Source organism: Burkholderia sp. M6-3, assembly GCF_050858985.1.
In the GTDB taxonomy this organism is placed as follows: domain Bacteria; phylum Pseudomonadota; class Gammaproteobacteria; order Burkholderiales; family Burkholderiaceae; genus Paraburkholderia; species Paraburkholderia caledonica.
In genome coordinates this window covers 115,343-344,937 of the sequence record NZ_CP110093.1, presented here as the reverse complement: position 1 = coordinate 344,937, position 229,595 = coordinate 115,343, and the positions used below count along the sequence as shown (strand labels likewise).

The following is a 229,595-nucleotide window of genomic DNA, read 5'->3' as shown; positions in this document are numbered from 1 at the left end:
GAAAGACCCGGTTATGGCCTGGCTGGCAGTCTTCGAAGAGGTCGGCATTCTCGGGATTTTCGCTTCGTTTTATATTGAGTTCGCCCAGTTCGGACCGGGCTTCTATAAATGGTTCCTCACGCTGGCGAACACCATCAGCGGTGCCGACATGTCGAGCTCGCTCAGTATCATTGGGAATGCGGCGGGGCAGATTCTCGATGCGGTCGTGAAGGCGTTTTCCGGCGCCGGATGGACCGCGATTTTCGGGGTGCTTATCGCGGTGGTGCCGCTGCTGTTCGCATGGCTTGTCCTGTCTGTTACCGCCGTCGTGTTCGTTTTCTTTATCAACCTCGGCCAGCTGCAGTTCGCGTGCGGCGTTGTCATGGGGCAGATCGCGTTCGCCCTGGGCTTCTCGTCTTTCACGCGGGGCTACTTCAAGACGTGGCTCGACTTCATGATCAGCGCCGGCATGTACGTCGTCGTTGCCGCGATCCTGATGCGCCTCGTGACCCATAGCCTGATTGAGGCGGTTCAGGATGCCGCCGGTAAAGGCTTGACGACCACAGGGGCAAGTGGCTACGTGTTCGACCTCGCCATCTTCGTGTTCCTGGTGTCGTTCGAGATTCCAAAGATCGCGGGTATGTTTGGCGGTGGCGCGAACGCGAGCGGCGCGATGGTCGGCAAGGTCGGCCGGACGCTTACCGGAGGGTTGATGCCATGAGCGGGCCCACGGCAACCGGCGCGGCAGCACTGCTGGAACAGCACCAGCGTCGTATTGACCTGATCACGCAGTGCGCCAACGAGCCGAACAGAGCTGAGTTCGACCGCAAATGGCTCTCGGTACTGCGCGGCTGTGCGGCGTGGTTCTCCACGCTCCCGCTCAGCCCGCAGCTTTACAAGGACGTCGGCGGGGCGTTTCGCTGCACCATCGAAACGGCTTTCTTCGCGATGCGGCTTGCCAGCGGGCGGAAATTCGGTACGAACCTGCCTTCGGAGCAGCGCAGGCGGATCGAGCCGCAGTACAACTACGCGGTATTCCTCTGCGCAACGTGTTCAAGGCTGGATGAGCCTTACCGGTATTTCCAGATCCTGCGCGACACTGACCGGGTCGAGTGGAATCCGTCTGTTCACGGCGCGCTTGAGCCGTGGCTTGGAAGTTCGCCTTACCGGGTCGTGGTCCGGCCGGCTCCGTTGCCTGTCGAGCGGATGCGCACGGGCATGCTTGCGCAGGTGCTGATCGGTTCACAGCTGCTTGCAGGGCTCGATGGCGAAGTGCTCGCGGAGACGTTCGGCGCGATCAATCCAGTTCCACAGCCGCAAGGCATCGAGACGCTTTTGCACAAGGTGGTGCGTGAGGCCGTCAACGTTGCGGACGAGTCGGACAGGAAGGCGCAGCGCGGCGTGTTCGCGCCGGTGAACTATACCGTTCCGTCGGCCGTACAGGTTGCTGCCGAGCTGCAGCCCGTTGTCGCGCCAGCGCCCACGCCCGCTTCACCGTCCCCGTCGCCGTCAGTCGCCACCTCAGTAGCGCAAGGTGCTCCGGAGACGCCAGCAGCGGTAGCCCCGACAGTCGAGGAGCCGTCTGCGTCGCCTTCGCCGTCCGAGGCGGCCGCCGCGCCAACTCCGATGCAGGCGGCGGAAGGCGCATCTCCAGCCCGATCGGCAGTCACGTCGCCTGAGCGCATGGCCGCTTCTTCCACGGCGCGGGCGCAGTCGTTGCATGAAGCCATCGGTATCACGGGAGAGCCGAGCCCGGCCACCGCACCGGATCAGACGCCGGTCGACCCAACCGGAATGCGCGCGACTCCTCGAGCGGACACGCGCGAAAAGCCTGAAGCGCCAGTGGGGTTTGACGACGTGCTCAAGGGCCTGCCCAACTCCGTGCGCGAACTGTTCGTCGCACTGCGGGAGGACGTCATCGCGGGCTCAGCGAAGGTCGAGTGGAACGACAAGGGCCTGGTGATTGGCAAGCGCCTTATTGGTAGTTACGGGCTGGCGTCCAGCACGCTCGTTGAGCACATGCGCAAACGAAGTCTGATGGTTGCGGATGGCTCTACGGACATTACGCTCGCGCCACGGGCAGGGCAGCTAATTCTGGAGCGACCGGCGTGACCAGTTACATCAATCATTTCCGGCCGATATACGAGTTCCGCGCGGCTGTCTTCTGGCTCGCTGCGTGCGTTTTACTGCCGATCTCCGGCATGCCGTACGCGTGGGCATTCATGCTCGTGGGTCTCTCGTTCCTGCTGGTGCGATCCCTGCAGATCTGGAGCGCGCTCAAGTTCCGTATGGCGATTTCGACCAAGTGGCTCACTACGCTGCAGGTGCCCAGGCTGCTGCAGGTCCAGAAGCGCATGCGCGAAGAGGCGAACTCAATGTACCTGGGCATCGGCTACGAATGGACCCAGAAGCATTGCCAGATCGCGCACGACATCCTGCGCATGCCGACGACTGACATACCGGGCCTGCCCAAGTGGCTGAACAAGACGAAGACGGGTCGCAGGATTGAGGAAGCGATCGAGGGCATCTTCGCTCCCAAAGACAGTATTCGCGATGTCATGCCTCAGGGTTCTTCGTGGATACACGGCATGGAACCGAAGAAGGCGCTCGTTCCGTTCCACTACAAGGCGATGGGCGGCCACACCCTGGTGGGCGGCACGACCGGTGCCGGCAAGACGCGCACATACGAGGTGATCTCCACGCAGGTCATTCACCTGGGCGACGTGCTGATCATCGTAGATCCGAAGAACGACGCCGAGTGGAAGCGCCGGGTCGAGAAGGAGTGCGCGCGGTCCGGCCGTAAGTTTCTGTACTTCAACCAGGCCAAGCCGTCCGAGTCGATCCGCCTGAATCCGATCGAGAACTGGTCGCAGCCATCGGAAATTCCGAGCCGGATCGCGCAATTGATGGAGGAGGGGCCATTCCGCGATTTTGCGTTCCTGTTCATCGACCGGGCCGTGAAGGGCGAACTGTACATCGGCGACAAGCCGACTTTGCGCTCCATCCTGAAGTATGCGCAGTCGGGGATCACCACACTGCTTGAGAAAAGCCTGAGGCGCTTTTTCGTGGAGCAGGGGCTATCGGACTGGGAAGAGCAGGTCGCAACGGAAACGACTCGCCAGGGCGCGCGCAACAACGGCGCTGGGCCGATCGACGCGATGATCGCGTTGTACACCGCGCGGTTTGCGGCGCACGAGCGCGGTCATGAAGCGATCGACGGATTGATCGCGACGCACGTGCACGACCGCGAGCACTACATGCGCATCATTGCGTCGGCCCTTCCTCTGCTGCAGATGCTCGCCACCGGCGAGACGGGATTGATGCTCGCGCCGAAGGCCGACGACTTCGACGACGAGCGCGAGATCTGGGATATCGACAAGATCATCAAGCAGAAGGCCGTCCTCTATATGGGCCTGGATTCGCTGTCGAACAACATCGTGCAGAAGGCAATCGCATCGATGATCCTGTCCGACGTGGCGGCAGTGTGCGGCTCAATCTATAACTTCTACGATTCGCCACCGGAAGTGGTGCTCATCATCGATGAAATCGCGGAGGCGATCAACGAACAGGTGATCCAGATATTGAACAAGGGGCGGGGCGCCGGCTTCAAGGCGTTCGTCGCCTTTCAGGCACGCGCGGACCTGGAGGCTCGCCTTGGAAATGCGGCCAAGATGCTGCAGGTTTTGGGCAATCTGAACAACCAGATCATTCTACGCTTGGAGGACAGTGATACGGCGCAGTGGTTCTCTGACAAGGTCGGTGAAACCGCTATTCGCAACATGACGATCACTGGCAGCACGAGCACCGGCAGTGAGGCCCACATTGGTGAATTCACCGGCGGGGTTTCCCGTTCGCTACAACTGGAGAAGGCTCCTCTGATTCCCACTGGCCTGATACATAAACTTCCGAACCTGCAGTACTTCATGCGCATCTCGGGCGCAGCTGTGTATCAGGGACGTATTCCAATCCTTCAAGGCTAACCAAACGCATGTCTGCCGTATTTAAAAAAATCATCCGCGACTACAAGCTGTCGTCCCGTCTCGTGCCGGTATTCACGGTGGCGCCGGAGCTTGAGCTCGCCTGCGCACGTGTGGCCGATTTCATCGGGGAGAAGTTCATTGGCGAGTCAGAGCCGCTCGTCAAGGAGATGCTCGACAGTGGCCTCGCGGCGTACAAACGGACGCGAAAGACCGGGAATCCGCATATTGCATTCATGCAGGGTCTGTTCGCGGGCGCGCATCTGCTTTACGCACGCCGGTACGTCGCCCGCGACGGCGAGCGCTATCACGTATGGCCGCCGATGCTTGAGCCGGTCACAGAGTTTGAGGCGCGGCATGTCGCGCTCGGCACCGAAATGGTCGACGAGCAATGCCCCGAGTCCATCACGCATCGCTCGGCTGCCTTCCAGCTAGCTGCTCGCGCACTGACCGGCGAGCATTTCAGGCTCTATTTCGAGGACTATGATGTCGCCCACACTTTTCCTGATAGCGAAGCTGTCGCGGGTTGAACCGGACGTCGCGCGGCGCGCCATGTCCACCGCAAGGGCACAGGACGAGGTCGACGCGCCGAGGCCCGCTGAATTTTCGAGGGGCAGTGGCGCGATGGTGTACGCGCTGGCCCTCTTCGTCACGCGCCGGCCCCTGCATTTCTGGCTGGGGCTAAGCGGGCTCGTCGCGTTTCCGATTTACATTCTCGCGAGGATCGTCACGAACCTGCTGGAATGGGGTGTCCACACCTATGGCCAGTAGCCGCTTTGTATCCCACATAAAGTGGTGGTTCTTTTTCGTGCCGCTCATAGCGGTACTGGTCATGCCCGCGATACCGGACCGTTCATGGTTTTCGATCAAGGACGAAGAGGTGAATTCCGTCGTCGCGATAGTAGGAGCCGACCGGGCTGACGAGGCTGTGGCGCTGACTAACGCCCGGTTCAGGCTCTGGTTTGTGCAAAGCGGTCTCGTGCGATCCACTATGAACGCCGCCGGCAGCGGAGAAATCAGCGATGGTGGCATGTCAGACCTCGCGCAGGCCTGGGTGCACAACTTCTGGCTGGAGATCTACCGCGTGGTGTATCGCGCGACCGTGATGAAGCTGTTCATTCTGGGGACGCTCGTCTTTTGCGTCGCTGCCTTCGTCGACGGTACGGTCCGTCGCAAGATCAAGGCATCGGCCGCGGGCTTCGCGAGCCCGCTGTCGTTCCATCTGGCCGGGCATGGCATCCTGCTCGTATTCGGCGTTTCGTTCGCCGTACTCGTCCTGCCCGTTCCCATCTACGCCCAGTGCTGGATTGCGGTCGCCGCGATCCTGGGCGCGCTTTTGTGGAAAGCGGCCTCGTCGTATCAGTAGAACGACCGGGGAAAGCTATACGATTTCCTGTAGCTTTCCCAGTTAAGACCGTGAGCCGGCTCGTCCGAAACGTTTTTTTGCGCCCATCAATTCCTGTCTCGACCCGCCTTCGCTTTCGCACTCGTCATTCGGTTACGCGCCGACCACGAATTCCCTCCCATCTCGCGGGCCCCCTTTGAACGCCGCTATGCAAAGTGCACACTGCGTTCCCGTTCGCCTCTACGAAGCCGTCCAACGATGAGCTGACGCGAAAGCGGCTAGAAATTGACCACGTTTTACCCGGTGATCAACGGTTGTCGCGCAAACAATAGAGTCCATGCCGCGCGCGGGCGCGTGCACTTACCAAGGGACAAAAATATGAGCGCCATCACCGAAGAATCGAAGCCAGACGCCGCCACTGAACCGGTTGAAAGGCCAGTGGGTGTTATCGTGGCCGCGGGAGATGCAACCCCGGTCGAACCGGCGAGCCTGGTCACCGACGGCGCGGACGGCGGTGAAATCGAGGCCGAACTCCAGCAGATGGAGGAAGCTGCAAACACCCTTCAGAAAGAAGGGATGATCAGCGAGTCGGAAGCCGCAGAAAAGCGCGAACAGGTCGCGCGTACGCGAAAGCTGTTTCGCGAACTCTCGCCGGCAGAGCGGGTCGCGATCGTGCAGCGCCGCCGGGAGATCGGCCGCGAGCTGATGAACAGGCAACTGTCCGGCGCTGCCGTCGTGCAGGCCACCGTGCGGCTGAACCATACGCGTCTCAAACCGCTGTTCGAGCAGTGGTGGCCGTACCTGAACCGCATGAGCATCAACCTGCAGCGCTTCGGGCGATCCACCTTCGGCACGGAAGATCTCGGTACCGTCACCGCCTGGTTTGAAAAACAGGTCGGCGAGCTTGAAGCCTACGTCGAAGAGCAACTGAACGTAGCTGCGGGCTTTCGCGAGAAGACGGAGGCCAGAATGAAGGAGCAGGGCGACATTGTGTTCGCGCCGACGGTCACTAAGCCTTCGCTCGATATCCAGGTCGAAGCCTACTCGCGTTTCTCCATGCGCGTTCTCTCGCTCCTGCTGAAGTTCGACAAGGTGATGGATCACTTCGACTTCCTGGTCTGGAACAGCGTGCGAGATCAGTCTGACGTGGATGAGGAAACCACCCGCTTCCTGCGCAAGTTCCATCCAGTCGGTGTGCGCGGCTACATGACCCACTTGCGCCTGATGACGACGGTGCGGGGCCGCTAACCGGAGCCTTCAATGCTTGATGGGCTCAATCCGCAGCAGCGCGAGGTGGCGGAACTTCGCCGGCACTGTGTCGCCATTGCATGTCCAGGCGCGGGCAAGACGAAGACTATTGCCGCGAAGGCAGCCTTGCTTCTTGCCGATCCGCACGCAGTTGTCGGCGCGGTGACGTTCAGCAAGGACGCGGCCGTGGAGTTGCGCGACCGGATCCTCGCATTGGCCGGCGCCGGCGCGAGAAGCCGTCTGATTGCGGGGACGTTCCATTCGCTCGCTAACCGGCAGCTGGGCAAACGCGATATTGCGACGGATGGGGACCGCGCAGGTCTTCTCGCGCGCGTGCTTGCAGAACTTGGGCTTCAATGGAAGGTCGACGAGGTGATTCCGGTCATCGAGCGGATCAAGACCAACTTTGGACGAGTGGACGCCCACAGTCCCGACGCCCAGCTGTACCACGCCTACCAGGAAGCACTCGCGCGCAACGGCAAGATCGACTTTCAGGACATGTTGCGACTGTCCGTGGCTGGTATGGAGAGCGGGGACATCGAACCATACGGGTTCACCGATCTGCTCGTTGATGAATTCCAGGATACGGACCCGCTGCAATATCGTTGGGTCGAGCTTCACGCAAGGGCGGGCGCGAACGTCACGGTCGTCGGTGACGATGATCAGAGCATCTACGGCTTTCGCGCCGCGCTCGGGTTCCGCGGCATGGAGAGCTTCGCAGAGTCCTTCAGCGCGCAACGCGTCGTGCTGGGCAGCAATTACCGCTGCCGCACTGAAATCCTGTCGGCGGCCGACCGGGTCATCCGGAACAACGTCGAGCGCGTCGCGAAGGTGCTACGGGCCGAACGCGGCGCCGGGGGCGCTATTGCCACGCGCCGCTTTGACGACGAGTACGCGGACGCTGTGGCCGCAGTCGAGCAACTCCAACCCCTACTCGGCGCGGGTAACTCGTGCGCGATTCTCGCGCGCACCAATCGCATTCTCGACCCGATCGAAGCCGTTTGCCGCTCTCACGACGTGCCTTACTACCGTGCCTCGGGCAGTTCGGTGCTCAACCGGCCTCAGGGCGCGCTGATGTGCAACCTGCTGCTGATCGTCGAAGGTCGCAAGCAGAATGGGCTGGACGCGGTGCTCGGGTACACCGGCATGAGTTCGACGCATCTCAGTGCACTGCACCGGGACATGGGCGCGGAGCTTGTCCAGCGAGCAAAAAAGGACCTCGTCGGCCTCGGCTTGCCGGAGGACACGGCGAGCGCGTATCGCGCCTTCATGAAACGGCTCGCGGAGTGGACGCAGATGTCGGAACGCAAGTTCTATTCGCTGGCGCTCGACGGGGTACTTGAAATGATGATGACTTACGCCCGGGACGATCAGGCAAAGCGCGCGATCCAGGCAACATACGATGTGCTGTCGCGCCTGACGGGGACGTTTGGCGAGCGTATCGAGTATCTGAAACGGGACAACAACAAGCCAGTGGAGGGTGCGCTGGTGCTGACCACCATGCACAGTTCGAAGGGCCTTGAATGGGACCACGTGTGGATCACCCGCGCCGAGGAAGGCGTCGTCCCTGACGAAAAGAGTACCGAATCGGAAGAGCGCCGGCTTTTCTATGTCGCGATGACGCGGGCCCGGGACACACTCACCATCGCTACGATCAGGAAGAGCCCGGTCTCACGATTCGTAATCGAATCCGAGGCTCGCTAGGAATGGCGTAGCTATGGAAACAGGGACGACGCGTTCGATCGGACGGTTAGCAAAAAAACGGGCGCTTTTTGTGGAAGCGCCCGTTGCATTCTTCGGTGTTTTGTCAGGCTTTGTGCGCGGAGACGAGATCGTTGGCCCCTTCCAGAACTAACTGTCACGCATGCGCTGCGTCGTCACGGCTGGACTCTTTGTCGCGAGGAACCATGGCGATTTTAACGGACAGAATCGCAAGCACCAACAGCGACGCATACACGAATCCGTAAGAATAGTTCACCACAGTTCGGATATGTTCCTGGCGGTCCAGATAGCCGTGTATTTCTTCGCGTGTCTTCCCAATCCTCGTCGCTAGCGCGCTTTCCGAAGACAGACCGTGCTGCGAAAGTGCGGGCCCGCGATCGGATGCTGTCATCCGCTGAAGGTCGGTTGACAGCGTCGTATCGCCAACAAGGCGGGCAGTTGTAGCCATGCTTCCGATGGCAAGCGCAGCGCCTTCGTTGAGCGAGGTGATTAGCGTCGATGCACTTACAGCAACTACGCCAACCGTTAAGACTAGTGCTGCGCCGATTTTCGTTGTTCTGGCCTTCATTACCTGCTCTCCAATATGCGGCATCGCTACCGCGTCTGGCGCTGTTCGCGCCACTTTTCAATACGTCGGCGGGGCTACGCGTTGCCGGCGGCCGCACGTGATAGCTGCTGGACGTTGCTCGAGTTTTCGATCGTCAGATCGCTCTTTCGCTTGATCTGACCTTCGAGCGACGCTCGGGGGCCCAGCCGGATCGTGCCGTAGTAGTAGACGTTGCCCTTCACGCGCCCGTTGATTTCGAGCACACCTCGCGCGTGTACGTCGCCCTCGACCGTGCCGTCAATCCGCACGTGCTCGCCCTCGACCTGACCTTTCACCATTCCGCCCTGGCCGATGTGAAGCAGCCCCGAGTTCGAGACGACACTGCCATCGACAATGCCGAAACTGCTGAGACCGTGGTCGAGGATGACATTTCCGTGGATCGACAGTCCCGTGGAAAGCAGCGTTACGTTAAGTGGTTGAGATTTCATGCCGGGACCTCATCAGAACAATTGAACATCGCCGGACTTCGTGGCGGGTGCGGTGGGTTGCGCAGGTGGCGCTGCGGGAGCGTCGTGGGTCACTGAAGGAGCAGCTTCACGATGTGGCTTGATGTGATGAATGGGACGCAACGCGGGACGCGTCGCCGCAGGCTGCGGACTTTCGGGCTGCGAGGCAGGGCTCGCTGCGGTGCTTGCCGCAACTCGCGCGGCGGCAGGGTCCTCGCGCTGGGCGGGCTGTGTAGCGACGGGTTCTGACGCTTGCGGTGGCGTCTGCGCCGCGGGCACTGTTGCACGTGTCGCCCTGATAGGCGAAGCGGCCGCCTGCGTCACTACCGCGGCCTGCGAGTCATGCGCTGGCGCAACCACGACTGGCGTCGGAGCCGAGAGGGCCTTCGGGTCGACATGAGAAAGCGGTGTGCGTCCGCCCGTCATCGCAGTGTCGAGATCGCCGGAGGTCAATGGTCGAGGTGGCGCGGCGTTCACCGGCATGTCAGCGGATGCGGGTTGCGGGACCACTGCTGGAGCAGGCCGGCCGGGCGTCTGCGCGTCGTGCGGGACGTGAGCCGCCGCGTGCATCGCCTGCCAGATCCGGGCGGCGCTTACGCCGCCTGCACCGGCGATTGCGGCGATAGCGAGCGCCAGCAATGCGGGTCGTCCGGCGCTGCGCATTCTCGACATGAGAGCCTGTGCCGAAAGCGAACGGCTCGAGGAGCGCTCGGGTGCGGGCAGCATCGGCATGGCCGCGGTATGGCGGGACAGATCGATGATGACGGGCTGAGCCGTATATTGCGCGTGCAGCGCCTGAATTTCTCTGATGTCCATTTCCTCTCCAACAGGGTGATGGGGCGAGCGTATCCATCCGGCAGCAAGGTCAAGTGCCGGCGAAGTCGACAACGGGATGATGCGGTTCAGGAGCCCCGGCGTTCGCCGTCGAACTCGTACTGGTCGTTGTCAGGCATGCAGACCTGAACGATGTGCTTCAGCCGTCGTTCCGCGTTCGAAAGCATCCGGGCGCGTGCTTCAGGCGTGATCTTTCCCATCACAACGGCCGCCAGGGATTTGACGAAGATGCGGTCGAACTGGGTGAGGCAGCGAACCAGCAACCCGGCGAGCGGGCGCGTGACGACGAGTTCGATCTCTTCGTGCGGCATATCAATGGCGCGTAGCTCATGACGCGCGAGCCAGCCATCGGTCTTCCGGAGCCACTCCGCGGTTTCCCGCAATGCGTTCTCAAGAGCGCGGACCTTACCGCCTCGCGCGACGGCGATCTTTGCCGCGCAGAAGTTGTAGTCGGAGCGGATGTAGTCGCGGGCAAACTGCGAGCTATAGCGCAGGACCGTGGTTGTATCGGATTCCGGATTGATCCGGGCGATACGCGTGTCACTGGTCAGGCGCTCAATAGGCTTCAGCCCGCTCAGCGGTGGGCTGTCGGCTGGGGGTACGTCTTTGTCCGGGCGCTCTGGCTCCGGGAGGAAATCAGGAACTGCGGCCATGGTATTTTTCGGGTGGTCTCTCTCACCTCCAATTCTGCGTGCGATAGCACACATTGACCCAGGCAAAAGCTGCGCTGTTTTCGCGACCTTTCGGGGCTATACGCGCCCACTTTTGCGCAATACTGACTCTACTTCTCGCGTCTCTGACGCATCGACATGACCCGGCCAGCCCGGAGTCCATCTTCTGTACCAAGCCGTGCCCGCAGCTGAGGCATGCTCCGACCAGTTGGCTACTGGTGTGGAATTTTCTTTCTGATGAGCGCCTCGCCCGCGCTCCCCATTCATTCAGTCGTAAAACTCGTCGCCGGCCGCATTCATTTGCGCCGCGACATCGTTCGGACCCGGACATCGGGTGTTCTCTCTCCAGAGCCCGTCTGGGTAGAACGATCGAAGTCGACTGAACCGTGATCCTGCGGCGGAATGCATTTTCCGAAAATGGGCTGTTGCGCAGCGTGACCATGCTGCGCGAGGACGACTGACGTCCTCGTATATGAGCCCTCGGCTCCCTGAGCGCCACGACCCCGGAAGGGTTGTGGCGCTCAGGTCATTTTTCATCGAATCCCGAAACGCGTTCCTCATTCCGAGGAACGCGTTTTTTTTCGTCCTGTTGTCCTGTCCAGAAGGAGGTCTTCAATGCTTCCCGACCGTCTTGATGAGCGCATTGCCGAAGCGATCAACCACACGATTGCCGAGGAGCGCGCCACTGCAGATACCGCATCGCCAGCATGGCGGGCGCGTTGCGAGGTCGCCCAGATTGCGAAGTACAGCGATCCGGATCGACGCGTTTTTCTTTCCCACATAGCCGAGCGCCGCGGAGACGCGGCCGCACACGAACTGGAGCAGTCAGCCAGCGAGTTGCGCACCACGGCCATTTTCTTTCTAGCGAGGAAACCCTCATGAACGCAGTAGTCCATCTGGTCAATGGCCCTGTTCGCAGCGTCGTTGAAGAGCGCGCGTTGCGTCCACCGGTCATCGGGCACATTCGTCCGGGCATTAAAGTCCTCACCTCGAAAGCCCGTGGCAACGCGCGTGCGGTCGAGTTGTACAACACGATGGTCGCAGCAGGTGATTCGTTCGATACGATCGCTTCCGTGCTCGAGTCGAAGTGCAATCTGAAAAACGCGCTCGTGCCGAAGAACACCGCATATTTCACCTGCCGACGCTCGGACTTCAATAATCCGGACGTGGCCGACGAAATTCTCCGGCTCTATGGTGAAGACCGCGGCGACGGCGTGAAGCTCTACCGGTTTCCCGTGCTGTTCGCGTTCAACGACTGGATGCAGAACCTGCCGAACCAGATGACCGTATACGGCACGAATGGTCGGAAGTTCTTCTCCCAGTACGAGCGCGATGGAATCCGCTATTGCATGACCTATGCAAAGATCGAGCGCGATCCGCGTGCGCAACGTGTGATCCGGCACTTCGGCGGACGCACCGTCATCCGTCGTCAGGATGAGGCGATTCCGGACGGCATCTGCGATCCGGAACAGTGCCCGCAGTACCAGGCGCGACACTGCAATCTGTCTGCGAGCTTCGTGTTCGCGGTGCCGGACATCAAGGGGCTCGGCCTGATCGAACTGCCGACGAACTCGATCTACGTTCTGCAGAAGGCCTACTCGGCGATGCAGACCGTGCAGCTTGCTCGGGGCAAACTCACAGGCACGCGATTCTGGATCACAAAGCGTGAGTTTGACATTACGCGGATCAACGAGCACGGCGAGGCAGTAAGAGCGAGCCAGATGCTCACGGTACTCGATGCAGACATCGATATCGGTGCGTTGCTCGACGCTGCGGACGATGCGCCTTCCGCGCTTGAAGCGGCGAGCCAGGCGGTCGCGCTGATCGAAGCGGGCGGCAATGTCGTGCGGCTCGGCGGCGACGTCGATACAGCGATCGGTAACGCGGTTGCCGAAGGTGTCGCGATGGACGCACCCGTCGACCCGGAGGCCGGCACAGGTGTCGGCACGACGGTAGCTGTTGAAACTGAAGCTGCGACGGCAAACGAAGCCGCGGCGGCGACCGTCACCACCGCTTCGACGGCAGCTGCAGGCAATGCGGCGGCCACCGGTCCGTTATTGCAACACGTGCTTGCCGCACAGCCGGCAACTGCCGGACCGACGGAAACGCTTGCAGATAAGCGCGACCGGATGTCCGATCTGCTGCAACGGCTTGGCCTGAGCGCGGAGGATCGCAAACAGGACTTCCGCATCTACGCCCATACGAGGTTCGGGCGCGGCTGGACCGAGCGCGAGCAGGACGTCGACCAGATGAACGAGCGACTCGTGCAGGCCCTGACTGACCGTGAAGCGTTCGATCGCGAGATCGCCGCGGCCAGACAGCCGACGTTTCTCGACTGACCTGAGGTACCTTCAATCCTTGCCAGCCCTTCGGGGCTGGTTTCCTTCCTGCTTCTCTCCTGTTTCGATTGCGAAAACATTTCAGCAAGCCCGCGTTTGCTCAAATGCTTTCGACAGCGCAACTGCGCATCGAAAAGAGCCCGCCCCGGCGGCCCATTTTCTGTCTGGTTTTCAAGGAGTCGTCCTGTGCGCAAGATCGGCAATTTCACCGCGTTTTTTGGCGCGGACGATGTGTTCAGCAACTGGCATCCCTGCCGTTTCACCTATCACGACGTTGCTTTCACGAGCGTTGAACAGTTCATGATGTTCGCCAAGGCGAAGCTCTTCAGCGACGAACAGTCGGCTGCAAGGATTCTCGCCACTCGCGATCCGATGACCCAGAAAATGATAGGCCGCAAGGTGGCCGGCTTTGATCAGCAAATCTGGGAAGCGAAGCGCGAGTCGATTGTCTTCGTGGGATGTCGCGAGAAGTTCGCGCAGAACCCGGGGCTCAGGTCCATCCTGCTCGCCACGGCACCGACCGAACTTGTCGAAGCCAGCCCCTACGATCTCATCTGGGGCATTGGCCTGGGCGAGCGCGACCCGCGACTGACTGACCGGTCGCAATGGCGCGGACAGAACCTGCTCGGCATCACGCTGATGCGGGTTCGCGATGCGCTCGCCATGAACTGATCATCCTTTCTTCACACCTTCGCGGGTGTTCATCCATGAGGCTGCCTTCGGGCGGCCTTTGTGCTTTTTACGGAGGCGAATTTGAAAGTCGCTCATTTTTCTGACCTGCATTACGCGCCGGACAATCTGGCCGAGTCCGACCGCTGCTTCAGTTTTGCTGTCGGCGACGCAATCGCCAGTGGCGCACAGGTGGGTCTCATTTCCGGCGATTCGACCGATCATCGGCTGGACGCTCATGCGCCGTCCCTGCACGCGCTTGCTACCCAGGTGCACCGGCTTGCTAACGCGATGCCCGTACTGATGCTGCAAGGCACCTTCTCTCACGAACCTCCGGGCACGCTCGACAACTTTGCGTTGATGGGCGGTGCTCATCAGGTGCACGTTGCCGACCGCGTTTCGCAGGTCGCGCTCATCGATGGTCGCTTCTGGGCTTCGACAGGTCCGGTCTTTTCGGATGTCGAGTTGAAGCAGTTCATCGGCGTGAAGCCAGAAATCGTGTTCACGTGTCTTCCGACGGTCAATAAAGGCCAACTGGCCGCGAGTGTTGGCGCGCTCGCTGCCGGTACGGAACTTGGCGATGTGCTTGCCGCATATCTGGCGGCGGCAGGCCGCGTGAACACGCAGCTTCGGGCAGCGGGTATCCCTACGGTCGGTGTCTCGCACGGCACCGTCAATGGCTGCACGACGGAGCATGGCGTGGTGATGGCGGGCTTCGATCATGAATTCTCGCTCACGGCGCTCTTCGAGGCCGAATGCGACGGGTTTATGCTCGGTCATATCCACAAGGCGCAGCAGTGGGCACGTGAGGGAAGACTGGTCGCGTATCCTGGCTCGATCGGCCGGTTTCACTACGGCGAAGAGGGCGAGAAGGGCTATCTCGCATGGGACGTGCAACCTGGTGTAGCGAGCGCAACGCTCATCGCAACGCCATCGCGTCAGATGGTCTGTGTCGATTTTGACGGGCCGCCCGACATGGCGCGCCTTGCTGAAATCGCCGCGGACGCAGCCGACAAGTTCGTGCGTGTGCGCTGGCAGATCGACGAGGAGCATCGGCAGGCCGTCGATCGCGAAGCCATCAAGGCGCTGTTTTCCGGCGCCGCGGGCCTCAAGGTCGAATCGCGGGTCCTTCCGGTCGTGCGTAGCCGTGCCGAGGGCATCAGTCTCGAGACGACGGTTGAGGGAAAACTCGCGCGCTGGGCCGAACTGACTGTCGTTGATGTTGGCCCGCTTCAGGAGCGCTTGCAGCTGCTGGTCTCGGCCGAGGTGGAGGCGATCGCATCCGATGTTCTGGCGCGCATCGACTCACAGCCGGATGAGCGGTCTGATCCGCAGACCCTTGCAGCTGTGCTGCAGCATCCGGCGGTGGGTGCCATCGCGGCAGATGCGCCGGCAGCTTCCGCAGTGCCGTCGGCGCCCGCTGGCACTGAGCCTTCAACGCTGGACTGGCTGAATGACGATCTTTTTGCGGCATAGCCGCCACGTAGCGGGTGTGGCCTGTAAGGCGCTCCCGCGCGGGACACGAGTCGTGTCCCGGTAGCACGTCGTTCGCGTGTTACCGGAACAGGATTTACCCGCGTCTCTGACGCATCGATAGCAGTTCGCTGCACCCATTTTCTTTTCAACCCTGGCGGGGAATCATTCCCCCAGGGGATGCACTCCGCCGTTTTTTCCGGAGTGTCCTCATGTTTGGTCTTTATCCCGCCGGCGCCAGATGGGTCCGGCACTTTTCCGCAGCACGTGCGCCTCGCGAGATCCAGAAGGCCCTCACGGCCCACGCTGGATTCAGCGCAGGCATTTTCCATCAACCTTTCGGAGAGAACCGCGGCGCGGTGATCGCCCAGAAAGGTCGTTGGCTGGTACTCGCAGAACGCATCGATTCGGTGAGCGCTGATCTGGCGCTGGTGCCGGACGTGCAGATGCAGAACCTGCTCTGGTCGTTCCAGAGTGGTTATGCAAATCAGTGGGGCTCCCGCGAGCTCCGTGTGCTGACCGGTTGCGACAACTGGGACGCCCTGTTGCGGCAGGCAAGCGCCGATTACGCGCAGGCCTGCGACCTCGTTGAGGAAGCTGTCTCAGGCGCGCTTGAAGCAAAGGCGGCAGAGAAGCTTGCCGCCGGGCAGATGGCCGCTGAAAAGGCGGCTGCGGCACAGGCGTCGGCCACGTCGCGCTCCACGTCAGACCCTGTCGTCGGCACCATGTACGCCAATGACGACGATGTGCCGTGGCTGCCGTCGGACTACCTCTTCGATGCCCCGCATCCGGAGGTCGCCTCATGCGCCCACTAAAGCTGACCCTGACGGGTTTCATCGGTGTGCGCGACGGCATGAAACGCGAGAGCGTCTCACTGGATCTCGCGTCGCTGCCAACAGGCCTTATCGCGTTGACTGGTCCGAACGGTGCGGGGAAATCCACGATCATGGATAACCTGCATCCGTACCGGATCATGCCTTCGCGGGCGACGAAGCTCTCTGTCGACGGATTCTCGTACTGGGACCACCTGTACGGGACGCACGCGCTCAAGGAGTTCGAATGGGAGCACGGCGGCGTCCGTTACCGCTCGTCGTTTGCGTTCCGCAAGCCGGGGAAAACTGGCAAGGCTGAGTATTTCCTTGCATGGTGCGACCCGAGCGGCACATGGCAACCGATGCAGACCGGAAACGGCACTGTGTCAGACGGAAAAGCCGACACCTACGATGCGTGCGTCGAATCGGTGTGCGGCTCGCTGGAGTCATTTTTCACCAGCGTCTTCTCCGCGCAGAACCGCCGACCACTCGCGTCCTATGGTGCGAGCGAAATCAAGGCACTGCTCGCGGAGCTTCTGCATATCGACCATCTGCGCACGCTGGCGGCGAAAGCCGGTGACGTCGTGAAGGTTCTCGGCCGTGCGCTCGATGCGACGCACCAGCAGCTTGTTGCACTCGGGGCGAAGCGCGACCGTGTTGTGCAGATTGATCAGGCTATCGCTTCGGATGTCCAGTCAGTCGCCGCGGCTCGGGAGAGCCGGGAGGCACTCAACGCGCGGTCGGTCACGCTGAGCGATCAGCGCGCAGTTCTGGTTGCAAAACAGACTGCGAACGTGGATGCGCAAGCGCGGTTGCGGGAACTGGCCGGGCGACGCAGTCAGATCGCTTCGTCATTGCAGGTGCTGGTGAACGACGGCGTGGCTGACGATCGCCGCTTTACGCAACGACTGTCGGCCTTACGCGAGTCGATTGCCGGTCACAACGCGGTGATTGGGCAGCGCGATGCCATCCTGGGTGCTGCCGCTGCGCGCGACAGTGCGCAGGCCGGTCTGGCGGGCCTTGAGGCGCGTGTGGAGCCAGTGCAGCAGGCCATCGCGGCACTGGAAGCCAAGCAGCTTGAGTTGACCGCGGCCACTTCACGCATCAACGGGCTCACGTCCGAGGGTGAGTCGAAGGCGTCGTTGCTCAAATCTCTGGAAAAGCAGGCTAGCGTGATCGCTGCCGTTCCCTGTGCAGGTCACGCGATGCATGACACGTGCCCTCTGCTTGCCCAGGCGCGTGAAGCCAATGCGAAGGTTCCCGAGCAGCGCATTTCGCTCAACAACCTTCGTGTCGCGTTTCGCACGAGCCGCGAAGCAGTGGATCGTCTGACGCCCGAAGTGCAGCAGCTTGCTACGCGGCGCGCCGAACTGAAGACGCTGTCGGCAGAGATTGCCGCTTCGCGGCGTGATCTGCAAATGGCTATCGATCTTGCGGCACGCAAGCCGTTACTCGATGCGGCAACCGAAGGCGTTCGCAAGGCCAGTGAAGAACTGGCCGCCGTGGAAGCCGAGGCGAAAGCTGTTCGCGAGCGACGACAGGTCCAGCAGGACAGCCTGTCGTTGCAGGTGCGCGAGCTCGACGCAGAAGTTGCGCGGCTCGGTGCCGAAGACGTGAGCGCTGCCATTGCTGATCTGGACCGGCAACTGACGCAATGTCGCGACGGCATCACTGCAGCCGATGCGCGGATTGAATCGCTGATCCGTTCACAGGCGACACGTGAGGTCGAGCGGCAGGCGATCGCAAACGAGCTTGCGGGATTCGACGCGACGCAATCGCGTGCGAACCGCATCTCTGACGAGATCGCCAGCTGGAAGCTGCTTGCGAAGGGTCTTGGCAACGAAGGTGTGATTGCCCTGACGATCGACGATGCGGGGCCGGCGCTGACGAAGATGGTGAACGACCTGTTGCTTGCCTGTTACGGCATGCGCTTTACGGTCGAGATCCAGACTCAACGCGCACTGGCAAGCGGCGAACTGCGCGAGGGATTTGAAATCCTCGTGCACGACGCCGATATCGACAGCACCAAGGCAGTGACGGTGATGTCGGGTGGCCAGAAGGTCTGGATCAACGAATGTCTGACCCGTGGCATTGCGCTGTATCTGGCCAGCAACGCCGGTCAGCCATATCAGACGTTGTTCAGCGACGAGTCCGATGGTCCGCTTGATCCGCAGCGCAAGCTGCAGTTCATGCGCATGAAGCGGGAAGTTCTGCGGCAGGGCGGCTACGAGCGGGAGTTTTTCATCTCGCAAACGCCGGACCTGGTTGCCGAAGCTGACGCCGTTATCGATGTGGAGGCGCTTGCCGCCTGAATATCTTTTTTCTTTCAACCCTGTGGGGACGCTCCCCACAGGGGCGTTCCTTCGCTTTTTTTAACGAGGAACGCAATGAAACTGAAGCACGACATGTATGCACGAACCGGAGCGGTCACCGTTTCTGTTCGTCCTGCCACGCGGCGCACGGGCACTGTCCACACCTACGTCCTGAACGGCACGCTCCTGCGTGACGTCCTCGTCGGCGGCAAATGGATAACGCACCACGCCAGCCTCCCCCTCGAATCGCGGGCCGCGTAAGCGGCTCTCCTTTTCATACCGAGTTCATGCCATGACCAACCTGATGATGCTGCTTCTCGCAGCAGGCAGTTCGACGCTGTGTGCCTGCACTATTCAACCGCAGGCCCAGCCTCAGCCGTCGAGGCACGTATCGACGATTGACATCCAGCAGCCGCGAGGTGAGCCGGGCGACTTCATTCTTTGCAACGATGGTCGCGTGCTGGTTTTTCCAGTCGCGCATCCGAAAACCTGTTCCTGATCCGCAAGGCCTCGACCTCGAAAGAGTGTCGGGGCCTTTCGCATGGAGTGCCTTCATGAAGAAACAGATCACTACCGCGGCTGCAATTGGCGCGTTGCTTGCCATTGCATGCCTGTTCTGGGAGCAGCAGTCGGCGGCCGCTTTGTCCGCCACTGCAGGCAAAGCGACACGCGCAACTGGCGCAAGCCCGTCGCCGTTCGACCGGCGACTGAAAGTAGCGATGTCCACAGGCACGCGACGCCACTCGCGTCACGGCGACTGTGCGCCGACCTAACGTCTGACGCATCTTTTACTCACCCGCCGGGGCAAGCCCCCGGACAGGGAGCCTGCCCCGGCAATCCTCTTATGGAGCAGGCCAAATGACTTACTCTTGCACTGATTTTTTTGACGACGTGATGCGGTGTCTCGCCGATTCTGGCGCAATCGCAACCGTCGACATTCCGGAGAACAACCTGGGCGCCGCCGCGGATCTGGCGATGGCGGCAATCGTGACGATGCATCGAGCGAGCCTGTCTTCGAATTTCGTCCGTGAGCTTCTGGATGAAGTTAAGACCCTTGGCACCGTAGCCGAGCAACATGGCACCGCAGCGCTCGCTTTTCTGTTCTACCTCCAGGCCGCGATTCTTAACGACACATTTATCGAGGCGCGGAATCCCGACGACGCAGGTCTGCTTGCGCTCATCAGGCGTCTTCCCACAGGCGTCAGCTGGATGAAGCATATCCGGGTCGTGGAGTCTTCCTAGCACGCATTTATACCCCTACGGGATCACGCTCCCGTAGGGGCGTGATCGCTGCGCAGCCGTTGTACTTTTCTTCCCATCCCTTGCGGGGCACGCCCGCGAGGGGCTGCTCCGCATTTTCCATTGGAGTAGCAAATGACTCGAGGCACACGCGTGCCCGGCATGCCGGTGCTGCAAAAAAACGCTCATGTAGATGACGGGCTGCTCGTTCGGGTGGGCATCCCGCATAGCGGCGGTCGGCTCGCCTTTCATGCTTTCAACGAAGGATACCCGGCGATGGTGTCGGCGTCCGCCTTCTGGAACCGGCAGACCGGCCAATTCCGTATCTCGCGAGCGACCGATCTCACGGAAACCGACTTTGCCCTGGATAGCGCGGGTTTTTCGGCGATGAAGCTTTTTCAGTCAAAGGGTCGGCAAAGCGGAATCGCGGGCGTCTATCCCTGGACTATGGAGCAGTTCGTCGAACTGGCATCCTGTTCAGGGGCGGCCTGGGTCGCCCAGCCGGACATGTGCTGTGAACCTGAGCTCGCAGCGAACCAGGATGCGGTCGACTATCGGGTGAACGCAACGGCGACGTTGCTCGAAGCGATGCTGCGGGTCGTCTATGCCTGGCAAGATCAGCTAGCGGCAAGTTGTAGCGCCGAAGTTGTGCAGAACACTGTCCGGATTCCGGTACCCGTTGCACAGGGTTGGAAAGTTGACGATTACCGACGAAGCATCGACCTGTTGCTCCAAGTGTGGGAGCGGTGGGTGCCGTGGATTGCGGCGCCGGTTCTTATCGGTCTGGGTTCGGTCTGTCGGCGGCACCTGACCGATCGCGGGCACGGGCTGTTCGCCATCCTTGAAGGCCTGGAAGCGCACCTGCCGGCCGGTTCCAAACTTCACCTGTTCGGCGTAAAAGGGCAAGCCCTGGAGCGCGTCAAGATGTATGACTGGGTGGCAAGCGTGGATTCCATGGCACCGGACTTTGCGGCCCGCGTGAAAGCGCGGCAGGCGGGAACGCCCAATACAATTGCTCACCGGGCGGCCGAGATGGATCGTTGGATGAGCAGTGCGTCGCGCCGGGTCGCTCCTCGGAGCGGCGATCAGTTTCGCCTCTCGTTCAACGGCTAGGCCCCGATAGTACTGTGATCAGCCCGCGGGTTCCTCTGGAACCGCGGGCTCTTTTTTCGTCTGAGACGGGCAGCGTCCCATAGCCCCGTTTGCAGAGAGCGGGTTATCAATGCACGCGGCATATTCTCGAAGCGACTACGCCTCGGCAATTGCGCAACAGTGGCGATTTGTCATACCTTACGGCAATCACAGATTCAAAGGTCTGGTATGCCAGCACAATGCACATTTGCACTCAACGGGTTGAAGGTCTCGACGCTCCTATGCAGCGGTTTTGGCGGAGTAGCCGCTTTCTCCGGCAACAAGAGTCACGTCGATAACCCTGCAGACACTGCTGTCGTCGGCGCCGGTCCGATCCCGAAGGGCCGCTATTACATCATCAAGCGCGAGACGGGTGGGCGGCTTGGGCGCGTGCGCGACCTCGCCCTGGATATGTGGTCAAACAGCAATCGGGCGAGTTGGTTCGCGCTGTACAGTGCCGACGGCAAGATCGATGATTGGACTTTCGTGAACGGCGTGAAGCGCGGCAATTTCCGGTTGCATCCGAACGGCCGCTGGGGTATCAGCGACGGCTGTATAACGCTCCCATCGCAGGCGCAGTTTGACCGTCTGAGCGCCTACCTCCTGTCACAACCGTCAGCGGTGATCCCCGGCACGGATATCCCCTACTACGGAACGGTGGACGTGCGATGAAAGGTCTCTTGCGCGTGGGCCTTGCGGTCCTGCTCACCCCACTCGTGTTCATCGGTCTTTCGCGTATTGACCCACTCGCGCGCTGGGTCGGAAGCGACGCCGTATGGACGGTACTCACGCCATTATTTCGTATGTTTGGCGCCGTTGGCACTGAAGGCGAAGAAAGCGTAGTGCTCTGCGTGCTGCTTGCCGTCAGCTTCATCACTGCGGCGCTCCTGGTCGGGATTGCATCGGTCCTTATCCAGAGGCAAAGACAGCGCCAGGCAGCGCGGTAAGCGCTCCGCCGTGTTCCGGTGAGTATGTTGCGTGTCATCTGCTCCTGAACGGACGACGGCGGCTGTGCCTGCCGGACCTGCGCTCCGTAGACTTAAAGGGCGTCGATGCTGATGTCGAAGAATCCGTTGCATCCGGTGCAACGGAACAGGCGCCGCTTGAGTTCGGCCGCCGTCCGCTTCCTAGTCCGTTTGAAACCGTGCGGTCGCGCCTCGACCTGCTTCGAGCAGTGCGGGCAGTCCATCAGCGGCCGCGGAGCTTTAAGTCCAAGCCGCACGCGCCGCTCAAAGTTGCCGGTCGGATCCAGGAGCAACAGCCACTCGCGGAATCGCCGGACCCAGGCCTTTACTATTTCAGGCGTCGTCCCGAGTTCGTCTGCGGCATGAGCGAGCGGCCGATGCTGCGAAAGCAGAGGCAGGAACGCATACAGGATGTCCTTGCGCAGCATCTTGGCCAGCGGCGTACGGGTCGCACGCGAATACAACCTTGCGCACCCACGGCACTGGAATTGGGGCAGAGGCGAGCGCGCGCGCTTCATAGAGGCAAGTCGAGTGTTGTCGCTGCCGCAATGCGGGCACGGCGGCGGTTCGACATTGTCGGAGAGGGTCCGGTCGACGTGGCTTTTCAGAAAACGCGTCAGTTCCTTGTCCTCGACGTGGCGTCGCGGAAGAGGACTGGTGTGACGCAGCGGGCTGCCGAAATCAAACCGGTCTGCATCGAGAGCTGAGAGCAGCGGCGTTGGCACCGGCACCGGCGCCGTGCGGGGCTGCGTTCTGACCGAAGCAGATTCGACACGCGGCAGATCCGGGGCCTCGAGTCCGGCGCGTCGACGGCGCTCGGCCGCGTTGAGCGCCAGGTCATTGGCCACAATGACGGGTACGTCCCCGCCGGTCGTGCCAGCGTCGAGCGGCCACACGTAAGCGCACGACGGACACTTCGCCCGCCGTTGGTCGTCGGCGGTGAACCCTCCGTTGTTCAGTTGCCCATCATGTCCGCATTTCGGACATTCGCCGTGCGGGCGGTACTTCAGGCCGAGCCTGACAAGCGGCGTCCACTGACCATCGGGATCGTGCAACGCAATCAGTTGCCGGAAGCGCATCAACCAGTTCGAGACGGCCCCGTAATCGACGCCCAGACGCCGCGACACCTCCTCGAGCGGCACCGGCTGGGACAGAAGCCGGAAGAACTCGGGCATTTTCTTCGCGAACCGGAGGCGGGCAATGGGGCTGCCCGTCAGTCGTGTGTACAAACGACGGCAATCGGCGCACCGAAAATACGGCACTGCATGATACTCATTCGCCCGCTGGTGCAGGCGGCCACGGGCGCCAGCGCAATGCGGGCATCGCGGCACCGGAGTCGCGTCAGCCGAATGGAGCTCCGCCCAGAGGCTACCGACGAAGGCGGTAAGGGCGGGATTTTCTGTGTCGCCGTACTCCCGCGCTCTGCCGTGCGTGATTGGCTCGTGCGCATCGAAGACAACCTGGGTGCTAACGGAGCGTCCCAAGCGCCGGGAAGATTGTTCTTTCGGTAGGCCTGCCATCTCGTTCGGCGATCTGCAATAAGCGGTAATTCTAGGAGATATTGAGGTGCACCTCTGACCAGGGGCGGCGAGCTTCAAAAACGGACGTTTATCGCCGCGGTTTGTCCGGATCGACGTCGTGAGAAACCTTGAGCGTCAAGACCTTCCCACGGTCAAACAAGGCCCGCGCGGTATTCACGCATCATTTGCCTGATTTCTTGCCGACGTAGGTCGGGATCGGGTTTCCTGATCGATGAGGTCATCGTCCACGCTTTCCGGCAACAGCAGTTGCATATCGCTCAGCGTAAGATATTCGACGGCGTCCCCACTATCGCCAAATTTCTCGTAGCACCGGGCATAGAGTTTAACAGTAGCGCAGGACAGGCCTGTCTCCTTCGCTACGTACTCATTGACGGAAGCCCTTGCATGTTTCCGTATGGCGGGCGTGTCTCCTTTTTTGGCGACGGAATCTGCTTCGTAACGCTCCACGATAAGGGCAATCGCTCTGCCAGCTTCCATGTGATTGCGCGAAGCGCCGCAGACGAGCCTCAGATAGTCGATGGACCGTTCATCGTATCCGGTGTCCGGCCCGACGCAGTGTCCAATTCCTCCGTGTTGCCGCCTCGCTGTTCCATATGCTCGCTCATCTTTCCGCCTTGCAGTTTCACGACAGTCTTATCAGCTTTCGGCCGCATCCGTGAAAACTTTAAGTAGATCGTTGCGCAACTCCGATACGTCCATTTCATTCCGGGCGCGTGTCAGGCCGACATAGAGCAAGCGCTTCTCTTCGTCGGCCATCGTAGTGCGTCCGTCGTCTTCCGTCTTGAACCGGAAGTCGCCGCAGACCTTCACCCGGTTCCATTCAAGACCTTTGGCGCGGTGAATCGTTGAAACCACGTAGTCCGCCTCCGCTTCCGGCGAGGCGCGGGACAGGAGGTCGCGCAGATACGTAGTGCCTTCACGATCGATAAGCTGGACGACCGGAAGCAGATCGCGACCAGCGTGCGTCGCCGCGTATTGCTGGACGTCACGCCATGTTTCGAACAGTGCGAGCGATGCGGGACTGAATGTGCGTTGACCCCGCATCAGGCGGTCTGCGCCGTCGGCGAATGCAAGGATCTCCTCCACGTTCGCTCGCACAGCGACCTTGTGTCCACTTTGCAGTCCGTTTGCCAGCGTCCCGATGACGGTCACGTTCTTGCGGCACAGGATCGCGTCGAAGCGCCGGGTAGGGTCATGCTCCTCGAAGAAAGTCGATGAGACGTTGGCCTGGCCGCGAACCGGTACGCGCTCGCCCAGGAGGTTCAGAACGCGTGAAGCAAGCGCGGCAAAGTGCGGTCCGAAACGGAACGACTCGGTGAGCGCGCACTCCCGTGCCTTGATGTATTCCATGGCGTTGACCGCACCGCGCCACTCGTAGATCTGCTGATAGGGGTCGCCCACATAAATGACCTGCGCGTGCTCCTGGCGACGCAGGACCGACAGCATCAGACCGTCGCTGTCCTGCGCCTCATCGAACAGGATGAAATCGGCGCCGATCTGCGGCCGCGACCGCTCCCACGTCTTCAGATACGTGTCCGGCGTGATGGCTGTCTTTCCCTGCGGGTCGATACTCTCGTTCCAGTGCCGCACCACGAAAGGCAACAGCATCGCTCGCAACTCGTCGGCCGACTGCTCGGTGATCATCTCGTCGACCGGAATGTGCCACGCCTGCGGCTCGTCCTGTGCCGACCGGCAAAAGCGTGCTGCGCCATCTGCAACGAGGCGGCCGACCTGAAAGGCGGATAGCTCGACGTTTTTGCCAATAATCGTCGGAACGCGGACGGGGCCGAGCCCGTACCTGGCAGCGAGAAGGTGAGGCGGCTCCTTTGGAAGGTTCAGCCGCGCGGTCAGCGCCTTGTCGGTGGCCCGGAAGGCGACCGAATGGACCGTCTGACACATGACGTTGCGCGGAAACTTCCGCCTGGCTTCCGCCGCAATGTCCTTATTGAAGGCGAGGTACTGGCCACGCTTCGTCCTGAACCGTTCGGCGATCATCCCGAGCGTCGAGGTCTTGCCGGCGCCGGCGTACGCCTTGACTTTTACCGTAGCGCCGGAGGCGACCGTCTCGAGCGTGTCGAGCTGTTCGTTCGTCGGCTTGATTGTTTTCATGCGCTCTCGAATGATGTGGGCAGCGGAGGGCTGTGATGCGGGTTGCGGGACACACGAACTGCAGGACATTCTGACCGGTCGCGCAGGTGCACGCCCCGTCGAAAGACGGCGTAACAGCACCGCCTTTCGGGCTTGTGAACCGGCCGACCGCGTCACACGCCTAGCGCAGCGCGTTAGCTATGTCGCGCGGCACGGCAACGGGCTCGGCGTGGCTGGTCTGTACGCGGGTTCGTCCGGCGACAACCGACTCAGACCGGATCGCGACACGTTCCCGGAACAGACCGCGACCCGTTGTGACATGCGTCGCCTCGTATGGGTTGCCACGCTTGATGTAGTCCCCAACGTCGAAATCGATTGGAAACAGCGACGACTCTTCGCCGCTCTCGACGACGAGCCGGATGGCGTTCAGCGGAACACCGCGCAGGTGAGTATCCAGAATGCGATTCAGGATCTGGTCCCGGACGATGGATGACTCCATCGGACCCTGGTACCCGGCCTTCGTCTCAAGCAGATGGACAATCGCCAGACGCTCAGTTGTTGCGGTAAGCGCAATGCGGAACTGAAGGGCGCATGGCCTGCCCGTTTCATCGGGATAGGCCATGTCCATGAATGATGTTTTGTATGGCATTTAGCACTCCGGACAAAGGTTGTGCCGGCACAGATGAACCGGCAAGACCAGCCTACGGAGTTGGAAGCGAAGTCAAGTCGTCTGGGCGCTAATGGTGTCGCGGATGCGGATAACGGTGCGATGACTGGACAGACCCAGCATTGCGCTCGTCTGTTCGTTGGTGCGGCCAGACAGCAACTGACGACGCGCGAAGGTATTTCGCAACACGCGCGGGCTCATGTCCGGCGCAGCGAAGCCGATCGCGTCCAATGCGTCGCGGACGATTGCACCGAGGAGCACATCGTTGATGGGCTTGTCATCTGTGCGCGGCGCGGGGAAAAGAAGCGCGCCGTCGGGCGACGGATGAAGCCGCTGCCATGCCGCAAGCGCAGGCGTCGAGAAGGCGGGAAGGGCCACAGTCCTCTCGAGGCGTGTCCCTCGCTTTGGAACGGATACCTGCGGCCGTACCCCTTCGACGACGACGTCGCGCCATCGTGTGCCGCGCAGTTCGGCCGCAGTGAGGCCCGCCCCCAGCAGCAGCGCTACGACAGCGCGGTTGCGGCAGAGGCGGGCATCGTCGCCGGCGTCGGGTTGCACGAAGGTCTGCAGCGCCGCGTCGGCGGCCGGATCGAGAAAGAGCGGGTCGGGCTCGTCCTCGGGCCAGGCTGCCGAGAGCGCGAAGGTCGCCGCGGGATTGCTGTGACGCAGGCCGACGTCGACCAGATGCCGGCACAGCCGGTCGATCAGCTTGACGTAACGCAGGCGCGTCGTCGTCCCTGGCGCACAGCGGTTTTCGACGTCGTCAAAGAAAGAATCAAGGTGCTCGGGCCCGAACGTCGCGAGTGCCACGCCTCGGGTGAGCAGATGGCGCAGGAACCGGTCGAACATCGCCTTGTGCTGCACGATCGAGCGCTGGGAGAACCGGCGGCGGTCCGCGCCGGCCGCCTCTGTCGTCTGCCAGTGGAGATAAGCGGTGTGCGGCTCGGCTGTCCACAGATGCGACTCGTTCATGGCATTTAGCACCTTATATACTGAAGTGGCGTCAACCCTACACCTGGCGAATCTTCGATTCGCCAATTCGCCTCCAGGAAGAGGGGGCTGTCGTGCCGCCCTCATAGGCCTCGGAGATCGCGCGCAGGCACGCTAGCGGACCGCCCTGGACGATCTTTGCGGCGCACGCGAGCATCAGGTTAAGGGGGAGCCCGAAATCCTCAACCAGATAGCCGCGTTCGCAGACATCGCCGAGCTGTGTCGCGCTGCGTGGCACGCGCTCGCGCAACGCGGCGAGATCCTCCCGATAAGCCCAGATGGGCTTCCCAAGCGCAGCCGCAAACCCGATTTCGAACGCGGTGCCGCTGTCCGGCTCGCCCGCGCCGCGAAAATCTGCGACGTTGGCCATGACAATATCCGCGCGGCGGATCGCTGCCAGATTGGAGCGATAGATCCACGCAGCTTTTTCCTGCGGCGACAGGTCAGCCGGCACCAGCGCATCGAGCGGGTAGAGGCCCTCGAATCCGGCGTCCGCGCACATCCGCCGGAGCGAGCGACCGTAGTCGAGTGCATCGACGCGGAAAACGTCAAACCTGGCGAGATAGATCCGGGCCTTGACAACGTCGTGCTGCGCGCCACTCATTCTTTGATGCGAAAGCGTTCGAGGTCCTGATCCTTGATCCAGTGCGGTGCGCGGCCGCGCCCGCTCCATGTGTCTCCCGTCTCGGGATTGCGATACTTCGGCGCCACGGGCACGCCCGCATCTCTGCGACGCTTTCCAAAGACGTCTTCTGGCGAAAAACCGAATTCCGCGACGGCTTCGCGCACCCGTTCGAGCTCGGCAGCGGCCTCTTTTTTGCGGGCTTCGGCGATCAGCTTTTCGAGTTGCTCCTTCTGCGCAAGCAGATCTTTATAGCGTTCCATGTGGTTGAATTCTCGTTGAGTATGATGGACGATTCTACCAGGCGCGAGTTGCTGTCAAGTCGGCAGCCGGGCCACACCAATGAGCGCACGCTCGACATTCACTGCAACAGGTACTGATGAAAAGAATTGCTGTCCGCCGCTCGGGCGTTCACGGTCGCGGCGTCTTTGCGCTACGACCGATCAGCGCGGGCGAACTCATCCTTGAGTACGCCGGCACGGTCATGAGCTGGAAGCAGGCTATAACTCGCCATCGCCGTTTCGGGAAGGAGGGCCACACGTACCTTTTTGGACTATCCGATGGGCGGGTCATCGACGGCTCGCTTGGCGGCAACAGCGCGCGCTGGCTCAACCACGCCTGCGTCGCCAATTGCGAGGCCGTCGAATCCAATGGAAGGGTGCACATCCACGCGCTCTCGGATATCAAGCCGGGCCAGGAGCTTTTCATCTCATATGGCCTGTCGGTAGAGGGCCGCCTGTCGGCAGCCGTGCGGGCGCAATACGAGTGCCGATGTGGTCACCGTCAATGTCGCGGGACGATGCTCGCCGCAACCACCTACCGTGGCTAGCCGACGCGGTCTGGTGGCGCCGCGGTTCGTTCAGCACGCAGACGTTCACGAAGCAGGACCTTCTCGACGACCGGCAGATCCGCGGCGAGCTCGTTGCATTTCTTATGGGCGAGCGCCAGATTGGCGAGCCGCGACGTGCCACCGTCTTTCTCTGATAGCAGGTGTTCAAGCGTGACGTCTTCATTTTCCAGCGCGGCACCACAGTAAAAGCAGTTACTCCCGTCCCGGGCCCGTAAGCTTCTCAGACGCGATGACCGCTTCTTCTGACTGGGATTAGTGGCGTCTCGCGCTCTGCATGAAGACGATGGCGCTCCGTTTCCGAGTGGCCGCGTGAGCCTGATCGTCATCGGTGTCATGTGGACCAGTTCAGCCGCACCTTTCCCGAGTAGAGCCATTGCGCGTTCAAGCGAGCAGTTCGACGCAGCCAGGCCGGTTTGATCCAACACCGAAACCGTAGACATTCCTGCTTCCGTTTGCATACCAGAAGTGACGCCGGGCCATCGACAGTCACCTCACGACCCGGCAGCGTGGAGCCGCGATTGGCATCGATCAGCCGCGACTTCCCAGCGCACGTTCGATCTTCTGGTCCGTCTTGTACTGGCTCAAGGCGAAAACGGACCAGATCGCCGCGGGAACCCAGCCGATTATTGTCAGCTGAAGCAGCAGGCAGATGATGCCGGCGAAGGGGCGACCGATGGTGAAGAACTGGAGCCACGGCAAAATGATGGCGAGCAGTAGACGCATTTTTAATTCCTTTGGTTAATGAATTTAGACCGACGGGCGCCACTCGAGATAATCGTAGTATTTAACGGCTCGAGCGCCCCGATCTTTAATGAAACTTAACGGCAGCGGCTGGCGCCGTGCTGCCCAAAGGCTGCGGAGTCCAACCGGGCTGCAAGGTAGCCGAGTGCGGTATAGAAACTGCTGTTCTGGGATAGGCCACTGCGACACGGCCCGGTATGCATTCCGATTCACGCATTCGTTTATGGACTACCCGCGCGCGGGGTCGAGAGGACTGTCATGACCCGAGATCAGTTTGTTCAACAGCTTGCAATGATGCTCCGGGATTTACCGCAAGGCACCGCCGCTGACCTGAACGAGTGTATGGTTGCTTACTGGAACGGAAGCGAGGTTGTGTTTGCGTTCCTATGTGAGCGTGGAACGGACGCGATCGAGGAAGAGTTCAACATCGACGACTATGTCTGGGAAGACTGGCAGCCGACGTTTGAAAAGTGGATATCGTCTCCTTCCTTTAGCAATCGCCCGGAGGTGCTCGCATGGCTGAGCGACGCACCTCCGCACGAGGCCGGCGAGTGACATGGGGCGCTGGAACCGGGCCAATCCTGCACGTGTCGCCGCGCGAGCGGATCAAAGCGAAGGTGGACCGCCGGCGTTGATACAGCCGCAACTGGCGACACTGGTGGGCCGTCCGCCGAAGGGCGGCGACTGGTCCTACGAAATCAAGTTCGACGGTTATCGCGTGATGACGCGTATTGAACGCGGTAGCACCCAGATTTTTACCCGCAACGGACACGACTGGACAGCGCGCATGCCTCGGCTAGCCGATGCCTGCAACGCCCTACAGGTTGACGACGCCTGGCTTGACGGGGAGGCGATCGTGCTCGACTCGGGCGGCCGCCCCGATTTCAACGCGCTGCAGAACGCCTTCGACCGGCGCAGCACGTCCGACATTGTCATGTTCGTGTTTGACATCCTCTGGTTGAATGGGGTCGATCTGCGCGAACAACCGTTGCGTTCCCGCCGCGCGCTTTTGCGCGAACTGATGGAGCAGGCGACATCCAACGCGATACGTTTTTCGGAAGACTTTCCGCAGGACCCCGTGTCCCTTGTCGCCTCCGCATGCAAGATGAAGCTCGAGGGCATCATCGGCAAGAGGGCGGACGCGCCTTACCGTTCCGGTCGCTCGACGGATTGGATCAAACTCAAGTGCCAGGCCAGGCAGGAGTTCGTTGTAGGCGGCTTCACGCGCGCGAAGGGCGCGCGGGCGGGAGTGCAATCGCTGCTGCTTGGCGTGCATGAAAAGGACGGTTCCCTGCGTTACGCGGGCAGCGTGAGACCGTACTTTTCATCCCGCGCCGCGTCCGCCTTCCTGGCGAGAGCAGACGCCGTGCGCCGCGAGTCCACTGCCTTCTACAACCCGCCGAAGCCGGAGAAGGAACGGGATTATCTGTGGCTCGCCCCGTCGATCGTCGTTGAATGCTCGTTTCTCGAATGGACGCCGGGCGGCGAAGTGCGTCACCCGGTCTTCCATGCTGTGCGCGACGACAAGCCCGCGTCCGCAGTCAGCGAAGAGCCGATGGTGGCCGTAGAGTCCGCCGAGCCAGTGGAAGCCGACGCCGGCTCTACACGGGAAGTGGCGGGCGCCAAGGGCGCAGTGAAGATCGGTGGCATCCGGATCACCAATGCGCAGCGTGTTCTGGACGAAGTCACCGGCTACACAAAGAGGGAACTGGCGGAGTACTACGCCGCGATCGCCGGGTGGGCGTTGCCCCATCTGCAGAACCGGCCGCTCGCACTCGTCCGTGCGCCAGACGGGATCAAGGGCGAACTTTTTTTCCAGAAGCACAGTGAGAGAGCGCGCATTCCGGGTGTGGTCGAACTGCCTCCCGCGCTGCATCCACGTCACCCTCCGTTACTGGTAGCGGCCAGCGAAGAGGCGCTCGTTGGCTTGGCACAGATGAGCGTCATCGAGATCCACACGTGGAATGCCGTCGCGCCGGACCTTGAGCATCCTGATCGCATCATCTTCGATCTCGATCCGGACCCGGCGCTGCCTTGGACTGCGATGCTCGAAGCCGCAGAGCTCCTGAAGGTCGTACTTGACGAGATTGGCCTGCGCTCTTTCCCAAAGACGAGCGGCGGCAAAGGCTTTCACGTCGTCGTGCCGTTGACCCGGCGTCAGGGGTGGAGCGAAACAAAGGCTTTCGCTCACGCGGTGGCACGGCACATGGCGCGGGTCGTGCCGCAGCGGTTTTCTGCAGTGCTTGGCCCTAAAAACCGCGTCGGCAAGATCTTCATCGACTACCTGCGCAACGGTCGCGGTGCGAGCACGGTAGCCGCGTTCTCGGTGCGTGCAAGGTCAGGAATGGGCGTATCGATGCCCGTCTCGTGGGACGAACTGAAAGAAGTCAGCCGCGGCGACGAGTGGACCATGCGCAAAGCGGTACAGCGGCAGCGCTCACTAGCCTCCGACCCGTGGCAGGGCTACTGGCACACCCGGCAAGGCGTCACTGCGGCGATGCGACGTGCAGTCGGCATGGTCACTGCGAGTCGTTGAGGCCGCGCGAAGAGTCTTCAAGGACGCATGCGCATGGCCCCCTGCGGCAAAGGGGAGCGTGAAAGCGTGGAGAGGCTGGCACTTCCGATGCTCGGGCCTTGTTCAGTTGCGAGACGACGGAGTGCACCGTGAAAAGACTGACGATATTCAATCTGCTATGCCCTTGTGGGCACCGTGGCTGCATTGTTGAAAGCGCAGACGACAGCGCGGTACCAGCCTGGCACTTCAACTTTGCGAAGAGCCTTTCCCACGCTGGAGATTACGAAGGTCTCGACCCGATGTTCGCCGATGTAAAGCCCGCCTGCCCCGATTGCGGATTGTCGCTGGGCCCGGAGCACGTCGTGGCGCGGGTTGAGGTACCTGTTACGGGCGGCGACATGCCCGGCGCTATCTCAGGCGCTATGCTTTCATCGATCGGTCTCCGGGACGGCCGCGAGCCGGGGTAATCGACGTCATATCTTCCGGGAGATGCGCGCATCCCCCATGGCAGAATGGACGTCCCCGCATCTCAACGGAGACTGGCATGTCGATTCTGGTCGGGACAGCCTCGTGGACCGATAAAACGCTAATCGAGTCGGGCGCCTTCTACCCTCCCGGCTGCAATAGCGCAGAAGCTCGTCTGCGGTATTACGCAAGCGTGTTCCCGTTGGTCGAAGTCGATTCCTCGTACTACGCGATGCCGAGCGCGACCAACAGTGCCCTATGGGTTGAGCGCACACCCCCGGGGTTCGTCTTCGACGTCAAGGCCTTCCGGCTGTTCACCGGCCACCAGACCGAGCCGCGATTTTTTCCAAAGGATCTTCAGGCAGACCTTCCAAGCACCGGCAAGAAGAACCTCTACTACAAGGACATCCCGCAAGCGGTGCTGGATGAACTGTGGGCCCGCTTTTTTGAGGCGCTGCAGCCGTTACATGTGGCCGGGAAGCTCGGCTCAGTGCTTTTTCAGTTTCCTCACTGGATCACCGCGGTACCGAAAGCCAGGGAACACGTTGAACACTGTGCGGAGCGCATGCATCCGTTCCTCACCGCATTTGAGTTCAGGCATGAGAGCTGGTTGGGCGAAAAGCACCGGGAGTCGACGCTGGCAATGGAGCGGGAACGCGGGGTTGTGCACGTCATTGTCGATGCGCCGGAGGGAGTGTCAAAACGAGCACACACCGTTTGGGAGGCGACCTCGCCGGAACTCGCGATCGTGCGGCTGCACGGCCGCAATGCAGACACGTGGTCGGGCGCCGAATCGGCCGCCGATCGCTTCAACTATGAGTACTCGGAGGACGAATTGCACTCGCTCGCGCCGGACATCCAGGCGATTGCGAAGAACGTCGGCCGCACGCACGTCCTGTTCAACAACTGCTATAGGGACGTCGCACAGCGCAACGCGCGAATGATGACACGGCTGCTCAGCCCATAATCTTCGTTACCGGGAAACGAAAATGCCGTCATGCGCGAGAAGGCTCTCGCGCAATGTGCCGCAGGCTACCTGAAAAAACCAGTGGACGGAACCATATTGATCAGGGCGGTGGAAATAGCGTCAGCATCACCAGGACGCCCGAATGGTTCACGCCTTACCTGCTCGCCTGCTCGATGCTCTCTCAAAGCTGATCCGGCGCTCCTTAGGCAAGCGGATCGGTAGTTAACGGCTAGCCTTTGAAGGGCTGGGAGTCGCGCATGATGCTCTGCACGGGACAGTGAATTGCTTAACGTCGGACTGCCGAATGGAGACGACGCACGATTGCCGGCAGTATCGCTTCATCTAAAACCCGAGCCCGACGCCGACGCCTCCGAAACCGCTCCCACCGAAACTGCCTGCCCCGATCCCGATGCCGAAATTGGGGGGCGGCGCATAATAGCCGGGCGGGTCGCCGTAGCCGTAGTAGGGCGGCTGGGCAGCGACGCAACCCGCAATACTGAGCGCTAAAGCCAGGATGCCAAGTAGCTTGACCATGATGCGCTCCCTTCCATTAGCAGGACAGGTACATCCCGCGCAAGATCCGGTCCCCCGCTGGCCGTCCTCGAGACAGCAAGATTCCGCGCGTGCAACCATGCACGCGTCGCGCTAATAGCCGTCTGAGCAAACGTCCAAGTGCGATTTTGTCATCGAGCCATCGAGCAGGTGTCCTGCGATGTCGCCGTCCGTCCCAGTACGGCCAATTTCGGCCGTTCCCTCACTATTCGCGCATGACCGCTTTAGCCGCCGATTTCGGCCAATCATAACCACGCGGGGCCTCGCAACTCGCTATCGTATCCGCACGCTGTGCCAGACCTCGTTAAGACCGTCCCCTGCGTGATCACCTGGTTTTTTGTCCATCAGGCCACGATGTAAAGGCTTTCCCTTGAAGGCCCACTGCGATCCACCGTTAGGCATTGGCATCACGGTCAGGTCACCAGTAGGTCTGTCGCCAGGCGCAGCGAGTGCTGGCGGGAAGTTTCTTTCGCAATCGCCTTCGCACGATCTGGCGTCGGGCGCTCCCTTTCCGTCGAACACGTACAAGGTCATCCCGTGCTCGTCGACCAGCCTGCCATCGCTCACGTGCGGGGCGGCAGCCAAGGCGGAGGTTGCTGTGAGTAGTACCGCCAGCATGGGGATCGCTTTCATGTCTAACCTCCTTTTGCCATCGTTTCCGGTGACACAAAAACTCACCGTGGTGCCATCACACGGAGCACTGGACGACCGTCGACGTTCTTCAGCGGGAAAAAGACGTGATGTGTCGATGGATCGACGCCAACCACGTGCGCGTTAGAGCCGATGCTCCCCTCGCCAGTCTTCGACACAGTCGACGACTCAACGGCGAACATCGACACGATGCCTGCTTCACCAGCAACATAAAGCGTGCCCCGGCCGGGATCGAACGCGAGTACGTCAGGGTCCTCGCCGACGTCAAACGACTGGATGACCTTTCTCGTAAGCAGGTCCAACTCCAGTAGCCTGGCGTTGTCTTCGCAGGCGATAAACGCGAGGTGGAGTTGCGGAACGATGTACAGCCCGTGGTTGCCCTGAGCGCCCGGTAAATCGATCCGCGCAAGGATCGCATCATTCGCGGGATCGATTTCGACAAGTTGTCGCTGTGACTGCGCGTTCACGAAGACGTGCCGAGAAGCGGCGTCGTAGTGTGTGTTGCCGACAGTGCCGCCCAGCTGGATCGTGTTGGTGCGACGATTGGATTGGGTGTCGATCACTGTTTCGGTCCCACCCGTCTCGTCCGACACGTAGAGTTTATGAGTGTCCGGCGCGTAGGCCAACCCGTCCGGATAGATGCCACCCGGCATGCGTGCGATGATCTTTAGCGCACGCTCGTCAATGGCAACGACTTCATTCGAGCCAGTTGCTGACGCATAGACACGCGACAACTCAGGCACAACGAGTACGCCATGCACTTCAGCAATGTTGCCGATGCGAGCAACCACGCGCGAATTTTCTGTGTCGACGACGATGACTTCGCTGTCGCCCAGATGCGCGATGAACAGCAGATGACGAACGGGATCGAAGCTCTCATAGTCGAGACGGGTCGCGCGCCCAGGCAAAGGCACGTCAGCGACATGCGTCAGCGGTAAGGTAGCGCTCACTGATGGGCTGGCGGCCTGAGGAACGCGATACACGAAAACGCCCGCGCCTGCGGACAGCAGGCAGAGAATCACATACAAAAGCACGGCTTTGCGCCGCGACATCGGTTTGTGCGTCATGAAGACCCTCCGTCTGGCCGAACGCGGCGGAATGAGACGAGCAACGAAAGGTCATAGGCAATCTTGAGCAGACCGCAAGCGATCAGCGGAGCGCCGAGCCATCCCAGACCGAGAAGCATCCCGGATAGCGCCGGTGCGAGCGCTGCCGCGAGGCTTCGTGGCACCGCGGTAAAGCTGGCTGCGGCGGGCCGTTCAGCCGGCGTGACGATCGACATGACGTAAGCGCTGCGAGTCGGTACATCCATCTGCGAGAGGGCACTACGCAGGAGGAGAAGCGCCAGGGTCAGCGCGAGCGATGGCGAAAATGCTGCGGCAATGAGGCATACGCTCGACGGGATGTGTGTGAACACCATCGTATTGAGCAAGCCAATCCGGCGCGATAACGGTGCTGCGGCTAGCTGGGAACCCGCGCTGAGTATTCCCGCCCAGAAAAAGAACTGACCTGCCGCGCCGAGCGACAGTCCAAACCGCTGGATCAACCACAAGGTCAGCAGCGAGTTGACGAGAAGGCCACCAGCAAAGGCATCGACGCTAAATAGCAGCGCAAGGTGCGTGACGATTCTGCGTGACGGCCCAAGCGGTACGTGCGTTCTTTCAGCCGTCAGATGGGGCGGGGGTAGATGCCGGTAAAGCACCCAGACGATGAATCCTGTTGTCGAGTAGACGATGAACATCGCGCGCATCGCCATGAGTGGTGGGACCGCGGCATGGGCAGCGACCCATTCGGGCAGTCCTGCCGCGAGGGCTCCGAGTGCGGCAGACAGCGCTCCGACAAGGCTGTAGCGCGCAAACAATGCGGTACGTGCATCGCCTGTTGCCGACTCCGCGAGCCGCGCGTGTTCAAGCGGAAGAAACAGGCTGACATCGCCCGAACTCGGGTTCAGCGTGCCGACGAACGCAACGATGAGCAGTGGCCACAGCGATGACAGTCCGGCGAAGGCCAGACCGGTGGCGATCATGAGCGCTGCCGCGAAGCGCAGCAGGCCGCGCGGCGCAAAGCGATTGCCGACGAGACCCACTAGCACGGTCGCTAAAGCCGAGCCGAACAGCGTGGTGGTGCTGATGAGTCCGACAGCCAGTTGTCCAAAGCCCAGCGCCAGCAGATAGCCGGGAAGCAGCACCGCGACAAAGCCATCGCACATGCCGCGCAACCCACGACCGATAAGCAGGGGCAGCGCGCTTGCGTCCACACCGGCGGGCAAAATCAGGCGTGACACCACACCGCGACCTGCGATCGAGGCCGCTGTCCTAGGTGCGCGCATCGCCCTGACACCACGCATAGAGCGCGTCGTAGACAACCATGCCGTACCGCAGCTGTTCGTGATCGTCGTCAAAATTGCGCGACAGTCCCACGGAAATCGCATAGAGTCCGTTCGCTTCGGGCGCGAGGTCGAGCCGGCTGGTGTCCGCCCCACGCACGATCTGCGCGAGTTTCAGCAGCGCGGGTGCGGTCAGCTGGTACTTCTGCAGGAACGCATCGAAACTGCACAGCTCGCCGTGGTGACCCAGTTCGACGTTCGGCACGTCATAGGGAATGGCACCGGTATCCTGCGCGACCCGCAGCACCTCATCGCGCGGCACGTAAAGGAACTCGGCCTCCTTGTCGATGAACCTGACGATCAGCCACGGACAGGCGATCCGGTCCACCTTGGGACGTTCGCGCGTGATCCATTTCATGATGTTTCTCCATACAGCAGTGATATGCGAGCGGCGCCCGCTCAATCGTCGTCGTCTTCGCCAGCGTCGGTGGCGACCACCTTGCCGCCCTCGTCGATGATGAGCTCCTGCTTCTGGTTGCCGGCGCCCAGCGCGACGGCATAGCGGGTCGTGCCCTTCGCCGTCTGCTTTTCGATTTCGCCGACACTGCGGCCTTGTGCCTGCTGCGCGATCGTTGCCTTGACGGGCGCCGGTAGCTGCGACAGGCCGACCGCTTCCTGATAACGCCCTTCGAGCGGCTTTTCCTTGCACCCGGCTAGCGCGAGGCCTGCGGCCAGAACGAGGCTGGCTAGAGCCAACGGATGAATGCAAATCGACATGACATGCTCCCTGTCGTATGGCGACGCACTGGCGACCTTGATCAGAGGCCCAGTGCGTCGAACCGCGTCGCCACCTGCGTCCAGTTGATGTTTTGCACGAAGGCATTCACATACGCTGCAGCCTTCGCACCGAAATCGATGTGATAGGAGTGCTCGTACATGTCCAGCGCGAGAATCGGCGTGCCGTCCGCAAGGGTGTGCGCGTGGTCGGACGCCCACTGGTTCGTGAGGCGTCCGAGGCGTGGCGACCAGGTCAGCAACACCCAGCCGGAGCCTCCGCCCAATGCCTTGCCCATCGCGGTGAATTCGGCCTCCCAACGCTCGATGCTGCCGAAGTCCCGTACGAGCGCTGCCCCGAGACCGCCCGTTACGGCGTCGCCAGCGCCAAGACTCTCGAAGTACGTCTCGTGCAGGATCACCGAATTCGCAGCGATCAGTTCTTCGCGCTTGAGTCCGTTAAGCACGAACACGGGCGCGCTGGTCACGTCGATCGCGGCCAGCTCCCCGGTGATCGCGTTCAGGCGTTTGACGGCGCCGCCGTAGTTGTTCTCGTAGTGACTGACGATCAGCTTCTCGGACAGACCGGCGAGTTTCGCTGGATCGCAGGCCAGGGGTTTCATCTGAAAGGTCATGGACGTCTCCTGTTGCATCAAACGTGTTGTGCCGTCTCAACGCCTGGAATCGGACTTCCCGACTGCCCCGAATTTCCCTGACAGCCAGTGATCAAGCGACCACGGGCCGCTGCCGGCACCCAGCAACTCGCCAAGGAGCAGCGCGACGCCGAGATACATTGCGCCATAGCCCCAGTCGCCGTGAGGCACGATTACGCTGTTCACGACATCCCGCAGCCAGTCGATTGAGTTCGCAGAATTGGCCATTGCCCGCATGGCGAAAATGGCCACCGCCGGATACCCCGCCAGCCTCGTTCCCAGTCCGGCAAGGAAACTTATTCCGGCGAGGATCTCGACGGCGCGAAGGATCATGCCGGCAGCAACTGCACCGGAAGACAATGCGGAATGGTCAACGTGATAGAACGTGAACAGTTGCTGGATGCTTCCATCGATCGGGCAAAGAAGCAGCACGCCGACCGCAAGCCGGGTTGGCACAACCCATTGCTGCCCTTCTGTGTTGACTGCGGTGTTGATCGCGGCGAGCCATCCGGATCGGGTCAGAAAGCGCATGATTGTGTCCGTCGTCCGTAGCTAGTCAGTCGGCTTCTGGGCGCTCGCGCGCAGCCCGTTTCATGTCAGCCTCCGCGCCGGCGACGCTGCCTGCATTCTCAGCGCCGCGTTGTCCCAGTTGATGAGGCTAAAAAGCTGATTGACGTATTCGTTACGCCGGTTCTGGTACTTCAGGTAATACGCGTGCTCGAAAACGTCGAGGATGAGGATGGGCTGGATGCCCCAGGCTGTCAGCTTCTGATGGTTCTCGCACTGGAGGATCATGAGCTTGCCCGTCGCAGGATGGTAGCCAACGACACCCCAGCCCGATGCTTCTACCGCAATCGTCGAGGCAACCAGCTGTGCCTTGAACTTCGCATACGAACCGAAATTCCTGTCGATTGCTTTGGCCAGCTCGCCCTTCGGTTCACCGCCCTTGCCCGAGATGCTGGTCCAGTAGATCGTGTGCAGGATGTGGCTGGACAGCTGGAACGCGAGTTCTTTCTCGTAGTACTTCACCAGCGCGAAATCGTTTGAGTCCCGCGCCTTCGCGAGGCCGTCTTCCGCCTTGTTTGCGGCAACCACAGCGGGCTTGTGATGAAAGTTGTAGTGCAGTTCGACAGTGCGCGCGCCGATAACAGGTTCAAGCGCGTCGTAGGCAAATGGCAGTGGTGCTGCGGCGTATTTGCCGTCCGCGTCTGTGAGCTTATCGGTGTAACCGGCTTCCTCTGCGGCACGTACGGTTTGTGCCTGGGCCAGCATGATTCCCGCGCCAACAGCAGCGGTGTTGTGCAGGAAGGTACGACGTGTTGCCATGATTGCTTTCCTTGTGGTTGCGCGCACGCGCGTGCCGTCAGATGGCGTGAGAATGAATGAGCGGATAGACAGCAAGACCAAACAGGGCCGCCGCGACGACGATGACCGGCTCCTGCAGCTTCTTGAAGCGCCAGAGCAGCACGACAGTCACAAGGGCGAGCACAACGGTCGGCCAGTCGACGATGGAGCGCCGCGCGATGACTATCACTGAGCCGGTGATGGCGCCCACGGCTGCGGCCGTAATGCCGTCGACGAACGCCTTGACGGCGGGCAGCTTGCCGTATTTCTTGAAGTACGGCGCTGGCAGCACCGTGAACAGGTAGCACGGCAGGAATGTCCCGAGTGCGGCGATACAGGCGCCCGACAATCCCGCGACAAGGTAGCCGATGAAGCCGACCGTGATGACGACCGGCCCCGGCGTGATCATCGCGACGGCGACTGCGTCGACGAACTGCTTGTCGTTGAGCCAGTGGTGTTCGGTCACGACGCCACCGTAGAGGAACGGCACGATCGCGAGTCCCGAGCCGAATACGAACGCACCGGCCTTGGCGAAGAAAAGGCCGATCTGGCCGAGCAGTGGCAGATCAAGACCACTCAGGACGCCGCTCATACCCGGTGCCTGCGTCACTGCGAGCGCGTTCAGTCCGCCCTTGTGTAGCCATTTCGGCGGCGCACGCCAGAACCAGGTGAGCAGACCACCCGCGATAAACAGCCACGCGATTTCGGATTCACTAACGACGGTCACGACCGCGAGCGTCAGGAATATCGCCCACAGCAGTCTGTCTTTGCCGACGGTCTTCCTGGTCAGCTTGTACGCGCTCATCGCGATGATTCCGACGACCGCGGCACCCACGCCATAGAAGACCGCCTGCATCCAGGAGAGGCCGCCGAACTGGGCGTAGGCCCAGCCCAGTGCGACGACCATCAGGAAGGAAGGCAGGACGAAGGCGATACCGGCCACCGTTGCACCGACGACGCGGTAGTGGACGTAGCCGAGGTAAATGCCAAGTTGCGCGGCGAGAGGCCCTGGCATCATCTGAGCCAGCGCCAGCCCCTCCTTGTAGTCCGCTTCGGTGATCCAGCCCCGGCGCTCGACGAGGTCGCGGTGCATGTAGCCGACCAGCGCCACCGGGCCCCCAAAACCGAAGGTGCCGAGACGCAGCATGTAAAGGATCAACTGGCCAAGCGTATAGCCCGGCGCGGTCGCGGTGGTGGAGCTCATGAGCGGCCCCCTGTGTTGCTGTTTTTTGTGCTCGTCGCAAAGTGCGCGTAGATCGAATCAAGCACGCGACCCATTTCGTCGAGCAGCTGATCGTCGTCCGCCGCGCGTTCCCTCGCCCCTGCCATCACTGCTTCGAATCCGATGGCCTCGGGAACGGGGGCGCCGCCGACGTCGAGCGCATGGACCAACTCGCCAAGCCGAAGCAGCGCGGCATCCTTCTCGAGACCGAAGCTCGCAATCAGCACCTCGAACGTCACGCGTTCGCCGACATGCGTGAAGGCGGCGCCGTCGAAATCGAAACCGAGCGCATCGGTGGGACAAGCGCTGGGCGATGTGAGCCAGATGAACTGCGCATCGCGATCGATGAAGCGCCGGATCAACCAGGCGCTCGCAACGCGATCGACCCACAGGTGTTGCCGTGTGGCCCAGGTGCGCCCCTGATAGTCGCCAACTGACAGGCTCCGGATGGGTCGTTCGGCGGAATGGGGTTCACCGGGCGAGAGCACTGTGTCGACCAGACCGATGAAGTCCTGCCACGCAGCCTCTGCACGTGTTGCGGCATCGCCCGGGAAATAATCAATCGCGCCAATGGTGTCGTAGTCCTTGCGCAAACGCCGAAGCAACCGCGTCAGATCAGCCGCCGACTGGCCCGATATCGTCTTGCGCGCGTCCTTCAGCGAGCGCATGAACTCTGCGTGGTCTTCACTGCGGTCGAAAAGAGCCCGGAATTCCGTTTCCTGTGCGGTGTCGAGGCTCGGCGCGCGCAGCAGGTGTGCGGTGCCACCGCTATCTGCGATGGCACCCGCCAGTTCGCGCAGCATCTGTTCACGCTCTTCCGTGTGAGGCAGCAGATAAATGCCGTCACGTAGCACGGCACACCCCTTCGCTTTCAGCGCACGCCAGAAGCGCATGCGGGCTGTGGCGTTTTCCGTTGGAAGCGTGAGGACCAGCAGGGACCAGGTGGTTAATGTACTCATGTAACACACACTACATCGATGTTGCTGTCTCTACAAGAAGTATTTGGGTTTTGTCTGAGCAACGACTATCGTTGTCTGTCAGGGCCCTCGTCGAAGACCTGACTCCCCCGCCGTCCGCGGCCGCCTCCCGTGTTTGGGTTTTGCCCCCGTGGTTTAGCAGCGGCAACCCGCGCCGAATCGAATCGCCTTGCGACAGGAGGAGGACTTGCCATGTCACTCAACGAACTCATCGCTGGTCCCAACCCCGCACGGGATGACGTTCAGCAGACCGCATTCAGCTACGACGTGCTGGGGCGATATCTGTGCAATAACTGGCAGGAAGTGACAGCAGCACAAGGCCCCGGAGGCTATCCGTTCGATGCGGTCGTGATTGGCGCGGGAATGTTCGGTGGCTACTGTGCGGAAAAGCTTTTCCGTCTGGGCGCGACCAGCGCGCTCCGGATACTCGTGCTGGATGCCGGTGGAGTCCTGTTTCCCTCTCATATCCAGAACCTGCCGCAGCAGTTGGGCGGGAATGTTGGCGGCCCCCGTTACCTGCGAACCCGCGATGACACAAGCGGTACGCAGAACGTGATCTGGGGCATGCCGTGGATCAGCAATGAGGCATTTCCGGGGCTCGCGTACTGCTTCGGCGGGCGGTCGTTATTCTGGGGCGGCTGGTCGCCCGCACTCACCGACGCTGACCTGGCCAATTGGCCGGCGGAAATCGTCACGTACCTCAAAAGCCCGGGCGGATACGCGCACACGGCGCAGGAGATCGGGGCTGCGACGACAACCGACTTCATCACGCAGTCCGCGCTTTATAACGCGCTGTTCAACGGAATCACTGGCGCAATTCCGCTCGACGGAATCAACGACGTGAAGGAAGCGCCCCTGGCAGTGCAAGGGGCGGCGCCTCGCTCAGGACTGTTTGCTTTCGACAAGTTCAGTAGCGCGCCCTTCATGATGGACGCGCTACGAAGTGATGTCGCAACGAATACCGCATATGGCGATCAAAGCCGCCGCATCTTCGTTGTGCCCCGTGTTCAGGTGCATCGCCTCAATATTACGGGATCGACCGTGACATCTGTCGACCTCAGTGTTGATGGCACACGCACGACGCAGCCGGTCGCGCCAGGGTGTGCCGTGATTCTCGCCAATGGCACGATTGAGGCAACGCGTCTGGCACTCGAGTCCCTCGGTGTCGGTTCGCAGCAGTTCGGCTCGCCGCGCCTCGGCAATCTGATGGCGCACCTGCGCAGCAACATCACGGTTCGTATCAGGCGCAGCGCACTCGGCCTTAACGAGGCGCCCAGCGACCTCGAAACCGTTGCATTGATCGTGCGGGGAAGCGCGCTCGGGCGACAGTTCCATTTCCAGGTCACAGCCGCCTCCCTCGCCGGTCCGAACCCGGAAAAGAACATGTGGAGCATGGTGCCGGACATTGATGTAATCGACAGCCTTCTTGCGAATCAGGATCAGACGTGGGTGAGCATTACTTTCCGCGGTATTGGCGAGATGGAAGATCAACGTTCCATCAATAACATCGATCCGTCGCGCAGCTGGATAGACCTCAGTCCGGAGACGGACCAATGGGGCATGCGTCGCGCCTGCGTACATCTTATTCCCACGCAGAATGACCTGGCACTCTGGGCCGCGATGGACAAGGCCGCATTTGATCTGGCGCTGGGACTTGCAAAGTCTGCGGCGAATATCGAGTACTGGAACGCCCCCGCCAGTCAATGGCAACCTGCACGGCCACAGCCCGATAGCAATGGAAAAGGGTTCTGGCAGGACCGCCTCGGAACCACACACCATGAGGCAGGACCGCTTTTCATGGGACCGGCGGGCATTGCGATCACGGACGTGAACAGCAGATTCCAGGGCATCTCGAATGCCTATGTCGCCGGTCCAGCCGCGTTTCCGACGCTTGGGTCCGCCAATCCATCGCTGACGGCCCTTTCGCTTGCACGGCGCGTGGCAACGGCTATCACCAACGCGGGGAGCGCGGCTTCAGCACCGGGGTTCGCGCCCCTGTCGCTTGCACCTGCCGACTGGCTCATGGTCAAACAGCCCAATAGTCCGGCTTCGATGATCCACTATGGCTCGGTGATGGAAACGGTCGGCTGGTACGGACTGTACTGGTACATCAAGGAACAGTTCGGGAACTTCGAGCTTTCGGTGGACTGGAGAATCAGTCGACGGGAAGAAAACTCGGGAATCTACATCCGCATTCCTGCCGCGAATGTCCCGAATGCGCTTCAGCAGGCGGACGCCATAGGTCACGAAATCCAGATCGACCAGCGAGGCTACGACTCCGCTACCAACACGGAAGGCCATCTGCTGAAGGTCACGGGCGCAATCTATGATCTGCAGGCGCCGAGTATGTCAACCACCGTCCCGATCGGCGTCTGGAATAACTTTCTCATCGAGGCAAACGGGCCGCGAATTCGCGTCACACTCAACGGTCAGCTCGTCAACGACTATCAGAGCTCCCGTCAGCAGGCGGGCTATATCGCCCTCCAGGCTCACGACTACCTCTCTCGTACGCAGTACAGGAATCTGCAGATCAAAAAGTTGCCTTAGTGTAGACGCGACAGAAACTTGGAGAGGTGCGTTCAGACAAGGCATCGACCGCGGATCGCGCCGTCAGTCAGCGTTTATGTAGGAAACGGAAAACAGAACATAAGCACAGGCAGCAACAATGATCGCGATGGCGACGACGAGCCAGAAGGTGTGATTCCTTTTCACGGCGCAAGACCTGCACAGACAACGCTGTGCCTGCCGACAGATTAGCGCGCCGCGCCGGCGCCATCAATGCGGGTGGCGATGATGGATATCGGGAAAATGCGCATGTGTGTGGGTAATAGGCGTGTGCTGGTGGGGATGCGTGTGCGGCTCCTCACCGTCCCACTCGAAGTCGTGTGTGTGCTGATGGTGCTCGTCGTGCCGGTGCCGATGGTTATGGCCCAGGACCTCGTGAGTGTGCGGATGTTCATGACGCTCACGGATATGCAGCCAGATTCCAAGAGCCATGAGCGCAGCCGCAATCCAGAAAGACAGCGACGGGACCTCGGGCCAGAGGAAAAGCGATAACGCGACGCCGAATATTGGGGCGACAGAAAAATACGCGCCGGTTCGGGCGGTACCGAGATTTCGCAGGGCGACGACAAAAAGAACCAGGCTGACGCCGTAGCCAGCGAAGCCGGTCAGCATGGCTGCTGCAATCTTGCCGACGCCGGGCAGATGTGCACCCAGCAGTAGCGCGATGCACAGATTGACTGAGCCGGCGACCAGTCCTTTCAGACAGGCAATGACCATCGCGTCGTTCGCCGACACTTTGCGCGTCAAATTATTGTCGGCTGCCCACGCAACGCAGGCTGCAACGACGAGCAGGGCACCTGGCGCGACGCCAGCGGCACCCGGCTGCCACGACAGCACGACGCCACCTAACACTATTGCGACCATCCCGAGAAATATCTGTACGTCGACATTCTCGCGGAACACAACCCAGGCAATCACCGCCGTGAATACGCCCTCAAGGTTCAGCAGCAGGGAACTGGTTGCGGCTGGCGTCGTACTGAGGCCGAGCATCAGCAGCGCAGGTCCCGCGACGCCGCCTGCTGCGATTGCGCCAAGGAGCCAGGGCACCTCGGCGAGCTGAATCCGGCTTTCGTTTTCTCGTTCACCGGCCGTGCGACGGAACCGCTGAAGGAGAATTCCGAAGGCGAGACCAACGCCGCTACCAAGGTAAAACAGGCCCGCCACCATGAAGGGCGAGAGAGAGCCGAGCAATGTCTTGGCGAGAGGTGTGGTTGCGCCAAACAGCGCGGCTGCCAGAAGGGCGGTGAAAGCGGCGTTGTGACGGCTATGCATGAGCGGAAGTTCTATGTCGTTGAATGTTACCGTCCGAGGACCTAACCCGAAGCGCTTCGTAGGCAGGAGCAGGACGCCGGGAGTCGCACAATAGGATAACGTCGCCAGCTTACGGAATATGACGCCGAAGTGCCGGTCACACTGGTCTCGCCAAGCCCCCAAGGCATCCGAACGTCCGTTCTCACCCCGATTGTGTTGAAAAAGTCTTGTTTTGGCTCGAAGCGCTGGAGTCCGCGGCACGTTTTTGAGTTGTGGTGATCGGCGAAGCGGCAAACTTGAGCGAGGCAACGATCCCCGTTGCCCGTCATGCGACTGCCTGGTTCATCTGCTTGCTTCCTGGCACTAGCCGCTTGGCCATTCTTCGCAGATTTTGCGCAGTCGCTGCCATCAGGAACTCATCATGGGCACCGCTTGGACCGCGCAGTCGCAGACGGTCCAGTTTCAAGATACGTTTGAGATGGGCGAAGAGCATTTCCACCTTCTTTCGCTCTCGACAAGATTGATTGTATTCAGGCGTGTTCGCAATACGTCTCGTTTTGTCACGCGCAGCTTCATGGATGCTTCGAGCAATCTTGCGGAATGGTGTATTCGGGCAGCAGCGATCCTTCATCGAACAGTTCTCACAGTCAAACTGGCTTGCCCGATAGATTATCGTGTCAGCCTTCGTGATTCGCGAGCGCGGATTTCTGAACTTGCGCCGATCACTGCGTAGTGCGTGCCCGGTGGGGCAGCGATATTCATTGGCCAGTTCATCCCATTTGAACTCGATGCTGGACAATGTATTGTCCTTGCGTGCGGTTTTATCCCAGACCGGAACATGTGGTGCAATTCCTTTCTCTTCGATCATCCAGGCAAGCATCGCCGCTGAGCCATACGCGGTGTCGCCTGCAAGACGTCGAGGTTTGAGATCATGCCGCCGCTCAACGCGGTCAATCATCGTCCTGGTTGATTCCACTTCGTGCGACCGGTTCGCGGGCGTCGCCTCGACGTCCACGATGATCCCTGCCTGCAGGTCAATCAGATAATTGGTCGAGTAGGCGAAGAACGGCAAGCCGCCCTTCGCGGCTGTCCAGCTCGCGGCGGGATCCGTCAGAGATACCCTCTTTGGCGGCTTCGATGTCTCTGCCTTCTCCGCCACTTCGGTGCTTGCCGGATTCGCTTCTTCCAATGCTTCCAGATACTCCCGCACCGCACGGCTTTGGCCCTTGACGCAACCCCAGTCGATGGGCTCAGAACCCGGAACACCGCGTACAGAGCTCGCATCGGCTCTGATGATGCTCGCGTCAATCGCGAATCCTTCACCCTTTACGAGCCCTTCGGACATGCATCGACCCACTACCGACTCGAACACATGGCGTAGCACATCGCTATCGCGGAAGCGACCGTGGCGGTTCTTGGAGAATGTCGAGTGTTCCGGTACGGCGTCCTCCAGGCTCAGGCGGCAGAACAATCGATACGCCAGATTCAGATGCACCTCTTCGCATAGCCTGCGCTCTGACCGGATGCCGAAACAGTAGCCGACGATCAACATGCGGATCATGAGCTCCGGATCAACCGATGGCCGTCCCATCGGACTGTAGTACGGCGCGAGATGCCGGCGTAGATCACTCAGATCCAGGAAGTGATCAATGCCTCTCAACAGGTGCTCGCGAGGGACGTGATTATCGAGGTTGAACGAGTAGAAAAGTTTGTCCTGTCCGCTGCCCAGTTGACCCATCATGACGACTCACTCCCGTCGATCGATGTCTTCCAGGATACCGAACAATCCGCGCGTCGGCAGACTTTTTCAACACAATCACCGCTACTGCGGCCGCTCGCCGCGATAACATGAACGTCGCATGAGGGTCGACACGGGAAGTTCGCAAATGAGTTCGTCGCCGTTCATGCAAGCGCGTCGGGTGCCGGAAATTCCTGGTAACCCGCGTCCGTTGGGTAGGCGCTGTAGTCAGGATAGACCGTGTGGACTATCCGACGGTCCTGCGGATGAAAGCCGGTTGTCCTCCTGCCCATTTTCGCTTCGCAAGTAATCAATCGGCTAGTGCCCATCATCTCGCCCAAGTATGTGCCGTCCGGGGCGAACACCTCGTCCCCGACGAAGCGCCCAACGTTACGGCCGTCGCGCGCCCACAGGTCGTCCCCGTCCCGATAGCCGAAGCTCTTGCCACCCCAAGTCCATAGCCAGTCCACTTTCCCTCCCCCCCGTTGTTCGGGCCCGCAGCCGCAGAGCGAATATCACCGCGATGGCTCCTGCGCACGCGTGTCGTCGAGCCACTCGAGCAGCGACGGCCGAAAAGTGAAAGCAGGGCGCATTATCCAGGCTGCAACGTTCTCCCTGATTTGCGGCAGAAGGTCCTCAGGCTCGAAGGGATCCAGGACGCCGCCCGGCTCGTCCACAGAGAGGTGCGCACCGGTCAACCTAACGCCGTCCCAGTACAGCACGCTATTCTCGGTAATGTCTGCAGTGGTCCCTGGTGGTCGGTCGCGAAGGAGCATGGAAATGTTTGCGCAGGCACTCTCCAATTCGGCGCCGAGCGGAGCACGCTTGTATTCACGGCGGCTCAATCCGGCGGTCACGTATGCCAGTCTGACGAACGCAAAGGCCCGTGGACCAAGTTCCTGCTCAGCGCAGCCCGTATAGGCACAAAAGTGCTCGAAGTCGTCCAACGGTGTATGACCGAGATCGTTTGTTGGTAGATCGCGCTTCCCGATCACAAGTTGGAGCAAATCATCAGGCTTCCCGTAACACATGGCGTCCTCCCGTCCTGTCCTTCCCGGACCGAGCAAGGCGGATTCCTGAGGCGCGAGCGGAGCCATCTTTGTGACGCTGCCGGCCGCCGGCATTCTTTCCGCAGGCTGGCAAAGGAAGCACTGAAGCCCGTCCGGGCTCATGTTGCTGCGAAATGAGCGGCCCTTCGGCCTCTTATTGATGGTTTGATGCCGACGCTCGCCGCTATCCTTTACGAAGTCTCTCAGGTTCTGCCACGGCCCTAAGAATGCGCAGAACATTTAGCCGACCCTTCGCGGTCGGCTTTTTTTCGCCTGCGGTGGCCGCTTTTCCGAGGTATCGAACAAACAAGCCGTGATACGCTTGAAAAAGAGCCTCATCAAATCTCTCTCTGAATATTTCTTTAACTGATCCTATTCAGAGGGCCCATGACCCAAGCTGCAACACTCCGACCGGCTCAAATCCGGCATCTACTCGCCGTCACGTCTGCAACATCGCGCCATCCTGCGCGCGATTGTCTCGTACTACTGCTAGGCATTACGTGCGGAATGCGCGTCAGCGAAATAGCTCAAATCGAGGTTCAAGACGTGCTGTTTCCTTCGGGCGCAATCCGTTCAGAGGTCAGCCTTCGCGCTGCAATTACGAAGGGTTGTCGGCAGCGATGTATCTATCTCACGCATGCAAAAACGGTTTCGGCTCTGGAGTGCTATCTGAGCCATCGCATTGCGCGAGGCATCGGAACCGAACTAACCGCCGACCGCTATCGCGGACTCGCGCCGTCTACCTGTCTAGTCCTTGCTGGCAAGGCCCGCAAGTTTGCGATGAGCACTAAGCGGCGCATCAACGAGGCCGGCCAGCGGGTTGATTACTTTGCGTGTGACAGCCTCCAAGCCCACGTCACAAAACTCTACAGAGATGCCGGGATACGCGGGGGATCGTCGCATTCGGGTCGACGCTCGTTTGCCAGCAATCTCATCGAGCAAGGGCACGATATTGAGACGGTGCAACAGCTTCTAGGTCATGCGGAGCTTGACCACATTTTGCCCTATCTGGCCGTGTCCGATAAAAAGCTGCGACAGATGTTTCGCGACGTGTTGTGACAGTCATCTCCGATTCGGCGGGCCAGACAAGCAACGTCGAACGTTATAACATTGTCTTTACTTTCGCGGCGCAACGGATTAACATTGTTCTTACCTTGGAGGATTCATGAAGACGACGATTCGCAGAATGGGGAACTCGCAGGGCGTGCTGATTCCCAAGCCTGTCCTCGCGCAACTCGGGCTGGAGAGCGAGGTGGAGATGGAAGTCGAGAACGACGCGATTGTTCTGCGCCGCCCAAAGCACAAAGCCCGTGAGGGTTGGGCGGAAGCAAGCAAGGCTCTGGCCGAGAGCGGCGACGATGCGCTGGCCATGGGCGAGTTTTCGAATGCCGATGACGCGGAGCTTGCATGGTAATGCGGGGGGAAGTCTGGTTGGTCGCACTTGATCCGACGCTTGGTAGCGAGATTCAGAAGACGCGCCCCTGTGTCGTCGTTTCGCCTCCGGAAATGCACGACCACTTGCGCACCGTCATCGTCGCGCCGATGACTTCCAAGGGCCGTCCAGCGCCGTTTCGGGTTTCCGTGACGTTCAAGCGCAAACAGGGTTTGATCCTCCTGGATCAGGTTCGCGCAGTAGACAAGGTGCGCCTGGTTAAGAAAGAGGGTGCGGTTGCCGATAAGACGTTGTTGGACACCCTGCGGACCTTGCAGGAAGTCTTTGCGGAATAGGGAAAATCATGAGCAATACAGACCTCCAACGTAAGCAGCGGTGCGCCAACAGGCTGCATTTCCTCGCTCAGGAGCAGGTGCGCGTTGGACGGCAGATTCAGCAATTGAACTACGTTCCTACGCCTGAGCTAAAGGCCCAAATGGATTCGCTAATCGCTGAGTACGATCGCGCAGTCGCTGACTTCGATGCGGCCAGTGAGACTTGCGATACGCCTGTTTTCGTCGCAATTGGTCGATAAGATTGGAAAACGGGGGCGCGACATGGCACTTGCCAACCTTGCGCGAGACGGATGGGAACTCGACGAGGATCTGTTGCAGTAAGACGCTCCGTTATGATGTACTGAACGACACGAACAACTGAAAGCCCGATGAAGACGTTGAATCCGGTAGTGGCCCGAGTGCTCAAGCGCCTGCATTTTCCGCTGGACGTGATTCTGACCTGCGTGCGCTGGTATGTAGCCTATCCTCTGAGCCTGCGGCACCTCGAAGACATGATGGCCGAGCGCGGCGTTTCGGTCGATCATTCGACTGTGCACCGCTGGGCCGTCAAGCTGTTGCCGGTGCTGGAGAAAGCGTTTCGCCTGCGCAAGCGGCCAGTTGGCAAGAGCTGGCGCATGGACGAGACGTACATTCGCGTCAAGGGCGAATGGCGATATCTTTATCGAGCCGTCGATAAGGACGGCAACACCATCGACTTTCTGCTACGTGCCCATCGGGACAAGACTGCAGCCCGGCGTTACTTCGAGAAATCGATCGTCTGGAATGGCGCGCCCGATACAGTGAACATCGACAAAAGCGGTGCCAATCTCGCCGCGCTCGATGGGATCAATGCCGACCGCGAAACGCCCATCAAGATCCGCCAGTCGAAAAATCTTAATAACCTGGTTGAGCAGGACCATAGGGCGATCAAGCGGCGAACGCGACCCATGCTGGGGTTCAAGAGTTTTCGCTGTGCCCGGATCCTTCTGGCCGGAATCGAGTTGATGCACATGATCACGAAAGGGCGGATGAAGTGTGTTCGCGGAACCCATCCGTCGGCCGCTGATCAGTTCTACGACCTCGCAATATAAGTTGTACTTCGCATATCGATCTCGATCGCCGTTCGGTTCTTATCGCGACAGAGCCACTGGAGCGCCAATAAGCGGCCGCTTGCGAAGTGAACCGATCGGCCAATTTCAGACGCTCGTCATCGCCTCGCCGCCGACAGCTGAACGTCTCTTTAGCGCGGACATCGGCCATCTGGCCATCGTTGAGTGAGCCGCTCGTGGACAGACCTCGCTGAACCGCAACAACTTCCGTTTCGGGTGGCGGGTTCCCCCGGGCGCTCCTGCGCAGGACACCGGCCAGTACGCCATACGTTCGGACGAATGCGCGGCGCATCCATTCCCGGTCTGCGAAACCCGTTTCCTGCGCCACCACGCTGATCGTATGGCGGCCTTGCTCGACCATGAATCTGACTGCTTCCAGACGAAGCTGTTCGACAGCCTTGGCGGGCGACTGACCGGTCTCGGCCACGAACGCACGGCGGAACTGTCGAGGGCTGAGGTTCGCCACTTCCGCGAGCTCCTGGATGGTGAGGGGATTGCGCAGGTTGCGGCGAACGTGCGAGCGAACCAGTTCGATCCGATCGGATTTAGATGTCATGTCCAGCAGTGCGGAATGCTGCAACTGACCACCCAGTCGACGCTGATTCATGACAAGCAGGCGTGCAACCATTTTTGCCCCGTCGGGGCCGAGGTCGTTGTCGAGCAACGCCAAGGCGCGATAGGTGCCTGCCGTCATTCTGGCAAGTTCCCCGTGCTGGCGGGCAATCCTGCCGTGGTGGCGGCGGAAAACACGTCGCTGATGCGGCTGCTTCTGGAAGGCGGCAATAGCCCGCAGACGCTGAACGGGCCGGAGCGCCGCAAGATGCCGGCGTTCGCGAACCGGTTCACCGACGCCGAGATTGGGCGCGTGCTGAGCTTCGTGCGCAGGTCATGCGAAATCGTGCGATGCCGGTCGCCACGCGCGACGTCGCTGTGTTGCACGAGAAGCTGAGGAAATGATGGGCGTACGGCAGAGGTCGAGACTATCTCGGAGACAGACGCAATGAGCGCAACGTGCGAACCGCTCGCCGTGACCGACTTCGAGCCCGTCGGCAAGACACAATGGCCCAGCCCGGCGGGTTTGCTGCAATCCTGCCGCTTACCGGCTCTCTGACAGATGCCTGCGCAGTGCTGCAAGCCTGCCCAACGTCGGAATTTGCAATCGAAGCGATAAAGATTTCACCGGACCTGGTCATGCAAGCCGCCGCTCCCCACCCTTCAGGACAAACTCCTGGAGCGTCTTAGCGACGTTATTGGCTGGTGTTAAGCGTTGCAGCGGCAACCCGTGGATGTCTGGCAAATGAAGATTGCGCGTTCATAGCGGACGCCGGTGGGTGCGGTACGGTAATTGCGTCATGTTGTGACATAAATGACTTGTAATGGCTCAGCTTTCCATGCCACCAAGGAGTACCGCATGACTACCACTGTCGCGGATTTTCTCGTTGACCGACTTCATTCCTGGGGCGTGCGCCGCATCTACGGCTATCCGGGCGATGGCATCAACGGCATTCTGGGCGCGCTCAATCGCGCCAACGGCAAGATCGAATTCATCCAGACGCGGCACGAAGAGATGGCCGCGTTCATGGCTTCCGCGCATGCCAAGTTCACGGGCGAGCTGGGTGTGTGCCTCGCGACGTCGGGCCCCGGCGCCGCGCATCTATTGACCGGTCTTTACGACGCGCGCCTCGACCACATGCCGGTGCTCGCCATTGCCGGCCAGCAGGCCCGCGCGTCGCTTGGCGGCCACTATCAGCAGGAGGTCGATCTCGAGGCGATGTTCAAGGACGTTGCGGGCGCGTTCGTGCAGCAGGCGAGCGTGCCGTCGCAGATTCGTCATCTGGTCGATCGCGCCATTCGAACGGCGCTCGGCGAGCGCACGGTCACGGCAATCGTGTTGCCGAATGACCTTCAGGAACTCAAGTACGAGCCGCCGCCGCGCAAGCACGGCACCGTGCATTCGGGCGTCGGTTACAGCGAGCCGAAGATCGTGCCTTACGCCGACGACCTCAAACGCGCCGCCGAAGTCCTCAACGCCGGCAAGAAGGTTGCGATATTTGTTGGTGCGGGCGCGCTTCACCCGACAGACGAAGTCATCGCCGTCGCCGAAAAACTCGGCGCGGGTGTGGCGAAGGCGCTGCTCGGCAAGGCGGCCTTGCCCGACGACCTGCCGTTCGTCACCGGCTCGATTGGTTTGCTCGGGACCGAACCGAGCTACACGCTGATGACCGGTTGCGACACCTTGCTGATGATCGGTTCGGGCTTTCCCTATTCGGAGTTCCTGCCGAAAGAAGGCGCGGCACGCGGCGTGCAGATCGACATCAAGCCCGACATGCTTTCAATTCGTTATCCGATGGAAGTCAATCTTGTCGGGGACAGCGCCGAGACCTTGCGCGCGCTTCTTCCGTTGCTGGAGAAGAAGACGGAGCGCGAATGGCGCAAGGACATCGAAGGCTGGATGGAAGACTGGTGGAAGAAACTCGAAAAGCGCGCGCTTGAATCCGGCGCGAGCGGCGTGAATCCGCAGCGCACGGTGTGGGACCTGTCGCCGCGCGTGCCGCCCAATGCGATCGTGACCAGCGATTCGGGATCGTGCGCGAACTGGTACGCACGCGATCTCAAGATCAAGCGCGGCATGATGTGCTCGCTTTCGGGCGGACTCGCGTCGATGGGCGCAGCGGTGCCCTACGCCATTGCCGCGAAGTTCGCACATCCGGAGCGACCCGTCATCGCGCTCGTCGGCGACGGCGCAATGCAGATGAACAACATGGCCGAACTCATCACCGTATCGAAGTACTGGAAACAATGGGCCGATCCGCGCTGGATCTGCATGGTGCTCAATAACGAGGACCTGAACCAGGTCACGTGGGAACAGCGGGTCATGAACGGAGACCCGAAGTTCGAGGCGTCGCAAGACATTCCGTCGGTGCCGTATCACCGCTTTGCGGAACTGATTGGCTTGCGCGGCATTTATGTCGACGACGCGGCGCGCATGGCTGCGGCGTGGGACGACGCGCTGGCCTCCGATCGTCCGGTTGTCATCGAGGTCAAGGCCGATCCCAACGTACCGCCGCTGCCGCCGCATATCAAGCTGCAACAGGCCAAAGCATTCGCCACGACGCTGTTCGAAGGCGATCCCAACGAGGGCAACGTGATCATCAGTACGGCGAAGCAGGTGCTCGGCGCGGTGCTGCCGGGTCATAAGGACAAGTAGGCGAGCGCGCCATGCACCTGACCCATCGTGAAGCGCCGGTCGAATCCGTCCGGACCCGAGCCTACACCATTCCGACCGATCGCCCGGAAGCGGACGGCACCTACGCGTGGCAGTCCACTACGCTCGTCGTGGCAGAGGTCACGGCCGCGGGCAAGACCGGCATCGGCTACACCTACAACGACGCGGCCACCGCGCAGTTCATCGAGGCTACGCTGGCTTCGGCGCTGATCGGCGAGGACGCGTGGAATGTCAGTGCGCTGTGGCTCCGCATGCAGCAGCGCGTGCGCAACATCGGCCGTTCGGGAATCACCGCGACCGCCATCTCGGCGCTGGACTGCGCGCTATGGGACGTCAAGGCGAGGTTGCTCGACATGCCGCTCGCGCGGCTTCTCGGCGCGGCCCGCAGCCACGTTCCGCTTTATGGCAGCGGCGGCTTCACCACTTACACGGACGACGAAATGCGTGAGCAGCTCGGCCGCTGGGTGCACGAAGACGGATGCCGCTGGGTCAAGATCAAGATCGGCACCGAGCCGTCGCGCGATCCGCATCGCGTGGAAGTGGCCCGCGAAGCCATTGGCTATCATGCCGGCCTTTTTGTCGATGCAAACGGCGCGCTGGATCGCAAGCAGGCGCTGTTCTACGCCGAAGCATTCGCGGCCCACGGCGTGGAATGGTTCGAAGAGCCGGTTTCGTCCGATGACGTGGCCGGCCTCGCATCGCTGCGCAATGCGTTGCCTGCGCGTATGGAACTGGCCGCCGGGGAATACGGCTACACGCTCGACGATTTTCGCGTGCTACTCGCCAATGAAGCCGTTGATGTCTTGCAGGCGGACGTCACTCGCTGCGGCGGCATCACCGGCTTTCTGCGCGTGGCCGCGCTCTGCGATGCCTTTCATGTGCCGCTTTCGGCGCATTGCGCGCCCGCGCTGCATCTCCACGTGGCGTGCGCGGCACCGCGTTTGCGGCATCAGGAATGGTTTCACGATCACGTACGCATCGAATCGATGCTCTTCGAAGGCGCACCGCGTGCGCACGACGGCGCGATTGCGCCGGACTGGTCGCGGCCCGGCTGCGGGCTCGACTTCAAACATGCGGATGCACACCGGTATGCGGTTTGAGACTCGCGATTCAAGACGCCAAAAATGACGCAAACCAGATCAATCGACATCGCTATCGGTTGCGGTCTCGCTGCCGCCACTTTCGCGCTCGTGCGCCTTGGCGGAAAGAAGACGCCGGCCTCGCCGGTACGGACGCACATCGACACGGCGCGAACCTTCAACCACAGTTCGGCGCTGCTCGCGCTGTCCGTGCTGACAGACAGCGCGATGGAGCACTATCGCGGCTCGTTCGACAATCCGGCAATGTACACGCCGCTAGTGGTCTCCACGCTGTCGCTGTTCGCGGGGCTGCATGGCGGCTCGGATCGCGAGCCGGCGCGGCATCCGGTGCGCGATTCGATCTATCTGGGCGCGGCGCTCGCGGGGGTCGCAGGCACGGGTTTCCATCTGTACAACATCACGAAGCGCCCCGGCGGATGGAGCTGGCACAACCTCTTCTATGCGGCGCCGATGGGCGCGCCGATGGCCTTGCTGCTCTCGGGCGCGCTGGGCGCGGTGTCTGAACGGCTACGAGACGAGCCCGCGCACGAGCCACGTCTCTTCGGCATGCCGGCGGGCCAGGCACTCGCGCTGCTGACGAGCGCCGGGCTGGTCGGCACACTCGGCGAGGTCGCGCTGCTGCATTTCAGGGGTTCGTTCCAGAACCCGGTCATGTATGCACCCATCGTGATTCCGCCGGTCGCCGCGGCGCTGCTCGTCAACGCAGCGCTCGCACCGCCGCGCGAACACTGGTTCACGCGGCTATGGCTGCGTGTGACGACGACGCTCGGTTTCATCGGCGTGGGTTTTCATGCACGCGGCGTCGCGCGCGCTCGCGGCGGCTGGCGCAACTGGAGCCAGAATCTGTTCAACGGCCCGCCCTTGCCAGCGCCGCCGAGCTTTTCGGCGCTCGCACTCGCGGCTTTAGGCGCGCTCCGTCTTCGGGAGACAGAAAAGAAATGACCGGACTGCCCCGCTATCCTGGCTATGACGTGACGGCGAAACGCGATACACCCTCATGGGACGACGTGACGCGCACCGTGATCGACGAGCGCCTGGCAACGCCTCACGAGCCCCGTTTTTTCGATGCCGTCGAATGGCGAGCGCTTGGTGCGTTGTGCGCGTGCATCGTGCCGCAAGACCGGCAGCGCCCGGAAGTTCCCGTGGCCGCACTCGTCGATGCGCGGCTCGCGAAAAACGTTGGCGACGGTTATCGCGACGCCCGACTGCCGCCCATGCGCGACGCGTGGCGCATCGGCCTTCGCGCGCTCGATGCGGCAAGCCGGACGCGTCACGAACTGCCCTTCGCCAGCCTCGGCGATGGCGCGCGCCACGCGCTGCTCACCGACATGCAGGAAGGCAAGCTCGACGGCCCCGAATGGCGCGGCATGCCGAGCGCGGTCTTCTTTGCGAAGCGCGTGCTGCACGACATCTGCGGAATGTATTACGCGCATCCTCATGCGTGGAGCGAGATCGGTTTCGGCGGACCCGCCAATCCGCGTGGCTACGTCCGCATGGTGGCCGACCGGCGCGATCCGTGGGAAGCAGCGGAAGCCAGGCCCGGCCACGAAGACGAGGCATACAAGGAGAATCGCCGTGTCCGCTGACACACCGCACGATGCGCAACACGTCCCGCGCGGCAAGCACGGACGCGCGCCCGACGTCTTTCACCCCGGCGCATGGATTCCGATGCGCGAGTATCCGCAGGATGAAGCGGTCGACTTTGCGATCGTCGGCACCGGCGCGGGCGGCGGTACGCTCGCCTGCCGTCTCGCCGAAAAAGGCTTCAAGGTCGTCGCGTTCGACGCGGGCGCATGGTGGCGTCCTCTCGAAGAATTCGCCTCGGACGAGACGCATCAGGGCAAGCTGTTCTGGACCGACGAGCGTATCTGCGACGGCGAAGACCCGCTTCACCTCGGCAACAACAACAGCGGCAAGGCGGTGGGCGGCAGCACCGTCCACTTCGCGATGGTCTCGTTGCGCTTCCGTCCGGAGTGGTTCAAGTCGCGTTCGCTGCTCGGCTACGGCGCGGACTGGCCGCTCGACTGGCGCGAAATGTGGCGCTACTACGGCGAAGTCGAAGAGGCGCTCAAGATCGCGGGCCCGGTGAACTATCCGTGGGGACCGAAGCGGCCGCGCTACCCGTATCGCGCGCATGAACTGAACGCGTCCGCGCTCGTGCTGGCGCGCGGCTGCGAGGCGCTCGGCATCGACTGGTCGCCGACGCCGCTCGCCACCGTCTCGGCGCCGCGCGGCGACGCGCACCCGTGCGTGTATCGCGGCTTCTGCGTGTCGGGTTGCGCCACCAACGCGAAACAGAGCGCGCTCGTCACGTGGATACCCCGGGCGGTCCGCGCCGGCGCCGAGATTCGCGATCTCGCGATGGTCGGCCGCATCGTCATGGGCGACGACGGACGCGCGAGCGGCGTCGAATACATGCGCGAAGGCCGCTGGCAATTCCAGCGGGCGCGCAACGTCGTGGTCGCGGGATACGCAATCGAAACGCCGCGCCTGTTGTTGATGTCCGCGACCGACCGCTGCCCGGATGGCCTGGCCAACAGTTCCGGCCTCGTCGGCAAGAATCTGATGGTGCAGATGAATCAGGCGGTCTGGGGCACGATGGACGAAGAAATCCGCTGGTACAAGGGCCCGCCTTCGCTGTCGCTCACCGAGCACTGGAATTACGAGGACAAGGGCAAGGATTTCTTTGGCGGCTATTGCTATATGAGCCAGGGACCGTTGCCGGTCGCGTGGGCGTCGACACAAAACGGGCGAGGTCTGTGGGGCCAGCAGTTGCAGGACGAGATGCGCAAGTACAACCATCAGGCGGGGCTGAAGATCGTCGGCGAAGCCATGCCGCAGGAGCGCAACCGCGTGACGCTCGCCGACGAGAAGGATCAGTACGGACTGCCCGTTGCGCGTGTGACGTATTCGCTGTGCGATAACGACCGGCGACTCGTCAAGCATTCGCTGGACTTCATGAGCCTCGCGCTCGAAGCGGCCGGCGCGCGCGATGTCTGGCGCGAAACCGACGACACGTGTCACCTGAACGGCACGGCCCGCATGGGCGACGATCCAGCGACCAGCGTGGTCAATGCCGACTGCCGGAGCTGGGACATCGACAATCTGTGGATCTGCGACGGCTCTGTGTTTCCGACCGTTGGCGGCGTGAATCCGTCGCTGACCATACAGGCAATCGCCATGCGTACGGCCGACAGGATCGAAGCGCTTGCGGCGCGAGGAGACCTCTGATGCGAAGCACCAGTACGGAACGCAAGGTAGCCGTCATCACCGGCGCCGGTGCGGGCGTGGGACGCGCGGCCGCAGATGAATTCGCGCGCCACGGTTATGACGTCTCGCTTCTGTCGCGCGACGAAGACCGGCTCGCACGGGCTGCCGCTCAGATCGAAGCGGGCTTCGGCGTGCGTGCGCTCGCGCTTCCCACGGACGTCGCCGATGCGAGCGCCGTCGAGGCGGCGGCATCGCACGTGGAAGAGACGCTCGGCCCGATCGACGTCTGGGTGAACGTGGCGATGGCGACCGCGTTCGCGCCGGTCTCCGCGCTCGAACCCGCCGAGATCGAACGCGGCACGAAGGTGACTTACCTCGGGCAGGTCCACGGGATGATGTCGGCACTCTCCCGCATGCGCACGCGCGACCTGGGCACGATCGTCAACGTCGGCTCCGCGCTTGGCTACCGCTCGGTGCCGCTGCAATCTGTCTACTGCGGCGCCAAATTCGCGATTCGCGGCTTCACGGATTCCCTGCGCTCAGAGATCCTCCACGACGGTTTGAAGGTCCATCTGACGATGGTCGACCTGCCCGCCGTCAACACGCCGCAATTCGACTGGGCGCGCAACAAGATGGGCAGGCGCGCCCGGCCCGTCGCGCCGGTCTTTCAACCGGAGGTCGCCGCGCGGGCCATCTTTTTCGCGGCGACGCACCGTCGCCGCGAAGTGTGGGTGGGGTTCTCGACTGTGAAGGCGATTCTGGCGAACCGCGTTGCGCCCGCGCTCATCGACCGCTATCTCGCGAAGTCGGGCTATACGGGTCAGCTGACGAACGAGCCGCTGGAAAACGGCGCTGCCGGGAATCTGTTCGAGCCTGTGCGCGGCGACTACGCGGCACACGGCAGATTCGACGGCGAAGCGACCCAGCACTCGTGCGAAATGTTCACCGATCGTCATCGGAGCTTCTTCTGGGCACTCGCTGGCGTGGGCGCGCTGAGCCTGCTGCGCGCCGCGGCGAGACGGCGGAGCTGAAGCCGATGAGCCGCCCGATCGAAGACTATGCGCTGCTCGGGGACGGCGAAACGGCGGCGCTGGTCAGCAGTGACGGCTCGATAGACTGGTTGTGCTGGCCGCGTTTCGACGACGATGCGTGTTTCGCCGCACTCCTTGGCACGGCCGATAACGGCCACTGGGCGCTCTCGCCGGTCGCCGCCGTCCAGCGCCGAGCGCGGCGCTATCAGGACGACACGCTGATCATGGAGACCGACTTCGACGTCGAGGACGGCGCCGTTCGCGTGACCGACTTCATGCCAGTCGGCGACGGTCCAAGTTCGGTGGTGCGTATCGTTACCGGGTTGCGCGGCGTCGTCGAGATGGACTCCAAATTGCAACTGCGCTTCAACTATGGCGAACTGACGCCGTTGCTAGATCGTCGCGACGACGCATTCGAGGCGCACATCGGACCAGACCGCGTCGTGCTTCGGACAAGCGCTCACATCGAGTTAGCGGACGGCACCCTGCGTTCGCGCTTCGCAGTCAAGGCAGGCGATTGCGTGAGCTTCGCCATGACCTACACGCGCACACACGACGCGCCCCCGCAACCGCTCGACGTCCAGCACGCGTTTCATGAAACGCAGCGTTTCTGGCGCGACTGGATCGCCAGGTTCGACGACACGCGAACCGCGTGGCCGCAGGCTGTTCGTCGCTCGCTGTTGACGCTGAAGGCGCTGATCCATCGGCGGACCGGCGCGATCGTCGCTGCGCCCACGACCTCGCTGCCCGAAGCGCCCGGCGGCGAACTGAACTGGGACTATCGCTATGCTTGGTTACGCGACACGAGCTTTGCCATGGTCGCCCTGCTCAATGCGGGGTTTCATGAGGAAGCGGGCGCATGGCGCGACTGGCTGTTGCGCACGGTCTCGATTGTGCCTGAGCGAAGCAGGATCATGTATCGCGTGGATGGCGGGCGTCATCTCCGCGAGTGGACCGTGGACTGGCTACCGGGTCATCGCTATGCAAAGCCCGTTCGAATCGGCAACGCCGCGGCTCATCAGCATCAACTCGACGTGCTGGGAGAAGTGATCGACTGCCTCGACGTCGCCCGTCGGGGCGGGCTCGAACCCACGGCGCATGAGGACTTGATCGAGACGCGCATTGTCGGACACCTGGAGGAAGTCTGGCGCCTGCCGGGCGCCGGAATCTGGGAAGCGAGAGCAACGCCGCGCCATTACACGTACTCGCGCGTGATGGTCTGGGTGGCGCTCGACCGTTTCGTCAACCGCCATCAGTCCGGCAGCGCGAGCTCTGCGATCGTGCAACGGCTTGCCGTGCTGCGTGAACGCATCCGCCAGGAGGTGCTCCGGGAAGGCTGGAACGAAGGGCTCGGCACCTTCACGCAGTACTACGGCGGCGAAGAGCTCGACGCCAGTCTGCTGCTGATGCCGCTAGTCGGTTTCATTTCCGCCGACGACCCGCGCATGGCGTCGACCATCGGAAACATTCGCCGCGAACTGAGCGAAGACGGACTCATACGGCGCCACCACCGCAATGCGGGCGGCCCGAGCGAAGGGACGTTTCTCGCCTGCTCCTGCTGGATGGCGGATTGCCTGAATCTGCAAGGACGCACACTGGAAGCGCAGCAACAGTTCGAGCGTGTGCTGGCCGCCGCCAACGACGTTGGCTTGCTCTCCGAGCAATACAACGTGCAGCGCCGCGAACTTGCAGGCAATTTTCCCCAGACGCTCAGTCATCTCGCGATCATTAACACGGCCTTGGGTTTAAGCGGGCCGACTCTGCAGAGGGGCGGAGGATGAAGGTGATTATGTGGGTAGATAGTTGTTTTCAGTGGCGCGATAGTAACTTCCACTCAACGGTCACGCGTTAGTATCGCGCCTTATCGTCGGATTGCACCGTTGGGGTCACGACTCAGTGCCGCCAAGCGTGCGTTCGCCGCGCCGACAGGGCACGCACCAATACAACGAACGCTGAAACCGCTACGGTGCAATGCCCCGGAACTCCGCCGTGCGGAAGATATTCTCGTTGACGCCGAACAAGACGATTCAGACGAGTGCTCCGGCCGATAGAACCATCGCCGCAGCAGCAACGGTGATCAGATATGCGCGGGTAATCCGCACAGCATTCTCGCTCAAATCAGACTCCCGCCTAGTCGGTCCGAGATACCCACGGAGCCGCGTACAAATATGACGCGAGAGTTGCCCGGGCACTGCCTCAAGCCTGCCACAAGCCGTCGTTCGTGATCTTCCCCTCGCTCGGCGAAACCTTGGCCGTTTGCATTGGACGACACCCTCGACCAGCGGCTCACGGCCGCTTGCTACCTTGGTCGCTTTTCTCCTGTACCACTTTTGCAGTGACGTACCAGAGTCGCTCTGTCGCTTGGCGAAAATTGCCCGCAGTGCGGCGGAATAAGTCGAATGAGGGTTCGGACGGGAGCGAATCATTGCGGCGCTATGCTGGGAGTCAGCACATGTTCCAGGGCACTTCTGACCGGCGCTGACACTAGGTGACGGTACGCTCCTTGCCATTGTGCCGGGGCAACCTTCTATTATATGACGCTTAGACCGCTGCACCATTTCACGTCGCATGCGGTGGCCACGATGAAACGGTAACGTGGAGCGATCACGCCGGACCGCGAGGACGGCTGGCAGTGGCATTACCTCGACCGCCAACGCTGACATCTCCGTGAATCTATCGCTGGTCCGAGCAGGCACCGGATCTCCGAGAGTTGCGGGCGCGCCACGCATCGGCCATGGGAATCGTGTTCGGGCGAACGCGGTGCGACCACGCGGCGAGGGCGTTACCAGGAGCCACGCTTGAAAATCATTTTCAGCCGCAAAGGGTTTGATTCACAGTATGGCCGAGTGCCGAGCCCTATCCTTCCGGATGGATCGCTCCAGACTTTCCCCATCCCGTCGCGCTATGGCCGCCCGCTTGGCGACATCCAGTGTCCTCTGGGTCCGCTACACCACCTCGCCGGCGACCTCACGGACGGCGCGATCACTGCGCGTACGTCCGTCCACCTCGACCCTGACCTGACCGAAGGCAGCGCCGCGCGCCTGTCTGGGTGGCGCGCCTCACTCGGACAGGTGGGCTCCGCGCAGAAGCACCTCGCGAAACAGGGTGTCGGCCCCGGGGACGTTTTCCTGTTCTTCGGATGGTTCCGCAAGACCGAGAACGTCGCGGGCCGCTGGCGGTACGTGCCCGGCGCGCCGAACGTGCACGCCCTCTTTGGCTGGCTGCAGATCGGCGAGGTCCACCGGGTTGGCGCATCCGAATGCCCGCCGTGGCTGGCGGACCATCCGCACGTGCAGTACGCCGATCGCATTGGCGTGGATAACACGATCTATGTCGCCGACGACAGGCTGGCGGGCTTGCGCCAACGCGCGCCTGCGGCTGGCACATTCCGCAATTGGGGCGCAGGCCTGCAGCTCACCGCACCCGGGTCCTCGCGATCCATCTGGCGTGTGCCGCGCTGGCTCCTGAGAAACCCCGACGAGCCCGCGCTCAGCTATCACCGCGATCCCGCGCGCTGGCGGGTCGAGGACGATTGGGCGATCGTGCAGACGGTCGGCAAGGGTCAGGAGTTCGTGATCGACGTGGGCGACTGCAAGGAAGCATCGCAATGGCTGCAGGGCCTCGTGCTTCGCCATGGCATCGCGCCGCCCGTCACGCGCGAGACGGCGCACGCCGCCAGCATCGCGGGGTCTACCGCGGCAGGAGCCGTCGTATGAGCGTCACCATGGGCTACAAGATGACCCACGACAGCGGCTTCGCGCCCAACCCGTTCCACGGGGTGCTCACGCTTGCCACGTGCAAGCCGAGGATCCGTGCATGCCGTGAGGCCGGTGACTGGGTGGCTGGCTTCGTATCGCAGTCTCTGGTCGATAGCGCCGCGCGCCGCGGCGTCACTATCCCGCGCGACTGGCTCGTGTACCTCATGCAGATTGGCGAAGTCCTGCCGCTGCACGACTACTTCGATGACAAGCGGTTCGTGCGCAAGCAGCCGCCGCGCGAGTCGAACGACGCGATCGCCCTGTGTGGCGACAACATCTACTACCTCGACCACCGCGGCCACTACGAGCAGCTCGAGAACCGGCGCCACACGCGCGCCGAGGCGCACCACGATACCGCTGGCGTCAATGCGCTCGTGGCCGGCCGCTTCTACTACTTCGGCCGCCAGTGTTTCGTGCCTGACGGTGGATGGGCCGCGATGACGAGGGCCGCGCTATCACGAGGCCGCACGTTCTACTGTCCGGACGGCTTCGCTGAAAAGATCCTTCGGTATCTCAACGCCCGCGGGATCGACGAGGGCGTCCACGGGCTGCCGTCGATGATGGAAGGCACCCCGGCTGCGGCGCAGTCGTGCGACCCTTCCGGCCGCATTCAGCCCTTCGCGCTGCCGGCTCGCCCCGGTAGTCGTAAGAGACCGGGTTCCTGCGCACGTTGAAAAACGGAAAGCGGCGAGGCCGACTTTAGCAGGGCGGCTCCTATGCTTGCCTGCTGTGAACGAACAATAGAGTCCGACACAAGACAATACAGTTCGACCCGAAACAATAGAGTTTGACACACGCGCTTTGGCGTTCCGGGCGAGGTCGGCATCAGCAGGCCCCCTTCGGGCTGAGGCCGGCCACAACCGGCCATTCGACTCAGCGGGCTGGATCGTCGACAATCCGGTGACGGAGTACCATCGGGAGAAGCCTCCATCAAGTGAGCACGGTAGAACGAAAATCGTTTGGTTACGACGAGAGCACCATTGGCGATGCGAACGTGGCTGGCTAGCACCGTGGCTTTGCAGATTTGCTGCCGCGTCGACGAAATAGCAGGCACAACATGTGAAACAGTCTATGGACACCAGAACTCTTAGCGCCTACGACCAGAATTCCGCCTCATTTGCAAAAGACTGGGATGAGCAGCCGCCAGCGACAGACTTGCACGCGCTCATACGGAAGTACTTCCGTCCCGGACGCACGGCGGACGTCGGCTGTGGCAGCGGACGCGATGCCGCGTGGCTGGCTTCGAATGGTTTCCCGACCATGGGCTTCGAGCCTTCGAAGGGTTTGCTGGAAGAGGCTCGACGGCGCCATCCTGACATCCAGTTTCAGGTCGCCGCGCTACCGGAGCTCGAGGGCGTCGCAGACGCCAGTTTCCAAAACGTGCTGTGCGAAACTGTCATCATGCATCTGGAGGCGGAACTGATTGTGCCTTCGGTGCGCAAGCTTCTGGACATCGCGGAGCCCGGTGGAACACTGTATCTGAGCTGGCGAGTCACCGAGGGCAAAGACCGTCGGGACGAACATGGACGGCTCTATGCCACCTTTAGTCCTTCCCTGGTGCTTCAGGCCTTATCCAACGCAGCTGTTGTTCTGAATGAGCAAGTGGTGAGTCCTTCGTCGGGTAAGGCGATCCGTCGTATCATCGCCAGGAAAGGATAGAAGCGCTTGCCAAGGATCGCAATGGGCGCGCCGCGACCCATAACGCCCCCTCGATCCAGCGGAGTTGTCTTCCAGCACCATGCCCGCATCTGCATGCCGTCCATGCCAAAGATTGGCAGCAGCTCACGGACGATCCGACGGTCGGCGTTGGGTCCACCGAGCCGACCGCATTGGGCATAGGCCGGCCAGGAAGGGACGCCCAGTCGTATAGATCGTCGACAATGCAATGACCGTCGGAACGAATCAACTGCATTCGGTCCGAAGCATTGGATCACATTGTTGATTCTCCTCCGTGTCGATATCAGAATTCACGTATGTCCCGTGCAGAACGCCTCCTTCAACTCCTGCAAGTGTTACGTCGTTATCGACGTCCCGTGAGCGGCCAAACCCTCGCTAATGAGCTCGGCGTGAGCACCCGCACCTTGTACCGAGACATCGCCAGTTTGCAGGCCCAGGGAGCAATGATCGAAGGGGCGCCGGGCATTGGCTATGTGATGAAGCCGGGCTTCATGCTTCCACCCATCATGTTCCGCTCGGAGGAACTCGATGCCTTGGTGCTTGGCATGCGCTGGGTGGCCGATCGCTGCGACGAGACGCTATCGGCAGGCGCGCTCGGCGCGCTTGCAAAGATAGCGGCGGTGCTGCCCGCTGAACTGCGCCGCGAGCTAGAGGAATCTTCGCTGCTGGTCGGCGCGCCGTTGAAGAGACCTGCCCACACGATCTCGCCGGACCTGCTGCGTGCCGCGGTCCGTGCAGAGTCGAAGCTCGAGATTACCTACGTGGACGGCAGCGGCATTCGATCGCGGCGCGTCGTTTGGCCCTTTGCCTTGGTGTATTTCGACCAGGCACGGGTGCTGATGTGTTGGTGCGAGCTTCGAGCCGATTTTCGCAATTTCCGTTCGGATCGGATCTTGAGCGTCGAGCAAAAGACGGAGCGCTACCCAAAGCGGCGTTCCACTCTGCTTCGAGAATGGCGCAAACTCAACCAGGTCGCTAGTCGCACGATACTGCCAGATTCTGACAGCATGGCTCAGTAGACTGAAGCTCTTTTAAAGGAGCTCAACATGAAGTTTGCATCGGTTCGACTGGTTACCGCGGATATTGAACGGCTGATCGACTTTTATCAGAGGCTGTCCGGAATCGAAGCTGTGCGGCTAGCCGATGGGTTTGCCGAATTGCGGTTCGCGAGCGCGACCCTCGCGATTTCATCCGAGCACCTGATCAAGCTCTTCAATGTTGGAGCGGCCACTGCCGCAGCCAATCAATCGGCAATCCTGGAGTTCGAAGTGGAGGACGTCGACATGGTGTTCGAACGGATGAAAGCGTCCGGTACGACCACCGTGATGCCGACGACATTGATGCCTTGGGGCAATCGCTCGCTACTACTGCGTGACCCGGATGGAAATCTCGTCAATATATTTTGTCGGCCCGGGCGTTGAGAAAGGCCGCGGTCGCAGTGGCCCGGTGCTTGCATGAATGGCCGTTTCTGGAAGACGCGAACGTCTCTTGTGGGTCCCGGAAGTGCGCGTTGACGACCGGCTGCTTTCGGGAGGCGAAATACCAATGACCGCTTTGCGGCGATGAGCCTGAAGCGCGGATGGTCTCGGCCCGACCCATTCCCGTCATCTGCCCAACCTCGGCCGATGTCTGCGACGTGACCGACAGCGGACGTCCGCGGGCCGCGTGACCGGCCCATCGAGGTCGCGATCTTTACCGGCCTGATCTGTTTCATCCGCGATCGAGGAGCGACGCGAGTTGCGGTAAATCGGAGGCGATAACGTCGATGTACGGCTCCGGCAAGGTATCGACCTCGGTCGCAGGACCGTTTTCAAAGGCACGCGGCACAAACGCCGTGAGCAGGCCGCTGCGCTTGGCCGCCATCAGATCCCACTTGTGAGCAGACGCCAGCATGATCTCGCCCGGTAAAAAGCCGAGATACTCAGAAGCGAGGTGGTAGACACGCGGATCAGGCTTGAACGCGTGCACCAGTTCGCCGGTGAGGATCGCATCAAAGAGCAGTCCTTCGCGTTTGACGAGGCCGATCATTCCCGCCATCGACGCATTAGTCAGCGTTGCAACCACGAACGCCTTACGCAGAGATGTTAGTCCTGCCAGCGTATCGGACCATGGTGTCATCGTTCCCCAGACGTCGAGCAAGCGGGTCTTGTCCTCGTCGGAAAGCGTATTGCCGCCTGGGTAACGCGTAAGCAACGAAGGCAACACCTCGGCATAAACAGCGCGGTTGGGTTGCCACGGCTTGCGCCCGGCGGCGATCTCGACGATAGCGTCATGTGCCGCAGCGCTCCACCGTCCCGCAAAAGTCGACCAGTCCTGAAGCCGCGGCGCGACTGCAGGGAGGCGGGCCAGTTCATGCATCATCGGATCATAGAAGTTGAAGACGGTGCCTTGCATATCGAAGACAAGGGCCTTCGGTCGAATGGTGTCGTGTGCAGTTGTCATTGCGGCTCCTGACGGTGACAGCGCGTGAGCGGGTGCAGCGGCGGAAACGAACGGCAGCGATGCGAGAAGCTGCACGAAACGCCGTCGTCCGGGTTGCAGTACATGAGACTTCGATAGGTTCATGATGTTTCTCGTTGCGTGATTCGTTGACGTCGAGTGGGGCGCTGACGTTTAGCACCGTCCCAGCGCGTCTCGGGCAGACGCGGCAGTCGGACGGTCCGACCATCGATATATCGCGACAACCACGAGTCCCACCACCGCCAGAGCCACGCCGGCGTAGACCGTCGTAAGGACGTTGACGCCTGCCAGCGTCAGCCCGCCGAGGAAGGACCCGCCAGAGATGCCGAGGTTAAACGCAGCGACGTTGAGCCCCGCCGCCGTACCGACCGCCTCGGGCGCCACGCGTCGAGCCACCAGCACGACAGTCGCCTGCATGATCGGAGGAACGGCGAAGGCGAACGCGCCCCAGACAAACAGGTTGACCATCACCATCACGGGATGCTGTGCGGTGAGCCAGAGCGCGGCGACCGACGCGGCGATGCCGGCCAGCGCAATGTTCATGCTCAGCTTCGCGCCATATCTGTCGGACAGGCGCCCTCCGCCGATCGTCCCCACCACGGAGCCGAGTCCGAACACCATCAGCCCCAGGGTTACGCCTTCGCTTCTGAACCCCGTGGTATGAATCAACAGCGGTGACAGGTAAGTGAACACCGCGAACGTCGCTCCCATGCCCAGCGCGGCGATCGCATAGAGCGGCATCAACGCCTGACTTTTCAGCAAGGCGAGTTGCGAGAGAATGGTGCCGGCACTGCGCTGAGCGGCAAGCGCGGGCAGGAGCCGCCAGAGGCCGATAGTCGCCAGCGCGCCCATGGCAGCCACTACCAGGAACGGCAACCGCCAGCTCATCAGATCGCCGAGCCACGTACCGCCGGGGACGCCAGTCACCATCGCGACCGTCAGGCCGCTTACCATGATCGCTACGGCCCTGCCTGACTTCTGCGTCGGCACGAGCGCCATGGCAACGGTTGTCCCAAGGCCGAAGAACACGCCGTATGCGACAGCCATGACGATCCGGATCGTGAGCAGCGCCGCGAAGGCTGTCGAAAGTCCCGCCGCGAGATTGCACAGCGTGAAAAAAGTCATCAGCGCGAGGAGCAATGCGCGGCGCGGCAGGCGCGCGGTTAAGGCCGAGACCACAGGCGTGCCGCTCGTAATAGCCAGCGCGTAAAAACTCACCAGCAAACCGGCCGTCGACACGGAGATGCCGAACGCCCTTCCAATGTCGGGCAACAAGCCGACGATGACGAATTCCGTCGTTCCGATTGCGAACGCGGCGAACGCGAGAGAAAACACTGCTGCGGGCATGATGAACTCCTCGATGAAGTCATTCGGGTTGGCTTCGCAGTGATTGGCGCGCGGACGGGTCACAACAACTCTGACCCGTCGGCGCTCAGCCACCGCAGTGCCACGCTTCAGAAATCCTGCACGGTGGGACGAATCACGATTTCGTTGACGTCGACCGAACGGGGTTGCTCGATCGCATAAGCAATGGCCTGCGCGATGGCATCGGCGGGAATAGCCATCTTGTAGAAGTCGACGACGAAATTGCGGCTGTCGTCGTGGCCAGAACCGAACTTCAGTTCCGTGTCGATCGCGCCCGGCGAAATGACGGTCGTGCGAATGTTCCCACCCACTTCGTGCCTCAGACCTTCAGAAATCGCGCGCACGGCGAACTTGGTTCCCGAATAGACCGTGCCTCCGGGGCTGAAGACCTTCAGGCCCACGACCGACGCAATGTTGACGAAGTGGCCCGACTGCTGATTTTCGAAAACCGGCAGCGCCGCGGCGACACCGTACAGGAGCCCTTTGATGTTGATGTCGATCATCCGGTCCCACTCATCGGTCTTGCGCAGCGACAGCGGCGCGATTGCCATCAGGCCCGCGTTGTTCACCATGACGTCGAGGCGGCCATGCTGCGACACGACGTCACTGATCAGGCGGTTGACCTGCTCCTGATCCGTCACATCGACCTGATGGACCGATACCCTCCCGCCTTTCGCGAGGATTTCCGCGGCAACGCGTTGAAGCTTGTCCAGGCGGCGAGCGGCCAGAGCCACAGTGGCGCCTTTTGAAGCAAGAAGTTTGGCGGTGGCTTCACCAATTCCACTCGAAGCACCAGTAATGACGACGACTTTGTTTGCCATGATTTCTCTCCAGGAAGTTACTGCGTGGAGAGAAGTCTCGTCCCGGCGAGCATTTTTGATTAGACTGGAATAGCTGCAATCTCTTTTCCACCTGCGCAAAAATGGCTTTGAACTGACATGACCGAACTTGCCGACCTCAACGACATCGCCGTCTTTGTACGGGTAGCGCAATTCGAGAGCTTCAGCCGCGCCGCGCGTGCGCTCGGCATGCCTGTCTCAACCGTCAGCCGCAAGGTGACCGCGCTCGAAGAACGGCTCGGCGTCACGCTGTTGCAACGCACTACGCGCAAGCTCAGCCTGACGTCGCAGGGTCGCGCCTACTTCGATCAATGCAGCGAGCCGCTGAGTCATCTTTACGACGCGGAGCGCGTCATCACCCAGACGCAGAAGAAGCCGGAGGGCGTGCTACGCATCTCCGGTCCTGTGATGCTCGAACAGGAGCCGTTTTACGGCTTCCTGTCGGCATTTCTGAAGGAATATCCGCAGATCCAGGTGGATCTGTATTTTACAAATGCGTTCATTGACCTGATCGCCGAGAACGTCGACGTTGCGATTCGTTTTGGTGAGTTGCAGGACTCGAGCCTCGTCGCGCAGCGGGTGGGAAGGAGCATGCGGCAGCTCGTCGTCTCGGCCGACTATGCGCGAAACCATCCCCTTCCTTCGCGGCCCGACGAGCTGAGCCAGCATCCCTGCGTGCTGATCAACGCCCGCAACAACGAGACGGAATGGCACTTGGTCAGCGGGCGCAAAGCGGCCAGGGTACACGTGAGCGGACCCGTCGCCGCACGCGACTTTCACATCGTCAATGCATTCGCGCTTCGCGGGCACGGCATCGCGCTGCTTCCGTCGAGCTATTGCGATCCGCATATTGCGAGCGGAGAACTGGTGCGCGTGTTGCCCGGGTGGTCGTCACCGGAGATATTCGTGCATGCTGTTTATCCGACGCGGCGTTTCATGCCTTCGAAGTTGAAGGTGTTTCTCGATGCGCTGAAAGCGTGGGAGGGGCCCCTTTGGTTTCCGCTGCGCTGAAGCCAAAGCGATCTTATACTAACGCCAGCCAAGCGCAGGAGCGACGTGCGTGAGGATCGATTCGACCACGTGTGCGCAGTACTCCACGCCGAGTTGATTCGGCACGGTCAACAGTAGCGTGTCGGCTTCCGCAATGGCCTCATCGGCTGCGAGTTGCCTGACGAGCGCGTCTGGCTCTGCCACATAACTACGGCCGAAGAGGTTTTGTCGCGGTAAGAGCACGATGCGAACAAACGGCAGTTTAAGAAGGACTGCTTATGCCACCAGTGAGTAGAACTGCTCGGCATGAGTGTATCCGAGGCCACGGACTTGCATTTGGCCCTTGGCGATCATATGCATGAGCTCGATGCCGCTCAACAGGATCCGGGCGCAACGAAAATTCTTGAAGCCAAGCATAGGCCGCGTGCGTCGCTTGATCGCCCGATGATCTTGCTCGACAACATTGTTCAGATACTTGTTCTGGCGAATCCTGACCGGTGCTTGCCGCTCCTCGTTGAGAGCATCCAGCGCGGCCAGGTTCGCACCGCTTTTATCGATTGTCACCGTCTCGGGTTCGCCGTTTTGCTCGATTGACTTTTCGAAGTAGCGCCGCGCCGCGGCCTTGTCGCGATGGGCACGCAGCAGAAAATCCACCGTGTTACCCTCTTTGTCGACTGCGCGGTACAGATACTTCCACTGGCCTCGGACCTTGATATACGTTTCATCCATTCGCCAGCTCCGGCCGACGGCTTTCTTGTGGCGGCGGAAGGCCTTCTCCAGGACCGGCAACACCTTGATGGCCCAGCGGTGCACAGTTGAATGGTCGACCGAGATTCCGCGTTCCGCCATCATCTCTTCCAGGTGTCGAAGGCTCAGCGGATACGCCACATACCAGCGCACGCACGTCAGGATCACGTCGAGTGGATAGTGCAAACGCTTGAGCACTCGTGCCAAGGCTGGATTGAGAGTCGTCATCAAGCGTCCGATCGTTCGTATTGTCAGAGTGCATGATACCCGGCGCTTACTGCGACAAAGCCATTGATCGCGACAACGCCCGTTTGCGAGCAACAGACTGCTTGCCTGTGTCTGGAGGTATTCGCGCTTGCCGTCGGCCATCAGGAAGCCGTCTAAAATTTCCCTCGATTGACACGCAGCGGTGAGCCGGTCTCCGGTGGAACGAGAGGGCACCGTAGACCGGGAGGTTGAGTCCATGTCTGCGCGCTGCATGTTGGGCGGCAGATCAACAGGTCGTTCGCGAGGTCACATCGCCGGGAGCACCACCGGATAGTCAAGGTGGCTGACGACCTGTTTGACGCCCGGGACGCCTTGCGCCGCGATGCACGCGGCTTTGCGCTCCTCCTCGCTAAGGATCACACCCCAGAGGTGTACCTCGCCTTCGTTGACGATCACCTGCCCTCGCGATAGCGCCCAACGTTGGCCAGACATCGCATTCAAGATGGCCTCGCGTATCTCTGCGTCGGCTCGTACGACCGGCGTCTGTTTGTTGTCGTGCGTGCTGCTTGCGAGCGCACGCACGAGGTCGGCGCGACTCACCAGACCTGTCATCTTGCCGTCTTTCAACACCGGAACGTGCTTGATGCGATGCCGCTCCAGCAGAGATGCAACTTCTGAGAGAGGCGTGTCCTCGTTTACGGTGATGACGTCGACAGTCATCAGATCTTTCACTATCTGAGCATGCTCTTTCACGTACTCGCCAGCCAGTTCACGGCTAGATGCGAGAAACTCCAACCACCAGGAGCGGCGCCGGCCGTCCGTGCCTATTTCGCCACGGTGCACCAGATCCCCCTCGCTGACGATGCCAATGAGCTTACCGTCGGCAGTCTTTACCGGCACCGCGCTGATCGAGTGTTCGACAAGGAGCCTTGCGGCCTCCCGTACGCTCATCTCGGGGGTAGCGAAAATGACCGACGTTGTCATCACGTCACGCGCCCACATGAATTCTCTCCTTCAACGCTTTAACCTCTGGCGGACTGTATTCGGGAGAAGCACAGTCGCGGCACCCGCCCTCACCCGAAACAGGCTGGGTCAAGGTGTATGGTCCATGTAGCAACGCATGATTCGCTTGATCCAGATCAAGTGGGAGTGTGTCGCGCAGCGAAGCGTGGTACCGCGTCGGTCATGGGGCGTCGTGGTGAGTGGGTATCTCCAGTGGAGAAATTTCGCTCAACGCTCTTTCTCCACAACAAGCGGCGATTGCGTCGCGGGTGGCGTCGCGCAAATCTGCCGCAGCCTTCATGTCTTCTCCCGACGGCGCCAGAGCTGGAAGCACGGTAACTGTGATACCGGCTCGCATTGGCAACCACTGTCCATCCGGCAGCACAACGCGCGTGCCGGCGATTGCGACAGGAATCATGGGCCGGTGCGAAATGCACGCGGTAATAAAAGCGCCGAGCCGAAATTGCCGCAGACCCGCGGATCTGACGAAGGTTGCTTCGGGAAAGAAGAGCAGCGAGGTTCCGGCGATTGCCTGCTTTACCAGTTCGCGCTCGTCGTCGGCCATGCGCGGATAGTCTGCGCGTTCGACGAAACGTACGCCTATTGCGCGAAGGAAGCGGCCGAGAAGCGGTGCGCTGGTCAGCTCACGTTTTGCGACAATACCGAGTGGGATGGGAAGGGCCGCGAGTAGCACCAGCCCGTCCAGATAACTCGCGTGATTGGCAACAAAAATCGCTGGCTGTGCGCTGTCAATGAGATCGACGCCGCGTACGGTCACGCGAATTCCTGCCAGCCGCAGGGCTAGTCGTGCGGCGCGCGATGCAATCCTCCAGTTTCGCTTCGCGTCCGGGTGCCACACAGTCATCAGCCATGCGGGTATCGCTACAAGGATGATACTGATCCAGCACCATGCACCGTAAGCGATGCGCCCGCCGGCAGTTCGAAGTCTTCTGCCGATTGGCCGTATGGTGGTCGCGCTGATATCGAGCCACTGGCGCCACGCCGGGCGTGGCACGAGATTCCTGCCGCTGCGCAGGTACAGATCCAGGGTGGCCGCGTGACGAATCTTGCCGCTGGATGTCTTTAGAATGCTGTGCGGTGGAACCAGAGCAACTTCTTCTGGCGGAGCGCCCAGCAGGGCCACAGAGGCTTCGTTGATGCCAGTACGTATCGTCGCGAGCGTGGCAGGGGCAGTTACGCGAGTCTCTGCGATGACGAGCAGTCGATCAGTACCCGTCTCAATGTCGGGCGTTCCGCACACCGCGACGCAACCGGTTCGTACTCCAGGCAGACGCCCTACGGCCGCTTCCAGCTCATACGGAAAAAAGTGACGCCCGGCCCGAATCACCAGATCCTTCACGCGGCCCGTGATAAACAGCTCTTCATCGGCGAGATATCCCAGATCGCCGGTATCGAGCCAATCATCGTGAATCAGCTGTGCAGTCAGCGCGGGGTTCTGAAAATACCCACGGGTCGAGGAGGGGCTGCGGAATTCAATTCTGCCGATCGCTCTTTCGGATACCTCATTGCAGTCGGCATCGACAATACGAATCTGGTTCCCGGGTAACGCGCGTCCACACGACACCAGTTCGAGCACGTCATCAGGAAATTCCGCTTGTGCTGCACGCTGCGAGTCAGCCAGTCGGACGCGACTGATACAGTCTGTCCGCACGCCTCGGCCCGGTTCCGAAAACGCGAGTCCAAGCGTGTTTTCTGCGAGGCCGTAGACAGGGGTCAGGGCAGTCTGCCTGAACCCATGGCTGGCAAAGCGTGCAGTGAATGCGCGCATGGTGGATGCACTGACCGGCTCCGCGCCGCAGAATGCCAGGCGCAACGAGGACAAATCGACGCCTTCGAGATCGGCGTCCTCAATCCTGCGTGCGCAGCGCTCATAGGCGAAGTTGGGTGCTGCCGTAATGGTGGCGTGGTAGCGACTGATTGTCTGCAGCCAGTGCGCCGGACGCGCAAGAAACGTCAGCGGGGACATCAGAACCAGTGGGATCCCAAAGTAGAGCGGGCCGAACCACGCTCCAATCAGTCCCATGTCGTGATACAGGGGAAGCCAACTTGCGAAGATGTCGTGCTCCGCGATCCGGGCAGTCTGACCCATCGCCCGGATATTGGCGAGCAGGTTCGCATGCGTGAGCACGACGCCTTTGGGCGTGCCAGTGCTGCCGGACGTGTACTGAAGCAGCGCGACGTCGTCAGCGTGCGGGACATACCGTTCGGTATCCATCTCGCCCATGAGTTGAGGCGCCGCAACGATCTGGTGTAACGTTGGTATCCTGGCCTTGGCCAGAAGGCCGGCTCCAAACGCGTGTGAGGAGACAATCATTACACGTGCACGCGCATCAGAAAGAATCGCCGCGTGCCGCGCCAGGTGATCGTCGATCCGTGCGGATTGCGCAGGCGGATAGACGGGCACGACGATGGCGCCGATGAGCAGTATGCCGGCGAAGCATGCGAAATAGTCGCTGCCCGTTGGCAGCATTAGTGCGACGGTATCTCCAGGATTGACGCCGAGCTGGCGCAACCCGCGCGATACCCGCAGGGCGGCCTCGTGCAGCGCTGCATAGGTCATCGTATGTGACGCGGAGCCATCGTCGAGAAATGCGATGTGAGTGCGTTCCGGGCGTCGCGATGCATGCCACTGCAGTGCGTCGACCAGCGTTCTTGCATCAGTGGGCGGGTCCAGTGCACCGTCCGGCGCGCCAAGCTCGATGGCACCGATCGGGGATGTGGACCGCCCGGATGTTTCCCCCTCGAGGAAGCGCAGTAAATCACGTGGCGTTACCGCCTGCCCAAACAGATCAAGTGGAAAGCGCACGCCGAGCGCTTTCTCGATGCGGCTCAGCAGTTCGGTGCGAGCGAGACTGTCCAGCCCGAGATCACGTTCGAAGTGGCTCTCAAGTCCTACGACAAGGGGCTTGTGCCCTCTGGGACTCATCTCTGCCGCAAAGGCATCAACTATCTCCAGCAAGCGCTGGACGTTGGCCGACGAGCGACCGGCGGCGCCATCTTTCATTTCACGTGGCCGCGTTGGGGGGGCGGAGTTACAGCATAGGTGCCATGCAGAAGGCAGCGCTTGATCGTTATCAATTACGCAGTTGTGCCTGGCGGTGCAATTGGGCCGCGTGTCGATACAATCGCATTTCGTAATCTTCAGACCAAGGCTCGGCGGAGTACCTTGCCGAGTTGGTCCAAAGGCAAGGTATCGCGGACTTCAACCAGGCTGGGAACCTTGTAGGCGCTCAGGTTGGCGCGGCAATGTGCCCCCACTTCAGCCACAGTGATGCCTATTGAAGACGGGACGACGAATAGTTTCACGGCCTGTCCCGTCCGCTCATCCGGCACACCGATTGCGGCCGCGGCGGTTATGCCGGAGAGCGCGGACACCACGTCTTCCACTTCAGATGGATACACCTTGAAACCCGACACGATGATCACGTCTTTCTTGCGATCCACGAGCACGAGCATTTGCGTAGCAGTGAAGTAACCAACGTCCCCTGTGCGAAGCCAGCCATCGTGCGAGATGACCTTGGCCGTCTCGTCAGGGTTCATCCAGTAACCGCGCATGACCTGCGGTCCCCGGACCCACACTTCGCCGATGCTTCCTGCGGCGACCAGGGCGCCGTCGTCGTCGCGAATGCTCACTTCGGTTGAAGGCAATGGATATCCCACCGATCCGGAAAATTGCTTTGCATTCGCAGGATTCACACATACGACCGGTGAGGCCTCGGTCAGCCCGTACCCTTCGACGATCGGCACCCCCGTTGCTGTCTGCCATCGCGCGGCAACGGATGGCTGAATCGCTGCGCCGCCACCGATGACCAGGCGCAGGCGCGACCAGTCGATAGCCCGGAAATGTGGTGCATCGGGAAGGGCGTGGAACAGCGTGTTCACGCCTAACAGGGCGGTGGGCCGGGTGCGGCGCAAGGCTCTTACGAGCCCGGCGATATCGCGGGGATCGGACACGAGCACATTGTGGCCGCCGAGCTCGACGAACGTCAGCAGACTCGCAGTCAGCGCGAAAATATGAAACAGCGGCAGCGGCGTGAGAACGGTCTGAGGCGTAGAACAAAACGCCTCACCCAGCCATGCACGGATCTGAGCAACGTTGGAGCACAGATTGCGGTGTGTGAGCATTGCACACTTTGGGGTACCTGTCGTGCCTCCAGTGAACTGCAGCAGCGCCACATCGTCGAGGGAGGCAGAGGGTTGATTTCGCGCTTTGGGGTACTGGCGCGACAAGGCGGCACTGAATGTCCAGTACCTACGCTTTGTTGGGCGAATCGAGTCTCGAACAACGCGCTGCACAAAGTCGATGGCGGCACGCTTTCGCAGCGGAAGCAGATCGCCGACCGCGACGGATACGACTGCTTTCGCCTGATTCTCATCAAGAATATCGTCGAGTTTCCAGGCGAAATTCTCGAGTACCACGATCGCTGAAACTGCCGCCGTAGATAGCTGGATCTGAATCTCACGGGGTGTTGCAAGAGGGTTGACGTTTGCGACGATAAGTCCAGCGTCGAGTACGCCAAAGAAAGCCACTACATAGGGCAAGCCGTTCGGCAAGATGAGCGCCACGCGCTCGGACGGCTCAAGTCTGAATTCGGTGATGAGAAACCCCGAGAAACGGCGCGCATATTGCGCAACGTCCTGATATTCAATCGTATGATTGAATGAACTGAACGCCGGGCGTCTGGCGTAGCGCGTGCAGGCCAGATCGAACATTGCGGGCAGCGTTCGAACGCTTTTGGAATCGATAGCTGCAACAGGCGGCTCTGCCCCATGAGAGTCTATCGTGTCTGCGTGAGTCATGGTTGGCGGGATGTGCTCAATGTGGCAGGCGCCGACGTAACAACGACTGTGCAACTGACGCGCCACCTTTGCTTTTCACGTTCCGGTTTTCCTGGCGCGGTGCGCCCGATGCAACGGGAGTCTTGTACAGATTCCAAGATACGCATCCCGCGCCCGTGTTAATGGAGCGGATAGACCGCTGAGGCTGGCGATCTGCCTGCGAAGGCGTGGATGAATGCAGGCCACTCCGAGGACGAAGAAGGCTCCGGGCAGTATCAAAAGGCCAACGATCGCTGCGCTTTTCAACACGACTCCTCCAGAAACCGCATTTGTGTCGCCATGGACCTAGCATAGGTTTCATGTGTCCGGATGGATTGACGTGTGTCAAGACCCTCATAAACTCCGGGCTTATGCCCACGCAAAGTGTTCCTCGCATCCAATTCTCGCCGTCTGGCGGAGTCGGTCGTCGGAAGTCTAAATGGCGTGCCAGCCGAGCATTGTGATTGATCTACCAACGCCAAACCATCAGGCTACTGGCGACGCGGCAGCTTTCTAAAGAATCTTCGGAGAAGGGCGGCGCCACCGACGATGACACCGGTCGCGAACAACCCTAGCAAAAACACGTAGCCGATTCGCTTGCGAAACTCGGCGACGCGTTCGTGGAGAACGAAACTTGTGTAAGAGGTTACGTCACTGGCGGCGTTGTGGTCTGTCGCCCGATATAGAAAGTACGAGCGGCAGATATCGTCGTCGGGTGGGGACGCGAAAAGCACGGAGCCCGGCACTATGCGTCCCACTTTTCGGCACTCAGGCGACATCATTCCCGTCACGATTGCGGTGTTGATTGGATGATCGACGATCGCACTCAGCCAGGTTGCGGCGATCGCCAACAACGTGCTTACAGCAATCGCAAAGGCCCATCTGGTTCGTCGACCCCGGCGGCGATTGTTTTCGACTTTCAAGGCGCTGCTCCGTGACTACCCTTCTACGCTTCTTCGCCAGCAAGGAGGACATGAACGTACCGGGTCTGCGCTATGTAGCAGATCGGGTGATCGACCAGGCTCGCCCGACGTGCGGACCGCGCGTGTACCAGGCATAGTTACAAGCTGGCATCTTCCTCCCAGTTTGATCTGAATCAATAACTCGTGTAACCCGCGTGATAGCTTAAACTCGGCGGATGTAATCCGCGTGGTGATAGCCCCGGATCCAGTCGGGGCCCGTCTCCAAGGTGACGACATGGGCAGGTGGCTTCTTATCGGATGTGCCTTCATTGCATTGATCGCCATCGCGGCGTTTGCGGTGCTGCAGTACGTTATTTGGCAGAACGCGGATTGACACGCTAGCGGTCACTGCGGCAAAAATCGCGGGCTTCAGATATGTTGCGTCTATTCCCCAGTCTGCTTGCCACGCGCGGGCAGGCGGATGACATCAATATGGCCGGGAAGATTGCCGGCCAGTTCACTTTCTGTGTAAATAAAATAAAGCGCTACCATCCGCTCTGAATCGAGGACGCGGATCACGTGCAGAGCTTTGAAGATCGGGTCTTGCGACTCTTCAAACACTGTGGCCTGTTTTGGCACCTGCCTCGTTACGCTCACTTTCCCAACCTGATGACAGGAAGCATCGGCCTGGGATATCGATCCCGTTTGGGGATTACCGAACTGGTTATCTTCGTGGGTCCTTGAAAGGTAGCAGGTTACGCCCTTCAGGAGGGGATCATCATATGCCGATATTTCTACTTCGCCGCCATACCGTTGCGAATGAGTTGAAATTCTGGCAAGTTCTTCGCCGTGCGCTGCCAGGCTCGCGCATATCGCTACCGCTATCGGCAGAGTGCGTTGCAGCACAAGATATCGTTGCATGACATTCTCCTCAACACGGTTGGGTGCCGACGTCAAACCCGAACTTCTTTCACAGACCTCTAGAACGACACTACGTCGCGCCATCCATTGGAGCTTGACGCACGTCAAACGATGATTCGTCCCGGGCGCCATGCTGGTGTGGTGAACAATTTTTTACCAGGTCGGAGCCGCCGTGCGGGTATGCGTGACAAGTGCCACACGCTCGAGAAGCCGGGCCGGGAGGTAACCATGTCTATTTTTCGTGCGAGAGTATTTTCAACGTCACTTCTCGTTGGGGCAATACTGTGTGCCAGCGTGTCGGCGCAGCCGCTGCCGGCGCCAGCAGTGCAAAACGGGATCCGATATGTAACAGGCGGCATCGGAGAAGATGAAGTCAAGGCCTTCCATTCAGTCGCACCCAAATACAACCTGCGGGTCACGCTGTCGGCGAAGTCTGGTCATTACCTCTCCGATGTCGATGTGAGGATCTACGCTGGAACCCGATCTCTTCTGGTTGTAAGGACGGCAGGCCCATTCCTCTTCGCACATTTGCCTGCAGGCCAGTACCAGATCTCTGCGCGTGACAGACACGTAACAGAAACAAGGAAGGTCGTGGTTCCTGCGCGAGGCGGCATCGATGTTCATTTTTCCTGGGAGGATCCAGACAGGCACGACGTCATGCAGTTATGTACCGGGTGCCGCACACCTTGATCATCATGCGTGGCGTTGCCGCGCAGACATTTCGCGGAGCTTTGCACAGATTTACACAGTAACTCCGTGTCCGGTGGATCTGCGTCGGTTCCGCAAGCCTGAGCTCACTGACAAGGGGAAGCACTGACGCAAATCAAACGGTGACGCGCGAGGAGCAGGGTTGCAATTCTAGACCTTGAGTGGATCACGGAAGTGGTGACCAGTTGCCCGCCCGGACAGACCTTGCTGCTTTAATGTTGAGCGAATAATGGAGACCGTCTTTTCCGTCAATGCAGTCAGCAAGGTCTACCCGATGGGGAGCGTAAGCGTGCACGCGCTCAACGACGTGACTCTGGAACTGGAAGCTGGAGAGTTTGTGGTTCTGCTGGGCGCGTCGGGCAGCGGCAAATCCACGTTGTTGAACCTGATGGGCGGACTCGATACGCCGACGGCCGGCACTATCAATTACCGCGACCATCGCCTCGACTCTGTGCCCGACCGGGACCTTACCCGATTCCGTCGCGAACACGTCGGCTTCGTGTTCCAGTTCTATAACCTCATACCGGGTCTCACCGCACGTGAAAACGTGGCGCTCGTGACGGAGATTGCAGATCAGCCGCTTGATCCCGACGTCGCCCTGGATATGGTCAGCATCGGCACATTTGCCGATCATTTTCCTTCCCAGATGTCGGGCGGTGAACAGCAGCGGGTCGCGATCGCCCGTGCAATAGCGAAACGCCCCGATGTCCTGTTGTGCGACGAGCCAACGGGCGCGCTGGATTTCCAGACGGGGCGGGTCGTGCTCGAAGTACTCGAACGCGTCAACCGTGAGTTCGGAACCTTGACAATTGTCGTTACGCACAACGCTGTCATCGCTGACATGGCGAATCGGGTCGTGTGCATGAGCAGCGGCACAATCGTCGAAGATCGTCGAAACGCGAGGCGTTCGCGAGCCCGGGATCTGTCATGGTAAGTGCCCTGACACGTCTTCTATGGCGGGACCTCTGGCACATGCGGGCGCAAGCATGTGCTGCAGTGCTGATCGTGGCTTGCGGCGTGGCCACATTCGTCGCCATGCGCACGACGTATTTGAGTCTGCTGACGGCGCAGCAGGACTATTACGTGTCTTACCGCTTCGCCGACCTGTTCGTAACGCTCAAGCGCGCCCCAGTCGCAGTCGCATCGCGTATCGCGTCGCTGCCCGGTGTCGCTCGCGTCGATCCGCGCGTCGTGTCTGATGTCACGCTCGACGTGCCCGGTCTCGATGAGCCAGCGACCGGGCATCTCGTCTCGATTCCCGAGTTTTCCTGGCCGGTGCTCAACCTGCTGCATCTGCGAAGTGGCCGATATGTGTCGCCGGGTCGGGACGATGAGGTGCTGATGAGTGCTGCTTTCGCGGAAGCAAACAATCTTGATGTGGGGCAGCACGTCGGGGCTGTATTGAACGGTCGCTGGAAAGAGCTCAAGATCGTCGGTATCGCGCTTTCGCCAGAGTATGTCTATGAAGCAGGAGCCGGGTCCATTTTTCCGGACAATCGGCACTACGGTGTCATCTGGATGGGGCGTGACGCCGCGTCGGCTGCATTCAACATGGATGGGGCGTTCAACGACCTGGCAATCGCACTCGACAACAGCAGCCGGGTATCGGACGTGATCGCCCGGGTCGACCGCGAACTGGCACGCTATGGCGGGCTCGGTGCAATCACGCGTGAAGATCAGTTATCGCATCGCTTCATCTCGGACGAAATCGCACAGAACCGCACCACATCTACGTATGTGCCTGCGATCTTTTTCTGCGTGGCCATGTTTCTGTTACAGAGTTTGCTGAGCAGGCTGATCGATACCCAACGCACACAGATCGGTTTGATGAAGGCATTCGGATACGGAAACGCGCGGGTCGCACTGCACTATCTCCATATGGCCTCGCTGATCGCGGCGGTGGGAACCGCGATCGGCGTGGCAGCCGGGCTCGGGCTCGGATCCTATCTCACGGACATGTACGCGAGATACTATCGCTTTGCCCGTCTCGAGTACCAGGCTGACGGATCAGTCATGATCTCTGTCATTGCCGTAAGTTTCGTCACCGCAGCTGCGGGCACGGCGGCAAGCGTGGCGAAGGCTGGGAGATTGATGCCCGTCGAAGCACTACGACCCGTATTGCCACCCGCATTCACCGCAGGCTGGGCGGAGCGGACCGGAATGTCCCGGCACCTCAGCGTGACCGGGCGAATGGTTGTGCGCAATATCGCGCGGCAGCCCGTCAAATCTGCGCTTTCCTGTCTTGCGATTGCCAGTGCGAGCGCGATCCTCGTGATAGGGGGATTCTTTTTCGATGCTATCGATTATCTCTTCGATGTGCAGTTTCAACGCGTTGAACGTCAGGACGTGACCATCACTTTTGCACAGCCACTGTCGCATCGGGCATTGTTCGCGCTCGAAAGCTTGCCCGGCGTGTTGACGGTCGAGCCGTTTCGCGATGTGCCGGTCAGACTCTCCTATGGATACCGCTCTCGCCGGATCAACCTCAGCGGAATCTCGACGACGGCAGCTATGCATCGCCTTGTCGATGAACAGGGGCGGCCGTTGCGCGTGCCCCCGGACGGGATGCTGATCTCGTCACAACTCGCGGACGCGCTGGGACTGCGCGCAGGTGACAGGATCACGGTGGAGTTGCTCGAGGGCAAGCGCCAGACGCGACAGGTGATGGTGACGGGTAAGGTCGGAGAGCTGGTCGGCATTCGGGCGTACATGGATCAGCATTCCCTTGCGCGGCTGCTTGACGAGAGCGGCAACTGGTCAGGGGCGTGGCTGCAGACTGACGCGCGCGCGCTGGAGCCTCTGTACGGCACGCTCAAGCGTATGCCGGCCGTCAATACGGTGGCCGTCCGGCAAACGGTAATAGACAGTTTCCGCAAGATCATGGACGAAAGCGTGCGTCTTTCGACCACAATCAATTTTGTGTTCGCCTGCATCATCGCCTTCGGGGTTGCTTTCAACGGGATGCGTATCGCCTATTCGGAACGCGCACAGCAACTGGCATCGTTGCGCGTACTTGGCTTCACTCGCGCAGAAGTCGCCCGGATCCTCCTTGGCGAACAATTCGTGCTCGCTACGGCATCAGCGCCTATCGGTCTGTTGCTCGGATATGGCATCTGCGCGTTGCTGGTCCGAGGCCTGGCCACCGATCTGTACCGTCTGCCGCTTGTCATCGAAGCTCCGACGTTCGCGTACGCGCTACTCGTCACCGCCGGCTCGGTGGCTTGCTCCGGATTGGTCGTGGCGTGGAAGATCAGGCGCCTCGATATCGTCGCGGTCCTCAAGGCGCGCGAATCATGAAGCGCAACCGGATTCGGTCGGCGTCACTGATCGCTGTCGCGACGCTTGCAGCTGCCGCGGTCTTGGCGGGCGCGTTCTGGCCGAAACCGGTCGTTGTCGATACGGCACAGGTGAGCCGGGGAGCGCTTCGCGTCACGATCGACGAGGACGGGGAAATCCGGGCACATGACCGCTATGTCGTCACGGCGCCGATTACCGGCCGCCTGCTGCGCGTAATCATGCGCGAAGGCGATCATGTGCGTGCGGGACAGGTGATCGCGGTGCTGGTGCCCGTCCCTATGACGCCCGGTGAAAGTGCGGAGCAGCGTGCCCATGTGGAGTCGGCGGAAGCCGCTTATGGGGAGGCTCAGGCGCACGTCGATCATGTTCGTGCCGATCTCGAACAGGCTCACAGGGAGTATCAGAGAGGCAAGGCATTGATCGAATATGGCGGCATCTCGAAGCAGGGGCTGGAACAACTCCGCGTCGCCGAAGCATCGGGCATGAGCGATCTCGATGCGGCCCGCGCGCGTGCGACATCTGCGGCAGCAGAAGTGGGAGCCGCGAAGGCGCATCTGAGAGCACTGGAAGCCGGACAGCCCGTGGAAGTCCGCGCTCCTGTCGATGCCGTGCTCCTGCGGGTTGACGAACGGAGCGAACGGGTCGTGTCGGCCGGCGCTGCCGTGATGGTGCTCGCTGATCCATCGCGCTATGAAGTCGTCGTTGATGTGCTCTCAACGGACGCCGTCAAGATCAGTCCCGGGATGCGCATGTCAGTCGAGGACTGGGGCGGACCTGTGCCAATCGATGCAAAAGTGCGGGTGGTCGAGCCGGGCGCTTTTACCAAGGTTTCGGCGCTGGGGGTTGAAGAGCAGCGGGTGCATGTCATCGCGGACCTGTCGGGTCCCCCGGGCCGGCTGAACGACGGGTATCGGGTTCAGGGCAGGATTGTGATCTGGGAACGATCTGACGTGATAAAACTTCCCATCGGCGCGCTATTCCGTTGTGGGGAGCAATGGTGCGTTTTCACCGTCGAGCGCAAGCGAGCTATACAGCATGTTGTGCAAATCGGACAGCGCAATTCCGAAGAAGCGGAGATGCTCGACGGTCCTGACGGCAATCAGATCGTGATCGTATATCCACCCGGCACTCTGACAAATAATGCCCGAGTTCTGCCACGCTAGAAAAGTCTTACGTGCTGCATGCCCCTGCGGCTCGAGTGTTGTGTGGGCGGGTCGGTTCGATTATCCGCGCAATCAGTTTCAAGCTCGTCACATCGACGTTCAATGTTTCGCGGTGAGCCTGCAGTCTGATCTTCCCGGAAATATCGATTCGACGCAGGCCCGGTACCGCACGGATGCATTCATACCTTATGCTGAAAGCAGCGATTTCAAATCGGCTCCAGCTTTTTTTGTTTGAAACTCGAACCCCTTGTGATCTTTCCGCCATGCCACGTCCGTTTCACTCAGTCGAGCTTGTCCTGCTGGCCGTCTCGGCCGGAAGTCTCGTAACGGGCATCGTGCTTGCCGCGCTCGGACACGCCGCGCTCGCGCAGGTACTGTGGGCCGTTGGAACCTTGCCTGTCCTGCTGGCGCTGCTGGTGTCGACCGTCAAGACGCTGCGACGGCATGAAGCGGGCGTCGATGTGCTCGCACTTCTTGCCATCGGTTTCGCACTGGGCCTCAGCGAGTTTCTCACCGCCGCCGTGATCTCGCTGATGCTGGCGAGCGGACGGGCGCTCGAAGCGTACGCACAGGCGCGGGCACACCGCGAAATGACTGCCTTACTAAGTCGCGCTCCGCGTCACGCCAACCGCTTTGAGGGCGGTGAGTGGCGCCGTGTCGAACTGGATGCGGTACATCCCGGCGATCGTCTGCTGGTCCGGAGCGGTGATCTCGTTCCTGTCGATGGCTCGCTAATCGGCCACGCTCAACTGGATGAGTCCACGCTCACCGGGGAGTCCCTCATCCAGCAACGCTCACCCGGCGAACCGGTCAATAGCGGCGTCGTAAGTGTCGGCGCGGCGTTCGAGATGGTCGCTGCCGCGAGCGCGGCAGACAGTACGTTCGCCGGAATCGTGCGAATGGTGCAGTCAGCGCAGCGCGAGCGCAGTCCGGCAAGCCGTCTTGCCGATCGCTACGCGCTGTGGTTCGTGTTTGCCGCCCTTGCACTTGCCGCGGGTAGCTGGCTGATCTCCGGAGAAATCACCAGGGCGCTTGCGGTGCTTGTCGTTGCAACCCCGTGCCCGCTGATTCTTGCGGTTCCTGTGGCCATTGTTTCCGGCATGTCGCGTTGCGCGAAGCGCGGCGTGCTCGTCAAAGGTGGGGCTGCATTGGAAAGGCTCGCGCAAGCGAGCGTGCTGTTCTTCGACAAAACAGGAACGCTGACGGGAGGGCACGCACGCCTCGTCGCAATTGAAGCCGCTACCGGCACGTCTCCCGAGACGGTCCTGCGCCTTGCTGCATCTCTTGGCCAGGCATCTGCGCACGTCATATCCGAAGCGGTGACTGGGGCTGCACGCGAGCGCAATCTCGTCTTGTCACTACCCAGCCGGGTCGAGGAGCAGCCGGGTGCCGGGGTAAAGGGCGAAGTGGATGGCCATTTCGTCGCGATCGGCTCTTATGTCTTTGTGGCGTCGCTCGCGACGCCAGCACCCTGGAGCGAAGTTTTCCTTCAACGCCTGACGTACGAGGGCGCTTCCGCCGTATTCGTCGGGGTGGACGGCAGCAGGGTCGGGGCCCTGCAGATGGCTGATCAGATCCGGCTTGAAACCCCACGCGCGCTGCGGCTGCTCAGGCACGAGGGCATCAAACGGCTTGTCATGCTCACGGGCGACAGACGCGATGTGGCCGAAACGGTGGGGGCAATGCTGGGCGTCACGGAGGTGCGATCCGAGCTGTCTCCGGCGGACAAGCTTGCAGCGATCCAGACGGCACGCCGTGAAGGGCCAGTCGTCATGGTTGGCGATGGCATCAACGACGCGCCCGCGCTTGCAGCTGCGGACGTCGGCGTTGCGATGGGCGCACGAGGCGCGGCGGCGTCCTCCGAGGCGGCGGACGTGGTGCTGCTGGTCGACCGGCTGGACCGGCTTGTCGAGGGGTTTCGGGTGGCGAAACACACGCGGCGAATTGCCGTCCAGAGCGTGATGGCGGGCATTGCACTGTCGGTGGCGGCAATGATCGTCGCCGCGTTCGGGTTTCTGCCGCCCCTGCCGGGCGCGTTGCTTCAGGAGATCATTGACGTGGCCGTCATCGCGAACGCGCTACGCGCGTTGCGGATCCGTTCGACGGCAATGGTGGGCGGCCTTGCGCGTGATGACGAAGATCGCTTGAAGACCGAGCATGTTGAACTTGGCCCAGTAATCGAGCAGATCAGGGAACTCGCGGACAAACTGCCCGGTTTGCCGGGACGGCTCTGTCAGGTTGATGGGGAGGCGGCGGTAGAATGAAGTGATGAAGAAAACGAAATCGCTTTATCACGGTCACCGCTTCCCTGCAGTCGTCATCAGTTGCGCGGTTCGCTGGTATTTCCGGTTCAACCTGAGCCTTCGCGACATCGAGGAATTGTTGCTCGAGCGTGGTGTCGTGGTCACATACGAAACGGTCCGTTGCTGGTGTGACAAGTTCGGCGCTCGATTCGCCTGTTGTGCCAAAGCGGCGCGGCGCAAGCCGGGCAGTACATGGCATCTGGACGAAATGTTCGTCACACTGCGCGGCGAGCCGTATCTTTTGTGGCGAGCGGTCGACGAGCATGGTGTCGAACTCGACGTGCTGGTGCAAAAGCGGCGCGACAAGGCTGCGGCAAAGCGCTTCTTCCGGCGGGTGCTGCGTTCAAACCCGCTGCCGCGCAAGATCGTTACCGACCAGCTGCGCAGCTATCCCGCAGCAAAGGCCGACATTCCCGAGCTCGCTCATATTAAGCACGTCTTCGTCAAAGCGGCTGCACGCGTAAATAACCGTGCTGAGAACAGCCACCAGCCGACCCGCAGGCGCGAACGACAGATGTGCGGCTTTCGCGATGCGCGTCGCACGCAGGCGTTCCTCTCATGCTTCGGCCCAATCCGGCAGCACTTCGCGTTGCCCAGACATCAGATGAACGCGGCATGTCATCGTGCCGTACTCCAGGAACGCTTCGCCACATGGCATGGATGGACTGTTACTGCCGCAGTCGAGTGCGTTATCTGATAAGGATAACTATGCTTTAGCTGCTCAGGTAGTCTACGCCCGACAAGTTGACAGAGCCCTCGCGAATATTCTGCGATGCGCACGTAGTGGATGAGTGCCCGAAAGCCGAAGGGGCGGCCGTCAAGGTGAACGGCCTGCGCGCGGTCAAGCCAGCGGTACAACTGCCGGCGATTGAAGTGTGTCGACTTTTCGATGGCTCTGATCGGTTCGCCAGCGATATAGCGCAATATGGCCTGACGACGTGCCTCGAATTTGCGGCAGACTGGTTCGTCGAGTTCGGTATGGGCGACAGTAGGCCATGCGTTGACATCGATCGCCTGCAACTCCGGCTTGCGGCGACTCATGATGTTGCCTCCAACGCTGTGAAGGAGGTGAGCAGCGACAGCGGTTGCGTCCGAAGTGCCGACGCGCTGACGCGACCTGTGTGGAGCAGGCTGAACAGCGCAGCGCGAACAATCACCGGGTCGCTGGGCAGGAACTCGCGCTCGATATCGAGCAGTCGCCGTGGCGCCTCCACGAATTGCATGATGGCTGGCGGTAACGTTGCCGGCACGAGGCACCGGTTCGCAACAAGGTAGGGGAGGATGCGCTGCCAGTTGTCCGTCCATGCACGCGCCGCGGCGAGATCGGCCGATCCAACAAGCCGGACCTCTGCGGTGCAAGCGTCAAGTACGGCGCATGACCCGTCTGCATTGGATCCAAGAAGCAGTTCGCTTAGTACAACAAACTCCTCGCGATCAACGTAGCGCACCCAGAAATCGGCGAGGTGACGGTCTTCGTTGATCAGCACATAGCCCGGTCGCTCGCAGAAGGTGATCACCTTCGGATTCGCCTCGAGTAGTAACCATTGTTCAAGCAACGCACGACGGTAGAACATCACGCGGCGCGCGAGTTTGGGGCTGAAGGCTTCAAATCGATGTGCTGAGGTCAGCCTCCTAAGGATTTATGCCGATTCGAAGGGACATAAAAGTGTCAACTCGTGCGCGTTCTGGCCCGCGGCTACTGGCGAGGGCCGGTGACAGATTCGGCAAACGAGTGGGTGCTCCCTGAAGATGCTGTTCCCGTTTTTGAGGGCCTGCTGGCTTTGCACGATGCGCAGCTCGCCACCGTTTCCCCGCACAAAATAATCAGCGCAGAGCGCCGCCTCAGTCAATTCCTCGCCGGCACTACTAGTTCGCCTGTTCCAGACGTAGATCCAACCTCATAATAGCCTTTGGCGGCGGCACCAAGAGATTGTAGGTATAAAGTCAGGATAACGGATCGTTAATGGTCATCTTCATCCCGGAGTGCGTTCGAGGAGAGGGCCCAAAGTTCCGACCTGGCGTGCGGACCCTGCAGATAGAAAACAGGGTCCGGTCGACAAGCTACGGCAATTTCCCGACCATTGAGCTACGGTGCACCGTAGCTCAGGAAGAGGGCGATCAGTCGCGCGCACCGTTGCCGGGCTAGGCCGATGTGCTTCCTGCGTCATTGCAGATCAGCTCATGGCACGCTACTACCGCCTCATAACAGGACTGCCTGCTGCAAAAGCTCCAGCGCCTTGAGCTCGTCCAGTCGGCCCGTGCGTGCCTTGCCTGCCAGCGTCTTAAGCAATGCCTCCGCGATCGGCGCAATGCCGTGAAGATGGTCCAGGCTCGTCACGGACGGGGATAGCGACTCGCGCGATTGCGGAGGTGTTGCGGGGGCCGCGAACGACTCAGCGGTTGCCGCCGTGGCTGCCGCCGGTTCACCAACACTTGCGTCAGATTTGCGACCGGCAGGCTCGTCGGGAGCATCGGCGGCGTGATGCGGCTGCCTGACGACGATCGTTCCTTTCTCTGAGGCACCTGCCGAACCGGTCGCGGGGTCTTTCGCACCGGTCCGAATGTCCGCCCGCGAGCGCCTCGCGTTCGCCGTCGCATCGGCGGGCTGCGTCGATGCGCGGTCTTCCGTTGCGGCCGCGAGTGGCTCCTTCTGTTCAACGGATGCACGGCCGCGCGCGGCGGGCGCGAGCAAACGCGACACCGACTCGGGGATGTTGGCTTCCGAATGCGGCGTGTCCAGCCAGCCAGCTGGCAAACCAAGCCGTTCGGTGAAACGGTCTGCTTCAACACTGTCGAGCCGTTTTTTACCGTACAGCCGGTGGGCCATGTTGGATCCGCTCATTTCCATGACCACACCGAGTCTTGCTTTCGATCCATTACGGGCCGTCAAGACATGGAGGTTCGCGCGCCGAATTTTCTCTACGTCACCGCTGTCGTCTAACGCGAGTGGTCGCTGTTGGTTTCCCCCGACAGATTTCTGGGGTTTCGAAGGCGAACCTTTTCGCGGCGCACGTGGGGCAGGCGGTGCGGCCATCTGGCTTCGACTGTTTCTGACGGCCCTGGGCGAGCCGCCCGTCGCTTTTTTCGGCATCTGCGCTTCCCCCGACAAACTGTCTTCAGGATATGGTTGCTGGCCGCCGTGAACGGCGGAAGGCGGCATGGGTGTTTCCGACACTGCTTCCGGTTCATCGTCGGCCAGGACGAAATCGAGCGGTGATTTCAGGCGGGCGATGGTTTCGGGCGCAAGCGCAGGATTGGGCTGGTCAAAGAAGCCGTGAGGCAAACCAAGCGTGGTTTCCATGTGAAAGGCGGTCTCGGGCGTGAACCTTTCACCCTTCGTCAGCTCGGCCACTCGCGCCATGTTCGATCCCAGTCCCAGCGCGATATTCTCCGCGCCTACCGTATCCACCAGAAACTGGAACGATCGCGTCTTGAAAATGGAGGCAGTCTGGGCAGAGTCCCGGGCAGGTGCATTGACGTACGGCGGTCTCGGCCGCTTCGGCTGGGACTGTTTGACGTGACGAGGTTGGCGCTGGCCGATGTCCCGAGATCCCGCATATCGTCCGCGGGTTTGACTCATATAGTAGGGCTCCATGCGATCACTGGTGTGCTGAGTGCGATTATAGATGACGAGATGCTGGCATTGGATGCGGAACGACGCGATAGCGCGAAAACACACGGGAGGAATCCGGCCATAGTGTGGTACTGGTTAACGTCCGCGCTCTCCGGTCGCGATCTGGTGTTGCGGGCCTGTAAAGCAATGCATAGTCAGCCTTTTGCCGGTCACACGAAATCGTCAGATATCAGGCAGGCGATGGAAGATTGATGCGCCGGCTCTCTCATGTTCAACGCAAAGCGCGGCTGGCGGTTGATGCGTCGGTGGTTAGCGAACGGGGGCTGGCTGGTCAGTCAGCCCCTCGAAAGTCCGGGCCGAACGTCTGCAGGCCGCAATGATTCGTGCTACCAGGCATTTCTTGCGAACGTGCCATCAGTGATGCACGAAATCTGCCGATCTCCGAAGCACCAGGGCAGCGCATACACCACCTTGCCGATTCGCATCGCCGGTATTGATCAATCGGGAAAGCCTGCTCGCCGGTCGGCGCAGTTATTTTCTCACTTTGCATTTCGCGAGGACCTGCATTCAGACAATGCGCGTCCTCGTATCACGAAGAACGGAGGGTTTCTGTGCTGCAATGTCGCCGCTAGCCATTGATGACAGCGTCCATCGAGTGGTGGATGTCGCCGATGCCTGACGCAAGTCCCAAGGGAAGAGGTCGCGGATAGTGGCACTTGGTGACACTGCCTGTGTCATCACGAATGCGCCCGACAGAGCGTGAGGTGCTGACTAACTATGGATCTGACCGCTTCGATTCGGGGGACTGACACACGCGGCACCATTTTGCCCTGCCGGCGTATCTGCGGCCAGCTCAACGCGGCTTCACCTCTTAACCTCGTCCTCCGTCTCGTCCGGCGGGCGGTAGGGCACCTTCACCGTAGCGCTGCCAGACGGCGTTGGCAACGCATGTCACCACCGCCGCGGCGATAGCTCTGTATTGCCTTCGTGCGGTCCTGGGTAACGCTTTTCTCTTCGGCTCCCCACGCGCCCTCCCAGAAAAGCCCGAGATTGTATGCTGAGGCCTTGTGGCCCAGTGTGATGGCCTGCTCGTAGAGCGTGAGCGCGCGGCTCGTATCGGCCGGCATGCCCCGCCCAAGGCGTGCGCTATCGGCCAGCGCTGCAGCGGCCATGCCGCGAAGATGGCCGTCCGCGGTCTCATCCTTCATCACGTCTTCGAAGATCGCATTACCTCTCTCAAGGTCCGCCTCGCCTCCGGTTGGTGTGACGAGAGAAATGGCCATTGCCATCCGCCAGGCGGGATGCCGGTTAGCACCAATGCGCTCAAGCAGCCAGCGGCCGACATGCGGCGCGTGATTGAGCGTGCTGGTGAGAAGAGCATTGGCGATCGCGGCGAGCGACTCGGGCGACAGGAACCCGGTCTTGTTGGCCGCGATGACGTGACGGGAAAACTTCTCGACATCCAGAGCAGGGTCAGCGAGGCGCAACTGATGCCATTCACGCTCGATCGTTCCTACCCAGCTTTGCATTTGCATGGTGAGCAACACGTTGGTGAGGAATGCACCTGATTCTAGCTCACCTTTTGTGAAATGCAACTTTCGGGAACTTGTGCGTCCCGTTCGCATGCGTTCGCCAGATAGAGGGTTGCCACCGTTTCCCCGTCTCAGTCAGATGACGATTGTGAGCGCAGCTTCAATGTTTCTGCTGAGATCCAGCGCGGCGGTGAGTCGTGCACAGAGTGACGAAGCGTAGGCACGCACTGGCGCCTCCTGCAACATCAGGGCGGGGCGCAGACCGTAGTGGATGATCAGGCATGGATGGCGACGGTATTCATATCGCGACTTGTGGCAAGATCCGAACCGGATGGCACAGACGGGTTCGCGAGCCCATAGGCAAGTGTGTTTGCCAGCCTGCTTCGCACGACGTTGGAGAAAGAGAGTGTCCTACGATGGCTGATGCATTTGAACTCGTTGCGCTGGCGTTGCCCGGCGACCTCGCCCCCGAGTTACTACCCGCCATCGTCCGCCAGTTCGTCGCGGATTGCTGGCCCGGTATGAGCCGCAGCCAGTTGATCGCCCGCGCCCGGCGCCTTGCGTTGCGGCCGTCGCTGCGCGCCTGTCGCCCGAGTGTGCCGGGAGACATCGGACATTTTGCGCTCACACTTATGGCGGGCACGCAGACGGTCTCCCTGATCGCGCATTTACGCCGCGTCGCACAGCGGCGCGCATCCGCACGCAGTCGCAAGGCGGTCACAGCCTCGCGACCCCCCGCGCGCGATCCGCGTCAGACGTCGCTGTTCTAAAAGGGCCCCGAACTCGACGAACTTCATCGAATTCGGTGCCACGCAGGTGCGCGAGTTCACGAGCACGATCGAGGCAATGACGCAAAAAAGTCTACGGCGGGCTTCTGCACGATGCCGCGCCACGGTCGCGTGCCCGCTGGCGACGAGGCACGTCGACGATCCAGACTGATGACGCGGTCCGCAAGTCATCAAGAGCCACTTGATTGCCAGAATTCGCCCTTGGTCGGGAGGATCGCCTTGGCTCCGCACTCCCCATGAGGATGACCGCTGTTCAAGCTTCGTCCGATCTTTCACGAAAAGAGGCTCTTTTGCCCGTCTGTTTGTGTAACGGCGGGTTTCAGCATAGGCGTATTCTTTTACACGTCACGAAGCAACAGGCGTGATCGGGGTAGCGAGGAGAAGAGCGCGGCCCCGCGGCCCCGCGGCTTCGATATGGCCGCGGGGAATGCGTCGACTATTCGCCCAGCCACGAACCGAGCAACCTCGATGATGTACGGTAGCGGACAGTTCCATGCTTCATCCGTTACGCGTGTATTCAGCGAACGGGTGACCGCCTTAACCGGCACGCCGGAGCGGCCGCTCGATCGCGCGGGTTTGCGCGAAAAATTCATGCTGCTGACGCGCGATTATCCGGAAGCCGCGATGAGCGCGTTATTCGACCTTTTGCAGAATATCGAGCAGGGGACGGATCTGGCCGGTTGCGGGTGTGAAAGCCGGTTCCGTTTAGCGGCCGCTCGTCGGGCCGAGGCGTGCGGCGATGGCGCGGCACGCGGCCAGCAATGGCTCAATGTAACGGGTTTGCGGGTCGTTCTGCAGCCGAAAGGTCGGCATGCTGATGCTGATGCAACCCACGGTGCGCCCGTCGGTGCCCCGGATCGCCGCGCCATAGCAGGAGATCGCGATTTCGTTCTCTTCGCGATCTTCGGCATAGCCTCGTTGAGCGGTGAGCGCTAGTTCTGCGCGAACTGCGTCCAGATCGGTGAGCGTGTGTTCGGTGAAGCGTCGCAGAGGCGCGTCTTTCAGCAGCGCCTCGCGTTCGCTCGCCCCGAGCGTGGAGAGATAGGCCTTGCCGACCGAACTGGACGTGAGCGAGACACGCGTACCGATGCGAGATGCCATGCGGACCGCGTGCGGGCTTTCGAGCTTTTCGATGTACACCATTTCGCCCTGACTCGGCACCGCGAGATGGATCGTTTCCGACGTCACGTCACGCAGTTCCATCAATGCGTCGACTGCGGCGAGGCGCAAATCCGAGCGCTCCCAACTGCGGCTCGCGAGATTGACGAGGCGCGGCCCGAGATTGAAGACCGTGCCGTTGCCCGCCGCGACGATCATCCCTTCCGCCTGCAACGCCGCCACGATGCGATGAACCGTAGGACGCGGATAGCCGCTCGCCGCGCTCAGTTTGGCGACGTTGAGCGGTGTCTCGGCGTCGGCCACCAGTTGCAGAACGGCGATGAATTTGGAGAATGCAGCGGCGCCGGTGACGGTTTTCGCGTCGGCGGCGTTTGTGTCGGCAGGCAGCTTCGAATCGGATGTGGACATCGGTTTGGCATTGGGCACAATGAAGCAATTATGCCTCTTATTGCGGGCCGGGTCGGTACTGCGTTGCCTCGAAACGTCCGGCTCAGACGCGCTTCACGAAAAAATCGTCACGCCACCAGATAGCCGCCGTCCACCGGCACGATCGCACCGGTCATGAACGACGCAGCCGGCGTGCACAGAAACGCCGCGACTTGTGCGACTTCGTCAGGTGTTCCCCAGCGGCGCATGGGCGTGCGCTCCAGAATCGCCTGCGAGCGATTATCGTCATCCTGAAGCGCCTGTGTCAGCGGCGTGGCGATCCAGCCGGGCGCAATCGCGTTCACGCGAATGCCGTCGGCTGCATAAGCAATCGCAAGCGATTTGGTGAGTTGGGCCACGGCGCCTTTGCTCGCGCTGTACGCGGGCACTAGGCCGCCGCCGAAAAAGCTCAGCATCGACGCGGTATTAACGATGCAACCTGAGGACGCTTTGAGCAAGTGGCGCGCAGCCGAGCACACTCGCATCGTGCCGTGCAGGTTGATGTCCATCACGCGTTCGAACACGTCGATACGGTGTTCCTCGATACGGCTGATGACGCCCGCGCAATTGACCACGATATCGAGCCGGGAAAACGCGCTCATTGCCGCGTTGATGTCGTCGGTCGAGCGTACGTCAAGCGTCATGCGCCGAACGTCGTCGCGCAGCGTATCGGGCGCGCCCTCCGGCAGCGGCAGGCCGGCGGCGACCGTCTTCGCGCCGAGTTGCGCGAGCCCGCTTGCGATCGCCGCCCCGATGCCGGACAGGCCACCGGTCACGAACGCGGTTTTACCTTCGAGCAGATTGGTCTGGAATGTCATGTGAGTTGGCGTCGAGCGCCCAGATAGGTTGACTTGAATAGATTGGCTCAGATGGGTATCGATTCGGCCGCGTCGGATAGCGGTGCGGCCGACACTTCCTTGACCACGAACAGGTAGACGAACGCGGCGGCGAACGCCACGCCCGCGCTGATGAGCAGGGCGTTCACGAACGAGTGCGTCTGGTCGACCACGATGCCGGTGATCACCGGCGCGAACGAGCCGCCCAGATAGCCGCCGAAGTTCTGCAGGCTGCCGAGCGAAGCGACGAGATGGCGCGGTGCCGCCACGCTGACGAGCGCCCATGCACTACCGCTCGCCAGATTGACGAAGAGCATGGCGAGCGACACGTAGACGATTGCGAGCGTCGTGCTCGGCGTGTACGCGGCGGGCACGGTGAAGGCTGCTGCGCCAATCAGGCCGATACATACCGGCCATTTGCGGCTTATTATCGGTGCCATGCCGCGCTTGAGCAGATAATCTGCGATATAACCGCTGCCCGCCATGCCGATGGTGCCAAAGATATAAGGGATCGTAACGAGCCAGCCGGTGTGCGCAATGCTCAGATGACGCTCCTTCTCGAGATAGCCGGGCAGCCACGTGAGATAGAGCCATACCATATAGATCACGCCCATGAAGCCGAAAATCATGCCCCAGGTATTGCGCAGTTTGAAGAGCGCGCCCCACTCGGCGAAACTCAAACCCTTGGGACGCTCCACGAGCTGCGAGCCTTCGTTCAGGTGGGCCGTTTCGGCTTCGGTGAGGACCACTTCGTCGCGGTTGCGATAGAACATGTACCAGCCGAGCGAGACCAGTACACCTAGCACGCCCATGATCACGAACATCGTTCGCCATCCGAAGGAAAGCATCAGTACGGTCAGAAGCGGAGGCGCCAGCATCGGCGCAATCGTGGAAGACGAGATGAACGTGCCGGTAGGACCGCCTCGCTCGCGTACGGCAAACCATTCGTTCACCACTTTCGCGCCGGCCGGGAAAAGCGGCGCCTCGGCTACGCCCAGCACGATCCGCGCAGCGAGGAAATGGTTGATCGTCTGAATGAAGCCGCCCGCAACCTGCGCGAGCGACCAGACCAGCATGCCGAGCCCCAGCATCACGCGCGATCCGAAGCGGTCGAGCAACGCGCCCACGGGCAACTGCGCGAACGCATACGCCAGTGAAAACGCCGACAGCAGAAGTCCCATCTGCGCGGCCGACAGGTGAAGCTCCTCACTGACCAGGTGATTGGCGATGGAAAGCGTGCTGCGGTCGAGATAATTGACGACGCCCGCCACCGTCAGGAAGACGACGGCGACTATCTGTATACGTTTGAGGCGTTGTGATTTTTCAAGCATGTGTGTCTCCTGACCCGGCGGCTGTGTAGTGTCGGGACTATCTGGAATGTCGTTGATTCTGGGAATCAGTAGGTGGCGCGTCCGCCGGACAGATCGAAGATCGCGCCCGTGCTGAACGAACAAGAGTCCGAGCAGAGCCACACGGCGAGTTCGGCGACTTCCCGTGTCGTGCCGAGCCGCGCCATGGGGCTTTTCTCTAGCATGATCTGCACGTGACCCGCCGACATCTGCGCGAGCAACGGCGTCTCCACGGCGGCCGGCGCGATGCCGTTGACGAGAATGCCGGTCTGCGCCAGTTCCTTGCCGAGCGATTTCGTCATCGCGATCACGCCGGCTTTCGCCGCGCTGTAAGCGGACGCGTTCGGCGTGCCTTCCTTACCCGCGAGCGACGCAATATTGACGATGCGCCCGGCGTTCGCGCGCCGCATCGACGGTACGACGATGCGGCTCACGTGATAGGTGCCGAGCAGATTGACTTCGATCACCCGCTGCCATTCGAGCGGATCGTATTCGTCGAGTGGCTTCGTCGAACCGGCGAAGCCCGCGTTGTTCACCAGATAGTCGATGCGGCCGAACTCCGCGAGCGTGGCGTCGAGTGCTGCCTGAATTGACTCCGGCTGGGTGACGTCGACGCCGAAATGGCGCGGCGCGTGGGGCGTGTCGGCATCACCCGGGACCCGATCCCAGTTGGCCGTGACGGCGCCGTTCTGCGCAAACGCGTCGCAAACGGCGCGGCCGATGCCGCTCGCCGCACCCGTCACGACAACCACACGCCCGGCAAAGTCGTAACGGGCGAAAACGGGACGCGCGCTCATCGGATGAACTGGTCCACGTAGTCTTCGCCGAGGCCGACTGACGCATAGTGCTTGCGGCACATGTCGATCTTGGTGAACACGTCTTCGTAACCGGTGTAGTTCCCGTACGGATCGCAATAGAACATCACGCCGTTGACCTGGAAGTAGGTGATCATTTCTTCGACGTCTTCCGGTACGTACAGGGTGTGGGTTTCGCCCGGCGGTTCGTAGACATAGCTGCCTTCGGTAGCGGTCCATTCGTGCTCGAGGTACTTCCAGCGGCCTTTCAGCACCATGCCGTGCACACCCTGCGGATGGCGGTGACGGCTCAGCACGCCCGACTTGCGCACGCGCAACAGGTTCATCCAGTAGCCCTGCGATGCGTTAAGGCACAGCGGGCGAAACGATACGTTTTCGGCTTGCGGCACCCAGACGCGTTCGTCCGCCGGGATCGCGAACGGCACGACGACTTCCTTTTGCGCTTCTTTCGGGAAGGGCAATTGGTAGGGCGTCATCGGAGAAAAAGTGGCTTCGGTCACGGGGGCTCCTGTTTGTATGTCCATATTATGGATATGTAGTCCACGATATGGTTATTATCGGCAGGGCATTGACCGGGGTCAATCCTGGGGTAATCACTTAAGCGTCTCCTGAGGACGGGCGCGGGCGCAGCCTCGCCGAACGAAAAAAGGCCCGGCATGGAACGTGGGTTTCATGCCGGCCTTCGCGGGGTACTCACGCGGGTTGTGGTGCAATTCCGGCGCGTCGGCCTGTTACTCTTGAGCTTTTGACGACCACGAGCCAATGAGCAAGCTGAAAGACCTCGAATGGTTGTTCAACGGGCGTCATTTCGACCGCGAAGTCATCGTCCTGTGCGTGCGTTGGTATCTGCGCTACAAGCTCAGCCTGCGCGGTCTGGTGGAGATGATGGCCGAACGGGGATTATCGCTGGCTCACACGACGATCCTGCGCTGGGTGAGACGTTATACGCCCGAGTTCGTCAAACGCTGGAACCGCTTTGCTACGCCAGCTGGTCGCTCGTGGCGCGTCGACGAGACCTACCTGAAGATTCGCGGCAAATGGGTGTACCTGTACCGGGCGGTGGATCGGGCTGGCCAGACGGTGGACTTCATGCTCAGGGCCGGGCGCGACGTGGCCGCGGCCAAAGCCTTTTTCAGCAAGGCTATCAGGCATCAGGGCCGGTCGCCGGAGACCATCACGCTCGACGGCTATGCAGCCTCGCACCGCGCGGTGCGCGAGATGAAGGCCGATGGTCTGCTGCCCGAAGACACGAAGGTCCGGTCCTCAAAATATCTGAACAACGTGATCGAACAGGACCATCGTCGCATCAAATCCAGAACCAACGTGATGCTTGGATTCAAGCGGTTCAGGAGCGCCGCGACCACAATTTCGGGTATCGAATTGACGCATCGCATTCGCAAGGGCCAGTTCGATCTCACGGAGCTCGGCCTCAAGAAGGCTACCGCGCCCGCCGTATGGAATGCAGTCCTGTCCGCTCGATAAGGTATCCTTCCGATAGGAAACGTCTCAACCCGCTTTCCTATTTGCACCAGAACCTTTCACAGTAGGAGGTTTGTGTAATGGATATCACCCAGTTGATCCTCGATGATCACCAGGAACAACGAAGGTTGTTCGGCATCCTCGAACAGATAGATCGCGCCGACACAGCCGCGCTGACCGCAGTTTGGGCTCGATTGGCAAGTTTCCTCGAGGTCCACGCAAGAGCCGAGGAAGTCGTCTTTTATCCTGCATTGCTGCACATCGGTGAAGGCGAGGGCGGGAAATCGAGCCCCGAGGACGAGACTGTCGACGCAATCGAAGATCATAACGAGATTCGAAACGCCGTGGCCGCTGTCGCCGAGCACCTCGTAGGCACCGACGCCTGGTATCAAGCTGTCACGGCAGCGAACGAAGCGAACAGCGATCACATGGCAGAGGAGGAAAGAGAAGGCATGACAGATTTCCGTCGCCATGCCGAACTGCAACTGCGCCACGACTTGGCGGTGCAGTTCGCGTACTTCGAAGCCTCTCACGTAACTGGGGTTCATGCGAGTAACGAAGAACCAGCGGGCTACGTTGAGAGTGTGCTCAGCAACGATGCGGGTTAAAGCTTGTCAGCGACGCGCTATTAAGCATAGATGGTCCGTCTCGATTTTGCATCTAAACCGCACGGCAGACCAACTGTCGCGGCTATTGATAATCGCCTGCGTGCGATTTGGTGCCTTTGTGCAAACATCAATCGGCGGAAACCGTGCTTGCACGGTCCCTGACGTAGAACAACGCTGAACTTGTCGCTATCCGGTTTGCCGAGCCGGCTGATGGCATCGTCGACGTAGACCAGCGGCGTGCATTGCGGCGCCCGGTCCTCCCACCACGGATGCTCGCTGCCATCGATCTGCGCCGGTCATCGCGCTGTGCCTAAATCGCCTGGGCGACCTGCAGCGCATGACCGAGGCGCTTGTGCTCGACCACCGCGCCCTGGTCGATCTCCGCGAGCTTGTCGTACTGGACACAGCGCAACACGACCCCGTCGGCGCGGATCTCGAGGCGTCCGTCCGGATACTCCCATACGTCGATATAGCGGTGAATCAGCTCGCGGTTGGCCGGCGTATCGTCAAGCAGCCAGATCACGCGATCGTTCAGCAGTGTCACTGAATCCGAGACCTTGCGCAGGACCCGCCAGGTCAGGATCGCGTCGAGATCCTCGTCGGCGCGCAGTTTCATTACTGTCCTTGTCCAACGAGCACGCGATAACGGAGACATTTCAGTGGTTCCCTGCGAAGCACGCATCTGCAACCTCAGCCGGCGACAGGCCGCCGTGGAAGTAGCCTCGGAGACGTTTTATGATCGTCGCATCAGGGTGAAACGGCGGCCGCACAAGATTCGCTGCGACGGCTGCATCGTACCAGGCACACGTCCACGCCTCCAGCTCCCGAGCGCATTCGAGCGGTAGCGGTTCCGACTGACCAAGCATTTTTTGAACTCCACTCATTCCTGGACTTGCCAGGTGTTAGATCAACCCGCAGATGCCTCAATCGGGCCGATTGCATTTCCGGATTAGCTAGACTAAACTAAGTCTATATCGATGGAGGTACCATGCAAACCGTAAATATTCATGAGGCAAAATCCCAGCTTTCGCGCCTCATTGAGGCTGTTGTCAGTGGCGAAGAGGTTGTTATCGCGAAGGCTGGAACGCCGTTGGTGCGCCTCGTATCGGTCGAGAAGAAGCCCAAACTTCGCTTCGGTCTGATGAAGGGGAAGATCAAGATCGCTGACGACTTCAACGCGCCTTTGCCCGACGACATTTTGGCGACATTTGAGGGTCGGTAATGCGCCTGTTGATCGATACGCACATCTTCCTGTGGGCCATGAGCGGCGACAAACAACTCACGAAGAAGGCCGAGGCCATCATGTTGAGCGCAGAAACCGTTTTCGTCAGCGCCGCGAGCATTTGGGAAATCTCGATCAAGTCAGGAATCGGGAAGCTGGACGCAGACGTGAACGAGCTAGTGGCCCGCATGGAAGAAGCGGGCTTTCGCGAACTGCCCGTGACAGCGGCGCACGCTGCGGCAGTTCGGGATCTGCCCGATATTCACCGAGATCCGTTTGACCGGTTACTGGTTGCTCAGGCTATGACTGAGCCATTGCGGCTGCTAACTGACGATGACACCGTGGGGAAGTACTCCGATCTTGTAATCACGATCTAAATTCTTTTTGCAACGCGTGTCTCAGGTTGATAGAGCGTCGTCGTGGTCATTGCCGTCGCGCCAGCCTCGGGCAATGCACGACGCCTCTTACGCCGTATGCGTCGTGTTCGGTTTGCACCGGTTCGCTTATAAACAGCTTCGCCATCAGACATCGATTGCTGAGATCGACCCCGCGCGCTTGCGCAGTTCGAACTTCTGTATTTTGCCGGTCGATGTCTTGGGCAGTTCACAGAACTCGATCGCGCGCGGCACTTTAAAGCCCGCGAGATGCTTCTTGCAATGCGCGATCAGTTCTTCCGCGCTCACTTGCGCGCCCGCCTTCAATTCGACGAAAGCGCAGGGCGTCTCGCCCCAGCGCGCATCCGGCTTCGCGACGACGGCTACCGCCATCACAGCCGGATGCCGATACAGCACGTCCTCCACCTCGATGCTCGAAATGTTTTCGCCGCCCGAGATGATGATGTCCTTGCTGCGATCCTTGATGCGCACATAACCATCCGGATACGCGACGGCCAGATCGCCCGTATGGAACCAGCCGCCGTGAAACGCCTCTTCGGTGGCCTTCGCGTTCTTCAGATACCCCTTCATCGCGATGTTGCCGCGAAACATGATCTCGCCGATCGTCTCGCCGTCGCGGGGAACGGGCTGCATGGTCAGCGGATCGAGCACGCTGACTGCATCCTGCAAGTGATAGCGCACGCCCTGACGGGCATTGAGCCGCGCCCGCTCGCCGATATCGAGCGCGCTCCATTCCGCCTGTTGGGCGCAGACGGCAGCCGGTCCATAGACTTCGGTGAGTCCGTACACATGCGTGAGTTCGAAGCCGAGCCGCTCCATGCCCTCGATCATCGCGGCAGGGGGCGCCGCGCCCGCGACCATCACATGCACTTTCTGATCGATGCCGGTCTTCATCTCGTCGGGTGCGTTGACGAGCAGGTTCTGCACGATCGGCGCGCCGCAATAATGCGTGACGCCTTCGCTGCGAATCAGATCGAAGATCGCCTTCGCGTCAACCCTGCGCAGGCACACGTTCACGCCCGCGCGCGCCGCGACGGTCCACGGAAAGCACCAGCCGTTGCAGTGGAACATCGGCAATGTCCACAGATACACGGCATGCTTCGGCATGTCCCATTCCAGGATATTGCTGACCGCATTCGTATAAGCGCCGCGATGGTGATAGACGACGCCCTTCGGATTGCCCGTCGTGCCCGACGTGTAGTTCAGGCAGATCGCGTTCCATTCGTCCGATGGCGGCGACCATTCGTATCCGGGATCGCCGGTCGCGAGCAGCGCCTCGTATTCAATCTCGCCGATGCGCTCGCCGTCGTCGGTGTACTGCGGATCGTCGATATCGATGACAAGCACTTGCTGTGGCACGTTCGCGAGCGCCTTTTGCATGACGTCGGCGAACTCCCGATCGACGAGCACCGCTTTCGCTTCGCCATGCGTGAGCATGAAGGCGAGCGTGGCGGCGTCGAGCCGCGTGTTGAGCGTGTTGAGCACCGCGCCTGTCATGGGCACGCCGAAATGTGCTTCTACCATTTCAGGCGTGTTCGGCAGCATGGCCGCGACCGTGTCGCCTGCACCGATGCCGCGCGCCGCGAGCGCGGACGCAAGACGCCGCGTGCGCGCGTAGGTTTGCGCCCAGTTGCGCCGGACGTCGCCATGCACGATGGCGGGACGCTGCGGATACACGGAAGCCGCGCGCTCGATGAAGTTGAGCGGCGTCAGCGCCGCAAAGTTGGCGGCAGTCTTGGGAAAGCCATCGTCGTACATGCCGGCTGTCATGGTGGTCGTCTCCTGTGCGCAAATGATGCGCTTTCGTCGATTATGGCTGCGCGCGTTACGCACGACTGACGCCCGCGTCTCTTTTGTCGATGCTTCAGGGAAGCTCGTCGAGCTTCGCCTCGAAGCCGCGCTTCACGCCCGGACGTTTCATCTTCTCGCGCGAGGCAATCGGCAGATTGGCGAAGCGATGCTTGCCTGCGCCGCAACCGAGGTTGCCTAGCTTGTTGCTTTGCAGAGTTGCGAGCTGTTGTAGATGAGCCGCACCGGTTGCCGGGTTACGGCCGACCCGCGCCGCCCGTGCGCCCGTCGAAAACGACCCGAACCCGACTAGTTCCACCGAGTCGCCTTTGGTGACCGTCGTCCTGATGATGTCGAGCAGTGTATCGAGGGTTCGGGCGGCCGAAGCCCTGCTGGTGCCTGCCTTTGCGGCGACGGCGTCGACGAGTTCCTGCTTGTTCATAGCATGTCCTATTGTGACGTGGCGAGGATTCCCACCGTAACCGATCCACCGACCTCCGCGCAATCCGCACAGTTTCGCCGCGGCATCGTCCGAGGACCCGCATGCTGGATGGTCAGCCGATGCGAATCCTGACGAATTTTCCATGCACGAAGGCCGCGGCAGCAACTAGACATATCGGAGTCACAATGGCGCCTTTTTGCGCCGACCGCTGCGTCGCAGGTGCATCGCCGCTTCGCCCCAGTTTGCATTTAAGCAACTCGCGATGTTGTTGTCTGTCATGTCGAGGCCAGATTGAAATGTCCGCTTTCCGGCTAGATAGAAATGTCCGGTTTCAGCGTGGTGTTGGTCCTGTTTCCTTTTATGGTTCTGGTTTGGGGCGGCGCAGCCGCCCCCCGTCCCCCGTTTCTTTGGCGCTTATTCCGAGAATGGCCTGGTTCAGGTCAGCAACCTCGATCGCACGCTGTTTCTTCAGCCCAAGCAGTGCTTTCTTCGCCCGGACTGCTTCGCCACAGTGCGTGCGCGACGGTGAGCCGGCCGCGCGTCGATCGTCACGTATCGCCTGTATCGAGCGGGCCACGGCAAGCGCATGCGAGAGGCGCTTGTTGTCGATCTCGGCGCCCTGGTCGATCCTGGCAATGCGGTCGTATTCCGTGTACGGCAACGCGTTGCCGTCAGCCTGAATCTCGATCCCTCCGTCGGGATACTCGACGACCTCCACGTACTGGTGGATCAGGCTGCGGTTGGCTACCGTGTCCTGCAGCAGATACATCACCCGGTCATACTGCACCGTCAGCGCATTCGTGACCTTGCGCGGCACGCGATAGGCCAGAATCTGCCGCAGGTCCTCGTCATCGCGGACCGGCCGATGAGCGTTGTGATCGCTCGCGGCCGCCCTGGCAAAACGCCGGTTAAAGTCCGCGACGAAGGAGGGCGCATACGCATTGGCGGCCTCCCATGTGCTGATGCCGCGCAACCGCAGTTCCTTCACCAGCCGGTCCTGCAGCGTCTGGTTCGCGCGCTCCACGCGCCCCTTGGCCTGGCTCGAATTCGCGCAGAACGTCTCGATATTGAGTTCGTGCAGGGCACGCCCGAACTGCGTGACGCCTTTGCCCGCCGTCGCCGAGCGGTCCTTCACGTAGAACACGCTGGCCTTGTCACTGTAGAACGCGACAGGCTTGCCATGCGCCTTCAGATAATTGCCAAGCGCCTCGAAATAGCTGAAGGTCGATTCGGTGGCCGTAAAGTGCAGCGCCATCAGGCGCCCGGTTGCGTCGTCGATGAATACCAGCAGCGTGCACGCCGGCGCCCGCTGCTCGAACCAGCGATGATCGCTGCCGTCAATCTGGATCAGTTCGCCATAACACGCCCGACGGTTGCGCGGCTGGAAGACCTTTGGCGGCCGCTGCGCCCGTGGCACCCATAGTCCGGCGTCGTACATCCATTGCCGCACCGTTTCCTTCGCCAACCGGATGCCGTGACACTCGTCGAGCTTCTCGCGCGCCAGCGTCGGCCCGAAATCGGCATAGCGCTCCCGGACGATGGGGATTACCCGCGCCCGCAGGTTCATCGAAAACTGCCGGTTGCTCGGCTGGCCACGTCTGCCCGAAACCAGACCGGCAGCCCCGGAAGCCTCGAAGCGGCGCTTCAGACGCAACACCTGACGCTGACTCAGTCCCAGCTGGTCAGCTGCGCGCACGCCGCTCAGACGTCCTTCAACGACCGATTCGATAACCTTGATACGTCGTAGCTCGTTCATGCTCATCGTGACCAGTCCGGGTTCGTTCATCACGGGCTCCATCGTGCGCAGACACCCGCAGGATGCGACACGGGAAACCCCAAACCGGACATTTCTATCTAGCTGAGCTTGCCCCCGAAAAACGAATCCCTTGCTGAACAGGTAAACTCAAGCAAGGAGAAGAACGATGACAAGCAAGGCAAAGCGAGCACAGTACACGCTCGAGTTCAAGCTGGAAGCGGTACGGTTGGTGAAAGCCGGGCAAAGCATGGCAGCAGTGGCGGCGACACTGGGTGTGGTTGAACAGACACTGTACAACTGGGTGAAGGCTGACCGGGAAGGCAAGCTCGCGGGAGCAGGCACGAAGCCCGTGAGCCCGGAACAGATGGAGCTGGCGCGGCTGCGTGCGGAGGTAGCGCGCCTGAAGATGGAGCGAGATATATTAAAAAAGTGCGCAGCGTACTTCGCGAAGGAATCGATGTGAAGTACGCCTTCATCGAGCACAATCGACGCTACTGGCCAGTCTCGGTGCTATGCGAAGTGCTGGAAGTCAGTCCCAGCGGATATCATCAGCGCCGGCAACGCACCGCGCAGGACAAGCCGCACCGAAGCCGCGTAAGCAACGATGCACTGCTCGCGCAAGTCAAGGCAATTCACACGCAGGTTAAAGGCGAATACGGCTGGCCCCGCATGTGGAGGGAGTTGCTCACACAAGGCGTGCGCGTGGGTAAAGAACGGGTTCGCAAACTGATGGCGCAGCATGGCATTCGAGCTCGCCACAAGCGCAAGTACATCGCGACGACAAACTCTAACCACGATTTGCCGGTGGCGCCGAATCTGTTGGAGCGCAACTTCACCGCTAACGCACCGAACCAGGTCTGGACGACCGACATCACGTACCTGGCGACAGCCGAAGGCTGGGTCTACCTCGCGGTTATCATCGACCTGTTCAGCAGGCAGGTGGTGGGCTGGTCGATGCAGCCACACATGAAAGCTGAACTAGTCACGGACGCATTGCGAATGGCGTGGTTCCGGCGTCGCCCTGACGCCGGCGTAATCGTGCATAGCGACAGGGGCAGCCAATATTGCAGCGGCCTGTTTCAGGACACATTGAAGGCCTACGGCATGCGTTCGTCGATGAGCCGACGTGGAAATTGTTGGGATAATTCGCCGACGGAAAGTCTATGGGGTTCGCTGAAGGTAGCACGCATGCACGGACGACACTTCGCCACTCGGCGAGCAGTAATGGATGAGGTGATTGACTGGCTGGGCTTTTACAATGCGCGTCGGTTACATTCAACGCTCGATTACGTCAGCCCCATGACGTTCGAAAAGAACTGGTTCGCAGCTCAGCGAGGCGAAGCCGCATAATTCCCCCCAGCTATGGGATTCGTCAAACGAGGGCAAGGTCAAGCTCAAATAGAGGATCAACGCAAAGTTGACATGTAATTGTCCGCCCGCATGCCCCCATGCGACCGCAATCTAGGCCGATTTACCAAGAAGGTTTAGGTGGAAGATATTGACACGTTTGAGTTTCCTTTGAAGCCTATCCACCCAAAGGTCAATGTAATTGAGTCGAAGGAAAATACTCCACCTAATGCGCGATGAATTGAGCGCGCACATGCGCTGTGCGCCTGTTGATGAATGTGGCGCTAGACTGTCTTGTCTTCCTTGCTGAGGGAGGAATGCATGGGCAAGATCAAGGTCGTTCGTGGAGTCATTTATAAACGCGTATGGGATAGGCCTGCGCAGACGGTCGCGCGAGAGTTGGGGATATCCGGCGCCAGGCTGAAGAAGATCTGTAAGGAACTGGGCGTCCCGACACCGCCACGAGGTTACTGGGCAAAAATCGAGGCGGGAAAGACGGTTGTGTCGCGTTAAGGGCGATGAGACGACTAGGAGCTTGAGATGAAGAGGATTGCTTACATCACGAGAGAATAGAATTGTTCGGCTGCAGTCGATGTGGCGCCATCGTCACGCATCTGCCCCTTGCGGCTCATGTGCGCGATCTCTATGCCCGACAGGATGATGCGTGCACAGCGAAAATCCTTGAATCCCATCATCGGTTTGATGATGCGTTTGATGGCACGGTGATCCTGCTCGACGACGTTGTTCAGGTATTTGTTTTGCCGAACCTTGATCGGCGTTGAACGCTCGGCATTGAGCGCTTCAAGCGCAGCCAGATTCGCGCCGCTCTTGTCCACGGTAATCGTCTCGGGCTCGCCGTTCTGTTCAATTACCTTCTCGAAGTAGCGGCGAGCGGCGGCCTTATCACGATGGGCGCGCAGCAGGAAATCCACCGTATTGCCCGCCTTGTCTACGGCACGGTACAAATATTTCCATTGGCCTTTCACCTTGACGTAGGTCTCATCGACACGCCAGCTCTTGCCGACAGGCCGTTTGCGTTTGCGGAATGCTTTTTCAAACACCGGAAGCAGCTTGATAGCCCACCGGTGCCCGCTGGAATGATCCACATCGATGCCCCGCTCGGCCATCATTTCCTCAAGGTTGCGTAGGCTCAGTGAGTACGCCACGTACCACCGGACGCACAGCACGATCACGTCCAGCGGATAGTGCAGCCGCTTCAGTACCTTGCTAATGCCAGCGGGCAGCGTCTTGCGCGGCGTCTTCGTCTTTGCCATCATGCTTGTCATGCGTTGCGGTCGACGAATTTTACTTGACCGCCTTAATGCGACAAAACCTGTCGCTCAGCCGTCACTTTCTCGATGCGCATCGCGTTCAGTAAGCGCCGAATAGCCGATCAAGCGCGGCACTGATTCGGTCCTGTTCACCTTTGAGCGTACCGATCGCCGGGCCGAGTTCACTGGTCCGGACCGCGCCGAGCAATGGAGTTTCCAGCAAGAACGGCTCTCCGTCGATCTCGATGATGGGTGAGATATCCTGGGCAACCTTGCTCGTCGTGTAATTTCCTGCCACGCGCGTCAAAGGAACGACTACGCGTGATATGAGATCGCCGAGATGATCACTTTGCACGTCCAACAAGAAGGGTGACTTGATTCTGGATCTTGTCGAAGGGTTGTTGTAGAGGTCAAACCGCGCCATCAAAACGTCCGATATTCTTCCAAGGGCAAGCCGTCACGCTCGATACGTGCGTTCATTTCGGCGATGAAGTCCGCGTTCATTTCCGCCCAAGTACGAGCCTCGGCCGCCTGGACCTCTTCGCGCAAGCCACGCTCGCTTGCTCGCGACACGTTGACATCCAGGGCCTTTGCGCGCTCGAGCAGATCCGTGGGTAGCGAGACGTTGGTGGGTTTGCGCGTAACCTTCAATGGCGCCGGCGCTTTTGCGACTCGCGCCCGGTCAGGTTGCGCGATACGTGCATTTGTCATGTGCAACTCCGATGTGCATGAAACATGCGCATATTCTGCCACAACTTTCGACGCGAAGTAGGCCGGTTCGGACCGGTTTTTCATCCATTAACCCTACCGAGACTTCGGCTGCGGGGCCATCGGTATGCCATGGGGCGCGTGGCTCCCAGTAGAGGCGGTCGAAAGCCGCGTATTGCACCATGGAATTTGACATAACATAATTTATCAACGTCAGAGGTGTACGGGCTATATCCTAATGTCGGGTTCTGGCTATTTACAGATGTCGTGTTTCTGAACGCTGGCAAGCTGGCAGGCTGCTGCCACGTTGCGGGAGCCCGCCATGAAGCCGGACAGGACACTGGTGAGTCTGAGCATGCGCGAACTGGACAGGCTGAAGGTCATTCAGGCGATCGTTGAGACGGGCCTCAAGCCTGGTCGTGCCGCCGAACGACTGGGATTGACGGTACGTCAGGTCGAGCGGCTGGTGAACCGTTACCGGGAGCACGGCGCGTCGGGCGTGGCATCCGGGCGGCGTGGCCGCCCGGGCAACCGGAAGCTCGACGACGGGCTGGCCTTGCGCGCCCTGACGCTGATCCGCGAGCGCTATGCGGATTTTGGCCCGACGCTGGCGCGCGAGAAGCTCGATGAATGTCACGGTATCCGGCTGGCCAAGGAGACCGTCAGGCGGCTGATGACCGATGCCGGATTGTGGACGCCGCGTGCGCAGCGCCCGCCGAAGGTGTACCAGCCACGTGCACGCCGGGCCTGCCTGGGCGAACTGGTGCAGATCGATGGCAGCGATCACCGGTGGTTCGAGGACCGGGCGCCGGCCTGCACGCTGCTGGTGTATGTCGACGATGCGACCAGCCGGCTGATGACGCTGCACTTCACGGCGAGCGAATCGACCTTCAGCTACTTTGAAGCGACGCGTGCCTACCTCGAACGTTACGGCAAGCCGGTGGCGTTCTACAGCGACCGCGCAAGCGTGTTCCGCAGCACGTGCGCCGGCAAGACCGGGCACAGTGTGACGCACTTTGGCCGCGCGATGTACGAACTGAACATCGACACGTTCTGCGCGAACAGCAGCCCGGCCAAGGGCCGCGTCGAACGTGCGCACCTGACGCTGCAGGACCGGCTGGTCAAGGAGCTGCGCCTGCGCGGCATCAGCACGGTGATCGACGCCAACGCGTATGCGCCCGCCTTCATGGCGGCCTACAACGCGCGCTTCGCGAAGCCGCCCAGGAGCCCGTTCGATGCGCACCGGCCGCTGCGTGACGATGAAGATCTCGATCTGCTGATGACGTGGCGCGAGACGCGCCGCGTGTCGAAGGCGCTGACGGTGCTGTATGACCGGGTGCTGTACCTGCTGGAGGACACGCCGGCCAACCGCGGGCTCATTCACCGCTATATTGACGTATGGGAGTATCCGGACGGACGGATCGAGATCCGGGCCGATGACAAGGCGCTGGACTGCCGCCGCTACGACAAGCTCGCGGACGTCGATCAGGGCGCGGTGATCGAGCACAAGCGGCTGGCGCACACTCTGCAGGTCGCGCAGGCACTGCAGGCGCAGCGTGACAACCGGCGTATCTCGGGCTCGCCCTCACGCACCAACCGCGGCATCGAGGTCCGCAAGCCCGAACGTAAGCCCGGCACGAAGAAACAGCGCGAGTTCACGCAGGCCGATCTGGATCAGGCCATCGCGCAACTGGCGCAACCATCAAAGGCGCCCTCAACACCTGGCCAGCGGTCTGCCAGAGCGCGCTGAATGGTCTGACACGCCCTGCCCGTTCAACCTGTCTCCTTCGACACTGCGTGAGCTTCAATCCGTGAAAGGCAGACCCAAACCAAGGTCAGAAACCCGACATCTGTATTTAGCCAGCACCCCGACATTTGAATCTGGCTTTGACAAGAGGTGTGACGGCTATTTAGATGGAATGGTCGCCTCCCGCCTTAACGGTCCGCTCGACGTCGCAGTCTTGCAGCCCAAGCGTGTCACATTGCTGGTTCGGCAGTCCTGCCGTCAAGGAGAACCAGATGGAACCCACGACCATTGCCATCGACCTGGCCAAGCGCGTTTTCGTGCGACCTGCAAGTCGCTTGAGTTTCTGTTTCAAAGGAGAAGGTATGGCCTGATGAAACCGGCTGTTCCATCAGCCGTTCCCTACCCGGACATGCGGAGCCGGTAACAGCTCGGTGTGAAGCTCTGGGGACAACGTAGCCGCCGGACATCCGGTACGCCAAGCCGCGAGGCAAGGCGGAATCTGCCAGCACGAAGGCGGAGAGGAGCAAGGGATGAGTGGATACGACCAACGTATGTGAACTTCCGTTAAACGTCGTGAGCTTTAACAAGCCAAACGTGCTGACAGGCTTGAACCAAAACGGTACGCGGTGAGGAGTGGTCTTTGAATACTGGGCCACCATGGACAATAAGCCGCCGGCGAAGAGGAAGGGTCCGCCCCGCTCGGAAATTCATGCGGAACAGGGTAAGCCCATAGTGCTGCCGGCAACGGCAAGCGAACCGCAAGGAACGCTGTCGGCGCTGTGGGTAAAGGAATGCGGAAGAAGCGAACGCCCGGCTGTAATGGACGGGATACGGGCTGAAACATCGCTCGACGCGAAAGCGGGCAGACTTCCGTGCGGTCATTCATGGCGAGAGAACTTTGACCAATCGTTATACGAGGAAAGGCAGATGACGGCGATCGGCGCGGAAGCGCCCGAGGCTGGTGCGTCCTCGCGCACTGCGCAGATGTGGGATCAGGCGAACTGGTCGCACATTGAGGCCGATGTGAAACGACTTCAGGTGCGTATCGCCAAGGCAACCCGGGAAAGCCGATGGGGCAAGGTGCAAGCATTGCAACGTCTGCTGACCCGCTCGCATAGCGGCAAGATGCTGGCCGTGAAGCGAGTGACGGAGAATCGAGGTAAGAGAACGCCGGGGGTGGACGGCAAGATATGGTCATCCCCGGCGGCCAGATGGAACGGGATGATGTCGCTTCGACATCGCGGCTATCGCGCGATGCCGCTGAGACGTGTTTACATTCCCAAGAGTAACGGCAAGAAGCGTCCGCTGGGAATTCCCTGTATGCGGTGCCGTGCGATGCAGGCGTTATGGAAGCTCGCTCTGGAACCCGTGGCAGAGACTCTGGCGGACCCGAATTCTTATGGATTCCGGCCCGAACGCTCGACGGCCGACGCCATCGAACAGTGCTTTATCACTCTGGCGAAGCGCGCTTCGCCAGAGTGGATTCTGGAAGGTGACATCCGGGGCTGTTTCGACAACTTCAGTCACTCCTGGTTTCTGAAGCACATACCGATGGCTAAGGATGTCCTGCGCAGGTGGCTTCAGGCCGGATATATCGATGAGGGAACCCTGTTCGCGACTCTAGCGGGTACCCCGCAAGGGGGAATCATCTCGCCGGTGATCGCGAATATGGCGTTGGATGGACTTGAGGCCGCAGTTTATGCGAGCGTGGGATCATCGAAACTCGCGCGCAGCAAGGCCCAACTCAATGTCGTCCGCTATGCCGATGACTTTGTTGTGACCGGCGTATCGAAAGATGTGCTCGAACTCAAAGTGCTTCCGGCGATCAGGCAGTTTATGGCCGCCCGAGGTCTGGAACTCTCGGAAGAGAAGACCCGGATCACGAACATTGCGGAGGGTTTCGATTTCCTTGGCCAGAACGTGCGCAAGTACGACGGCAAGCTGCTGATCAAGCCGGCAAAGAAGAGCGTGAAGTCGCTCCTCGACAAGGTCAGGGAAATCATCAAAGGCAACGCGAGCGTTACGCAGGAGGCGTTGATCCAGAAACTGAACCCGGTTATCCGGGGATGGGCCATGTATCACCGTCACGTCGTGGCGAAAGCGAGCTTCTCATTGATAGACTCGCACATCTGGCAGCTGCTCTGGAAGTGGGCAAGGCGCCGACATCCCATGAAAGGAGCACGGTGGGTGAAGAACCGGTACTTCCGGGCAGATGCAGACCGGTCCTGGGACTTTGCTACGGAGGGCCCCGCTGATGGCAGCACCAGGGGGTTTCGGCTCTTCCGCGCAATGACGATCCCGATTACGAGACACGTCAAGGTCCGGGGACTGGCTAATCCATTTGATCAAGTTTGGACCACGTACTTCGCTCGCCGTCGAACTGCGAAACGTTCCGTCAAGTTGTTCGGTGCCACACCATGGTGCTGAAGAATGGCTTGAGCCGGATGCGGGGTGACCTGCACGTCCGGTTCTCAGGGGGCGGTGGCGCAGTAATGCGCCGCTGCTACCCGACCAGATTCATTATGTCGATCCTGAGACCGGTGCAATCCACAGCAAGGTTCTCAAACGCGCCCAGCTCGTGCCGTTCTTCGCCAACCGGCCTGCGAGCCGTGTCGTCATGGAGGCCTGCGGCAGCGCCCATCACTGGGCCCGGGGCCTGGCGCGGCTCGGCCACGACGTGCGGCTCATCGCAGCCCAGTTCGTGCGGCCGTTCGTGAAGTCGAACAAGAATGATGCGGCCGACGCCGCGGCGATCTGGGAAGCTGCCCAGCGTCCCGGCATGCGGTTTGTGGCCGTCAAGACCGAAGACCAGCAGGCCATGCTTGCCATGCACCGCATGCGTCAGCAACTGGTCCGGATTCGCGTCATGCAGGTCAACCAGCTTCGTGGATTGCTCTACGAATTCGGCGTCGTACTGCCGCAGGGCCGCCGGGCATCGATAGAAGCCGCCAAAGGCGCGCTGGCTTCACTGGTCGACCAGTTGCCCGCCATGCTGGCAGACAGCCTGCAGGACCAGATCTCGCGACTTCGCGGGCTCGACGAGCAGGTCGCACGGATCGAACGACGCATTCTCGACTGGCGCCGCAACGATGACGCATGCAGACGCATCTCCGAGATTCCCGGCGTGGGCGTGCTCACGGCGACCGCTGCGGTATCGGTTATTGGCCAGGCAAGGACGTTTCGCTCCGGGCGGGAGTTTGCCGCCTATCTGGGTCTCGTGCCACGGCAGAACAGTTCCGGCGGAAAGGTGAAACTCGGGGGCATCAGCAAACGCGGTGACGTGTATTTGCGAACGCTACTGATCCACGGCGCCCGATCGGTCATCTCAAGCGCAAGGCATTTGCCGGAGCGTTTACGCCAGATGCTGACCCGGCGCCCAACGAACGTCGTTGCGGTTGCACTCGCCAACAAGATGGCGCGAACAATATGGGCGCTGCTGGCGTATGGCCGAACGTATGAGGCAGCCCCCTCGCAGTGACCACGCTTCAAAGCCAGTAACCCCATTCACGGTTGCACAGGTGTATTGAACGATGGCAAGACAGGTTGGACCGCGCAAAGGCAAGCCTGAGACATTTCTCGGACCTCGAGTCCGCCATTTAGATTAGGACCTTTGCGGCGAAATCCATCGGGGCCGGCGGGCATGCCCGCGATCGAGTCCGGATATAAGTCCGCAACCACCCTCCTCGCCACGAACAATTGCCTTGCAAATGGGAGGCGACCATATAAGAAATGTCCGGTTTGGGGTTTTCCGTGTCGCATCCTGCGGGTGTCTGCGCACGATGGAGCCCGTGATGAACGAACCCGGACTGGTCACGATGAGCATGAACGAGCTACGACGTATCAAGGTTATCGAATCGGTCGTTGAAGGACGTCTGAGCGGCGTGCGCGCAGCTGACCAGCTGGGACTGAGTCAGCGTCAGGTGTTGCGTCTGAAGCGCCGCTTCGAGGCTTCCGGGGCTGCCGGTCTGGTTTCGGGCAGACGTGGCCAGCCGAGCAACCGGCAGTTTTCGATGAACCTGCGGGCGCGGGTAATCCCCATCGTCCGGGAGCGCTATGCCGATTTCGGGCCGACGCTGGCGCGCGAGAAGCTCGACGAGTGTCACGGCATCCGGTTGGCGAAGGAAACGGTGCGGCAATGGATGTACGACGCCGGACTATGGGTGCCACGGGCGCAGCGGCCGCCAAAGGTCTTCCAGCCGCGCAACCGTCGGGCGTGTTATGGCGAACTGATCCAGATTGACGGCAGCGATCATCGCTGGTTCGAGCAGCGGGCGCCGGCGTGCACGCTGCTGGTATTCATCGACGACGCAACCGGGCGCCTGATGGCGCTGCACTTTACGGCCACCGAATCGACCTTCAGCTATTTCGAGGCGCTTGGCAATTATCTGAAGGCGCATGGCAAGCCTGTCGCGTTCTACAGTGACAAGGCCAGCGTGTTCTACGTGAAGGACCGCTCGGCGACGGCGGGCAAAGGCGTCACGCAGTTCGGGCGTGCCCTGCACGAACTCAATATCGAGACGTTCTGCGCGAATTCGAGCCAGGCCAAGGGGCGCGTGGAGCGCGCGAACCAGACGCTGCAGGACCGGCTGGTGAAGGAACTGCGGTTGCGCGGCATCAGCACATGGGAGGCCGCCAATGCGTATGCGCCCTCCTTCGTCGCGGACTTTAACCGGCGTTTTGCCAGGGCGGCCGCGAGCGATCACAACGCTCATCGGCCGGTCCGCGATGACGAGGACCTGCGGCAGATTCTGGCCTATCGCGTGCCGCGCAAGGTCACGAATGCGCTGACGGTGCAGTATGACCGGGTGATGTATCTGCTGCAGGACACGGTAGCCAACCGCAGCCTGATCCACCAGTACGTGGAGGTCGTCGAGTATCCCGACGGAAGGATCGAGATTCAGGCTGACGGCAACGTGTTGCCGTACACGGAATACGACCGCATTGCCAGGATCGACCAGGGCGCCGAGATCGACAACAAGCGCCTCTCGCATGCGCTTGCCGTGGCCCGCTCGATACAGGCGATCCGTGACGATCGACGCGCGGCGGGCTCACCGTCGCGCACGCACTGTGGCGAAGCAGTCCGGGCGAAGAAAGCACTGCTCGGGCTGAAGAAACAGCGTGCGATCGAGGTTGCTGACCTGAACCAGGCCATTCTCGGAATAAGCGCCAAAGAAACGGGGGACGGGGGGCGGCTGCGCCGCCCCGAACCAGAACCATAAAAGGAAACAGGACCAACACCACACTGAAACCGGACATTTCTATCTAGCCGGAAAGCGGACATTTCAATCTGGCCTCGACAAGAGGTGTACGGGCTATATCCTAATGTCGGGTTCTGGCTATTTACAGATGGCGTCCAACGAATTCGGCGAAGTGTACGAGCCGTTCGTCAAGGGTCGTGGCGCGAGCAGCACGATGCCGCAAAAGCGCAACCCCATTTCAAGCGAGCTGATGCTCGCAGCCGCGAAAGCCGTGCGACAGCAGGCCGGCCTGATGGTCGACGCGATGATCCAGGACTTCGAGCGCGCAACGGGACCGTGGCACGCGGAATGGATTGCGATTCCCGAAAGCTTCATCCTCGCTTCGGGTGCGCTCCATCAGGCGAAGTTCGCGCTGGGCGGCCTCATCGTCGACACGGATCGCATGAAGCATAACCTCGGCATCAGCAAGGGGCTGATCGTCGCCGAAGCCGTGATGATGCAGATGGCACCCTACACCGGCCGCCAGCAGGCGCACGACATCGTCTACGATGCGTGCCGTACCGTGAACGAAAGCGGCGGCACACTCGCCGAAGCGCTGGCGGCACTGCCAGAGGTCACCCGGCATTTCGATCGCGACGCGATCAACGCGATGACCGATCCCGCCAACTATCTGGGCCTCGCGCCGCAAATGGTCGATCGCGCCATCGCGCTGTCGAGCGAGATCTGACGAACGCTGCGGAGGAGCTACACCATGACGAACGACAACACATCAGGTAACGGGTCAGTCACGCCACCGGCAAAGCGGCCGTGGTATCGCAAGCTTGGGATGCAAGTGCTGATCTCACTCGTGCTTGGTATTGCTGTTGGCCTGATCTTTCCGAAGTTCGGCGCGCAGCTGAAGATCCTCGGCGATATTTTTCTCGCGCTGATCAAGGCAGGCGTTGCACCGCTCGTGTTTCTCACTATCGTGCATGGCATCGCATCGGCGGGCGACGTGAAGAGCGCGGGGCGCGTCGGCTGGCGCTCGATTGTCTACTTCGAGGTCGTGTCGACCATCGCACTGGCCGTCGGACTGCTGGCGGGCAACCTGCTGCAGACAGGCAAAGGCATGACGGCCGTCACACCTGGCACGGCGCCTGTCATCGCGGCAAAGGCCGCGCCGCAAGGCTTCACCGAGTTCGTGATGCATCTGGTGCCCGACAACTTCATCGGCGCGTTCGCGAAGGGTGAATTACTTCAGGTCGTGGTGCTGGCCGTGATGGTCGGGATCGGTATTCTGGCGATTCCCGAAAGCCGCCGCGTGCACATCAACGAAGGGCTCGATCTTATTTCGCAGGTGCTGTTCTCGTTCATCAATCTGGTGATGAAGCTCGCGCCGCTCGGCACCTTCGGCGCAGTAGCGTTCGCGGTCGGCAGCAACGGCACGGCCGTGCTGGTCGCGCTCGCGCAACTCGTGCTGAGTTTTTATGCGGTCATCGTTCTGTTCATCGTCGTCGTGATGGGCGTCATCGCGAAGCTCGCGGGCTTCAGCATGTGGCGCTTCATGCGCTACATCAAGGATGAAATCCTGATCGTGCTCGGCACGGCATCGTCGGAAAGCGCGTTGCCTCGCCTGCTCATCAAGCTCGAACGCCTCGGCTGCACGAAACAGACGGTGGGCCTCGTCCTGCCGACGGGTTATGCATTCAACCTGGACGGCACGTCGATCTTCATGTCGATGGGCGTCATGTTCATTGCTCACGCGTACAACGTACCCATTACGATCGAACATCAGATCGGCATCCTGCTGCTCATGCTGCTGACGTCGAAAGGCGCGGCGACTGTTTCAGGCGGATCGTTCGTCGTGTTCGCGGCGACGGTCACGTCCACGGGCATTCTTCCCGTGGAAGGACTGGCTGTCATTTTCGGCGTGTACCGCTTCATGTCGATGGCAATCGCCACGTGCAACACGATCGGCAACAGCCTTGCTACCGTGGTGGTCGCGCGCTGGTCGGGCACATTGGACGCGAAAGTCGCGAAGCGTCATCTCTATCCCGAGCTTTTTCCTGAAGTCGCGGAAGCAGATGAGCGCGTGACCGACGGCGAACTTTCGCCCGAAAACCTCAATCAGGTGAACCCTCGTCCGGCCACGCTTCGATAACCTGCGTTAATCGAACACTGGCATCGACGCATGACGAAGGCGGCTGGCATCATTTTGATCCAGCCGCTTTCCGCTTTCGAATGCGGAGCCGCTCGTTGACGCGTGATGAACTCCGCCCGTTCATATTCGACCTGGAAACGCCCACCATGAATACGCGCACTGAATCGGATGCGTTCGGACCCGTGGATATTCCCGCGCATCGCTATTGGGGCGCGCAAACTCAGCGTGCGATGGACGTGTTCGGCGCGGCAGAAGAGCGCTTCCCGCCGCGCTGACTCACTCGTTCGGTTTGCAGAAACGTGCGGCTGCACGCGCTAACCGCGGGTGCGGCGTCATTGATCCGCATCTCGCCGATGCAATCGAGGCAGCCGCCACGGAACTGAGTGACGGGAAATGGGACGATCACTTTCCGCTGAGCATCTGGCAGACCGGCTCAGGGACACAAACCAACATGAACGCGAACGAGGTCATCGCCAACCGCGCCAATGAACTGCTCGGCCAGCCGTTGGGGACAAAGTCGCCGGTCCATCCGAACGATCACGTCAATGCGTCACAGTCATCCAACGACAGCTTTCCGACCGTCATGCATGTGAGCGCCGCGCTCGAACTGACCGGGCGTCTCCGACCTGCGCTCGTATCGATGCAGGCGTCGCTTGACGAACGCGCACGCGCATTCGCCGCTGTGGTGAAGATCGCGCGCACCCATCTCATGGATGCCGTGCCGACGACGATGGGCCGCACTTTCGCAGCGTACGCTCATCAGATGGCAGCGGCAATCTCGCGCATCGACGCAGCGCTGCCACAGCTCATGGTGCTTGCCCAGGGCGGCACGGCCGCAGGCTCAGGACTGAATGCACCGGCGCAGTTCCCGGAGCGCTTCTGCGCGGAACTCGCTGCCAGCACGGGCCTGCCCTTTCGAACGCATCCACACAAGCTGGAGGGCATGGCGTCGCACGATGCGTTGGTCGATGTCTCGGGCGTACTCAATACGATTGCGACATCGCTTTTGAAGCTTGCCAATGACATTCGACTGCTTGGTTCGGGACTGGAGTTGCCCCCGCATGACCGGACATGCGGTCACGCTTAGGTTGGTGAATTTGCTCGCTGGCGAAACTCGCGTGGCGAGCAGTATTTCAGGGCGCTGTGCGGATGCGACTCGTTGTAGTGGTCAAACGCGATGGCCAGGTTCTGCAACGCGGTTCTCGCGTCCGGCTTGGGCATCCACGAGACGTAGTCTCTCTTCATCGTTTTGACGAAGCTCTCGGCCATGCCGTTGCTCTGCGGACTTCTGACCGGCGTCGTGATGGGTTTCAGGCCCACTTTTTTCGAGAACGTCAGCGTGTCCTCGGCCAGGTAGCAGGAACCGTTGTCGCTGAGCCATTCGATTTCGTTGTCGGCTTTCAGCGCACCATCGAAACGGTTTTCTACAGCCTGAAGCATCACATCGCGCACCATGTCTCCGGTATAGCCTCCAGTGGTCGCAGCCCAGCTCATGGCCTCCCGGTCGCAGCAGTCGAGTGCAAAGATGACGCGCAGCGGCGAGCCGTCATCACAACGGAATTCGAAGCCGTCCGAGCACCAGCGCGCATTGCTCCGGTCCACCGCGACCCTGCCGTCGTGTCGGCGCGTTGACTGGGCATGGCGCGGGCGGCGTTCGAGCAGCAGGCCGTAGGTATGCATAACCCGATAAACCCGTTTTGCATTAACGCGAGGCTGCCCCTGTGCGTCGCGGTTTCGCCGTAGCAGGGCCCAGGCGCGCCGGTAGCCGTAAGTTGGCAAATCAGCGACCAACTCCTGGAGCTCCGCGACGAGCGGCATGTCGTCACGGGCGGGCGTCTTACGCCTGTCGACCCATTCAGCGTCGCGCTTTGATTTCACCGCGAGATTCGAGCGCGACACACCCAGGACTTCGCAGACCGTCTTCATCGGTCGTCCCCCGGCAGCAATGGTGAGCGCGCAATCAATTTTTTTGCCCGGCCGTACTCCACTGCTTCGCGGAGGATTTCCACTTCCATCGTCTTTATATGGACGCCTCCGGCTTGCCAAGGACTTGTTGCGTTGTCGAACAGATGCAGGCTGCGGTTTTATATTCGGCCCGTGCAGGTCGATGCCCGCTGGCCCCAATGGAATCCGCTGACTCAATCCTCATTTTTGCCACGGACCATGACGTCCGGAAGACGATGCAGGTTTGATGAGTCTCGGTCTTACCTGTTTACCATTGCAACGTCACCTTGCGCAACCTTGAACGATAGAGTTGAGAATCAGAACGACGTGGTACGGTGGTGGGTCAAGTCGCCGCGACGGGCGGTGGGTAGCTAGCGCTGTATGAACGACCGTGGGCCAGCAGCGCCCATATAGTTCGGGCAATTTTGTTTGCCATCGCAACGACTACGACATTGAGCGGACGACGCATGCTTAATTGCACGGCCCACGAACCTGGGTCTTTCGCATGTTTCATGACGGAGCGGGCACCGTGAATCATAAGGGTCCGCAGATATCGGTCTCCTCGCTTACTGATGCCAAGCAGGCGGACCTTGCCACCAGTTCCGAACTGCGCGGGAACAAGCCCCAGCCACGCCGCGAATTCCCGCCCGGACCGGAAGGCTTTCGGGTCGCCCATGGAAGCGACAGCGGCAGTAGCAGTGAGGAATCCCACGCCCGGGATTTCTGCGATTGCCCTGCAGGCCGGGTTCTCACGTAACCATGCACGTAGTCGCTGCTCAATGACAGCAATCTGCTTGTCGATATCGACTAGCCGCTGCCATTGCTCTCGAAGAGAATCTATCAATACCCGTGGCAGGCGCGAATCGAGACGCTGCAGGACGTCTGGCATGGCCCGGTTCATTGCCGCACGCCCAACGCCCATCACTTCTCCGTACTCTCCCAGCAAACCCCTCAGACAGTTGGACTGGGAGCGTCGGAATATAACGAGCTGCTGCCGCATTCGATGCAACGCAAGAACGGCCTGCTGGGCTTCAGTCTTAACCGGCACGGCCCTCACACCCGGGTGTTTTGCTGCTGCCCAGATGGCACGCGCATCAGCTACGTCATTCTTGTTTCCTGTCACGAACGCCTTCACCAGCTTGCCGGGCATCAGCTTGACCTCGTGCCCGAGCTCAATGAGACGACGTGCCCAGTGCTGTGAACCTCCACAAGCCTCCATCCCAACAAGGCATCGTTCGCGATTAGCAAAGTGCTCCAGAAACTCGGTACGACGAAGCTGTCTGTCGAACACCTCGCCGGTATCTGTAACTATCCAGTGCAGCTGGAAAACCCGCTTGGCGATGTCTACGCCCACGACTGTCGGTTCCATTTGCGCTCTCCGGTAGGACGAGGCCTCAATTATGCGATGAGGAGGCGTCCATACCATTTTTGCCCAGCAGTCGCTGGAGTTCACGAATCTGCTTCATCGCTTCGGCCAGGTCGGATGCAGGCACAACCTGCTCGCCAGCACTGACTGCTGACAGGCTTCCGTCCTGATAGAGCTTGCGCCAGGCGAACACCTGGTTTGCATTCACCTGATGACGACGGGCAACTCCGGAAACGCTTGCTCCGGGCTCGAAGGTCTCGCGCACTATCGCGAGCTTCTCATCGACAGAGCGCCGGCGGCGCTGTTCGGGCTGGGTCAGAACTTCAATCGGTTCCACGTTAGAGCTGGGCTTAAACATAGGCGTAAGACTACCTCAAAGTTTAAGCGTTACCTCGTGTCCGGTTTTCGCGGGGGCCGGCCCACCCGGTTGCTGGTCGATGCAGTCGGCGATGCCCAAGTAGATTCATTTTCGTGTGCGGAATAAGCTCAACTTGCCGAGATTGTCACCGATCGAGGAGCCTGTGTCGAATGACCGGTTGTGGCCGAGGCCGTGTAAAAAGACGTTTAAAGAGTCCTTGCAGCAAATCAACGCCGATGTCGTACGCTACAGCGGCTTTCGTTGCATTACCGCGTTTTGGATCCTTGGGCCCTGATCCGTAAGAAGACAGCACACATTTCCAACCCATTGCCGTGAGCGCGCCATTGACACGTTCGACTACCGCATGCTGCCACCACGCCCGCTTGGTACCAAACATAACTGTGCAGCCAAGCGCGTCTATTACGTTGTTGACAAAATCGTTGGCAGTGTTGCACCACCCGTTGTCGACGGATATAACTGCCCAAACGAGATTTCTCAGTTCGGGGAGCAGGCTTACCATGAGCGACTTGCCGTCAGGCATCAATCTCGCCAGTTGCTCGCTCGAGTCGGCAGATTCATATCCGAAGACGCTACTCACGGTCTCTAGTGCGCAATCCGTGCTTGGATTTGTCTCGAACGACAAATAGCAACCGAAAACGGCGGAGGTAGTTGTTTCGGCAAGCAGACCGACATACCAACGCTTCACCGGAATCGCATGGTCACACCCCTTCGGGTCCTTGAAATGAACGACGCCCGCAGCGTCGCACATGAGGTAGTCCATCTGGACTGCGACCAACGGCTCGTGAAAATCAAGAAGCGAAGGAATACCACGGCCAATTCTCGCTCGCCACGCTGCCTGTTTCCCCTTTCGGTGCCGCAACCACCGCCCAGGATTCGCTTCGATTAGCGCATCACAGTATCGCCGAAGGGACTTGTACCCCTTATTTCTCGTGGAAAAAGGCCACTGGGTCGATTCCAGACGCTCTTCGCTAATCAGAAAACGAATGAAGTCACGATGCAGGTCAACATACGTGATACAAGGCTCGGCCTCGGTCCCGCCGTAGAGTTCAGGGAAAAACCTCCGGTGAACAAACTTGCGTGCATCGGGGTGGTCCCGGAACAGCTGTTCGAGTGCCCCCGCCGCGCCGGCAGACCCTGAAAGGAGATCGCAACGTACGGACCTGGTCCGGATGTATGGTCCTACGCGAGCGTACGGCACTAGCGCATGAAAGCCCATGATGCGACCGGGTAGTTGCTCAGTGAGACAGCGGCGCATTTGTCTTATTACTTCACATTTCAGGACGCCCGTTTCCTGAAACACCTCACCGTACGTATGCCCAGACACACGCATTTGGATCGCCCGTTTGGTTCGAAAATATCGGTCGGGCCACTCCACCAAATTTTCCTCCGGGCACGGCCATTTCGACGTGTCCTTCAATTCGTCGGGCACGGAAAGTTTCGAGTATCGAGAGTTCATGATGGCCTCGTCAGCATTGTTGACTTTTTCAACTCGCGGCTTGCGAGATCGCACGAAATGGCGCCCGACGCCAACTCTGCCGCCACTTCAGAAAGCATCAGGCCGCAGTCGACCCCGCTGAGATCAATGAGTGAACCGATCGTCGCGCACCCGTGGTTATCTAGGTGGTATCGAATAAGTGCGCGCTCCTGCGTTGTGCACAATCCACGGGCGGCACTCATAAATGCCGTCAGACGGATCCAGTTGTTTATCAGGACACTCTTGCCTTGAAGTTCCTGGGCGCACCGCCATCGGACAATTGAGGTTCCGTCCAAAAATCTGATTGCACCGCTTTTGGGTTCTGCCCAAGAAAACGCCCATGTCTCAGTTTCTCCGTTCTTGTAGAAGACATCAGCGGCCTGTCGAACCCGATTTGAACCGCTTTCATTAATGGTGAGCGGCCGGAACGCTGAGATTAACGGATTCCCCTCACAGAGAAGCAAATGGCAGTACGCTGGAATACCATTTACCGTCATCTTCAGTTTGTTTTTCGGTGAATAAAATACGAAAGCTATCGCCAGCCCTCTCTGCTTGGATCGAATCGCAGCAGAAGCAGGTATTCTGTCGAAGCGCTCCTCATAACGCATATTTCGTGACATAACAAGTCCTTTCCTCCCCAGAACCCACACCGACTTTCGCCGGGATTCGGGGACGCGAAAAGCCCTTGACTTCGGCCTGACCATCAACCAAAATCAAATTGGCTAAACCCTGAGAAATGTGCCGGCGTTGGCGCGCCGGCCTTCTACATTGATTGCTTAGTTCATTAGTAGCCTCCGTCTCAAAATTACTACGCCGCTTCCACGTCATATCGTGCAGGCGGCGTAATTTTTTAGTTTTATATATCGAGTTCTTTTTCGTAAAGGTTTTTCTCATCGCACCGCAAAACCTCGGTGCTTGCTTCAAGTCATCGTCAGCATCTGTTTATTTAATGTAAAATTGTCGCGATCGGATGCAAAAAAATATTTTATTTTGATTCGGCTAATAAATAAATCCAAAGCCATGCGTTAAATTGCATGTTTTCAACATTTTTTATCCCAAAAATTTCCCAGTGCATCAGGGAATGGTGAATACGACAAAGATGTAGGATGCGCATGCGAGAGTTCCAATAAAGACTCAATGCGCGCATGACCAGGGGAAATCCCCAATATGAGGGCAACCCGTGCGCTCCTTTTCATGTACAGCTGTAATCCCAGATCGCGCTGTGCGACAGGTTCGGAGCGCTAAACCTATTGAAGTGCTCCCGTCAGTTGTCATCGTTGTTCCTGTTGGGCGATGATCATCAGCCTTTGTCGCCCGGTGACCATACGGTTTCCGCCGGAGAGAGTTTGTAGATTGCGTCGACAATGAGCTGCCGCCAACGGAGTCAAACAATTGCGTTTGGTTCGAAGTGGTGCGGTACAGCCTTTTTGGCACGTCACAACCGCGCGCTAACGCTGCACCGGCGGTTGCTCCTCGCAGAGGTTGAAAATTCGAAACTTACGTTCACGCACTGTGGCGCATGCTGCGGCGAGATAGCCAGCCCGGAGCCAGACCATGAACGGACGTGGATTCATCACGATCAGCACGCACGAGCTTGAGCGCGTGAAGATCATTGAGGCGGTCGTCCAGCATCGCCTGACGGTCGTGCTGGCGGCGGAACGTCTGCTGCTGTGCGAGCGTCAGGTCAGCCGGCTGGTGCGGCGCTACGAGGCCGCCGGACCGGCCGGGCTGGTATCGGCACGGCGTGGGCAGCCGAGCAATCGCGAGCTGCCGGTGGATGTCCGTGCGCGTGCGATGGCGCTGGTGCGCGAACGCTACGCCGATTTTGAGCCGACGCTGGCGTGCGAGAAACTCGCCGAGTCTCATGGCGTGATACTAGCGAAGGAAACCGTGCGGCGCTGGATGCGTGAGGCCGGGCTGTGGATTCCGCGCAAACAGCGGCCACCGAAGCTGCATCAGCCGAGGAACCGTCGGGCGTGTCTGGGCGAACTGGTGCAGATCGACGGCAGCGATCACCGGTGGTTCGAGGAGCGCGCGCCCGCGTGCACGCTGCTGGTGTTCATCGACGATGCGACGGGCCGGCTGATGGCCTTGCACTTCACGGCGACCGAATCGACCTTCAGTTACTTCGAGGCGATGCGCGCGTACCTCGAACAGCATGGCAAGCCGGTGGCGCTGTACAGCGACAAGGCCAGCGTGTTTCACTGCAACAGCCATTCGGTCACGTCAGGCAAGGTAGTGACGCAGTTTGGCCGCGCGCTGTATGAGCTGAATGTAGATACGTTCTGCGCCAACAGCAGCCAGGCGAAGGGCCGTGCCGAGCGCGCCAATCTGACGTTGCAGGACCGGCTCGTCAAGGAATTGCGGCTACGCGGGATCAGCACGAAGGAGGCCGGCAATGCTTACACGCCCCACTTCATCGCTGACTTTAACGGCCGGTTTGGCAAGGTGCCGCGGAGCACGTTCGATGCACACCGGCCGCTACCAGTTCATGCGCGAGGTACCCGAATCACTGGAGACGGATTTGCCCACCATGGGACCAGATTGAGGCGGAATTACGTCCCGATTTTCCTGACACAACCGCGTAGTACTTACTTGTCAGCGCCCCGCCCTCCTCGCAACCAACTGTCCGGCAACCGTCGGTTACCTGACCAGAAAGTCGTTCAAGGTCAGCCACAGCGGCTCATCTGGTCGCGCGAGTAATTTTCTTTGAGCAACCGCGACGATGCGGTTCCGACCGTTTTCAAATGCTTTGAGCGTACGCGTCGGGTCGGCGCTCCGTGGTAACCAGAAATGCTGTTCGAGTGCGTCACGCGCAATTGCGCCTTCGACCTCGCGGCCACGAATCGACACCATGAAAACCACAGCGCGTCCGTCTGGCGAGACGGCGGGCGGGCGATCAAGAACTTCCATGAAGTACCTCGACAATATCATTCGCGGTCTTTGTATTTGTACTGCGCTACTCAGCGATAAATCTACCAGAAGTCGAAAGCAGCGCAATCGTCAATGACGCAACGGTCCAGCTTCACTAGGTATCCGTTATCGATAACCGCCGGCGACGTACGTGCTTGTTGTTTTTTTAGACGGCTGTCGTGTTGCTGGCGGTTTTGTGCTTTTGACGAGCACGTAGTCGGCACAGACGGTTAGTTGCGTATTCGAAATCAACAATCTCCGCCATAGTGAGCTTTTTCGGGAGTGCACGTGTATACCAGCCGGCGAGGGATACGGCACTACAGCGTGAAGACATCTACCTCTAAGCTGAATTTATCAGCGAGAACGCAATAGTCGTTTCTGCAGAAGCGTTCGTAGATCGCGGCGCGCATCAGTGACGACGTGAATGTAAATCGTGTCGTCTCGCAGCTCATAGATAATCCGATTCTGGCCGCTCAAGGCTTCCCGGAAATTCAGACCGCCGAAATCTGCGAGCTCAGCCGGAACATAACCGCTGTGTGGGAACTGCCTGATATTACCCAACGTAACGGCCAATTCCGCAGACGTTTGTTTCCACGTCTGAGCACCGAAGCTTTTGAGAATGTAGCGACGCAAATCCTTCGTATCCTCCTGCGCCTCGTAGAGAACCAGGAGTCTGAACTTCGCCTGACCCATCAGCGGATTTGCTCCTTCCGGTCAAGATCGTCGAGTTCGGCGAGAAACTCGTCGGCATCCTTGAATTTCCCCTGCTCGATGTCCTTCTGGCCCAAGGCCAGAATTTTGAGCAACGCCAGCGTTTGCTGGGTGTCCTCATAGCTTTGCACATCCTGAACGACGAGCTTCGCTTCGCCATTCTGCGTGATAAGCAGCGGCTCGCCAGAAGCCGTCAAATCCTTGACGATCTGCGCTGCGTCGCTTTTCAGGTAGCTGATTGGCTTTACGTGATCTGCCAGGCGCATGTCTGATCCTCCGTTGGTCGCATCATTCAGACCGAATATAGACTAAATTCAGTTTTCCGGAAAGTTCTGGATCAGGCAGCGGCCGATCGTGATCTGCGATCGGGGCTCGATTTGCCCATTCACAACGTACGCTGCAGTTCGGCAATATTCGTCGGTCGCATGTTGGCAGTGCCGTTTAGTTTGCTTCATGCAGGGCTGCATTCACTCCCTTCCAGATCAGAATTCACTACTCGCGCGCCTTCCGCCCCAAGCGGAAGTGGATGCGGTGCCAGGTTGCCCCTGGTTCTCCCGGCCACCTGACGACCGTTTGTGACGCAGATGCTTGACGCAGCCAGAACAGAATGAGGAATAACGCCCTGCTCGAGGCGGTCAGGCACTCAACAGAATTGGAGAGTCGGATGTTCCTCCGAGGAACGTCCTGAGCTTTTGCTCGGCTTCGAGTACAGCGTGCAGAGGCGCACTGGCGAGTTGTGAGTCGTGGAGGGCCAGCAGCGCTTCAAAATCGACGACCACTTCGGACGGGATGTGCCACTCCCCAGTCTCGTGGGCGTGAGCCAGGGTCGCTTCAACGGCGCACTCGGCAATCTTGAATTGCTCGGCTGGATAATTGCCATATCCGGCACGCTGCAGAAACCAACTCAAATACACGGCGCGTATGAGCTCGTTCACGAGGTGCCCATTTCCGTGGCCACTCCGGCACGCGACCAGTGCAAGGTGATTTGCCAAGGACTGTTCGTTCGCAGACGCTCGATCCATCGGCAACAGCAGCGCCTTTGTCAGCGGTTTATGGGTTCGGCCGCCGCGAGATTTGGTTCGTCGGGATTCGGAGTTGGACGATACGGTTCGGGAATCAGTGAATTATAGCTGGGCTCCTCGCGGCATCTCCGGTTCTCGCGGACTGCAAAGCGACAAGCCGTGCCACTAATCAACGTCAGGACCGTCCTTCGGCGGTAATTGATTCACGCTGTTTTCAAGCCGGCTAGTCATGTCAGACCCAAGGCAATTGTGCAGCAGGTTGTTGCACAAATTCCGCGTCCGGCAAGCCTGCGCCCGCGAGCGAATATGTATACGCCTACAAGATTTCCGCTTTGACTCATCCCTCTTCAGATCCAAGCGCAGTCTCGTAGTCCTGACTGCCATAAAAGACGCCCACGACAGAGACAGTTTCGTCGTCCAGCAAGAAAGCGATGATCGCGCGCGCCTCGAGGCAACGATCAAGGTCGATACGCTTATCTGCTGAAGTCATAAAGTCGCTGCTGCAACGACAGGCGTGTCGTGACAGTCAAATCCGCGCGCGATATCGATATCAGACTTCCTTCCTTTGAGCTGCCTGTCTGCGTCAATAGAATGAGTCGACCCTCAATCGCCGCGTCACGACGACAAAAACGCCCATGCCTCGCTCGATTCATCTCAATCTGTTCATTCACGGCCGCGGACATCATGAAGCGGGTTGGCGTCATCCGGGCGCAACGCGCAAGGCGCTGACCGATATCACCTATTTCGCCGATCTCGCGAAACGGGCCGAATCAGGCCGCTTCGATTCGATCTTCTTCGCCGACGCACTCGAACTCGGCGAAGGTGCTCGCCATGTCGCGAGCGGCGCACTCGAACCGCTCACGACATTGGCCGCGCTTGCGCGCGAAACGACGCAAATCGGCCTGATCGCCACGGCGTCGACAACGTACACCGAGCCGTTCAATCTGGCGCGCCAGTTCGCGTCGCTCGACCACATCTCGGGCGGACGCATCGGCTGGAACATCGTGACTTCGTGGGTCGGCGGCGCAGGTCCGAACTTCGGCTATGAACGCGCGCCCGAACATGCCGAACGTTATGCTCGCGCCGAGGACTTCGTCGGTGTCGTCAAGGCGCTATGGGACAGTTGGGCCGACGATGCGATCATCGACGACGTCGACGCCGGGCGCTTTCTAGACCGCGAGCGCGTGCGGCGCGTCGACTGGAAGGGCAGCTTTTATCGCGTCGCCGGGCCGCTGAATCTGCCCCGCACACCGCAAGGCCGCCCCGTACTCGTGCAGGCAGGATCGTCGGCGACGGGAAAGACTTTCGCGGCCCGCCATGCCGAAGCGGTCTTTACCGCGCATCTGACGAAAGCCTCAGCGGCAGACTTCTATGCCGAACTCAAGCAGGCGGCAATCGCAGCTGGACGGGGCGCCGATGAAGTCGTGATTCTTCCGGGCCTGAGCGCCGCGATCGGTTCGACCGATGCGGAAGGCCATGCATTGCTTGAAGAACTGAACGCGCTGACCGATATCGAAGTCGGCCTGAGCCGCTTGTCGAACCGCTTCGGCGGACACGACTTCTCCGCGCTGCCGCTCGATCAGCCGCTTTCCCGAGACGACTTTCCCGACCCGTCGACGGTGCAGGCCGCGCAAAGCCGCGCCGTGGTGATTACCGATCTCGTCGCGCGCGAACGGCCGACGCTGCGTGGACTGCTGCGACAGCTTGCTGGCGCGCGCGGTCATTTCACGCTGGCCGGCTCGCCCGAGCGGGTCGCCGATGTGATCGAAGACTGGATTGAAAGCCGAGCGGCGGACGGCTTCAATGTGATGCCGCCTATCCTGCCGGCACAACTCGATGTGTTCGTCGATCACGTCGTGCCAATCCTGCAAAGGCGCGGACTGTTCCGGCGTGAATACGAAGCCGACACGCTGCGCGGCCACTACGGACTGGCCCGTCCCGCCAATCCGTACTTCCCAACCTGATTCCGCCATCATGCAATCACTCTGCCGCCTGGGGCGAGCGCTCGTCGCGCTCGTCCTCTGCTTTGGTTTTCAGACATGGGCTCATGCCGACGGCACGTGGCCCGCAACGATCAACATCGGCATCCAGAAGGGCGATCCACTCGTCGCGCTGCGTGCATCTGGCGAACTGGAAAAAGCCTTTGCGCCGCACGGCGTCACTGTCAAGTGGAAAGAGTTCGTGTACGGCGCGCCGCTTGTGGAAGCCATCAACACGGGCGATGTCGATGTTGGCACAGTGGGATCGACGCCGCCGATTCTCGCGCAGGCCGGCGCTGCGCCCGGCGTTGTGTACGTGGCGTTTGCGCCGCGTCTGCAAAAGAGCTATGGCCTGATCGTGCCCCCCGGTTCACCGATCCAGCGCATCGCAGATCTGGAGGGCAAGAAGATCGCTTTCGCGAAAGGCTCGCAAGGCCATCTGTTCGTGCTGAAAGCGCTCGCCGATGCAGCAATACCAGCGTCAGCGGTCCAGTTCGTCTATCTGAACTACAGCGACGCGCGCGCCGCGTTCGAACGCGGCTTCATCGACGCGTGGGCCGTGCCCGATCCGCGCTACGCCGACACCGAACTGACGACGGGCGCGCGCACGATTCTCTCTATCGGTCAGCTGTCGTCGCCGCAATACGGTTTCTACATCGGCACGCGTGAGTTTGCGCAGCGTTACCCCGCGGCGTTGCGGCTGCTGTTCGATGTGCTCGACCGGCAGACGGCACTAGAACTCGCGCATCCCGCGCAGACGGCGCAGTTCCTGTCGCAAAACACGGGCGTGCGCCTAGACATCTGGTCACGTGCGCTGCCACGGCTGGAATGGGGCGTGCACTATCCGCTCACGGACGAAGTCATCGATGCCCAGCAGGACTCAGCCGATCTGGCTTACCGCGAGCATGTCATTCCGCGCAAGATCGATGTGCGTGAGGCAATCGTCGATATCCGGTAGCAAGCGGCAATTCGTCAGAGACCGTCTGGCGTTCTGCAAAAGCATCGGCGCACATATCCATAGCTCGAATGCTTTCTTGTCCTGATGAGTGACGTCGTCAAGAATGATTCTCTCCGATCATGACTGGCGTACGCACTCAACTCAGACGATGACTCCACGAACCTCACGAACTTTCGCTCTTCTGAAGTCTGTCTTGCTTACAGTTGCAATTGCGTTGACGGCCACTCAGGCGCATGCCGATAAACCCGCCGTCATCCGTATCGGCGTCGCGCAACAAGGCGCAGGTGATCCGCCAACTTTCGGCGGCTCGCCTGCTGCCACCGTCCAGCAGCAGCAATTGTTGGAAAAGGAATTCGCCGCCGACGGCATCAAGGTCGAGTGGCTGTTCTTCAAAGGCGCCGGCCCCGCCGTCAACGAGGCGATTGCCGACAAATCACTGGACTTCGCCTTTCAGGGCGATCTGCCCGCCGTGCTCGGACGCGCCAACGGACTGAAGACGCGGATCCTGCTCGAATCGGGCGTACGCGTCGGCGTAAAAATCGCCGTGCCGCCCGACTCTCAGATCAAAAGCGTGAAGGACCTCAAAGGTCAGCGCGTGTCGATCTTTCGCGGCACCAATCTCCAGCTCGTCGCGGACAACGTCCTCGCCGCGAACCAGCTGAGCGAGCGCGATTTGCGTGTGATCAACCTGGATTCCGCGAGCTCGCTCGCCGCGCTGTCGTCGAAGGGCATCGACGCGTCCGTCAACGATTACCACCTGTACAAGCTGCGCGATCAGGGACTTGCGAAAATCATCTACGAATCGCAGACAGATGGCCCGCAATTCACGCGGCAATCGCATCTGCTCGTGCTCGACGATTTCGACCACGCGCACCCCGACATCGTGCAGCGCGTAGTAAATGTATTCGTCAAGGGCGCGCAATGGTCGTCGGACGAAGCGAATCGCGATGCGCTCTTCAAACAGTGGGCCAAAAGCGGCGTGAGCTATGCATCGTGGCAGGCCGAGTTCGCGAACCAGCCGCTGAAGTCGCGCAATTCGCCGCTGATCGATCCGTTCATCGTCGCGCGCTACAAGGCCGTTGCCGACTCCGCGCTCAAGCTGAAACTGATTCGCCAGCCCGTCGAAGTCGACGGCTGGTTCGAACCGCATTACCTCGATAACGCGCTGCATGCGCAAACGCTGGATCACTACTGGACGCGTTACGACGCGCAAGGCAAGCCGCTTGGCTGAGGAGCGCGACGATGAACAAGGTGATAGGCGAATGGCCATCGGCAGCGCGGCACTTTAAAGGGGATGCCGGCGCGCCGAACAACGCATGGCGGCGCGTCAGGGCGGCCGGCTGGCAACTCGCGCCGTGGCTGTTACCGGCAGCCCTCTTCGCGCTGTGGACGATCGGCTGCGAGCGGGGCTGGATCGCGCAGCAGATTCTGCCGCCTCCGCAACTCGTGTTCGACACGCTGCGCGATCTTGCCGTCAGCGGCGATCTGGCTCACTACACGCTGATCAGTCTGCAACGGGTGCTGTGCGGCTTCGCGGCGGGCACGCTGGCCGGCTTCGTGATCGGTGCGGCACTCGGCCTGTCGCGCACGGTCGAGGCATACGTGTTGCCCGGCTTCAATGCCATCGTGCAGATTCCCGTGCTCGGCTGGCTGCCGTTTCTATTGCTGCTGGTCGGCGTCGGCGAGCCGCTCAAATACATTCTGATCGCGCACGCCGCGCTCGTGCCCGTCACGCTGAGCACGATGCAAGGTTTCCGGCAGGCGCCAGCCTCACTGGATGAAGTCGCGCGCGTGTTCGGCTACAGCCGCTGGCAACGCGTGCGTTACGTCGTTCTGCCTGCCGCCGTGCCCACGCTCGCTACCGGCGTCCGGCTCGCGTTCACGAAGGCGTGGCTTGCGCTCGTCGTCGTCGAACTCGTGGCCTCATCCGAGGGCCTCGGCTATCTGATCGTCTATGGCCGGCAACTGTTTCAGCTCGATCTGGTGATGGCCTCCGTCGTGATCGTCGGCACGATCGGCTTTGCGATCAACCGGCTGCTCGATGCGCTCGAAGCGCGCTTGCGGCGCGGCCAGCCGTCCGCTTTCCGCGAATGAACCCACTGTGCAAGGAACGCCCATGCCGCAGAACTTCATTGCCAACGCCCTGCAGTCTCTGTTCGAGCCGAAGCGCGGCGAGCCGCCGCCGTGCAGTTGTGACGCGCCGGTGAAACCGGCACGGCCTTCGGCGCTAAAAAAGCGGCTGGCGCGTTTCAACTGGCGCGGACTGGTTTTGCCGCTTGCCGCCTTCGCGATATGGTGGGTCGCATCGGCGCTGCATCTGGTCCAGAACGGCCTGCTGGTCAGTCCCGTCGATGTCGCCCGCGTCGCATGGCAGCAGGTCGAAAGCGGCGCCCTTCTGCGCGCGCTGTCGGCCTCGCTGGCACGCGAAGCGAGCGGGTTCGTGATCGGCACGGCAGGCGGACTGCTGCTCGGCACGGCGCTCGGCCTGTCACGCATCGCGACACGCATCATCGGGCCGACGTTCGACACCTTCAAGCAGATCTCCCTGTTCGCGTGGATACCGCTGATCTCTGTCTGGTTCGGGCTCGGCGACATGGCCAAAGTCGTGTTTCTGTCCCTGGCCGCGCTGCTGCCCGTTGCCGCGCACACCTGTGATGGCATTCACGCCGTGCCGCGCCGCTATGTCGAAGTCGCACGCGCTTTCCGTTACTCGCGGCTCCAGCTTGTCCGCTTCGTCATTCTGCCCGCCGCGTTGCCATCGATTTTTACAGGCTTCTACCTCGCATTGATCTATTCGTGGCTCGCGACGCTCGGGGCCGAATATCTGCTGGTGGCGGGCAGCGGCATCGGCAATACGCTGATCGACGGCAGCGAACAGTTCAGGATGGACCTCGTGCTGTTCGGGATCATCGTCGTCGGCCTGACGGGCTGGGCGCTCAATTCGCTTGCGCGAGGCATCGAGCACCGCGTCTTTGCGCGGCGCCCGGATGCTCTTCACTAACGCGCGCGGCTTCATCGAACGGATCATTGTCATGTCGACCACGGTTTCCGAAGGCATCCGCATTCGCGGCGTCAGCAAACGCTATGCGCAGCAGAAAGACACGCGCGGTGCGCAAGACGGCGCGCTGCTCGTGCTCGATGAGATTTCGCTCGATATCGCCTCCGGTGAATTCGTCAGCGTGCTCGGCGCAAGCGGCTGCGGCAAATCGACCTTGCTGCGCCTGATCGCTGGGCTCGACAGCGACTATCGCGGCGAAATCAGCATGGATGGGCAACGCGTGCGCGATACGTCGCTCGAGCGCGGCATCGTGTTTCAGGATCACCGGTTGTTTCCCTGGCTTACCGCGTCGCAGAACATCATGGCCGCTTTGCGGAACACACCGCTGTCGCAGCAGCAAAAGCGCGATGCCGTTGCCGAACATGTCGCGCTGGTCGGCCTCGAAGGTTTCGAGCATGCCTATCCGCATCAACTGTCCGGCGGCATGGCGCAGCGCGTCGCGATTGCGCGCGGCCTCGTGAACCGGCCGCGCGTGCTGTTGCTCGACGAACCGTTCGGCGCACTCGACGCGCTCACGCGCAGCCGCCTGCAGAACGAACTCCAGCGCATCTGGCAGCATGAAAAGATCACGATGATTCTCGTCACGCACGACGTCGATGAAGCGATCTGGCTCGGCGACCGCGTCGTCACGATGGCGCCACGACCGGGCCGCGTGAAGCGCATCGCGCGCGTCGATCTACCGAGGCCGCGCGAGCACGGCGATCCGCGATTCGTGCGGCTGCGCGAGCAGATTCTCGCCGACTTCACGGGACGGCCCGAGACCGGCGGCGACGACAACATCGAAGGCGGCCAGCGTCGCGGCACGCGCGACACACGCGTCACCGAATGGCGGCTCGCGTGGTGACGCAGGCCAATCTCAAACCCTCATCGAAGGAGTCGGCAGTGAGCGAAGCACGGCAGAACAGACGGCAGATCAGTCTCGGCGCGTTCCTGATGGAAACGGGGCATCACATCGCCGCATGGCGGCATCCCGATGCACACGCGGCGGGCGGCCTCGATTTCGCGCACTATGCGGAACTCGCGCAGATCGCCGAGCGCGCGAAGTTCGACGCGATCTTCTTTGCGGACAGCGTCAGCGTGCGAGACACGCACCTGCCCTCGCTATCGAGAACGGCACGCGCCGATCACTTCGAGCCGTTGACGCTGCTCTCGGCGCTTTCCGTCGTGACGCGTCACATCGGCCTGATCGCAACCGTCTCCACGACCTTCAACGAGCCGTACAACGTCGCGCGCAAATTCGCGTCGCTAGACCACCTGAGCGGCGGACGCTCGGGCTGGAACCTGGTGACGTCGAGCACGGAGACGGAAGCGCACAACTTCAGCTTCGACCAGCATCTCGATCATGCCGTGCGCTACGAGCGCGCGAAAGAGTTCTACGACGTGGTGGCGGGCCTGTGGGACAGCTGGGAGGACGACGCTTTCGTTCGCGACAAGGCGAGCGGCGTCTACTTCGACGCCGACAAGCTGCACGTGCTCAACTACAAGGGCAAGCACTTCAAGGGGCTCTGTCAGGTTGATGGGGAGGCGGCGGTAGAATGAAGTGATGAAGAAAACGAAATCGCTTTATCACGGTCACCGCTTCCCTGCAGTCGTCATCAGTTGCGCGGTTCGCTGGTATTTCCGGTTCAACCTGAGCCTTCGCGACATCGAGGAATTGTTGCTCGAGCGTGGTGTCGTGGTCACATACGAAACGGTCCGTTGCTGGTGTGACAAGTTCGGCGCTCGATTCGCCTGTTGTGCCAAAGCGGCGCGGCGCAAGCCGGGCAGTACATGGCATCTGGACGAAATGTTCGTCACACTGCGCGGCGAGCCGTATCTTTTGTGGCGAGCGGTCGACGAGCATGGTGTCGAACTCGACGTGCTGGTGCAAAAGCGGCGCGACAAGGCTGCGGCAAAGCGCTTCTTCCGGCGGGTGCTGCGTTCAAACCCGCTGCCGCGCAAGATCGTTACCGACCAGCTGCGCAGCTATCCCGCAGCAAAGGCCGACATTCCCGAGCTCGCTCATATTAAGCACGTCTTCGTCAAAGCGGCTGCACGCGTAAATAACCGTGCTGAGAACAGCCACCAGCCGACCCGCAGGCGCGAACGACAGATGTGCGGCTTTCGCGATGCGCGTCGCACGCAGGCGTTCCTCTCATGCTTCGGCCCAATCCGGCAGCACTTCGCGTTGCCCAGACATCAGATGAACGCGGCATGTCATCGTGCCGTACTCCAGGAACGCTTCGCCACATGGCATGGATGGACTGTTACTGCCGCAGTCGAGTGCGTTATCTGATAAGGATAACTATGCTTTAGCTGCTCAGGTAGTCTACGCCCGACAAGTTGACAGAGCCTTTGGCAGTGCTGCTTTGGATCCTTGCTCGTACGCTGCGATCGTGGAAGGTGTCATTCCATCAGGATCATTTACCGCTTCCCACGCAAACAGAGTCGCCCGTTGGACGTTCTCCGCCAACTCCTTTGCCAGTTCCGCCAAAGCGAGACGCCGGTTCTTTTGAGCATCGTCGCGTTGCAACTGCTCGAATTTCCTGTTCTCCAGCCCAATCGTTCCATGCAGATTTAGAAAGACAGCGGAGACGCTTGCTGTCGCTGCTATAACTGCTGCCACAACGGCGGTAAGTTCGGTCGAGAGCAATGGCCTTGTGTCCCGGTTTCTAGTGCGGGAAGCTTCATGCCGTAGCTTTCCTGTCAGTTTCCTCATGGTCGCTGTCCACTCGCACCAGTTGTTATGGCACGTGCCAACGTCGGATTCGTCGTGGGCGAGCGCCGTAGGCAACATTGCCCTAACGCTGATCAACTCACCGTTGCGCGCAACGGTCGATCTCGCTCCCGGACGCAACATTCGGACGGGCGCGCCGGTTAAGTTGGATCATAGTCAACTCGAACGGGGTATGAAACCACCGACCGCGAGACCTCTTCAGCCGCCGTACGCCTCCTGCGCTCGTGGATTCCCGCTTATGCTCGGACACCGTCGGAGTACGGCGCCGTGCCGCCCCGCCAAACTGGCATCCGCCCGGGTTCGGCAGTTTCTGCCGCTCGCTTCCATCACGAGAGTAGATACTGGAACCGCGTGATCATGAACAAAGAGCAGACCTTTAGAATCTCGCAGGACCGTTTTGTTAGAATCGGCATTCTCGCTTCCAAGCCCTTGGCTGGATCCTACAAACCTCCTCAGGCTTTGGCTCATGGCGCTCATCGTCGTCGTGTTAGTTTTGATTGTTGCTGTGCCTTGCGCGCTCTTCGCAGGCCCTCTCTCAACGAACAACCAATACGAGGCTAGCAAGGAACTTCGGCTTCTCGGAGTAAGCGCAACTTTGTATGTGGCAAGGAGCGCTGCTCATAAATTGCGGATTGTGATGCGTGGCCACGATCTTCGATACAACCCCGGGGTGTTGGAGTGCAAGGAGCGAGACATTGCACGACTCATCACGTCGTTGTCAGCAGCAATCGTCCGCGCCGAGCACTTCACTCAAGAGCCCACGACTATTTCATTTCACACTAGCGTCGACAAAACGGTAGGTTTGACTACAAAAGGCTCGGCCGTTTGGATTACGCTCCATACACAAAGCAGGACACAGAGGTTCCTGCGTAAATACACGGTTGAGCAAGCACGAGAGATTGTGCAGACGCTCGAAACACTGCCGGAACTGGCCATCGAGGTGGCGGCGAATCTTCCCCGACCCTGACCACCGAAATAGAAATTTTAGCCAGCACCATTGCACCGGGACGACCGGCGCCGAGGAAATAGAACGTCGCGCCAGAAAGATCAGTAAGGGGTAGGAGAGGCCGACTTCTTGTCCTTACGCAGTGCGGCGATGGGCCGTTGTATCCTGGGAACCGCCGTTGATGTCGCGTTGCGTCGAAAGGCCGGTCAGGGGCGAGTCCAGCCCACCGCGCGAGCTCTGCTGTTCGGCCTCGTTTGCAAACCGCGTCCGGCAGCACGCGGGCCAAGTTCGGACACTCGACCTTGGTGCATACATCGTCGACAGTCGGGACGGAGAGGTTCCTGCGAACTTCGTCTTGACAACGGGCGTTGCCGCGGAAGGCCAGTCCGTTGTGTTGCCCGCCAAAGCCGCCGTCCAAAACGTTGCTCGGTAACGGGAGAGGCAAATGAAGAACGATGTGACCACTGCTGACTACCTTCCAAGCTTCGAGGAACGTTGCGCGTATGACCTCGAGAGAATCTTACGCTACGCCTCCACGGCGGAAGACGTCGACATACCAAAGGACATCCTCGAAGCCGCAACAAACGCGTTACGAGATTTTAGATATGCAATCCGCAATGATCAGCCGATTCCTCCGGAGACCGATGCGGTTCTTCTAAAATCGATCGATGCGTTAAGTCCCAGAATCTTTCCCGTCACAACCGCCTCGTTGCTAATTTCGCAGGTCATGGAATTTGGTGCGCCGGCAAGGTCCCAAATACTAAGGGACACTCGAGATCGTGTAAAAAGCCTGATTGATCGATGGATTTGGGCAGCCGTAATCGCGCTATTGTTGGTGTTGACAATAACTGCCTTTAAGGTGGTCAAGCCGGGATTCCTTGGGAACAACCTTGGTTATCTCATTCCGCTTTTAACGTTCGTCAATCCAATCGCGTTGGGGTTTCTCGGGGCTTGTGTCTTCATTCTCAGAACGATCTTCCGTGGGCTCGCGAATCAAACGTTCGTCCTTCGTGAGGGCACAACCTACACCCTACGAGCAATCCTAGGAGCCGTTTTGGGATTCATGATCCCAAGCCTGGGCCTCTTGTCCGAAGACGCTAGCGGCAAGGTTCTCGGTTTTTTCAGCGTGAATGCGGTGCCCTTTCTTGCGGGCTATGCAGTGGAGCCCATGTTCGCGGCGCTAGACAATATAGTCCTGACAGTCAGGGACGCAGTCAGTCATGATCCAACTTCCCGCAAGGCGAAGAAGAAATGAGGCCCGACTTCATTCTCTGTGGAACGCGTAAGAGGGGTGCGGAGACGGGCGTTTCCTGCCGCCCGAACAGCAACCGCTGCAACCCAAAGAACGAGGTGATGTATCTCAACGACCGCTTTTGAGAGGTTCAAACGTCTCTTGCGGGTCGAGGGCGGTCCGTCGAAACAAGCGACGCTCAACTGCATGTTCGAAGCGATCCATGGGGCCGGGACCGGGCCAGTTTCGGTCATTCGGCAACGTCGGGTTATTCATTGGCAATCGCACAATCAAGCCAAGCGGGCTACGCCGCTCGGTCGGCCGGAGCGACGAGGCAACCGCCGCACGAGTGCGCCTTGCCCGTTCGCAGACGCCCGGCGCTCACTGTCACCTCAGCACCGCAGTTGCACCGGCAAGCCCACAATCCATCGCCCTCGTACCGCTTCGTTGTCAATTGGCCGAAAACCTCGCCGCTCTTCAGCGCAGGTGAGCCCGGCCGCGACCGCCACACACGACGCTGCTCACGGCAGCCGCAATCATGCACTTCACCGCCCTCCACGTTCATCAGCGCGGCAGTCACATGGCGGCCGCACCGGCATCGCCAGAGCCACGCCTCCGCGCCGCAATATTGAAGCGCGACGAGATCTCCGAAGGAGCGACCAGCGACATCGCGACTTGGCGGAAAGGGCCATTGAGGCAAAGGGCGGCGGATACGTTTGTTCACGAGAGGTAAATGGGGTGCAGAGTTCTACTCTCAAGTGTAACTGTGCCCTTGGTTGGGAGCGGCTCGGCAAGGCAATGACCGAGCCTCCCCGTGCCACAGGCTGTAGTCGGCTAGGAGCAGTCAATTGCCGGTTCAACGTCTTGACCGCCCGAACGGCTCTCAAATGTGGCGGATTCAACCCGTCGATGCAACGATAGACGGACATTCAAGCGGTCGCCGCTGTCGGCCAATGGACCTGCCTGCAGGACTACACATCCGATCTTATGCTTATGTGCGCTACAGCACATTGGGGCGAGTCGTAGCGGGAATACGCTGAGAGTTCGGAACTGGACATCGTCCGGTTTCCGACGCAAATCGGAGCGCGATGCGATTGTCCCTGTCGGCAATTGGCCACGATTCGCAGTCTACACAGAATCATCGTTCTTGAATTCGATGCGATTTCGAGGTGGAAGCAGCAACTTCGCAGTAGTCCACAGCGGGGGCGAAATGGCACCTTGCCCTGTCTTTCGCAATACCCCGCCATCGTTGCGGCGAACGTCGACCTCGAGGATTACTCCTCGATGGCAGCCCTCCTGGACGAGGCCGTCGTACGCGTCGGCAACAAGCGTATCCCCCTGTGCAGTCTTTTAGGGCGGCCTCTTCGAGAAATCCAAAATCGGGAAATTGGAGGCACTCATGGCTGACAACACTCACATCCAGTGGAAGCTTGCCAACCAGCGCGGTATTTGGATCTATGGGCCGGACAAATGGGCGCCGGGACACGACGACCACCCCTCCGAGCCGTGGCATGCGGGACGCATGAATGATGTTCTGGCCTTGGACGATGGCAGCCTGACCGGCGCGGCCGATGCGGGCGGCGTATGGCGCATCGCCTCAACCGGGGTCATGGCCATCCCCGTTGGGAATCAGTGGGGGTTTTCGCGCTTCCGCTGCCTGGCCGCTGGCCCCAACGCCGCGGATGGAACCCATATCTATGCCGGCGGGACAGCTCTGTTCGAGACCGACCTGGCATCCCCACTGCCGCTGATCACCTGGCGCGAGATCGTGTCGCTTTCTAACCAATTCCCAACGATCGGCATGATCTACCGCATCGCCGTACTGAAAGCTTCACGGATTATTGCACTGGCCACAGACCAGGGCGTTCTCTGGGCGAGAATTCCAGCACTGCTATCGGGGCCCGGAGACGGCTACGTTTGGCGCAAAGCAAAGACGCCGGGCATCCCGGACGGCGGGTATTACAGTATCGCGCCTGGACCGGTGCAACGCGGGCAAGCGAACAGGGACCGCCCGCTGCAGAGTGTCATTGTCAGCGGTCTGGCTGGGGGCGTCGCCGACTTTGATCGATTCACCGGCCCGCATGGCTTGTTTTTCGGCGAGTGGGAAGATCCGCTGACTCTTGTGCTGCGCCCCGCGGCTGTTATCAACCAGGGAGCCGATGCTAGACTGATCCAGGCGGTCTTTGGACTGGTTCCCGTTGCTTCCTGTGACGCAGACCTCCCCCGCGCCTATGCCGTGGCGGCCTTTGACCCCTCCGCCGGCGATCGTGTATTGGGGGTGCTGCGCACCGACGACGGCGGGCGCAGCTGGAATGTCCTCGATAGCCGTGTCGAGGATCTATCCTCTCATTACTCGTTGCAAGATTCCGGGCAGAAGCAGACTAATTACAACACCTGCTTGGCTGTCTCGCCTCGGGATCCGGACCTTGTCATGATCGGCTACAACAGCCCGCTGATCTCATTCAATGCCGGACTAACCTGGTGGCTGCCCGGCTTTTCCCGAAACAAGAAGGATGACGGCACATTCGAGGTGTTGCCCTACAACTTGCATGTGCACGAAGACCAACACGGAATGCGCTTTTTCAACGGCCCGCAGGTGCTGAACGGGCACTTTGCCCGAGACGCCCGGCTGGCGCACGCGGCCAGCGATGGCGGCTTGATCGAAATCGAGTGGGGCTATGGGGCTTGGGTGATTGCAACCGATATCCGCAGCAACGGCAACAACCCGGACCTGCTCGCTGTCGTTCTGGAAGGCAACAACCTGGAAGTCTATGTACGCAAGAGCGCTGATATGGCCAAAGGCTGGCTCGATTTTGGCGCCATTACAACGCGGGCCACAGGTCCCGGCTGCATTATTCAAAGTAATTTCCAGTCAGTTGATGATACCAACAATTATGAGGTGGTCGTCCTAGAGGGCAGCGACCTCGTGCATTACTGGGGGTACCTGCAAGACGGGAAGCTGGTTTGGAACCGGGCAGGAGTGATCACTAGCAGCGCCACCGGACCTGGATGCATCATTCAGAGCAGCTTCGGCGCAGGAGACGGTGACGACGACGATCACGGAAACTTTGAGGTAGTGGTGCTTGAGGGCACCGAGCTGGCGCATTACTCAAAGGACAACTCGGATGTGAACAATGCATGGGGCAAGGCTGGAGTCATTACGACCCGCGCGGTTGCGCCGGGCTGCATCATCCAGGCCGATTTCCCGTTCGACCAGGACGAGCCCAACTTTGAGGTCGTGGTGCTGGAGGACCGGGGTCTGGTCCACTATTACCGCGACAACTCAGGCTCTCCGTGGCCGTGGAAAGGAGGCTGGGTGATTGATGCGGATGCTACCGGGCCTGCAAGCTTCTTCCAGAGCGATTACCGGGCAAGCGACGACGATCACGGTAATTTTGAGCTGATCGTCCCCGAAGGGCACGAACTGGTGGCCTGGTACAAGGACAATTCGGGGGGCCTGGGCTGGGTGCGCATCGGTCCGGTCACCCATGCCGGCCATACAGCGACTGGCCCCGGATGCTTTTTTCAATCCAACTACGGCGGCGGTTCGTCAGGCAATTTCGAACTGCTTGCATGCGAGGACGGCGAGATCGTCCATGCCTGGCGGAACAACGCCCGCGACGATAAACCATGGCTGCGCGGTCAGACGGTCACGCGCAAGGCCTATACCTTCCGTTCGGAGTTCAACCGCTTCCTGGCCACCTTGGAGAATGAGAAACAGGCGGCCGTTGTCCCAAACTCGGAAGGATACGGGACAATGGGCGTATGCTCGGCGGTCTCTGGCTTGGTCGCGGGCGGACTGCAGGACAACGGCGTGGTCTATGGCCATGCAGACGCGGTAGGCAGTTTTTCCGGAACTCCGTGGAACAACTCAGAGGGCGGCGACGGGTTCGGCTCCGCTTTCCTGCCCGGGCGCACGCCGGACGGCCGGACGCTTTCAACCGGCACCTCGTTCATTTGTTTTAACAACGATGGCTCGGTTGGTGTCCGCGCCTTTTTCTGGCGCGTGGGCAAGATGAACCCCCATAAGCTCCAATCCGTTAAAGGCAATGAGAACGTCATACCGCTTGGCACTCTGAACCCTAATCTGGCTCCACCGCCGCCGCGGGAGGGCGGCTTGGTCTCGCCCCGTATGGAGCCGGTACTTGCGCCGCGCTTCGATCAGAACGGGTTGCTGTGCGTGGTCGGAGCCAGCGGTGCCGACGTCTACGGGTTATTCGTCCAGGGCGTGGAAGCTCGGTTTCCACAAGACGAAGAGCCAAGGCTGCCTATGCGTTGGGACTTTCTGGGCCGCATCCCAGCTTGGGATAGCGCGATCACTTCAATCACGGTTACCGCTCTGAGCTCCGCTAGTGGCTCCCGGGTCTTTGTCGCCGCCGACGCGACTTTTCCAGATCATGTCGAGACTCGTATCTTCAGCCTGGACAACCCGTCTGGGATTTTCACGGACCTACCGCTTTCCAAGAAGATCTTCAACATCACCGTGAACGCCATGGTAGCCCTTGGCGATCGAGAGGTTTTCGGCGTCACGGCCGGAGGAAGCGTGATCCACTGGCCTGTCCGTTCAATCACCAGTGCTGATACCTGGGAACTACTGCCTGGCGGTTCCTGGACGGCTCCGCTCACGACGATCACCGCCGACCCGACTACAACGTCGCCCACTTTATTTGTCGGGGCAACGGGTGACGTGCATGTCAGCGTGGATCACGGGAAGACGTGGCAGCCGACACGTCTAGGCCTGCCAAAAACCTTTCAGGTCTCTGATTTGCGCTGGGTAGACGACGGCGCCGGTAAGCGGCTTTACCTGAGCACGTACGGTCGCTCGACTTGGGTCGCGGAAAAACCCGAATCAGGTTGGGGATAAATATAGCTTATGGGTTCTTCGCCATGAGGTCTATCACCTGTCCTCGGCAACCGTCTTTTTGTCATTGGCCAAGTTGCCGTGCCGGGTCGACGACTGACCAGCCATGAGCCCTATCGATCGGGCGCCTAGCACGCTGAAAGCCGTCATTTCGATGCCTCGAGTTCGAGCGGCCGTTCTGGGTCCGAGGACGGTCCGTCCAACAGGTGGTGTTCGGCTCCGTCATGAAAGCTGGCCGGGGGACCGGGTTCGGCCACAAGCCGTCATTCGCCCGCACCGTCGATCGGACATTCATACGTCGTTTCCACCCAGAAAGCGGCCATTCGCTTCACGCGGAACGACGCCTGGCGACTCAGGCCGTGAGGTGCCCGCCGGACAGGCGACGTTAGCCAGGACGACACGGTTGATACCGAGGAGGTAATCCGCTCGCGCGGCTCGCCTTCAAAAAACTGTCCATTGGGCTTGGCGAATACAGGAATTGGCACCTTTGCGCGCTAACCCCGATCCTCCCGGAATTCCTGGCTGCCTGATGGTAGACCCATGCCTGCGTCTTATCATTTCTATGGGACCAAGGTCGCATAGCTTCGCGAGAAAAATGGGAACAGACTGCTACTACAGCCGTAGCCTGCCTGCGCCCCGCCCTGATGCAACCTGGACCGCTGTCGAGGTCCGTTCATACCGGCGAGAAGCGATAGCAAGCCCCCCGCCCACCGTGCCTTACGGCCGTGTCGTGCCAGACCCGCGATCCCTGCCCGATTTATCGTGGCTTTTGACAACTGGAGCGAGAAATGAAGGTCATCAACACACTCAAGGTTTGCTAGCGGCGCACTAATCGCGTTCGCATCGATCAATGCGTGGCCCCAGACCAGCGAATCAGCCGCTACATCGACAGCCCCGGCAGCCGAGGGAAGTGCTAAAGCCACCAGACAGGCGAATCGCGCACTAAGCAAAAAAGTGCTTCGCGCCCTCTCGAAGGGCGGTGTCGCCACTTCCAGAATCAACGTCATTGCAAAAGGCGGCGCGGTGACCCTTGCGGGATCCGTTACTGACGCCAGTCATATCGACAAGGCGGCCGAAATTGCAAAGACTGTGCCCGGCGTGACATCCGTGAAAAATGCGCTGACATTTAAAGAAGTGGGACAGTAACACTCCGCCCTTGGCGCACCGGCAGCAGGCAACCTGTAGTATTTACAGATCGAGTTGAACACGGACGGCCACTAGCTCCGGACTAATGACCGAGGGGCGAGACGGAGCATTCGACTTCCTTGGAAGCGGACGTACTCCAGGTCCCAGACTCGTGGTCCTTGAAGCGACTGCTTGGGCCGATGACCTGCTTGATCTATCGCCGCCAGCTTACTAAGCTGCTTCGACAACGGGGGGAGCACATGGAGAAATCATCCTGGCAGCAGGTCCATGCCGCCGCCCGCGAGAGCCGGATCGCGTGCAGTAGCGAGCACATCGCCTGGCTCTGTCAACTTGTCGGGCGTAGACTACCTGAGCAGCTAAAGCATAGTTATCCTTATCAGATAACGCACTCGACTGCGGCAGTAACAGTCCATCCATGCCATGTGGCGAAGCGTTCCTGGAGTACGGCACGATGACATGCCGCGTTCATCTGATGTCTGGGCAACGCGAAGTGCTGCCGGATTGGGCCGAAGCATGAGAGGAACGCCTGCGTGCGACGCGCATCGCGAAAGCCGCACATCTGTCGTTCGCGCCTGCGGGTCGGCTGGTGGCTGTTCTCAGCACGGTTATTTACGCGTGCAGCCGCTTTGACGAAGACGTGCTTAATATGAGCGAGCTCGGGAATGTCGGCCTTTGCTGCGGGATAGCTGCGCAGCTGGTCGGTAACGATCTTGCGCGGCAGCGGGTTTGAACGCAGCACCCGCCGGAAGAAGCGCTTTGCCGCAGCCTTGTCGCGCCGCTTTTGCACCAGCACGTCGAGTTCGACACCATGCTCGTCGACCGCTCGCCACAAAAGATACGGCTCGCCGCGCAGTGTGACGAACATTTCGTCCAGATGCCATGTACTGCCCGGCTTGCGCCGCGCCGCTTTGGCACAACAGGCGAATCGAGCGCCGAACTTGTCACACCAGCAACGGACCGTTTCGTATGTGACCACGACACCACGCTCGAGCAACAATTCCTCGATGTCGCGAAGGCTCAGGTTGAACCGGAAATACCACCGAACCGCGCAACTGATGACGACTGCAGGGAAGCGGTGACCGTGATAAAGCGATTTCGTTTTCTTCATCACTTCATTCTACCGCCGCCTCCCCATCAACCTGACAGAGCCCACGCCAGTTCGCCATGCGCTGGACGTGCATCGACTCCTGATGATAGGCCCGGTTGTTGTGCATGACCGTCAGCAACGGCAGCTTGTGGTGTGCCGCCGTCCAGAGCACCCCGGGCAATACCAAGAGGTCACCATCAGTCTGGATGTTGACGGGCAGGCGTCCCGCATCCCGGTGCGCGATGGCCGCTCCGACAGCCGCAGGCGCGCCATAGCCTCGCCGTACGCGCCTTCGGCACCGTTGTACTGATACGACTTCGTAAAGTCCCAGAGCCGCTGCGGCCAATTGCTGATAAACAGAGAAGACGAGACCAGCGCCCAATCCTCGTTTTTGATTACCTGCCAGACTTCCTGTGAAAGACGCGCCGTACTCACCGGACTCGCGTCCCACGCCCGCATTGCGTCGTTTCGCGCAGCCTCTCGCATTGCCGCGAAAGACTGACGAAGCATGGGGCCTCGTTCTTCGATAGCACTGCGTTGAGCGGAGGTGAGCGTAATGCCAATCGACCGGATTAGCGGGCTCAGGGATGCTTCACCGTCTCCACCGATCGCAAGTGTCGGAGCGAAGTAGCGCTCCGCATCCTGCGTGTTCGATTTACTGTAAAGGTACGAAGTCGAGATGCTGATAACCTTGACGTCCGGTTTCGTGAACTTTTTCGATGGACGGCCAATGATGTCCGGTACGGTTCCCGTCAGCCCCCAGACATCGCCGACTTCGAGCGCGAGAATCACATCCGCCTGCGCAACGAGCTCACTTTTGAGCCACGTCTGGTTGAGGTAATGGTTCGTGGGGAAATTCATGCGACCAAGGAGATCGATGACCGGGGCATTGAGAGACTCCGCAAGCTTTACGAGCGCCTCCATGCCCGCCTGGGACCTAATTGCCCGGTCCGCGACGATCAACGGATTTTTTGCAGCACACAGCACGCGGGCAGCCGCGTCCAGGGTGTCCTGGCCACCGACCGGATAGGCAACCGGTCGGATGCAAGGTACAACGATTTTTTCGCGATTCTCGATCGGACGTTCCTGAAGTTCAGCGTCTGCGACAATTAGCACAGGTTCCATCGGGGGTGTGACTGATAGCGTATAGGCGCGGGCAAACGACTCCGCATAGTGCTGCAGCGACACCGGCGAGTCGTCGTATTTCGTGTAGTCCCGCACGAGTGCGCCGAGGTCCAGCGCCGTGTGATACCACTCCACGCCGGGGCGGCGCTTGGTGGCATCGGCGATATTGCCCGCAATCACGATCATGGGCACTCTGTCACACCACGCGTTATAGATCGCCATTGATGCGTGCTGAAGCCCCACGGTACTGTGAACAAGGCATGCCATGGGTTTGCCCGCAACCTTTGCGTAGCCGTGCGCTATCGCCGCCGAAGCTTCTTCATGCGTGCACACGATAAGGCCCGGATTTCTGTTGCCACCGTAGTTGACGATCGACTCGTGAATACCCCTGAACGTCGAACCAGGCATCGCGGCCACGTATTCAATACCGGCAACCCTCAGCATATCCACCATGAAATCTGAACCGGGGTTGCCCACGTGAGCCACATCAGCTGCTGGTTGCTCGGTCAATGATGGCGCGACTGTCTCGGCGGCGGCCAGACGCGACGAGGGTTTGTCTACTGCAGGTGGGCTTTGTGTCTGCGCGGCGGCTGAAGACGGTCTGACAAAGGCTGCGGCAGCCCCGGCTGTTACGGCATCTTTTAGAAAAGTTCGGCGACCTGTCATTCCTTTGTCCTGTTTGAAAATTTTCCGTTTGTGGGACGAATGGCAACATCAGTGGTTGCCGAGTGGTCTAATCGGACTGCTTCGTCAAGGTTGGCGGTCACCGACAGTGAAGGGTCCCGCTGTGAAGTGATGCCACAGCGCTGGTTGACAGATCGGACGCGCTATCTGCATATCCAGAGGCCGTACCCGCCACGTCGTCGCCATGCGACTCCTCAACGTCGCATTCTTCACCGACGACCGTGCGATTCAATCGTCGAAGCCACGCGGGCCCGGCGTCGTATTGATAGCGCTCGTGCCAATACTGCTTGACCTCGACCGGGTCGAGTTCAAATGGGAGCGGCGTACACTTCAGTCCGTGAACGGTTTCCAGCAAACGGCCAAGCCGTTGCGGGACAGTGGCGATCAGATCACTGGTCCCCAGCACGGCCGGCAGCGCGAGCAACCCGGGCAGACGAATTGCCACTTCGCGTTGAATTCCGTGGCGTTCGAGAGCCTTGTCAATAAGTGCATAGCCGCTACCCGCCACGGACACAACCAGATGTCGCGCGGCGAGAAAGTCTGCGCGCGTCGGAGCACCCGTCAGATGCGGATGCCCGTTGCGATAGGTGCAGACGAAGGTCTCCCTGAACAGACGCTGCTGATAGAAGCCGTTCTCCAGATGACTGATGCATCCGAGCGCTAGGTCGACGTCGCCGTTCTGGATCTGGCGTGGCGTGTTCTGCGTAACATGCGTAACGGTCAATTTGACGCCAGGTGCGACGCAAGCCAGTGCTTCGTAAAGCGCCGGCAGCAGGATCATTTCGCCCAAATCGGTCGTCGCGATACGGAATTCACGCGTCGAACCAATGGGATCGAATACTTCGTCGTCGTTCAACGCGTGCTCGACGAGTCGCTCCGCTTCACGCAGCCGCTCCACCAGTAACGCGGCGCGAGGCGTCGCTTCCATGCCATGGCTGGTGCGCACAAACAGTGGATCGCGAAACTGCTCGCGAAGCCGCGCAAGACTCATGCTCACGGATGACGGAGTCATGCCGAGCCGTTCCGCCGTCGCGGACACGCTTTTCGTCTCGAACAGCAGATGAAAGATGCCTGCGAGCCGGAGGTTGAAGTCGATCATCTTTTGCCCATTTCCGCTCGCAGCGGCCGGTCGGGCGATGTCTCGCCCTCGCGTGAATGTCGCTTGCCGTCGAACCATAGGAACATGACCATCAGCGCGGCAATAACGGGAGACATCGCCGCGACGATCAGGATTCGGTCCGTCGCCAACCCGGCCGTGAGCAGGCTGCCAATCACCAGCGGTGACACGAACTGACCCAGACGCGCGCTGCCCATGCCCCAACCGATACCGGTGGACCTGATAGCAGGCGCGTAGAGCAACGAGGCGATCGCGATGGCGCCCGCGCCGCCGAGCCCGATCGACAGGCCGAGGCAGGCGCCGAACATGCTGCCCGTCGACACCGTGTTGGCGCTGCCGAGCGCTGCAATGGAAGCCGCCGCAGCAATGAACGCGGGCAACAGCACACGGGTCGCACCAAAGCGGTCAATCAACCGTCCCACCGCAGCCATACCAATAAATGCCCCAATATTGAAGAAGGCAAGCACGATCGCCGTATTCGCATGACTGATGCCGTTCTTGTGCAGAAGCGTGGGTGTCCACATCACCATCACGTTGGTGGTGGCAAACGCAAAGAAAAACATGACCCACAACAGTATCGTCGCGTTTCGCAGCCTGCCTTCAACGAGCGAACGGATCGGCACGCCATCCGAGGCTTTCCCCTCGACGGTGAACCGGACACCTGTATCTATGCGTTGCCCCATGCGCGCCAGAATGCTGGCGATGCGTGCGGGATCATTGGACCGGGCTGCGAGGTATTGCACGGATTCCGGCAGCAGCACGATCAGCAACAACGCAACCGCCAGCGGCAGTACGCCACCGATCATAAAGATCGCTCGCCATCCGAGATGCGTGAGCACATAGGCGTTCGAAAAGCTGCCAAACGCCGCGCCGAGTGGATAAGCCGACCAGATAATCGTCGCGATTGTGCCGCGCTGTTTGCGCGGCGAGTAGTCGGATGTCATCGTCAGAAAGCACGGCGTGGCGCCGCCCAGTCCGACACCCGCGAAGAACCGGATCGCGATCAGCGCAGACAACGTGGGCGCGGCCAGCGTGGCAAGCGTAAAGACTGCGAAGGTGAGCACGGCGACTACCAGCATCGTCTTGCGCCCGAAGCGGTCCGCCAGAGGGCCGAAGGCCAGCGCGCCAAGCGCTGCACCCAGCTGCGATGCCGCGAACACGGCCCCAAAGCTGCCCACCTTGAACGCCAGTGCGTTGGCAATGAATGGCGCGGCTACGCCGATCGATTGTGTATCCGCGCCATCGAGCAGATTCACCAGCGCGCATAACGCCACAACCGTGATCTGCAGCCGCGTTAGCGGCGTGTCATCGATGAGCCGAGATACGTTGACAACCCCCTCCCTTGTCTCCACGTCTTTCCCTTTCCGGCAAGCGCCGACTCGGTGCGGCCTCAGCTCGAAAATACGAGCATGCAACCACTTGATCAAGATTGATATTTCAAATCAATATAACTGCCGTGGCTCACCCGATGCCGGCTGTGCTGTTAGAAGCGATGACGGATACCCGCCATGACATTCACCTGCTCCTTGGTCGTGGACGGTGCATTAAGCCAGGTGACCGCCACCGCCCGCGCACCAGATGCCCAGACTGCATCGCTGAACATATAGACGTCGGTTCGTTTGGATAGTGAGTAAACCGCGCTAACGCCGCCCGTGTGCCAATGCATTGAGCCATTGGACGGCACATTGCCGTAGTTGCCACTGGTGAAGATGTAGCCGGCTCCGAGCAGGATGCTCGGGGTAAGCTGATAGGTGAACGACGTGTCGTAATTGTCGAGATGCAGGGAGGTCTGGTCCAGATAGCGATAGCGGACATCGCTGAACACAACATTCCATGTCAACGGGCCGAATGGCACGGCCCCACCCGCGCCAAATGCGCGCTGACGGTCCACGCCGACGCTTGTGCTCAACGGACTGTTGTGAAACAGGATGAACGGCGCGCCGCTGTAGTCGTCGGTGACAGCGCCGGTTGGAATGGCATTCCCCGGGGTTCTGTCGCGCTAACGCGGTGAAGTAGAATTGGCCGAACCACAAAGCATGGTGAGCACGATGTCAAAGACGAAGACGCCACGCAAGACGCTACCAGCCGGCATTGGCAAGGTACTGAAGCGAATGCACTATCCGCTGGATGTAATTCTGCTGTGCGTGCGCTGGTATGTGGCGTACTCGCTGAGCCTGCGCAACCTCGAGGAAATGATGGCCGAACGGGGAATCGAAGTGGATCATTCGAGCGTGCACCGCTGGGTCATCAAGCTGCTGCCGGTGTTTGAAAAGGCATTCCGCAATCGCAAACGGCCTGTCGGCAAGAGCTGGCGCGTCGATGAAACCTACGTCAAGGTCAAAGGCCAGTGGAAATACTTGTACCGTGCCGTCGACAAGGCGGGCAACACGGTGGATTTCCTGCTGCGCGCCCGGCGTGACAAGGCCGCTGCTCGCCAATACTTCGAGAAGGCGATTGACCAGAACGGCGAGCCCGAGACAATTACGGTGGACAAGAGCGGCGCGAATCTGGCTGCGCTTGAGGCGCTCAATGCCGAGCGTTCAGCGCCAATCAAGGTCCGGCAAAACAAATACCTGAACAACGTTGTCGAGCAGGACCACCGCGCCGTCAAACGCATCATCAAACCGATGATGGGGTTCAAGGATTTCCGGTGTGCGCGCATCATCCTGTCCGGCATCGAGATCGCGCACATGATCCGCAAGGGACAGATGTGTGACGATGGCGTTGCATCGACTGTTGCCGAGCAATTCTATTCTCTCGCAATGTAGGCAGTCCTATTCAACATCGGTACTTGCTCACCCTATTCTCCTTAACGCGACACAACCGTCTTGACGACCTGTCGAGAAAATTCGAGCGCGTCGAGATCGCTGCCGTGAACCAGTGCGCTGGGAACTCGCGTGGGTTTTTCAGGCCCCGTGTCGCGGGAGGTGAATGGGCCAACGGCGCAATGGGCAACGCGATATGGACAGGGGTGCGTCTCAGGGACATTCTCGACCGCGCCGGCGTAAAGCCAGGCGCCGTGCAGGTACGCTTCAACGGCCTTGACACGGGCGTCATTGCCGACACGCCCGATTTTGTCAAGACGCTCAGCGTGGATCACGCGCGTGATGGCGAAGTCATGGTCGCCTTTGCCATGAACGGCAAGCCCCTTCCGCTTTTGAATGGCTACCCGCTTCGCCTCGTCGTACCCGGATGGTACTCCACGTACTGGATGAAGATGCTCGCGGATATCGAGGTCATTGACACCCCGGATACCAACTTCTGGATGGCCAAGGCCTACCAGATACCGGATACACCTCACGCAGACGTATCGCCAGGACAGGCGAACGTAAAGACGATTCCGATCGGCGCGATGGTACCGAGGTCATTCTTCACGAACCTCGGTGATGGCGCCGTGCTCGACCTGAGCCGGACGCAGATAGTGCGCGGGATCGCGTTTGGGGGCGATGCCGGTGTGCGCGAGGTTCTTTTTTCGCACGATAACGGGACGACGTGGACGCCTGCGCGACTCGGGCGTGACTTCGGCAAGTACAGCTTCCGCCGATGGGAATCGCAGTTCTCACCCCGACAAGGCGGCCAGTACGTACTGAAGGTGAAGGCTACCAACACAGAAGGCATTGCCCAGCCGGACACGCCAAACTGGAACCCCGGCGGCTACATGCGTAATGCAGTCGAACAGCTTGATGTGTTTGCTGCTTGAGGAGATGGTATGAAGGCTCAGATGGCCGTTCTCTCCATGGCGACTTTCACTTGCCTCGCCGTGTCAGAGACAACGGGGGCCGCCCCGCCCCCGACTGCCCCCGATCGGCAAACGGTCGAAGTGTCGCTGCCTACCGGTCGGACTACGTTTCCGCCCGCCCCGGGCTCTGAACTGGCCAACGCCCACTGCGTAATTTGCCACTCTCCCGGAATGGTATTGCGACAACCGCCCTTGTCGTTCGGAGAGTGGAAGGCTGAGGTCGACAAGATGCGGGTGGTCTACGCAGCGCCGCTTCCTGCCGACAAGATCGAGGAGATAGCGCGGTACCTGTCAGCGATCAACGGGAAGCCGTAGCTGACTTCACACACCGTCGCCGCCGTATCAAGCCCACGGGCGCCTGGGTTTATAGTCCTATCACGCCGCCGAACACTCCGCTTGCGCCACCTGATGACACGCACGCAAAGGCGGTCGGGAGCCATCCGCCTGCCCCGCTCGCAGGCTTCGTCGACAAACAGTCCGGAGAACGTGCCCAACACCCCGCAGCGTGCGACGGAACCCGTCCCTGCCACCGTTAATGATAAGGGGCTCACCGCCGGTATGAGAGTGCAACTCTCATGGAACCGCTCGTCTTCGTGATAAACGCCTTCCGGTTGACGATGATCAATCCACGAGAAGGTCTATTCGAGGAGAGTTCCTGAAGCGGACGCTCAAGGCTCAGAGGTGCCCGTTACGCGCACGTTCAAAAGGTGGCCGTACTGAACGACGGGCATTGGAATGCTCGCTGCGGTGGACTCGAGTGCGCACCGGCGGTCGGTCAAGAAATCGCAGCGGCCAGTGGCAAGACGCCGACGTCTATGCTGAGGTTTATCCGGAAGACAAATTCCGGCTGTCCAGGACGTTTCAGGATCGCGGGCACGTGGTCGCCATGTGCGGAGACGGGCTCAACGATGCGCCCGCGCTTCGTCAGGCGCAGGCAGGAATCGCAGTGGCGACAGCGACCGATGTCGCGAGAGCGGCCGCTGCGGTTGTCCTGGCGAAGCCTGGTTTTAATGGAATCGTCACGACGATTATCGAAGCGCGATGCGCGTTAGAGCGACTTACAACCTATGTACTGAATGCACTCGCCAAAAAATTCCATCTGGTGCTGTTCCTCGCCGCCGGGCGTTGTGATGACCGGCCACGCTATCCTGACGCCACTGCTCATGGCATTGCTGCTCGTGACGGGGGACTTCATTACTATGGCCTTGACAGTCGACCGAGTGACGCCCTCCTCATCTCCAGCGGCATGGGATACGCGATACGTGACACGGCTCGCAGCGCTATATGACGTCTGCCAGCTGACGTTGGGTACTGGTGTGATCGCTGTAGCGTTTTATGGTCTCCATTTCACCTTGGACTCGCTGCGTACCCTCGCCTTCGTCACACTGGTATTCGGCAGCCAGGCGATCGTCTATGTGGCGCGCGAGCGGCATGGCGTTTTGCATTCACGTCCGGGTGCATGGCTCGTCGCGTCCTCTCTAATCGACATCGCACTTACGATTGGCTTGGCCACCAGCGGTGTAATGATGGCGCCGCTGCGGCCGTTGGCCATTTCGGCGTTGCTTGTTGCTACGCTCTTTTTTGCTGGTGTGCTGGAGACGGCCAAAGCCGCCATCCTTGCCTTGCTTCGGAGGAAGGGTCACACGCCCTTGAACGCCTATGTTCAGACGCATCATGGTTGGAATTGACGGCAGTCAGATCGCTGTTTCGGCACTCGCCGAGGCGATCCGTCTTGCTGCGATGGACGGGGCTGCCATTCACGCGGTCAGCGTGGTCGAAAGCGCGCCGGACATCGTTTGGCCCGGCCCCGGGTTCAATGACCCTGCAGCGCACAACCGAACGACGCGAGCAACCGCGAATGCGGCGCTTGCCAGGGCACATGATCTTTTCATCCTGACGAATCTTGCCGGGGAAACATCACTGCTGGATGCCGACGATACCGGGATTGCTTCCCAGTTGCAGCGTCAGTCCGAAGCATGGGGCGCAGATCTGATGGTGCTTGGCACACATGGCCGCAGTGGTGTCGAGCGCATCCTGGTCGGCAGTACCGCCGAATCGTTTTTGCGCAGCGCCGACATTCCGGTGCTCATTGTGCCGCTGCGGAACCATGCAGAAAGCTCAAGAGAGATTGGTGCGGTCGTCTCACCGCCAGCGGTCTGAGCCGGACGGTACGCGGATTGCTTAAGTATTCAATCGGTCCCGGTCGGGAGGATAGGCATGAAGATCGACTCAGATGCATTTCGCATCCACGAAGGTGCGGCAGTTGACCTGGGCAAGTGGCCATCGCGTGTGGCACCCGCATACGGATCGAAAGAGCACTATCACGCCATGCTGGCGGACCACATCAAACAGTTGCGCGCATTGCAAAGCGTCCAGTATGCCGATAACCGCTACGCGATACTGTTCATACTTCAGGCAATGGATGCGGCAGGAAAAGACGGGGTGATCAAGCACGTCATGTCGGGCGTCAACCCGCAGGGTTGCAAGGTTTTCAGTTTCAAACATCCGAGCGCGACTGAGCTTCAACATGATTTTCTTTGGCGTACTACGCGCGACCTCCCTGAGCGTGGACAAATCGGGATTTTCAACAGGTCATACTACGAAGAGGTCTTGATCCTGCGTGTCCATCCGGAGATACTTCGCGCAGAGGGTTTATCTGGCTCTCCAGGCGCGGAGGCGGCCCTCTGGCAGGGCCGTTATCGCTCCATCAATGATCTTGAGAGTCATCTTCATCGCAACGACACGCGGATCGTCAAGTTCTTTCTGCACCTTTCAAGGGAAGAGCAGAGAAAGCGCTTCCTCGCGCGTATCGACGAACCCGACAAGAACTGGAAATTCAGTACCGCCGATGTCGAAGAACGCAAGTTCTGGTCGGAGTATATGAAAGCCTATGAGCAGTGTCTCAGTGCGACCAGCACAAAAAACGCCCCGTGGTATGTCGTGCCTGCCGATGACAAGGAAAACGCTCGGCTAATAGTTTCCCAGATCATTCTCAACATGCTGGAGAAATTGAATCTTCGGTATCCCGAAGCCACGACTCAGCGCCGCAATGAATTGGCCCAGATTCGTGCGGGGCTCGACCGGGAGCAGTCATAGACAGATGGTATGAACGCCACCCTCCCGTCGCGGTCGTTTCGGCTCTGAACACTGAAGTGCCTTTGGAGGTACTGGGTCCCTCCAGAACGCAACGGCATCAATGTGCCAAATCTATGGTCCACCCCGTTTTTGCAACTATGATCTTCGATGGCGAGTTGGCTTGCTTAAATCTATTCGGCGTCATTGTGGGGATCGCTCCCCGCGCCACGATGAGATTCGCGCCTGACGATCCTTAACAGTGGATCGGCTTCGAAAAGCCTCTTTGGCACTCAGGTTCTTCGGCAGGCCGCTGCGCCGTTCACGTCATCAATTTTCAGTCGTCGCAAAACCAGTTGGGTGATTGTGTTAAGTAAAGATGAAGCTGTGTTCGTTCAGATCGGGTGAGTTGCGTAGCTGGCGTCGAATGTGGTTCGGCGCGCAACAATCGCCCAGGCCGTTCGGGCCAGCTTGTTGGCGAGCGCACACGCCACCACGTTTGAATGTCGTTGAGCGAGCATTGCGCGGACCCAGTCTGCCAGGCGACCGGTTCGTTTCTCCAACCCTCGCATGTAGGCTCGGGCGCACAGGACGAGCAGACGCCTGACATTTTTGTCGCCGCGCCGGCTGATCCCAAGAAGATTGGTCTTGCCGCCCGTACTGAATTGCCGGGGCACGAGCCCAACCGATGCCGCAAAATCGCGACTGCATCGGTACTGCCTTGCGTCGCCCATCTTTGCGGCCAACGCGCTTGCGGTGACCGGGCCGACTCCCGGGATGCTCATCAGGCGCTGTCCGACCTCGTCGTCGGCGAGCTGACGTGCAAGCTCCTGGTCAATCTCACCGATCTGTTCTTCAAGGTACTTGAAGTGCTGATGGAGGCGTTCGAGGATCGCAACCAGTCTTGGCGGCAGTTCATGCATAGCGAGCACAGACGGCAGACGTGTGACGGCAGTGTTGCCTACCGGCAGACTGATGCCGAACTCGAGAAGAAAGCCATGCATCTGGTTGACGGTTCTGGTCCGCTCGCGCACCATCGATTCACGTACACGGTGCAGCACCGAAAGCGTCTGTTGCGACTCAGTCTTCGGAATTACGAATCTCATCGCCGGGCGCGACGCAGCTTCGCAGATCGCCTCTGCATCGACGAAATCATTCTTGTTCGATTTGACGAATGGCCTGACGAACTGCGGCGAGATCAGGCGCACCGTGTGCCCGAACTCGGCCAGCTTCCGCGCCATATGATGCGAACCGGCGCAGGCCTCCATGACGACGGTACAGGCATGGAAAGTCGCGAAGAATTCGATCAGTTGTTTGCGGCTCATCTTTTTACGAAACAAAGCCTTGCCTTTCGCATCTTGCCCATGCAGGTGAAAGCTGTGTTTGCCAAGATCGATACCAACGAGCGTAACGTCGTCCATGGTGGCCTCCAGTTCGGTATGAACACTGCCAGCCTAACCTGTCCAGCGAGGTGGGGTGGACCATCCCATTAGTGGAAGTTGTCGCGACCACTTGAGGGAACGGAGGGACCATCATGAATGCTACGACGTTCGGGCTCGATATTGCAAAGCGCACGTTCCAGATGTATTGGATCGAAGCGGAAACCGGAGAGGTTGTGAACCGGCGATTCACGAAGCAACAGCTTATAGAATTCCTTGGCCAGCGAGCGGCCAGTCGGGTGGCCTTGGAAGCCTGCGGGAGTGCGCACTGGTGGGCGCGCAAGATTGCGGCGCTAGGTCATCAAGTCGTATTGCTGCATGCACGGTTCATTCGCCCGTTCGTCCAGAATAACAAGACCGACGCAACAGATGCTCGTGCAATCTGGACGGCAGCGCAGCAACCCGGCATGCGGTCCGTAGCACCGAAGACCGCAGATCAGCAGGCCATGCTCGGATTGCATCGCATCCGTTCACTGCTGGTCAAGTCACGTACCATGCAGGTCAACCAGTTGCGCGGCCTGCTGTATGAATTTGGCGTAACGCTGAGAGCGGGACGTCTCGCGGGCTTGGCCGAGGTCCGCGAGCGACTGGGTGAAATTGAGCAGATCGTTCCGGGCACATTGTTCTGTGCGCTGCGCGACCAGCTTCAGTTCATTGAACGCATCGAAGCCGAGATCCGCAAGCTCGAGCGGCAGATCGTTGTCTGGCAGCGGCAAGAGGCAGCATGTCGACGGCTTTCGACGATCCCGGGTATTGGGCCATTGACGGCGACAGCCCTGGTCGCGACGATCGGCGATCCCGCCGCGTTCAAATCGGGACGAGAACTTGCCGCATACCTCGGCCTGGTGCCCAGGCAAAGCGGTACCGGCGGAAAGGTGCGATTGGGCGGCATAAGCAAGCGCGGCGACAGCTATATTCGGATGCTGCTGATCCACGGTGCACGTGCGGTCCTCTTCAAAAGCAGGAGCAAGGAGGCCTGGTGCGAGCAACTGTCGCGACGTCGACCTGCGAACGTGGTTGCAGTCGCACTGGCAAGCAAGATGGCGCGGACAGCGTGGTCGCTGCTGGCGAACAACCGCACGTATCAAAAAGACTACGCACTACAAAAGACAGCCTGAAAAATTTCCGCATCGCGCGAGCCATGCAGAAAGGTTGCGAAGGTTGGTAATGATGTGATGGCGAGACAGGTTGGTCCGCAAGAACGCAAACCTGATTGACGCTGAGCGCTTCGAGCGCGCTAGATAGCAGAGGTCGTTCTTGGCGAATTCCATCAGGGCACGCAGGCTCGGCCTGCAGATGCCGGATATAAGCCTGCAACCAAATCCCTGTCGAACGTCGCAGCGTTATTACCTTGCAAGCCGGGCGGCGTTCATATAAGCGCCAAGAAGTCGCGCTCAGGCGAAAGTCGGAAGACACGTTTAGGTTCTTCCTCTTCGCGAACGCCATTTGGAGCCTATGAGGCGCTCAATGATGAAAGCTGAGTGACATTATGGGACTAAATCTGCCCACCTAGATCTGTGCTTGAAAAGCAACTCTTTGATTCGGCATTTCTGAAATCAGTTCGCAACGCGGCGCGTAGTCCGGGTGACGTTTCGGCAAACGCATTCTGCGTATCTTAATGTCGCCTTCAGGTTTAAATGACGCATAACGCGTACACTTCGGCCCTGTTGAAGGACTATCCACGCCCCCTATACAAAGGACTTACCCCTACAATTGCTTCGAAGTAACTGTATCCCTCGAACCCGTATGGTTATCCTCCCGCCGCGCCGTTCCATCGCCACTGGATGGCTATGTCGCGATCGTATCGATCGGAGTAAAGGGCTTGCCTGCTGCGCTGTTGTCTCCTATTCGCCTGATGAATGACAATTAGAAACCGTTTGGAACAGAAGCGGCAGCACTCATGGCAGGGTTTAGCGCGGGGCAACGAGTGATCGACGACACGCTCATGTCCGGGTGATCGCCTCTACTCATTGTGTGGGGCGGTCGCTGCGTTCAGTCAGGTTCTCCTTCAACTCGACGCTCATCGGCATCTTGGGATTCACGCCGCGCGGTGGGATCGGCGATTCGAACCACTTTGCGTAGAGACGCGCGAATTCGCCGCTCTTCATCAGCCTTGCGAGCGTACCATCGACGAGCTGCTTGAACGTCGGATCATCTTTTCGGACCATGCACGCATACGGTTCAATCTGCGCCGTCTTACCGACGACCTACCACGTATGCGGATCGCTCGCGTTCGCACGCAGCCCTTAGAGCAGAACGTCGTCGACTGCCAGCGCTGTTGCCCTGTCGCCGGCGCCGTTGCCTTGGAACGGGGTTTCGCCATTGACGCAACTGAAGCGTCGAGCAAAATTGAAGGCTGTACCTTTGAACCTTGCTAGCGGCGTCCTGCCGGTTCTTCCCCGGTGCCAGAGCGGGGGCGCTACAACTGCTGCCCCTTGACCGCTGTCACCCAGCGAGAGATGGCCAGCATTCACCGCACCGGAAGGCCTACTTTATGAAATCCGAAGCACTCTTCGACGACTCTGAGAATCCGGAACACTCCCCCGCCGAGCGATCCGCTGTTGCTACCCGCAGCACGTGGGTGAGCGTCGGCGTCAACCTGTGCCTTACGCTTGCTCAGGTTATCGCCGGCATCTTTTCCGGATCTCAAGGCCTGATCGCCGATGGCGTTCACTCACTGTCCGATCTCGTCGCCGACTTCGTGGTGCTCTTCGCCAGCCATCATAGCGGGAAGGGCGCTGACGAAAAGCACCCATACGGCCACCAGCGTTTCGAGACTGGCGCGTCGTTGGCGCTGGGCGCCCTGCTTTCCGCAGTGGGCATCGGCATGCTCTGGTCCGCGGTTCGCAAGCTCGAAGATCCCGCAACCGTACAGCGCGTTCACATTGCCGCACTCTGGGTTGCCATTGGCGCATTGATTGCGAAAGAACTCTTGTTCCGTTACATGCTGGCGGCGGCGACGCGTGTGAAGTCAAGCATGCTCGTCGCCAACGCATGGCACGCCCGGTCGGACGCTGCCTCGTCACTCGTTGTGGGAGTTGGCATCGTCGGAAATCTGGCTGGTTACCCGATACTGGATCCGATCGCGGCACTGATCGTCGGATTGCTTGTCGTTAAAATGGGATGGCACTTCGGCTGGGATGCCCTGCATGATCTGATGGACCGTTCGGCCGACGAGCATGAGGTAATCGCCGTCCGCCAGACGCTGCTCGCCACGCCCGGCGTAATCGGCGTGCATGATCTTCGCACGCGAAAAATGGGCGATATGATTGTGGTCGACGTGCACATCGAGGTCGACGCTGCGATCTCCGTTGAGGCGGGACACGAAATTGCGGTCGCTGCGCGCCAGCACGTGCTGGCGCGCCATCGCGTGCTGAATGTCATGACCCATGTGGATCCGCGCAAGTTGAACGAGGTCGACGGAGCCGCTATACAACAGGGTGTGTGACAACCCGAACTACGCCCGGTGCGCTCTTCAAACAGCAAACCTCTTGATCTGCGGAGTCCGGGAACAACCGCGCTTATCGGCGGTAGTTGCCAGTCCTGCAGGTAATCCGATCACCGGCCGTCGTGCACTTCACTGCGGCGAGGCGGGAGGCTGCGTTGAATACTGCTGTTGCCACATCATGTTGTTCATCATTTCCTGTTGCATCTGCAGGTATTGGTCGGTCATATACTGACGCTGCCGCAGTTGCTCGGGACTGAGCCTGGAGTAGTACCCTCCCATATGGCCCCAGCCGCCGCTCATCATCCCCTGCCCCATCATTCCATGCCCCATCATGCCGGAGCCCCACATCCCGTGCATCGTGGTCATCGCACTTTGCATTGTCGCCCAGTGTTGCTGCAGAAGCTTCTGGCGTTCCTTCGGATCCTGCGTCTGTCGGATCTGGTTCATCTGCGCCTGCATCGTCTTCATCTGCTCCTGGAATTGAGCCAGATTCTTGTCGAATGCCGCCGTATCCGTGCTCTGGGTCTTTGACGTGCCTTGTGCGGCAGTTGCGTCCTTTGACGCCGCATGGAGCATCGGCGAACTCAACGCAATGCAGATTGCGACAGGGAACAGAAGCTTTTTCATGGAAGTCTCCGCGGTGGCGGCAAGCGGGGTTGAAGCTGTCCTTATTCAACATTACCCGCCGATCGGCGCCACCCCTTGACGCGCATCAAAGGATTGACGCGCTGCGTGCACGGTCTGCACTCCCGCAAAAAAGTGGGAGGAGGCGTGATTTCCGCCGTTATGCGCGTGCCGCTGACGGACTTCGGAAAGCTGAAGCCGGAGCCGATGCGCTGTTACAGCAAACGCATCGTGAGCAAACAGCGAGATTGAGCGTTAAGACTCCGGTAAGGAAGTTCGCCCAGGATAATCTGTATCTACCGGAGACTCTCGTGAGCAAATCGCCTCTCTCGCTGCCGGGTTTGTATGGGGCACTTCTGCTGGTCCTTGCCATGACTTCAATGTCGATAGCCAACGCTGCCACGCCATCGGATCTTCTCGGCTCTTACCGTACCCAGTCGGGCAATGCGGAAGCGGACCCGTCGCGTGGGCAACAGTTCTTCAATGCGTCACATGGCCATGAGTGGCGTTGCGCTTCGTGCCACGGCGCAGTGCCCACGCAGGCTGGCAGGCATGCTGTCACAGGCAAGTCGATTGGACCTCTAGCCCCTGCGTTCAACCCGGAGCGCTTTACGGACGCCTCCAAGACCGAGAAATGGTTCCGTCGCAATTGCAACGACGTCGTGGGACGTGAGTGCAGCGCAGCCGAGAAGGCGGATCTGCTTGCGTGGCTTTTGACGCTGAAGCCGTAGGCGCCTTTCCCCACTATCGAAGGTTCTCTCCGCCGGAGCGCTTCCTATGCTTTTTCACCTTGTGCCCCGTTCTGTCGAGGTTTGTGTCGTCGCGCTAGTGGCTGCCCTGACGGCCCCGATCGCTGCCGCCGAATCTGAAGGGACGTTTAGTCAGGTCAATGTGCTGCCCAGGTATCGGCAGGAGTGCGGAACCTGCCATCTTGCCTATCCGCCGGGCATGCTGCCTGCCGCGTCATGGCAGCGCATTCTGGACAACCTGCAGCACCATTTCGGCACTGATGCGTCACTCGACACAGACTCCGTCAGGCAGATTTCGACGTGGCTCGCCGCAAATTCGGCAGCAGACGCGGCCGCGCACGCCGCTCCGCCCGAAGATCGCATTACCCGCTCTCACTGGTTCCGGCAAGAGCATGCAGAAGTGCCTGCCGCGGTATGGAAGCGGCCCATGATCAAGAGCGCGTCAAATTGCGCGGCCTGCCATACCCGCGCCGAACAAGGGAACTTCAATGAACACTTCATCCGCATACCGCAATAGCAGCAGCGCAGGCGATACGACGCAACGTCGCATTTTGGTCTGGGATGCGCCCGTACGGCTTTTCCACTGGCTGTTCGCGGCCTGCTTTGCCGGTGCATGGCTGACCGCGGAAAGCGAGCATTGGCGGCTCGTCCATGTCGCGCTAGGCTACACGGCAGGAGGTCTCGTGATCTTTCGACTGGCATGGGGGCTTGTCGGAACGAAATACGCCCGTTTTTCGAGCTTCGTTCGCGGCCCCGCCTCCGTGTGGCGCTATCTTCTTGGGATATTGCGTGGCCATCCACAACGCCATGTCGGGCACAACCCGGCCGGCGCCGTCGTCATCGTCGCCATGCTAGCTTTGGCATGCGCATTGACCATGACGGGCTGGGCGACCTATAACGATGTCGGAGGAAACTGGCCAGGTGAAGTGCACGAGGCTTTGGCCAGCATCATGCTTGCGCTGGTCGGCGTACATGTGGCCGGCGTCGTCGTGAGCAGCTGGCTTCATCGGGAAAACCTGGTCGGCGCGATGCTGAGCGGATACAAGACAGGGCACCCCGACGAAGGCATCAGGCGCGCATGGCAAAGCGTCGCGGCGATCATGTTAGCGGGTGTGCTTGCGTTCTGGTGGTGGCAGTGGCAAGTCGCACCTGCGCCGGTAACGCCGGGTAGCGACGCGGCAACTTCGCACCAGACCTCCCGCGAAGACGCCGACTGAAGCGCTCAACGGTTAGCGACATAATGCGTATCCTGCTCGTCGAAGACGATCCGTTGCTTGGCGATGGCATTCGCGCGGGCCTTCGGCAGGCGGGCTTTCAGGTCGACTGGGTTCGCGACGGCCAGGCTGCCGAAGTGGAACTGCGTACCCGGTCCTACGCTGCGGCAGTGCTCGATCTCGGACTGCCGCTCAAGGATGGCATCGACGTGCTGTGCTCGGCGCGGCGCGCGGGCGTAACCATACCCGTACTGGTGCTGACTGCTCGCGACACGGTTCCCGATCGCGTCCGTGGACTCGACATCGGTGCCGACGACTACGTCGTCAAGCCCATTGACCTTCTGGAGCTTGCCGCTCGCCTGCGGGCGCTCGTGCGCCGCGCACACGGTCAGCCGCAGGAAAAACTGGAAGTTCAGAACATCACACTTGAACCGGCGGCACGGCTTGTCTACAGGAATGGAGAGTCCGTCACTGTCTCCACGCGCGAGTTTGACCTCCTGTACGTGCTCATGCTGAATGCGGGCCGCGTGATGTCGCGCGAACAGCTGGAACAGGCCATGTACGGCTGGGGGCAGGAAGTGGAGAGCAACGCAGTTGAAGTGCACGTCCATCGCCTGCGCGCCAAGCTCGGCAGCGATCTGATCAGAACAGTTCGCGGCGTCGGGTACGTACTGATGCGAGAGGGTTGCGCTACGTGATGATTCTGCCTCGCTCATTGCAGGGACGTCTGCTGGTGCTGGTCATCGGCGGCGTGATAGGCGTATGGCTGATTACCGCGCTTTTTATCTGGCGTGACGCCCGCAGCGAGCTCGACGAACTGCTCGACAGTCACCTCGGGCAGGCAGCAGCTCTGCTGATCGTGCAGCAGACGCAATCGATTGACGACGATGACGAGATCGATACACGGGTACCTCATCCGTATGCACCCAAGGTTGCCTTCCAGATCTTTCACGAAGGGGAGGCGGTCGTGCGCTCGGCCAATGCACCGACTGAGCCCATGATTCCCGCCGATGGCGAGTTTGGACAGGGTTTCGCAACCGTGCAGATAGACGGGAACGCGTGGCGCGTGTTTTCCGTGCGAGGTACAGGCGAGGACACACACGTCTACGTCGGTGAGCGTATCGATTCTCGCACCGCAATACTGGTAGCGGTATTGCGTGGTACGTTGTGGCCTATGGCCGCAGCCCTGCCCCTTCTCGGACTTGCCACCTGGTGGGCGGTGAGGCAAGGGGTGACACCGCTAAAGAAACTGGGCCGGAGCATTGCCAGGCGTGGCCCGGATGATCTCGCGCCAGTCGTGATGACACAAACGCCCGCCGAAATGTCCCCGGTACTCGACGCGCTCAATCAGCTCTTCGCGCGTATCCAGACGGTATGGGACGCGGAGCGCCAGTTCACTGCTGACGCTGCACACGAGTTGCGCACGCCAATCGCAGCGATCCGGACGCAGGCTCAGGTTGCGTTGGCAGAAACCGACGATGTCCTCCGTCAGCGCGCATTGCGCGCCACTATCGAAGGCTGCGACCGCGCAACGCGTCTCGTGAATCAGCTGCTGGTGCTTTCCCGGCTCGAGTCCGGGGCGACCCTCGCACTCACGAAGGTCGATCTGAGCGCGCTGGCACAACGGGTCGTCGCAGAACTGGCGCCAACGGCGATCGCGAAGCGGCAGTCGCTGGAATTTGACGGTGACAGGCCTTGCCACGTCACAGGCGACGACATGCTGCTCGCGGCCTTGGTGCGAAATCTCGTGGACAATGCCATCCGTTACAGCCCGCCTGGGGCATCCGTGCTGATCAGAACGACGACAGATGGCGCCAACGCATCCCTGTCGGTTGGAGACAGCGGTCCAGGACTCGCCGATGCGGATCGCTCGCGGCTGGGTGAGCGCTTCTTCCGGGTTCCGGGTACCAGCGAAAGCGGTAGTGGTCTTGGCTGGTCGATCGTCCAGCGGATCGTCGACCTCCACGCGGCGAAGGTCGACGTGCGTCGCTCACATCTCGGCGGACTCGAAGTCGAGGTGAGCTGGTATGCCCGCAATGATTGATCTGAATCAAGCCACCCAAACCGCAAGGCGCGACGATATCAATGAGCAGGCCAGAATCAGGGGTATCCACAGTCTGCCTAATCAACCAGGTGGGAGGTTCACATGCGCATGCGGCTCCAGCTGATCAACGCAATCTTTACGACGCTTCTTCTTGGCGTATGCGCTGTTGCTTACGCAGACGATCTTTCCCACAGTGTCACTGCACACGGTCTCACCGTTCACTACGGCGTGATTCCGTCCAGCAAGCTGCGAGATTCCGGATCGAACGCGGCGAGCAACATCACCGCTCCGAGTCCCAACCAGTACCATCTGACCGTTGCAATCTTTGAGGCGGCCACGGGCAGACGCGTGAGCGACGCCACTGTACTTGCCAGCGTCAAGGGCCCCCGGGCCCACGATACACACTTTCACACGAAGCCAGTCGAGAGGCGCCTGGATGCCGTCAAGGTGGGCAGCGCCGTCACATATGACAACGACTTCCAGATGCCGTGGAGTGGCATTTACCACGTTGATCTGATTGTTACGCAGAAGGATCAGCCGAAGCCGACGAAGATCCGGTTGAACTACGACCATCGCTTCTGAAGTTGGTATGTGTCCCCGCTATGCCGGCTTGACGGATGGCAGTCGATAAGCTTACTGGGTAAACCATGAATTCGATCGGACCCGACGACGTCAATCCGGCATTGCCACGCCGAGTACTCATTGCTGTTGATTCATCGAAAGCATCGCGCAATGCGCTCCGTTACGCGAGTCACATCCTCCCGCACGGTGGCGAAGTCCGGCTCGTGAGCGTGGCCGAGAATCCGCATACACTCTTTCCGAGCGGTCGGCATGTCGGCCACACCCTGGATTCAGTGCGCGAAGAACTGCTGAAGGATGCGGCCGCGGCGCTCGAACAGGCCCAAGCTTTACTGGCGTCATGTGACGTACGCATCGAGACGGAAGTGGTTGACCTCTCGAAGCGCGGCGGGGTCGTTGTTCAAGCGTTGGTGAATGCAGCCAATGCATGGCAAGCCGAACTGATGGTCGTAGGCGCGCGCCACCACCATGGGCTGACGCGCTGGGTTGAGGGGACCGTCTCCGAGGCGTTGTCAAAACTTCTGCACTGCCCGCTGCTTGTAGTACCCGAAGGCTATAACGTCGAGAACGAACACTTGCCGGAGCGCATCCTGTTCGCGGTCGACGGAAGTCCACATGCGGCAACCGCGCTGCGCTTTGGTGTGCGGTTTGCGGCACCCGACGCTTCTTTGCGAGCCATCTATGTGATCGATCGCGCGGTACGGCTGAGCGACTTCGTTCCCATCGACGCACTGGAGGACGCTTTCTTCGATGAAGGCAAGCATGCACTTGCGGCTGCGGAGCCGGTTCTTTCGCATGTGTCGATACGGTCGAGTACCGCACTTGTGAAGACGCGTCGTACCAGCGACGATGTGGCCCATACCATCGTTCGCGAAGCCAGCAACTGTCACGCGCAATTGATTGTGATGGGCACGCATGGCAGGCGTGGTATATCACGTTGGCTGTTTGGTAGCGTTGCGGGGCGAGTCGCGCATCTTGCGCAATCCCCACTACTGCTCGTCGGCACACAGGACGCCTGAGCCGCAGCGCACATAAACCAATTGTGATTTCAATTATCGTGGGACCAAACCGGCACTGCCGCGCCAGTGCCGTTGAACTCAGACGGAATTCCTATATTCGCGGTCAGGATGCCGGGTAATCGACCCTGATGTATTTCGCTGCCCACAACGATACCAGCGCACACATACAGGAAATCGGTCTTTACGCTCCTTCCCCGAGCGCATGGAACAGTTCCTCTTCCTGGGCGCAATGCAGGCGTACGATCGCATCGAGTCCATACAGCAGGCGCTGGATTTCGCGGATGCTATCGGGATCGGGTCCCGCGGCTGGCACTGTGTCCGTCATCTGCCGAAGTAAACGGGAGATCCGGAAGATTTCTCGGTGCATGGCGCTCATCGCCGCCATCGGGTCTTCTCCGCCGAGAAGGGCTGCAAGGCCCGGATAGACTTCCAGGTCGTCGTGCTGTTCATGCGGAACGAGCTTGTGTGCGAGCAAATCGTTCATGCTGGCCAGGGCGCCCGCCACGGATGGTCCCGGCGGCTCTGTCAACTTGTCGGGCGTAGACTACCTGAGCAGCTAAAGCATAGTTATCCTTATCAGATAACGCACTCGACTGCGGCAGTAACAGTCCATCCATGCCATGTGGCGAAGCGTTCCTGGAGTACGGCACGATGACATGCCGCGTTCATCTGATGTCTGGGCAACGCGAAGTGCTGCCGGATTGGGCCGAAGCATGAGAGGAACGCCTGCGTGCGACGCGCATCGCGAAAGCCGCACATCTGTCGTTCGCGCCTGCGGGTCGGCTGGTGGCTGTTCTCAGCACGGTTATTTACGCGTGCAGCCGCTTTGACGAAGACGTGCTTAATATGAGCGAGCTCGGGAATGTCGGCCTTTGCTGCGGGATAGCTGCGCAGCTGGTCGGTAACGATCTTGCGCGGCAGCGGGTTTGAACGCAGCACCCGCCGGAAGAAGCGCTTTGCCGCAGCCTTGTCGCGCCGCTTTTGCACCAGCACGTCGAGTTCGACACCATGCTCGTCGACCGCTCGCCACAAAAGATACGGCTCGCCGCGCAGTGTGACGAACATTTCGTCCAGATGCCATGTACTGCCCGGCTTGCGCCGCGCCGCTTTGGCACAACAGGCGAATCGAGCGCCGAACTTGTCACACCAGCAACGGACCGTTTCGTATGTGACCACGACACCACGCTCGAGCAACAATTCCTCGATGTCGCGAAGGCTCAGGTTGAACCGGAAATACCAGCGAACCGCGCAACTGATGACGACTGCAGGGAAGCGGTGACCGTGATAAAGCGATTTCGTTTTCTTCATCACTTCATTCTACCGCCGCCTCCCCATCAACCTGACAGAGCCCTGCGTGGGTTTCGGCGAGCGGCAAGGCGATGCTTGCGTACTTGCCGGCTGAGGAGGCCAGGCGGATCATAAGCGAGGGGCTGCAGAGTTCGAAGAGTTCAGGCGGGTCTCGGGCCTTGAATATTCTTCTCAAAGAGCTGGAACTTACGAGACAGCGCGGGTACAGCGTTGATGATCAAGGTATTCGGGAAGGCGTCTATGCGTTCGGGGCTCCGGTGTTCGACGCCACTGGCGCCGCGGTAGCAGCGGTTTCGGTCTGTGTGAGCACGACATCCCTGGAAGGCAAGGCCGCCGCGCGCCATCGAGATGTAGCGCTGGGCGTCGCCCGCGAGTTGACCGAAAGGTTGGGCGGGCAAGTCGTCCGCATGGAGAACTGACCGCGAGGCTTGCTGCATGGCGCGTGAGCAGTCAACGTGCAGTTTCGGATGTTGGCGCTGAATTTCCGTCCTCATCAGCTAGCGGAGCGCTTCGGGCCACCGAAAACGAAAGGTATGTGCGCGAGTGTCGTGCGGCCGCTCAATGGCGCGAGACCGGTGACCCAAACTCTTATTGAGTGAAAGGTCACGGCAAGCCGTGCTTGCCTCCGGCTGCCGCTCACATGGATGTTGAGCGACCGACTGCTGTCGCTAGCCCTGTGAACATTCCGTCTCCCAAGGCGGTGTGATTTCGAGATGGTTACGTAGCCAATTTGTCATCGCCACCGGCTCTGTCACCTTGTCGGGCGTAGACTACCTGAGTAGCTAAAGCATAGTTATCCTTATCAGATAACGCACTCGACTGCGGCAGTAACAGTCCATCCATGCCATGTGGCGAAGCGTTCCTGGAGTACGGCACGATGACATGCCGCGTTCATCTGATGTCTGGGCAACGCGAAGTGCTGCCGGATTGGGCCGAAGCATGAGAGGAACGCCTGCGTGCGACGCGCATCGCGAAAGCCGCACATCTGTCGTTCGCGCCTGCGGGTCGGCTGGTGGCTGTTCTCAGCACGGTTATTTACGCGTGCAGCCGCTTTGACGAAGACGTGCTTAATATGAGCGAGCTCGGGAATGTCGGCCTTTGCTGCGGGATAGCTGCGCAGCTGGTCGGTAACGATCTTGCGCGGCAGCGGGTTTGAACGCAGCACCCGCCGGAAGAAGCGCTTTGCCGCAGCCTTGTCGCGCCGCTTTTGCACCAGCACGTCGAGTTCGACACCATGCTCGTCGACCGCTCGCCACAAAAGATACGGCTCGCCGCGCAGTGTGACGAACATTTCGTCCAGATGCCATGTACTGCCCGGCTTGCGCCGCGCCGCTTTGGCACAACAGGCGAATCGAGCGCCGAACTTGTCACACCAGCAACGGACCGTTTCGTATGTGACCACGACACCACGCTCGAGCAACAATTCCTCGATGTCGCGAAGGCTCAGGTTGAACCGGAAATACCACCGAACCGCGCAACTGATGACGACTGCAGGGAAGCGGTGACCGTGATAAAGCGATTTCGTTTTCTTCATCACTTCATTCTACCGCCGCCTCCCCATCAACCTGACAGAGCCTTCGGCCCGAGTACGCCGACTATCTACGGCTGGGTTGCCCACGCCGATCGCGACCCCCCCCCCACACGGCACAGCGCTGTCACGTTGACGGGCCGACGACGCAAGACTGCCGGGGACGTGTGTTTGCTCCGACGGCGAACGGTTTCTGGGCGAGCTCGGTGAAACGATGCTGCGCGTCAAAACGCTGAGCGAGCTGTTTGCAGTAGAGACACGCACGCAGCAAATGTCGCTTGAGCGCGAAGTGCTGCCGGATCGGTCCGAAGCTCGAGAGAAACGCCTGGGTGCGCTTGGGGTCGCGAAATCCGCGCAAGCGCCTCTCCGGATTTTACGCGACCACGTTGGCAACTTGGCCAAGCCTCGCTGATCTATCGACGCACCAAAAATTTACATGCAGTCCAATTGTTGTTAGGCCATACCAAGATGGACTATGTCCCGCGCTGGACTATGTCCCGTGATTGGTGGAAGCGTCAGCCCATAGTGGATTTGCGGCATGGTCGCTATACATTGGCATTCTCCCTTGTAGGCACTTTGCCTGAAAGGAGAAGCTCGTGGAACATTCTTACGAGAACGCGGACGCGCTGGTCCGCGCCGTCCGAAGCGCAACTGCGGAACCCCTTGTAGAGTTCGTTGGCTCGCTGATCAAGCAGCAATACGCGCTCAGCTACGTATGCCAACTGGCGCAGCACGCACTTGCATTTGAACGCTGGTGCGAGGATCGTCGCATTTCCTTCCACGCCTTGACGGACGACGACATTGCACGGTATCAGCGCTTTCGTTCGCGACATCGATCGCGATGCTTCGAGACGCGACGCCGTGAACTGCACGTGTTAGAACTGTTGATAGGCTACTTGCGTGACCGGGGAGTATGTCCGGCCGCGCCAGCACACGCTACTGCCGCTGACGAGGTTGTCGAGGAGTTCGTACAGTCCTTACGGCGCGATCAGGGGTTAGCCGTTGTGACCATCGAGTCCTACGCGAGGATGGCCCGCAAATTCCTGGTGTGGCGTTTCGGTCACGGAGATGTCTGTCTGCGAGACGTTCGCGCCGTCGACGCATACGCCTTCATTCAGAGCGAGGCAAAGCGCATGAGGCCTGCTGCGCTTAAGACCGTTGTCACGGCATTGAGGTCTTTCCTTCGTTACGCCCAGTTCCGTGGAGAAGTCACGGCAGGGCTCGCCTTGAGCGTGCCCGCGGTGGCAGGCTGGACGAGTACGCCCCAAATCCCACGGGCAATCTCGGCCGAACACGCGCAGCGCGCCATTGACAGTTGCGACCGTCAGACTCCGGTGGGGCGACGCGATCGCGCCGTGCTGCTGATTCTGGCACGACTGGGGCTACGAGCCTGCGAGATCGTCAGGCTGACGCTGGATGACGTCGACTGGGACCGCGCTCAATTGCGTGTGTGCGGCAAGGGCGGACGGGAGAGTTTCCTGCCGTTGACCGCCGACGTAGGCGACGCGATCGCCGCCTATCTCAGGCATGGGCGTCCCACGAGTCCAGACCGGCATCTCTTCCTTCGATCCGTAGCGCCGATACGCGGGCTGATGGAAGGTTCTGACGGGATCGGCACGATTGTGCGCCACGCGCTCAATCGTGCCCAGGTCGACGCGCCGCACCACGGCTCTCACCAGTTCCGGCATGCCCTGGCCGTTCGCATGTTACAGGCCGGCGCATCGCTGCCTGAGATCGGACGGGTGCTTCGTCATCGTAGCCCGCAGTCCACCAGCCTTTATGCGAAGGTCGATCTCTGCAAACTCCGAACGTTAGCCATGGCCTGGCCAGGAGGTGTGCGATGAACACACTTCGCGAGGCACTCCAGGAGTACCTCGAACTGCGCCGCAGCCTGGGCTTCAAGATGCACGATGCCGGCTTGCTGTTGCCCCGCTTCGTCAGTTTCATGGAGACGCGGCAAGCCGGGCATATCAGCACCGGCCTCGCTCTCGAGTGGGCGCAACATCCGTCGGTTCAACCCGCAGAATGGGCCAGGCGCCTTTGTTTCGTGCGCGGCTTTGCCCGCCACCGCAGTGCCACTGACAGCCGCACGGAAATTCCGCCGGTCGGCCTCTTGCCCCATCGGTCTACTCGAGCCAGACCTTATTTATACACAGAAGCGGAAGTACAGCGCTTGCTGGAAGCGGCATTGCTACTGCCGGTTGCCTGGCCGTCGACGCCGCTGCGGCCCTGGGTGTTCCATTGCCTCATCGGCTTGCTCAGCGTCACCGGCCTGCGTATTAGCGAAGCGCTGAACCTGGAGCTTGATGACGTGGACCTTGAAGAGGCTGTGCTACTGATTCGCGGCACCAAGCTCGGCCGGTCGCGCCTGGTCCCCATTCATCCGACCACCTGTACCGTCATGGCTGACTATCTCAGGCGCCGCCAGCAGTTCCTCGGTCGCCAGGTCTCGTCGTATGTCTTCGTCACGAATCGCGGAACCAGACTCGACGTGGGTCGCGTTCATCGGACGTTCTACGCGCTGTCGCGGCAAACGGGACTGCGTGCCGAAGGCGCAAGCAAGGGGCCGCGGCTACATGACTTCCGGCATCGCTTTGCAGTTGAAGTGCTGACACATTGGTATCAGTCGGGACAGGACGCATGGCGCTTGTTGCCGGTGCTGTCGACCTATCTTGGGCACATCTACGTGGCCGGCACATACTGGTATCTGAGCGGCTCGCCAGAATTGATGGCACAAGCGATGGCTCGCCTGGAACGCCGTTGGGGAGAGTCATCATGACGAGGGAACCCAGCTTCGCCAACTTACTGGAGAAGTTCTTCATCCAGCGCCTGATGCACCAGCGTCAAGCCAGCGTTCACACAATTGCTTCGTACCGCGACACATTCCGGTTGCTGCTGGAGTTTGTACAGCGAAGCCTGCATAAAGCGCCATCAACTCTGGCCCTGGAAGACATTGACGCGCCGCTGGTCATGGACTTCCTCGATGAACAGGAACAGGTGCGTGGCGTCACAGCTCGAACGCGAAACTTGCGTCTGACTGCAGTGCATTCGTTCTTCCGGTATGCGGCCTTCGAGATGCCGTCACACGCTGCGCACATCCAGCGAGTGCTGGCCATCCCGGCCAAACGGTTTAGCCGCGCATTGGTCCCATTCCTGAGCCGGCAGGAGGTCGATGCACTGCTGGCCGCACCTGACCAACACACCTGGTCAGGTCGCCGCGATCACGCCCTGTTGCTGCTGGCGGTTCAGACGGGGTTACGCCTGTCTGAGCTGACCGGCCTTCGGCGCGAGGACCTCCACATTGGCGCTGGCGCACATGTCCGCGTGTTCGGTAAGGGACGCAAGGAGCGTTGCACGCCGTTGAGCAAGAACACTCGTGCCGTCTTGGCCGCATGGGTTCAGGAGCCGCCGCGGGCCGCGAATCAGCCACTGTTCCCAAATGCACGTGGGGGCCGGCTGAGCGCACACGGCATGCACTACCTGTTTCGCAAATATGTCGTGGCGGCAGCAGACAGATGCCCTTCGCTGAAGAACAAGCGCGTCAGCCCGCATGTGTTGCGACACACGACGGCGATGAATCTGCTGCAAGAGGGCGTCGAACCCTCGGTGATCGCACTGTGGCTCGGTCACGAATCGGTGGAAACAACACAAGTCTACCTCGACGCTAACCTAACGTTGAAACAGGAGGTCCTGGACCGGACGACGCCCCCCAACGGCAAGCCGGGACGGTATCGGCCGGATGACCGATTGCTGGCGTTTCTGAAGGGCCTGTAGGCCCGGACTATATCCCGCGCTGCGAGCGGCCAACTGATGACGTCATGTCAGTCTCATGCGCCACGGGACATAGTTCAGCGCGGGACATAGTCCAGCCTATTGCCTGCGGGCAATAGGCTGGAAAGTACCGTGCAGTACCTCCGGATCGAGGTGGATGACGCGCTTGAAATGGCCGAGCAAACCGAAGTTCAATCGAAACGAGATCAGCGAGCGGACGCTTGCCAGTCGTAAGCAACCTTTCGCGGTCGCGCAAAGATCGTCATTCAAGTGGCTGCTCCATACCGATCGACGGACCTTCAACGCGAGAACTCGAGCAGCACATACCGCGCTGCCGGTTCTCGCTCGCTATTTCATCGTTTGCTCAAACGTTCCCCGGCGCGATATAAGCGGTTTTCACGGTCGTATAGAACTCGCGAGCATAGGTCCCTTGTTCACGGGGACCCAGACTCGATCCTTTTCGGCCGCCAAACGGAACGTGGTAGTCGACGCCCGCCGTCGGCGTATTGATCATCACCATGCCGGCCTGTACGTGGCGCTTGAAATGGCTCGCATGAGCCAGCGACCTGGTGCAGATGCCAGCGGAAAGGCCGAATGGCGTGTCGTTGGCAACGGCAAGCGCTTCTTCGTAATCCGCGACCTTGATGACGCAAGCGACAGGGCCGAACACTTCCTCCCTGTTGATCGTCATCGCCGAGGTCGTGTTGGTCACGAGAGCGGGCGCCAGGAAGAATCCTTCAGTCGCCGAGGGAACACGACCACCGCCAAACACCGAACCACCTTCGGTGCGTGCGAGTTCGATATAACGCTCGTCCTGTTCTAGCTGTCTGGCATCGACAACAGGACCGATCTGCGTCGACGCATCCAGCGCGTTACCAATCTTGAGACTGCGCATGCGCGCCTGCATGGCCTCGACAAAACGGTCGTGGATGCCGCTCGTCACGATCAGGCGGCTAGAGGCGGTACAACGCTGGCCGGTGGAGTAGAAGGCGCCGTTGATGCACGCCTCGACCGCGACGTCCAGATCGGCATCGTCGAGCACGACCATCGGGTTCTTGCCACCCATCTCGAGCTGAAACTTCTTCCCGGTGGCGACGCATTTCGCGGCGATCGCGTGGCCGGTCCCAACCGAGCCCGTGAAGCTGATGGCATCCACGCCAGCTGATTTGACGAGTGTTTCCCCGACGATCGAACCCGTGCCCATGACGAGATTGATTACGCCCGCCGGTGCACCGCCTTCGGCGATGATCTTGACGAGTTCCCATACGCTGCCCGGCACGAGTTCCGCCGGCTTGATGACCACGCAGTTTCCATACGCGAGCGCAGGAGCGATCTTCCAGGCGGGAATAGCGATCGGGAAGTTCCACGGCGTGATCAGACCGATGACGCCCAGCGGTTCGCGTGTGACTTCGACCGTCAGTCCCGGGCGAACCGACGGCACAATCTCGCCGCCGACCCGCAATGCCTCGCCCGCGAAGAACTTGAAAATCTGTCCGGCGCGTCCCACCTCGCCGACTGCTTCGGCGAGCGTTTTGCCTTCCTCGCGTGCCAGGAGCTTACCGAGTTCGTTTTTGCGCGCAAGGATGGTGCTGCCGACCTGGTCGAGCAGGTCAAAGCGCTGTTGTGGGGTGCTGAGCGACCATGTGCGAAAGGCTGAGCGTGCAGACGCGATTGCTTTCTGCGTCTGATCCGCGCTGGCCCGTGCGAAATGGCCGATCACGTCGCTCGTGTCCGAAGGGTTCACATTAGGAGCGGAGTCGTTGCCATCGACCCATTCGCCGCCAATGAAGTTCTTGAATTGCGTCATCGTAAATCCATCAATGAGTAAATACGCGGTTGATCAGCTGCGGTTCAGCAGCGAGCGCTCGGCGAGGCTGGCGTACAGCGCACGCACGCCGAATGTCCAAGGAGCGATTTCGGTCGACAGCCGCACGGTGTTGACGAGTGCGCCAAGCGGAGGGGCGCTGATCATCACGCGGTCGCCGAGGTGATGCGTAAAGCCGCCACCCGGCGCATCGCGATCCTTGATCGGAGAGAACATCGTGCCGAGGAACAACATGAAGCCATCGGGATACTGATGATGCTTGCCCCAGGTCTGATTCACCAGGTCAAGAGGGTCACGGCTGATCTCCCGCATATGGCTGATGCCCTCAAGCAGGAAGCCGTCGTCGGTACCCTCGACGCGCAACGAAACACTCGTTTCTCGAATCGTGTCCAGCGTGAACCGTTCGTCGAACAGGCGGATAAACGGACCGACCGCGCATGAGCCGTTGTTGTCCTTGCATTTGCCCAGCAGCAGCGCGGAGCGGCCTTCAATGTCGCGCAGATTGACGTCGTTACCCAGTGTGGCGCCCACCACCTCGCCTTTGCTGTTGACTGCAAGGACGATCTCCGGCTCTGGGTTGTTCCACTTCGAAGCAGGCAGCAAGCCGATATCGGCACCGAGTCCGACCGAAGACATAGGCTGCGACTTCGAAAATACTTCTGCATCGGGGCCGATTCCGACTTCCATGTACTGCGACCATGCACCGCGTCGCTGCAGTTCTTCCTTGAGCCTGGCGGCAGCTTCTGAGCCGGGCTTGATCTTCGACAGATCGGTGCCGATCAGACGCGTGATCGCAGCGCGCACTTCATCAGCCTTCGCAGGGTCGCCGCCCGCCTGCTCTTCAATGACGCGTTCAAGAAGGCTCACGGCAAACGTGACGCCACAGGCTTTGATGGCTTGCAGATCGCACGGAGCCAGGAGGTAGGATTGATCCTCTTTCCGTTGTGCGGCGACAGTGGCTTCGATCAGCTTGCCGACATGACCCAGAGATTCGCCGGAAGCCTGCCGGACGAGTTCGACCAGATCCTGGCGATCGAAAAGATCGGACACTGTCGGTGCGATGCGGGAGATATCGAATACTTCCCCGCCGCGAACCGCAACGACGCACGGTCCCGCGCCGTTCTTCGTTTGACGCCACACGCGGCCAACGAGCAGGGCACCGTCGAGATCGTCAGGCAGATAGCTGGAATATGAGATCATGAACGGATCCAATGTGTAATGGAAGTGCTGGCAATCGTAGTCGCCAGAAGGTCAAAACCCGGTGCTAGAAGCGGTGGACGATACCCGCGCCTGCTGCGAACATGCTGCGCGAGGACGACGGAGTCGACTGGAAGCCGTCGCCGATCGACGCCGTTGCGGCGATCGAGCGGTTGGTCGGGCCACCCGGGAACGTAGGCGTACCAAGCGTCCGGCCGTTCGCGCGCTGGAACGCTTCGAGTGCGTAGAACCCCGTACGCTTGGACAACGCGTAGTACTGGGACAGGTTGAACTGGTGGTACGACGCTGCGTCGTCGATTCCGTTCGCCTTGCTCGCCCACGTGTAGCTGTAGCCTGCAGCAAAGTCCCATGCCGTCGTGGGCTTCCAGTGCAGCACGGTGCCAGCGGTATTAAAGACTTGCTCGTCGGTAAACTTCGACAGCACGCCCGGGATGTACTGAACGTTCGTGTACGTGGCCGAGATGTCCCACGCGCTGTTGAACACGTAGCCGAGGCCGACCGCGAAGCGATTCTGCGCCTGCGCGCCCTGATAGCCGTTCGTCACCGCCGACACACCCGACTGGCCAGCCGTATTCATCGTCGAATCCGCCCCGTAGACGCCGCCGCCGACGGTCGAGTTGTTGATGCGCGAGAACGCGACCGTACCGCCGATCGGGCCTTGCTGATACTGTATCGCCGCCGACCACGTCGAACCGCGATACACGCTGTCCGGCACGCCTGCGAGCGAGTACGAGCCGCTGACCGTCACGCCGTAGAGCTTCGGTGACGTATAGACGATCGAGTTGTTCGCGCGGTAGATTGTGTCCAATGCGTCCAGATCGCCCGGGTGCGCGCCGAAGTAGCCGGTCAGCCAGTTCGTCGGGCTGTACGGCGCCATCAGTGTGTAGTAAGACGTGTACTGGCGACCCAATGTCAGCGTACCGAACGTCTGATTCGTCAGACCAACCCAGGCTTGACGGCCGAACATCGCGTTCGCGTACTGCTGCGCACCGTTGTTGATGTTGAAGCCCGACTCCAACTGGAAGATGGCTTTGGTGCTGCCGCCCAGATCTTCTGCGCCCTTCAGGCCGAAGCGGCTGCCCGCCCAGATGCCCGATGCCATCTTGACGTTCGAGCGACCACCGCTCGTCGAACCGAGCGACGTCTGGCTGCTCTGATAAACGATCGAATCATCGACGATACCGTAGAGCGTCACGCTGCTTTGAGCGAACGCCGGGGCAACTGCCGCGAGTGCCGTTGCTGCGGCAACGGCGGTCTTGTTCGAGTAGAAACTCTTCATTAAATCTCCTCTATGTCGACGTTAATTGCTTTTGCTTCATGGGATCGGTACGAGCGCGTCAAGTACGCGCATCTCGACTGCTCGCGCTTCATATACAATTAGGATAACTAACCTAATAGTGCTGCGACGCGCCACTTCCAGGTGAAACTGAACAACTAGACTTGCGGAAATTCCTGGTTAATGCGATAGATCATTAGGTTGCGAGCAGCTGCCCGTGCTGCGGCGATCGACAACGATCGTTCGGCGCATGTATGTCGACTGTCTCGCATTTTTTCTACGCTACAGATTTCTGACTAGGAAACGGGATCCAGTTCAATAGACACTCCGCCCTGTTGGGCCGAGGCGTAGGCCGCGTCCATGACTTGCATCATCAGCTCTGCATCCCGCAACGATGCGATCGGCTTTGCGCCAGTCTGACTTTCGGCGAGCACACGCTTGACAAACAAGGGGTAATAGACGTCGGTCTCAAGCTGGAGCCGGCGGCTTCGCGTGCCTGCCGAAAGATGATTCCTGTCGCGGAACTCGATTCTGTCCGGGCCAGACTTCGCGTACATACGGTCCGAAGCAAGAGTGAAAGAAAATTCGCGCTGCTCGTCGGCGGTACTGGGAAAGCTGTATCCCGTCTCCACCAGGCCGATCACGCCGTCTTTGGTTTGCATGGTCACCAGCGAATAGTCTTCTATGGCACCTCGATGCGTCCTTGAGTTCATGACGGCGCAGACACGGGCCACCTCCTTGCCTGTGAGCAATCTGAACAGGTCGATGAAGTGTGTTGCCAGGTTGATTGTTGATCCGCCGCCGGAATATACGGGATCTATTGCCCAACCGGAGCCGGCAGCTTCGTATCGACTGGGCGGCCCGGCAACGAAGCGAAACGACATGTAGTTAAAGTCCGATGGTATGCGCCCCTCCGCTTCTTCAAGTGTGCCGAGCAACTCGCTCATCCGGAAGATTAACGGCACCGCGCAATAAAGATTCGCTTTCTCGGTCAGTGTGCGAAGCCGGCTGACCTGGGACATGTTGACGCCGCACGGCTTCTCTAGCGCGAACGGAATCTTGCGCGCGATGACGGCCTCGGCGAGCGCCGGCATTTCGGAATGCCGCCCGAACACAAACGCGAAATCGACCTCCTCGCGCTCAAGCAACTCGTGGGCCGACGAGTACAACCTGCTTCCGAATCGTGCCGCAATCGCCTCGCCCTTCACTCGCTCCGCGTCTGACACGGCAACCACCTCAATCCCGGGCGCGTCGAGCGCATCAAGATACAGCGGGACATGCCAATGGCTAGCCTCCAGCAGGGCAACTTTCATACATGTTCTCCTTCGTAATTTCCCACGAATTTTTCAATCCGGATTGCTCGGTAACAACTGGTGGCTGGGGGCATATCTCGCAAATCGGCATGGTGATGGTGCGCTTTTGCCTCGCTGCTCATTTCAGATCTCGCCCCTTGTTGAGCGGCCATCGGGGCGGTAGTCGAATCCCAGAAAGCGCAGCGCGTACAAAGCCTGTCCCTGATGCATTGGACCCCCGTCCTGAACACGACATCCACGCGCCAGCGCGGCCTGGAGAAGCGGCGTCGGCTCAGCCGAATTAATGATGTCTACGACGATGGAGCCGGGTGCGAGCCGCTCGGGATCAACTGGCATGGCGTCGTTCGCTTTCATGCCGAGCGGCGTAGCATTAATCACGACCTCGAAACCTTGCGGATCTGATGGTCCTGAACGTGCAGTACAACCCGTTTCAGCGGAAACAGACGTCGCAAGCTCCTTGGCGCGGTGCTCGTCGACATCGGAGATGGTCAGCTTGCTAGCGCCTGCGGAAGCGACGGCAAATGCGATCGCTCTACCTGCGCCTCCTGCGCCTACGAGAAGCACCGACTTATTGGCCGGATGGTTGCCTTCCCACTGCATCCCAAGAACGCAGCCGACGCCATCCGATATCGCGCCGACCCAGCGTCCATCCGCTTCGCAGCGAATGACATTGAGCGCGCCGACCTGGCGGGCATTCGAATCCAGCTCGTCGACAAATGCGAGCATCCGTTGCTTATGAGGCATTGTGACGAGCATGCCGGACAGATTGCCCATCGCGCGTGCACCGCTGACGAAGGCCGACAGGTTATCTGCCTTGACCCAGAAAGGAACGCAAACCGCGTCGACTTGCTGTTCGACAAACAGCCGGTTCAACAGTTGTGGCGATTTCGCCGCGCTCAGCGGGTCGCCTACCAATCCATAGAGTCGCGTTGTGCCCGAGATATGTGGTTGCATTGCGGCTTGATGTTCAATGTAAAACCAAGGTCAATTCGTGCACATTTGAACCGGCGTACGGCTCCGAAGTGCACGTTTGCATGCGACGTCCAGCTTGTGTTGCGCCCACGCGGTGATTACGCCGCGTGGGCGGCTGACGGCGGCTTAAGACCGCACGTTATTGGCAAACCCCGGTTCACCGGCATCCTTGCTCGTCGCGGCTATGGCTTCGCTGCGCAGGCGCTCATATTCGGCCTTCGGTACGGGCATCGCATTGCGGTTTCCTAGATCGGCAAGGCGAATACGGTACGTTTCCCGAGTGGTGAATGCGGCAAACGCAGCAACCAGACAAATGCCGAATGTAAGAAAACCAATCTTCAACGGGATGTTGATGGACCCCGGAGGCGCGACTGCGACGAAAAGCGACGGCAGCAAGGCACACAAAGTCGTCCCTACGTTTTGTCCGATCGCCATGCCGGTGACACGCACGCGCGTGCGGAACAGTTCGGGGAAGAGACTCGGGAACACGCCGTTGAAGCCTTGGTAAGCGACACCCCACATGAGCACCGAAAAGACCAGTGAGAGCCCGATACTGTGGATGCTGATAGCGTACAGGTAGCCGAAGGAGAGGATCCCGGAGCTCACAACGCCGACCAGAACCGGGGGCCTGCGACCAATCTTGTCCGAGAGGTTGCCGACGAGGGGGATCAGTATTACGGAGCAAAGGTTGCCGAGGACCGGCACCCATAGAAAGACGCTGGCAGGAAAGCCAATACCGTACGCCGGCTGGACTGCATAGGTCGCGCCGAAAACACTCGCCAGGAGCGCGGTGACCGCGGCAAGTGCCATGCCGACAACGCGCAAGACATCGCCCCAACTGTCGCGCAGGACCTCGATGACCGGAGAGGAAGGAACTTCTCCGTGCGCCTGTTCTTCAGAAAAGGCAGGGGTCTCATCGACCTGGCGGCGAATGATGTAACCCGCGATGATCACGACGATGCTCAGCAGGAACGGAATGCGCCAACCCCAGGAAGCAAACTGATCCTTCGGCATGAAGTGGGCCAGCGGCAGGAAGACGCCGGCCGCAAGGAGCTGCCCTGCCTGAACTCCCTGGAGGGTAAAGCTTGCAAAGTATCCACGCCGCCCGAACGGCGCATGTTCAAGAATCATGGAGCTGGCACCGGACATCTCTCCCGCGACCGCGAATCCCTGAATGAGCCGCAGGATGACGAGCAGCACTGGCGCCCAGATGCCGATCTGCTGGTAGGTGGGCAGGAGGCCCACACACATTGTTGCGAAGCCCATTAAGAGCATGCAGAAGATCAGCACCGTCTTGCGGCCGTGGCGGTCGCCGAGGTGCCCAAGCACCATGGCCCCTATCGGTCGGGCGACATAGCCGACACCGAAGGTCGCCAGTGACGCGACGATGCCTACTGTTGGATTGTGAGACGGAAAGAAGAGTTGCGGGAATAGCAGCGACGCTGCAGTTGCGTAGATGAAAAAGTCGTAGTACTCGAGCGCTGAGCCGATCCAACCACTGGCTGCTGCGATCTTTGACTGGCGCTTGCCGTGGGGCGTAGCCGGTGCTTGTGCGTTCATGCCTGTCTCCATCGTAATTGACTTTCCGGTGCTCGTGGTTTATTGTTGTAACACCGTTCCAATAGGAAGGATGTTACTCAGATTATGAGAGTTGTCAAGGGAGCAGTTGACCGATCGCTTCAGGCGATCGAGTTGCTCGCACGTGAGGCGCGCTGGATGCGTATGTCCGATATCGCCGCTGAACTCGAGCTTGAAAAAGGACCCGCCCATCGAGTACTTGCGCAGTTGTGCGAGCAGGGCTGGGCCGAACAGGACGAACACACTTCTCAATACCGTCTGACTTTGAAGCTTTCCTTGCTTGGCCAGCGGTACCTGCATGGGCTTGGCTTGCCGGGCCTGGTGCAGCCGATCCTCGATGAGGTCGCGGCTCACTGCCGCGAATTGGTCCGGCTGACGGTCGTCAGCGAGGGAAAACTCGCGTGGCTGGCGTCCTCCCAAGGCGCGGCACCGGGTCTGATGTATTCGCCGTCCATGGATAGCCCTATTACCTTGCATGCAACGGCGAACGGGAAGGTGTGGCTTGCGTCGATGTCAAACGACCAGGCGGTCGAATGTGCGTTGCGTGGTGGACTCGGAAAAGCTGTCGCCAGCGCATGCGGGCCCAAGGCAATCACCAGCATCGAGCAGTTGATTCCCGAGTTGGAACTGACCAAGCAGCGAGGCTATGGGCTTGTCGTAGAAGAAGCCGAACCGGGCGTTGCTGCTCTGGCGGTGCCTGTGAGGTCGCTGACCGACGGTATGGTGGTCGGCACGATGAGCATTGCTGGACCGGTAATGCGAGTTCAGCCCGAGCGTTACGACGCCTTCTACGCGTTGTTAAAAGAAGCGGCTTCGAAGCTAGGTGCGGTATGGCCGCGTCAAAGCGTTGGTGCCAACGTAAGCGAGGCGGCATGAACGCGCCAGCCGCAACACAGGCCGCCGAGGCTATCGCCAGTCCGCGAGAACAGGCAGCACGCATTCTTGTGACAGCGCGCCGAAAAGGCGAGCTCGTCGAGCGGCTGCCTGTCGAACTGCTGCCTGCCAGTCTGGACGACGGTTTTGCAATTCAGCAAGAGGTCAGCCATCAGCTAGGTGGGCGGATCGTCGCATGGAAATGCGCGCTTCCGCAGCAAGGCAAAGTCATCGCCGCGCCGATCTATGACGCTGATATCCATCGAGGCGATGTATGTCGCATGCGTGGGTCGCCGCGTACCGTTGTGAGGGCGGAACCGGAACTGGCCTGTCTGCTAAACCGCGACCTGCCCCCACGGTACGAACCATATAGCAACGCTGAAGTGCTCGACGCTCTCGGGCACACGCACCTCGCGCTCGAATTGCTAGGCACTCGTTACTCGCATCCCGAAACGCTGACGTTCCCTGAACTACTGGCAGACGGCCTGTTCAATGCCGGACTCGTCATTGGACCCCGCGTTAATCCGTTCGAGGGCGCGACGCCGGCCGATCTCCCCTTCGAATTTGACGTCTGTCTGGCCAGCGTTGGGGAAGAAGCAGTCACGTTCGCGGGACGCCACCCTGATCGGGGCGTGCTTGCGCCGATTGTGTGGCTCGCCAATTTCCTTCGCAGCCGCGGCTTGGGACTGCATGCCGGCCAGGCTGTGATCACCGGGTCTTACGCGGGCGTTCTGGAGTTGCCAGTCGGTCGCGAGCTGCGTATCGGCTTCGGCAACCTCGGCACATTGCCGATCACTTTTTCGTCTTGATAGGAGTATTACATGCGTCTCGTCCGTTTCGGCCAGCCTGGCCAGGAGCACCCCGGTATCATCGATTCGAGCGGCGCGATCCGCGATCTGAGCGGCATCGTGAGCGACATTGACGGAACGACCGTCTCGCCAGTCGCGCTTGCAAAGCTAAGCGAACTGGATCTGGATCGTCTACCGGTCGTTGAAGCAGGCACGCGTCTCGGCGCCTGCGTCGGCAACGTCCGTAATCTCGTGTGCATTGGTCTGAACTACTCCGATCATGCTGCTGAAACCGACACGCCGATCCCACGCGAGCCCGTGGTGTTCAACAAGCATACGGGCTCCATCAGCGGCCCTAACGACCCCGTCATCTTGCCCGCAGACGCGCAAAAGCTGGATTGGGAAGTCGAACTCGGCGTGGTGATCGGCAAACCGGCCTGGCAGATCGACGAAGCAGACGCGCTAGACCATGTGGCGGGCTACTGCCTTGCGAACGATGTTTCCGAACGCGCGTATCAGCTCGAACGCGAAGGCCAGTGGACCAAGGGTAAAAGCGGATTCTCGTTCGCTCCGCTCGGACCGTGGCTTGTCACGCGTGATGAAATTCCCGACCCGCAGGTGCTTGACCTGTGGCTCGATGTCAACGGTACGCGTCGTCAGACCGGCAACACACGGACCATGATCTTCAATATCGCACACATCGTGGCGTATCTCAGCCGTTTCATGCCGTTGATGGCTGGCGACGTCATCATTACCGGCACGCCTCCCGGCGTGGGCCTCGGTCAGAAGCCGCCGGTCTTTCTAAAAGCAGGTGACACGATGACGCTTGGCGGCAGCGAACTCGGCGCGCAGACACAAAAGGTTGTGCAGTATGCGGACACACTCGGCGCGGCATGGGGCCGCGGCGAGTATCCATTGGCACTGTAAGACGATCCGATTTGACGAAGGAGGAGATATGAGCCTTGCTGGAACGGGCGTCGTCGCAATCTGGCATGACCTGCTGCCGGAAGCGAAGGACGAATTTTACGAGTGGCACAATCGCGAGCACATGCCCGAACGCGCCGGGATTCCCGGGTTCAGGCGCGGTCGGCGCTTTATAGCACTGGATTCAGGTCCGGAGTACTTCAATCTTTACGAGGCCGACACGGTCGAGGTGCTTGGCGCGCAAGACTACCTTTCCCGGCTGAATACGCCGACGCCGTGGACAAAGCAGGTGGTCGCCTCTTTCCGGAGCGTCGCACGCTCAATCTGTCACGTGGCCTATTCGGACGGGGTTGGGCAGGGTGCCAATCTCATGACTGTGCGCTTCGACGTGCCTTCGGATGCACGGGCGGAAGTCGTGAAGGGTTTGCGTCAGCGCGTCCTACCGTCCCTCGTAGACCTACCCGGTATCACGGGCGTGCACCTGTGCCTTGCAGACGAAGCGATCAGCAAGGTGGAAACGGCGGAGAAGAAGGCGCGTTCAGAAGGCACCCAGGTGCCGACATGGATCGTGTTAGTCGAAGGGTGCCGGGCAGACTATGTGCGTTCAGCGGTGGACGGTTTCGTTTCGGGACTCGCGGCACTTCGCCTTGCCGGCGCGACAGCACCGGACACCACCCTCTATCAACTTGAGTACACGCGCTGCAAAACGCCCTGGAGCGCTGGTTAAAGGTCGTCTGAGCACCGCTGCACGGCTCTTCGCGCGAATCCGACATGGATAGGCGCGACCCGCCTTTACCCTGAAAAACGTAGGAGTTGTGCCATGTCGTTGAATATTGCCGACACGTCCGCCCGATCCACCGCGTCGATGTCGGCCCGTGTCATACGGCTCAATCCCGCTGACGATGTCGTTATCGCACTTGAACAGCTTGTGTCCGGTACGGTGATTGACAAAGAGGCGGTCACTGTCTCGGGACTGATTCCGCCGGGGCACAAAGTGGCGACACGTGACATCGCTCAGGGCGAAGCGGTACACCGCTACGGTCAGGTAATCGGCTTTGCAAGCAAGCCGATTCGCGCGGGGCAGCACGTACACACCCACAATCTCGCGATGGGTGACTTTGCGCGGGACTACGCATTTGGTCAGGCCGCGCGCCCGACTGTACGGTCGGATGAGGCCGCAACATTCCAGGGCATTGTCCGCGCGGACGGGCAAGTCGCCACACGGAACTATATCGGAATCCTCACCTCGGTGAACTGCTCGGCCACGGTTGCACGAGCCATTGCTGATCATTTCCGCCGCGACATCCATCCCGAAGAACTGGCCGCGTTCCCGAATGTCGATGGCGTCGTGGCACTCACACACGGGTCAGGTTGCGCTATCGACTCTGAAGGCGATGGTCTGGCGATCTTGCAGCGCACGATTGGCGGCTATGCATGTCATCCGAACTTCGCAAGCGTGCTGCTCATCGGTCTCGGGTGTGAAACGAACCAGATCCCGCGACTTCTTGAGACACAGGGACTCCGGGAACACGACCGCTTGCGAACGTTCACAATCCAGGATAGTGGTGGAACGACACTGACGATCGCGAAGGGTATTGAACTGGTTCGGCGCATGTTGCCCGAAGCGAACAACGTGAGGCGGGAGCCGGTCAGCGCAAGTCATCTCACGGTCGGTCTTCAATGTGGAGGATCGGACGGGTATTCCGGCATCACCGCCAATCCCGTGCTTGGTGCAGCCGTTGATCTACTCGTGCGACACGGAGGCACGGCGATTCTCTCGGAGACGCCCGAAATCTATGGCGCGGAGCACTTACTTACGCGCCGCGCCGAAACGCCTGCGGTGGGTCGGAAGCTGATTGATCGCATCAGGTGGTGGGAAGCGTACGCGCAGCGGCAAGGGGCCCAGATCAACAACAATCCGTCGGCGGGCAATAAGGCTGGCGGCTTGACGACCGTCCTCGAGAAATCATTGGGCGGCATCGCTAAGGCAGGCTCGACAAACCTCACCGAGGTGTACGAATACGCTCAGCCCGTTAAGGCGCGTGGTCTGGTGTTCATGGACACGCCCGGCTACGACCCGGTGTCGGCTACGGGCCAGGTGGCCGGCGGTGCGAACCTGATCTGCTTCACGACGGGACGTGGTTCAGCTTACGGCTGCGCGCCCGCGCCATCCGTCAAACTTTCGACGAACACAGCACTATGGCAACGACAGTCTGATGACATAGACCTGAACTGCGGAGAAGTGTTGGAAGGACGAGCGACGATCGAGCAACTAGGCCGTGTTCTTTTCGAATTGCTGCTAGATGTCGCCTCGGGGACCCGTTCACGCAGTGAGCGGCACGGTTACGGACAAAACGAATTCGTACCTTGGCAGGTTAGCGCAATTATGTGAGCACGCACTTCGAGATACGGTCGCTACGCGACAGCGAACCCGTCTTGATCTGACCCGCGTTCAGGCCGACCGCGATGTCCGCGATCGTCGAATCTTCCGTTTCGCCCGAGCGGTGCGAGATCACAGCCGTGTAGCCTGCGCGCTTGGCCATTTCGATCGCGGCGAAGGTTTCCGTCAGCGTGCCGATCTGGTTGATCTTGATGAGGATCGAGTTCGCGATGCCGGCTCTGTCAACTTGTCGGGCGTAGACTACCTGAGTAGCTAAAGCATAGTTATCCTTATCAGATAACGCACTCGACTGCGGCAGTAACAGTCCATCCATGCCATGTGGCGAAGCGTTCCTGGAGTACGGCACGATGACATGCCGCGTTCATCTGATGTCTGGGCAACGCGAAGTGCTGCCGGATTGGGCCGAAGCATGAGAGGAACGCCTGCGTGCGACGCGCATCGCGAAAGCCGCACATCTGTCGTTCGCGCCTGCGGGTCGGCTGGTGGCTGTTCTCAGCACGGTTATTTACGCGTGCAGCCGCTTTGACGAAGACGTGCTTAATATGAGCGAGCTCGGGAATGTCGGCCTTTGCTGCGGGATAGCTGCGCAGCTGGTCGGTAACGATCTTGCGCGGCAGCGGGTTTGAACGCAGCACCCGCCGGAAGAAGCGCTTTGCCGCAGCCTTGTCGCGCCGCTTTTGCACCAGCACGTCGAGTTCGACACCATGCTCGTCGACCGCTCGCCACAAAAGATACGGCTCGCCGCGCAGTGTGACGAACATTTCGTCCAGATGCCATGTACTGCCCGGCTTGCGCCGCGCCGCTTTGGCACAACAGGCGAATCGAGCGCCGAACTTGTCACACCAGCAACGGACCGTTTCGTATGTGACCACGACACCACGCTCGAGCAACAATTCCTCGATGTCGCGAAGGCTCAGGTTGAACCGGAAATACCACCGAACCGCGCAACTGATGACGACTGCAGGGAAGCGGTGACCGTGATAAAGCGATTTCGTTTTCTTCATCACTTCATTTTACCGCCGCCTCCCCATCAACCTGACAGAGCCCCTGTTCGCGGTGAATCGCGTGGCGGATCAGATCACCGTGACGGGGCAGCCGGAAATCAGTCGCGACAATCTCAAGCGCATGGTCGCGGTAACGGCGCGCATCGACGGACGGGATCTCGGTTCCACCATCGCCGACGTACAAAAGGCACTCAGCGATAAAAGCCTGTTGCCGGACGGCGTCTATTACGAACTGGGCGGCTTGTATCAGCAGCAGCAGATTGCGTTCAAAGGCATGCTGACCGTGTTCGGCGCGGCGATCGCACTGGTCTTCGGGCTGCTGCTGTTTCTATATGAGCGCTTCCGCGTGGCGCTGGCGGTAATGGCCATGCCTTTACTGGCGGCGGGGGCTGTGTTCATCGGCCTGTGGATCACCGGCATCGAATTGAATATCTCCGCCATGATGGGAATGACGATGATTATCGGCATCGTGACCGAGGTGGCGATTTTCTACGTGTCGGAATTGCAAGGACTCACTCGCGAAGACGAGTTGCCGCTCGCCGACGCGTTGACCGCGGCCGGACGTAATCGCCTGCGGCCCATTGCAATGACGACCATCGCGGCGATTCTTGCACTGCTGCCGCTTGCTTTCGCGCTTGGTCAAGGATCGGCCATGCAGCAGCCGCTTGCAATTGCGATCATCTCGGGGCTGATAGTCCAGTTGCCCCTCGTTCTGCTCCTGCTGCCCGCTCTGATGAAGTTGTTGATGAAGAATCAGGCTATATGATCTAACAGCGGCTCAGAGAAACGGAACGGCCTCGTTGTTCAAATTCTTCCGATTGCGCGTGGTCACATCTCGCCTATTTGACGTTCTCGCAGCGAGTGGCAGGGCCGCAAATCTAATGGCCGTTGTCTGGTCGATACTGTTGAAAAAGTCGCCGCGTCGTTTTATCAGTCTTCCGTCGCGAAAATCGACCTCTCAGATCGGCCTACAAACCGCTGCCACATGTCAGGCAAGGGTAAGAGGACCCCTGGAAACCTCATGAAATAGACGACCAGCGACTTTTTCAACAGTATCTGGTCTGAAGCAGCCAATGGAGCGCTCGCTCGACAGAAGGCACGAATGTCGCTTAATGGCCGACGGCGTGTGGCTGCTAGCCAGTCCGCTAGCCCGATCAATCGATCTTGGCATATCCGGCGCACGCTAGCGCAACGTATCAAGCGCAAAGAGCCCCTCAGGGCCTTACAACCATCTCCTCGGAGTATTTTTTCGAGCGCCGTACCGGCCGCTTTCAGTCGCGCTAATCGGCATGGTGATCATGAGCAACAGCGCTGCGCTGTAAACGGCGATGGTGTTGGTCAGCGCCAAGCGGACAGTAGTATTTCTGGACATGGTAGTCGTCCTCGACCCGCGGAAAAGAAAAAAGCGGCGAACGGATTGAACCGTCGCCGCAGGCTGGAGCACATTTCGTCGGTGAATCGGCCCGAAACAGAGGCCCGGAAGGATCAGAAGCGGGTGCGCACGCCCGTCGTGAGTTCGAGCTGGTTGGTCGCACCGAACGTCGAGCCCACGGTGTAGCCGCCATGCAGCCTCATGTAATCGCCGGCCAAATACACTTCGGTGCGTTTGGACAGGTGATAGAACACCGAACCGTACAGCGTTTCCTTGAAGCCGTTATGCAAGCCCGAGGTCGGATCGAACGCGCCAATGTTTGCGTTCGGGATATCGCCATCGCCGTTGTACGCGGCGTTCTTCACGCGCATCTGCTGATAGCCGAGCTGGTAGTCGAGCGGACCCTTCGGCGACACCTTGAGCGACACGGTCCACGCATTGTCCTGACGCTGACCGAGCGAACCCTGATTGCCGAGGTACCGGAAGTAGCCCGCATTGGCGCGCAGAATGCCGAAGTTATAGTTGCCCCCCACCGACCACGTCTGGTTTGTAAAGCCAACGCGATTTACGTGACTATAGAAGCCCGACACGTCGAAGACGCCACCGTTATACCCGAGTGCTGCCTGGTAATTGGCGTTGGAGCCGAAACTCGTTGAGTTGCCGAACGCGTAGCCCGCGCTGGCGAAGATGCCGTTGCTGAACAGCTTTTTCCACGCTACGCCATTGTTATAGCGCGTGCCGGTCGCGCTGGCCGCGTAAAAAATCATCTGCTTGAAGTTGTTCGAGTTCGTCCAGCCACCCTCTTCCGTCGTCAATCGAGCATTGCCATACGGGTCGCCATAGATAGCGGCTGCGTCGCGGGCAATAGTATTCTGAAAGCCAGCGGTGATCTTGCCGAACGTGTCGTTCTCGACGCCGACCCATGCGTCACGGTCGAAGATCTGGCCTGGATCTTCCATCTCCCCGTTGGCGACGACGAATTCGCTCTCCAGTCGGAAAATGATTTTCGTGCCGCCACCGATGTCCTCGGCGCCTTTCAGACCCCAGCGACTGCCGCTAAACCACGGTTCGCCGTCATTACCCATGCCGATGACGTGGTTGCCGTTGGCGTCCGCGTGGGTCCGGTACGTCGGAAAGCTCAGGTCCATCAGTCCGTAAAGCTGGACGCTCGACTGTGCGTGCGCACCGCTCGCCTGGCAAACACCGGCCGCGACTGCCAGCGTAAGGTATCTCTTCTTCAAGTTTGTCTCCTCGAGTTGTTGCGTTGAAAATCTGCTGGTTCTGCTTCTGCATTGGCGGCGTTGGTGATCGCGCTTTATCGCGTTTGGCATTGCCCTGCCTGATCTTGCATAGACACTCGTCACGCGTCGTCGAATCGTAGATACCTGAATCCTTCACGCACCTTTCCTGTACCATCTGTACAACTAAGTAGATCTACCGATTCGCCCCACGTTGACGCTGTTCGGATTGAAGTTACTCGATAGCTTGTGGCCGCAGAATGTAGCCGAGGCCACGCAACGTTGTGATTTGCGCGCTGCAGTTGGCGAGATGCTTGCGCAAGCGGTGAATATAGATGTCTATCGCGTCCGCACTCGGTTCGTCATCGAGACAAAAAACGCTTTCCATCAGGGCGGATTTGGATACCGTTTTACCCTTTCGCAACATCAGTGTTTCAAGGACGGTATGTTCACGGCGCCGCAGCGCGAGCCGAGCGTCGTTGTGGAAGAACTCACGGGTGTCGCATATGTAGCGCAGATCGCCACACGCGAGACATGACGTCATATCGCCCGATTGTCGGCGAATGAGCGCCTTTATGCGTGCGACCAGTTCGCGCGCATCGAACGGCTTGACCACGTAATCGTCGGCACCGGTACTGAAACAGTCCACCTTGTCGTCTGTGGATCCATGCGCCGTCAGCATGATGACCGGCACTCTGTCGCCGCGGCGTCGCAGTCGCGCGAGCACCTCCTTGCCGTCCATCCGCGGCAGCCGAAGGTCGAGCACCACGACGTCGTAGCGTTGCGCTGCCAGCACCATGTCCGCGCACTCGCCGTCCGGCACGCTGTCCACCGCGAAGTTTTCGAGGCGCAGCAGATGCGCGATCCAATGTGCAAGCTCCGTGTTGTCTTCGACCAGTAAAAGCTTCATCGGCCCACCCTCAATCACGCCACTTCGGCAGACGAACGATCACCCTGAGACCCGTGTGCCCGTCAACCGCTTTCAATTCGACACTGCCACCATGCGAGTGCGCGACTTCGCGCACGATCGGCAGTCCAAGGCCCGTTCCTTCCGCGTCAGTCGTCCCGCGATAGAAGCGCTCGAATACATGGACACGCGACTCCGGCGCAATGCCAGGTCCGTTGTCGACGACCTGCAGCAGGACGTCGTTCGCCTGTTCCTCGCAGGTTGCAGTTACTCGACCGCCCGGCTGCGTATACCGGATCGCGTTATCGACGAGATTGGTAACTAGAGCGATAAGCAGCATCGTGCTGCCGGCAACGAACGCTGTTCCGTTCAACTCCGCGCCAATATCGATTCCCCGCCGCTGCGCTGCGTCCACGAGCTCCTCCAGCACGCATGAAACGACAGCGGCGAGGTCGACCTTGGCAGGCGTGCGCTCGCGCGACGAAGACTCGGCCTGTGCAAGCAACAGCAGCTGATTGGTCATTTCAGTCATCTTCACCGTGCTGCGACGTATGCCCGCGAGAGCATCACTCAGCATTGGTCCGCAGTTCTCGCATGGACGCGCGCATTGAACCTGCGCCCCGAGTAACGCGAGTGGCGTGCGTAACTGATGCGCGGCGTCGGCGATGAACTTGCGCTGCGTCGTAGCGTGCACCTTGAGCCGCGCAATGCATTGATTGATCGCGTCGGCGACCGGGCAGAGCTCCGATGGCAGGCGCTCGATATTCACAGGTTCGAGCTGCAGAGCATCGCGGTCAGCGACGTCATCCTTCAGCCTGACGAGCGGACGCAACTCGAAAGTCAGCCCGATCAGCACAAGCGCAATCACGAGCGCGAGCATGCATCCCTCGCGCAGCAACTGGGGACGCCAGAGGTTGGCCAGCATCGCCCGGTACGAGGCCTGAGTTTTGCCCACGACGATCGTGACCGGCTCGATTGCACCCGAGTCGTATAGCTCACGTTCATAAGCCACGGCACGAACACGGTTACCGTCCAGCACGGTGTCGTAGAACACGGGCCCCTGCGTCCCCGAAGCAGGCAGCGCGAGATCGGGGTTACCGCCCAACAATCGGTCCCGTCCCTTCACGACCCGGTAGAACACCTGGTCCTGATAGGGCGACTCGAATATCTCCAGCGCCGCCGGCGGAATCCTCGCGATCAGTGCTCCCTCCTCCCAATCGACGTCTTCGCCGATGATCCGCGCGGACGCAAATAATGCGTTGTCCTGTAGAAGTCCGGCGGTCTCGCAAGCCGCGTCATACGACATCATGCCGGTCACTAACATAAACGCCGCGACCGGAACCAGCAGCCAGGCAAGCAGCCGTGCGCGCAGGCTTCGCATCATGGACGACTACCCTCCGCAAAAGCCGCGTGTGAAACAACTTTAATCAAGGTTCTTAATTCCCAGATGCAGTTCGTCAAACGCCCTCAGTACAGCGCGGTGCTTCTTTTGATGAGAACGCATTCGCGCGCGGCGAGAGCATTTTCGCAAGCACGATTCCTGTAGGCACGACTACTAGCTCCATCGCGCACACGCCGCCGGGCATTTTTTGTCCCACTGCCATGACAATAAAGATGAAAGTAAAAGAGAAGACAACGGAATGCAAAACGTTGGTTAATCGACAGCTTTACCTTTTCTTTTAACAAGGCCGCTTGCCAATCTTCAGTTGCACTGTCCGCTTGGACTAACGGCGCGATTATGGGACGACAAATCCTTCTCCCCGCTTTCACGGCAATTGATTTTCTTAGGGGAAATCCATGATCGTGGTCTCGCAACTCGGGAGAAGCTTGTGTGACGGGACGAACATAGATGGTGGGTTTCGTGCGATTCGCGGGCTCCGTTCGCGCTTCAAGAAAGAGCTATAGGCGTCGCGGCAAGGAGCTCTTGCCTTCCATTCGCGTTAGAAGAACCGTGCGTCACGTCCAGGCGCGCGCGCTCTCCAGATCAAAGCGAGCCCTTCGAGCAGACTTTGTCGGATCCGCCTGGTGCGCAGGCCTTGTCAATCTTGCGGCGAGGCGGCGGTGAACTGAAGATGGATCTTACGTGGCATCGCGTGTGTGCGCACACGAGTGTGCGTCCGAACACGGCGCTCGATGACCGCTCATTAACTCACTTTGTCGTCGTCGCCTCGAAAAGAGTAGCGCAACCTGGCCTCGATGCCTGACATCGGAGCAGGAGACCGTACCAGTGGCGCCCTAAGCTGTTCATAAGGTTCGGCGGCTAAGATCAGCTAATTTTCACTGCGATCTAGACCGATGAATGCACTCGAAGCGCTGAACCGCGCGCTCTTTCTGTCGATCAACGCGACACCATCGGCGCCCGTCTGGCTCATCGACATAGCCCGCTTTATCGCTGATCACGTGATCTATCTCGTGCCGCTCTTACCCGTCGCATTGTGGCTCGCAGGCGGCGAGGATCGACGCGCCGCCGCAGTGCGAGTGTGCTGCGCGGTCCTGGTGGCGCTCGGTATCAATCAGCTGATCGGTCTTGGGTGGATGCATCCGCGGCCGTTCATGATCGGCTTGGGCCATACCTTTATCGAGCACGCGCCGGATTCATCGTTTCCGAGCGACCACGTCACCGTGTTGGCAAGCGGCGCCTTGACCTTGCTGCTCGCCCGCGAGCGCCGCTACGGGCTGTCGATGTTACTGGCGGGTCTTGCCGTGGCATGGGCGCGCGTCTTTGTCGGGGTGCATTTTCCGTTGGACATGGCAGGCGCCGTCGCCGTCGCGTGCGTAGCCTGTGCGTTGGTTGCTCCGCTATGGAGAATGTCTGGCGCGGCACTGACTCGCGGTCTCATTACGGTGTATAGAAAGGAAAGCTGCTGGCATGGCCTATCGGGCGTGGCTGGCTTTCGTCGTGATGGCGAGGCGGCGGGTTGTATTGCGGATTGGCGATCGAGGTGAATTGCTCACCATTATGGGCAAGTGCGTCCGCAACTTGCGGCCAGCGGCAGTTCGCATCGCCGCTGACGCGGCGTATTGGCGCTGCTTCCCGAGGCTGGGGTATCGCGAGCATCTGCAGTAATCGGCCGATGCTGTTGTAAAAGTCGAGCTGCGCAGTGATTGCACCCCAGGCTTGAAATTTGCCCTCTCAGATTGACCCGCGAATCCGCTCCCGAGCACCCCGGATACTTGCAGTGACGACGCGACACGCGGCGCGCATGAATGCCTGGGCAAGCGGCATCCTGGCCTCCGCCGACTCCTCGTTACTGCGCAGATAGGCTGTGCCGGGCGCGGGGCTTTATCAGCTTTGCCGCCACGCTTAGGCGCACTACCGTCTAACTAAAGTTAGCCCGAGATTGCGGGTAACGTCAGAGACGTGTCTGGCACAATCACCGGCTTATAGGAATACGTCACGTCGGCATATAAAACGAATGAAAGTCAAAAACTCTCGACGGTGGGCTTCGCGAGGCCGCAAACGCTGGATCATCGCGGCGGCCGCACTTTTTACCGCCGCCACCATCCGATCGATACTTCACCCGCTGCTCGGCCCGATCATGCCAGGCACCGCCTTTCTTATCGCCGCCGTGCTCGTAGAGTATTACTGCGGCCTCGCGCCCGCACTCTGCGTGATGCTGGCGGGGCTCTGTCTCGCGGACTACCTGTTCGTCCCGCCCTACGGACGCATCGACATCATCGATGCGTCGGATATCCGCCTGCTGCTCTCGTACACGATCATTACGATTGTTGTCATCACGCTGGTCGAGCGCTTGAGACGCGCGCAGTATCGTGCCGAACTGCTCGCGTCGGTAGCGCACTCGCGCTATGAAATGCTGCTGCGTGGCGATAACGAACGCCTGCTCGCGCGTCGCGCCACGGATGAAATGCATCGCATGCTGCATCACATCGCGCAGCACAACCGATCGCTCATTCTCATCAAGGCGCTAGATCCGGCAACGAGCGCGCCGCCCGGCAGCTTCGTCGCGGCGGAGGGAACCTCTGCGGCTGCGGGAGTCATCGACGACGAATCGTTTATTACGGGTATCGCTTACGGCGCCAGGCATTCGCAAGTGCATCAGGATGATCTCGCGCGTCTGAACAACCGCCTGGTGCCCGGTCACCACCGCATGCGTTTTCTATCGAGCGGACACGGTTGGCACGCAGTCGAATGTGTGTGCGAACGCTTCATTACCCCGTCCGGCGAATTTCTGATCCTTCGGGCGGAAGACTGACTATGAACCCCTCTCAATTTCCGGCTGCTCCGGGCAACGATCATGTTGTTCTCATTTTGCACGGCCTTTCAAGTTCTCCAGCGGAATTGCGGTTCCTCTCTCGCGCACTCGTCGAGGAAGGCTTCGCGACTCACACGCCAGAACTTCGTGGCTACAGCGCCGGCACCGGACATGTACCGATGGAGCAGTGGATCAGCGCAGCCGTCGCCGAATTCGACGCGCTTGCCGCGCGACACCGGCATGTTTCCGTGTGCGGCCTCTCCATGGGCGCGACGCTGGCCGCCGCCGTCGCTCAAGAGCGCCCGAGCGCGCGCGCGTTGATGCTGTTGTCGATCACACTCAGCTATGACGGCTGGGCGATCCCCTGGTACCGATTTCTGCTCGACTACGCCTATTACACACCATTGCGTTCGCGCTACCGTTATCGCGAGCACGAACCTTATGGCCTGCGCAACGAGGCGTTGCGCTCGAAGATTGCACGCGTGATGCAGAGGGACGGAATCAGTGAAGTGGGGCCCGCGTCCATTGCGATGCCAGCGCTTCACGAAGCAAGCCGGCTTGCAAATTCAGTACGCAAGAAGCTGAAGAGCATAAGCACCGACTGCCTCATCATTCACGCGATTGACGATGAGACGTCCAGCCCGCATAACGCGCGCTACGTCGTGGCGAACGTCGGGGCGTCGTTTCTTCGCACTATCTGGCTCGACGACTCGTACCACATGATCACATCGGACAACGAACGCGAGGTCGTCGCGCGGGAATGCGCACTTTTCCTGCGCGAAAGTGCTGCGGCGTCGGCGTCCTGCAACAATCCAGCGCCGGTCATATCAAGGGCGCTTGCGCGGCGCCTGAGACAGTTGGCCGCCGTGGCGAGAAAAGCATGAGGCTCGACATCACCTCTTTTGGACGCCGGTGCATGGCGCTCGCAGCGGTAAGCGCTTATTGCACGATGGGCGTCGCATACGCCGATGAACCGCAGGCCGGCAGCGATTGGAAGATCTCAGTCGGGCCGGGCATGTATGTATTCCCGAAGTACCCTGGTTCCTCGCAGCTTCAGGTGCTTCCGTTCCCCGTGCAGGACATTTCATGGAAGGACCGTGTTTTCTCACAGGGTCCAGATGTGCTCGGCGTCAACGTGTTGCATGGAGAGAACTATCACGTCGGTATGTCGGTCAGCTTCGACTTCCAGTCGCGATCGTCATCGGACGATGCGCGGCTGAAAGGTTTGCCCGATGTGCACTATGGACCGAAGCTGCGGCTCTTCGGCGATTACACGGTGTGGGCGTTCACTGGCGCGCTGGCGGCCTATCAGGACATCGCGGGAACGGGACAAGGTCTGACGGCGACGGCCGACATATTCATGTCGGCGCCGAGCGGTAACTGGCTCTTTTCGATGGGTCCGGGCCTCACTTGGGCCAACGCGACCTATACGAAGACTTTATTCGGCATTACGTCGCAGGAAAGCGCAGCATCGGGATTGCCGCACTACGATACCAGTTCGGGCCTGCGCGATATTCACTTCAACGTGAATGCAACCTACAAAATCAGTCCGCACTGGTCGGCGAGCGTCGAGGCCGTTGTGGGACGCCTCGAGCATTACGCCGCAGGCAGTCCAATTACTGAGCGGCGGCTCGACCTCAACGGCATGGCGTCCGTGCTGTACCGCTTCTAGCAACGAAAATCGTTCGCGCGATCCTGGCGGCCCGAGTAAACCCAGCGCTCATACTTCACTGTGGTCAGAGAGGAACAGCCGGCAAGTAGTCGAGCCATCATCATGGCAACGTTCGCTGTGTCCCGCAGAGCCGACCCCTGAACATCCGACCGACGGCGCACGTGAACGGCGGGTTGTGGCCGAACCCGGAAGTCCATCGGAAGCGCACCCGCAATGGATCGACTTGACCGGCGAACTTCCGCACTCGACCCGCGGCGGACAGATAGCCTTCCCGATTGCCGCCATTCGGCCTAGCGGTTTTGCCGACTGCTGGTGGCAGCAGTCGGCACGGGATTCAAGCTACGCTAGGGCAACGGACTTGGTCATCGGCACGCAAGCCAATTCCAGTCCGCGCGACGTTCGGTATGTCGAAATCGAATCCCCCGACCAACCACAAGAACGATAAAACGGTGCCGCGTTCAGCGTGGCGTCGAGCCGCATCGAGACAAGTCCGTGATCGCGAGCCAACGCTTCGAGTGACTGCAGCATCTTGCGTCCAATACCGCGCCCCATGTGAGACGGCCGGACAAAGATGGCGTCAACTTGCCCGTTTGCGACGGTAAGCATCCCTGTGCCAACGACCAACCCTTCATCGACGGCTACGTAAAAGTCGCGTTCAACGACGCTGGCCCATTTGTCGGTCGGCGAGCAGCAACCCATGCTGACAAGGAAGCTTCTGGATAATATTTAGCGCACGCAGCAAGGACCGAAGCTTTGCGGATATCCCACGCATCGAGCACATCGCCACTACTAGCTTTTCGTATCGTCAGCATGCCGCGCTCCTCGGCGCGATCTGCCAAGTCGAGGCGTCGATAAGACTCCGAAGATCGGAAACACATACTTTGTCGTGCATGCAATCACTCCAGTTTGTGCCAATGCAAAACGGAGCGATTGAAACGACACGGCCCCGTCATGACTGGCGGGGCCGTTGAGGAAATCTATGTGCGATGTATGAACGTCACGATTCCCACGACTCGCCAGTGGCGGTCATGGTGCACATCACGAAATTTAGCGCGTCGTAGTTCATGACCGGAGGTTGCCGTTCTGGAGCGTAGCTGTCAATAGCGATTTGGAAATTGTCACCGATTCAGGCAGTCGGCACGAGCGGCTCAAATTGGCCGGATGCCGCCCCGCGCCGCTCGGCGACACCTTCGTGCGGCACTGTCAGGTTGATGGGGAGGCGGCGATAGAATGAGGCGATGAAGAAAACGAAATCGCTTTATCATGGTCACCGCTTCCCCGCCGTCGTCATCAGCTGCGCGGTTCGGTGGTATTTCCGGTTTAGCCTGAGCCTGCGCGACGTCGAAGAGTTGTTGCTCGAGCGTGGTGTGGTGGTCACGTACGAAACGATCCGTTGCTGGTGCGACAAATTCGGCGCTGAATTCGCCCGGTGCGCCAAAGCGGCGCGGCCCAAACCGGGCTGCATATGGCATCTGGACGAAACGTTCCTGACGCTGCGCGGCGAGCCGTATCTGTTGTGGCGAGCGGTCGACGAGCATGGTGCCGAACTCGATGTGCTGGTGCAAAAGCGGCGCAACAAGGCCGCGGCAAAGCGCTTCTTCCAGCGGGTGCTGCGTTCAAACCCGGTGCCGAACAAGATTGTGACCGACCAGTTGCGCAGCTATCCGGCGGCGAAGGCTGACATTCCTGAGCTCGCTCACGTGAAGCACGTTTTTGTCAAAGCGGCTGCACGTGTGAACAACCGCGCCGAGAACAGCCACCAGCCGACCCGCAGACGTGAACGCCAGATGTGCGGTTTTCGCGATGCGCGTCGCACGCAGGCGTTTCTCTCGTGCTTCGGCCCGATCAGGCAGCACTTCGCGCTGCCCAGACATCAAATGAACGCGGCATGTCATCGTGCCGTACTCAAAGAACGCTTCGCCACATGGCATGATTGGACTGTTACTGGTGCTGTCGACAAAGCTAGCTAATAAGGATAACTACTTTTAAGCTACACAGATAGCCTACGCCCGCCAACTTGACAGAGCCCTACGAAGCATATCGCCGAGATGCTCGAAGAGATTGAGGCGCGCGGCAAGATGCCATGGGCCGTTCACGTCCGCAGCCGCATGAAAGTGCTGTGCCCGCGCGGCAAAGCCCTCGGCCGGATGACGGAAAATCCCGCGACGGACACCCAGCGCGCGGCAGTGACCGCCAAGGCGGCCGTTTGACGTTCGAGGAATTCCAGCGCATCTATGAGAAGGCACCCGGAATGGCACTCTGGTTGCAAAACGCAATGCTGTTGGCGCTCATATCCGGGCAGGACCGCTCGACGGTCGCCATGCAGTGTTGACGCGCAGCAAGACAAGCGTCCAAATCGCAATCCCGCTCGAGCTGCGTATGGAGAAGCTCGGCATGTCGCTGGCCGATGTGATCGCGCGCTGCCGCGCAACGGGAATCGTCAGCAAATATCTGGTCCACCACATTCGCCCGAACGTCAACGCGCCGAAGGCGCTCGGCCATCAAAATCAAAACGTTCACGTCTTAGAAGCTGTTGCGAAATTAGTTAAACATTGGCCTGAGTCGCGTCCAGCAAATCAAGGCGCAAGCCAGGGACAGAAAGGCTTCATGGACATGGGCATAACGTTCGTAGCGAATCTTCAGGCGTCGAAACGAGTGAAGCCATGCAATCGAGCGCTCGACTGGCCAACGCGTTTTGCCCAGACCACTGCCATGGGGCGAGCCAATCTTTGCGAGCACCGGCGTGATGCCGCGCTCTCTCAAACGCTGTCGATGTGGTTCCGAGCTGTAGCCCCGGTCGCCCTGAACGATTTGCGGTTTATGCAACGGGCGTCCCCGCTTGCCTCTAATGTGTGGAATGGCATCGACGAGTGCATCAAGCTGGGTGACGTCGTGGCGGTTCGCCCCGCTCAGAATGACCGCGAGCGGGATGCCTTTCGCGTCGACGATGAGGTGGTGTTTGCTGCCGAGCTTGCGCCGGTCCGTGGGATTCGGGCCGGTTTTTTTCCCGCCAGCATCGCGCGAATCGACGAGCTGTCTACAAGCGCTCGTGACAAGTCGATTTCGCCACGGCGACGCAGTTCGGCCAGCAGCGTTTCGTGGATGCGTTGCCAGACTCCTGCTTCTTGCCATGCCACGAGCCGCCGCCAGCAGGCGGTGCCCGAACCGCATCCCATCTCCTGCGGTAGCAGATTCCACGCAATGCCGGAGCGCAGTACGAACACAATGCCCGTCAGCGCGGCACGGTCGGGAGTCGGCTTGCGGCCCGCATACTGGCGATTGCGCGGTGCCCGAGCAGGTAAAAGCGGTTCGATGAGCAACCACAATTCGTCGTCGATGAGTTCTTTAGGCATCGCTTCCTGTTGGACAAAACAAGACAGGAAGTTAACACCAAGTCAGAAAAGTTAACAGGCCCAGAACTTAATTTCGCAACAGCTTCTAAGTTTAAAGAGGCGCGCGATCTGGCTGGAATTACAGGCGACGATGCCCCCATCTTCCACGAAATGCGGAGTCTCACGAAGCGCCTTTACATGGAACAGGGCAACGTCGACGCGAAGGCTTTGCTCGGCCATATGACCGATGCAATTGCCGACCTTTACGCCAACTCGCGGGGGCTGGAGCCGGTGAAGGTCAGGATCTGAGTCAACTGAGCATCAGGCCTAGCCCTTGCGAACCTGCTAGCGTCAGGGCGAACGTCGTACTGAAAACTGGCTTGCCCATCGGGGAAACTACGAGGTCCCTGGTTAATTACAAGAGGTAATATTACAGAACGTTACGGACGCAGTCGGGCGATAACAAGCTGTTGGGAGAGTGTCAGGATATGAAGGCTATAAGTGTCCTCCATAGCGAGTCATCGCGGGGTTGGGGGGGTCAGGAAGTTCGTACACTCAAGGAAATGATCGCACTACGTGCGCTTGGTCACACCGTTGAACTTGTATGTTCCGACAATGCAATGCTGGGGATCCGTTCTCAAGCGGAAGGCTTTACGGTGCATCCCGCGCCCATACACGGGGGCGCCGATGTGCGTTCCATGCTGAGAATCCGCACGCTTCTCGAACAACATAACTTCGATGTGCTGAATACGCATAGCGGCCATGACACCTTGGTCGCAGGCGCGGCCGGACGTCTTGCGGGAACGCCGTTCATCGTGCGAACGCGGCATCTGGCGTTGCCCATCACATCGCTGGTTACGTACAACTGGATTCCCCATCACGTTGTGGCGGTGAGTCACTACGTGCGCAACTATCTGATTTCCGCTGGCGTGCAGGAAAGTCGCGTCGATACAATTTATGATGGCATTGTTAAGCCGGAGCCGCTGACGCGTTCGACTCTCCGCGACGAACTCGGACTCGATTCAGACACAGTCATCGCTGGAGTGGTTGCGATGCTCCGCGAAAAAAAAGGTCACGAGGACCTGATCGAGGCCGTAAGACCGATGATGATTGATCGACCGCATTTTCACGTCGTAATCGCTGGCGAGGGCGGTGAACTTGCCAAATTGAAGGCGATGATCGACGGCTTTGGTTTGTCAGAACGGATTCATTTGCTGGGCTTTCGCAAGGACATCAACAACGTGTTGCGTGGCTGTGATCTGTTCGTGCTCCCGACTCACCAGGAAGCGCTAGGCCAAGCGTTTATCGAAGCGATGGCGATGGGTCTGCCCGTGATTGGCACCGACGTCGACGGGGTTCCCGAGTTGATCGACTCGGGCGTGAACGGCTTACTCGTGCGCCCGCGCAACATTGACGCGTTGCGCGCCGCGCTCACGCGTCTGGTCGACGATGCACCATTGCGCGCGCGCTTTGGACTGTCTGGTCGTATCAAGACCGACAACAACTTCACGGTAGAAGGTATGGCGAGAGAGACAATCGATCTATACCTGCGCGGCATCGATCGCCGGCGTCACGTATTCCGCCGGCGAGGAGCATCGGGATGACCCGGCATGCCAAAGGAGTGCCCGTGCTGATGTACCACCATATCAGCACGTCGCCGGGGATGATCACGGTGTCGCCCGATAACTTCGCTGCGCAAATGGCGTATCTGGCAGACGCGGGGTACAGGACGATCGGCAGCACGCAACTAGCCGCCTATCTGGCGGGAGAGGCGTTGCCGGAGAAATCGGTCATGCTGACATTCGACGACGGCTATCTCGACAACTGGGTTTATGCGTATCCCGTGCTTCAGGCACACGGTTTGACCGCTTTGTGCTTTCTTGTGACGAGCTGGATCGGCGAAGGGCCGGCGCGTGCCCATGCGGGCGCTGGCGGCACGTTGCCTCCACTACTCAACCATCGAGCCGGTGAAGTCGCGATTGAAAACGGTGAAGCTGATCGCGCGATTCTCCGATGGTCTGAGATCGATGCGATGCGCGAGGCCGGAACCTTCGAATTTCACAGCCATACCCATAGTCATGTGAGATGGGATCAAGTGTCAGTCAATGCAGATGAGAAATGCTCCGGACTTAAGCGCGATCTCCACGATGCCCGCGCGACCTTGGAAACACGGCTCGGAGCCATTTCCGATCACTTGTGCTGGCCTCAAGGCTATTACGACGATGACTATCGACGTGTCGCCTATCAGGCAGGATTCCGGCATTTCTACACATGCGAGGCGGGGTCCAATTACCCTGGACACAATGGTAGCTCCGTTCGCTCGATCACTCGGTTAGAGGTGCGCGACCGACCAGCATCGTGGTTAGCCTCGCGGCTGTGGATTCACACCCGGCCCGCAATCAGCCGGGCATACCTTAGGATCAAACGGTGATGCACCGGCAATCTCGCGATTACTTGCCGTCTGCGAGTGGCGCGAGCCGCGAAAACGATATATCGCACTGAATAGCGCCAACAAACGGGACCTCGATCCGTAAGCCTGCAAAATCCGTTGCATGCATGGCCGTAGGGCCTTCGTCAAGCGAAGGGTTTGAACTGGCCTTTCCGGCTGTTCATCTCTGCGGCTAAGGATCCCGGCCTGTAGATGCATCAACTGCTTCACATCCACGCTTCCTGTTGCCAGACGCATGCCGTGGTTGCTATCAAGGTAGATTAGGGATACTTCCGCTGGGTCATCGTCTCGAAGCAGCGGCAGCCGCTTGGCATCACCGGCAGTGAACCCCCACCAGAGACGGGGAACCGCTAGCTGCATCGTCGTCCAGCCACGACACATCCAGCGCCACAGAAATCCACGCGACGCGTGGACATCATAAGTTGGCACATTGTCAACGCTGATCGGGCGAGCGCCGAAAAACGCCTCGAAATGCCGCACGCGTGGACCCAGCGCGAAATTACCGAACAGGCCTCTGTCGTGATTTCCCGGCACAACGCGAAGCACACAATCCGTACCAGCAGTCGCAGCTGTTGATTTGCGGGGAATCCTGACCCACGATTGGAGCTGCTGCGCATCGCCTCAGTTTCCAGGTTGATATTTGGGACAGGATAACCGACCGGCGGCCGCGACTAGCAGTGCCGGTTGTCGGATCCTCCCCCGACCTGGGACCGGCCCGGAATACCGAGATCCGGTGTTGCCAGGTGCCGTTGTGGTTCCGGGGACTAGCAGTGCGCCGTCCCGAACGGGTGTGCGCGACAGCCCGCGCCGGCCAACGGTACCGGAAATCGCAACATCTGACACTTAGGATAATCGGAGGTGGCGATATCAGGTCTGCGTGGCGCTATGTTGCAGGAGGTGTCGTGCGATGACCGTAGACCGTATTAATTCCGTCACCGTTGAGACAATAAGTTTGTCAATCTGCGGTCGTGCGGCGCGTCATCGCCTGAAAAGCCTTGCTGCATACGAAATCGATGGAGCGAAATAAAAGTGTCAACTGCAGGCGCAGATGTGATGAAGCGACTGCCCAGTACGCGCCACTCCACACCGAAGGCAATCGGCTTGTCTCACGCCCCGCCGCCCCGGTCGCCGGACGTCCAAGCTCGGCCCAGGAGCCCCCGGTCGAGGCGTCTATCCACTTTGCATACCCGAGGCCTCGTCCGTCCCTTCGCAATGGCCGGTTTCCGGCGAGCAAATTGGCAGCGGTATTGCCTCAAGGCGGCCAGGAGCCGTCATTCAGTAGGAGCAAATCGTCAGTCATAGGGCGTCCGGTGCATGTCGGATAACTGCCGTTCACGACCGGAAAACTTGTTATAGAAGTTGTCAGCCCACACGACCATGAGAGAATTCTTGCTCTTGCTCTTGCTCTTGCTCTTGCTCTTGCTCTTGCTCTTGCTCTTGCTCTTGCTCTTGCTCTTGCTCTTGCTCTTGTTCTCATCCTCGTCGCCTCATGAAGATCCTCGAATACACCGGGCTCGACACCTCACGCGTCAAGGCCAGCTACGACAAGGTGTCCGCGGCCATCGCTCGCCACGACTTCCGTGCTGCCCAAGTCAAGAAGCTCGCCAATCTGAGCCACGGCAAGTTCTACCGGGCGAAGCTGGATGACGCCGACCGGCTGTTGTTCTCCCTGGTGCGCCACGGGGATGAAGTCTGCGCACTGATGCTGGAAGTGATCGCCAATCACGCCTACGATAAGTCACGCTTCCTGCGCGGCGCGGCGATTGACGAGAGCAAAATTCCAGACATCAGCGTTGATGACGCCATCAGGGAGGCGCAAGCTCTACGCTACCTTCATCCCGAACGTACCGGAATTCACCTGCTCGACAAACCGATCTCGTTTGATGACACGCAGGAGACCATTTACCGACAGCCACCTCCGTTGGTTGTCGTCGGCAGCGCTGGCAGTGGCAAGACCGCACTGACGCTTGAAAAGCTCAAGCATGCCGAAGGTGAGGTCCTCTACGTCACTCACTCCGCCTTCCTGGCGCAGAGCGCACGCGACCTTTATTACTCCAACGGTTTCGAGCATGGCGGTCAGGATGCCGTATTTCTGTCCTACCGGGAGTTTGTCGAGTCGATCCGCGTTCCGGCAGGACGCGAGGCTAGCTGGCGCGACTTTGCGGGCTGGTACTCCCGTATACGGCAGAACTTCAAGGATGTCGAAGCCCACCAGGCTTTCGAGGAGATTCGCGGCGTGATTGCTGCCGGGTCGGGCGGTGTCCTGTCGCGCGACGAGTATCGAGCACTGGGGGTGCGTCAATCGATCTTTCCCGTAGAACGGCGCGACCAACTCTACAATCTGTTTGAGAATTATAGCGCCTGGCTGGCCGAGGCAAAGCTCTACGACCTGAATCTTGTCGCACACGACTGGCAAGCGCTGGCTGCGCCGCGCTACGACTTCGTGGTTATTGACGAGGTGCAGGACATCACCACCGTGCAACTCGCGCTCGTGCTCAAAACCCTGAAGAAGCCTGGCCATTTCATGCTCTGCGGGGATTCCAATCAGATTGTCCATCCCAATTTCTTTTCCTGGAGCCAAGTCAAGAGCCTGTTCTGGAAGGACCCTAAACTGGCCGAGCGACAGGAATTGCGCGTGCTAGAGGCCAACTTTCGCAACGGCCTGGAGGCCACTCGCGTCGCCAATCAGTTGCTCAAGATCAAGCAGCGGCGCTTCGGTTCCATCGACCGCGAGAGCAACTTCCTGGTCCAGGCCGTCGGCGGCGAGACCGGCCAGGTTACGCTGATACCCGACAAGGACGCCACCAAGCGCGAACTGGACCAGAAGATTCGCCAATCCACACAGTTCGCCGTCCTGGTAATGCGCGATGAGGACAAGGCCGACGCCCGCAAGCACTTTGCCACGCCGCTATTGTTCTCGATCCACGAAGCCAAGGGTCTCGAATACGAGAATATCGTGCTCTACCGCTTCATCTCTGATCACCGCGGCGAGTTCAACGATATCGTCGAGGGCGTCGCCAAGGCCGATCTGGCGGTCGAGACACTGGATTACAAACGCGCCAAAGACAAGAGTGATAAGTCGCTCGAAGTCTACAAGTTCTTCGTCAATGCCCTGTATGTAGCGCTGACGCGCGCCATCAAGAACATCTACATGATCGAGTCGGACACAGGGCATGAGTTGTTCGGGTTGCTGGATCTCGTCGTCGGCCAGACCAAGATCGAGGGCAAACAATCCACGCTCGAAGACTGGCAGAAGGAAGCACGCAAACTCGAACTTCAGGGCAAGCAGGAGCAGGCGGACGACATCCGTCGCACCATCTTGAAGCAGGTTCCGGTGCCTTGGCCGGTGTTCGATGATGCCAAGGTCAGGAACCTGCTGATCAAGGTCTTCCGCGAGCAGTCTCCGGGCAACAAGGGCAAGCAGCAACTCTTTGACTATGCCACCTGTTTCGACGAACCGCAGCTCGCCAAGTGGCTGGCAGTTGAGGCGAAATTCGAGCAGGCACGGTCCTTTGATCAGCAGCGCGCGGTATTCGGCCGCAAGAGCTACGTCCCTTACTTCGCCAACCACTTCAAGGACATCCTCAGGCAGTGTGACCTGCATGGCGTCGATCATCGCCTGCCAATGAACCAGACGCCACTGATGGCCGCAGCTGCTGCAGGAAATGTGGCGCTGGTAGAAGCCCTGCTGGAGCGCGGTGCCGACCGCGATGCCGTCGATCACTATGGTCACAATGCACTGCACTGGGCTCTGCGGCAGGCATTTGGCGATGCAAAGTTCGCTGCTGGCCCGCTGGCGGCAATCTATGAATGCCTGGCTCCGCCCTGCATTGATGTCAGAGCGGGTGATCGCCTGGTCCGCATCGACCGGCATCTGTCTGAATACTTTCTGTTCCAGACCCTGTGGGTATTGTTCAAAGCCCAATTCAGCAAGATACGACGCAATGCAGACAGCGCGTTCCAAACCCAAATCATCCTCGATGCCTGGCAACACTTACCCGCTAACGTAGTGCGGCCCGAGCGCAACAAGCGCCAGCATCTTTCTGGCGTGCTGGCGAGGAACGAAATCGACAGAGACTATGCCTACAATAGATCTCTGTTTCTGCGTGTATCCACCGGACGGTACCAGTTCAATCCCAAACTCGCTGTGCGTCGCCGCCAAGGCGAAGAAGTAAACTGGATCCCGATCTACACGGCACTCAATCTCCCGTTGATTAGCGAGTTTGCCTACAACGACGGCTGGATCAGCACCTGGGACAATATTGACAAGCTTGTGATCCTTGCCGGACTCCCTGAACGAACCACACCTATCGCCGCTGAACGCTTCGCCGAGCGGGAAGCGGCCAAGATGAGGGAGTTGGACGAACGCAGAGCCAACCCACTTGCTGCCAAAGCGCGTATTCATGCCGCCGCCGAAGGCACCCAAAACAGAGCGCCACCATGGGGAACAAAGGAAGCCAAACGGCTTGAAATCGAACGTGTGAGACAAGAAATCGAAAAACGGAAGAAGAATTGACATGCCGATTCTCGTTGGCCGTATAAAGCGCTTCGCAAAACGCCGTTAATCGCCGCCGGACTCGAAGAGTCGACGGCCGCTGTGCACTTGGAAGCGGTCACAGCGGCGGCGCTGTTCGGAGCGGCCGCAGTGGGTCGCGCTGAGTCCGTCCGCTCTTCAAACTCATCGCCGGAAAGCGGTCGGTGGAATTCAGTTGCCCGGAAGCGGACACTTGGCAGTGCGTCTTCCCGACCCTGAGACGCCATTGGAACTGACCTACGTGAATGGCCGCTTCCGAGGTACAACGGTCATTTCTTTGTTCGAGTAGATTGTCAAATCCCGGCCTAAGCCGCCGTTTGCAGTTCGGCGTGGCCGAGCAGCAGGAACGCCAGCTTCTGCGAAGATCGAATGCGGACCGACCCACTCTGACATTCCGTCCACTGACATAGGCGCTACCGACTCCAAGCCGGTGACCACTCTTTCGCCATTTCATCACGGCATGCGTAGGAAATGTGCAGTGATAGTTTTTGCAGTTGCTTTACTTGACCTGTGTCCATCGCGTTGCCGAACGCGACCATAGCCTTCTCAAGCTCTTTGTTTTCGATCATTGCCATAACGCCGTAGTACAGTTGCCAGAAACGCGTCTTCGTTTCAGGTTTAGCTTGGTTGGCGTCAGCGGCAATCGCAGCAGCTTTCTCAATGGCTTCAGTACACCATTTGAGCTTTTGCTCGAGATAGGGGCGTCGTGCTTCGATTGCTTGCGTCTCGTGCAGCTTCTGCGCTTCCTCGAATCGAGCGAATTCTGCTTCACGTTGCGTCTGCGAAAATTGGTGGATGCCCACACCGACACTGACGCCCGCAATGAGTATGCCGCCCCCGGAGGATATAGCAGCGGCGATTTGCGCCCAACGTGCATAGTTATCGGGCTTGCGAACACGAACAAAAGGCATCGCGCAATCTCCGTGGTGACGAGGAGCAGGCACACATGATGAACAGCTAAATCTCTGCGCGCAATCCGGCATCGCCCGTAGCACACTACCGAAATCAATTGCGCGGGGCATGAATCCGGCCGCTTCGATAGCCGTTCGCTGGTGTACGAGGTCACCCGCGAAAGGCCGTAGTCGGCTTGAGGCGCTGGGACAGAAAATTGATTTGCGTGTTCAGATACCTTATATTTGCCGCGAGGGTATGCGCTAGGCTTCGGTCTAGGACCTCATTGAGGTGACCCTATTAAAGAGCGATCTTCGGGTCGCGGGCTTCGGCCAGTCCCCTGCGGGGGAGTTAAACTATCCTTAAATCTTCGCATACCCTCACCTCTAATAACTATGACAACGAATCCCACGCCCCCTGTCGACCCGTTTCAAAAAGCGCGCGAAGCGTTATACAACCGGATTTGGTTTACACGAAAGGCTCGCATTCAATCTGAAAAACGGTTGTTGCAGAATGACCTTCACGCGCAACTAATGCTTCAACTTTTTTCCGCTTATAGCATCGGACTGTCGATTTACCTCTTGAAATTTCATGCGGCCGGCCTGTCAGACGATGCGGCTAATGTGACATTAATTGTCATATCTGTTTTGCTATTTGGAATTGCTCCATACGTCAGTGCGCGAAATTTTAAGGGTCGTGCAGAGGAATTTAAGGCAGTCTACGTGAAGCTTCAAACTTTGTTGGATGATTTAAATCGAATTGAGTGGATGACGTCTGTTCAAGAGGCACACGCTGCGTATGTCGTGGTAGAGAGGGAGTACGCGCGGACGTTGGCAAGCAGCGAAAATCACCTTGAGATAGATGACGCAGTGAGCCGATATGGTGCGAGAGGCATAAGTCGCCCTTTGTCGAAGCGCGAGTGCGCAAGCGTGTTTCTATTTTTTTCCAGGCGTTGGGCTATCTGGCTTGGCGGGTACATTGTGCCGCCTGTGTTCTTTTTCGCGTATTCTATCTTTTTCAAGTGATATGCGCCCTTCAGAAAAATCGTACAAAGCAATATTCTCAAGCTCGAATCTTAAAAACATATATGAAGAGCATATAGCGAGGACCAGTGCAATCGGAATTGACCGAATTAATCGGTCCACATTCGAGAAGAATTTAAACGCGGAGATTGCTCTCATTAGAAGGAAGGCGGGGAATCGTTCTTATCATTTCTCGCAATTCAAGGAAAAACTAATATCAAAAGGAGCCAACCGATTTCCCCGCGTGATTTCTATTGCGACGTTTCGCGATAGAATTACACTTCGCGCTATCTGCGATATCTTGAAAGCTCGATTTGAAGGGCTGCTTGAACTAAAAATACCGCAAATTGTAATTCATGATCTGAAGCGTGAAGTTGCTTCCGGAAAGTATAACTATTTCATTAAGCTCGACGTACAAAATTTCTATCCTTCTATTTCACACGCGATTCTTCGGGAGACTGTAAAGAGGCGGATAAAAAGTGCGAATGTGATATCGCTGCTAGACAGTGCGTTGGAGACGCCTACCGTCGCTGTAGCAGATAAAGGCAGACGAGCCGAACCAGTGGGTGTGCCGCAAGGGTTGTCAATATCTAACATTCTTGCGGAGATTTTTCTCCATCGGTTCGATATTTGGATGGAAAAAAAGATAGAGATTAAATATTTCAGGTACGTGGATGACGTATTTGCCCTTTGCGCATCTGATCCCGCACCTTTGTTTTCCGAGATGAGCCGCACACTGGAAGGCGATTTTAGCCTGAAAGTTCACGATATCTCGCTTCCTGGCTCGAAGTCCGTTTTCGGTCCCATTGAGGAAGAGTTTTCATTTCTCGGATACCTCTTTGTAGATGGTAAGGCGCGCGTCAAAGAACAGTCTATCCAGAGACTGGAAAGTTCGCTGGCTGACGCATTCACAACATACAAATACCGATGTCAAGAGATAAAGCGAAAGCAAAAAAACAAAAAACTAAGGAGGCAAAATTTGACTTTTGCGAAGAACGTATTGCTATGGCGAGTCAATCTCCGTATCACTGGTTGCATCTTCGAAAACACCAGGAAGGGATGGGTCTTTTATTTTTCGCAGATTGATGATTCGAGTGTCGAGCAGCTTCACAAACTAGACAAGACAGTTGAAAGCCTGATGGCGCGATTTAACGTTTCGACAACTAAAAAACTGCGGCCTTTCGTCCGAGTCTATTTTGAATGCCGACGACGTGATCCGACGGAGCGCGGATACATACCGAATTTCGATACAACGTCTGTGGCAAGTATGCGACGCATTTTGGAAAGCTATTTTGGACAAAGCGTGAAAGGGCTGTCAGACGCGACGGTGCGATCGACGTTTTCCTTCCGGATCAGGCGAGCTACTAGAGAGCTGGAACAAGATATCCAAGACATCTCATGAAATGCGTGGTCTGGACGTGATTGGCAACAGACGCTTTTAGCAGTCGGGGAATGGGGCGAGTTATCCCTATTGTCGGCTAACGCTTCAGGCGCTGCGAGTCGGCGGCAGTGAGTCGCACGACACCCTCGTATAGCGGTAAGCGGTCGAGCCGTACGCCCGCGGGGTATGACTAATACCTAAGTGGGGGCACCCGTCCGGCCACGCCATGGCAAGTTCCAAATACAAAGTGGTTTTCAACAACGCGCTTGATCGCGAAGACTATCGGGCGCCCGCGGGACTGCATTGGTATGAACTGCGTTTGACTCTTCACCGCTCTTCGCTCGTCACAGGGCAATGGACAGCATTCGAAGGTAGAGGAGACGTTCGAGCGTCCGCCAACAATCGCCCTCGAATGGCGGTAGTTGGCCGACTGGATGCGGTCGCGAGCGTCCGCTTTATGGTGCTCCAGTGCGCAAATCAATGATTCGGCTGAGTGACCGCTTTGGACGGAATCGTCTGGCCGTAGTGGGTCGATCCATGCCTTTCGCATAACCCTTGCGATCAGCGATCGACGGGGCAGCGGACGGGGTCCGGCCAATAGTTGCCGTTCGCGCAACACACGAAGCCGTCATTCCAACGGCCGGTCCACTTCGGAACCTGCCGGATGCTCGATCTGAGCAACTCGGCCATAGCTGACGTTGAAGCAGGCCTGGTTCTACGTCACCTATGTGGCGGATTGCTGCCAACGTCGGTGTCGAGCAGTTGGACGGCTGCTTCCTCGATCAGTGCCCTGACGCTCTCAACCCCATTCGGCATCTGCTTTATCGATCGTATCGGTCGTTTCAATTAGCGAGCTGGCTTATCGCGGCATCCCCACCCAGCTAACTCCCCTGATAAATATCGCACGACAGGCCCACCACGCACGGTTGACTGTCTCGGGTTTTGCCGTAACCATTTCGTCCGCCCGGTTGGGCTCCATAGTCCCACGTACTGCCACCGCCCATCGGCATCGCCTGCTGCGATGAATGGATTGGCTGCTGATTGGATGAGTGGCCAGTGACGCCTGACGGTTGCATTTCCTGAGCGTCGGCAGCGCCGGCCACGGTGAGCAGGAATAGCACGACGGTTGCAGCCGAGGGTTGCACTTTCATTTCTTCACCTTTTCGTCATCAACGGGTTGCATGGCTCTCGCGCCGTCAGACCTTTGTTAGCTCCCTCCAAAAAAACGTTGCATTGTGGATCCATCCGGCACGGTCTGGCATGTTTTGCACCGGCTTGTACCCGTGTGTCGGGCTTACCGCCGTATGCTTCCATCCCCGCACTCGGGTCGGATGCTTGTGTTGCAGCGTTTTCTTGCGGAGCAGGTTGAGAGGCTTGCGGTGTGCCTTGCGAATGCGCAACGCTGGCCATGACAAACAGCACGACAGCGGATGCGACTATCAGTGTAAATTTCATGTTGGTTTCTTCATCTAAGTTGAGTCTTCCATTCGTGCGATTCGTTATTCGCGTTTCGCACGAGCCAGGGCCGGCTTAGCTCATCACGACGAGCAACCGCTCCGGATGCATTCGACGAATGCCCCTCGACGTTGCTGTCATACTCATTCTTGATCAGGCGAAGGGCCGTCGCAACGCACATGTGTAGGCGGTGGACAGCAAAGGTCGGCGAGAGATGTAGCTGCTACGATCGCCCGATTCCGGTGACATGCCGGGTCGCGATCGATCGAAAGCACGCTGACTGAAGTCAGTCGGTTGGTTGTCCGCCGGCAGCCGGCAAGCTTCGGTCAAGCGCCGGATCCGTGACCGGCGGGACGCCGAGCTTGATCCCTCTATCCGCCAGCATGACGATGAGTTCGGTACGGCGCCGCAGATTGAAATGCGCAAGCAGATGACTGATGTATTTCCGTACCGTAATGTCCTCGAGCCCCATTCTCAGGGCAATCGCCTTGGACGGAAGTCCGCGCACCAGCCACGCCAAGGTTTCGAACTCTCTCGGTGTGAGTCCCAGCTCGGATGCATTGTTCGTTTCCGATTTAACGCGCGGCTGTCTATCCTCAGGTCCATTTTCGGAAGCCTTGTCAGTGTCCATATCACGACTGAGGCAGGCAATGCTGGAGGCTGGCAGGAACACGCCGCCGGCAAGCACCGCGCTTATCGCCGCACGAAGTGCTTCAGGCGGTGACGATTTGGGCACGTATCCCATGGCGCGAAGTTGGATGCATCGGCTGATCGTTTCCACTCGCTCATCGGCCGATATCACGATTACCGGTAACGACGGTCGCGACTCTTTCAATTCGGCAAGCGCATTGCAACCGTTGCCATCGGGCAGGTCGAGATCGAGAAAAACGATATTCAGTAGCTCGCCAAGCGCGTGATCCACCCCCTGGGACAATGTGCTCGCGTGCAGCAACTCGATGTTTGGAAAGAGCTCTGTGAGCAGAAGCGCCAATCCGGCTCTGAACAGTTCATGGTCGTCGACGATCAGTACGCGCATTCCATCGTCTCCTGGAACTGTCTTCGAGCCGAGCTGCGATTGCGCATCGGAGGATGGCTAAACCGGTCGTGATCGTCCGATGTCTTCCGATCAGATAGTACACAGTGGCGGTGGACCTACATGGCGTCGCCTGAAAAGTGGCGGTTTTCGCCCACCATTAGACGAATCAAGCGTACCACGCGTACCAGGAGGACCACCGCGCTCGGGACGGTTGCAGTCACTGAACCTTCGCGAGGTCGAGTTTCATCTTCCGCTGAGCGCTCACGTACCGGCTGATGTCCGCCAGCAGGTCTTTGGGGGCGGAGGACTTACGCAATAGCACGAACGGTTCGGGGAAGTCACGAAGGACCTGATCGGACAGCAGCTCACCGGTGATAAATGCGACGGGGATAACGCCCGCCCATGCAAAATGACGCCTGATCCGATTAGCAACCTCCTTGCCGGTGGCTCCGTCGCGCAGACGGATATCGGCGACGATGAGATCGGGAATGCGGCTGTCATCGGCAAGGATGGCTTCGAATCCAGCCATTGACTCTGCGGCGTACACGAGCGCGCCCGCGCTTGAGAAAAGACGCCTCAGGCCTTCGAGGACAGTAGGTTCATCGTCGCATAGGAGCATGAACGTGCCAGTGAGATCGGGTATGTAGACGTCGCCACCGTGAACATGTGCGCCGACGCTCGGGGTTGATGTCGAAACCGTCGCGTAAAGGGAAAAGCGCGATCCGCGCCCTTCCACGGAGGCGACACTCACGCCGTGTCCCGGCAGGATATGGATCGCACGCTGTACAATCGACAGACCCAGTCCCAGCCCTTTCGAACGGTCGCGCCCCGGATTGTTGATCTGATAGTACTCGGAGAAGATCGCGTCCCGATGGGCGGGCGCAATGCCGATGCCGGTATCCCATACATCAACGCGCAGCCGTTCATTCAGTTGCACCCAGCCAAGCACAACGCCACCCGATGAGGTGTTCTTGATCGCGTTCGATACGAGATTCGATATGGACCGCTTGAAGAGCGATCGATCGGTTTCGATGGACGGTGGGTACCTTCGCCGCCCCGCGATTCTTAGATCGATGCCGCGCAATCGCGCCGTCTCCCGGTATTGCTCGAAGACCTCCGTCAATAGGCCGTGGGTATCGACCGGTACGACATGGGGAACATATGAGCCCAGCTCACTGTAATCCTGAATGTCCTTGAACATTTCGAGGATGTCGGACGCGGTCTCCTCGATGACATTGAGCTCGCGATCCACGGCGTATCCGTCCCTGATCCTCGTCCGGGCGCTTCGAATAAAAAGGTTGATTGCGGCGAGAGGCTGCTGGATGTCGTGATACGCCGACGAAAAGAATCGCTCTTTCTCCCTGACGAGCTCTTGCATGCGTCTGTTCTGCCCGTTGACCGCGCGCGACGCCGCTTCGACGCGAGCCTTGGCCGCGCGCAATGTGCGCCAGTACATGAATTCGCGCCTCGCGGCACGTTCCAGCGGGACGCTGAGCAGCACACCGACGACAGCCATCAACGGCACCATCGTGGCGTGTGCGGCCACCGACTCCATGCGCAGTTCGACACTCCCGCCGACGGGTTTGAAATAAAGCATGACCAGATAGCCGACGACGCATATCCCGATTAGCCAAGCCGCCGTGATGACCCGAAGCCGAAAGGCCATGAATATCAGGAAAAGGGAAAACAGCAGCACCGGGTAGACTTCGCGCCAGCCAAGGTCGCCCGGGTAGAACTGCAGCATTCTCAGGGTGGTGAACCAGCAACTGATCGTCCAGACACTGAGCAGCCCGACTGCCCAACGTTCATCGAGTGCGCGCGGGGGGTTTTGTCGCGGTAAGAGCACGATGCGAACACACGGCAGTTTAAGTAGGACTGCTTATGCCGCCAGTGAGTAGAACTGCTCGGCACGAGTGTATCCGAGGCCACGGACTTGCATTTGGCCCTTGGCGATCATGTGCATGAGCTCGATGCCGCTCAACAGGATCCGGGCGCAACGAAAATTCTTGAAGCCAAGCATAGGCCGCGTGCGTCGCTTGATCGCCCGATGATCTTGCTCGACAACATTGTTCAGATACTTGTTCTGGCGAATCCTGATCGGTGCTTGCCGCTCCTCGTTGAGAGCATCCAGCGCGGCCAGGTTCGCACCGCTTTTATCGATTGTCACCGTCTCGGGTTCGCCGTTTTGCTCGATTGACTTTTCGAAGTAGCGCCGCGCCGCGGCCTTGTCGCGATGGGCACGCAGCAGAAAATCCACCGTGTTACCCTCTTTGTCGACTGCGCGGTACAGATACTTCCACTGGCCTCGGACCTTGATATACGTTTCATCCATTCGCCAGCTCCGGCCGACGGCTTTCTTGTGGCGGCGGAAGGCCTTCTCCAGGACCGGCAACACCTTGATGGCCCAGCGGTGCACAGTTGAATGGTCGACCGAGATTCCGCGTTCCGACATCATCTCTTCCAGGTGTCGAAGGCTCAGCGGATACGCCACATACCAGCGCACGCACGTCAGGATCACGTCGAGTGGATAGTGGAAACGCTTGAGCACTCGTGCCAAGGCTGGATTGAGAGTCGTCATCAAGCGTCCGATCGTTCGTATTGTCAGAGTGCATGATACCCGGCGCTTACTGCGACAAAGCCCCCAATGGCGCACACCTGGAGACAGCCAGAGGGCACGTGTTGGCGGCACGACCCAATAGCCAACGTCGCTCCCAACGACCATGACGCCGGTCGCAGCATAGACAAGTTGTCCATCAGGATGGGTGTGGGCATCCAGCACCATCGGGCGGAGGAGATGCTCCTTTAGTCCCGTGACCGTAACTCTCCCACACCAAGCGGCCCGTCCATCAACTGTGTCAGTCGTGAGGCCCTCGGTGGCTGGGAACGGTCGATTAACGAGTCACTCACGGCCAAGTCTCGCGAGCTAAAGGCTTAAAGCCCGAAAAGATTGTGCTGAATCTGACGCAGGTGCCCCGTCAGAACCTGGCCCGCCTGGTCAGCATCGCGGTCACGCAATGCTTCGACAATTGCCCGGTGCTGCGCTTCGTATTCTTTTCGGCGTTCGGGCGTCAGCGAGTGGCGTTTGAGTCGCCCCCATTCGCCCTGCTCGCGAACGCGGTTGGTCAGTTCAAGCACCTTGAGGAAGAAGGAGTTGTGCGTTGCCAGCGCGAATGTACGGTGCAGTTCGCCATCCCAATGCTCGAACTCTTCCACCGTCTGAGCAGCTTCGGAGCGTTCGATGCATTCCGTCATCCGCGCGAAGTCCGACGACGTAGCGTTACGCGCTATCAACTTCGGCATCAGCGGCTCGATGAGAAGTCGCGCCTCCATTAGCTCAGCGGGGCTGGTCTGAGTCTCTGAAATCTCGTCAATGACGATTTCCGGCGGCGGCAATGCCTTCGCAGCACCGGGAAGCACAAAGGTTCCGCTGCCGACAGTCTGCGTTATCAGGCCTCGGTCCTTTAGGTCCTGCAACACTCGCCTGACCGCGCCGCGCGACGCACCGAACTGCTCGCTTAGTTGACGCTCAGCGGGAAGTTTGACGCCATCGCCCATGCGACCAGACGCAATCTCATCATAGAGATACGCCGCGAGTGCTTTCGCACCGGTCGCCCTGACAGGGCTTTTCGCCTCGACTTCTCCCATCGCAATGCTCCCCTGTTGCATTGACCAAATCTTACCACAAGATGTACCAATTGGTAGTGTTATTGGTTAACCCCTACTTGCAATAGATCCAATATGGTTCTACAGTACGTCCTACGCAAACCAATTGGACTAACTCAGGAGCCAATTTATGAAACTCGCAAACCTCCTTGTAGACGGCGCAGCGCTCGTCGCAGTCGTAGATGTCGACAAATCGGTGTTCTGGCCCGTGTCGACGTTGGTCCCGGACTTTAACGGCGACATGGTCCAATTGGTCCAGTCGTACCCCCAATTCAAGGGCGACCTTCGCCCGCGCGGCGAAGGTCGTCCGCTGAGCGACGCCACCGTACTCGCGCCTATCGACCAGCCGCGTCGCAACATTTTCTGTGTCGGCAAGAACTATCACGAGCACGCGGCGGAATTCCAGAAGTCCGGTTTTGACAGCAGCGCAAAAGACGGCGAGCACGCGCCGGAGGCACCTGTCATTTTCACCAAGCCGGCCAGCACCGTCATTGGCCCTGGTGTGAAAATTCCTCGCCACGTCGACGTCACTAGCCAGCTGGACTACGAGGCTGAGCTCGGGGTCGTTATCGGCAAGGCAGGACGTGGAATCAAGAAGGCCGACGCAATGGAGTACGTTTTCGGCTATACCGTAATCAATGACTTCACGGCCCGTGACCTGCAAAAGCTCCACCGCCAATGGTTCATCGGCAAGTCGCTCGACGGTTTCTGTCCGATGGGACCGTACCTGGTTACCGCTGACGAGGTCGACGGTCAGAGCGTCGACGTCAAGTGCTGGGTGAATGGCGAACTGCGCCAGAATTCGAACACCAAACAGCTGATTTTTGACATTCCGACGCTTATCGAGACGCTGTCCGCAGGCATCGAACTGCAACCGGGCGATGTCATTGCAACCGGCACACCGGCAGGCGTTGGTATCGGGTTCAGCCCGCCGAAGTTCCTGCAAAAGGGTGACGTGGTTCGTATCGAAATCGAGAACGTCGGCGTGCTGGAAAACGAGGTGGGCGAATGACAACAACTCTGGTCAAGAATATCGCGGTCGAAGTCGATGGCGATGGACAGGCAGTAGTTTGTATTCACGGCCTCGGCGGTTCGTCGAACAACTGGACGCCGGTTCTCTCCGCGTTCGAAGGTTTCAAAGTCGTCCGTCCCGAGCTGCCTGGTAGCGCACGTTCGGCGCTGCCTTCACAGCCTCTGTCGATCGACCTTTACGTCGAGACGCTGGCTGGAGTGCTGGGTGAACTGGGCGTCTCGAAGGCGCACGTCGTTGCGCACTCGATGGGCACCATCGTCGCGCAACATCTGGCTATCAAGCATCCCGAACTCGTGAAGAGCCTGGCGCTCTTTGGGCCGTTGCTTGCTCCCCCGGACCAAGGTCGTCCGGGCATTCAGGCACGAGCAGCGCTATCGCGGGAGAAGGGAATCGCAGGCGTGCAGGAAATTGCCGACGCCATCGTCAAGGGCGCAACGAGCGCTGAAACGAAGGCACAACGTCCGGTAACCATCGCTCTCGTGCGTGAAAGCGTGATGCGACAGTCGCCGGAAGGCTATGCGCAAAGCTGTGAAGCCTTGGCTGGCGCACAGGCGGCCGAAGTTGAAAAGATTTCAGTGCCGACGTTGCTGGTCACTGGCGACGAAGATGGTGTCGGTCAACCGGCTGCCGTCAAGGCAATCGGCGAGCGTATCGCTGGGAGCAAGGTCACAGTCCTTTCCGGTTGTGGCCATTGGACGACCTTCGAAAAGCCCGCTGAATGTGCCGCCGAGCTCAAGGCCTTTTACAAGTCAATGCTGTAAGTCCCCCACCATCGGAGGAGACATGAACAAAATCGCTTTTACCAACGTCAACATTTTCGACGGCACTGGCGCTGACCCTTACATCGGTGAAATTCTGGTCGAAAATAACCGGATTACCAAGGTAGCGAAGAAGGGCGACAGCGTGAATGCAAGCGGTGCGCACACTATCGACGGTCGCGGACGTTTCATCATGCCAGGCATGACCGAAGCGCACACGCATTTCTCGTGGAATGACCAGCCTTCGCTGTCGGCAATCCAGTTCATGCCGCCAGAAGAACACATCCTGTGGTGCGTCAGGGTAGCCAAGCGCTATCTGGAAATGGGCTTTACGTCTGCGCTCGGTGCAGCAGCAGCAAAGGCACGTCTTGATGTCGTGTTGCGCAATGCCATCAATGCGGGTGAATTCCCCGGGCCGCGTTATCTCGCTGGCAGCCAGGAAATTACGACCCTTGGTGGCCTTGGCGACAACACGTTGCCCCATCTACCATTCCGCGAGTTGAACTTTGGTGAGGTGGTAAGCGGCCCGGAAGAAGTACGCCGCGCGGCCCGCATGTTCATCAAATACGGTGTCGACCATCTGAAAATCAACCTGTCCGGCGAATACATCGCGGGCATCCCGGCGGAAGCCTCTCCTTTCTCCGAGGAAGAAATTGCGATGCTGGCGGCGGAAGCTAAGCGTGCCGGCAAACGCGTGGCAGCGCACGCCCGCTCGAGCGAGTCGGTCAAGCAGTGCGTGCGCCATGGTCTTGAACTGGTATTCCATGCGAGCTTCGCGGACGAAGAAGCGTTGGATATGCTGGAAGCGAACAAGGATAAGCACTTCGTAGCTCCCGGTATCGGCTGGCTCGTCAGCACGCTGTACCATGCTGAGAAGTGGGGCATCTCTCAGGAAGTCGCGACGAAGATGGGCTATGCGCGTGAGCTGGAGGTTGCATCCGAAACACTGACCAAGATGCACAAGCGAGGCATCAAGATTCTGCCGGGCGGCGACTACGGTTTCGCCTGGATGCCGCATGGTACGAATTCCCGCGACCTCGAGTATTTTGTCAAATACATCGGAATGACGCCGAAGGAAGCCCTCCTGTCCGCGACACAACTCGGCGGTGAACTGATGATGCAACCCGAGAGTATCGGGAAACTGGCCGAAGGTTATTACGCAGACATCGTGCTGGTCGACGGCAACCCTCTGGAAGACCTGAAGGTGCTGCAGGACCCGGCGAAGATTTCCCTTGTCATGAAAGACGGCGAGCTTATCAAGAGCTGCTACGACATGAAGGCACCGGAGGGCGCTATCCACGTCACCGGAGGCAACGAGCCCATGAGGGATGAAGGTGTCAAAAAGGCGATGCACGCCGAATCTCACTGAAGTCCCCGCCGGGGCATTTACCACGCCCCCGGCTGATTTCCCAAAAAGTAAGGCCAGCACTCCGCGCTTTGCGCGGTGTGACTGCGCACGTTCAAACATCTGAGGCAGACAAAGATGTGTGACTGCATTGGTAAAGCGCTTGAATTAGGTATGTCGCGGCGCGGCTTTCTGGGCGCAGGCTGGAAACTGGCGGGAGCGGGTTTGCCGCTTCTCATGGGTGTGCCGGCCAGTGCGGCCGAAGTCGACCAGCGCAATCAGTCGATGGCGGAGGCCCGCAGCAAGGCGCAAAGTCATGACACGCGGCTCGTGCTTTTGGGCACAGCGGGAGGCCCTGTCTGGTGGCCGAACTGCGACCGGGAAGGCATTTCTTCTGCACTGGTAGTAGGCGACGCGGTCTACGTAGTCGACTGTGGCGACGGCGTCGGCAAGCGCTACAAGCAGGCCGGACTGGGTCCTATCAATACCGTGTCTGGTATGACGGGCATGGAAAACCTGCGCGGCATTTTCCTGACGCACCTCCACTCGGACCACACCATCGACTACTTCAACCTGTTTCTGTACGGTTGGTACGACGGTCTGACAGGGGTGAAGCAGCCCGTCCAGATTTACGGCCCAGGCCGGCGCGGACAGATGGAGCCGATTTTTAATATCCCGGGTCAGAAAGTCTCCGCACCTCCGCCCGTCGTCAATCCCGACAATCCCACTCCGGGCACGGTCGACATGACCAACTATCTATATCAGGCATATGCGCTTGATATTAACGACCGGCTACGCGATGCGCACCGTCCGGACCTGCGTACTTTGATGCAGGTTCACGACATTGCCATCCCGCCGATGAGCGGCTTCAAGAGCCCGAACGAGACGCCCGTTCCGAAGATGGAGCCGTTTCTTGTCCACGAGGATGAACGGGTTCGTGTCACCGCAACGCTGGTGAATCACTTTCCTATCTGGCCGGCTTTTGCATTTCGCTTCGACACGGACGACGGCTCCGTCGTGTTTTCCGGTGACACGTCGCCATGCGACAACCTGATAAGGCTCGCGCGAAATACCGACGTCCTCGTCCACGAAGTCATCGACACGACCTGGGTCGATGCACTTTTTCCAACACCAGTCGGCGAGAGGGAAGCCGCATTCAAGCAGCATCTGTTGAGTTCACACACCTCCATTGACGACGTAGGCAAGGTGGCAGAGGCAGCCAGTGCGAAAACACTGGTGCTGTCGCACATAGCCCCGGGCCACGCACCACGTGCAAATCTGATGCGGGCTCAGCGTAATTTTTCTGGCCAACTCATCATCGGCGAAGACCTGATGCAAATCGGCGTAGGTCGGAAGCGGGGCTAACCCACCCGTTCTCCCGAACAGAAAGGTCCATCCCCACATTCAGTGGCAGCTCGCACACGGACGAGTATTTTTCATAGTATTACTATATAGGACTACTAATATGACGGTTTGGAGATATGTACCATGCTGCGTCGCATTGACTGCGACTGCTTTCTTATCGCCTCAGAGTCACGCGCAATCGACCGTCACCCTCTTGGGTCAGGTTGACCAATGGATAGGCGCAAAGGAATTACCTGGCGGAGACCGGGCGTGGGGTATCCGAGGCGGCGGGATGCAGACGTCCTGGTGGGGACTCAGAGGCCAGGAGGACTTGGGAAACAACGTCAAGGCAATCTTCTCCGTCGAAGGCTTCTTCACCGCCAACGATGGCCAGGCGGGTTCATATAAAGGCGATGCGTTCTTTTCGCGAAACGCGTATGTCGGTGTCTTGAGCGATTATGGAACGCTCACGGCTGGAAGACACACGACGCCTTATTTCGTATCAGCCGTCCTGTTCAACCCGTTTGTCGACTCATACAATTTTTCCCCCGTCGTGCTGCATACGTTCCTAGGCTTGCAAGGTCAAGGTCTGGTGGGCGATTCCGGTTGGAACAACTCAATCCAGTATCAGTCGCCGAATTTTGGCGGCGTCCACTTCACTGCAATCTACGCATTTGGAAATGCAGCTGGACAGACCGGTCAGAACAAGTGGGGAGGCACGGTCTCCTATGACGTCGGTCAGTTCTCGTTTATCGGAGCCTACCAGCAGGTCAAGTTCAATTTCGTCCCGAATGACCTTTCCAGCGTGGCGCCAGGCTTCTCCAGTCAGCAGGCCGCACAGGCGGGTGCGTCCTACGATTTTGGCTTCCTGAAGCTGACTGGGCAGTACCAATACATGAACGACGTGATTTCGGGCGGAGGCGCGCATAGCAACGGCGGCCAGTTCGGCGCGTCGGTTCCCATCGGAGCGGGCCGCGCGCTTGCGTCTTGCGCCTACACGAAGATGGTTGGGAGCATGAACACAACGCGAAATACCTGGTCGGTAGGCTACGACTACAACTTGTCAAAGCGTACCGATGTCTACGCGGCCTACCTGAACGACCGCATCACCGGCCTGAGTTCTGGCAATACGTTCGGCGTTGGAATTCGGACTTACTTCTAGCGAAACGACAAGCCGGGCAAAAGCCCGGCCTCTTTAATCGCGCTGCCCCTGCCGTCAGGTCAGGCTGCCCCCGCCGTTCACGTGCAGCACCTCACCGGTCAGGTACGGATTGGTGAGTGCGAACAAAGCGGCGTCGGCGAGGTCGGCCGGAGTTCCGGTACGGCGAACTGGCAATTTCGTCGCAAGGTCGGAAAAAAATCCTGAGCGGCTCTCTGCGTCCATAAATGACCAGCCTTCCGTTTCGACGACTCCCGGCGAGATGGCATTGACGCGCACTGGTGCCAGCTCGACAGAGAGTGCACGTACGAGACCTTCTACGCCAGCATTTAGCGCGGAGACCATCGAAGTGCCCGGTGCTGGACGGTCCGCTGCGAGCCCGGAGAACAACAGGATGGAACCACCCACCCTCAGATTCGGAAGACCAAACTGGACGAGGTTAATCGGCCCCCAAAACTTGCCCGCTAGCATGCGGTCGATGGCGTCTCGCTTCATCTCCGCGAGTGGCGCGTATGTCAGGTCGGCTGCCGTCGACACAAAATAGTCGAAGCTTCCGAGTTTCTTGAAGCCCGCGGCCGCCGATGCCGCATCACCAAGGTCCATCTGCAATGTCGCGACTCCTTCGAGCCGACGACTTGCGTCTGCAAGTTTTTCTTCTGTACGTCCAGCAATAGTCACCCGCGCGCCATGCTCCAACGCAAGTTGGGCGATTGCGAATCCGATGCCAGAACTGCCACCAGCGACCACGAGGTGCTTACCCTTGATATCCATTTTCAAACTCCGTGTTTAGTGAGATTGCCTGCCGCGGGCATGCGCGTTTGCGCATTTGTGGCGAGACGCGATGCGAAGAGACCAGCAAGAATCAGTGGGAGCAGCCCAGCAAGCATCGGCGCTTCGGGCGAGTGCTTACTTGCGAAGCCGCCGAAGAGAGACCCGACTGCAATTCCAACGTTGAATGCCGCGATGTTCATTCCGGAGGCAACTTCCGGGCTCCCGGAACTGTTCCCTTGCGCCGCGACCAGGACGGTCTTTTGAAGAATCGGTACAGCGGCGAACGAAGCGAGGCCCCAAACAATCATCACGCCCGCCATGGCAATGGTTGATGGGCCACCCAGATAGGCGCCACCCAGCGCGACGACCAGACCAGCAACAACGGTGCACGACGCGATACGGCTTCCGACGCTATCCACGAACCGGCCGCCAAGAGCATTGCCGAACGCTGCGCTGATGCCGTAAAGCGCGAACATGCCTGTTATTCCGCTTGCAGCCAGATGCGTTACCTGCTCCAGCAAGACGGAAATGTAGGTGAAACCGGTGAAAGAACCTGCATATGTCAGCGCCGTGGTCGCCACCGTGTGCAGCGTGCCGGTATCCGAAACGGTCGCCCAGACCGAAGGCTTTTCACCAGCAGCGGCCTCCTGCGCACCCCCGACGACAGGCGTGAATAACATCAACGCCGCCGAACTGACTGCGCCAATGACGGCTATCGCGACAAACACGTCTTGCCACCGAAAGTGTCCGCCGGCAAACGTGCCGAGCGGTACGCCCAACACGAGTGCGACAGTCAGACCTCCGAAAACAGTCGCGATAGCATTGCCACTGCGTTCCGGGCCCACGGCGGCCGCGGCTGTCGAAGACGCAAGTGCGAGTACCACACCGTGCATCAGACCCGCCAGAAAGCGGCTGCCCAATAGCATCGGCAAGGACATGGTCGTTGCAGTCGAGAGGTTGCCGGCAGCGAAGACCAGCATGCTGGTCGCCAGAACTCTGCGTCTCGGTGCGTGGGCAAGTAAGGCGCTTAACGTAGGCGCACCAATGCTCACGCCGATGGCATAGATGCCAATCATCATTCCGACCGAGCCGACGCTCAGATGGGTTCCTGCCGCAATCGACGGGACCAGACTAACGGCGACAAACTCCGCGAAACCAAGTGCGAACGTGCACGCACTCAAGGCGAGTAGTGCCAGTGACATAAGGCTCTCCAGTTAATTCAAGCCTTGATGTTAGTTTGTTGCTGGAAGGCTGATAATCTGGCTATTCTGTTAAATACTTTTGCTAGCGTGCAAATATGAGTTCCTTGAGGGAATGCTGGAATTCGTTGCGGTCGTCGAGCGCGGAACGTTCACGGGCGCGGCGCGACAACTCGGTGTGTCCGTGTCACATGTCAGTCGACAAATCGCTGACCTGGAGGGGCCGCTTGCCGCGCAGCTCTTCGTGCGGACCACGCGGCAGATGCAATTGACTGAGCCTGGTCGCCGTCTCTTCGAGACGAGCCAGCCGCTGCTTCAGGAGCTCCTGCGTGCTCAGGAGACGGTGCTGGAGACGCACGAGGCGATTGAGGGAAGTATTCGAGTCAGCCTGGCCGGTGCATACGCGGAAGAGCAACTCGTCCCCTTGCTGAGTCGCTTTTGCACGGAAAATCCTGAAATAGCCCTTGAGCTGGATGTGTCGGCTCGAAACGTCGATTTGATTGCAGAGGGTTTCCATCTGGCTGTTCGAATGGGGCCGCTTGAGACGAGCAGCGCCTTAATGGCGACTCGACTGTTATCGGTCCCGCTGTATGTATTGGCAAGCGCGAAACTATTGGAGACGCTTCCGCCTATCCGTTCGCCGAACGATTTGCCGCCGCAGTGGTGCTTGCCTTTGGTGAACCGCTCATGGGAATTTATTAAAGGGAAACGCCGTGAAGGCGTGAAGCCTCTAGGCCGCTTCTCAAGCAATAGTGGCGCAGCGATGATTCAAGCGTCACTTGATGGCCTTGGCATCGTCAACGTTCCAGCGTACTACGCTAACGATGTCGTGACTGACGGTCGGCTGGTTCGCGTACTCGAAGACTGGGCGTCGGTCGAGCAAAGTGTGTTCTATCTGGTCTTCCCTGCCGGACGACACATGCCAGTGCGGGTTCGTCGGCTTATCGATTTTCTTCGGGTAGCGGTATCAGATTGAGCGGCAGTGGGACGCTGAGCAGCGTCAGCGGTAAGCTGCAAGGCGCGTAGTTTCACTGCCGGGTCAAATAGAAACCCAGGAACATGTCGACCGCATTTTCGACGATGACATCGCGTTCCTGCTGGGAGTAAGTTTCATCAATGCCGACAACTCGTACCCAGAGAAGAGGCTCGTCAATGAGTCCGAGGAACTGCCGCGCGGCGAGCTTCGAGTTTTTGATTTTTACCAGCTTCCGTTTTGATAACGCTTCGAGGTAGGTCGCGACTGCGTCCATCGCGGGAGCCTTGCCCTTTTCGAAGAACGTTTTGGTGAGAGCTGGAAAGCGGGGACCTTCCGAGATGACCATTCGCAGAAACGCCACGGCCTCTGGAGGAATCCAGAAATTTGAGACAGCGTGACCAAGCCGGGTCAGGCCAACCTTCGGGTCGCGCAGCGACTCCTCGTCGCGCGTAATGTCGAACACAGGAAAGCTCGCCCAGATACGGGCTGTCATCGCCTCGAACAGCGCTTCCTTGCCATCGAACTGGTTATAGAGTGTGCGCCTTGCCGCATTGGATTCGGCTGCGACGCGGTCCATACTGGTGCCCTCATAACCATGCTGCAGGAACACGCGGGTAGCGGCATCCAGTATCTGGTCGCGCTTAGTCGGTGCGGTGGCGGCCGCCTCCGACGGAAGCGCTTGCATCGTGGACTTCGGCCTCGATGCGACCTTGCGCGCTGGTTTCGGGCTCTTCTCGATGTTTGCAGTCTTTGCCACGGATGGTCGACGCTTGACGGGAAATAAACGTCAGATTGTACGCAATGCGGGATGGTCGAGTGTTTCATGGCCGTCAACCCGCGCCGCTGATGAGTCTAGCGAGTGGTCGCAACCGGTTTGCCCTTGAATAGGTTTCGAGCAATCAGCAGGCATGCGACAAGAGCAACGAGTGCGAATCCAGTGACGCAGACACCGTTCCAGCCTCCCGCAGTCCACGCTCCTGCGCCGATTGCAGAACCCAGTGCGCCGCCAGCGAAGGTGAAGACCATGTAGACGGTATTGAGGCGGGCGCGTGCACCCGGGTCAAGCTTGAAAATCCGCGCCTGATTCGCAATCTGGCCGGCCTGGTTGCCGAAATCGAGGAGGTTCACTCCAACAACAAGCGCGAATATGGAGATGTCGCCGCCGGCAACAAACGCGGCGAACGCTAACGCTCCCGAGCATAAGGAAATAATGTTCACAGCGGTGGGTCCGAAACGGTCTGAAAGTCGGCCGCATTGCGGTGCAATCAGAGCGCCTGTCGCGCCCCATAGTCCGAAAAGGCCTGCCTGAGCTGACCCAAATCCAAACGGCGGTTGTGCAAGATGAAATGCCAGTGTTGCCCAGAAGGCAGAAAACGCGCCGAACATCGAAGCGCCAAGCGCCGAAGAAAACCGCAGGTCTCGCCACTCAAGCACGAGTTGAGGTAGCGAAGCTAAAAGCGATAGATAGGACTTTTTGTCTGCTGCTGACTCAGTTTGCCGTTCCGGGATGTATCGCGGCAGAACAATTAGAAGAAGTCCAGTCAGAGCAGCGGCGAGAAAATATGACGCGCGCCAGCTACCGCTGAATTGGCCAACCGCGCCGGACACGGTTCGCGACAGCAAGATGCCGAGAATCAGACCGGTCTGCATTGTGCCAACTACCCGGCCAGACTTCCCCGGTGCCGCGAGCGATACCGCGACGGGAATCAGCACCTGCGGAACGACAGTAACGGTCGTTACCAGAAGCGTGAGTAGCGCGAGCAGATGGACCGACGGGCTCAACCCCGCGCAAATCAGCGCGGCGCAGGTTAGCGCGAGGAGGACTCGAATCAAACGGCGTGGGTCAGCTCGGTCTGCCATGGGCACGACCAGCAGAATGCCGGTAGCGTAGCCAACCTGAGCCCCGGTCGCAACGAGCCCTGCAGTCGATGCTGACGCGTGAAAGCTGGTCGCGACCGCCGATAGCAATGGTTGGCAAAGGTAGACGTTCGCGACCGTAACGCCGCACGCGGCAGCCATCATTGGAATCGCGCCGCGTACACCGTGCGGTGCCGTCGAAGTGTTATCCACGTGAAATCGCCTTCTTGAAGTCAGTGACCATGGCAACGCTCAAGCTTGTTCCGCGCTGGCCGCGTCGATTGCAGCGAAAGCCTCACGGGCGGCATCAAGCGCGGCGATAGCGGTCGGAAGCCCGGCAGAAAAGCCAAGTTGCATGAGCACTTCGGCAATTTCTGCTCGCGAAGCACCGGCCCGCAAAGCAGCGCCAATGTGCATTTTCACCGCACCTAACCCTGCTGAGCCCAACGTCGCGCACGACGCGATGATGACGAGCTCGCGGGTTCGCAAGTCCAGGTTCGGGCGACCGTACAGGTCACCAAATTCCCATTCAAGAATGTATTTGCCGAAATCCGGCGCGACACCCTTGAAATGGTCGATGAATGCAGACGCCGACGCGCCCATGACATCTTCGAAGCGCTTCGCCCCTGCATGAAGTCGGCTGGAATCAGCGGATGTATCGGTACCAATTGGCTTGGATTGCATATGACCTCCCGTTTGAGAACAAGTCTGCATGGTGCTACACTGCACTGCACAGTGCAATGCATTTTTAAAGTTTTGCGTCACGACGGACAGGCCCGAATCTGGCTCTGCTTGTTGGAGATGCTTTCTATCGAGGAGCTTTGCGATGAGCACACCGCCCGAAAAACTGGGTATGCCGATAGTTGGTTTGGGGACTTACCAGTTGCGAGGTCGTGAGTGTGCCGAGGTCGTGCAGACGGCGCTTGCGATGGGTTACCGTCATATTGATACGGCCGAAACCTATAGCAACGAGGCCGAGGTTGGACAGGCGCTGGCGAATTCAGGCGTTCCCAGAGAGTCGGTTTTCGTGACAACCAAGGTCTGGCCTCACAACTTTCACCGCAACGATTTTCTGACCTCTGTCGAGGAATCGCTTGGAAGACTGAGGACGGACTATGTGGACCTGCTGTTGCTTCACTGGCCGAACGACGAGGTCCCGCTTGAAGAGCCGTTAGGTGCTCTCGAGAGGCTCATTGCAGATGGGAAGGTGCGCAACGGCGGTGTCAGCAATTTCTCGGTTAGTCAGTTGAAGAACTCGCTGCGAATCGCAGGTCCGGCAATTTCATGCAACCAGGTCAAATGTCATCTCGGCGCGGTCCCAACAGATGTCATTCATTATGCGGCTGAAAACTCCATTGTCGTAACAGCGTATTCGCCGCTCGCCAAGGGCGCCATCGCAAAGCAGCACCACCTCCGCGAACTGGCAGAGAAATATGGCAAGACCGCGTCACAGATTGCGCTTCGCTGGCTGACCCAACAAGGGGTTGCAGTGATACCCAAATCAAGTAAGCGAGAGCGCCTTGAAGAGAATCTGGCGTCAGGTCAGTTCACTCTCGACCCAGCAGACGTTGACCTGCTCGGGCGCCCGTAAATCATCCCGCTGTCCCTTCATGAAACCAGGGCTGTATTCGACTAACTGATGGAGAAACACATGACTGACTTAACCGACAAGGTCGCCCTCGTCACGGGCGGCAGCAAAGGCATCGGACGAGCAATCGCTCTCGCGTACGGGAAGGAAGGAATTTCGGTCGCGTTGACTTACGTCACCGACGAAGACTCGGCGCACGATGTTGTACAAGAGATTGAAAGTGATGGCGGGAAAGCTTTAGCAATCCGCGCGGATGTCCGCGATGAAGGAAGTGTCAAGGCGATGGTCGGCAGCGCACGTGATGCCTTCGGGCAAATAGACATCCTGGTCAATAACGCCGGCGTCACGATGCCTAAACCTTGGCAGGAAGTGACCATTGAAAACTGGAACACAATCGTGTCGATCAACCTGACATCTGCATTCATTGCGACACAGGAAGTGGTGCCCGAAATGGTGAGCCGTGGATGGGGCCGAGTCATCATCCTGTCTTCGGTCGCAGCGCAATTGGGCGGCGTCGTCGGACCACACTACGCAGCCTCAAAAGCCGGCCTGATTGGCCTCGCTCACGGTTACGCGTCGGTGCTCGCCAAAACGGGGGTGACAGTCAATGCGATTGCGCCGGCACTGATTGAAACGGGGATGCTCGCGGGCAATCCAAACATCAAGAAGGAACTGTTGGTAAAGGAGCTTGGAATAGCTGGACCCGAGCGCCGGAATGACTTCAATTTCTCCTTGCTGGAGATCGCTGATATTCTATCGACGGGCGAAGAGATCGCGCGCCGGGAGAACCACTGGAAAGAAGTGCTGGCATCTCGGGAGCATGGGTACAACCGGAACTGAGGCTAGCCGGCGGAGAGCGAGGGCCGTCGCGCTATGATGAAGTGCTCCCGGGGAAATTCGCCGGGAGCTTCAGTCGCGGCCCAGCCAGTTATAGCGCGTCGCCGGTCACCAACGAGCCGTCGGACCGGGCGCATAGCAAACGCGCCGTTCGATGCCGAAAGCAATCCTATCGTCGCACCGTTCAATAGCGCCTATATTACAAACGGGTGCGCTCGCGACCGACGCGCATTACAGCCTAACATGCGCCGTTGCTGCGGAAACCTAAACGGGTCTTTACGTGAAACGGAGGTGGTTTATGCTAGACGCGTCCGAAATAAAGGCACTCGCTGAAAAACACGGCGTCACCGGCGATGTCTTGAAGCTTGTTGGAGAAGTCGAGCATCGAACGGTCGCTTTAGTAATCGTCAGGTCGGCACTTAGCTTCCAGAAACCGAACGCCATCACGGACGATGCGATCGGAGCGGTCCACCACCTCACCCGTTAGCGCGCACGGTCGAAAAGTGGTTAATTTAGTTTATGTCAAATACGTAGGATTACTACAGAAATGCAGTCCAGCTGCGTTGGTTTAAGTAAATTTGTTCCCGTTTTTAAAGTAATTTTGTTCCTGCCTCCCTGGACGGAAATCAGCCTACGCTTCATCTTCATCGCGGTTTTCGCTGCGACGAAACGGCGACGGACGGGACACACGTTCGCCTGCACGATATGCTAGTTATATCCT

208 protein-coding genes and 17 pseudogenes (1 of these 225 cut by a window edge) are annotated in these 229,595 nt (G+C 59.9%); 121 read left to right on the top strand and 104 right to left on the bottom strand.

Annotation, left to right across the window (positions count from 1 at the left end; genetic code table 11):
- The 8 genes from OH764_RS36830 to OH764_RS36795 all read left to right on the top strand — a co-directional run.
- On the top strand, positions 1–700 hold the 3' portion of the coding sequence (locus tag OH764_RS36830; RefSeq protein WP_498851876.1) for a TrbL/VirB6 family protein. It extends 347 nt beyond the left edge of the window; only the last 700 of its 1,047 coding nucleotides appear in the window; its start codon lies off the left edge, out of view; the stop codon is at positions 698–700.
- Positions 697–2,091, top strand: a complete 1,395-nt coding sequence (locus tag OH764_RS36825) for a TraI domain-containing protein (RefSeq protein WP_498851875.1) — start codon at positions 697–699, stop codon at positions 2,089–2,091. The genes OH764_RS36830 and OH764_RS36825 overlap by 4 nt, the downstream gene beginning before the upstream one ends.
- Positions 2,088–3,959: a conjugative transfer system coupling protein TraD gene (traD, locus tag OH764_RS36820; RefSeq protein ID WP_454830616.1), complete on the top strand. Its 1,872-nt coding sequence runs from the start codon at positions 2,088–2,090 to the stop codon at positions 3,957–3,959. The genes OH764_RS36825 and traD overlap by 4 nt, the downstream gene beginning before the upstream one ends.
- An 8-nt stretch (positions 3,960–3,967) precedes the next feature.
- A complete protein-coding gene (locus OH764_RS36815) occupies positions 3,968–4,486 on the top strand; it encodes a hypothetical protein (RefSeq protein ID WP_315697735.1) in 519 nt (172 codons plus the stop codon).
- A gap of 22 nt (positions 4,487–4,508) precedes the next feature.
- The gene (locus OH764_RS36810; RefSeq protein ID WP_020071145.1) at positions 4,509–4,727 is read left to right on the top strand and encodes a hypothetical protein; all 219 of its coding nucleotides are present in this window, start codon (positions 4,509–4,511) and stop codon (positions 4,725–4,727) included.
- Positions 4,717–5,322: an IncC plasmid conjugative DNA transfer DtrJ family protein gene (locus tag OH764_RS36805; RefSeq protein WP_498852035.1), complete on the top strand. Its 606-nt coding sequence runs from the start codon at positions 4,717–4,719 to the stop codon at positions 5,320–5,322. The genes OH764_RS36810 and OH764_RS36805 overlap by 11 nt, the downstream gene beginning before the upstream one ends.
- A gap of 357 nt (positions 5,323–5,679) precedes the next feature.
- Positions 5,680–6,549, top strand: coding sequence for an ATPase (locus OH764_RS36800; protein ID WP_498851874.1), 870 nt, complete (start codon positions 5,680–5,682; stop codon positions 6,547–6,549).
- A gap of 12 nt (positions 6,550–6,561) precedes the next feature.
- Positions 6,562–8,253 carry an ATP-dependent helicase gene (locus tag OH764_RS36795; RefSeq protein ID WP_498851873.1) on the top strand — a complete coding sequence of 564 codons (1,692 nt, stop codon included), beginning with the start codon at positions 6,562–6,564 and terminating at the stop codon, positions 8,251–8,253.
- A gap of 154 nt (positions 8,254–8,407) precedes the next feature.
- On the opposite strand, the gene OH764_RS36790 is transcribed toward OH764_RS36795, so the two are convergent.
- The 4 genes from OH764_RS36790 to OH764_RS36775 form a co-directional block, all read right to left on the bottom strand.
- A complete protein-coding gene (locus OH764_RS36790) occupies positions 8,408–8,839 on the bottom strand; it encodes a hypothetical protein (protein ID WP_498851872.1) in 432 nt (143 codons plus the stop codon).
- A 74-nt stretch (positions 8,840–8,913) separates the two neighbouring features.
- A complete protein-coding gene (locus OH764_RS36785) occupies positions 8,914–9,306 on the bottom strand; it encodes a bactofilin family protein (RefSeq protein ID WP_498851871.1) in 393 nt (130 codons plus the stop codon).
- Positions 9,307–9,318: 12 nt separating this feature from the next.
- Positions 9,319–10,140: a hypothetical protein gene (locus OH764_RS36780; RefSeq protein ID WP_498851870.1), complete on the bottom strand. Its 822-nt coding sequence runs from the start codon at positions 10,138–10,140 to the stop codon at positions 9,319–9,321.
- Positions 10,141–10,226: 86 nt separating this feature from the next.
- Positions 10,227–10,811: a DUF1845 domain-containing protein gene (locus OH764_RS36775; protein ID WP_498851869.1), complete on the bottom strand. Its 585-nt coding sequence runs from the start codon at positions 10,809–10,811 to the stop codon at positions 10,227–10,229.
- Positions 10,812–11,444: 633 nt separating this feature from the next.
- Between OH764_RS36775 and OH764_RS36770 the strand changes: the two genes are divergently transcribed.
- The 7 genes from OH764_RS36770 to OH764_RS36740 all read left to right on the top strand — a co-directional run bounded on the left by OH764_RS36770 (position 11,445) and on the right by OH764_RS36740 (position 18,695).
- A complete protein-coding gene (locus tag OH764_RS36770; protein WP_114158379.1) occupies positions 11,445–11,711 on the top strand; it encodes a DUF7696 family protein in 267 nt (88 codons plus the stop codon).
- Positions 11,708–13,168: a recombination directionality factor gene (locus OH764_RS36765; protein WP_498851868.1), complete on the top strand. Its 1,461-nt coding sequence runs from the start codon at positions 11,708–11,710 to the stop codon at positions 13,166–13,168. The genes OH764_RS36770 and OH764_RS36765 overlap by 4 nt, the downstream gene beginning before the upstream one ends.
- A gap of 186 nt (positions 13,169–13,354) precedes the next feature.
- A complete protein-coding gene (gene ybiA, locus OH764_RS36760) occupies positions 13,355–13,840 on the top strand; it encodes an NADAR family protein (RefSeq protein ID WP_498851867.1) in 486 nt (161 codons plus the stop codon).
- 81 nt (positions 13,841–13,921) lie between these two features.
- Positions 13,922–15,313 carry a metallophosphoesterase family protein gene (locus OH764_RS36755; RefSeq protein ID WP_498851866.1) on the top strand — a complete coding sequence of 464 codons (1,392 nt, stop codon included), beginning with the start codon at positions 13,922–13,924 and terminating at the stop codon, positions 15,311–15,313.
- 209 nt (positions 15,314–15,522) lie between these two features.
- On the top strand, positions 15,523–16,125 hold the full coding sequence (locus OH764_RS36750) for a hypothetical protein (protein WP_498851865.1): 603 nt from the start codon (positions 15,523–15,525) through the stop codon (positions 16,123–16,125).
- Positions 16,113–18,434, top strand: coding sequence for an SMC family ATPase (locus tag OH764_RS36745; RefSeq protein WP_498851864.1), 2,322 nt, complete (start codon positions 16,113–16,115; stop codon positions 18,432–18,434). The genes OH764_RS36750 and OH764_RS36745 overlap by 13 nt, the downstream gene beginning before the upstream one ends.
- Positions 18,435–18,509: 75 nt before the next feature.
- Positions 18,510–18,695 carry a hypothetical protein gene (locus OH764_RS36740; protein ID WP_498851863.1) on the top strand — a complete coding sequence of 62 codons (186 nt, stop codon included), beginning with the start codon at positions 18,510–18,512 and terminating at the stop codon, positions 18,693–18,695.
- Between the two features lie 13 nt (positions 18,696–18,708).
- Here the strand turns inward: OH764_RS36740 and OH764_RS36735 are convergent, their stop codons facing one another.
- A complete protein-coding gene (locus tag OH764_RS36735) occupies positions 18,709–18,915 on the bottom strand; it encodes a hypothetical protein (protein WP_498851862.1) in 207 nt (68 codons plus the stop codon).
- A 73-nt stretch (positions 18,916–18,988) separates the two neighbouring features.
- Between OH764_RS36735 and OH764_RS36730 the strand changes: the two genes are divergently transcribed.
- The 5 genes from OH764_RS36730 (at position 18,989) to OH764_RS36710 (ending at position 21,751) form a co-directional block, all read left to right on the top strand.
- Entirely contained in the window at positions 18,989–19,207 is a 219-nt protein-coding gene (locus OH764_RS36730; RefSeq protein ID WP_498851861.1) for a hypothetical protein, read from the top strand.
- Between the two features lie 85 nt (positions 19,208–19,292).
- Positions 19,293–19,676, top strand: coding sequence for a hypothetical protein (locus OH764_RS36725; RefSeq protein WP_498851860.1), 384 nt, complete (start codon positions 19,293–19,295; stop codon positions 19,674–19,676).
- A 132-nt stretch (positions 19,677–19,808) separates the two neighbouring features.
- Complete coding sequence (locus tag OH764_RS36720) at positions 19,809–20,786, top strand: deazapurine DNA modification protein DpdA family protein (RefSeq protein ID WP_498851859.1); 978 nt, start codon at positions 19,809–19,811, stop codon at positions 20,784–20,786.
- 207 nt (positions 20,787–20,993) lie between these two features.
- Positions 20,994–21,476, top strand: coding sequence for a DUF2778 domain-containing protein (locus tag OH764_RS36715; protein ID WP_408422725.1), 483 nt, complete (start codon positions 20,994–20,996; stop codon positions 21,474–21,476).
- Positions 21,473–21,751, top strand: coding sequence for a hypothetical protein (locus OH764_RS36710; protein WP_408422727.1), 279 nt, complete (start codon positions 21,473–21,475; stop codon positions 21,749–21,751). The genes OH764_RS36715 and OH764_RS36710 overlap by 4 nt, the downstream gene beginning before the upstream one ends.
- A 92-nt stretch (positions 21,752–21,843) precedes the next feature.
- On the opposite strand, the gene OH764_RS36705 is transcribed toward OH764_RS36710, so the two are convergent.
- The 7 genes from OH764_RS36705 to OH764_RS36675 all read right to left on the bottom strand — a co-directional run bounded on the left by OH764_RS36705 (position 21,844) and on the right by OH764_RS36675 (position 27,940).
- Positions 21,844–22,944 carry a DUF746 domain-containing protein gene (locus OH764_RS36705; protein WP_498851858.1) on the bottom strand — a complete coding sequence of 367 codons (1,101 nt, stop codon included), beginning with the start codon at positions 22,942–22,944 and terminating at the stop codon, positions 21,844–21,846.
- 519 nt (positions 22,945–23,463) lie between these two features.
- Positions 23,464–23,787: a hypothetical protein gene (locus tag OH764_RS36700; protein WP_498851857.1), complete on the bottom strand. Its 324-nt coding sequence runs from the start codon at positions 23,785–23,787 to the stop codon at positions 23,464–23,466.
- Between the two features lie 159 nt (positions 23,788–23,946).
- On the bottom strand, positions 23,947–25,419 hold the full coding sequence (locus OH764_RS36695; RefSeq protein WP_498851856.1) for a DEAD/DEAH box helicase: 1,473 nt from the start codon (positions 25,417–25,419) through the stop codon (positions 23,947–23,949).
- A gap of 160 nt (positions 25,420–25,579) precedes the next feature.
- The gene (locus OH764_RS36690; RefSeq protein WP_498851855.1) at positions 25,580–26,026 is read right to left on the bottom strand and encodes a hypothetical protein; all 447 of its coding nucleotides are present in this window, start codon (positions 26,024–26,026) and stop codon (positions 25,580–25,582) included.
- A gap of 93 nt (positions 26,027–26,119) precedes the next feature.
- Positions 26,120–27,037 carry a tyrosine-type recombinase/integrase gene (locus OH764_RS36685; RefSeq protein ID WP_498851854.1) on the bottom strand — a complete coding sequence of 306 codons (918 nt, stop codon included), beginning with the start codon at positions 27,035–27,037 and terminating at the stop codon, positions 26,120–26,122.
- A gap of 37 nt (positions 27,038–27,074) precedes the next feature.
- Positions 27,075–27,659, bottom strand: coding sequence for a nucleoside 2-deoxyribosyltransferase (locus OH764_RS36680; protein WP_498851853.1), 585 nt, complete (start codon positions 27,657–27,659; stop codon positions 27,075–27,077).
- Positions 27,656–27,940 (bottom strand): H-NS histone family protein, encoded by a 285-nt coding sequence (locus OH764_RS36675; protein ID WP_498851852.1) that lies wholly within the window; start codon positions 27,938–27,940, stop codon positions 27,656–27,658. Before OH764_RS36675 ends, OH764_RS36680 begins: the two co-directional genes overlap by 4 nt.
- A 116-nt stretch (positions 27,941–28,056) precedes the next feature.
- Between OH764_RS36675 and OH764_RS36670 the strand changes: the two genes are divergently transcribed.
- Positions 28,057–28,506, top strand: a complete 450-nt coding sequence (locus OH764_RS36670; protein WP_498851851.1) for an SET domain-containing protein — start codon at positions 28,057–28,059, stop codon at positions 28,504–28,506.
- Here OH764_RS36670 and OH764_RS36665 read toward each other — a convergent pair.
- Together OH764_RS36665 and OH764_RS36660 are read right to left on the bottom strand one after the other, a co-directional pair.
- Entirely contained in the window at positions 28,503–28,853 is a 351-nt protein-coding gene (locus OH764_RS36665) for an HNH endonuclease (RefSeq protein WP_498852034.1), read from the bottom strand. The two genes, OH764_RS36670 and OH764_RS36665, sit on opposite strands and share 4 nt — an antisense overlap.
- Positions 28,854–29,055: 202 nt before the next feature.
- A complete protein-coding gene (locus OH764_RS36660; protein WP_425181794.1) occupies positions 29,056–29,250 on the bottom strand; it encodes a YqaE/Pmp3 family membrane protein in 195 nt (64 codons plus the stop codon).
- 276 nt (positions 29,251–29,526) lie between these two features.
- Between OH764_RS36660 and OH764_RS36655 the strand changes: the two genes are divergently transcribed.
- From OH764_RS36655 to OH764_RS36645, 3 genes are all read left to right on the top strand, one after another.
- Positions 29,527–29,823: a hypothetical protein gene (locus OH764_RS36655; RefSeq protein WP_498851850.1), complete on the top strand. Its 297-nt coding sequence runs from the start codon at positions 29,527–29,529 to the stop codon at positions 29,821–29,823.
- A 1-nt stretch (position 29,824) separates the two neighbouring features.
- Complete coding sequence (gene ligD / locus OH764_RS36650) at positions 29,825–31,804, top strand: DNA ligase-like domain-containing protein (protein WP_498851849.1); 1,980 nt, start codon at positions 29,825–29,827, stop codon at positions 31,802–31,804.
- Between the two features lie 523 nt (positions 31,805–32,327).
- Positions 32,328–33,215 carry a DUF72 domain-containing protein gene (locus OH764_RS36645; RefSeq protein ID WP_498851848.1) on the top strand — a complete coding sequence of 296 codons (888 nt, stop codon included), beginning with the start codon at positions 32,328–32,330 and terminating at the stop codon, positions 33,213–33,215.
- A gap of 342 nt (positions 33,216–33,557) precedes the next feature.
- Here the strand turns inward: OH764_RS36645 and OH764_RS36640 are convergent, their stop codons facing one another.
- From OH764_RS36640 to OH764_RS36590, 11 genes are all read right to left on the bottom strand, one after another.
- Positions 33,558–33,749 carry a hypothetical protein gene (locus OH764_RS36640; protein WP_498851847.1) on the bottom strand — a complete coding sequence of 64 codons (192 nt, stop codon included), beginning with the start codon at positions 33,747–33,749 and terminating at the stop codon, positions 33,558–33,560.
- A gap of 291 nt (positions 33,750–34,040) precedes the next feature.
- Positions 34,041–34,400, bottom strand: a complete 360-nt coding sequence (locus OH764_RS36635) for a COG4315 family predicted lipoprotein (RefSeq protein ID WP_498851846.1) — start codon at positions 34,398–34,400, stop codon at positions 34,041–34,043.
- 41 nt (positions 34,401–34,441) lie between these two features.
- On the bottom strand, positions 34,442–35,485 hold the full coding sequence (locus OH764_RS36630) for a YncE family protein (protein ID WP_498851845.1): 1,044 nt from the start codon (positions 35,483–35,485) through the stop codon (positions 34,442–34,444).
- Positions 35,482–36,747 (bottom strand): MFS transporter, encoded by a 1,266-nt coding sequence (locus OH764_RS36625; protein WP_498851844.1) that lies wholly within the window; start codon positions 36,745–36,747, stop codon positions 35,482–35,484. The genes OH764_RS36630 and OH764_RS36625 overlap by 4 nt, the downstream gene beginning before the upstream one ends.
- Positions 36,734–37,162, bottom strand: a complete 429-nt coding sequence (locus tag OH764_RS36620; RefSeq protein WP_498851843.1) for a chromate resistance protein ChrB domain-containing protein — start codon at positions 37,160–37,162, stop codon at positions 36,734–36,736. Before OH764_RS36620 ends, OH764_RS36625 begins: the two co-directional genes overlap by 14 nt.
- Before the next feature lie 41 nt (positions 37,163–37,203).
- Positions 37,204–37,521, bottom strand: a complete 318-nt coding sequence (locus tag OH764_RS36615) for a hypothetical protein (RefSeq protein ID WP_498851842.1) — start codon at positions 37,519–37,521, stop codon at positions 37,204–37,206.
- 41 nt (positions 37,522–37,562) lie between these two features.
- Positions 37,563–38,153, bottom strand: a complete 591-nt coding sequence (locus OH764_RS36610) for a superoxide dismutase (RefSeq protein ID WP_498851841.1) — start codon at positions 38,151–38,153, stop codon at positions 37,563–37,565.
- 36 nt (positions 38,154–38,189) lie between these two features.
- Positions 38,190–38,702 carry a hypothetical protein gene (locus OH764_RS36605; RefSeq protein ID WP_498851840.1) on the bottom strand — a complete coding sequence of 171 codons (513 nt, stop codon included), beginning with the start codon at positions 38,700–38,702 and terminating at the stop codon, positions 38,190–38,192.
- 60 nt (positions 38,703–38,762) lie between these two features.
- Positions 38,763–39,497 (bottom strand): superoxide dismutase, encoded by a 735-nt coding sequence (locus OH764_RS36600; RefSeq protein WP_498851839.1) that lies wholly within the window; start codon positions 39,495–39,497, stop codon positions 38,763–38,765.
- A 37-nt stretch (positions 39,498–39,534) separates the two neighbouring features.
- Entirely contained in the window at positions 39,535–40,719 is a 1,185-nt protein-coding gene (locus OH764_RS36595; protein ID WP_498851838.1) for a chromate transporter, read from the bottom strand.
- Positions 40,716–41,696, bottom strand: coding sequence for a chromate resistance protein ChrB domain-containing protein (locus tag OH764_RS36590; protein ID WP_498851837.1), 981 nt, complete (start codon positions 41,694–41,696; stop codon positions 40,716–40,718). Before OH764_RS36590 ends, OH764_RS36595 begins: the two co-directional genes overlap by 4 nt.
- Positions 41,697–41,906: 210 nt before the next feature.
- Here OH764_RS36590 and OH764_RS36585 point away from each other — a divergent pair, with 210 nt between their 5' ends.
- On the top strand, positions 41,907–44,261 hold the full coding sequence (locus OH764_RS36585) for a 3-keto-alpha-glucoside-1,2-lyase-like domain-containing protein (RefSeq protein WP_498851836.1): 2,355 nt from the start codon (positions 41,907–41,909) through the stop codon (positions 44,259–44,261).
- Positions 44,262–44,489: 228 nt separating this feature from the next.
- Here the strand turns inward: OH764_RS36585 and OH764_RS36580 are convergent, their stop codons facing one another.
- The 4 genes from OH764_RS36580 to OH764_RS36565 form a co-directional block, all read right to left on the bottom strand.
- The gene (locus OH764_RS36580; protein WP_498851835.1) at positions 44,490–45,551 is read right to left on the bottom strand and encodes a DMT family transporter; all 1,062 of its coding nucleotides are present in this window, start codon (positions 45,549–45,551) and stop codon (positions 44,490–44,492) included.
- A 304-nt stretch (positions 45,552–45,855) separates the two neighbouring features.
- Positions 45,856–47,271, bottom strand: a complete 1,416-nt coding sequence (locus tag OH764_RS36575) for a transposase (RefSeq protein WP_498851834.1) — start codon at positions 47,269–47,271, stop codon at positions 45,856–45,858.
- A gap of 161 nt (positions 47,272–47,432) precedes the next feature.
- Complete coding sequence (locus OH764_RS36570; RefSeq protein ID WP_498851833.1) at positions 47,433–47,738, bottom strand: macro domain-containing protein; 306 nt, start codon at positions 47,736–47,738, stop codon at positions 47,433–47,435.
- Between the two features lie 45 nt (positions 47,739–47,783).
- Positions 47,784–48,557, bottom strand: coding sequence for a hypothetical protein (locus OH764_RS36565; RefSeq protein WP_498851832.1), 774 nt, complete (start codon positions 48,555–48,557; stop codon positions 47,784–47,786).
- 147 nt (positions 48,558–48,704) lie between these two features.
- Between OH764_RS36565 and OH764_RS36560 the strand changes: the two genes are divergently transcribed.
- From OH764_RS36560 to OH764_RS36545, 4 genes are all read left to right on the top strand, one after another.
- The gene (locus tag OH764_RS36560; RefSeq protein ID WP_498851831.1) at positions 48,705–49,376 is read left to right on the top strand and encodes a tyrosine-type recombinase/integrase; all 672 of its coding nucleotides are present in this window, start codon (positions 48,705–48,707) and stop codon (positions 49,374–49,376) included.
- 106 nt (positions 49,377–49,482) lie between these two features.
- Entirely contained in the window at positions 49,483–49,731 is a 249-nt protein-coding gene (locus OH764_RS36555) for an AbrB/MazE/SpoVT family DNA-binding domain-containing protein (protein ID WP_440785191.1), read from the top strand.
- Positions 49,725–50,045, top strand: a complete 321-nt coding sequence (locus OH764_RS36550; RefSeq protein ID WP_440785190.1) for a type II toxin-antitoxin system PemK/MazF family toxin — start codon at positions 49,725–49,727, stop codon at positions 50,043–50,045. Before OH764_RS36555 ends, OH764_RS36550 begins: the two co-directional genes overlap by 7 nt.
- A 368-nt stretch (positions 50,046–50,413) precedes the next feature.
- Positions 50,414–51,115, top strand: a complete 702-nt coding sequence (locus OH764_RS36545) for an IS6 family transposase (RefSeq protein WP_498851830.1) — start codon at positions 50,414–50,416, stop codon at positions 51,113–51,115.
- A gap of 238 nt (positions 51,116–51,353) precedes the next feature.
- Here OH764_RS36545 and OH764_RS36540 read toward each other — a convergent pair.
- Positions 51,354–51,833, bottom strand: a pseudogene (locus OH764_RS36540) (helix-turn-helix domain-containing protein); the annotation flags it as partial.
- A gap of 711 nt (positions 51,834–52,544) precedes the next feature.
- On the opposite strand from OH764_RS36540, the gene OH764_RS36535 reads away from it, so the two are divergent.
- The 12 genes from OH764_RS36535 to OH764_RS36480 all read left to right on the top strand — a co-directional run bounded on the left by OH764_RS36535 (position 52,545) and on the right by OH764_RS36480 (position 66,556).
- Positions 52,545–54,341, top strand: coding sequence for a pyruvate oxidase (locus OH764_RS36535; protein WP_498851829.1), 1,797 nt, complete (start codon positions 52,545–52,547; stop codon positions 54,339–54,341).
- Between the two features lie 11 nt (positions 54,342–54,352).
- On the top strand, positions 54,353–55,459 hold the full coding sequence (locus tag OH764_RS36530) for an enolase-like domain-containing protein (protein ID WP_498851828.1): 1,107 nt from the start codon (positions 54,353–54,355) through the stop codon (positions 55,457–55,459).
- 24 nt (positions 55,460–55,483) lie between these two features.
- Positions 55,484–56,401 carry a hypothetical protein gene (locus OH764_RS36525; RefSeq protein WP_498851827.1) on the top strand — a complete coding sequence of 306 codons (918 nt, stop codon included), beginning with the start codon at positions 55,484–55,486 and terminating at the stop codon, positions 56,399–56,401.
- Positions 56,398–57,045 carry a gluconate 2-dehydrogenase subunit 3 family protein gene (locus OH764_RS36520; RefSeq protein ID WP_498851826.1) on the top strand — a complete coding sequence of 216 codons (648 nt, stop codon included), beginning with the start codon at positions 56,398–56,400 and terminating at the stop codon, positions 57,043–57,045. Before OH764_RS36525 ends, OH764_RS36520 begins: the two co-directional genes overlap by 4 nt.
- A complete protein-coding gene (locus OH764_RS36515; RefSeq protein ID WP_498851825.1) occupies positions 57,035–58,690 on the top strand; it encodes a GMC family oxidoreductase in 1,656 nt (551 codons plus the stop codon). Before OH764_RS36520 ends, OH764_RS36515 begins: the two co-directional genes overlap by 11 nt.
- Entirely contained in the window at positions 58,690–59,700 is a 1,011-nt protein-coding gene (locus tag OH764_RS36510) for an SDR family oxidoreductase (protein WP_498851824.1), read from the top strand. The genes OH764_RS36515 and OH764_RS36510 overlap by 1 nt, the downstream gene beginning before the upstream one ends.
- Before the next feature lie 5 nt (positions 59,701–59,705).
- The gene (locus OH764_RS36505; protein ID WP_498851823.1) at positions 59,706–61,481 is read left to right on the top strand and encodes a glycoside hydrolase family 15 protein; all 1,776 of its coding nucleotides are present in this window, start codon (positions 59,706–59,708) and stop codon (positions 61,479–61,481) included.
- A gap of 1,017 nt (positions 61,482–62,498) precedes the next feature.
- Positions 62,499–63,416, top strand: a complete 918-nt coding sequence (locus tag OH764_RS36500; RefSeq protein ID WP_498851822.1) for an Nmad3 family putative nucleotide modification protein — start codon at positions 62,499–62,501, stop codon at positions 63,414–63,416.
- The gene (locus OH764_RS36495; RefSeq protein WP_498851821.1) at positions 63,413–64,132 is read left to right on the top strand and encodes an Nmad2 family putative nucleotide modification protein; all 720 of its coding nucleotides are present in this window, start codon (positions 63,413–63,415) and stop codon (positions 64,130–64,132) included. The genes OH764_RS36500 and OH764_RS36495 overlap by 4 nt, the downstream gene beginning before the upstream one ends.
- Positions 64,133–64,529: 397 nt before the next feature.
- Complete coding sequence (locus tag OH764_RS36490; protein ID WP_498851820.1) at positions 64,530–65,117, top strand: class I SAM-dependent methyltransferase; 588 nt, start codon at positions 64,530–64,532, stop codon at positions 65,115–65,117.
- A gap of 314 nt (positions 65,118–65,431) precedes the next feature.
- Complete coding sequence (locus OH764_RS36485) at positions 65,432–66,154, top strand: helix-turn-helix transcriptional regulator (protein ID WP_498851819.1); 723 nt, start codon at positions 65,432–65,434, stop codon at positions 66,152–66,154.
- Positions 66,155–66,181: 27 nt separating this feature from the next.
- Positions 66,182–66,556, top strand: coding sequence for a VOC family protein (locus OH764_RS36480; RefSeq protein WP_498851818.1), 375 nt, complete (start codon positions 66,182–66,184; stop codon positions 66,554–66,556).
- Positions 66,557–66,845: 289 nt separating this feature from the next.
- Here OH764_RS36480 and OH764_RS36475 read toward each other — a convergent pair whose 3' ends face one another.
- From OH764_RS36475 to OH764_RS36465, 3 genes are all read right to left on the bottom strand, one after another.
- Positions 66,846–67,700, bottom strand: coding sequence for an HAD family hydrolase (locus tag OH764_RS36475; RefSeq protein ID WP_498851817.1), 855 nt, complete (start codon positions 67,698–67,700; stop codon positions 66,846–66,848).
- A 48-nt stretch (positions 67,701–67,748) separates the two neighbouring features.
- On the bottom strand, positions 67,749–68,942 hold the full coding sequence (locus OH764_RS36470; protein WP_498851816.1) for an MFS transporter: 1,194 nt from the start codon (positions 68,940–68,942) through the stop codon (positions 67,749–67,751).
- Positions 68,943–69,049: 107 nt separating this feature from the next.
- Positions 69,050–69,781 (bottom strand): SDR family oxidoreductase, encoded by a 732-nt coding sequence (locus OH764_RS36465; RefSeq protein ID WP_413168698.1) that lies wholly within the window; start codon positions 69,779–69,781, stop codon positions 69,050–69,052.
- Between the two features lie 117 nt (positions 69,782–69,898).
- On the opposite strand from OH764_RS36465, the gene OH764_RS36460 reads away from it, so the two are divergent.
- The gene (locus OH764_RS36460) at positions 69,899–70,810 is read left to right on the top strand and encodes a LysR family transcriptional regulator (RefSeq protein ID WP_413168697.1); all 912 of its coding nucleotides are present in this window, start codon (positions 69,899–69,901) and stop codon (positions 70,808–70,810) included.
- An 18-nt stretch (positions 70,811–70,828) separates the two neighbouring features.
- Here the strand turns inward: OH764_RS36460 and OH764_RS36455 are convergent.
- From OH764_RS36455 to OH764_RS36430, 6 genes and pseudogenes are all read right to left on the bottom strand, one after another.
- A pseudogene (locus OH764_RS36455) lies at positions 70,829–71,011 on the bottom strand (LLM class flavin-dependent oxidoreductase); the annotation flags it as partial.
- A gap of 54 nt (positions 71,012–71,065) precedes the next feature.
- On the bottom strand, positions 71,066–71,764 hold the full coding sequence (locus OH764_RS36450) for an IS6 family transposase (RefSeq protein ID WP_498851815.1): 699 nt from the start codon (positions 71,762–71,764) through the stop codon (positions 71,066–71,068).
- 285 nt (positions 71,765–72,049) lie between these two features.
- A complete protein-coding gene (locus tag OH764_RS36445; protein ID WP_498851814.1) occupies positions 72,050–72,745 on the bottom strand; it encodes a CBS domain-containing protein in 696 nt (231 codons plus the stop codon).
- A 181-nt stretch (positions 72,746–72,926) separates the two neighbouring features.
- Positions 72,927–75,770, bottom strand: a complete 2,844-nt coding sequence (locus tag OH764_RS36440; RefSeq protein ID WP_498851813.1) for an AMP-binding protein — start codon at positions 75,768–75,770, stop codon at positions 72,927–72,929.
- 137 nt (positions 75,771–75,907) lie between these two features.
- Positions 75,908–77,479, bottom strand: coding sequence for an acyl-CoA synthetase family protein (locus tag OH764_RS36435; RefSeq protein WP_498851812.1), 1,572 nt, complete (start codon positions 77,477–77,479; stop codon positions 75,908–75,910).
- Positions 77,480–78,075: 596 nt separating this feature from the next.
- Positions 78,076–78,507: a hypothetical protein gene (locus OH764_RS36430; RefSeq protein WP_229517683.1), complete on the bottom strand. Its 432-nt coding sequence runs from the start codon at positions 78,505–78,507 to the stop codon at positions 78,076–78,078.
- Between the two features lie 11 nt (positions 78,508–78,518).
- On the opposite strand from OH764_RS36430, the gene OH764_RS36425 reads away from it, so the two are divergent.
- On the top strand, positions 78,519–78,644 hold the full coding sequence (locus tag OH764_RS36425) for a hypothetical protein (protein ID WP_498851811.1): 126 nt from the start codon (positions 78,519–78,521) through the stop codon (positions 78,642–78,644).
- 286 nt (positions 78,645–78,930) lie between these two features.
- On the opposite strand, the gene OH764_RS36420 is transcribed toward OH764_RS36425, so the two are convergent.
- Entirely contained in the window at positions 78,931–79,407 is a 477-nt protein-coding gene (locus OH764_RS36420; protein WP_229517684.1) for a CreA family protein, read from the bottom strand.
- Positions 79,408–80,344: 937 nt separating this feature from the next.
- Between OH764_RS36420 and OH764_RS36415 the strand changes: the two genes are divergently transcribed.
- The 5 genes from OH764_RS36415 (at position 80,345) to OH764_RS36395 (ending at position 87,575) form a co-directional block, all read left to right on the top strand.
- A complete protein-coding gene (locus OH764_RS36415; RefSeq protein ID WP_498851810.1) occupies positions 80,345–81,049 on the top strand; it encodes an ABC transporter ATP-binding protein in 705 nt (234 codons plus the stop codon).
- A 38-nt stretch (positions 81,050–81,087) separates the two neighbouring features.
- The gene (locus OH764_RS36410; RefSeq protein WP_498851809.1) at positions 81,088–83,412 is read left to right on the top strand and encodes an ABC transporter permease; all 2,325 of its coding nucleotides are present in this window, start codon (positions 81,088–81,090) and stop codon (positions 83,410–83,412) included.
- A gap of 62 nt (positions 83,413–83,474) precedes the next feature.
- Positions 83,475–84,575 carry an efflux RND transporter periplasmic adaptor subunit gene (locus OH764_RS36405; RefSeq protein ID WP_498851808.1) on the top strand — a complete coding sequence of 367 codons (1,101 nt, stop codon included), beginning with the start codon at positions 83,475–83,477 and terminating at the stop codon, positions 84,573–84,575.
- 263 nt (positions 84,576–84,838) lie between these two features.
- The gene (locus OH764_RS36400; protein ID WP_498851807.1) at positions 84,839–86,839 is read left to right on the top strand and encodes an HAD family hydrolase; all 2,001 of its coding nucleotides are present in this window, start codon (positions 84,839–84,841) and stop codon (positions 86,837–86,839) included.
- Positions 86,840–86,843: 4 nt separating this feature from the next.
- Positions 86,844–87,575, top strand: coding sequence for an IS6 family transposase (locus tag OH764_RS36395; RefSeq protein WP_498849139.1), 732 nt, complete (start codon positions 86,844–86,846; stop codon positions 87,573–87,575).
- A 340-nt stretch (positions 87,576–87,915) separates the two neighbouring features.
- Here the strand turns inward: OH764_RS36395 and OH764_RS36390 are convergent, their stop codons facing one another.
- The 3 genes from OH764_RS36390 to OH764_RS36380 all read right to left on the bottom strand — a co-directional run bounded on the left by OH764_RS36390 (position 87,916) and on the right by OH764_RS36380 (position 91,987).
- The gene (locus OH764_RS36390) at positions 87,916–88,452 is read right to left on the bottom strand and encodes a hypothetical protein (RefSeq protein WP_498852033.1); all 537 of its coding nucleotides are present in this window, start codon (positions 88,450–88,452) and stop codon (positions 87,916–87,918) included.
- Between the two features lie 626 nt (positions 88,453–89,078).
- On the bottom strand, positions 89,079–90,458 hold the full coding sequence (locus tag OH764_RS36385; protein WP_498851806.1) for a hypothetical protein: 1,380 nt from the start codon (positions 90,456–90,458) through the stop codon (positions 89,079–89,081).
- 908 nt (positions 90,459–91,366) lie between these two features.
- Positions 91,367–91,987 carry an SEL1-like repeat protein gene (locus tag OH764_RS36380; RefSeq protein WP_498851805.1) on the bottom strand — a complete coding sequence of 207 codons (621 nt, stop codon included), beginning with the start codon at positions 91,985–91,987 and terminating at the stop codon, positions 91,367–91,369.
- A 413-nt stretch (positions 91,988–92,400) separates the two neighbouring features.
- Between OH764_RS36380 and OH764_RS36375 the strand changes: the two genes are divergently transcribed.
- The gene (locus tag OH764_RS36375) at positions 92,401–92,754 is read left to right on the top strand and encodes a hypothetical protein (protein ID WP_498851804.1); all 354 of its coding nucleotides are present in this window, start codon (positions 92,401–92,403) and stop codon (positions 92,752–92,754) included.
- A 723-nt stretch (positions 92,755–93,477) separates the two neighbouring features.
- Here OH764_RS36375 and OH764_RS36370 read toward each other — a convergent pair.
- The 5 genes from OH764_RS36370 to OH764_RS36350 form a co-directional block, all read right to left on the bottom strand.
- Positions 93,478–94,299 carry an IclR family transcriptional regulator gene (locus tag OH764_RS36370; protein ID WP_498851803.1) on the bottom strand — a complete coding sequence of 274 codons (822 nt, stop codon included), beginning with the start codon at positions 94,297–94,299 and terminating at the stop codon, positions 93,478–93,480.
- Positions 94,300–94,406: 107 nt separating this feature from the next.
- On the bottom strand, positions 94,407–95,135 hold the full coding sequence (locus OH764_RS36365; RefSeq protein WP_498851802.1) for an SDR family NAD(P)-dependent oxidoreductase: 729 nt from the start codon (positions 95,133–95,135) through the stop codon (positions 94,407–94,409).
- 47 nt (positions 95,136–95,182) lie between these two features.
- A complete protein-coding gene (locus OH764_RS36360; RefSeq protein WP_498851801.1) occupies positions 95,183–96,484 on the bottom strand; it encodes an MFS transporter in 1,302 nt (433 codons plus the stop codon).
- Between the two features lie 65 nt (positions 96,485–96,549).
- Positions 96,550–97,299, bottom strand: a complete 750-nt coding sequence (locus OH764_RS36355) for an SDR family NAD(P)-dependent oxidoreductase (RefSeq protein WP_498851800.1) — start codon at positions 97,297–97,299, stop codon at positions 96,550–96,552.
- On the bottom strand, positions 97,296–97,841 hold the full coding sequence (locus OH764_RS36350) for a 2,4'-dihydroxyacetophenone dioxygenase family protein (protein WP_498851799.1): 546 nt from the start codon (positions 97,839–97,841) through the stop codon (positions 97,296–97,298). The genes OH764_RS36355 and OH764_RS36350 overlap by 4 nt, the downstream gene beginning before the upstream one ends.
- Positions 97,842–98,079: 238 nt before the next feature.
- On the opposite strand from OH764_RS36350, the gene OH764_RS36345 reads away from it, so the two are divergent.
- Positions 98,080–98,799 (top strand): IS6 family transposase, encoded by a 720-nt coding sequence (locus OH764_RS36345; protein WP_498851798.1) that lies wholly within the window; start codon positions 98,080–98,082, stop codon positions 98,797–98,799.
- 77 nt (positions 98,800–98,876) lie between these two features.
- Complete coding sequence (locus OH764_RS36340) at positions 98,877–99,404, top strand: hemerythrin domain-containing protein (RefSeq protein ID WP_498851797.1); 528 nt, start codon at positions 98,877–98,879, stop codon at positions 99,402–99,404.
- A 127-nt stretch (positions 99,405–99,531) separates the two neighbouring features.
- On the opposite strand, the pseudogene OH764_RS36335 reads toward OH764_RS36340, so the two are convergent.
- Positions 99,532–100,014: pseudogene (locus OH764_RS36335) on the bottom strand (hypothetical protein); the annotation flags it as partial.
- 378 nt (positions 100,015–100,392) lie between these two features.
- Between OH764_RS36335 and OH764_RS36330 the strand changes: the two are divergent.
- Together OH764_RS36330 and OH764_RS36325 are read left to right on the top strand one after the other, a co-directional pair.
- Positions 100,393–100,626 (top strand): type II toxin-antitoxin system Phd/YefM family antitoxin, encoded by a 234-nt coding sequence (locus OH764_RS36330; RefSeq protein WP_498851796.1) that lies wholly within the window; start codon positions 100,393–100,395, stop codon positions 100,624–100,626.
- Entirely contained in the window at positions 100,626–101,003 is a 378-nt protein-coding gene (locus tag OH764_RS36325; RefSeq protein WP_498851795.1) for a type II toxin-antitoxin system VapC family toxin, read from the top strand. Before OH764_RS36330 ends, OH764_RS36325 begins: the two co-directional genes overlap by 1 nt.
- Before the next feature lie 144 nt (positions 101,004–101,147).
- On the opposite strand, the gene OH764_RS36320 is transcribed toward OH764_RS36325, so the two are convergent.
- The 3 genes and pseudogenes from OH764_RS36320 to OH764_RS36310 form a co-directional block, all read right to left on the bottom strand.
- Positions 101,148–102,791 carry an acyl-CoA synthetase gene (locus OH764_RS36320; RefSeq protein ID WP_498851794.1) on the bottom strand — a complete coding sequence of 548 codons (1,644 nt, stop codon included), beginning with the start codon at positions 102,789–102,791 and terminating at the stop codon, positions 101,148–101,150.
- A gap of 262 nt (positions 102,792–103,053) precedes the next feature.
- A pseudogene (locus OH764_RS36315) lies at positions 103,054–103,251 on the bottom strand (HU family DNA-binding protein); the annotation flags it as partial.
- Between the two features lie 358 nt (positions 103,252–103,609).
- Positions 103,610–105,013: an ISNCY family transposase gene (locus tag OH764_RS36310; protein ID WP_498852032.1), complete on the bottom strand. Its 1,404-nt coding sequence runs from the start codon at positions 105,011–105,013 to the stop codon at positions 103,610–103,612.
- Between the two features lie 160 nt (positions 105,014–105,173).
- Here OH764_RS36310 and OH764_RS36305 point away from each other — a divergent pair.
- Both OH764_RS36305 and OH764_RS36300 read left to right on the top strand, forming a co-directional pair.
- Positions 105,174–106,357, top strand: a protein-coding gene (locus OH764_RS36305) for an IS3 family transposase (RefSeq protein ID WP_498848630.1) whose coding sequence is annotated in 2 segments (ribosomal slippage) — positions 105,174–105,438 and positions 105,438–106,357 — 1,185 coding nt in all. Because the reading frame shifts where the segments join, the coding sequence is not laid out codon by codon here.
- 318 nt (positions 106,358–106,675) lie between these two features.
- Positions 106,676–106,867 carry an RWP-RK domain-containing protein gene (locus OH764_RS36300; RefSeq protein ID WP_498851793.1) on the top strand — a complete coding sequence of 64 codons (192 nt, stop codon included), beginning with the start codon at positions 106,676–106,678 and terminating at the stop codon, positions 106,865–106,867.
- A gap of 41 nt (positions 106,868–106,908) precedes the next feature.
- Here OH764_RS36300 and OH764_RS36295 read toward each other — a convergent pair whose 3' ends face one another.
- From OH764_RS36295 to OH764_RS36285, 3 genes are all read right to left on the bottom strand, one after another.
- Complete coding sequence (locus OH764_RS36295; protein WP_498852031.1) at positions 106,909–107,628, bottom strand: IS6 family transposase; 720 nt, start codon at positions 107,626–107,628, stop codon at positions 106,909–106,911.
- A 97-nt stretch (positions 107,629–107,725) separates the two neighbouring features.
- Entirely contained in the window at positions 107,726–108,049 is a 324-nt protein-coding gene (locus OH764_RS36290; protein ID WP_498851792.1) for a CcdB family protein, read from the bottom strand.
- The gene (locus tag OH764_RS36285) at positions 108,049–108,336 is read right to left on the bottom strand and encodes a type II toxin-antitoxin system CcdA family antitoxin (protein ID WP_481355004.1); all 288 of its coding nucleotides are present in this window, start codon (positions 108,334–108,336) and stop codon (positions 108,049–108,051) included. The genes OH764_RS36290 and OH764_RS36285 overlap by 1 nt, the downstream gene beginning before the upstream one ends.
- A 319-nt stretch (positions 108,337–108,655) precedes the next feature.
- Between OH764_RS36285 and OH764_RS36280 the strand changes: the two genes are divergently transcribed.
- The 7 genes and pseudogenes from OH764_RS36280 to OH764_RS36250 all read left to right on the top strand — a co-directional run.
- On the top strand, positions 108,656–110,083 hold the full coding sequence (locus tag OH764_RS36280) for an ISNCY family transposase (protein WP_498848699.1): 1,428 nt from the start codon (positions 108,656–108,658) through the stop codon (positions 110,081–110,083).
- Between the two features lie 924 nt (positions 110,084–111,007).
- Positions 111,008–112,507: a group II intron reverse transcriptase/maturase gene (gene ltrA / locus OH764_RS36275; protein ID WP_498852030.1), complete on the top strand. Its 1,500-nt coding sequence runs from the start codon at positions 111,008–111,010 to the stop codon at positions 112,505–112,507.
- A gap of 73 nt (positions 112,508–112,580) precedes the next feature.
- Positions 112,581–113,558: an IS110 family RNA-guided transposase gene (locus OH764_RS36270; RefSeq protein ID WP_498852029.1), complete on the top strand. Its 978-nt coding sequence runs from the start codon at positions 112,581–112,583 to the stop codon at positions 113,556–113,558.
- Positions 113,559–113,871: 313 nt separating this feature from the next.
- Positions 113,872–115,299, top strand: coding sequence for an ISNCY family transposase (locus OH764_RS36265; RefSeq protein WP_498851791.1), 1,428 nt, complete (start codon positions 113,872–113,874; stop codon positions 115,297–115,299).
- Positions 115,300–115,426: 127 nt separating this feature from the next.
- Positions 115,427–116,005 (top strand): annotated as a pseudogene (locus OH764_RS36260) (lyase family protein); the annotation flags it as partial.
- A 24-nt stretch (positions 116,006–116,029) separates the two neighbouring features.
- The gene (locus OH764_RS36255) at positions 116,030–117,418 is read left to right on the top strand and encodes a cation:dicarboxylate symporter family transporter (RefSeq protein ID WP_408472906.1); all 1,389 of its coding nucleotides are present in this window, start codon (positions 116,030–116,032) and stop codon (positions 117,416–117,418) included.
- 146 nt (positions 117,419–117,564) lie between these two features.
- Positions 117,565–118,463, top strand: a pseudogene (locus tag OH764_RS36250) (lyase family protein); the annotation flags it as partial.
- Positions 118,464–118,501: 38 nt separating this feature from the next.
- On the opposite strand, the pseudogene OH764_RS36245 reads toward OH764_RS36250, so the two are convergent.
- From OH764_RS36245 to OH764_RS36225, 5 genes and pseudogenes are all read right to left on the bottom strand, one after another.
- Positions 118,502–119,439: pseudogene (locus OH764_RS36245) on the bottom strand (IS3 family transposase); the annotation flags it as partial.
- Between the two features lie 266 nt (positions 119,440–119,705).
- Entirely contained in the window at positions 119,706–120,731 is a 1,026-nt protein-coding gene (locus OH764_RS36240; RefSeq protein ID WP_498848681.1) for an IS110 family RNA-guided transposase, read from the bottom strand.
- A gap of 46 nt (positions 120,732–120,777) precedes the next feature.
- Positions 120,778–121,086: pseudogene (locus OH764_RS36235) on the bottom strand (transposase); the annotation flags it as partial.
- A 145-nt stretch (positions 121,087–121,231) separates the two neighbouring features.
- Positions 121,232–121,867: a hypothetical protein gene (locus OH764_RS36230; RefSeq protein WP_498851790.1), complete on the bottom strand. Its 636-nt coding sequence runs from the start codon at positions 121,865–121,867 to the stop codon at positions 121,232–121,234.
- 692 nt (positions 121,868–122,559) lie between these two features.
- Entirely contained in the window at positions 122,560–123,201 is a 642-nt protein-coding gene (locus tag OH764_RS36225) for a hypothetical protein (RefSeq protein WP_498851789.1), read from the bottom strand.
- A gap of 934 nt (positions 123,202–124,135) precedes the next feature.
- Between OH764_RS36225 and OH764_RS36220 the strand changes: the two are divergent.
- A pseudogene (locus OH764_RS36220) lies at positions 124,136–125,074 on the top strand (ISNCY family transposase); the annotation flags it as partial.
- 150 nt (positions 125,075–125,224) lie between these two features.
- Here the strand turns inward: OH764_RS36220 and OH764_RS36215 are convergent.
- From OH764_RS36215 to OH764_RS36195, 5 genes are all read right to left on the bottom strand, one after another.
- Positions 125,225–125,494 (bottom strand): DUF1488 family protein, encoded by a 270-nt coding sequence (locus OH764_RS36215; RefSeq protein ID WP_498851788.1) that lies wholly within the window; start codon positions 125,492–125,494, stop codon positions 125,225–125,227.
- Between the two features lie 354 nt (positions 125,495–125,848).
- A complete protein-coding gene (locus tag OH764_RS36210; RefSeq protein ID WP_498851787.1) occupies positions 125,849–126,187 on the bottom strand; it encodes a type II toxin-antitoxin system RelE/ParE family toxin in 339 nt (112 codons plus the stop codon).
- Positions 126,187–126,471 carry a type II toxin-antitoxin system Phd/YefM family antitoxin gene (locus tag OH764_RS36205; protein WP_408528561.1) on the bottom strand — a complete coding sequence of 95 codons (285 nt, stop codon included), beginning with the start codon at positions 126,469–126,471 and terminating at the stop codon, positions 126,187–126,189. The genes OH764_RS36210 and OH764_RS36205 overlap by 1 nt, the downstream gene beginning before the upstream one ends.
- A gap of 369 nt (positions 126,472–126,840) precedes the next feature.
- On the bottom strand, positions 126,841–127,140 hold the full coding sequence (locus OH764_RS36200; RefSeq protein ID WP_498851786.1) for a hypothetical protein: 300 nt from the start codon (positions 127,138–127,140) through the stop codon (positions 126,841–126,843).
- A 424-nt stretch (positions 127,141–127,564) separates the two neighbouring features.
- Positions 127,565–127,717, bottom strand: a complete 153-nt coding sequence (locus tag OH764_RS36195; protein ID WP_498851785.1) for a hypothetical protein — start codon at positions 127,715–127,717, stop codon at positions 127,565–127,567.
- A 145-nt stretch (positions 127,718–127,862) separates the two neighbouring features.
- Here OH764_RS36195 and OH764_RS36190 point away from each other — a divergent pair, with 145 nt between their 5' ends.
- The 8 genes and pseudogenes from OH764_RS36190 to OH764_RS36155 all read left to right on the top strand — a co-directional run bounded on the left by OH764_RS36190 (position 127,863) and on the right by OH764_RS36155 (position 135,497).
- Positions 127,863–129,191 carry an LLM class flavin-dependent oxidoreductase gene (locus OH764_RS36190; RefSeq protein WP_498851784.1) on the top strand — a complete coding sequence of 443 codons (1,329 nt, stop codon included), beginning with the start codon at positions 127,863–127,865 and terminating at the stop codon, positions 129,189–129,191.
- 10 nt (positions 129,192–129,201) lie between these two features.
- Complete coding sequence (locus OH764_RS36185; RefSeq protein WP_498851783.1) at positions 129,202–130,164, top strand: type 2 periplasmic-binding domain-containing protein; 963 nt, start codon at positions 129,202–129,204, stop codon at positions 130,162–130,164.
- A gap of 148 nt (positions 130,165–130,312) precedes the next feature.
- On the top strand, positions 130,313–131,395 hold the full coding sequence (locus OH764_RS36180; RefSeq protein WP_498851782.1) for a type 2 periplasmic-binding domain-containing protein: 1,083 nt from the start codon (positions 130,313–130,315) through the stop codon (positions 131,393–131,395).
- A gap of 11 nt (positions 131,396–131,406) precedes the next feature.
- On the top strand, positions 131,407–132,258 hold the full coding sequence (locus OH764_RS36175) for an ABC transporter permease (protein ID WP_498851781.1): 852 nt from the start codon (positions 131,407–131,409) through the stop codon (positions 132,256–132,258).
- Between the two features lie 22 nt (positions 132,259–132,280).
- Positions 132,281–133,165 (top strand): ABC transporter permease, encoded by an 885-nt coding sequence (locus OH764_RS36170; RefSeq protein WP_498851780.1) that lies wholly within the window; start codon positions 132,281–132,283, stop codon positions 133,163–133,165.
- Positions 133,166–133,196: 31 nt separating this feature from the next.
- Positions 133,197–134,066, top strand: coding sequence for an ABC transporter ATP-binding protein (locus OH764_RS36165; RefSeq protein WP_498852028.1), 870 nt, complete (start codon positions 133,197–133,199; stop codon positions 134,064–134,066).
- 89 nt (positions 134,067–134,155) lie between these two features.
- Positions 134,156–134,722 (top strand): annotated as a pseudogene (locus OH764_RS36160) (NtaA/DmoA family FMN-dependent monooxygenase); the annotation flags it as partial.
- 43 nt (positions 134,723–134,765) lie between these two features.
- A complete protein-coding gene (locus tag OH764_RS36155; protein WP_498849139.1) occupies positions 134,766–135,497 on the top strand; it encodes an IS6 family transposase in 732 nt (243 codons plus the stop codon).
- 33 nt (positions 135,498–135,530) lie between these two features.
- Here OH764_RS36155 and OH764_RS36150 read toward each other — a convergent pair whose 3' ends face one another.
- Entirely contained in the window at positions 135,531–135,920 is a 390-nt protein-coding gene (locus OH764_RS36150; RefSeq protein WP_498851779.1) for a hypothetical protein, read from the bottom strand.
- 484 nt (positions 135,921–136,404) lie between these two features.
- Here OH764_RS36150 and OH764_RS36145 point away from each other — a divergent pair, with 484 nt between their 5' ends.
- The 4 genes from OH764_RS36145 to OH764_RS36130 all read left to right on the top strand — a co-directional run bounded on the left by OH764_RS36145 (position 136,405) and on the right by OH764_RS36130 (position 144,122).
- Positions 136,405–136,905, top strand: a complete 501-nt coding sequence (locus OH764_RS36145; protein WP_498851778.1) for a hypothetical protein — start codon at positions 136,405–136,407, stop codon at positions 136,903–136,905.
- A gap of 424 nt (positions 136,906–137,329) precedes the next feature.
- Positions 137,330–138,139, top strand: coding sequence for a hypothetical protein (locus tag OH764_RS36140; protein WP_498851777.1), 810 nt, complete (start codon positions 137,330–137,332; stop codon positions 138,137–138,139).
- 1,375 nt (positions 138,140–139,514) lie between these two features.
- Positions 139,515–142,979 carry a hypothetical protein gene (locus OH764_RS36135; protein WP_498851776.1) on the top strand — a complete coding sequence of 1,155 codons (3,465 nt, stop codon included), beginning with the start codon at positions 139,515–139,517 and terminating at the stop codon, positions 142,977–142,979.
- Positions 142,980–143,930: 951 nt separating this feature from the next.
- A complete protein-coding gene (locus OH764_RS36130; RefSeq protein ID WP_498851775.1) occupies positions 143,931–144,122 on the top strand; it encodes a BON domain-containing protein in 192 nt (63 codons plus the stop codon).
- Between the two features lie 376 nt (positions 144,123–144,498).
- On the opposite strand, the gene OH764_RS36125 is transcribed toward OH764_RS36130, so the two are convergent.
- From OH764_RS36125 to OH764_RS36100, 6 genes are all read right to left on the bottom strand, one after another.
- Positions 144,499–145,230, bottom strand: coding sequence for an IS6 family transposase (locus OH764_RS36125; RefSeq protein WP_498849139.1), 732 nt, complete (start codon positions 145,228–145,230; stop codon positions 144,499–144,501).
- Between the two features lie 4 nt (positions 145,231–145,234).
- Entirely contained in the window at positions 145,235–145,429 is a 195-nt protein-coding gene (locus OH764_RS36120; protein ID WP_498852027.1) for a thiamine pyrophosphate-dependent enzyme, read from the bottom strand.
- A complete protein-coding gene (locus tag OH764_RS36115) occupies positions 145,342–147,000 on the bottom strand; it encodes a thiamine pyrophosphate-binding protein (RefSeq protein ID WP_498851774.1) in 1,659 nt (552 codons plus the stop codon). Before OH764_RS36115 ends, OH764_RS36120 begins: the two co-directional genes overlap by 88 nt.
- Before the next feature lie 97 nt (positions 147,001–147,097).
- Positions 147,098–148,117: a LysR family transcriptional regulator gene (locus tag OH764_RS36110; RefSeq protein ID WP_498851773.1), complete on the bottom strand. Its 1,020-nt coding sequence runs from the start codon at positions 148,115–148,117 to the stop codon at positions 147,098–147,100.
- Positions 148,114–149,487: an MFS transporter gene (locus OH764_RS36105; RefSeq protein ID WP_498851772.1), complete on the bottom strand. Its 1,374-nt coding sequence runs from the start codon at positions 149,485–149,487 to the stop codon at positions 148,114–148,116. Before OH764_RS36105 ends, OH764_RS36110 begins: the two co-directional genes overlap by 4 nt.
- 131 nt (positions 149,488–149,618) lie before the next feature.
- Entirely contained in the window at positions 149,619–150,044 is a 426-nt protein-coding gene (locus OH764_RS36100; RefSeq protein ID WP_498851771.1) for a porin, read from the bottom strand.
- A gap of 127 nt (positions 150,045–150,171) precedes the next feature.
- Between OH764_RS36100 and OH764_RS36095 the strand changes: the two genes are divergently transcribed.
- From OH764_RS36095 to OH764_RS36070, 6 genes and pseudogenes are all read left to right on the top strand, one after another.
- Entirely contained in the window at positions 150,172–150,903 is a 732-nt protein-coding gene (locus tag OH764_RS36095) for an IS6 family transposase (RefSeq protein ID WP_498852026.1), read from the top strand.
- Between the two features lie 59 nt (positions 150,904–150,962).
- Positions 150,963–151,835 (top strand): annotated as a pseudogene (locus tag OH764_RS36090) (molybdopterin-dependent oxidoreductase); the annotation flags it as partial.
- Positions 151,836–152,631: 796 nt separating this feature from the next.
- Positions 152,632–153,162, top strand: coding sequence for an HAD-IC family P-type ATPase (locus OH764_RS36085; protein ID WP_498851770.1), 531 nt, complete (start codon positions 152,632–152,634; stop codon positions 153,160–153,162).
- Positions 153,137–153,562 carry a hypothetical protein gene (locus OH764_RS36080; protein ID WP_498851769.1) on the top strand — a complete coding sequence of 142 codons (426 nt, stop codon included), beginning with the start codon at positions 153,137–153,139 and terminating at the stop codon, positions 153,560–153,562. The genes OH764_RS36085 and OH764_RS36080 overlap by 26 nt, the downstream gene beginning before the upstream one ends.
- Positions 153,534–154,034, top strand: a complete 501-nt coding sequence (locus OH764_RS36075; RefSeq protein ID WP_498851768.1) for a universal stress protein — start codon at positions 153,534–153,536, stop codon at positions 154,032–154,034. Before OH764_RS36080 ends, OH764_RS36075 begins: the two co-directional genes overlap by 29 nt.
- A 57-nt stretch (positions 154,035–154,091) precedes the next feature.
- Positions 154,092–154,970 carry a polyphosphate kinase 2 family protein gene (locus OH764_RS36070; RefSeq protein ID WP_498851767.1) on the top strand — a complete coding sequence of 293 codons (879 nt, stop codon included), beginning with the start codon at positions 154,092–154,094 and terminating at the stop codon, positions 154,968–154,970.
- A 371-nt stretch (positions 154,971–155,341) separates the two neighbouring features.
- Here OH764_RS36070 and OH764_RS36065 read toward each other — a convergent pair whose 3' ends face one another.
- Positions 155,342–156,367 (bottom strand): IS110 family RNA-guided transposase, encoded by a 1,026-nt coding sequence (locus OH764_RS36065; RefSeq protein WP_498847422.1) that lies wholly within the window; start codon positions 156,365–156,367, stop codon positions 155,342–155,344.
- 113 nt (positions 156,368–156,480) lie between these two features.
- On the opposite strand from OH764_RS36065, the gene OH764_RS36060 reads away from it, so the two are divergent.
- Entirely contained in the window at positions 156,481–157,503 is a 1,023-nt protein-coding gene (locus OH764_RS36060; protein WP_498847421.1) for an IS110 family RNA-guided transposase, read from the top strand.
- Positions 157,504–158,352: 849 nt separating this feature from the next.
- Here OH764_RS36060 and OH764_RS36055 read toward each other — a convergent pair.
- Positions 158,353–158,679: pseudogene (locus OH764_RS36055) on the bottom strand (transporter substrate-binding domain-containing protein); the annotation flags it as partial.
- 200 nt (positions 158,680–158,879) lie between these two features.
- On the opposite strand from OH764_RS36055, the gene OH764_RS36050 reads away from it, so the two are divergent.
- Entirely contained in the window at positions 158,880–159,833 is a 954-nt protein-coding gene (locus OH764_RS36050) for a cation diffusion facilitator family transporter (protein WP_498851766.1), read from the top strand.
- Between the two features lie 129 nt (positions 159,834–159,962).
- Here OH764_RS36050 and OH764_RS36045 read toward each other — a convergent pair whose 3' ends face one another.
- A complete protein-coding gene (locus OH764_RS36045; protein ID WP_498851765.1) occupies positions 159,963–160,460 on the bottom strand; it encodes a hypothetical protein in 498 nt (165 codons plus the stop codon).
- Between the two features lie 75 nt (positions 160,461–160,535).
- Here OH764_RS36045 and OH764_RS36040 point away from each other — a divergent pair, with 75 nt between their 5' ends.
- The 8 genes from OH764_RS36040 to OH764_RS36005 all read left to right on the top strand — a co-directional run bounded on the left by OH764_RS36040 (position 160,536) and on the right by OH764_RS36005 (position 166,062).
- Positions 160,536–160,709, top strand: a complete 174-nt coding sequence (locus OH764_RS36040) for a hypothetical protein (protein WP_229517691.1) — start codon at positions 160,536–160,538, stop codon at positions 160,707–160,709.
- 59 nt (positions 160,710–160,768) lie between these two features.
- Entirely contained in the window at positions 160,769–161,188 is a 420-nt protein-coding gene (locus tag OH764_RS36035; RefSeq protein ID WP_498851764.1) for a DUF1924 domain-containing protein, read from the top strand.
- 46 nt (positions 161,189–161,234) lie between these two features.
- On the top strand, positions 161,235–161,723 hold the full coding sequence (locus OH764_RS36030) for a diheme cytochrome c (protein ID WP_498851763.1): 489 nt from the start codon (positions 161,235–161,237) through the stop codon (positions 161,721–161,723).
- A complete protein-coding gene (locus tag OH764_RS36025; protein WP_498851762.1) occupies positions 161,695–162,423 on the top strand; it encodes a cytochrome b/b6 domain-containing protein in 729 nt (242 codons plus the stop codon). Before OH764_RS36030 ends, OH764_RS36025 begins: the two co-directional genes overlap by 29 nt.
- A 23-nt stretch (positions 162,424–162,446) precedes the next feature.
- Positions 162,447–163,118, top strand: a complete 672-nt coding sequence (locus OH764_RS36020) for a winged helix-turn-helix domain-containing protein (RefSeq protein ID WP_498851761.1) — start codon at positions 162,447–162,449, stop codon at positions 163,116–163,118.
- A complete protein-coding gene (locus OH764_RS36015) occupies positions 163,118–164,464 on the top strand; it encodes a sensor histidine kinase family protein (RefSeq protein WP_498852025.1) in 1,347 nt (448 codons plus the stop codon). The genes OH764_RS36020 and OH764_RS36015 overlap by 1 nt, the downstream gene beginning before the upstream one ends.
- Positions 164,465–164,566: 102 nt before the next feature.
- A complete protein-coding gene (locus OH764_RS36010) occupies positions 164,567–165,046 on the top strand; it encodes a hypothetical protein (RefSeq protein ID WP_498852018.1) in 480 nt (159 codons plus the stop codon).
- Between the two features lie 65 nt (positions 165,047–165,111).
- Entirely contained in the window at positions 165,112–166,062 is a 951-nt protein-coding gene (locus OH764_RS36005) for a universal stress protein (protein WP_498852017.1), read from the top strand.
- Between the two features lie 181 nt (positions 166,063–166,243).
- Here the strand turns inward: OH764_RS36005 and OH764_RS36000 are convergent, their stop codons facing one another.
- Together OH764_RS36000 and OH764_RS35995 are read right to left on the bottom strand one after the other, a co-directional pair.
- Positions 166,244–166,546, bottom strand: a complete 303-nt coding sequence (locus OH764_RS36000) for a hemerythrin domain-containing protein (protein ID WP_498852016.1) — start codon at positions 166,544–166,546, stop codon at positions 166,244–166,246.
- Positions 166,547–166,638: 92 nt separating this feature from the next.
- Positions 166,639–167,370, bottom strand: coding sequence for an IS6 family transposase (locus tag OH764_RS35995; RefSeq protein WP_498849139.1), 732 nt, complete (start codon positions 167,368–167,370; stop codon positions 166,639–166,641).
- A 71-nt stretch (positions 167,371–167,441) separates the two neighbouring features.
- Between OH764_RS35995 and OH764_RS35990 the strand changes: the two genes are divergently transcribed.
- On the top strand, positions 167,442–167,789 hold the full coding sequence (locus OH764_RS35990) for an IclR family transcriptional regulator (RefSeq protein ID WP_498852015.1): 348 nt from the start codon (positions 167,442–167,444) through the stop codon (positions 167,787–167,789).
- Between the two features lie 383 nt (positions 167,790–168,172).
- On the opposite strand, the gene OH764_RS35985 is transcribed toward OH764_RS35990, so the two are convergent.
- Both OH764_RS35985 and OH764_RS35980 read right to left on the bottom strand, forming a co-directional pair.
- Complete coding sequence (locus tag OH764_RS35985; protein WP_498849139.1) at positions 168,173–168,904, bottom strand: IS6 family transposase; 732 nt, start codon at positions 168,902–168,904, stop codon at positions 168,173–168,175.
- Between the two features lie 121 nt (positions 168,905–169,025).
- Positions 169,026–169,265, bottom strand: a pseudogene (locus OH764_RS35980) (hypothetical protein); the annotation flags it as partial.
- Between the two features lie 229 nt (positions 169,266–169,494).
- On the opposite strand from OH764_RS35980, the gene OH764_RS35975 reads away from it, so the two are divergent.
- Genes OH764_RS35975 through OH764_RS35965 form a run of 3 tightly spaced genes read left to right on the top strand, consistent with a single transcriptional unit; the run spans position 169,495 to position 172,672 of the window.
- Entirely contained in the window at positions 169,495–170,742 is a 1,248-nt protein-coding gene (locus OH764_RS35975) for a site-specific integrase (RefSeq protein ID WP_498852014.1), read from the top strand.
- Positions 170,739–171,677, top strand: coding sequence for a site-specific integrase (locus OH764_RS35970; protein WP_498852013.1), 939 nt, complete (start codon positions 170,739–170,741; stop codon positions 171,675–171,677). Before OH764_RS35975 ends, OH764_RS35970 begins: the two co-directional genes overlap by 4 nt.
- On the top strand, positions 171,674–172,672 hold the full coding sequence (locus OH764_RS35965; RefSeq protein WP_498852012.1) for a site-specific integrase: 999 nt from the start codon (positions 171,674–171,676) through the stop codon (positions 172,670–172,672). The genes OH764_RS35970 and OH764_RS35965 overlap by 4 nt, the downstream gene beginning before the upstream one ends.
- Before the next feature lie 96 nt (positions 172,673–172,768).
- Here OH764_RS35965 and OH764_RS35960 read toward each other — a convergent pair whose 3' ends face one another.
- The 7 genes from OH764_RS35960 to OH764_RS35930 all read right to left on the bottom strand — a co-directional run bounded on the left by OH764_RS35960 (position 172,769) and on the right by OH764_RS35930 (position 180,833).
- Positions 172,769–172,939: a hypothetical protein gene (locus tag OH764_RS35960; RefSeq protein ID WP_498852038.1), complete on the bottom strand. Its 171-nt coding sequence runs from the start codon at positions 172,937–172,939 to the stop codon at positions 172,769–172,771.
- Between the two features lie 94 nt (positions 172,940–173,033).
- Entirely contained in the window at positions 173,034–174,476 is a 1,443-nt protein-coding gene (locus OH764_RS35955; RefSeq protein ID WP_498852011.1) for an aldehyde dehydrogenase family protein, read from the bottom strand.
- Between the two features lie 33 nt (positions 174,477–174,509).
- Positions 174,510–175,694: a fumarylacetoacetate hydrolase family protein gene (locus OH764_RS35950; RefSeq protein ID WP_498852010.1), complete on the bottom strand. Its 1,185-nt coding sequence runs from the start codon at positions 175,692–175,694 to the stop codon at positions 174,510–174,512.
- Positions 175,695–175,758: 64 nt separating this feature from the next.
- Positions 175,759–176,991, bottom strand: coding sequence for a porin (locus OH764_RS35945; protein WP_498852009.1), 1,233 nt, complete (start codon positions 176,989–176,991; stop codon positions 175,759–175,761).
- 293 nt (positions 176,992–177,284) lie between these two features.
- Entirely contained in the window at positions 177,285–178,301 is a 1,017-nt protein-coding gene (locus OH764_RS35940; protein WP_054924134.1) for a Gfo/Idh/MocA family protein, read from the bottom strand.
- 123 nt (positions 178,302–178,424) lie between these two features.
- Complete coding sequence (locus OH764_RS35935; RefSeq protein WP_498852008.1) at positions 178,425–179,255, bottom strand: shikimate dehydrogenase family protein; 831 nt, start codon at positions 179,253–179,255, stop codon at positions 178,425–178,427.
- A 144-nt stretch (positions 179,256–179,399) separates the two neighbouring features.
- Complete coding sequence (locus OH764_RS35930; RefSeq protein WP_498852007.1) at positions 179,400–180,833, bottom strand: MFS transporter; 1,434 nt, start codon at positions 180,831–180,833, stop codon at positions 179,400–179,402.
- A gap of 84 nt (positions 180,834–180,917) precedes the next feature.
- Here OH764_RS35930 and OH764_RS35925 point away from each other — a divergent pair, with 84 nt between their 5' ends.
- The 5 genes from OH764_RS35925 to OH764_RS35905 all read left to right on the top strand — a co-directional run bounded on the left by OH764_RS35925 (position 180,918) and on the right by OH764_RS35905 (position 185,828).
- On the top strand, positions 180,918–181,727 hold the full coding sequence (locus OH764_RS35925) for an IclR family transcriptional regulator (RefSeq protein WP_498852006.1): 810 nt from the start codon (positions 180,918–180,920) through the stop codon (positions 181,725–181,727).
- Positions 181,724–182,533, top strand: a complete 810-nt coding sequence (locus OH764_RS35920) for a 2-keto-4-pentenoate hydratase (protein WP_498852005.1) — start codon at positions 181,724–181,726, stop codon at positions 182,531–182,533. Before OH764_RS35925 ends, OH764_RS35920 begins: the two co-directional genes overlap by 4 nt.
- Before the next feature lie 12 nt (positions 182,534–182,545).
- Complete coding sequence (locus tag OH764_RS35915) at positions 182,546–183,439, top strand: fumarylacetoacetate hydrolase family protein (protein ID WP_498852004.1); 894 nt, start codon at positions 182,546–182,548, stop codon at positions 183,437–183,439.
- 28 nt (positions 183,440–183,467) lie between these two features.
- Positions 183,468–184,163, top strand: a complete 696-nt coding sequence (locus OH764_RS35910; protein WP_498852003.1) for a hypothetical protein — start codon at positions 183,468–183,470, stop codon at positions 184,161–184,163.
- Between the two features lie 93 nt (positions 184,164–184,256).
- Positions 184,257–185,828: a UxaA family hydrolase gene (locus OH764_RS35905; RefSeq protein WP_498852002.1), complete on the top strand. Its 1,572-nt coding sequence runs from the start codon at positions 184,257–184,259 to the stop codon at positions 185,826–185,828.
- Between the two features lie 7 nt (positions 185,829–185,835).
- Here the strand turns inward: OH764_RS35905 and eno are convergent.
- Both eno and OH764_RS35895 read right to left on the bottom strand, forming a co-directional pair.
- Positions 185,836–186,051, bottom strand: a pseudogene (gene eno, locus OH764_RS35900) (phosphopyruvate hydratase); the annotation flags it as partial.
- 58 nt (positions 186,052–186,109) lie between these two features.
- Positions 186,110–186,841, bottom strand: a complete 732-nt coding sequence (locus tag OH764_RS35895) for an IS6 family transposase (RefSeq protein ID WP_498849139.1) — start codon at positions 186,839–186,841, stop codon at positions 186,110–186,112.
- 43 nt (positions 186,842–186,884) lie between these two features.
- Between OH764_RS35895 and OH764_RS35890 the strand changes: the two are divergent.
- Positions 186,885–187,607 (top strand): annotated as a pseudogene (locus tag OH764_RS35890) (efflux RND transporter permease subunit); the annotation flags it as partial.
- 719 nt (positions 187,608–188,326) lie between these two features.
- Here OH764_RS35890 and OH764_RS35885 read toward each other — a convergent pair.
- The 3 genes from OH764_RS35885 to OH764_RS35875 all read right to left on the bottom strand — a co-directional run bounded on the left by OH764_RS35885 (position 188,327) and on the right by OH764_RS35875 (position 191,742).
- Positions 188,327–189,454 carry a porin gene (locus tag OH764_RS35885; protein ID WP_498852001.1) on the bottom strand — a complete coding sequence of 376 codons (1,128 nt, stop codon included), beginning with the start codon at positions 189,452–189,454 and terminating at the stop codon, positions 188,327–188,329.
- A 232-nt stretch (positions 189,455–189,686) separates the two neighbouring features.
- Positions 189,687–190,361: a response regulator gene (locus OH764_RS35880; RefSeq protein ID WP_498852000.1), complete on the bottom strand. Its 675-nt coding sequence runs from the start codon at positions 190,359–190,361 to the stop codon at positions 189,687–189,689.
- Positions 190,362–190,371: 10 nt separating this feature from the next.
- Positions 190,372–191,742 carry a sensor histidine kinase gene (locus tag OH764_RS35875; protein ID WP_020067634.1) on the bottom strand — a complete coding sequence of 457 codons (1,371 nt, stop codon included), beginning with the start codon at positions 191,740–191,742 and terminating at the stop codon, positions 190,372–190,374.
- 911 nt (positions 191,743–192,653) lie between these two features.
- Here OH764_RS35875 and OH764_RS35870 point away from each other — a divergent pair.
- The 4 genes and pseudogenes from OH764_RS35870 to OH764_RS35855 all read left to right on the top strand — a co-directional run bounded on the left by OH764_RS35870 (position 192,654) and on the right by OH764_RS35855 (position 196,244).
- Positions 192,654–193,261, top strand: a pseudogene (locus OH764_RS35870) (phosphatase PAP2 family protein).
- A 513-nt stretch (positions 193,262–193,774) separates the two neighbouring features.
- Positions 193,775–194,572 carry a DUF4118 domain-containing protein gene (locus OH764_RS35865; protein WP_020067632.1) on the top strand — a complete coding sequence of 266 codons (798 nt, stop codon included), beginning with the start codon at positions 193,775–193,777 and terminating at the stop codon, positions 194,570–194,572.
- A 2-nt stretch (positions 194,573–194,574) separates the two neighbouring features.
- Entirely contained in the window at positions 194,575–195,456 is an 882-nt protein-coding gene (locus OH764_RS35860) for an alpha/beta hydrolase (protein WP_498851999.1), read from the top strand.
- Between the two features lie 32 nt (positions 195,457–195,488).
- A complete protein-coding gene (locus OH764_RS35855) occupies positions 195,489–196,244 on the top strand; it encodes a MipA/OmpV family protein (protein ID WP_498852024.1) in 756 nt (251 codons plus the stop codon).
- 339 nt (positions 196,245–196,583) lie between these two features.
- Here the strand turns inward: OH764_RS35855 and OH764_RS35850 are convergent.
- Positions 196,584–197,056 (bottom strand): annotated as a pseudogene (locus tag OH764_RS35850) (GNAT family N-acetyltransferase).
- Between the two features lie 426 nt (positions 197,057–197,482).
- Here OH764_RS35850 and OH764_RS35845 point away from each other — a divergent pair.
- Entirely contained in the window at positions 197,483–198,214 is a 732-nt protein-coding gene (locus tag OH764_RS35845) for an IS6 family transposase (protein WP_498851998.1), read from the top strand.
- A gap of 78 nt (positions 198,215–198,292) precedes the next feature.
- On the top strand, positions 198,293–198,454 hold the full coding sequence (locus tag OH764_RS35840; RefSeq protein ID WP_498851997.1) for a hypothetical protein: 162 nt from the start codon (positions 198,293–198,295) through the stop codon (positions 198,452–198,454).
- 331 nt (positions 198,455–198,785) lie between these two features.
- Here the strand turns inward: OH764_RS35840 and OH764_RS35835 are convergent.
- Positions 198,786–199,597 (bottom strand): IS5 family transposase gene (locus OH764_RS35835; RefSeq protein WP_498846769.1). Its coding sequence is split into 2 segments (ribosomal slippage): positions 198,786–199,258 and positions 199,258–199,597, totalling 813 coding nucleotides; the frame shifts between segments, so codons are not numbered across the junction.
- Between the two features lie 9 nt (positions 199,598–199,606).
- On the opposite strand from OH764_RS35835, the gene OH764_RS35830 reads away from it, so the two are divergent.
- From OH764_RS35830 to OH764_RS35815, 4 genes are all read left to right on the top strand, one after another.
- Positions 199,607–199,885, top strand: coding sequence for a site-specific integrase (locus tag OH764_RS35830; protein ID WP_498851996.1), 279 nt, complete (start codon positions 199,607–199,609; stop codon positions 199,883–199,885).
- Positions 199,886–200,064: 179 nt separating this feature from the next.
- The gene (locus OH764_RS35825) at positions 200,065–201,180 is read left to right on the top strand and encodes a glycosyltransferase family 4 protein (protein ID WP_498851995.1); all 1,116 of its coding nucleotides are present in this window, start codon (positions 200,065–200,067) and stop codon (positions 201,178–201,180) included.
- Positions 201,177–202,007, top strand: a complete 831-nt coding sequence (locus OH764_RS35820) for a polysaccharide deacetylase family protein (protein WP_498851994.1) — start codon at positions 201,177–201,179, stop codon at positions 202,005–202,007. The genes OH764_RS35825 and OH764_RS35820 overlap by 4 nt, the downstream gene beginning before the upstream one ends.
- A 1,507-nt stretch (positions 202,008–203,514) precedes the next feature.
- Complete coding sequence (locus OH764_RS35815; RefSeq protein WP_498851993.1) at positions 203,515–206,541, top strand: DEAD/DEAH box helicase; 3,027 nt, start codon at positions 203,515–203,517, stop codon at positions 206,539–206,541.
- A 431-nt stretch (positions 206,542–206,972) separates the two neighbouring features.
- Here OH764_RS35815 and OH764_RS35810 read toward each other — a convergent pair whose 3' ends face one another.
- Complete coding sequence (locus OH764_RS35810; RefSeq protein WP_498851992.1) at positions 206,973–207,470, bottom strand: hypothetical protein; 498 nt, start codon at positions 207,468–207,470, stop codon at positions 206,973–206,975.
- Between the two features lie 375 nt (positions 207,471–207,845).
- On the opposite strand from OH764_RS35810, the gene OH764_RS35805 reads away from it, so the two are divergent.
- Entirely contained in the window at positions 207,846–208,475 is a 630-nt protein-coding gene (locus OH764_RS35805; protein WP_498851991.1) for an SLATT domain-containing protein, read from the top strand.
- 241 nt (positions 208,476–208,716) lie between these two features.
- On the top strand, positions 208,717–209,874 hold the full coding sequence (locus tag OH764_RS35800; protein ID WP_498851990.1) for a reverse transcriptase domain-containing protein: 1,158 nt from the start codon (positions 208,717–208,719) through the stop codon (positions 209,872–209,874).
- Positions 209,875–210,734: 860 nt separating this feature from the next.
- On the opposite strand, the gene OH764_RS35795 is transcribed toward OH764_RS35800, so the two are convergent.
- The 5 genes from OH764_RS35795 to OH764_RS35775 form a co-directional block, all read right to left on the bottom strand.
- The gene (locus tag OH764_RS35795) at positions 210,735–211,004 is read right to left on the bottom strand and encodes a hypothetical protein (protein ID WP_498851989.1); all 270 of its coding nucleotides are present in this window, start codon (positions 211,002–211,004) and stop codon (positions 210,735–210,737) included.
- 590 nt (positions 211,005–211,594) lie between these two features.
- Complete coding sequence (locus tag OH764_RS35790; RefSeq protein WP_498851988.1) at positions 211,595–212,344, bottom strand: response regulator transcription factor; 750 nt, start codon at positions 212,342–212,344, stop codon at positions 211,595–211,597.
- Positions 212,345–212,561: 217 nt separating this feature from the next.
- On the bottom strand, positions 212,562–214,088 hold the full coding sequence (locus tag OH764_RS35785) for a hybrid sensor histidine kinase/response regulator (RefSeq protein ID WP_498851987.1): 1,527 nt from the start codon (positions 214,086–214,088) through the stop codon (positions 212,562–212,564).
- Between the two features lie 135 nt (positions 214,089–214,223).
- On the bottom strand, positions 214,224–214,922 hold the full coding sequence (locus tag OH764_RS35780) for an IS6 family transposase (protein WP_498851986.1): 699 nt from the start codon (positions 214,920–214,922) through the stop codon (positions 214,224–214,226).
- Positions 214,923–215,275: 353 nt separating this feature from the next.
- Positions 215,276–215,989 (bottom strand): FadR/GntR family transcriptional regulator, encoded by a 714-nt coding sequence (locus OH764_RS35775; RefSeq protein WP_054926596.1) that lies wholly within the window; start codon positions 215,987–215,989, stop codon positions 215,276–215,278.
- A 148-nt stretch (positions 215,990–216,137) separates the two neighbouring features.
- On the opposite strand from OH764_RS35775, the gene OH764_RS35770 reads away from it, so the two are divergent.
- The 5 genes from OH764_RS35770 (at position 216,138) to OH764_RS35750 (ending at position 221,649) form a co-directional block, all read left to right on the top strand.
- On the top strand, positions 216,138–217,019 hold the full coding sequence (locus tag OH764_RS35770; RefSeq protein ID WP_054926595.1) for a fumarylacetoacetate hydrolase family protein: 882 nt from the start codon (positions 216,138–216,140) through the stop codon (positions 217,017–217,019).
- Entirely contained in the window at positions 217,016–217,801 is a 786-nt protein-coding gene (locus OH764_RS35765; RefSeq protein ID WP_036057633.1) for an alpha/beta fold hydrolase, read from the top strand. The genes OH764_RS35770 and OH764_RS35765 overlap by 4 nt, the downstream gene beginning before the upstream one ends.
- 22 nt (positions 217,802–217,823) lie before the next feature.
- Positions 217,824–219,167, top strand: coding sequence for a metal-dependent hydrolase family protein (locus tag OH764_RS35760; protein ID WP_498851985.1), 1,344 nt, complete (start codon positions 217,824–217,826; stop codon positions 219,165–219,167).
- A 150-nt stretch (positions 219,168–219,317) separates the two neighbouring features.
- A complete protein-coding gene (locus OH764_RS35755) occupies positions 219,318–220,508 on the top strand; it encodes an MBL fold metallo-hydrolase (RefSeq protein WP_498851984.1) in 1,191 nt (396 codons plus the stop codon).
- Between the two features lie 100 nt (positions 220,509–220,608).
- Positions 220,609–221,649 carry a porin gene (locus tag OH764_RS35750; protein WP_498851983.1) on the top strand — a complete coding sequence of 347 codons (1,041 nt, stop codon included), beginning with the start codon at positions 220,609–220,611 and terminating at the stop codon, positions 221,647–221,649.
- Between the two features lie 54 nt (positions 221,650–221,703).
- Here OH764_RS35750 and OH764_RS35745 read toward each other — a convergent pair whose 3' ends face one another.
- Together OH764_RS35745 and OH764_RS35740 are read right to left on the bottom strand one after the other, a co-directional pair.
- Positions 221,704–222,417, bottom strand: a complete 714-nt coding sequence (locus OH764_RS35745; RefSeq protein WP_054926592.1) for an SDR family oxidoreductase — start codon at positions 222,415–222,417, stop codon at positions 221,704–221,706.
- A 2-nt stretch (positions 222,418–222,419) separates the two neighbouring features.
- Positions 222,420–223,619 (bottom strand): MFS transporter, encoded by a 1,200-nt coding sequence (locus OH764_RS35740; protein WP_498851982.1) that lies wholly within the window; start codon positions 223,617–223,619, stop codon positions 222,420–222,422.
- A 112-nt stretch (positions 223,620–223,731) separates the two neighbouring features.
- On the opposite strand from OH764_RS35740, the gene OH764_RS35735 reads away from it, so the two are divergent.
- Positions 223,732–224,592 carry a LysR family transcriptional regulator gene (locus OH764_RS35735; RefSeq protein WP_498851981.1) on the top strand — a complete coding sequence of 287 codons (861 nt, stop codon included), beginning with the start codon at positions 223,732–223,734 and terminating at the stop codon, positions 224,590–224,592.
- A gap of 52 nt (positions 224,593–224,644) precedes the next feature.
- Here OH764_RS35735 and OH764_RS35730 read toward each other — a convergent pair whose 3' ends face one another.
- From OH764_RS35730 to OH764_RS35720, 3 genes are all read right to left on the bottom strand, one after another.
- Positions 224,645–225,277, bottom strand: coding sequence for a TetR/AcrR family transcriptional regulator (locus tag OH764_RS35730; RefSeq protein ID WP_054926589.1), 633 nt, complete (start codon positions 225,275–225,277; stop codon positions 224,645–224,647).
- Positions 225,278–225,444: 167 nt separating this feature from the next.
- Complete coding sequence (locus OH764_RS35725) at positions 225,445–226,614, bottom strand: MFS transporter (RefSeq protein ID WP_054926588.1); 1,170 nt, start codon at positions 226,612–226,614, stop codon at positions 225,445–225,447.
- 87 nt (positions 226,615–226,701) lie between these two features.
- Positions 226,702–227,163 (bottom strand): carboxymuconolactone decarboxylase family protein, encoded by a 462-nt coding sequence (locus OH764_RS35720; RefSeq protein WP_498851980.1) that lies wholly within the window; start codon positions 227,161–227,163, stop codon positions 226,702–226,704.
- A gap of 112 nt (positions 227,164–227,275) precedes the next feature.
- Here OH764_RS35720 and OH764_RS35715 point away from each other — a divergent pair, with 112 nt between their 5' ends.
- A complete protein-coding gene (locus OH764_RS35715; protein ID WP_054926586.1) occupies positions 227,276–228,040 on the top strand; it encodes an aldo/keto reductase in 765 nt (254 codons plus the stop codon).
- A 60-nt stretch (positions 228,041–228,100) separates the two neighbouring features.
- Positions 228,101–228,877: an SDR family NAD(P)-dependent oxidoreductase gene (locus OH764_RS35710; RefSeq protein ID WP_498851979.1), complete on the top strand. Its 777-nt coding sequence runs from the start codon at positions 228,101–228,103 to the stop codon at positions 228,875–228,877.
- Positions 228,878–229,595: the final 718 nt, after the last annotated feature.

What these genes read in the sequence shown, in the direction of transcription:
- OH764_RS36230 (WP_498851790.1), bottom strand. Translation starts at nt 121,867, where the DNA reads ATGGACTACCTCATGTGCGACGCTGCGGGCGTCGTTCATTTCAAGGAC.
- OH764_RS36000 (WP_498852016.1), bottom strand. Translation starts at nt 166,546, where the DNA reads ATGAACGATTTGCTCGCACACAAGCTCGTTCCGCATGAACAGCACGAC.
- OH764_RS36445 (WP_498851814.1), bottom strand. Translation starts at nt 72,745, where the DNA reads ATGTGGGCGCGTGACGTGATGACAACGTCGGTCATTTTCGCTACCCCC.
- OH764_RS36290 (WP_498851792.1), bottom strand. Translation starts at nt 108,049, where the DNA reads ATGGCGCGGTTTGACCTCTACAACAACCCTTCGACAAGATCCAGAATC.
- OH764_RS36065 (WP_498847422.1), bottom strand. Translation starts at nt 156,367, where the DNA reads ATGGACGACGTTACGCTCGTTGGTATCGATCTTGGCAAACACAGCTTT.
- OH764_RS36590 (WP_498851837.1), bottom strand. Translation starts at nt 41,696, where the DNA reads ATGAGTACATTAACCACCTGGTCCCTGCTGGTCCTCACGCTTCCAACG.
- OH764_RS36610 (WP_498851841.1), bottom strand. Translation starts at nt 38,153, where the DNA reads ATGACCTTTCAGATGAAACCCCTGGCCTGCGATCCAGCGAAACTCGCC.
- OH764_RS35785 (WP_498851987.1), bottom strand. Translation starts at nt 214,088, where the DNA reads ATGCTGCAGTTCTACCCGGGCGACCTTGGCTGGCGCGAAGTCTACCCG.
- OH764_RS36415 (WP_498851810.1), top strand. Translation starts at nt 80,345, where the DNA reads ATGGAGACCGTCTTTTCCGTCAATGCAGTCAGCAAGGTCTACCCGATG.
- OH764_RS36050 (WP_498851766.1), top strand. Translation starts at nt 158,880, where the DNA reads ATGAAATCCGAAGCACTCTTCGACGACTCTGAGAATCCGGAACACTCC.
- OH764_RS36350 (WP_498851799.1), bottom strand. Translation starts at nt 97,841, where the DNA reads ATGGACATACAAACAGGAGCCCCCGTGACCGAAGCCACTTTTTCTCCG.
- OH764_RS36175 (WP_498851781.1), top strand. Translation starts at nt 131,407, where the DNA reads ATGAACAAGGTGATAGGCGAATGGCCATCGGCAGCGCGGCACTTTAAA.
- OH764_RS36705 (WP_498851858.1), bottom strand. Translation starts at nt 22,944, where the DNA reads ATGCCCGAGTTCTTCCGGCTTCTGTCCCAGCCGGTGCCGCTCGAGGAG.
- OH764_RS36740 (WP_498851863.1), top strand. Translation starts at nt 18,510, where the DNA reads ATGAAACTGAAGCACGACATGTATGCACGAACCGGAGCGGTCACCGTT.
- OH764_RS36480 (WP_498851818.1), top strand. Translation starts at nt 66,182, where the DNA reads ATGAAGTTTGCATCGGTTCGACTGGTTACCGCGGATATTGAACGGCTG.
- OH764_RS35810 (WP_498851992.1), bottom strand. Translation starts at nt 207,470, where the DNA reads ATGCCTTTTGTTCGTGTTCGCAAGCCCGATAACTATGCACGTTGGGCG.
- OH764_RS36505 (WP_498851823.1), top strand. Translation starts at nt 59,706, where the DNA reads ATGAGCCGCCCGATCGAAGACTATGCGCTGCTCGGGGACGGCGAAACG.
- OH764_RS36340 (WP_498851797.1), top strand. Translation starts at nt 98,877, where the DNA reads ATGGATATCACCCAGTTGATCCTCGATGATCACCAGGAACAACGAAGG.
- OH764_RS35950 (WP_498852010.1), bottom strand. Translation starts at nt 175,694, where the DNA reads ATGATCTCATATTCCAGCTATCTGCCTGACGATCTCGACGGTGCCCTG.
- OH764_RS35970 (WP_498852013.1), top strand. Translation starts at nt 170,739, where the DNA reads ATGAACACACTTCGCGAGGCACTCCAGGAGTACCTCGAACTGCGCCGC.
- OH764_RS36735 (WP_498851862.1), bottom strand. Translation starts at nt 18,915, where the DNA reads ATGCGCGACTGGAAAAACCAGCACGCGACCATCGTTGCAAAGAATGAA.
- OH764_RS35780 (WP_498851986.1), bottom strand. Translation starts at nt 214,922, where the DNA reads ATGACGACTCTCAATCCAGCCTTGGCACGAGTGCTCAAGCGTTTCCAC.
- OH764_RS36525 (WP_498851827.1), top strand. Translation starts at nt 55,484, where the DNA reads ATGACGCAAACCAGATCAATCGACATCGCTATCGGTTGCGGTCTCGCT.
- OH764_RS36475 (WP_498851817.1), bottom strand. Translation starts at nt 67,700, where the DNA reads ATGAACCTATCGAAGTCTCATGTACTGCAACCCGGACGACGGCGTTTC.
- OH764_RS35940 (WP_054924134.1), bottom strand. Translation starts at nt 178,301, where the DNA reads ATGAAAGTTGCCCTGCTGGAGGCTAGCCATTGGCATGTCCCGCTGTAT.
- OH764_RS36470 (WP_498851816.1), bottom strand. Translation starts at nt 68,942, where the DNA reads ATGCCCGCAGCAGTGTTTTCTCTCGCGTTCGCCGCGTTCGCAATCGGA.
- OH764_RS36310 (WP_498852032.1), bottom strand. Translation starts at nt 105,013, where the DNA reads ATGAGCATGAACGAGCTACGACGTATCAAGGTTATCGAATCGGTCGTT.
- OH764_RS36780 (WP_498851870.1), bottom strand. Translation starts at nt 10,140, where the DNA reads ATGGACATCAGAGAAATTCAGGCGCTGCACGCGCAATATACGGCTCAG.
- OH764_RS36720 (WP_498851859.1), top strand. Translation starts at nt 19,809, where the DNA reads ATGACTCGAGGCACACGCGTGCCCGGCATGCCGGTGCTGCAAAAAAAC.
- OH764_RS36385 (WP_498851806.1), bottom strand. Translation starts at nt 90,458, where the DNA reads ATGAGTCAAACCCGCGGACGATATGCGGGATCTCGGGACATCGGCCAG.
- OH764_RS36300 (WP_498851793.1), top strand. Translation starts at nt 106,676, where the DNA reads ATGGGCAAGATCAAGGTCGTTCGTGGAGTCATTTATAAACGCGTATGG.
- OH764_RS36150 (WP_498851779.1), bottom strand. Translation starts at nt 135,920, where the DNA reads ATGAGGAAACTGACAGGAAAGCTACGGCATGAAGCTTCCCGCACTAGA.
- OH764_RS36015 (WP_498852025.1), top strand. Translation starts at nt 163,118, where the DNA reads ATGATTCTGCCTCGCTCATTGCAGGGACGTCTGCTGGTGCTGGTCATC.
- OH764_RS36180 (WP_498851782.1), top strand. Translation starts at nt 130,313, where the DNA reads ATGACTCCACGAACCTCACGAACTTTCGCTCTTCTGAAGTCTGTCTTG.
- OH764_RS35755 (WP_498851984.1), top strand. Translation starts at nt 219,318, where the DNA reads ATGTCGCGGCGCGGCTTTCTGGGCGCAGGCTGGAAACTGGCGGGAGCG.
- OH764_RS35920 (WP_498852005.1), top strand. Translation starts at nt 181,724, where the DNA reads ATGAACGCGCCAGCCGCAACACAGGCCGCCGAGGCTATCGCCAGTCCG.
- OH764_RS36025 (WP_498851762.1), top strand. Translation starts at nt 161,695, where the DNA reads ATGAACACTTCATCCGCATACCGCAATAGCAGCAGCGCAGGCGATACG.
- OH764_RS36140 (WP_498851777.1), top strand. Translation starts at nt 137,330, where the DNA reads ATGAAGAACGATGTGACCACTGCTGACTACCTTCCAAGCTTCGAGGAA.
- OH764_RS36110 (WP_498851773.1), bottom strand. Translation starts at nt 148,117, where the DNA reads ATGATCGACTTCAACCTCCGGCTCGCAGGCATCTTTCATCTGCTGTTC.
- OH764_RS36670 (WP_498851851.1), top strand. Translation starts at nt 28,057, where the DNA reads ATGAAAAGAATTGCTGTCCGCCGCTCGGGCGTTCACGGTCGCGGCGTC.
- OH764_RS36205 (WP_408528561.1), bottom strand. Translation starts at nt 126,471, where the DNA reads ATGCGCCTGGCAGATCACGTAAAGCCAATCAGCTACCTGAAAAGCGAC.
- OH764_RS35725 (WP_054926588.1), bottom strand. Translation starts at nt 226,614, where the DNA reads ATGATGGCTGCCGCGTGCGGCGTTACGGTCGCGAACGTCTACCTTTGC.
- OH764_RS36675 (WP_498851852.1), bottom strand. Translation starts at nt 27,940, where the DNA reads ATGGAACGCTATAAAGATCTGCTTGCGCAGAAGGAGCAACTCGAAAAG.
- OH764_RS36580 (WP_498851835.1), bottom strand. Translation starts at nt 45,551, where the DNA reads ATGCATAGCCGTCACAACGCCGCTTTCACCGCCCTTCTGGCAGCCGCG.
- OH764_RS36775 (WP_498851869.1), bottom strand. Translation starts at nt 10,811, where the DNA reads ATGGCCGCAGTTCCTGATTTCCTCCCGGAGCCAGAGCGCCCGGACAAA.
- OH764_RS36255 (WP_408472906.1), top strand. Translation starts at nt 116,030, where the DNA reads ATGACGAACGACAACACATCAGGTAACGGGTCAGTCACGCCACCGGCA.
- OH764_RS35965 (WP_498852012.1), top strand. Translation starts at nt 171,674, where the DNA reads ATGACGAGGGAACCCAGCTTCGCCAACTTACTGGAGAAGTTCTTCATC.
- OH764_RS36665 (WP_498852034.1), bottom strand. Translation starts at nt 28,853, where the DNA reads ATGACGATCAGGCTCACGCGGCCACTCGGAAACGGAGCGCCATCGTCT.
- OH764_RS36360 (WP_498851801.1), bottom strand. Translation starts at nt 96,484, where the DNA reads ATGCTTGAAAAATCACAACGCCTCAAACGTATACAGATAGTCGCCGTC.
- OH764_RS35715 (WP_054926586.1), top strand. Translation starts at nt 227,276, where the DNA reads ATGAGCACACCGCCCGAAAAACTGGGTATGCCGATAGTTGGTTTGGGG.
- OH764_RS36795 (WP_498851873.1), top strand. Translation starts at nt 6,562, where the DNA reads ATGCTTGATGGGCTCAATCCGCAGCAGCGCGAGGTGGCGGAACTTCGC.
- OH764_RS36725 (WP_498851860.1), top strand. Translation starts at nt 19,293, where the DNA reads ATGACTTACTCTTGCACTGATTTTTTTGACGACGTGATGCGGTGTCTC.
- OH764_RS35875 (WP_020067634.1), bottom strand. Translation starts at nt 191,742, where the DNA reads ATGATGCGAAGCCTGCGCGCACGGCTGCTTGCCTGGCTGCTGGTTCCG.
- OH764_RS36410 (WP_498851809.1), top strand. Translation starts at nt 81,088, where the DNA reads ATGCGGGCGCAAGCATGTGCTGCAGTGCTGATCGTGGCTTGCGGCGTG.
- OH764_RS36030 (WP_498851763.1), top strand. Translation starts at nt 161,235, where the DNA reads ATGCTTTTTCACCTTGTGCCCCGTTCTGTCGAGGTTTGTGTCGTCGCG.
- OH764_RS36810 (WP_020071145.1), top strand. Translation starts at nt 4,509, where the DNA reads ATGTCCACCGCAAGGGCACAGGACGAGGTCGACGCGCCGAGGCCCGCT.
- OH764_RS36010 (WP_498852018.1), top strand. Translation starts at nt 164,567, where the DNA reads ATGCGCATGCGGCTCCAGCTGATCAACGCAATCTTTACGACGCTTCTT.
- OH764_RS36615 (WP_498851842.1), bottom strand. Translation starts at nt 37,521, where the DNA reads ATGTCGATTTGCATTCATCCGTTGGCTCTAGCCAGCCTCGTTCTGGCC.
- OH764_RS35930 (WP_498852007.1), bottom strand. Translation starts at nt 180,833, where the DNA reads ATGAACGCACAAGCACCGGCTACGCCCCACGGCAAGCGCCAGTCAAAG.
- OH764_RS36460 (WP_413168697.1), top strand. Translation starts at nt 69,899, where the DNA reads ATGACCGAACTTGCCGACCTCAACGACATCGCCGTCTTTGTACGGGTA.
- OH764_RS36225 (WP_498851789.1), bottom strand. Translation starts at nt 123,201, where the DNA reads ATGTCACGAAATATGCGTTATGAGGAGCGCTTCGACAGAATACCTGCT.
- OH764_RS36765 (WP_498851868.1), top strand. Translation starts at nt 11,708, where the DNA reads ATGAACGCAGTAGTCCATCTGGTCAATGGCCCTGTTCGCAGCGTCGTT.
- OH764_RS36295 (WP_498852031.1), bottom strand. Translation starts at nt 107,628, where the DNA reads ATGGCAAAGACGAAGACGCCGCGCAAGACGCTGCCCGCTGGCATTAGC.
- OH764_RS36805 (WP_498852035.1), top strand. Translation starts at nt 4,717, where the DNA reads ATGGCCAGTAGCCGCTTTGTATCCCACATAAAGTGGTGGTTCTTTTTC.
- OH764_RS35895 (WP_498849139.1), bottom strand. Translation starts at nt 186,841, where the DNA reads ATGAAGAAAACGAAATCGCTTTATCACGGTCACCGCTTCCCTGCAGTC.
- OH764_RS36020 (WP_498851761.1), top strand. Translation starts at nt 162,447, where the DNA reads ATGCGTATCCTGCTCGTCGAAGACGATCCGTTGCTTGGCGATGGCATT.
- OH764_RS36345 (WP_498851798.1), top strand. Translation starts at nt 98,080, where the DNA reads ATGAGCAAGCTGAAAGACCTCGAATGGTTGTTCAACGGGCGTCATTTC.
- OH764_RS36545 (WP_498851830.1), top strand. Translation starts at nt 50,414, where the DNA reads ATGAAGACGTTGAATCCGGTAGTGGCCCGAGTGCTCAAGCGCCTGCAT.
- OH764_RS35865 (WP_020067632.1), top strand. Translation starts at nt 193,775, where the DNA reads ATGAAAGTCAAAAACTCTCGACGGTGGGCTTCGCGAGGCCGCAAACGC.
- OH764_RS36485 (WP_498851819.1), top strand. Translation starts at nt 65,432, where the DNA reads ATGTCCCGTGCAGAACGCCTCCTTCAACTCCTGCAAGTGTTACGTCGT.
- OH764_RS36770 (WP_114158379.1), top strand. Translation starts at nt 11,445, where the DNA reads ATGCTTCCCGACCGTCTTGATGAGCGCATTGCCGAAGCGATCAACCAC.
- OH764_RS36520 (WP_498851826.1), top strand. Translation starts at nt 56,398, where the DNA reads ATGACCGGACTGCCCCGCTATCCTGGCTATGACGTGACGGCGAAACGC.
- OH764_RS36400 (WP_498851807.1), top strand. Translation starts at nt 84,839, where the DNA reads ATGCCACGTCCGTTTCACTCAGTCGAGCTTGTCCTGCTGGCCGTCTCG.
- OH764_RS36435 (WP_498851812.1), bottom strand. Translation starts at nt 77,479, where the DNA reads ATGTTCGATCTGGCCTGCACGCGCTACGCCAGACGCCCGGCGTTCAGT.
- OH764_RS36655 (WP_498851850.1), top strand. Translation starts at nt 29,527, where the DNA reads ATGACCCGAGATCAGTTTGTTCAACAGCTTGCAATGATGCTCCGGGAT.
- OH764_RS36070 (WP_498851767.1), top strand. Translation starts at nt 154,092, where the DNA reads ATGAAGATCGACTCAGATGCATTTCGCATCCACGAAGGTGCGGCAGTT.
- OH764_RS35840 (WP_498851997.1), top strand. Translation starts at nt 198,293, where the DNA reads ATGCTCGAAGAGATTGAGGCGCGCGGCAAGATGCCATGGGCCGTTCAC.
- OH764_RS36745 (WP_498851864.1), top strand. Translation starts at nt 16,113, where the DNA reads ATGCGCCCACTAAAGCTGACCCTGACGGGTTTCATCGGTGTGCGCGAC.
- OH764_RS36280 (WP_498848699.1), top strand. Translation starts at nt 108,656, where the DNA reads ATGAAGCCGGACAGGACACTGGTGAGTCTGAGCATGCGCGAACTGGAC.
- OH764_RS36075 (WP_498851768.1), top strand. Translation starts at nt 153,534, where the DNA reads ATGTTCAGACGCATCATGGTTGGAATTGACGGCAGTCAGATCGCTGTT.
- OH764_RS36535 (WP_498851829.1), top strand. Translation starts at nt 52,545, where the DNA reads ATGACTACCACTGTCGCGGATTTTCTCGTTGACCGACTTCATTCCTGG.
- OH764_RS36785 (WP_498851871.1), bottom strand. Translation starts at nt 9,306, where the DNA reads ATGAAATCTCAACCACTTAACGTAACGCTGCTTTCCACGGGACTGTCG.
- OH764_RS36560 (WP_498851831.1), top strand. Translation starts at nt 48,705, where the DNA reads ATGACCCAAGCTGCAACACTCCGACCGGCTCAAATCCGGCATCTACTC.
- OH764_RS35985 (WP_498849139.1), bottom strand. Translation starts at nt 168,904, where the DNA reads ATGAAGAAAACGAAATCGCTTTATCACGGTCACCGCTTCCCTGCAGTC.
- OH764_RS36165 (WP_498852028.1), top strand. Translation starts at nt 133,197, where the DNA reads ATGTCGACCACGGTTTCCGAAGGCATCCGCATTCGCGGCGTCAGCAAA.
- OH764_RS36695 (WP_498851856.1), bottom strand. Translation starts at nt 25,419, where the DNA reads ATGAAAACAATCAAGCCGACGAACGAACAGCTCGACACGCTCGAGACG.
- OH764_RS36185 (WP_498851783.1), top strand. Translation starts at nt 129,202, where the DNA reads ATGCAATCACTCTGCCGCCTGGGGCGAGCGCTCGTCGCGCTCGTCCTC.
- OH764_RS35760 (WP_498851985.1), top strand. Translation starts at nt 217,824, where the DNA reads ATGAACAAAATCGCTTTTACCAACGTCAACATTTTCGACGGCACTGGC.
- OH764_RS35945 (WP_498852009.1), bottom strand. Translation starts at nt 176,991, where the DNA reads ATGAAGAGTTTCTACTCGAACAAGACCGCCGTTGCCGCAGCAACGGCA.
- OH764_RS36095 (WP_498852026.1), top strand. Translation starts at nt 150,172, where the DNA reads ATGGTGAGCACGATGTCAAAGACGAAGACGCCACGCAAGACGCTACCA.
- OH764_RS36190 (WP_498851784.1), top strand. Translation starts at nt 127,863, where the DNA reads ATGCCTCGCTCGATTCATCTCAATCTGTTCATTCACGGCCGCGGACAT.
- OH764_RS36825 (WP_498851875.1), top strand. Translation starts at nt 697, where the DNA reads ATGAGCGGGCCCACGGCAACCGGCGCGGCAGCACTGCTGGAACAGCAC.
- OH764_RS36550 (WP_440785190.1), top strand. Translation starts at nt 49,725, where the DNA reads ATGGTAATGCGGGGGGAAGTCTGGTTGGTCGCACTTGATCCGACGCTT.
- OH764_RS36490 (WP_498851820.1), top strand. Translation starts at nt 64,530, where the DNA reads ATGGACACCAGAACTCTTAGCGCCTACGACCAGAATTCCGCCTCATTT.
- OH764_RS36700 (WP_498851857.1), bottom strand. Translation starts at nt 23,787, where the DNA reads ATGGAAGCTGGCAGAGCGATTGCCCTTATCGTGGAGCGTTACGAAGCA.
- OH764_RS35795 (WP_498851989.1), bottom strand. Translation starts at nt 211,004, where the DNA reads ATGAAAGTGCAACCCTCGGCTGCAACCGTCGTGCTATTCCTGCTCACC.
- OH764_RS35740 (WP_498851982.1), bottom strand. Translation starts at nt 223,619, where the DNA reads ATGTCACTGGCACTACTCGCCTTGAGTGCGTGCACGTTCGCACTTGGT.
- OH764_RS36595 (WP_498851838.1), bottom strand. Translation starts at nt 40,719, where the DNA reads ATGAGCTCCACCACCGCGACCGCGCCGGGCTATACGCTTGGCCAGTTG.
- OH764_RS36715 (WP_408422725.1), top strand. Translation starts at nt 20,994, where the DNA reads ATGCCAGCACAATGCACATTTGCACTCAACGGGTTGAAGGTCTCGACG.
- OH764_RS35770 (WP_054926595.1), top strand. Translation starts at nt 216,138, where the DNA reads ATGAAACTCGCAAACCTCCTTGTAGACGGCGCAGCGCTCGTCGCAGTC.
- OH764_RS36680 (WP_498851853.1), bottom strand. Translation starts at nt 27,659, where the DNA reads ATGAGTGGCGCGCAGCACGACGTTGTCAAGGCCCGGATCTATCTCGCC.
- OH764_RS35955 (WP_498852011.1), bottom strand. Translation starts at nt 174,476, where the DNA reads ATGACGCAATTCAAGAACTTCATTGGCGGCGAATGGGTCGATGGCAAC.
- OH764_RS36045 (WP_498851765.1), bottom strand. Translation starts at nt 160,460, where the DNA reads ATGAAAAAGCTTCTGTTCCCTGTCGCAATCTGCATTGCGTTGAGTTCG.
- OH764_RS35750 (WP_498851983.1), top strand. Translation starts at nt 220,609, where the DNA reads ATGACGGTTTGGAGATATGTACCATGCTGCGTCGCATTGACTGCGACT.
- OH764_RS35925 (WP_498852006.1), top strand. Translation starts at nt 180,918, where the DNA reads ATGAGAGTTGTCAAGGGAGCAGTTGACCGATCGCTTCAGGCGATCGAG.
- OH764_RS35710 (WP_498851979.1), top strand. Translation starts at nt 228,101, where the DNA reads ATGACTGACTTAACCGACAAGGTCGCCCTCGTCACGGGCGGCAGCAAA.
- OH764_RS35880 (WP_498852000.1), bottom strand. Translation starts at nt 190,361, where the DNA reads ATGAAGCTTTTACTGGTCGAAGACAACACGGAGCTTGCACATTGGATC.
- OH764_RS35745 (WP_054926592.1), bottom strand. Translation starts at nt 222,417, where the DNA reads ATGGATATCAAGGGTAAGCACCTCGTGGTCGCTGGTGGCAGTTCTGGC.
- OH764_RS36645 (WP_498851848.1), top strand. Translation starts at nt 32,328, where the DNA reads ATGTCGATTCTGGTCGGGACAGCCTCGTGGACCGATAAAACGCTAATC.
- OH764_RS35775 (WP_054926596.1), bottom strand. Translation starts at nt 215,989, where the DNA reads ATGGGAGAAGTCGAGGCGAAAAGCCCTGTCAGGGCGACCGGTGCGAAA.
- OH764_RS36060 (WP_498847421.1), top strand. Translation starts at nt 156,481, where the DNA reads ATGAATGCTACGACGTTCGGGCTCGATATTGCAAAGCGCACGTTCCAG.
- OH764_RS36685 (WP_498851854.1), bottom strand. Translation starts at nt 27,037, where the DNA reads ATGAACGAGTCGCATCTGTGGACAGCCGAGCCGCACACCGCTTATCTC.
- OH764_RS36365 (WP_498851802.1), bottom strand. Translation starts at nt 95,135, where the DNA reads ATGACATTCCAGACCAATCTGCTCGAAGGTAAAACCGCGTTCGTGACC.
- ligD (WP_498851849.1), top strand. Translation starts at nt 29,825, where the DNA reads ATGGGGCGCTGGAACCGGGCCAATCCTGCACGTGTCGCCGCGCGAGCG.
- OH764_RS36265 (WP_498851791.1), top strand. Translation starts at nt 113,872, where the DNA reads ATGAACGAACCCGGACTGGTCACGATGAGCATGAACGAGCTACGACGT.
- OH764_RS36115 (WP_498851774.1), bottom strand. Translation starts at nt 147,000, where the DNA reads ATGACAGGTCGCCGAACTTTTCTAAAAGATGCCGTAACAGCCGGGGCT.
- OH764_RS36495 (WP_498851821.1), top strand. Translation starts at nt 63,413, where the DNA reads ATGAGCGTCACCATGGGCTACAAGATGACCCACGACAGCGGCTTCGCG.
- OH764_RS36800 (WP_498851874.1), top strand. Translation starts at nt 5,680, where the DNA reads ATGAGCGCCATCACCGAAGAATCGAAGCCAGACGCCGCCACTGAACCG.
- OH764_RS36660 (WP_425181794.1), bottom strand. Translation starts at nt 29,250, where the DNA reads ATGCGTCTACTGCTCGCCATCATTTTGCCGTGGCTCCAGTTCTTCACC.
- OH764_RS35820 (WP_498851994.1), top strand. Translation starts at nt 201,177, where the DNA reads ATGACCCGGCATGCCAAAGGAGTGCCCGTGCTGATGTACCACCATATC.
- OH764_RS36575 (WP_498851834.1), bottom strand. Translation starts at nt 47,271, where the DNA reads ATGATGGGTCAACTGGGCAGCGGACAGGACAAACTTTTCTACTCGTTC.
- OH764_RS36530 (WP_498851828.1), top strand. Translation starts at nt 54,353, where the DNA reads ATGCACCTGACCCATCGTGAAGCGCCGGTCGAATCCGTCCGGACCCGA.
- OH764_RS36215 (WP_498851788.1), bottom strand. Translation starts at nt 125,494, where the DNA reads ATGGAAGTTCTTGATCGCCCGCCCGCCGTCTCGCCAGACGGACGCGCT.
- OH764_RS36465 (WP_413168698.1), bottom strand. Translation starts at nt 69,781, where the DNA reads ATGGCAAACAAAGTCGTCGTCATTACTGGTGCTTCGAGTGGAATTGGT.
- OH764_RS35720 (WP_498851980.1), bottom strand. Translation starts at nt 227,163, where the DNA reads ATGCAGACTTGTTCTCAAACGGGAGGTCATATGCAATCCAAGCCAATT.
- OH764_RS36135 (WP_498851776.1), top strand. Translation starts at nt 139,515, where the DNA reads ATGGCTGACAACACTCACATCCAGTGGAAGCTTGCCAACCAGCGCGGT.
- OH764_RS36710 (WP_408422727.1), top strand. Translation starts at nt 21,473, where the DNA reads ATGAAAGGTCTCTTGCGCGTGGGCCTTGCGGTCCTGCTCACCCCACTC.
- OH764_RS36125 (WP_498849139.1), bottom strand. Translation starts at nt 145,230, where the DNA reads ATGAAGAAAACGAAATCGCTTTATCACGGTCACCGCTTCCCTGCAGTC.
- OH764_RS36170 (WP_498851780.1), top strand. Translation starts at nt 132,281, where the DNA reads ATGCCGCAGAACTTCATTGCCAACGCCCTGCAGTCTCTGTTCGAGCCG.
- OH764_RS36210 (WP_498851787.1), bottom strand. Translation starts at nt 126,187, where the DNA reads ATGGGTCAGGCGAAGTTCAGACTCCTGGTTCTCTACGAGGCGCAGGAG.
- OH764_RS36600 (WP_498851839.1), bottom strand. Translation starts at nt 39,497, where the DNA reads ATGGCAACACGTCGTACCTTCCTGCACAACACCGCTGCTGTTGGCGCG.
- OH764_RS35915 (WP_498852004.1), top strand. Translation starts at nt 182,546, where the DNA reads ATGCGTCTCGTCCGTTTCGGCCAGCCTGGCCAGGAGCACCCCGGTATC.
- OH764_RS35845 (WP_498851998.1), top strand. Translation starts at nt 197,483, where the DNA reads ATGAAGAAAACGAAATCGCTTTATCATGGTCACCGCTTCCCCGCCGTC.
- OH764_RS36450 (WP_498851815.1), bottom strand. Translation starts at nt 71,764, where the DNA reads ATGACGACTCTCAATCCAGCCTTGGCACGAGTGCTCAAGCGTTTGCAC.
- OH764_RS36375 (WP_498851804.1), top strand. Translation starts at nt 92,401, where the DNA reads ATGGCTGATGCATTTGAACTCGTTGCGCTGGCGTTGCCCGGCGACCTC.
- OH764_RS36005 (WP_498852017.1), top strand. Translation starts at nt 165,112, where the DNA reads ATGAATTCGATCGGACCCGACGACGTCAATCCGGCATTGCCACGCCGA.
- ltrA (WP_498852030.1), top strand. Translation starts at nt 111,008, where the DNA reads ATGACGGCGATCGGCGCGGAAGCGCCCGAGGCTGGTGCGTCCTCGCGC.
- OH764_RS36145 (WP_498851778.1), top strand. Translation starts at nt 136,405, where the DNA reads ATGGCGCTCATCGTCGTCGTGTTAGTTTTGATTGTTGCTGTGCCTTGC.
- OH764_RS35730 (WP_054926589.1), bottom strand. Translation starts at nt 225,277, where the DNA reads ATGCAAGCGCTTCCGTCGGAGGCGGCCGCCACCGCACCGACTAAGCGC.
- OH764_RS35935 (WP_498852008.1), bottom strand. Translation starts at nt 179,255, where the DNA reads ATGCAACCACATATCTCGGGCACAACGCGACTCTATGGATTGGTAGGC.
- OH764_RS36585 (WP_498851836.1), top strand. Translation starts at nt 41,907, where the DNA reads ATGTCACTCAACGAACTCATCGCTGGTCCCAACCCCGCACGGGATGAC.
- OH764_RS36630 (WP_498851845.1), bottom strand. Translation starts at nt 35,485, where the DNA reads ATGACGCACAAACCGATGTCGCGGCGCAAAGCCGTGCTTTTGTATGTG.
- OH764_RS36815 (WP_315697735.1), top strand. Translation starts at nt 3,968, where the DNA reads ATGTCTGCCGTATTTAAAAAAATCATCCGCGACTACAAGCTGTCGTCC.
- OH764_RS35735 (WP_498851981.1), top strand. Translation starts at nt 223,732, where the DNA reads ATGCTGGAATTCGTTGCGGTCGTCGAGCGCGGAACGTTCACGGGCGCG.
- OH764_RS36635 (WP_498851846.1), bottom strand. Translation starts at nt 34,400, where the DNA reads ATGAAAGCGATCCCCATGCTGGCGGTACTACTCACAGCAACCTCCGCC.
- OH764_RS35765 (WP_036057633.1), top strand. Translation starts at nt 217,016, where the DNA reads ATGACAACAACTCTGGTCAAGAATATCGCGGTCGAAGTCGATGGCGAT.
- OH764_RS36640 (WP_498851847.1), bottom strand. Translation starts at nt 33,749, where the DNA reads ATGGTCAAGCTACTTGGCATCCTGGCTTTAGCGCTCAGTATTGCGGGT.
- OH764_RS35990 (WP_498852015.1), top strand. Translation starts at nt 167,442, where the DNA reads ATGCTTGCGTACTTGCCGGCTGAGGAGGCCAGGCGGATCATAAGCGAG.
- OH764_RS36285 (WP_481355004.1), bottom strand. Translation starts at nt 108,336, where the DNA reads ATGACAAATGCACGTATCGCGCAACCTGACCGGGCGCGAGTCGCAAAA.
- OH764_RS36605 (WP_498851840.1), bottom strand. Translation starts at nt 38,702, where the DNA reads ATGCGCTTTCTGACCCGATCCGGATGGCTCGCCGCGATCAACACCGCA.
- OH764_RS35855 (WP_498852024.1), top strand. Translation starts at nt 195,489, where the DNA reads ATGGCGCTCGCAGCGGTAAGCGCTTATTGCACGATGGGCGTCGCATAC.
- OH764_RS36565 (WP_498851832.1), bottom strand. Translation starts at nt 48,557, where the DNA reads ATGTTCTGCGCATTCTTAGGGCCGTGGCAGAACCTGAGAGACTTCGTA.
- OH764_RS36355 (WP_498851800.1), bottom strand. Translation starts at nt 97,299, where the DNA reads ATGAGCGCGCGTCCCGTTTTCGCCCGTTACGACTTTGCCGGGCGTGTG.
- OH764_RS35790 (WP_498851988.1), bottom strand. Translation starts at nt 212,344, where the DNA reads ATGCGCGTACTGATCGTCGACGACCATGAACTGTTCAGAGCCGGATTG.
- OH764_RS36555 (WP_440785191.1), top strand. Translation starts at nt 49,483, where the DNA reads ATGAAGACGACGATTCGCAGAATGGGGAACTCGCAGGGCGTGCTGATT.
- OH764_RS36370 (WP_498851803.1), bottom strand. Translation starts at nt 94,299, where the DNA reads ATGTCCACATCCGATTCGAAGCTGCCTGCCGACACAAACGCCGCCGAC.
- OH764_RS35860 (WP_498851999.1), top strand. Translation starts at nt 194,575, where the DNA reads ATGAACCCCTCTCAATTTCCGGCTGCTCCGGGCAACGATCATGTTGTT.
- OH764_RS36625 (WP_498851844.1), bottom strand. Translation starts at nt 36,747, where the DNA reads ATGCGCGCACCTAGGACAGCGGCCTCGATCGCAGGTCGCGGTGTGGTG.
- OH764_RS36390 (WP_498852033.1), bottom strand. Translation starts at nt 88,452, where the DNA reads ATGTTCTACCGTCGTGCGTTGCTTGAACAATGGTTACTACTCGAGGCG.
- OH764_RS36690 (WP_498851855.1), bottom strand. Translation starts at nt 26,026, where the DNA reads ATGGACATGGCCTATCCCGATGAAACGGGCAGGCCATGCGCCCTTCAG.
- OH764_RS35910 (WP_498852003.1), top strand. Translation starts at nt 183,468, where the DNA reads ATGAGCCTTGCTGGAACGGGCGTCGTCGCAATCTGGCATGACCTGCTG.
- OH764_RS35995 (WP_498849139.1), bottom strand. Translation starts at nt 167,370, where the DNA reads ATGAAGAAAACGAAATCGCTTTATCACGGTCACCGCTTCCCTGCAGTC.
- OH764_RS35825 (WP_498851995.1), top strand. Translation starts at nt 200,065, where the DNA reads ATGAAGGCTATAAGTGTCCTCCATAGCGAGTCATCGCGGGGTTGGGGG.
- OH764_RS36510 (WP_498851824.1), top strand. Translation starts at nt 58,690, where the DNA reads ATGCGAAGCACCAGTACGGAACGCAAGGTAGCCGTCATCACCGGCGCC.
- OH764_RS36730 (WP_498851861.1), top strand. Translation starts at nt 18,989, where the DNA reads ATGAAGAAACAGATCACTACCGCGGCTGCAATTGGCGCGTTGCTTGCC.
- OH764_RS36195 (WP_498851785.1), bottom strand. Translation starts at nt 127,717, where the DNA reads ATGACTTCAGCAGATAAGCGTATCGACCTTGATCGTTGCCTCGAGGCG.
- OH764_RS36325 (WP_498851795.1), top strand. Translation starts at nt 100,626, where the DNA reads ATGCGCCTGTTGATCGATACGCACATCTTCCTGTGGGCCATGAGCGGC.
- OH764_RS36620 (WP_498851843.1), bottom strand. Translation starts at nt 37,162, where the DNA reads ATGAAATGGATCACGCGCGAACGTCCCAAGGTGGACCGGATCGCCTGT.
- OH764_RS36155 (WP_498849139.1), top strand. Translation starts at nt 134,766, where the DNA reads ATGAAGAAAACGAAATCGCTTTATCACGGTCACCGCTTCCCTGCAGTC.
- OH764_RS35905 (WP_498852002.1), top strand. Translation starts at nt 184,257, where the DNA reads ATGTCGTTGAATATTGCCGACACGTCCGCCCGATCCACCGCGTCGATG.
- OH764_RS35815 (WP_498851993.1), top strand. Translation starts at nt 203,515, where the DNA reads ATGAAGATCCTCGAATACACCGGGCTCGACACCTCACGCGTCAAGGCC.
- OH764_RS36790 (WP_498851872.1), bottom strand. Translation starts at nt 8,839, where the DNA reads ATGAAGGCCAGAACAACGAAAATCGGCGCAGCACTAGTCTTAACGGTT.
- OH764_RS36440 (WP_498851813.1), bottom strand. Translation starts at nt 75,770, where the DNA reads ATGAAAGATGGCGCCGCCGGTCGCTCGTCGGCCAACGTCCAGCGCTTG.
- OH764_RS36395 (WP_498849139.1), top strand. Translation starts at nt 86,844, where the DNA reads ATGAAGAAAACGAAATCGCTTTATCACGGTCACCGCTTCCCTGCAGTC.
- OH764_RS36420 (WP_229517684.1), bottom strand. Translation starts at nt 79,407, where the DNA reads ATGCAACGATATCTTGTGCTGCAACGCACTCTGCCGATAGCGGTAGCG.
- OH764_RS36330 (WP_498851796.1), top strand. Translation starts at nt 100,393, where the DNA reads ATGCAAACCGTAAATATTCATGAGGCAAAATCCCAGCTTTCGCGCCTC.
- OH764_RS35805 (WP_498851991.1), top strand. Translation starts at nt 207,846, where the DNA reads ATGACAACGAATCCCACGCCCCCTGTCGACCCGTTTCAAAAAGCGCGC.
- OH764_RS36320 (WP_498851794.1), bottom strand. Translation starts at nt 102,791, where the DNA reads ATGACAGCCGGCATGTACGACGATGGCTTTCCCAAGACTGCCGCCAAC.
- OH764_RS36240 (WP_498848681.1), bottom strand. Translation starts at nt 120,731, where the DNA reads ATGGAACCGACAGTCGTGGGCGTAGACATCGCCAAGCGGGTTTTCCAG.
- OH764_RS36380 (WP_498851805.1), bottom strand. Translation starts at nt 91,987, where the DNA reads ATGCAAATGCAAAGCTGGGTAGGAACGATCGAGCGTGAATGGCATCAG.
- OH764_RS36750 (WP_498851865.1), top strand. Translation starts at nt 15,523, where the DNA reads ATGTTTGGTCTTTATCCCGCCGGCGCCAGATGGGTCCGGCACTTTTCC.